General features: G+C 65.4%; 174 protein-coding genes, 3 pseudogenes and 3 riboswitches (2 of these 180 running past the window's edge). Of the genes and pseudogenes, 108 read left to right on the top strand and 69 right to left on the bottom strand.

What is annotated here, in order from left to right; genetic code table 11:
- Together MWU77_RS06955 and MWU77_RS06950 are read left to right on the top strand one after the other, a co-directional pair.
- Nucleotides 1-262: the 3' end of a Gfo/Idh/MocA family protein gene (locus tag MWU77_RS06955; protein WP_169687175.1), read on the top strand. The gene continues 797 nt to the left of window position 1, outside the view; 262 of the gene's 1059 nt are visible here — the last part of the coding sequence; its start codon lies beyond the left edge, outside the window; the stop codon is at nucleotides 260-262.
- 164 nt (nucleotides 263-426) lie between these two features.
- Nucleotides 427-1371: a ScbA/BarX family gamma-butyrolactone biosynthesis protein gene (locus MWU77_RS06950; RefSeq protein WP_247273279.1), complete on the top strand. Its 945-nt coding sequence runs from the start codon at nucleotides 427-429 to the stop codon at nucleotides 1369-1371.
- 7 nt (nucleotides 1372-1378) lie between these two features.
- Here MWU77_RS06950 and MWU77_RS06945 read toward each other — a convergent pair whose 3' ends face one another.
- Entirely contained in the window at nucleotides 1379-2035 is a 657-nt protein-coding gene (locus tag MWU77_RS06945) for a ScbR family autoregulator-binding transcription factor (protein ID WP_247273278.1), read from the bottom strand.
- A 146-nt stretch (nucleotides 2036-2181) separates the two neighbouring features.
- On the opposite strand from MWU77_RS06945, the gene MWU77_RS06940 reads away from it, so the two are divergent.
- Nucleotides 2182-3036 carry an NAD(P)-dependent oxidoreductase gene (locus MWU77_RS06940; protein ID WP_247273440.1) on the top strand — a complete coding sequence of 285 codons (855 nt, stop codon included), beginning with the start codon at nucleotides 2182-2184 and terminating at the stop codon, nucleotides 3034-3036.
- 688 nt (nucleotides 3037-3724) lie between these two features.
- Here the strand turns inward: MWU77_RS06940 and MWU77_RS06935 are convergent.
- Together MWU77_RS06935 and MWU77_RS24660 are read right to left on the bottom strand one after the other, a co-directional pair.
- Nucleotides 3725-5161, bottom strand: coding sequence for an Hsp70 family protein (locus tag MWU77_RS06935; RefSeq protein WP_169687172.1), 1437 nt, complete (start codon nucleotides 5159-5161; stop codon nucleotides 3725-3727).
- A 171-nt stretch (nucleotides 5162-5332) separates the two neighbouring features.
- The gene (locus tag MWU77_RS24660; RefSeq protein ID WP_277351981.1) at nucleotides 5333-5455 is read right to left on the bottom strand and encodes a hypothetical protein; all 123 of its coding nucleotides are present in this window, start codon (nucleotides 5453-5455) and stop codon (nucleotides 5333-5335) included.
- A 341-nt stretch (nucleotides 5456-5796) separates the two neighbouring features.
- Here MWU77_RS24660 and MWU77_RS06930 point away from each other — a divergent pair, with 341 nt between their 5' ends.
- A complete protein-coding gene (locus MWU77_RS06930; protein ID WP_247273277.1) occupies nucleotides 5797-6606 on the top strand; it encodes an MHYT domain-containing protein in 810 nt (269 codons plus the stop codon).
- 103 nt (nucleotides 6607-6709) lie between these two features.
- Here MWU77_RS06930 and MWU77_RS06925 read toward each other — a convergent pair whose 3' ends face one another.
- Nucleotides 6710-7261, bottom strand: a complete 552-nt coding sequence (locus tag MWU77_RS06925; protein WP_247273276.1) for a dihydrofolate reductase family protein — start codon at nucleotides 7259-7261, stop codon at nucleotides 6710-6712.
- A 99-nt stretch (nucleotides 7262-7360) separates the two neighbouring features.
- Between MWU77_RS06925 and MWU77_RS06920 the strand changes: the two genes are divergently transcribed.
- Together MWU77_RS06920 and MWU77_RS06915 are read left to right on the top strand one after the other, a co-directional pair.
- Nucleotides 7361-7849, top strand: coding sequence for a hypothetical protein (locus MWU77_RS06920; protein ID WP_169687169.1), 489 nt, complete (start codon nucleotides 7361-7363; stop codon nucleotides 7847-7849).
- A 161-nt stretch (nucleotides 7850-8010) separates the two neighbouring features.
- A complete protein-coding gene (locus MWU77_RS06915) occupies nucleotides 8011-8727 on the top strand; it encodes an SOS response-associated peptidase (RefSeq protein ID WP_247273275.1) in 717 nt (238 codons plus the stop codon).
- Nucleotides 8728-8829: 102 nt separating this feature from the next.
- Here the strand turns inward: MWU77_RS06915 and MWU77_RS06910 are convergent, their stop codons facing one another.
- Nucleotides 8830-9153, bottom strand: a complete 324-nt coding sequence (locus MWU77_RS06910; RefSeq protein WP_247273274.1) for an amphi-Trp domain-containing protein — start codon at nucleotides 9151-9153, stop codon at nucleotides 8830-8832.
- 869 nt (nucleotides 9154-10022) lie between these two features.
- Nucleotides 10023-12413 carry a helix-turn-helix transcriptional regulator gene (locus MWU77_RS24930; RefSeq protein ID WP_247273273.1) on the bottom strand — a complete coding sequence of 797 codons (2391 nt, stop codon included), beginning with the start codon at nucleotides 12411-12413 and terminating at the stop codon, nucleotides 10023-10025.
- An 832-nt stretch (nucleotides 12414-13245) separates the two neighbouring features.
- Between MWU77_RS24930 and MWU77_RS06900 the strand changes: the two genes are divergently transcribed.
- The gene (locus tag MWU77_RS06900) at nucleotides 13246-13602 is read left to right on the top strand and encodes a DUF2510 domain-containing protein (RefSeq protein WP_247273272.1); all 357 of its coding nucleotides are present in this window, start codon (nucleotides 13246-13248) and stop codon (nucleotides 13600-13602) included.
- Between the two features lie 280 nt (nucleotides 13603-13882).
- Nucleotides 13883-14833 carry a histone-like nucleoid-structuring protein Lsr2 gene (locus MWU77_RS06895; RefSeq protein WP_247273271.1) on the top strand — a complete coding sequence of 317 codons (951 nt, stop codon included), beginning with the start codon at nucleotides 13883-13885 and terminating at the stop codon, nucleotides 14831-14833.
- Between the two features lie 79 nt (nucleotides 14834-14912).
- Here MWU77_RS06895 and MWU77_RS06890 read toward each other — a convergent pair whose 3' ends face one another.
- The 4 genes from MWU77_RS06890 to MWU77_RS06875 all read right to left on the bottom strand — a co-directional run bounded on the left by MWU77_RS06890 (nucleotide 14913) and on the right by MWU77_RS06875 (nucleotide 20140).
- Nucleotides 14913-16583, bottom strand: coding sequence for a hypothetical protein (locus tag MWU77_RS06890; protein WP_247273270.1), 1671 nt, complete (start codon nucleotides 16581-16583; stop codon nucleotides 14913-14915).
- A 98-nt stretch (nucleotides 16584-16681) separates the two neighbouring features.
- Nucleotides 16682-18106, bottom strand: coding sequence for an ABC transporter substrate-binding protein (locus tag MWU77_RS06885; RefSeq protein ID WP_247273269.1), 1425 nt, complete (start codon nucleotides 18104-18106; stop codon nucleotides 16682-16684).
- A gap of 182 nt (nucleotides 18107-18288) precedes the next feature.
- A complete protein-coding gene (locus MWU77_RS06880) occupies nucleotides 18289-19068 on the bottom strand; it encodes a carboxymuconolactone decarboxylase family protein (protein WP_247273268.1) in 780 nt (259 codons plus the stop codon).
- A gap of 37 nt (nucleotides 19069-19105) precedes the next feature.
- Nucleotides 19106-20140 (bottom strand): zinc-binding dehydrogenase, encoded by a 1035-nt coding sequence (locus tag MWU77_RS06875; protein WP_247273267.1) that lies wholly within the window; start codon nucleotides 20138-20140, stop codon nucleotides 19106-19108.
- Nucleotides 20141-20284: 144 nt separating this feature from the next.
- On the opposite strand from MWU77_RS06875, the gene MWU77_RS06870 reads away from it, so the two are divergent.
- On the top strand, nucleotides 20285-20965 hold the full coding sequence (locus MWU77_RS06870; protein WP_247273266.1) for a TetR/AcrR family transcriptional regulator: 681 nt from the start codon (nucleotides 20285-20287) through the stop codon (nucleotides 20963-20965).
- A 142-nt stretch (nucleotides 20966-21107) separates the two neighbouring features.
- On the opposite strand, the gene MWU77_RS06865 is transcribed toward MWU77_RS06870, so the two are convergent.
- The gene (locus tag MWU77_RS06865; RefSeq protein WP_247273265.1) at nucleotides 21108-21380 is read right to left on the bottom strand and encodes a hypothetical protein; all 273 of its coding nucleotides are present in this window, start codon (nucleotides 21378-21380) and stop codon (nucleotides 21108-21110) included.
- 549 nt (nucleotides 21381-21929) lie between these two features.
- On the opposite strand from MWU77_RS06865, the gene MWU77_RS06860 reads away from it, so the two are divergent.
- Entirely contained in the window at nucleotides 21930-23393 is a 1464-nt protein-coding gene (locus MWU77_RS06860) for a sugar transferase (protein ID WP_247273439.1), read from the top strand.
- A gap of 51 nt (nucleotides 23394-23444) precedes the next feature.
- Here MWU77_RS06860 and MWU77_RS06855 read toward each other — a convergent pair whose 3' ends face one another.
- The gene (locus MWU77_RS06855; protein ID WP_247273264.1) at nucleotides 23445-23912 is read right to left on the bottom strand and encodes a VOC family protein; all 468 of its coding nucleotides are present in this window, start codon (nucleotides 23910-23912) and stop codon (nucleotides 23445-23447) included.
- Nucleotides 23913-24016: 104 nt separating this feature from the next.
- On the opposite strand from MWU77_RS06855, the gene MWU77_RS06850 reads away from it, so the two are divergent.
- The 5 genes from MWU77_RS06850 to MWU77_RS06830 all read left to right on the top strand — a co-directional run bounded on the left by MWU77_RS06850 (nucleotide 24017) and on the right by MWU77_RS06830 (nucleotide 27114).
- Complete coding sequence (locus MWU77_RS06850) at nucleotides 24017-24163, top strand: HTH domain-containing protein (RefSeq protein ID WP_308198773.1); 147 nt, start codon at nucleotides 24017-24019, stop codon at nucleotides 24161-24163.
- Nucleotides 24164-24229: 66 nt separating this feature from the next.
- Nucleotides 24230-24967, top strand: coding sequence for a YafY family protein (locus MWU77_RS06845; RefSeq protein ID WP_247273263.1), 738 nt, complete (start codon nucleotides 24230-24232; stop codon nucleotides 24965-24967).
- 50 nt (nucleotides 24968-25017) lie between these two features.
- On the top strand, nucleotides 25018-25623 hold the full coding sequence (locus MWU77_RS06840; RefSeq protein ID WP_247273262.1) for a YdeI family protein: 606 nt from the start codon (nucleotides 25018-25020) through the stop codon (nucleotides 25621-25623).
- Nucleotides 25624-26067: 444 nt separating this feature from the next.
- Complete coding sequence (locus MWU77_RS06835; RefSeq protein ID WP_247273261.1) at nucleotides 26068-26499, top strand: hypothetical protein; 432 nt, start codon at nucleotides 26068-26070, stop codon at nucleotides 26497-26499.
- Nucleotides 26500-26697: 198 nt separating this feature from the next.
- A complete protein-coding gene (locus MWU77_RS06830; protein WP_247273260.1) occupies nucleotides 26698-27114 on the top strand; it encodes an ATP-binding protein in 417 nt (138 codons plus the stop codon).
- A 36-nt stretch (nucleotides 27115-27150) separates the two neighbouring features.
- On the opposite strand, the gene MWU77_RS06825 is transcribed toward MWU77_RS06830, so the two are convergent.
- Nucleotides 27151-27969 carry an alpha/beta fold hydrolase gene (locus MWU77_RS06825; protein WP_247273259.1) on the bottom strand — a complete coding sequence of 273 codons (819 nt, stop codon included), beginning with the start codon at nucleotides 27967-27969 and terminating at the stop codon, nucleotides 27151-27153.
- A 57-nt stretch (nucleotides 27970-28026) separates the two neighbouring features.
- On the opposite strand from MWU77_RS06825, the gene MWU77_RS06820 reads away from it, so the two are divergent.
- Nucleotides 28027-28503: a MarR family winged helix-turn-helix transcriptional regulator gene (locus MWU77_RS06820; protein WP_247273258.1), complete on the top strand. Its 477-nt coding sequence runs from the start codon at nucleotides 28027-28029 to the stop codon at nucleotides 28501-28503.
- A gap of 471 nt (nucleotides 28504-28974) precedes the next feature.
- On the opposite strand, the pseudogene MWU77_RS06815 reads toward MWU77_RS06820, so the two are convergent.
- The 3 genes and pseudogenes from MWU77_RS06815 to MWU77_RS06805 form a co-directional block, all read right to left on the bottom strand.
- A pseudogene (locus MWU77_RS06815) lies at nucleotides 28975-29544 on the bottom strand (IS21 family transposase); the annotation flags it as partial.
- A 164-nt stretch (nucleotides 29545-29708) separates the two neighbouring features.
- The gene (locus MWU77_RS06810) at nucleotides 29709-30158 is read right to left on the bottom strand and encodes a hypothetical protein (protein WP_247273257.1); all 450 of its coding nucleotides are present in this window, start codon (nucleotides 30156-30158) and stop codon (nucleotides 29709-29711) included.
- A 32-nt stretch (nucleotides 30159-30190) separates the two neighbouring features.
- Nucleotides 30191-31201: a helix-turn-helix domain-containing protein gene (locus MWU77_RS06805; RefSeq protein ID WP_247273256.1), complete on the bottom strand. Its 1011-nt coding sequence runs from the start codon at nucleotides 31199-31201 to the stop codon at nucleotides 30191-30193.
- Between the two features lie 256 nt (nucleotides 31202-31457).
- On the opposite strand from MWU77_RS06805, the gene MWU77_RS06800 reads away from it, so the two are divergent.
- The gene (locus MWU77_RS06800; RefSeq protein WP_247273255.1) at nucleotides 31458-32066 is read left to right on the top strand and encodes a serine O-acetyltransferase; all 609 of its coding nucleotides are present in this window, start codon (nucleotides 31458-31460) and stop codon (nucleotides 32064-32066) included.
- Nucleotides 32067-32501: 435 nt separating this feature from the next.
- Nucleotides 32502-33761, top strand: coding sequence for a mannose-6-phosphate isomerase, class I (manA, locus tag MWU77_RS06795; protein ID WP_247273254.1), 1260 nt, complete (start codon nucleotides 32502-32504; stop codon nucleotides 33759-33761).
- Nucleotides 33762-33869: 108 nt separating this feature from the next.
- On the opposite strand, the gene MWU77_RS06790 is transcribed toward manA, so the two are convergent.
- Nucleotides 33870-34790, bottom strand: a complete 921-nt coding sequence (locus tag MWU77_RS06790) for a UTP--glucose-1-phosphate uridylyltransferase (protein ID WP_247273253.1) — start codon at nucleotides 34788-34790, stop codon at nucleotides 33870-33872.
- Nucleotides 34791-35323: 533 nt separating this feature from the next.
- On the opposite strand from MWU77_RS06790, the gene MWU77_RS06785 reads away from it, so the two are divergent.
- From MWU77_RS06785 to MWU77_RS06730, 14 genes are all read left to right on the top strand, one after another.
- Entirely contained in the window at nucleotides 35324-36856 is a 1533-nt protein-coding gene (locus tag MWU77_RS06785) for a sugar transferase (RefSeq protein WP_374229819.1), read from the top strand.
- A gap of 222 nt (nucleotides 36857-37078) precedes the next feature.
- Nucleotides 37079-38407, top strand: a complete 1329-nt coding sequence (locus MWU77_RS06780) for a UDP-glucose/GDP-mannose dehydrogenase family protein (protein WP_247273252.1) — start codon at nucleotides 37079-37081, stop codon at nucleotides 38405-38407.
- A gap of 78 nt (nucleotides 38408-38485) precedes the next feature.
- Nucleotides 38486-39481, top strand: coding sequence for a polysaccharide pyruvyl transferase family protein (locus MWU77_RS06775; RefSeq protein ID WP_247273251.1), 996 nt, complete (start codon nucleotides 38486-38488; stop codon nucleotides 39479-39481).
- Nucleotides 39478-40113: a DapH/DapD/GlmU-related protein gene (locus MWU77_RS25095; protein WP_374229818.1), complete on the top strand. Its 636-nt coding sequence runs from the start codon at nucleotides 39478-39480 to the stop codon at nucleotides 40111-40113. The genes MWU77_RS06775 and MWU77_RS25095 overlap by 4 nt, the downstream gene beginning before the upstream one ends.
- Nucleotides 40110-41300, top strand: coding sequence for a glycosyltransferase family 4 protein (locus tag MWU77_RS06770; RefSeq protein ID WP_247273250.1), 1191 nt, complete (start codon nucleotides 40110-40112; stop codon nucleotides 41298-41300). The genes MWU77_RS25095 and MWU77_RS06770 overlap by 4 nt, the downstream gene beginning before the upstream one ends.
- Nucleotides 41287-42198 carry a glycosyltransferase family 2 protein gene (locus MWU77_RS06765; RefSeq protein ID WP_247273249.1) on the top strand — a complete coding sequence of 304 codons (912 nt, stop codon included), beginning with the start codon at nucleotides 41287-41289 and terminating at the stop codon, nucleotides 42196-42198. Before MWU77_RS06770 ends, MWU77_RS06765 begins: the two co-directional genes overlap by 14 nt.
- Nucleotides 42191-43528, top strand: a complete 1338-nt coding sequence (locus tag MWU77_RS06760; RefSeq protein WP_247273248.1) for an O-antigen ligase — start codon at nucleotides 42191-42193, stop codon at nucleotides 43526-43528. Before MWU77_RS06765 ends, MWU77_RS06760 begins: the two co-directional genes overlap by 8 nt.
- Nucleotides 43521-45011 carry an oligosaccharide flippase family protein gene (locus MWU77_RS06755; protein ID WP_247273247.1) on the top strand — a complete coding sequence of 497 codons (1491 nt, stop codon included), beginning with the start codon at nucleotides 43521-43523 and terminating at the stop codon, nucleotides 45009-45011. Before MWU77_RS06760 ends, MWU77_RS06755 begins: the two co-directional genes overlap by 8 nt.
- Nucleotides 45008-45826 carry a WecB/TagA/CpsF family glycosyltransferase gene (locus tag MWU77_RS06750; protein WP_247273246.1) on the top strand — a complete coding sequence of 273 codons (819 nt, stop codon included), beginning with the start codon at nucleotides 45008-45010 and terminating at the stop codon, nucleotides 45824-45826. Before MWU77_RS06755 ends, MWU77_RS06750 begins: the two co-directional genes overlap by 4 nt.
- A complete protein-coding gene (locus tag MWU77_RS06745; protein ID WP_308198772.1) occupies nucleotides 45718-46386 on the top strand; it encodes a DapH/DapD/GlmU-related protein in 669 nt (222 codons plus the stop codon). Before MWU77_RS06750 ends, MWU77_RS06745 begins: the two co-directional genes overlap by 109 nt.
- Nucleotides 46386-47510 carry a glycosyltransferase family 4 protein gene (locus MWU77_RS06740; RefSeq protein ID WP_247273436.1) on the top strand — a complete coding sequence of 375 codons (1125 nt, stop codon included), beginning with the start codon at nucleotides 46386-46388 and terminating at the stop codon, nucleotides 47508-47510. Before MWU77_RS06745 ends, MWU77_RS06740 begins: the two co-directional genes overlap by 1 nt.
- 127 nt (nucleotides 47511-47637) lie before the next feature.
- On the top strand, nucleotides 47638-48693 hold the full coding sequence (locus MWU77_RS25090) for a glycosyltransferase family 4 protein (protein ID WP_374229833.1): 1056 nt from the start codon (nucleotides 47638-47640) through the stop codon (nucleotides 48691-48693).
- Nucleotides 48694-48828: 135 nt separating this feature from the next.
- Nucleotides 48829-49857, top strand: a complete 1029-nt coding sequence (gmd, locus tag MWU77_RS06735; RefSeq protein ID WP_247273244.1) for a GDP-mannose 4,6-dehydratase — start codon at nucleotides 48829-48831, stop codon at nucleotides 49855-49857.
- Nucleotides 49857-50825 carry a GDP-L-fucose synthase gene (locus tag MWU77_RS06730; protein ID WP_247273243.1) on the top strand — a complete coding sequence of 323 codons (969 nt, stop codon included), beginning with the start codon at nucleotides 49857-49859 and terminating at the stop codon, nucleotides 50823-50825. Before gmd ends, MWU77_RS06730 begins: the two co-directional genes overlap by 1 nt.
- Nucleotides 50826-50914: 89 nt before the next feature.
- Here the strand turns inward: MWU77_RS06730 and MWU77_RS06725 are convergent, their stop codons facing one another.
- Nucleotides 50915-52747 (bottom strand): DUF4012 domain-containing protein, encoded by a 1833-nt coding sequence (locus MWU77_RS06725; protein WP_247273242.1) that lies wholly within the window; start codon nucleotides 52745-52747, stop codon nucleotides 50915-50917.
- A gap of 186 nt (nucleotides 52748-52933) precedes the next feature.
- On the opposite strand from MWU77_RS06725, the gene MWU77_RS06720 reads away from it, so the two are divergent.
- Together MWU77_RS06720 and MWU77_RS06715 are read left to right on the top strand one after the other, a co-directional pair.
- Entirely contained in the window at nucleotides 52934-71674 is an 18741-nt protein-coding gene (locus MWU77_RS06720; RefSeq protein WP_308198771.1) for a non-ribosomal peptide synthetase, read from the top strand.
- A complete protein-coding gene (locus tag MWU77_RS06715) occupies nucleotides 71674-73452 on the top strand; it encodes a polysaccharide biosynthesis tyrosine autokinase (RefSeq protein WP_247273240.1) in 1779 nt (592 codons plus the stop codon). Before MWU77_RS06720 ends, MWU77_RS06715 begins: the two co-directional genes overlap by 1 nt.
- Here the strand turns inward: MWU77_RS06715 and MWU77_RS06710 are convergent.
- Nucleotides 73423-73941 carry a protein tyrosine phosphatase gene (locus MWU77_RS06710; RefSeq protein ID WP_247273239.1) on the bottom strand — a complete coding sequence of 173 codons (519 nt, stop codon included), beginning with the start codon at nucleotides 73939-73941 and terminating at the stop codon, nucleotides 73423-73425. The two genes, MWU77_RS06715 and MWU77_RS06710, sit on opposite strands and share 30 nt — an antisense overlap.
- 208 nt (nucleotides 73942-74149) lie before the next feature.
- Between MWU77_RS06710 and MWU77_RS06705 the strand changes: the two genes are divergently transcribed.
- The 4 genes from MWU77_RS06705 to MWU77_RS06695 all read left to right on the top strand — a co-directional run bounded on the left by MWU77_RS06705 (nucleotide 74150) and on the right by MWU77_RS06695 (nucleotide 76659).
- Nucleotides 74150-74311: a hypothetical protein gene (locus tag MWU77_RS06705; RefSeq protein ID WP_169687123.1), complete on the top strand. Its 162-nt coding sequence runs from the start codon at nucleotides 74150-74152 to the stop codon at nucleotides 74309-74311.
- A 175-nt stretch (nucleotides 74312-74486) separates the two neighbouring features.
- Complete coding sequence (locus MWU77_RS06700) at nucleotides 74487-75137, top strand: hypothetical protein (RefSeq protein WP_169687122.1); 651 nt, start codon at nucleotides 74487-74489, stop codon at nucleotides 75135-75137.
- Nucleotides 75138-75249: 112 nt separating this feature from the next.
- Nucleotides 75250-75384 carry a hypothetical protein gene (locus MWU77_RS24650; RefSeq protein WP_277351980.1) on the top strand — a complete coding sequence of 45 codons (135 nt, stop codon included), beginning with the start codon at nucleotides 75250-75252 and terminating at the stop codon, nucleotides 75382-75384.
- A gap of 78 nt (nucleotides 75385-75462) precedes the next feature.
- Nucleotides 75463-76659 carry a MalY/PatB family protein gene (locus MWU77_RS06695; protein ID WP_247273238.1) on the top strand — a complete coding sequence of 399 codons (1197 nt, stop codon included), beginning with the start codon at nucleotides 75463-75465 and terminating at the stop codon, nucleotides 76657-76659.
- Between the two features lie 169 nt (nucleotides 76660-76828).
- On the opposite strand, the gene MWU77_RS06690 is transcribed toward MWU77_RS06695, so the two are convergent.
- From MWU77_RS06690 to MWU77_RS06675, 4 genes are all read right to left on the bottom strand, one after another.
- Nucleotides 76829-77176, bottom strand: coding sequence for a hypothetical protein (locus tag MWU77_RS06690; protein ID WP_247273237.1), 348 nt, complete (start codon nucleotides 77174-77176; stop codon nucleotides 76829-76831).
- Between the two features lie 86 nt (nucleotides 77177-77262).
- Nucleotides 77263-77943, bottom strand: a complete 681-nt coding sequence (locus MWU77_RS06685; RefSeq protein WP_169687119.1) for a PaaI family thioesterase — start codon at nucleotides 77941-77943, stop codon at nucleotides 77263-77265.
- A 94-nt stretch (nucleotides 77944-78037) separates the two neighbouring features.
- Nucleotides 78038-78595, bottom strand: coding sequence for a nuclear transport factor 2 family protein (locus MWU77_RS06680; protein ID WP_247273236.1), 558 nt, complete (start codon nucleotides 78593-78595; stop codon nucleotides 78038-78040).
- Nucleotides 78592-79425: a TauD/TfdA family dioxygenase gene (locus MWU77_RS06675; protein ID WP_247273235.1), complete on the bottom strand. Its 834-nt coding sequence runs from the start codon at nucleotides 79423-79425 to the stop codon at nucleotides 78592-78594. Before MWU77_RS06675 ends, MWU77_RS06680 begins: the two co-directional genes overlap by 4 nt.
- A gap of 94 nt (nucleotides 79426-79519) precedes the next feature.
- Here MWU77_RS06675 and MWU77_RS06670 point away from each other — a divergent pair, with 94 nt between their 5' ends.
- Entirely contained in the window at nucleotides 79520-80437 is a 918-nt protein-coding gene (locus MWU77_RS06670) for a TIGR03564 family F420-dependent LLM class oxidoreductase (RefSeq protein ID WP_247273234.1), read from the top strand.
- Nucleotides 80438-80523: 86 nt separating this feature from the next.
- Here MWU77_RS06670 and MWU77_RS06665 read toward each other — a convergent pair whose 3' ends face one another.
- Nucleotides 80524-80802 carry a PASTA domain-containing protein gene (locus tag MWU77_RS06665; RefSeq protein ID WP_247273233.1) on the bottom strand — a complete coding sequence of 93 codons (279 nt, stop codon included), beginning with the start codon at nucleotides 80800-80802 and terminating at the stop codon, nucleotides 80524-80526.
- 172 nt (nucleotides 80803-80974) lie between these two features.
- Between MWU77_RS06665 and MWU77_RS06660 the strand changes: the two genes are divergently transcribed.
- Nucleotides 80975-81880 carry a type IV toxin-antitoxin system AbiEi family antitoxin domain-containing protein gene (locus tag MWU77_RS06660; RefSeq protein ID WP_247273232.1) on the top strand — a complete coding sequence of 302 codons (906 nt, stop codon included), beginning with the start codon at nucleotides 80975-80977 and terminating at the stop codon, nucleotides 81878-81880.
- On the opposite strand, the gene MWU77_RS06655 is transcribed toward MWU77_RS06660, so the two are convergent.
- The 4 genes from MWU77_RS06655 to MWU77_RS06640 are packed head-to-tail and all read right to left on the bottom strand — an operon-like array spanning nucleotide 81881 to nucleotide 85880.
- Entirely contained in the window at nucleotides 81881-83344 is a 1464-nt protein-coding gene (locus MWU77_RS06655) for an MFS transporter (RefSeq protein ID WP_247273231.1), read from the bottom strand.
- A complete protein-coding gene (locus tag MWU77_RS06650; RefSeq protein ID WP_247273230.1) occupies nucleotides 83341-83793 on the bottom strand; it encodes a MarR family transcriptional regulator in 453 nt (150 codons plus the stop codon). The genes MWU77_RS06655 and MWU77_RS06650 overlap by 4 nt, the downstream gene beginning before the upstream one ends.
- A 56-nt stretch (nucleotides 83794-83849) precedes the next feature.
- Entirely contained in the window at nucleotides 83850-84749 is a 900-nt protein-coding gene (locus tag MWU77_RS06645) for a hypothetical protein (protein WP_247273229.1), read from the bottom strand.
- 45 nt (nucleotides 84750-84794) lie between these two features.
- On the bottom strand, nucleotides 84795-85880 hold the full coding sequence (locus tag MWU77_RS06640) for a TrkA family potassium uptake protein (protein WP_247273228.1): 1086 nt from the start codon (nucleotides 85878-85880) through the stop codon (nucleotides 84795-84797).
- A gap of 137 nt (nucleotides 85881-86017) precedes the next feature.
- Here MWU77_RS06640 and MWU77_RS06635 point away from each other — a divergent pair, with 137 nt between their 5' ends.
- On the top strand, nucleotides 86018-87271 hold the full coding sequence (locus tag MWU77_RS06635; protein ID WP_247273227.1) for an APC family permease: 1254 nt from the start codon (nucleotides 86018-86020) through the stop codon (nucleotides 87269-87271).
- Here the strand turns inward: MWU77_RS06635 and MWU77_RS06630 are convergent.
- Nucleotides 87261-87890, bottom strand: coding sequence for a TetR family transcriptional regulator (locus tag MWU77_RS06630; protein WP_247273226.1), 630 nt, complete (start codon nucleotides 87888-87890; stop codon nucleotides 87261-87263). The genes MWU77_RS06635 and MWU77_RS06630 overlap by 11 nt on opposite strands.
- 149 nt (nucleotides 87891-88039) lie before the next feature.
- Here MWU77_RS06630 and MWU77_RS06625 point away from each other — a divergent pair, with 149 nt between their 5' ends.
- Nucleotides 88040-89500: a DHA2 family efflux MFS transporter permease subunit gene (locus MWU77_RS06625; RefSeq protein ID WP_247273225.1), complete on the top strand. Its 1461-nt coding sequence runs from the start codon at nucleotides 88040-88042 to the stop codon at nucleotides 89498-89500.
- A gap of 111 nt (nucleotides 89501-89611) precedes the next feature.
- Here MWU77_RS06625 and MWU77_RS06620 read toward each other — a convergent pair whose 3' ends face one another.
- Nucleotides 89612-90481: an alpha/beta fold hydrolase gene (locus tag MWU77_RS06620; protein ID WP_247273224.1), complete on the bottom strand. Its 870-nt coding sequence runs from the start codon at nucleotides 90479-90481 to the stop codon at nucleotides 89612-89614.
- A gap of 140 nt (nucleotides 90482-90621) precedes the next feature.
- Here MWU77_RS06620 and MWU77_RS06615 point away from each other — a divergent pair, with 140 nt between their 5' ends.
- The 3 genes from MWU77_RS06615 to MWU77_RS06605 all read left to right on the top strand — a co-directional run bounded on the left by MWU77_RS06615 (nucleotide 90622) and on the right by MWU77_RS06605 (nucleotide 94033).
- Nucleotides 90622-91866: an amidohydrolase gene (locus MWU77_RS06615; protein WP_247273223.1), complete on the top strand. Its 1245-nt coding sequence runs from the start codon at nucleotides 90622-90624 to the stop codon at nucleotides 91864-91866.
- A gap of 93 nt (nucleotides 91867-91959) precedes the next feature.
- Nucleotides 91960-93483, top strand: coding sequence for an MFS transporter (locus MWU77_RS06610; RefSeq protein ID WP_247273222.1), 1524 nt, complete (start codon nucleotides 91960-91962; stop codon nucleotides 93481-93483).
- Complete coding sequence (locus MWU77_RS06605; protein WP_226437240.1) at nucleotides 93470-94033, top strand: TetR/AcrR family transcriptional regulator; 564 nt, start codon at nucleotides 93470-93472, stop codon at nucleotides 94031-94033. The genes MWU77_RS06610 and MWU77_RS06605 overlap by 14 nt, the downstream gene beginning before the upstream one ends.
- A 152-nt stretch (nucleotides 94034-94185) precedes the next feature.
- Here the strand turns inward: MWU77_RS06605 and MWU77_RS06600 are convergent.
- Nucleotides 94186-94707, bottom strand: a pseudogene (locus MWU77_RS06600) (enoyl-CoA hydratase); the annotation flags it as partial.
- 81 nt (nucleotides 94708-94788) lie between these two features.
- Nucleotides 94789-95673: a LysR substrate-binding domain-containing protein gene (locus MWU77_RS06595; protein WP_247273221.1), complete on the bottom strand. Its 885-nt coding sequence runs from the start codon at nucleotides 95671-95673 to the stop codon at nucleotides 94789-94791.
- Between the two features lie 136 nt (nucleotides 95674-95809).
- On the opposite strand from MWU77_RS06595, the gene MWU77_RS06590 reads away from it, so the two are divergent.
- The 3 genes from MWU77_RS06590 to MWU77_RS06580 are packed head-to-tail and all read left to right on the top strand — an operon-like array spanning nucleotide 95810 to nucleotide 100069.
- A complete protein-coding gene (locus MWU77_RS06590) occupies nucleotides 95810-97159 on the top strand; it encodes an MFS transporter (RefSeq protein ID WP_247273220.1) in 1350 nt (449 codons plus the stop codon).
- Between the two features lie 34 nt (nucleotides 97160-97193).
- Nucleotides 97194-98897, top strand: coding sequence for an acyl-CoA dehydrogenase family protein (locus tag MWU77_RS06585; protein ID WP_247273219.1), 1704 nt, complete (start codon nucleotides 97194-97196; stop codon nucleotides 98895-98897).
- A complete protein-coding gene (locus MWU77_RS06580) occupies nucleotides 98897-100069 on the top strand; it encodes a CaiB/BaiF CoA-transferase family protein (protein WP_169687103.1) in 1173 nt (390 codons plus the stop codon). Before MWU77_RS06585 ends, MWU77_RS06580 begins: the two co-directional genes overlap by 1 nt.
- A gap of 126 nt (nucleotides 100070-100195) precedes the next feature.
- Here MWU77_RS06580 and MWU77_RS06575 read toward each other — a convergent pair whose 3' ends face one another.
- Together MWU77_RS06575 and MWU77_RS06570 are read right to left on the bottom strand one after the other, a co-directional pair.
- Nucleotides 100196-100837 (bottom strand): RES family NAD+ phosphorylase, encoded by a 642-nt coding sequence (locus tag MWU77_RS06575; RefSeq protein ID WP_247273218.1) that lies wholly within the window; start codon nucleotides 100835-100837, stop codon nucleotides 100196-100198.
- Nucleotides 100830-101444, bottom strand: a complete 615-nt coding sequence (locus MWU77_RS06570; RefSeq protein WP_206039672.1) for a hypothetical protein — start codon at nucleotides 101442-101444, stop codon at nucleotides 100830-100832. Before MWU77_RS06570 ends, MWU77_RS06575 begins: the two co-directional genes overlap by 8 nt.
- A gap of 163 nt (nucleotides 101445-101607) precedes the next feature.
- On the opposite strand from MWU77_RS06570, the gene MWU77_RS06565 reads away from it, so the two are divergent.
- The 4 genes from MWU77_RS06565 to MWU77_RS06550 are packed head-to-tail and all read left to right on the top strand — an operon-like array spanning nucleotide 101608 to nucleotide 104976.
- Nucleotides 101608-102534 (top strand): ABC transporter ATP-binding protein, encoded by a 927-nt coding sequence (locus MWU77_RS06565; RefSeq protein ID WP_169687101.1) that lies wholly within the window; start codon nucleotides 101608-101610, stop codon nucleotides 102532-102534.
- On the top strand, nucleotides 102531-103292 hold the full coding sequence (locus MWU77_RS06560) for an ABC transporter permease (RefSeq protein ID WP_169687100.1): 762 nt from the start codon (nucleotides 102531-102533) through the stop codon (nucleotides 103290-103292). Before MWU77_RS06565 ends, MWU77_RS06560 begins: the two co-directional genes overlap by 4 nt.
- 50 nt (nucleotides 103293-103342) lie before the next feature.
- Nucleotides 103343-104374 carry a sensor histidine kinase gene (locus MWU77_RS06555; protein WP_247273217.1) on the top strand — a complete coding sequence of 344 codons (1032 nt, stop codon included), beginning with the start codon at nucleotides 103343-103345 and terminating at the stop codon, nucleotides 104372-104374.
- A complete protein-coding gene (locus MWU77_RS06550; protein ID WP_169687098.1) occupies nucleotides 104371-104976 on the top strand; it encodes a response regulator transcription factor in 606 nt (201 codons plus the stop codon). Before MWU77_RS06555 ends, MWU77_RS06550 begins: the two co-directional genes overlap by 4 nt.
- 59 nt (nucleotides 104977-105035) lie before the next feature.
- Here MWU77_RS06550 and MWU77_RS06545 read toward each other — a convergent pair whose 3' ends face one another.
- Nucleotides 105036-106355: a diacylglycerol kinase family protein gene (locus MWU77_RS06545; protein WP_169687097.1), complete on the bottom strand. Its 1320-nt coding sequence runs from the start codon at nucleotides 106353-106355 to the stop codon at nucleotides 105036-105038.
- Nucleotides 106356-106495: 140 nt separating this feature from the next.
- Between MWU77_RS06545 and MWU77_RS06540 the strand changes: the two genes are divergently transcribed.
- Nucleotides 106496-106909, top strand: a complete 414-nt coding sequence (locus MWU77_RS06540; protein ID WP_169687096.1) for a hypothetical protein — start codon at nucleotides 106496-106498, stop codon at nucleotides 106907-106909.
- 14 nt (nucleotides 106910-106923) lie between these two features.
- On the top strand, nucleotides 106924-108330 hold the full coding sequence (locus MWU77_RS06535) for a DUF2252 domain-containing protein (protein ID WP_169687095.1): 1407 nt from the start codon (nucleotides 106924-106926) through the stop codon (nucleotides 108328-108330).
- Nucleotides 108331-108356: 26 nt separating this feature from the next.
- Here the strand turns inward: MWU77_RS06535 and MWU77_RS06530 are convergent, their stop codons facing one another.
- The gene (locus MWU77_RS06530) at nucleotides 108357-109856 is read right to left on the bottom strand and encodes an MFS transporter (RefSeq protein WP_308198770.1); all 1500 of its coding nucleotides are present in this window, start codon (nucleotides 109854-109856) and stop codon (nucleotides 108357-108359) included.
- 172 nt (nucleotides 109857-110028) lie between these two features.
- Here MWU77_RS06530 and MWU77_RS06525 point away from each other — a divergent pair, with 172 nt between their 5' ends.
- The 5 genes from MWU77_RS06525 (at nucleotide 110029) to MWU77_RS06505 (ending at nucleotide 115077) form a co-directional block, all read left to right on the top strand.
- Nucleotides 110029-110703 carry a hypothetical protein gene (locus tag MWU77_RS06525; protein WP_247273216.1) on the top strand — a complete coding sequence of 225 codons (675 nt, stop codon included), beginning with the start codon at nucleotides 110029-110031 and terminating at the stop codon, nucleotides 110701-110703.
- 133 nt (nucleotides 110704-110836) lie between these two features.
- A complete protein-coding gene (locus MWU77_RS06520) occupies nucleotides 110837-111043 on the top strand; it encodes a three-helix bundle dimerization domain-containing protein (RefSeq protein WP_169687093.1) in 207 nt (68 codons plus the stop codon).
- 90 nt (nucleotides 111044-111133) lie between these two features.
- Nucleotides 111134-112453 (top strand): UDP-glucose/GDP-mannose dehydrogenase family protein, encoded by a 1320-nt coding sequence (locus MWU77_RS06515; RefSeq protein ID WP_247273215.1) that lies wholly within the window; start codon nucleotides 111134-111136, stop codon nucleotides 112451-112453.
- A 179-nt stretch (nucleotides 112454-112632) separates the two neighbouring features.
- Nucleotides 112633-114042, top strand: coding sequence for an Hsp70 family protein (locus tag MWU77_RS06510; protein ID WP_169687091.1), 1410 nt, complete (start codon nucleotides 112633-112635; stop codon nucleotides 114040-114042).
- Nucleotides 114043-114192: 150 nt separating this feature from the next.
- Nucleotides 114193-115077, top strand: coding sequence for a hypothetical protein (locus MWU77_RS06505; protein ID WP_247273214.1), 885 nt, complete (start codon nucleotides 114193-114195; stop codon nucleotides 115075-115077).
- Between the two features lie 77 nt (nucleotides 115078-115154).
- Here the strand turns inward: MWU77_RS06505 and MWU77_RS06500 are convergent, their stop codons facing one another.
- Together MWU77_RS06500 and MWU77_RS06495 are read right to left on the bottom strand one after the other, a co-directional pair.
- Complete coding sequence (locus MWU77_RS06500; protein ID WP_247273213.1) at nucleotides 115155-116414, bottom strand: YibE/F family protein; 1260 nt, start codon at nucleotides 116412-116414, stop codon at nucleotides 115155-115157.
- A gap of 308 nt (nucleotides 116415-116722) precedes the next feature.
- Complete coding sequence (locus MWU77_RS06495) at nucleotides 116723-117988, bottom strand: pyridoxal phosphate-dependent aminotransferase (protein ID WP_169687089.1); 1266 nt, start codon at nucleotides 117986-117988, stop codon at nucleotides 116723-116725.
- 162 nt (nucleotides 117989-118150) lie between these two features.
- Between MWU77_RS06495 and MWU77_RS06490 the strand changes: the two genes are divergently transcribed.
- The 5 genes from MWU77_RS06490 to MWU77_RS06470 all read left to right on the top strand — a co-directional run bounded on the left by MWU77_RS06490 (nucleotide 118151) and on the right by MWU77_RS06470 (nucleotide 145940).
- The gene (locus tag MWU77_RS06490; RefSeq protein ID WP_054807297.1) at nucleotides 118151-118354 is read left to right on the top strand and encodes a cold-shock protein; all 204 of its coding nucleotides are present in this window, start codon (nucleotides 118151-118153) and stop codon (nucleotides 118352-118354) included.
- Between the two features lie 245 nt (nucleotides 118355-118599).
- Nucleotides 118600-119811, top strand: coding sequence for an alkane 1-monooxygenase (locus MWU77_RS06485; RefSeq protein ID WP_169687447.1), 1212 nt, complete (start codon nucleotides 118600-118602; stop codon nucleotides 119809-119811).
- 53 nt (nucleotides 119812-119864) lie between these two features.
- Nucleotides 119865-143840 (top strand): non-ribosomal peptide synthetase, encoded by a 23976-nt coding sequence (locus tag MWU77_RS06480; RefSeq protein ID WP_247273212.1) that lies wholly within the window; start codon nucleotides 119865-119867, stop codon nucleotides 143838-143840.
- Nucleotides 143837-144829: an alpha/beta hydrolase family protein gene (locus MWU77_RS06475; protein WP_247273211.1), complete on the top strand. Its 993-nt coding sequence runs from the start codon at nucleotides 143837-143839 to the stop codon at nucleotides 144827-144829. Before MWU77_RS06480 ends, MWU77_RS06475 begins: the two co-directional genes overlap by 4 nt.
- A 139-nt stretch (nucleotides 144830-144968) precedes the next feature.
- The gene (locus MWU77_RS06470) at nucleotides 144969-145940 is read left to right on the top strand and encodes a type IV toxin-antitoxin system AbiEi family antitoxin domain-containing protein (RefSeq protein WP_247273210.1); all 972 of its coding nucleotides are present in this window, start codon (nucleotides 144969-144971) and stop codon (nucleotides 145938-145940) included.
- 55 nt (nucleotides 145941-145995) lie between these two features.
- Here MWU77_RS06470 and MWU77_RS06465 read toward each other — a convergent pair whose 3' ends face one another.
- Entirely contained in the window at nucleotides 145996-149007 is a 3012-nt protein-coding gene (locus MWU77_RS06465; RefSeq protein ID WP_247273209.1) for a (Fe-S)-binding protein, read from the bottom strand.
- 410 nt (nucleotides 149008-149417) lie between these two features.
- Here MWU77_RS06465 and MWU77_RS06460 point away from each other — a divergent pair, with 410 nt between their 5' ends.
- On the top strand, nucleotides 149418-150104 hold the full coding sequence (locus MWU77_RS06460) for an ammonium transporter (protein ID WP_247273208.1): 687 nt from the start codon (nucleotides 149418-149420) through the stop codon (nucleotides 150102-150104).
- Nucleotides 150105-150477: 373 nt separating this feature from the next.
- Here MWU77_RS06460 and MWU77_RS06455 read toward each other — a convergent pair whose 3' ends face one another.
- The 5 genes from MWU77_RS06455 to MWU77_RS06435 form a co-directional block, all read right to left on the bottom strand.
- Nucleotides 150478-151773, bottom strand: coding sequence for a S1 family peptidase (locus MWU77_RS06455; RefSeq protein ID WP_247273207.1), 1296 nt, complete (start codon nucleotides 151771-151773; stop codon nucleotides 150478-150480).
- 136 nt (nucleotides 151774-151909) lie between these two features.
- Complete coding sequence (locus MWU77_RS06450) at nucleotides 151910-153235, bottom strand: S1 family peptidase (RefSeq protein WP_247273206.1); 1326 nt, start codon at nucleotides 153233-153235, stop codon at nucleotides 151910-151912.
- Between the two features lie 132 nt (nucleotides 153236-153367).
- Nucleotides 153368-154990, bottom strand: a complete 1623-nt coding sequence (locus MWU77_RS06445) for a hypothetical protein (RefSeq protein ID WP_247273205.1) — start codon at nucleotides 154988-154990, stop codon at nucleotides 153368-153370.
- Entirely contained in the window at nucleotides 154981-157431 is a 2451-nt protein-coding gene (locus tag MWU77_RS06440; protein WP_169687080.1) for a LuxR C-terminal-related transcriptional regulator, read from the bottom strand. The genes MWU77_RS06445 and MWU77_RS06440 overlap by 10 nt, the downstream gene beginning before the upstream one ends.
- Nucleotides 157432-157441: 10 nt before the next feature.
- The gene (locus MWU77_RS06435; RefSeq protein ID WP_169687079.1) at nucleotides 157442-159208 is read right to left on the bottom strand and encodes an Hsp70 family protein; all 1767 of its coding nucleotides are present in this window, start codon (nucleotides 159206-159208) and stop codon (nucleotides 157442-157444) included.
- Between the two features lie 247 nt (nucleotides 159209-159455).
- On the opposite strand from MWU77_RS06435, the gene MWU77_RS06430 reads away from it, so the two are divergent.
- From MWU77_RS06430 to MWU77_RS06420, 3 genes are all read left to right on the top strand, one after another.
- Complete coding sequence (locus MWU77_RS06430) at nucleotides 159456-160838, top strand: IniB N-terminal domain-containing protein (protein WP_247273204.1); 1383 nt, start codon at nucleotides 159456-159458, stop codon at nucleotides 160836-160838.
- A 69-nt stretch (nucleotides 160839-160907) separates the two neighbouring features.
- The gene (locus MWU77_RS06425) at nucleotides 160908-162725 is read left to right on the top strand and encodes a dynamin family protein (protein WP_247273203.1); all 1818 of its coding nucleotides are present in this window, start codon (nucleotides 160908-160910) and stop codon (nucleotides 162723-162725) included.
- A complete protein-coding gene (locus MWU77_RS06420; protein WP_169687076.1) occupies nucleotides 162722-164194 on the top strand; it encodes a dynamin family protein in 1473 nt (490 codons plus the stop codon). Before MWU77_RS06425 ends, MWU77_RS06420 begins: the two co-directional genes overlap by 4 nt.
- Before the next feature lie 62 nt (nucleotides 164195-164256).
- Here the strand turns inward: MWU77_RS06420 and MWU77_RS06415 are convergent, their stop codons facing one another.
- The gene (locus MWU77_RS06415) at nucleotides 164257-164427 is read right to left on the bottom strand and encodes a hypothetical protein (protein WP_169686882.1); all 171 of its coding nucleotides are present in this window, start codon (nucleotides 164425-164427) and stop codon (nucleotides 164257-164259) included.
- Between the two features lie 388 nt (nucleotides 164428-164815).
- Here MWU77_RS06415 and dnaK point away from each other — a divergent pair, with 388 nt between their 5' ends.
- The 5 genes from dnaK to MWU77_RS06390 all read left to right on the top strand — a co-directional run bounded on the left by dnaK (nucleotide 164816) and on the right by MWU77_RS06390 (nucleotide 170541).
- A complete protein-coding gene (gene dnaK / locus MWU77_RS06410; protein ID WP_169687075.1) occupies nucleotides 164816-166654 on the top strand; it encodes a molecular chaperone DnaK in 1839 nt (612 codons plus the stop codon).
- Complete coding sequence (gene grpE / locus MWU77_RS06405; protein WP_169687074.1) at nucleotides 166651-167286, top strand: nucleotide exchange factor GrpE; 636 nt, start codon at nucleotides 166651-166653, stop codon at nucleotides 167284-167286. Before dnaK ends, grpE begins: the two co-directional genes overlap by 4 nt.
- A gap of 31 nt (nucleotides 167287-167317) precedes the next feature.
- Nucleotides 167318-168490, top strand: a complete 1173-nt coding sequence (gene dnaJ, locus MWU77_RS06400) for a molecular chaperone DnaJ (protein ID WP_169687073.1) — start codon at nucleotides 167318-167320, stop codon at nucleotides 168488-168490.
- On the top strand, nucleotides 168487-168888 hold the full coding sequence (locus tag MWU77_RS06395) for a heat shock protein transcriptional repressor HspR (RefSeq protein ID WP_169687072.1): 402 nt from the start codon (nucleotides 168487-168489) through the stop codon (nucleotides 168886-168888). The genes dnaJ and MWU77_RS06395 overlap by 4 nt, the downstream gene beginning before the upstream one ends.
- A 117-nt stretch (nucleotides 168889-169005) precedes the next feature.
- On the top strand, nucleotides 169006-170541 hold the full coding sequence (locus MWU77_RS06390; RefSeq protein WP_169687071.1) for an FAD-binding protein: 1536 nt from the start codon (nucleotides 169006-169008) through the stop codon (nucleotides 170539-170541).
- 67 nt (nucleotides 170542-170608) lie between these two features.
- Here MWU77_RS06390 and MWU77_RS06385 read toward each other — a convergent pair whose 3' ends face one another.
- The 3 genes from MWU77_RS06385 to MWU77_RS06375 form a co-directional block, all read right to left on the bottom strand.
- Nucleotides 170609-171058, bottom strand: coding sequence for a hypothetical protein (locus MWU77_RS06385; RefSeq protein ID WP_169687070.1), 450 nt, complete (start codon nucleotides 171056-171058; stop codon nucleotides 170609-170611).
- A gap of 170 nt (nucleotides 171059-171228) precedes the next feature.
- Nucleotides 171229-172218: an LLM class flavin-dependent oxidoreductase gene (locus MWU77_RS06380; RefSeq protein WP_169687069.1), complete on the bottom strand. Its 990-nt coding sequence runs from the start codon at nucleotides 172216-172218 to the stop codon at nucleotides 171229-171231.
- A 91-nt stretch (nucleotides 172219-172309) separates the two neighbouring features.
- Nucleotides 172310-172804: a flavin reductase family protein gene (locus tag MWU77_RS06375; protein ID WP_169687068.1), complete on the bottom strand. Its 495-nt coding sequence runs from the start codon at nucleotides 172802-172804 to the stop codon at nucleotides 172310-172312.
- A 165-nt stretch (nucleotides 172805-172969) separates the two neighbouring features.
- Here MWU77_RS06375 and MWU77_RS06370 point away from each other — a divergent pair, with 165 nt between their 5' ends.
- From MWU77_RS06370 to MWU77_RS06355, 4 genes are all read left to right on the top strand, one after another.
- On the top strand, nucleotides 172970-173359 hold the full coding sequence (locus MWU77_RS06370) for a nuclear transport factor 2 family protein (RefSeq protein ID WP_169687067.1): 390 nt from the start codon (nucleotides 172970-172972) through the stop codon (nucleotides 173357-173359).
- Nucleotides 173359-173877, top strand: coding sequence for a nuclear transport factor 2 family protein (locus MWU77_RS06365; RefSeq protein WP_169687066.1), 519 nt, complete (start codon nucleotides 173359-173361; stop codon nucleotides 173875-173877). The genes MWU77_RS06370 and MWU77_RS06365 overlap by 1 nt, the downstream gene beginning before the upstream one ends.
- 202 nt (nucleotides 173878-174079) lie before the next feature.
- Nucleotides 174080-175789: a 3-ketosteroid-delta-1-dehydrogenase gene (locus tag MWU77_RS06360; RefSeq protein ID WP_247273202.1), complete on the top strand. Its 1710-nt coding sequence runs from the start codon at nucleotides 174080-174082 to the stop codon at nucleotides 175787-175789.
- 11 nt (nucleotides 175790-175800) lie between these two features.
- Nucleotides 175801-176202, top strand: a complete 402-nt coding sequence (locus MWU77_RS06355; RefSeq protein ID WP_247273201.1) for a nuclear transport factor 2 family protein — start codon at nucleotides 175801-175803, stop codon at nucleotides 176200-176202.
- 23 nt (nucleotides 176203-176225) lie between these two features.
- Here the strand turns inward: MWU77_RS06355 and MWU77_RS06350 are convergent, their stop codons facing one another.
- Nucleotides 176226-177017, bottom strand: a complete 792-nt coding sequence (locus MWU77_RS06350; protein ID WP_247273200.1) for an FAD-binding oxidoreductase — start codon at nucleotides 177015-177017, stop codon at nucleotides 176226-176228.
- A 209-nt stretch (nucleotides 177018-177226) separates the two neighbouring features.
- On the opposite strand from MWU77_RS06350, the gene MWU77_RS06345 reads away from it, so the two are divergent.
- The 3 genes from MWU77_RS06345 to MWU77_RS06335 all read left to right on the top strand — a co-directional run bounded on the left by MWU77_RS06345 (nucleotide 177227) and on the right by MWU77_RS06335 (nucleotide 179817).
- A complete protein-coding gene (locus tag MWU77_RS06345) occupies nucleotides 177227-178798 on the top strand; it encodes an AMP-binding protein (protein WP_247273199.1) in 1572 nt (523 codons plus the stop codon).
- Between the two features lie 89 nt (nucleotides 178799-178887).
- Nucleotides 178888-179067 carry a hypothetical protein gene (locus MWU77_RS06340; RefSeq protein WP_247273198.1) on the top strand — a complete coding sequence of 60 codons (180 nt, stop codon included), beginning with the start codon at nucleotides 178888-178890 and terminating at the stop codon, nucleotides 179065-179067.
- 180 nt (nucleotides 179068-179247) lie between these two features.
- Nucleotides 179248-179817, top strand: a complete 570-nt coding sequence (locus MWU77_RS06335; RefSeq protein WP_247273197.1) for a hypothetical protein — start codon at nucleotides 179248-179250, stop codon at nucleotides 179815-179817.
- A 1-nt stretch (nucleotide 179818) separates the two neighbouring features.
- Here the strand turns inward: MWU77_RS06335 and MWU77_RS06330 are convergent, their stop codons facing one another.
- Nucleotides 179819-180979, bottom strand: coding sequence for an FAD-binding oxidoreductase (locus MWU77_RS06330; protein ID WP_247273196.1), 1161 nt, complete (start codon nucleotides 180977-180979; stop codon nucleotides 179819-179821).
- 244 nt (nucleotides 180980-181223) lie between these two features.
- Between MWU77_RS06330 and clpB the strand changes: the two genes are divergently transcribed.
- From clpB to MWU77_RS06290, 8 genes are all read left to right on the top strand, one after another.
- Nucleotides 181224-183779, top strand: coding sequence for an ATP-dependent chaperone ClpB (gene clpB / locus MWU77_RS06325; RefSeq protein WP_247273195.1), 2556 nt, complete (start codon nucleotides 181224-181226; stop codon nucleotides 183777-183779).
- Nucleotides 183780-183851: 72 nt separating this feature from the next.
- A complete protein-coding gene (locus MWU77_RS06320) occupies nucleotides 183852-184751 on the top strand; it encodes a hypothetical protein (protein WP_247273194.1) in 900 nt (299 codons plus the stop codon).
- A gap of 28 nt (nucleotides 184752-184779) precedes the next feature.
- Nucleotides 184780-185439 carry a hypothetical protein gene (locus tag MWU77_RS06315; RefSeq protein WP_169687445.1) on the top strand — a complete coding sequence of 220 codons (660 nt, stop codon included), beginning with the start codon at nucleotides 184780-184782 and terminating at the stop codon, nucleotides 185437-185439.
- Between the two features lie 93 nt (nucleotides 185440-185532).
- Nucleotides 185533-186168: a LemA family protein gene (locus MWU77_RS06310; protein ID WP_247273193.1), complete on the top strand. Its 636-nt coding sequence runs from the start codon at nucleotides 185533-185535 to the stop codon at nucleotides 186166-186168.
- 79 nt (nucleotides 186169-186247) lie between these two features.
- Nucleotides 186248-186787: an orotate phosphoribosyltransferase gene (gene pyrE, locus MWU77_RS06305; RefSeq protein ID WP_169687058.1), complete on the top strand. Its 540-nt coding sequence runs from the start codon at nucleotides 186248-186250 to the stop codon at nucleotides 186785-186787.
- Between the two features lie 16 nt (nucleotides 186788-186803).
- Nucleotides 186804-187865 (top strand): galactose-1-phosphate uridylyltransferase, encoded by a 1062-nt coding sequence (gene galT / locus MWU77_RS06300; RefSeq protein ID WP_247273192.1) that lies wholly within the window; start codon nucleotides 186804-186806, stop codon nucleotides 187863-187865.
- Nucleotides 187865-188992: a galactokinase gene (gene galK, locus MWU77_RS06295; RefSeq protein WP_169687443.1), complete on the top strand. Its 1128-nt coding sequence runs from the start codon at nucleotides 187865-187867 to the stop codon at nucleotides 188990-188992. Before galT ends, galK begins: the two co-directional genes overlap by 1 nt.
- A 25-nt stretch (nucleotides 188993-189017) precedes the next feature.
- On the top strand, nucleotides 189018-189737 hold the full coding sequence (locus MWU77_RS06290) for a lysoplasmalogenase family protein (protein ID WP_169687056.1): 720 nt from the start codon (nucleotides 189018-189020) through the stop codon (nucleotides 189735-189737).
- A gap of 4 nt (nucleotides 189738-189741) precedes the next feature.
- On the opposite strand, the gene MWU77_RS06285 is transcribed toward MWU77_RS06290, so the two are convergent.
- Nucleotides 189742-190188, bottom strand: a complete 447-nt coding sequence (locus tag MWU77_RS06285) for a hypothetical protein (RefSeq protein ID WP_169687055.1) — start codon at nucleotides 190186-190188, stop codon at nucleotides 189742-189744.
- An 89-nt stretch (nucleotides 190189-190277) separates the two neighbouring features.
- Here MWU77_RS06285 and MWU77_RS06280 point away from each other — a divergent pair, with 89 nt between their 5' ends.
- The 3 genes from MWU77_RS06280 to MWU77_RS06270 all read left to right on the top strand — a co-directional run bounded on the left by MWU77_RS06280 (nucleotide 190278) and on the right by MWU77_RS06270 (nucleotide 192824).
- Nucleotides 190278-190910, top strand: a complete 633-nt coding sequence (locus tag MWU77_RS06280; protein ID WP_374229817.1) for a hypothetical protein — start codon at nucleotides 190278-190280, stop codon at nucleotides 190908-190910.
- An 86-nt stretch (nucleotides 190911-190996) separates the two neighbouring features.
- Nucleotides 190997-191608 carry a TrmH family RNA methyltransferase gene (locus MWU77_RS06275; RefSeq protein ID WP_169687441.1) on the top strand — a complete coding sequence of 204 codons (612 nt, stop codon included), beginning with the start codon at nucleotides 190997-190999 and terminating at the stop codon, nucleotides 191606-191608.
- A 97-nt stretch (nucleotides 191609-191705) separates the two neighbouring features.
- Nucleotides 191706-192824, top strand: a complete 1119-nt coding sequence (locus MWU77_RS06270) for a glycoside hydrolase family 76 protein (RefSeq protein ID WP_169687054.1) — start codon at nucleotides 191706-191708, stop codon at nucleotides 192822-192824.
- A 206-nt stretch (nucleotides 192825-193030) separates the two neighbouring features.
- Here the strand turns inward: MWU77_RS06270 and MWU77_RS06265 are convergent.
- A pseudogene (locus MWU77_RS06265) lies at nucleotides 193031-193726 on the bottom strand (VTT domain-containing protein); the annotation flags it as partial.
- 156 nt (nucleotides 193727-193882) lie between these two features.
- On the opposite strand from MWU77_RS06265, the gene fbaA reads away from it, so the two are divergent.
- Nucleotides 193883-194920, top strand: a complete 1038-nt coding sequence (gene fbaA / locus MWU77_RS06260; protein WP_169687053.1) for a class II fructose-bisphosphate aldolase — start codon at nucleotides 193883-193885, stop codon at nucleotides 194918-194920.
- Between the two features lie 66 nt (nucleotides 194921-194986).
- On the opposite strand, the gene MWU77_RS06255 is transcribed toward fbaA, so the two are convergent.
- A complete protein-coding gene (locus MWU77_RS06255; RefSeq protein WP_247273191.1) occupies nucleotides 194987-196087 on the bottom strand; it encodes a hypothetical protein in 1101 nt (366 codons plus the stop codon).
- An 80-nt stretch (nucleotides 196088-196167) separates the two neighbouring features.
- Here MWU77_RS06255 and MWU77_RS06250 point away from each other — a divergent pair, with 80 nt between their 5' ends.
- From MWU77_RS06250 to MWU77_RS06240, 3 genes are all read left to right on the top strand, one after another.
- Nucleotides 196168-196584: a DUF3151 domain-containing protein gene (locus tag MWU77_RS06250; protein WP_169687052.1), complete on the top strand. Its 417-nt coding sequence runs from the start codon at nucleotides 196168-196170 to the stop codon at nucleotides 196582-196584.
- A complete protein-coding gene (locus MWU77_RS06245; protein WP_169687051.1) occupies nucleotides 196517-197713 on the top strand; it encodes an FUSC family protein in 1197 nt (398 codons plus the stop codon). The genes MWU77_RS06250 and MWU77_RS06245 overlap by 68 nt, the downstream gene beginning before the upstream one ends.
- Nucleotides 197714-197890: 177 nt before the next feature.
- Nucleotides 197891-198820: a cation diffusion facilitator family transporter gene (locus tag MWU77_RS06240; protein ID WP_169687050.1), complete on the top strand. Its 930-nt coding sequence runs from the start codon at nucleotides 197891-197893 to the stop codon at nucleotides 198818-198820.
- Between the two features lie 3 nt (nucleotides 198821-198823).
- On the opposite strand, the gene MWU77_RS06235 is transcribed toward MWU77_RS06240, so the two are convergent.
- Nucleotides 198824-199360, bottom strand: a complete 537-nt coding sequence (locus MWU77_RS06235; RefSeq protein WP_247273190.1) for a histidine phosphatase family protein — start codon at nucleotides 199358-199360, stop codon at nucleotides 198824-198826.
- A gap of 69 nt (nucleotides 199361-199429) precedes the next feature.
- Nucleotides 199430-199564, top strand: a riboswitch (cobalamin riboswitch).
- Between the two features lie 30 nt (nucleotides 199565-199594).
- On the opposite strand from MWU77_RS06235, the gene MWU77_RS06230 reads away from it, so the two are divergent.
- From MWU77_RS06230 to MWU77_RS06215, 4 genes are read left to right on the top strand one after another with little or no spacing between them, the layout of a single operon-like run.
- Nucleotides 199595-199807, top strand: a complete 213-nt coding sequence (locus MWU77_RS06230) for a CbtB domain-containing protein (protein ID WP_169687048.1) — start codon at nucleotides 199595-199597, stop codon at nucleotides 199805-199807.
- A gap of 35 nt (nucleotides 199808-199842) precedes the next feature.
- Nucleotides 199843-200610 carry a CbtA family protein gene (locus MWU77_RS06225; protein WP_247273435.1) on the top strand — a complete coding sequence of 256 codons (768 nt, stop codon included), beginning with the start codon at nucleotides 199843-199845 and terminating at the stop codon, nucleotides 200608-200610.
- A gap of 1 nt (nucleotide 200611) precedes the next feature.
- Nucleotides 200612-202105, top strand: a complete 1494-nt coding sequence (locus MWU77_RS06220; protein ID WP_247273189.1) for a cobyric acid synthase — start codon at nucleotides 200612-200614, stop codon at nucleotides 202103-202105.
- A complete protein-coding gene (locus MWU77_RS06215) occupies nucleotides 202102-202842 on the top strand; it encodes a cobalt-precorrin-6A reductase (RefSeq protein ID WP_247273188.1) in 741 nt (246 codons plus the stop codon). The genes MWU77_RS06220 and MWU77_RS06215 overlap by 4 nt, the downstream gene beginning before the upstream one ends.
- Here the strand turns inward: MWU77_RS06215 and MWU77_RS06210 are convergent.
- Nucleotides 202817-203371 (bottom strand): hypothetical protein, encoded by a 555-nt coding sequence (locus tag MWU77_RS06210; RefSeq protein ID WP_169687045.1) that lies wholly within the window; start codon nucleotides 203369-203371, stop codon nucleotides 202817-202819. The genes MWU77_RS06215 and MWU77_RS06210 overlap by 26 nt on opposite strands.
- Nucleotides 203372-203633: 262 nt before the next feature.
- On the opposite strand from MWU77_RS06210, the gene MWU77_RS06205 reads away from it, so the two are divergent.
- Genes MWU77_RS06205 through MWU77_RS06195 form a run of 3 tightly spaced genes read left to right on the top strand, consistent with a single transcriptional unit; the run spans nucleotide 203634 to nucleotide 206771 of the window.
- Nucleotides 203634-204539, top strand: a complete 906-nt coding sequence (locus MWU77_RS06205; RefSeq protein ID WP_247273187.1) for a polyphosphate polymerase domain-containing protein — start codon at nucleotides 203634-203636, stop codon at nucleotides 204537-204539.
- Nucleotides 204540-204561: 22 nt separating this feature from the next.
- Nucleotides 204562-205239, top strand: a complete 678-nt coding sequence (locus tag MWU77_RS06200; RefSeq protein ID WP_169687043.1) for a DUF4956 domain-containing protein — start codon at nucleotides 204562-204564, stop codon at nucleotides 205237-205239.
- Nucleotides 205239-206771: a CotH kinase family protein gene (locus MWU77_RS06195; protein WP_247273186.1), complete on the top strand. Its 1533-nt coding sequence runs from the start codon at nucleotides 205239-205241 to the stop codon at nucleotides 206769-206771. The genes MWU77_RS06200 and MWU77_RS06195 overlap by 1 nt, the downstream gene beginning before the upstream one ends.
- Before the next feature lie 70 nt (nucleotides 206772-206841).
- On the opposite strand, the gene MWU77_RS06190 is transcribed toward MWU77_RS06195, so the two are convergent.
- Genes MWU77_RS06190 through MWU77_RS06175 form a run of 4 tightly spaced genes read right to left on the bottom strand, consistent with a single transcriptional unit; the run spans nucleotide 206842 to nucleotide 212668 of the window.
- Entirely contained in the window at nucleotides 206842-207765 is a 924-nt protein-coding gene (locus MWU77_RS06190) for a cobalamin biosynthesis protein (protein ID WP_374229816.1), read from the bottom strand.
- The gene (locus MWU77_RS06185) at nucleotides 207762-210131 is read right to left on the bottom strand and encodes a cobyrinate a,c-diamide synthase (protein ID WP_247273185.1); all 2370 of its coding nucleotides are present in this window, start codon (nucleotides 210129-210131) and stop codon (nucleotides 207762-207764) included. The genes MWU77_RS06190 and MWU77_RS06185 overlap by 4 nt, the downstream gene beginning before the upstream one ends.
- A gap of 27 nt (nucleotides 210132-210158) precedes the next feature.
- Entirely contained in the window at nucleotides 210159-210773 is a 615-nt protein-coding gene (gene cobO / locus MWU77_RS06180; RefSeq protein ID WP_169687039.1) for a cob(I)yrinic acid a,c-diamide adenosyltransferase, read from the bottom strand.
- Nucleotides 210773-212668 (bottom strand): VWA domain-containing protein, encoded by a 1896-nt coding sequence (locus MWU77_RS06175; protein WP_247273184.1) that lies wholly within the window; start codon nucleotides 212666-212668, stop codon nucleotides 210773-210775. The genes cobO and MWU77_RS06175 overlap by 1 nt, the downstream gene beginning before the upstream one ends.
- A gap of 33 nt (nucleotides 212669-212701) precedes the next feature.
- Nucleotides 212702-212898, bottom strand: a riboswitch (cobalamin riboswitch).
- Nucleotides 212899-212954: 56 nt separating this feature from the next.
- Between MWU77_RS06175 and cbiE the strand changes: the two genes are divergently transcribed.
- Both cbiE and MWU77_RS06165 read left to right on the top strand, forming a co-directional pair.
- A complete protein-coding gene (gene cbiE / locus MWU77_RS06170) occupies nucleotides 212955-214154 on the top strand; it encodes a precorrin-6y C5,15-methyltransferase (decarboxylating) subunit CbiE (RefSeq protein WP_247273183.1) in 1200 nt (399 codons plus the stop codon).
- Nucleotides 214151-214906, top strand: coding sequence for a cobalt-precorrin-4/precorrin-4 C(11)-methyltransferase (locus tag MWU77_RS06165; protein ID WP_247273182.1), 756 nt, complete (start codon nucleotides 214151-214153; stop codon nucleotides 214904-214906). Before cbiE ends, MWU77_RS06165 begins: the two co-directional genes overlap by 4 nt.
- Here the strand turns inward: MWU77_RS06165 and MWU77_RS06160 are convergent.
- The 4 genes from MWU77_RS06160 to MWU77_RS06145 are packed head-to-tail and all read right to left on the bottom strand — an operon-like array spanning nucleotide 214899 to nucleotide 219427.
- Nucleotides 214899-215735 carry a mycofactocin-coupled SDR family oxidoreductase gene (locus MWU77_RS06160; protein WP_247273181.1) on the bottom strand — a complete coding sequence of 279 codons (837 nt, stop codon included), beginning with the start codon at nucleotides 215733-215735 and terminating at the stop codon, nucleotides 214899-214901. The genes MWU77_RS06165 and MWU77_RS06160 overlap by 8 nt on opposite strands.
- Before the next feature lies 1 nt (nucleotide 215736).
- The gene (locus MWU77_RS06155; RefSeq protein ID WP_247273180.1) at nucleotides 215737-216222 is read right to left on the bottom strand and encodes a (2Fe-2S)-binding protein; all 486 of its coding nucleotides are present in this window, start codon (nucleotides 216220-216222) and stop codon (nucleotides 215737-215739) included.
- Nucleotides 216222-217106 carry a xanthine dehydrogenase family protein subunit M gene (locus MWU77_RS06150; protein WP_169687033.1) on the bottom strand — a complete coding sequence of 295 codons (885 nt, stop codon included), beginning with the start codon at nucleotides 217104-217106 and terminating at the stop codon, nucleotides 216222-216224. The genes MWU77_RS06155 and MWU77_RS06150 overlap by 1 nt, the downstream gene beginning before the upstream one ends.
- The gene (locus MWU77_RS06145) at nucleotides 217103-219427 is read right to left on the bottom strand and encodes a xanthine dehydrogenase family protein molybdopterin-binding subunit (RefSeq protein WP_247273179.1); all 2325 of its coding nucleotides are present in this window, start codon (nucleotides 219425-219427) and stop codon (nucleotides 217103-217105) included. Before MWU77_RS06145 ends, MWU77_RS06150 begins: the two co-directional genes overlap by 4 nt.
- A 236-nt stretch (nucleotides 219428-219663) precedes the next feature.
- Between MWU77_RS06145 and MWU77_RS06140 the strand changes: the two genes are divergently transcribed.
- Nucleotides 219664-221103 carry an MFS transporter gene (locus MWU77_RS06140; RefSeq protein ID WP_169687031.1) on the top strand — a complete coding sequence of 480 codons (1440 nt, stop codon included), beginning with the start codon at nucleotides 219664-219666 and terminating at the stop codon, nucleotides 221101-221103.
- A gap of 7 nt (nucleotides 221104-221110) precedes the next feature.
- The gene (locus MWU77_RS06135) at nucleotides 221111-221659 is read left to right on the top strand and encodes a TetR/AcrR family transcriptional regulator (protein WP_247273178.1); all 549 of its coding nucleotides are present in this window, start codon (nucleotides 221111-221113) and stop codon (nucleotides 221657-221659) included.
- A gap of 31 nt (nucleotides 221660-221690) precedes the next feature.
- On the opposite strand, the gene MWU77_RS06130 is transcribed toward MWU77_RS06135, so the two are convergent.
- Genes MWU77_RS06130 through MWU77_RS06120 form a run of 3 tightly spaced genes read right to left on the bottom strand, consistent with a single transcriptional unit; the run spans nucleotide 221691 to nucleotide 224937 of the window.
- Entirely contained in the window at nucleotides 221691-223205 is a 1515-nt protein-coding gene (locus tag MWU77_RS06130) for a precorrin-2 C(20)-methyltransferase (protein ID WP_247273177.1), read from the bottom strand.
- Nucleotides 223202-223852: a precorrin-8X methylmutase gene (locus tag MWU77_RS06125; RefSeq protein ID WP_169687028.1), complete on the bottom strand. Its 651-nt coding sequence runs from the start codon at nucleotides 223850-223852 to the stop codon at nucleotides 223202-223204. Before MWU77_RS06125 ends, MWU77_RS06130 begins: the two co-directional genes overlap by 4 nt.
- A complete protein-coding gene (locus MWU77_RS06120; RefSeq protein WP_247273176.1) occupies nucleotides 223849-224937 on the bottom strand; it encodes a cobalamin biosynthesis protein CobG in 1089 nt (362 codons plus the stop codon). Before MWU77_RS06120 ends, MWU77_RS06125 begins: the two co-directional genes overlap by 4 nt.
- Nucleotides 224938-224950: 13 nt before the next feature.
- A riboswitch (cobalamin riboswitch) is annotated at nucleotides 224951-225168 on the top strand.
- 52 nt (nucleotides 225169-225220) lie between these two features.
- Here MWU77_RS06120 and cobN point away from each other — a divergent pair.
- Nucleotides 225221-228817, top strand: a complete 3597-nt coding sequence (gene cobN, locus MWU77_RS06115) for a cobaltochelatase subunit CobN (protein WP_247273175.1) — start codon at nucleotides 225221-225223, stop codon at nucleotides 228815-228817.
- On the top strand, nucleotides 228814-229563 hold the full coding sequence (gene cobF, locus MWU77_RS06110) for a precorrin-6A synthase (deacetylating) (RefSeq protein ID WP_247273174.1): 750 nt from the start codon (nucleotides 228814-228816) through the stop codon (nucleotides 229561-229563). Before cobN ends, cobF begins: the two co-directional genes overlap by 4 nt.
- Before the next feature lie 35 nt (nucleotides 229564-229598).
- Here the strand turns inward: cobF and MWU77_RS06105 are convergent, their stop codons facing one another.
- From MWU77_RS06105 to MWU77_RS06095, 3 genes are all read right to left on the bottom strand, one after another.
- Nucleotides 229599-230111: a hypothetical protein gene (locus MWU77_RS06105; protein ID WP_169687025.1), complete on the bottom strand. Its 513-nt coding sequence runs from the start codon at nucleotides 230109-230111 to the stop codon at nucleotides 229599-229601.
- A gap of 263 nt (nucleotides 230112-230374) precedes the next feature.
- A complete protein-coding gene (gene tatA, locus MWU77_RS06100; protein WP_240958953.1) occupies nucleotides 230375-230611 on the bottom strand; it encodes a Sec-independent protein translocase subunit TatA in 237 nt (78 codons plus the stop codon).
- Nucleotides 230611-230686: the 3' portion of a Rid family hydrolase gene (locus MWU77_RS06095; RefSeq protein ID WP_169687024.1), read on the bottom strand. 599 nt of this gene lie beyond the right edge of the window; only the last 76 of its 675 coding nucleotides appear in the window; its start codon lies off the right edge, out of view — the gene reads right to left on this strand; the stop codon is at nucleotides 230611-230613. The genes tatA and MWU77_RS06095 overlap by 1 nt, the downstream gene beginning before the upstream one ends.

The raw sequence follows: 230686 nt of genomic DNA, 5'->3' as shown, positions 1-230686 counted from the left end.
GGGCTGGGCGCAGCCGGATGGGCTGGCGCGTGAGCAGATCCGCGTACCCGGCCCCTACGTTGCGGACGACGAATCCTTCGATCGCATGGCAGAAGGCACCGTCGTGGTGCTCGAAGGATTCCGTGCGACAGTGGAACACGGCACTGCACCGCTCATTCCGGTGCGTCGCGCCGTCGCGGCATCATTGGTCGGTGTGGCAGGTGCGGAATCACTCGTCATGGGTTCGCGGCCGGCGCCGGTTCCGGATGTCCGCCCGGAGTAGCCGAGGCAGCGAGCACGTGACGAGGGGCTCGTTCTCGGGCGAGGGAGGGGATTGCCTTCGACACAAGCCCGGTCATCCACGGCCGGGAGGACGTCGAGCCGTACTGTGAGTGCGATAAGTACGGTATCGGAGTAACAAACAGTTCGTCCGGTATGGCTACCAGCGTGGAGGCTGATCTTTCGGTGTTGTCGTTCGAGTCGACGGTGCCACGACGGTATGTGCATCGTCAGTCCGTATCGGAGGTTTTCCTCACTGATTGCGTCACCGGCCCGGAACCCGACCGGTTCGTTCTGGGCGCGCAGTGGCCGCGGGTGCATGGCTTCTACCGCGGCCGGGCCGGCCGGTACGACCCGATGCTCCTCGCGGAGACACTGCGGCAAAGCGTGATCTACCTGGCACACACTCGCTATCGCGTCTCGCTCGGTCAGCGATTCGTGATGCAGACCATCGAGATCACCGCTGAACCCGATCGGCTCGAGATCGGTGAGGGGGCGGCCGAGGTAGCGGTCACTGTCGACGTGTCGAATGTGCGTCGACGAGGCTCACACGTCACCGGTCTCAGCGCTGCCCTGACGTTCGAGGTCGCGGGCCACCGAGTCGGATCAGGCCACGGCCGTGCTTCGGTGCTCACCGCGGACGAGTACGACAACGCTCGATGGGGTGAGAGCGGGCCGCGGACGATCGGATCCGTGCCCGACGGCGTGCCCCTCGACGCGGCCGCGGTGGGCATGATGGTCGACGGGGATGTCGTCATCGGGGCAACGGCACGACGCGGGCGATGGCAGGTGCTGCCCGACCTGTCCCACCCGGTGCTGTTCGACCATCCGTCCGATCATCTCCCCGGCATGCTCATGTTCGAAGCTGCGCGTCAGGCGTCGCGAGCGGAGCTCGGGCTTCCGGATGCGGATCTGGTGTCGATGAGCGTGCAGTTCCAGCGGTTCGTGGAACTCGACCGTCGAGCCGAGGTGGTCGTCTCGTGCGTCGACGATGAGCCTGGGCGCGCGCATGTCGTATTCGAACAGCATGGAACGTCGATGGCCTCGGCGACGCTGACGTTGGCTTCTGCAGCCGATGTACGTTCGGGGCGCGGAACCCGGTCCGGTGTATAGACGCGGGTCAGGCCATCGCTGGGTCGTGGACCCAACGAGCGCCTCGAATCTTCTCGCTGTCGAGTCGGCGCTCGGGTACCACGATGCCCGGCAGCAGAAATTGCCACATCTGGTCGATGCGCTGTTCGAGATCGGTGCGCCGATCGAGCACGTTCGAGACCATCTGGACGCCGGTGAATGCGGAGATCACAAAGCGAGCCAGCACCGGTGGCTCGATCGTGGGAAGGATATCTTCCTGGGCGATCGCTTCCTCGACGAGAACTCGGCAGGCTTCGATCCAGTCCTGGTACGGCCCGGGCTCGCCGGGTGCGGCGCTCGCACTGAATTCGAGGGTCAGCCGGATTCCCGCCCGCACGATCGGATCCTCGACGATCTGTCGGCCCATTTCGTGGCAAAGCATGACGATCTGTTCGAGGGCCGAGGCGTTGGTGGCGGAGATGGCTTCCACCGAGGCGATGGAGATGGTGTGTTGCCGATCCATGACCGCCTGCGCCAGGTCGTCCTTCGACTTGAAGTGGAAGTACAGGGCGCCTTTGGTGAGCCCACTGCTCGCTTCCACGATCTCCCCGAGGCTGGCACCCTCGAACCCCAGTCGATCGAATGTCGCCGCGGCTGCGACGACGATCTGCTGCCGCGTAGCTACCGCGCGGGCTTGTCTGACCACACCCCGTGTCCTTCTCTCGAAAACATCCCGAAAGGCGAGTCGTGACGAACTCCGACAATCGGCCTCCCCCGAAACGCACGGTACCAGCCGACCCTGAGGAAACCGCAGACCGTGCATCGACCCAGGAACCGGCACTGCATGTCGCGGTGGTGGGTGCCAGCGGTTTCCTCGGTGGGGCAGTGCTCGACGTGCTGCTGACCCGGGGTGTCAGGTGCACTGCGATTGCGCGCCGTCCACCGGCGCCCGTAGGACCATCAATGACGGGGGTGGCCGCCGATCTGGATGATCCGGCATCGCTCACCGCTGCGCTTGCCGGAGTCGACGTGATCGTGCACGCCGCGTCCTACACCGGCTCCGACGAGGCCCAGTACGAGCAGATCAACGTTCTTGGCACCCGGAACCTGGTGGCTGCCGCTGCGGCGCAGGGCATCGATCGAATCTTCTATCTCAGCACGATCGGCGTCTACGGTCCGGGGCCGCATCGGAACGTCGGTGAGGGGGAATTGGAACCCAACCCGGTCACGGCGCTGAGTGCCAGCCGTCTTGCCGCCGAGAATCTTGTGCGCGACCACGGCGGGCTCGTGTTGCGTCCCGGGTTCGTTCACGGACCGGGGGACCGGTGGTTCCTGCCCGGGCTTGCTCATATCGTGTCGACGCTCGGAGTCTGGATCGACAACGGTGTCGCCAGGCAGTCGGTGATCTCGCGCCACGACGTGGGCCGGCTCACCACCGCTCTTGCGGTTCGTCCGCTTCCCGACGCGATGCGCGGGGGCATGCTCCACGTCGCCGATCGGATTCCCGCGAGCGTCCATGATCTCGTCCACGTCGCTGCCGCCCAAGGGCTGCTCACTCCACCGACTGAGTCCGTGAGCTACGAACAGGCGCTGCACGTGGGGCTGGAGCGCGGATTGTCAGCGCGTCACATCGACCTGATCGGACACGATCACCACTACGCCAGCACTCGAATCTGGGCAGATACCGAGCTGGCAACCGATCCCTGATCGATGGATCATGCCGGGTGCTGTTCACCAGTGTTTCCACTGGCAGTGACCGTGTCCGGGTACTTTCGTCCGACGGGATGCAGGTGTCGCCGGAAATGCGGTAGACTGCACCCACCGAGCAATACCGGTCGATTGGTATTGTTTGCCGGGGAGGGCATCGATACAAGTGATTGCGAAAGCATTTCGACGTATCGGCGGGTGATAGATCGACGGCTGTGACGGGACGAAGACGGTGAGGTCTGCACCGGGGGGTCCTCATCGTTCTGACCCGAGGGGTTCCGTCGGCGTATGGCGCCGACGGAACCCTGGTCGTCCGCGCACTCGGGGGGAGTGTGCGCGAACTGTGCCCCCGTTCGGGGAGGGGCGGGGGCACAGAACAGACTATGTGAGTTTGCGGTTGCGTGCATTGCCGGGCTTACCCCGACGCGTCATCTTGGCGAGAATCCGCGATGGCACTCGTGCTTCGGAGTGGGATTTCGAGTGTCCGGATCGTTGCCGATGGTCCTACGTTGCGCCGGGTCTCCTGCAAGATCATGAGGGCTCACATCCCTTGACCATCAGGAACTTTCATGCGATCGATAATCCGCGACACTCTGGTCACCATGGCAGTTGTCCCGCTGGCCGCAGCGGCCGATGCCGACGAGCGGAGTTCGGGTGCAGGGGTGAGTGACAGGCAAGTGTCCGAGACTCAGAATCCGGGAATCGAGGGCAGTTCCGGCAAGGGAAGCGTCGGCGGTGGAGGGAGCGTCGGAAGCTGGATCTCGGGCAGGCCGGGAATGAGCGGCGAGGGTTCGGGCGCGTCCGGTGTGGCGGGCGGCGCAGCACTCTCACTCTCCGTCTCGGCGGTGGGCGCCTGAGCCGGGACCTGGGTCTGCGGCTGGTAGGTGATGGGCTCCTGGGCCTGTGCCGGAACCACAGGCGGTACGACGCTCGCCGCCGGGGCGGTTTCAGGGGTCGGGATCATCTCCGAGGTCGGCGCGGGTTGTGGCGGTGCTACTTGCCGCGCGGCCGGTGGCTGCGTGTCCTGCTGAGTGACTGCGGGTTGTACGTCGCCCTCCGAGTCTTGCAGCACGACGGTGCCGAGCCCGATCGCAGCTGCGAGAGCGACGACACCGCCGGCAAGCGCGAAGGTGCGACGTTTCGGCGCAGGCGGTGGCGGTGGCGTCTCATGGGTGACCACAGCGGCGACGTTGCCGGGTTCGTTGCTCGGTGCGGGCAGCGCGGTCGGCAGCACCTCGGTGTGCGACAGTGTGTGGTCGGCGAACTCGACCGCTGCGGGATGAGCCAGCAGCGCCGCGCCCTCTGCCGCTACCAACTCGGGTTGTTCGGGCACGATCACCGGCAGGTCCAGCCACGACTCCATCACCGAGGCGATCAGCGGGATGTTCGCACCACCGCCGATCAGCACTGCAGCATCGGGGGTGCGTCCCGAGCGTTGGATGACCTCGCGGGTGAGGCGGGCAGACGTCTTCACAGCACCGTCTATGAGCGAATCGAAGCTGTCCTGAGAGAGCAGTAACAGGCCGCCCTCGCCCGCTATGCACACTGCACCCTTGGTGGACAGTTGCTCCTTCGCGTCACGACACCTTGCGGTGAGGGCGAGCTGGGCTGCCAGATCGGCAGGCCGCTCGAAGCGTTGCTGGTGGAGCTGGTCGTCGAGGACGAGCCGGTCGACGAGGTTACCGCTGATCTGATCCGAACGCGTGGTGCTCAGTACCTTTCCGGTGCTTCGGTCGACGACGGTGACGGTGAGGCCGGAGCTGCCGAGATCGTAGAACACCAGCGTCTCGTTCTCACCGAGCTGTCCGGACATCTCCAGCATCTGGAGCGCGGCCGTCACCTCGGGGACCAACTGGAAGTGGCCGATCTCGAGCCGGGTCATCGCGGCGTGGACGGCACCGGCCTGCGCGTCGTTCTGGTACGCGACTCCGATGGCCTCTACCTGCTCGATCTCCCTGGTTTCGGCAAGCATCCACTCGATGGAATCGCCGGCCGGTTCCCCGGGGCGTTCTAAAGTTGCAGTGATGGGGCGTGATCGGAAGATCGAACCCTCGGGCGTCTCGGCATCACGGCTTGCGAAGCGCACAGCGCTGGCCCCCATCGAGACACCGAGAACTGAAGTCATGAAGCCGACTATAACGGTCTGATCACGGGAGCGCGCACGAAGCGGGGCGGGTCGGCCGGGACTCCCTGGCGACGGCGATCCGGGAATGTCGGTGTGCCAGCATCAAACACGGGCAAAAAGGTCATTACGGACTATATGCCCTATGTGGATGTTGAAGTGAGGCGCAGTGGCTCAGTGCGCCGCACCCAACTCGACGAGTGGCACGCCGGTGATGATCAGACCGATTCCGGCACCCACGATGGGGCTGAGCTTGTCCTTGAACAGAATTCGACCCGCCAGCACGGCGCTGTTCATCGCTTCAGTGAGAGCGTAGCGGCAACTTGCTCCCCGATTCTCGGTGAGGGGGCGGTTATGTGCGAATTGCTCGGCGACATCGCACACAACCGCCCCTTCGGCAGCTACGAGAAAACCTGAAAGCGACTGATGTCAAGACCATTTCATGAGAAGCAGGGATTCTCTTGTGGTCAGGATCTGACAGTGCGCCTGCCGATCCGTTCGTGTTGGTGATGTGATTCGGGATACGATAAGGTCCGTTATGCTGCTTGGGGGCCGGGGTTGCAGCTCGCTTCGGTGCTGGTGTGGCGCGCTGCTGTCCGGATGCGATAAGTCGGGGCGCGCTGTACGCGAGGATTCGAATGTCGCACGAGTTACACCACTTCAGCATGGGGATCTGGGTGTTCTTCCAGGTCTATGCCACCTCTGTTGTGGGTTCTTATGTCGGGTTGACCTGTGTTCGGCAGGCAGCGAAGGACCCCACCCGTTCGGGCAAGTTGCGATGGCTGGCGATGGGAGCATTGGCCATCGGCGGGATCGGAGTCTGGCTGACGCACTTCATCGGCATGATGGGTTTTGCGGTACCCGGTTCGGTCATCCGCTACGACCTGGGTCTGACGGTGTTCTCGGTCGTACTCGCCGTCGGGGCGACGTTCTTCGGTCTCTGGCTCATGTATCGGCCGTTCACTTCGAAGTGGCGGATGCTGCGTATCGCACCGCTGGCGGTCGGTGGACTGGTCATGGGTCTGGCAGTGAGCGCAATGCACTACAGCGGGATGGCTGCTATCCGGATCCAAGGCGTACTCGGACACAATTCGGGCTTCGTCGTTGCATCCGTGATCATCGGAATCGTCGCGTCCGTCGCAGCGCTGTGGCTCTCGGCACACGCCGAACGGATAGTCGTACGTATAGCGGCAGCGCTGATCATGGCCTGCGCGGTGGTGGCGTTGCACTACACAGGCATGGCCGGGGTACATGCCACCGTCGATCCGTCGGCTGCGAAACCTGAGGGCCTGAGCGTGTTGTCGCTGCTGTTCCCCGGCTTCGTGCTCGGCATGATCGCGCTGGCTCTGCCGATCACGCTGCTGCTGGTGACGTCCAGCCGCGAGGAGCGTGCGCGTGAGGACGCAATCGCGCATTGGAATAGTCCGGCCGACGCAGTGGGACGCTGACCTTCGAGCGAGTGACGGATGGGGCACTGCAACGACCGAGCGGCGTGCCCCGTCCGCACCATCGGCCGTCCGTCGTGCAACAGAAATGCGCCGCCGATAGTCGTCACTCCGCGAGATAACGCAGCATCACCACGGTTTCGAAATGTCTCGTCTCGGCCAGTCGGAGCGGGAGGCGCTTGTCCAGCGCGGGAAACATCGGTGTGCCGCCACCGAGAACCATGGGTGAAACGAACAGCTGATACTCGTCGATCAGTCCGTGCGGAATCAATGAGGCTGCGAGGTTCGCGCCGCCGACTTCCATGACGCCGTCGCCTTCGGACTTGAGCCTGCGGACCTCTTCGACCGCGTTCTCACTGACCAGGGTGCTGTTCCAGTGGACCTCGGTGAGTGTCCGCGAGAAGACCACCTTGGGTGTCCGGGTCCAGAGTTCGCCGAACTCCCGCTCGATGGGTGATGCGTCGTCGGGGACGTATGGCCAGTACTCGGCCATCAGCTCGTACATCCGACGGCCGTGCAGCGAAATCTCCAGGCTGCGAAACCGGTCGTTGTGGAACTGGTGCAGTTCGTCGTCGGGTTCGGTCCAGTCGATGTTGCCGTCGCGGTCGTTGATGTAGCCGTCCAGGGACACGCCGAAGTCGTAGATCAGTTTCCTCATGGCGGGATAGACCTCCCATGTGTTCGAAATTCATCGGTGCCTGGTCTGCCACTCGAACATGCCAGGTGTAACACCGAAATGAAGGGGAATACCTCCTTCATGAAATCGAATCGCCGAGATGCCGACCCCGCGTCGAGACTGGGCGGCCATCTGCTTGCATTGGCCGGCGACCGTGACCGCGCCGCTCTCTCCGACACGGTGTCCTCGTTGGTCCACGGAGACAGTCTCAGCGAACGAGACAGTTACGGCGCAGTCCTCGAATGGACGGTCACAGCCATAGCCGGCGTGATCGCCGACAAAATGGGCCCGATCGCCTCAGGGACAGTTGCCGACAAGGTGTTGATGCTGCGGACCCCTGAGGGAGAGCACTTGACGATCGAGGAGCTCCCATCCCCTGCATGTCATGTATGGGGAGCGATCGCCGACTACCTCGGCGGAGACGCCTTGCGCGGACACAGGCGACTTCGGCCCGTTGTATATGTGTCCGATCCGGAGAAACGAATTCACGCGCTGACCGAGGCGGTGGACTTGCTCGACTATCTCCTTGATCTGCCTGCGCGCGACGAACCGGACGCACTCACCGAATAGGTTCTGCGGCCTTGCTGAAAGACTCCAGGGCCGAGTGAAATGCGCGCGGCTGCGGAACCCACTGAACGGGCATCCGGCAAATCCCTCCCGAACGTCTTCCGCTCGCGTGTCGGTGGGTGACGCTATCGTCCCGGTAGAACTGCGACGAGGGGAATTCGAGCGTGTGTGGACGGTATGCAAGCACCAGCACCCGCGATGATCTGGTCTCGGTCTACGACGTGGTCGAGGCGGTCGGGGAAGAATTACCGCCGTCCTACAATATCGCCCCGACGCAGCATGTGAACGTCGTGTTCGAACGCGCGCCGCGCGGCAAGCCGGATGCTGAACCGAAGAGAATGGTCTCGTCGGAGGTCAAATGGGGTTTGGTCCCCTCGTGGGCAAAAGACCCGAAGATCGGATCACGGATGATCAATGCGCGTTCGGAGACGATCACGAGCAAGCCCGCCTTCAAGGCGGCCGCGGCCCGACGTCGCTGCGTGTTGCCCGCCGACGGTTACTTCGAGTGGATGAAGGACGAGAACGGAAAGAAGACCCCGTTCTTCCTGCACGCCGACGGACCGATTTCGATGGCCGGCCTCTACGAGCTGTGGCCGAACCCTGATCTACCCGAAGACGATCCGGAGCGCTGGTTGTGGACGTGCGCGGTGCTGACCAGGCCGGCCACCGATGCGGCAGGCCAGATCCACGACCGCTCGCCGGTGCTCCTGCCGGACACATTCGTCGGTCCGTGGCTCGATCCGGCACTCACCGATCGCGACGACGTCGACGCGTTACTGAACTCGATTCCCGAACCACATCTCGATCTGTACGAGGTGAGCTCCGCCGTCAACTCTCCTCGCAACAACACACCGGAGTTGCTGCATCCCGTGCACCGTTGAGCGATGCTTGCCCCCGATGATGAGGCGCTATGCGAGATTCACGCCGTAAGGGTCGGTGACGAAAATATCCGGTCGCCGCGATAGACCGACCGCGTGAGCTGATCAGCCGACGGTGTTCTTGCGGGGACGTCCCCGACGCGCCGGTTTGGCCGGGGGAGTCGTGGGTTCGGCTTCCGCCTCGGTTTCGGATTCTTCGGAGGGGTCGTCGCTCCAGCTGATCTCGATCTCGATCTCTGTTTCGTTCCCGTCGACCTCGATTTCGAGTTCCCACCGGACCCGGTCGGAGACGACGATCTCGATCGAGTCGTCCCCCGACTCGAGTGCGACCTCGCGACCGCGCGCGAGCGCGTGTCCGAGTGCTATGAGCTTTTCCGACACTTCCTCTCGCGAGAGGTCGGATTTCCTCTTGAATTCCAGTTTCGGCACGACGACTCCTGACCTCGGCGCAGTGTGTATCAACCGTAGCCCTCGAAGTGCGGCTTTCCGGGCCGAACCGAAATACGGGCAGCGACGACCTTCCTGTTCTCCAGCTCCGGCGCTCATGCACGTGAAGCGCTCGTTGATTGTGGGCCGGACGCACTGAAGTTGTTCTGTTCCAAGATATTCCGGCTCGTGCTCGCGGTGTGGCTCTTCAGGGGGTCGCCGGGGCGAGCGAGGGTGATAGCGGACGTCGCGTGCTTGTGATCCGAGGTGCGGCACCGCCTGCCTGCGAAGTTGGACGTTTGTCCGAATCGTGCATGTCCGCGACCCTTTTCGACGAAGTCGGGCGTACGTGGCACCGCGACGACGTCGGCCTGGCTGCCCGACTGAGCGAGCTTTGGAAGAGATTTACCTTCCATTGGTAACGATCTTGGCTTTCGATGGGATGTACCTGTTGGCGATTCCGAACCACAGGAATCGTGGTAAGAGCGACCGTGAAGCCTGGAGATGGCGCGATCACCTGTGCACATATGCGAGGGGCATGTGTGTGCAAGCCGCTGCAGTCTCCGGGCTTCACGGCGTGCCGAGAAAAACGCCCCCACCCTCGTGCTGGTGCGACAGTGGGGGCGTTCGTCGGGCGGCCCGAAGTCGGGGGATCCGGGCCGCGCTGCGGCCCGCTGTCGGGGAGGATTCGGGCCGCACGAGCGACCCGATGTCGGGGGGGAATCGGGTCGCTGTTGAAGGCTATCGCTGTCCCGGCTGCGGGGTCGGCCGATTCGGGGTGAAGGAACGGGTGAAATCGGATCCCCTGCTGTGACGATGGACTCACTATACGACACAGATTGGATCAGGCGTGTCACTGCACACATTCATGATCACGGGGAATGGTCGGACTCGGGCTGCGGTGTGCTCGTGTCGGTCTCGAGTAGTCGTAGCTTGCGTGCGGTAGCCAATGCTTCTGCCTTCGAATGCGCGCCGAGTTTCCGGTAGAGGCTGCGCATCTGTGATTTGACAGTATTGGCCGACACGAACTGTTCGTCGGCGATCTGCTGCTGCGACAAGCCGCGCGCCATACAGGACAGCACCGAGTGCTCGCGGGCAGTCAATTGGACGTGGTGAACCGTCTCGGGGAACACCGACCTGTCGATATCGAGGGTGGGCGCGATGCCGGTGGCGTCGGCCAGCGCACGCCGCAAGCGCAGCGAGACGGTGGTGAACGGGCGATAGCAGTCCGACTGTTCCGCGAGCGCACACGCGGTGCGCCAGCAGTCCGCCGCGACCTCCACGTCTCCCAGTTTGTGATGGGCGGCTGCTCGGATGAGAAGACCCTCGATGTGTTCACGCGGTGAGCCAGCTTCCGACGACAGCGACCGCGTGACGATCTCGAGTGTCTCGTCGGGGCAGCCGGTGTAGAGCGCCACGCGAGCGGAAGCAAGTACCAGAAGTGGGTGATTCAGGACCGCATCGGCGACGGTGGTGGCAGCGAGGTTGCCCTGTCCGAGTGCCAAGTGCAGATCGACCCGCGCCGCAGTGATCAGCACAGTAGCGAACGAACTCGGTGAACACTGGACGCGTCGCTCAGCGGCGAGGCGTTGCAGCTGCATCAGTCCGGCATACGCGCCGTCGTGCAACAACGCGCACTGGGCCTGCACGTAAGCGATGTATGCCCAGAGTTCCTCGCGGTGGCTCGGTTCACCGAGCGTGTCGAGCGCCGTGGTGGCTGTGGCCAAGTCGAGCCGATCCAACGAGGTCAATGCGGTGGCGAGCGAACCGCCCATCCGCACCATCGGAGCCAGCGCTTCCCCACCGTCGCCGAAGTCGACTTCACGGGCGAGCCATGCGTGGGCGCGGGGAGCGTGCCCGGTCATCGCCCATAGCAACGCCAGGTTGCCTGCGGAATTACGAGCAGCGAAGTCGATGCCCTCGGCCACGGCACCGCGGTAGGCCGACATGAACTCGGAAATGGCGTCGAAGTCGGCGCCCGCCAGTTGGAAGGTGAGAGCCCACTGCAGGCGCAGAACGGGAAGTTGTGCATGGACGAGCTCTGGTTGCTGGTCGAGTGCGGCAGTGGCCAGCGTGACGATCCGCCGCGTCAGATTCACTGCGTCGCGGTAGCGTCCTGCGACACGCAGCCCGATGGACTGCACCGTGGCGACATGAATGCTCGAGGTCACTGTCGGCGAGTCGGCGAGGTCGAGCAATTCGGTATCGCTGGCAGGGAGCGACGGTCCGAGTATCGGGGCTTGCGCCAGTAGTCCCACGAAAACCGACTTGCCGGCTTTCACACTCGGTCGATCCTGCAGGTACTGCTCGGGCACGCTGTCGAGGATCTCCCGCAGCTGGTCGATATTTCCGATGACCATCGTCACCCAGTGCTGTTCGCAGATGTCCAATGCCAACGGCCAATCGCCGGCATCGGCGGCGTAACGGGCCGCAGATGCCGGATCGTTGTTGCTCAGCGCGCGCCGGGCCAGAAGCGTCAACACAGATTCGAGATGTTCCGGATCGGCCTTTCGCGCCAGGTCGAGCAGGGCCTGACGCACCAACACCGGAAAGCGCCAGTATCGGTGCTGGTCGGATGATTCTGCCGGAACCAGCAGTCCCGCACGGTAGGTGTCGGTGAGGATCTCGCTCACCGACTGCGCAGTGGGAAGCAACTCCTGGGCGAGAGGCTCACTCAAGGTGCGCGCCGGCGCCAGCGTCCGGGCAAGTTCACGCTCGAGGTCGGCGCCGAGGGTCCCCAGCATGCTGTCGAGGTCTGCCGCGACCATGCCGATCAGTTCGGCAGCGGGACGTCCGTGCGCGTCGACCACAGGTCCGGAGTAACGGCCCGCCATGTCGACGGTCTTGCTCACCCATCGGGGAATGCCGTCGCATACTGCATGGATCCTTCGTCCCATGATCTTCGGTTGTGCCAGACCGGCCGACCGGCACAGATCCACCACCTCGGCCTCGGTGAACAGCAAGTCCTCTGCAGACACCTGGGTGTCGACGATCCCGCCGAGGACTTCGGACCACGGGGAGGCGGGCGCCACCGTTACCAGGATGGTCGGACGCGGCGAGACCCGAGCCAAGCGGGAGAGGCATTCGGCGAATTCCGATACCGGACCTGAAAACGTGTCGGGGCGTTCCAGCACGAGCACGCACTCCTCGCGGAGGGCGCCGAACAGTTCGACGAAGGTGTCTGCCGCATCCGAGCTTCGGGGGCCGGGGTGGCGAGGAAAGGAGCGCGGTGCAATTCCGGCGGTATGAACCGCGTCGAGCACCGCACTCCAGTATCGATCGTGATCATAGGGTGTCGACGGAGGCGGTACCCAGGTGGTCGGTGGCGTTCCACTGTGGTTGTGTTGCAACCATGTCGTAAGCAACGTGCGTACACCGAAGCCGGCGGGCGCGCACACCATAGTCAGCGCCGAAGGGCGGGACAATATTTCGAAGAGTCGAGGGCGAACCAACGTAGGCACCGTCGACCGACTTCGATTCGTACTGTCCATTCAGTGCGCCCTCCCGTTGCGCTTTTGTCCGGTTGCCGCGGTGCAGTTGTCAGCGAGCACCGAGAAAAACCGGGACAACTGTCATTGCACACCACCCCACCCCGGCGATTCGTCATTCACCCTTGGTTTCACCCTCGAGGTGACGCGGCGTCGTCGTGACGCTGTGTAGAAAGAGCTCCACCTCGTACAGCGAATGCGGCCCATGCCGAGGCAGGGTCGCACGTGCGCCGCCGTCCCCTCGGTGGGGCGTGGGAACGCAGATGGATCATAGAGTGTCACATGATCACAAGGGGCTTAATTCCCACGTGTAACAAACGAAATACCTGGACCGATGTCTTGGACGGTTGCGGTGCATGCCTTTGCCATGTGCCTCGACCCCCTGCCCGCCCGGGCAGGGCCACACACCAAAAGGAGTTCTCCATGATTCTCGGATCGCTCGGCGCTACCCTTTTCGCTCTGCTCGCGGGTCTCGGCATCCTGCTCTGATCGCAGGCCGATGGTGCGCCCCGTCCGATCCGGGGCGGGCGCACCGCTGTGCCGCGGCAAGGTACTCAGGCGACGGCATCCGTGCTGACGCCCGCACGAAATGAAGGAGGACAGCGTCGTGACTGTCCGATATGGTGATCGGCACTCTACGGTAGCAGGTCCGTCGAGCGGCAATCGTGCCGCATCCGGACCCCGGATCCCGGGGTGGTATCCCGACCCGTCCTACAACCGGATCGAACGATGGTGGAACGGCCACGACTGGACCCGGGCCGAACGGCTCCGTCGCTCGGATGTGCAGTCCGACGCCGACGGCGCTTCGGCCGACGCACGTCGGTCGCTTTCCGCCGACGCCAAGCGTGCACTCGTCATCACCGCGGTCGCAGCCCTATCGTTCGCGGCGTGGGGTGTCGCGACAGCAGAAGCCGCGCCCACTGTGCCGCAATCTTCGATTTCGGGGTCCGGCGCAGCTCGCTAGGAACTCGGCCGTTCATTCCGTCGGTTGTCGACGCCACCATCGCCGACGAGGACGAAAGCGGGTCGACCGAGACATGTCGACCGAGACATATTGGTCGCGAATCCTACTCGCGCACACGCCAGCCGCCCGCTGCCGCAATTGCCGTTGTGGGAAGCTGGGCCAGTCGCTGGAAGAGTGTTCCGGCGGCGACCGGTTGCCGCGACAGGTTGTCGGTGCACACGCTGTATCGGATACTGCTCGATATGAACCGCCGAGTGGGAGGCCGCGTAGCGCCGTGGACATGCTGATTGCCCGCAACCCCGACCCGGCCTCCCGGTTGCCGTTTCTGTTGCGACTCCCGCTTGCGGGCGGGATGGTGTTTCGCACTTCCGACACCTGGCCGCGCACCAAAGCGCTGTTCTGCTATCCGGTTTCGACCGATGAGTGGCCCGGCACCCCCGAGATCGTCGAGCAGGTGGCGCTGCGTTCCTGTGTGCGCCGCGGCGCCGCGATCGACGTGGTGCTGGATCGGGGACGAGAGAACCGGTCCCAGATCGTATTCACCAAAGCCCGCGGCCGTGACGCTGTGTTCTGGCAGTCGCCGCGCACCAGGAAACAGGCGCGTCCGAACGTGCGCACCCCGGTCGCTCGGGCCGCAGGAGTCCCCGACCTGACGATCGTCGTCGATTCCCACGAGCGCTACGCATACAAATTCACCGGGCAGCAGGCCGTCACGGTGACGCGGGCGCTGCCGTGCGGCGACTACGGGCTTGTCGTCGACGACAAGCTGGTGGCCTCGGTCGAACGCAAGTCGTTGGCCGATCTGGTGGGCAGTCTGACCAGCGGGAAGCTGCGGTTCGCGATGGCCGAGCTCGCCGCGCTGCCGCGCGCCTCAGTGGTGGTGGAAGACCGGTACTCGGCCGTGTTCAAGTTCGAACGGGTCCGGCCCGCGGTGATCGCGGACGGCCTTGCCGAACTGCAGGTCCGCTACCCGAGCGTGCCGATCGTGTTCTGTGAGACCCGGCAGCTCGCCGAGGAGTGGACCTACCGGTACCTTGCTGCCGCACACGAGTGGGCGGGCATCGAAGACGCGGCCCGCGAACGCATCACACCGCAGCAGAACGACGCTGCCGCCGCAGAACCGTCCACCGCGCAGGTGCGCGCGTGGGCTCGCGAGGAAGGCTTCGATGTGCCGGATCGTGGTCGGCTCCGCCCCGAGGTGTGGGCTGCCTGGCGTTCCGCTCACGAGTAGGTTGCTCGTCCACGGGGCATCTCCTCGATCTCGACAACCGACCACACCGACACTTGCCGACAGTGATTGCCGGTCGAGGTCAGTTCGATCCGGGAGTGGGTTGAGTCTGCAGTGTGTGGACGACCGCGGTGAGCAGTGCGTCGCCGGCGCGTACTTCGTCATCGAGCGCGTTGGCCACTGCAGTCGCTTCGGCAGTGAGGATGGCAGCGTCGGAGTCTCCGAGGCTCGAGACGATGCGGTCGTAGACGCCGCCACTTTCACGGGCGACATGCGCGATGCGTTCGTGCGCGCAGCCCGGCGTGCAGACCTGGGGAGGCGAGCCTTCGATCAGGCCGAGTGCCTTCCGGAACTTGCCGTCCTCCCAGTAGTGGGGCGAGGTCCTGAGCCATTCAATCAGCAGATGGTGATCGGGGATGCTCGCGTCGCAGCCGTCGAGCGGTTCGGTGGCCGGGATGTCGGTGGGGGCTCCGGCGAGTGCTCCGGTGATATCGCTGAGGGTCGCGCTCATCGGGTCGAGGCCGAGGATTGTGCGGAACACGATGCCGGTGGCCGACGAGAGCGGGAGATTTCGTTCCTCTTCGCTGAACGGTTGGGAGAGCACACGCGGATTGTCGGTAGCGCCCTGAATCCAGCGTTCGAACTGTTTCAACCCGTAGGTGTTCGCATCGGTTCCCGGCATGCCGGCGGTGCGATGAAAGGCGCCGGCCGCATCGCGGGTGGCTCCCCAGGCCATCCGGTCCAGATGCCCGATCGGGAACAGCTCTGCGCCGCGCGCTGTGACAGCACGCAGTTCTTCCACTTGGGTATCGGTGAGCTCCGGCAGGTTGTGCTCGCTGAGCATGCGAATGAAGTATCGGCCCGATTCCTCGGCGACGAGATGCTGTGCGAGCTCAACCAGCTCGGTGTGGTCGGACGACGACATACGATCCGGGTCCAGTTGTGCGAGAAGGAGATCGACGAAGTGTGCGAGTCGGCCCTCGACGGGTTCTTCGCCGGGAACGAAGAACCGCGCGCGGTTGGTGTAGAAACCTTCGCCGAGAACGGTGCCGCTGTCCCACGTGAACGAACTCGTCGGTGAGGTCGGATGGACCTGGAGCAGCCCTCCGTCCCAGGCCGCGATGAAGAGGTCCTTGCTGAGTGATGCGTTCGGGGCGATCGTCTGATCGTTGATCTCGATGGGATAGATCAACCCGTCCGTGTCGCCGACCGCGTGGATCACCGACAGCGCTCCGAGCTTCGCCGGGAGCGAAGCGTCGGTGAGCAGCTGCTCCGGGTCGACGGACGCCACCGGATACTGCTCAGCGATCACTTCGCGGCGCGCTTGTTCGACGGCTACGTGCCCTTGCGTCTCGATCGCGCGTCGGGCGCTGGCCGTGAGCGCGCGTGGATTGAGAATCCCGGCTGCCTGATCGTCGACACGGGTATTGCATCGTCGGCACTCGACGGCCTTCCCGACGAGGGCGTCGGACAGTGCTTGCCTCGACGTCAAAACCAGCTCACCGTTGCAGGAAGCACACCAGTAGCCGAGGAGCGTTGCGGCGACGGCAGCGGCGGCTGCATAGTGTGCTCCACCCGACCACATCTTGTAGGGGAGTGCCCCGACGTTGTGCTCCCATACGGGCTCGCCGGTCTCCGGGTCGAGTCCGTCCAGCCGCCAATACGCGATTCCTACGTCCTGAAGTGCCGTGGGAGCGTAGGCGTTGATTTCGAGTCGGATGTTGGGCTCGGCGGGCGGGACGGCGTAAGGCATGCCGGATTGTAACGGCACTCTCGGCCGATGCGGTATGTCGGAATCCCATTCGACATCGGCCGCCTCGGGAGTGTGCTGTTCGCTACTGAGTGCCGACGCTACTTTGTGAACTGAAGCTCCTCGGGCAAGAGCGACCCCGACCCGTACATCAGAATCCCCTCCAGGTCGGTCGCGGCTATTACCGACGGCGCACCTCGGACGTACCACAGTCCGACATTCAGGTCGACGAGCCGACGCTGCGCAACGTCGTATGCTTCGCGGCGCACCTCAACGGTGTCGGCGTTGCGGCCGGCGTCGAGAGCCTGAGTGAGGGCAGGGTCGTCGACACCCATGAAATTGCCTGACGAGTCGGGGTGGAATGCCGACCACAACGCAGCATCGGGATCCTGGACCAGGGCCGAGGTGATCATCATGTCGAAGTCGTGACCGGTCAACCTCGTTACGCCTTCCGTGTTGTCCACGATCTCGATGTCGACCTCGACGTTGTCGAACTCCGTGAGATTTGCCTGCAATGCCTCGGCCGCCACCTTGTTCTCGGCCGACGAGTAGCCGACGAACGTGAACGACACAGGCTTGCCCTCGGCTGCCAACTCGTCGAACAACCGCTGGGCGGCATCCTTGTCGGGTCGCGTGAACGGGAGATCGCTGTAGAACGGTGACGACTCCTGGAAAACGGTGCGCGGAAATTGCTCGTCACCCGCGCCTGGGTACACGGCGGCGTTGATGGTGGCCGGATCGACAGCGAGAGCGATTGCGCGCCGCGCGCGTTCGTCGTCGAAGGGAGCGCGTCGCATGTTCATTCCGAGGAACTGGCCTCCGCCCATGGGGACTGTCTCGACATGAAGTCCGGCGTCCTCTGCGCGTGCAATGGTGGACCAGTTCGAGTCGGCGGTCAGGTCTGCGGCGCCCGACACAACAGCGTTGAGTCGTTGATTGGTGTCGGGTGACGTACGTAGCGTGATGCTGTCGAGGGAAGGTTTCGGCGCATCCCAGTAGCCGTCGTTCTTCGCGAGATCGATTCTGTCCTGCCGTGCCCAGTCGACGAGTGTGAACGGCCCTGCTCCAACGGGGTTCGAGTCGAACGCGGCTTGCCCTTGCCGTAGCGCCGTGGGAGACGCAATCCAGTTCATCGAGGACTGGACGAGACTGTCCGCGAAGTGCGGATTCGGTGGGTCCAGAGTTGCTTTCAAAGTGGTCTCGTCCACTACGTCTGTTGTGGTGATCTGCATGGCCTGGCGGCGGGAGGTCGAACCCAGTGCCGGATCACGTAGGCGATCCCAGTTGAACTTCACAGCGGCGGCGTCGAGGGGAGTGCCGTCGGTGAAGGACAGTCCAGGACGGAGGGTCAACGTGAATGTCCGGCCCTCGTCGCTCGTGGAGGCTTCGGTGGCCATGGAGTGGTTGACCTCCAGCGACTCGACGTCATTGGTGATCAGCGTGCCGTAAAGAGCGTTACCCAGCAGTGATTGGAACGCCCAGCTGTTGGACATGTTCGCGGGATCGAGTGTGCGCGGCTCCGTCATCTGTATCGCATTCAGATTCCCGCCGGCGATTGGCTCGCCGTCAGAGCCCCCGGGGTCGGATGTCCCACCGCAAGCGCCGAGGATGAGCACCGCGGAGCAGACTGCTGCGAATCGGGAGAGGGCACGCCAGTGTCGGATCATCGTTGAACTTTCGGGTGTCGGTGATGCGGGAGGCTTGTCGGCTATGCCTTCGCGAGGGTGGCAGGCCTTTCTGCCCATGCTGTTTCGGCGACTTCGCTGAGCGCTTCACCCTTCGCGAACCCGTAGTACGCAGAGAATTGGAGGACGATCTCGTCCATCTCGGGCTTGGTGATGTCACCCGAGTGCAGCGCGGCGGTGACATGGCTCTTCATCGGAGTGGGAGCGTCGGCGAAGGCGACGCAGGCGACGGTGATGATACGTCGCTCACGTCGGGTGAGACCGGGTCGCTGCCATACATGGCCGAAGACGAAGTTGAGGATGCCTGCGTGCCGGTAGGGCGTGGTGTGGGGAGGTGCGGGAATGAGATTGACGTCGAGGAACTCCTGCGCGCCGGCCTCGAATCGTGTGTCCCAGTCCGAAGGTCCGAGAGCGTCGTGCGACAGTTCTGGCCAAGGCCCGGGTTCTTGACCGCGGTCGTGGTGAATCTGTGTCCATTGCCTGATGACGGCGCCTTCGAGGTGCGCGGCCTTGGGCCACCCGCTGTACACGGCGAAGTGGAGGACGAATTCGAGCATCTCTTCCAGTTCGATGTCACCGCTGTCGAGGGCGGCGCGCACATACGCCTCGATGGGTCCTGGCGCATCTGCGCCGGCGACGCAGACCAAAGCGATCCACCGACGGTCTTTGCGGCTCAGCCCGGGACGCGACCACACGTCGCCGAAAACGAAGTCGCGTGAAACCTGTTGGAAGGGCGTGGTGATCTCGGTGGGCTCGCGGCACAGGACCGTGCGGAACATCTCGTCGGCCAGGTTGTTGCTCATATTCGAGTTCCTTCGTTGGGAAGTGGCAGCGCGGTGATCAGCAGAGGGTCAAGGCGATTCGGATGGAGTCGTGTTCGGGCGTGCGCTCGGTCATGTGCGAGAACGCGTCCGCGAACCGGTCGAGTGGGTAGGTGTCGCCCAGCAGGTCGGCAGTGGGGATCATTCCCGCGTTGATGAGTTCGACCGCGTGCTCGGTGTCGATACCCGCGCCCGGGTGCAGGGTGATGCGCCTGGTGGGGATCCAATCCGGATGGAAGCCCTCCAGCGGCCCGTCCTTCATGCCCGCCAGAACCACGTGGCCGCCTTTGTGTACGAGGTCCATGGCCAGGTTGACCGTCGCGGAGCTTCCCGATGCGGCATCGATGACGACATCGGCCATCTGTCCGTTCGTGATCTCGCGGACCCGTTCGACGGCGTCTTCGTTCTCGGCGTCGATGGTGTGGTCGGCACCGACTCGCAGCGCATGGTCGAGGCGGAAGCGGTCGCGTGCGGTCCCGGTCACGATGATCGTCGAGGCACCCGCAGCGTGTGCAGCCACGATGGTGGCCATGCCCATGTGGCCGGGCCCTTCGATGACGACAGTGTCGTCCTTGCGGACCGGTTTCACCCAGGTCACCGCGCAGCTCAGGGGCTCGAAGAAGGTCAGTTCGTCGGCGGGGCGGTCATCGCGCATCCGATAGACCTTCGAACCCGGGAGCAGTTCGAGATGCTCGCCGAACCCGCCGTAGAGGCCGGAACCTTCATGGATGGAGAAGTCGTGTCCGTAGATTCGATTTCCGTCGGGGGTGATCACGAGTTCGCGTACCGCAACGCGGTCGCCCTCCTCGACGCCCCATTGTGCGGCGGTGGCAGGCCGGATCTTGTCGATGCGTCCGACGATCTCGTGACCGGGGACGGATGGGAATGCGCCTCCCCACGAGGTGTGGATGTTTCCGCGGAAATGATCGACATCGCTGTGGCACAGTCCTGTCGATTCGACCCGTAGCACGGCACCCCCGGAAGGCGGGTCGGGTTCCGGGAATTCGCGCTCTTCCCATGTTTCGTCACCGGAGAACACAATGGCTCGGCTCATGCTGCACCTCTCGGGTGGTGCACTCGTACGTTCGTCGACGTGCTGGAGCGTTGTTCGGTGCTCCACGAAGTGCTCAATCTCGCTCGGTAAACTGAACAGTAAGTCCTAGGACTTAACTTGTCGAGGGTTGGTTACATTTGTTGCATGTCAGAACAGCGGAACCACGCCCTCGCGCCGTCGTCGAAGCAGCAGTTGGTGCTCACCGCTGAACGTCTCTACGCCCTACACGGGCTCGACGGTGTCCCACTCCGCCACATCAGTGTTGCCGCAGGCATGGCCAACAAATCCGCGGTGCAATATCACTTCGGCACCAAGGAAAATCTGATCCAGGCCATCCTGATCAACCGGATCGACGGACTGACGCATCGTCGTGAGCTACTCGAAGCGAGACTGCCCGATGGCGACGTGCGACGAATTCTCGAAGCTCACCAACTCCCGCTGATCGAACTCGCGGAGGACAAGGAGTGTTATTACCTGCCGTTTCTGGAGCTCCTGCTGCGGGAGAGCCATCCGATGGACGACCTGACCGCAAGTCACCGTGAGTCCAAGCACAACTACTACGACCGGTTGGATCGTCTGCTCGACCACATCCCGCAGCCTGTCCGCGACATGCGCATTCATCAGGCATCCGCAGTGTGTGTGTCCATCTCCGCCGACCGGCACCGGATGCGCATGCAGGGGATCGCCGTGGCACCGTACGCGCTGCACGTGAGTCAGCTGCTGGACTTGCTCGTCAGCATCCTGACGACGCCTCCGTCCGAGGAAACGCTCGCGGCTCTCGAGAGCTCACCCCAGGGTGCTCCGGTGTTCCGGAAGCTTCCCTGAGGTGCAGTGTCTGCGCCGAAGTTCGCGTTGCAGAACGCGCAGCGGTGGCGAGCTTTGCCGTGTTTCCCGCTCGGATTCCAGCTTCCCGCTGCCGTGATTGCCGCTGTGGGAAGCTGGGGCCCGCGCGGGAAGATACGCTCTGCTACTCGGCGGGAATAGTGGAAGAGCGTTTTGCCGGCACCACGGCAGGCCCAGGACTCTCGTCGAGTGGGAGCGGGTGCAGAGGCGGCAGTAGCGCTGGAATCGTCGGCTTGACCGGTTCGTATGCCGGCGCCGTGCCCGCGGCAGGTGGCTCGCGACCCTCGATCGCCGAATACATCAGTGCCGCGGCGACGGCGGCCGCTACAAGGAACGACCAGAATGCGATGTTGCGTCGGCGTCGCCGCTGACTGGGAGCTCGAGGGTGGAGGACCATGTCCACATGATCGAGCCCAATTCGGATGCTGTTACTGATTCTTTGTCAGTTCTTTAGATGAATCTTTTAGTAACAGGTTTCTGCGTGCGACCGCCTGGATAGGGAGAGGCACCGATGCCACCAGCGAGAACCTGAGCGTTTGCGAAACATGCATGGTGGCTGTATGTCTCGACCCTGTTTGAAGTGCGGCGAGGTGGGGGATACTTTCGGATCGGGACCGATGGCCCCGTCGTCACAGGGACGAACGCAAGCAAATCTGCGCTGGATACGTTCCCTCGGGTAACGACCGCGGCCATTTGTGAGATGTGTTGGTTAGCGATACCCGAGTGAAGGGAATCGTCGCAGTACAACCGTAAGTCTTGGAGACAACACTGCTTCACCACTGCGCACATGCGAGGGGCATGTGGGTACTGGTTTGTTGCGCTCCAAGGCTGCGGGCATGTCTGGGGAGGACTGAGCTGGTCTCCGAGGAGGCCGGCGCGAGAATGGTGAGAAGTGGTCGTGATCCAAGAACGGGGAGCCGATGGTGGCGGCGCATCGACGGTGCGCATGTTGCCGAATCGCCGGCACGCCGCGGCGAACCGTTGGCGGTGGCAGTCGGCGTACGCGCGGGGCTTGTTCTGGACCGACAGTGTTGTCGTCGTGCTGGCGGTATTGCTCGCACATGCGGTGCGGTTCGGCCATGAGAACGTGCTGAGGGTGGAGCCGATCAGCACGCTGAACTACTCGGTGATTTCGGGCGGGTTCGCTGTTGCATGGTTGGCCGCCCTGAAAGCGTTTCGTACTCGTTCTCGGCGGGTGATCGGTGCGGGTTACGACGAGTATCAGCGTGTCGTGTCGGCGACGTTGTGGTTCTTCGGTTTCATCGCGATCGTCGCGCTGATGTTCCGTCTCGAGCTGGCGCGGGGGTATCTCGCGATCGCATTGCCTACCGGTCTCGCGGCGTTGCTCGTCAGTCGCTGGATGTGGCGAAAAGTATTGGCGCGTAAGCGTAGCCGCGGGGAGTACGCCACATCTGTACTGGTGGTTGGTGGTGCACGGGCGGTGCGGCACTTGGGCCGGACATTCGAGCGCAAGTTCACGGACGGCTATCGCGTCGTCGGAGTGTGCGTGCCCGCGTATTCGGGATCGGTCGGAGAGACGATCGATGTCGATGGTCGAGAAGTGCCGATTTTCGGTGATGAGCATTCGGTGGCCGAAGCGTTGGAGTTGTCGAATGCCGACACGGTGGCAGTGACGGCGACGGAGACGCTGGGCCACGAGGGGATCAAAGACCTGGTGTGGCAGCTCGAGCCGCTCGACGCTGATCTCGTGGTGGCGACGGGTGTGGTCGACGTGGCCGGACCGAGGTTGGAGATGCGACCGGTCGCGGGCCTTCCGCTGATCCATGTCGAGAAGCCCAGCTATCACGGGGCGAAGCGTTCCGGGAAGCGGATCTTCGATCTGACGTTCTCGTTGGCGGCGCTGTTGCTGTTGACGCCGGTGTTCGCGGTGGTGGCACTGCTGATCAAGTTGGACAGCAAGGGGCCGGTGTTCTATCGGGCTGAGCGGATCGGTCTCGACGGTGAGCCGTTCGGGATGCTCAAGTTCCGGTCGATGGTGACCGACGCCGACAGGATGGTCGAGGCGTTGCTGGCTGAGAACGAAGGCGCCGGACCATTGTTCAAGATGCGGCAGGATCCGCGGGTCACGCGTGTGGGCCGGGTGCTTCGTCGGTTCAGCATCGACGAGTTGCCGCAGTTCATCAACGTGTTGCGCGGTGAGATGAGTGTGGTGGGTCCGCGTCCGCCATTGCGGCGCGAGGTGGAGAACTACGACGGGCGGGTCAAGCGTCGTCTGCTGGTTCGTCCCGGTGTGACGGGCTTGTGGCAGGTGTCGGGTCGGTCGGATCTGTCGTGGGACGAGTCGGTGCGGCTGGATCTGTCGTACGTGGAGAACTGGTCGATGGTGACCGATGCGCTGATCATCGGAAAGACCGTGAAGGCCGTCCTCGCGCGCGAGGGCGCGTACTGAGGACGTTGGGCTCGCCGACATGCCGTCTGCGAGCCCAACTCACTGCTCGGGTCAGCCCGTGTAGGAAGCCTGCACGTCCAGCACCCAGGTAACTCCGAAACGGTCGGTGAGCATGCCGAATCCGGGACTCCACGCCGACTCGGCCAGCGGTTCGATGATTTCGGCGCCGTCCGATAGCGCGTCCCAGTATGTCCGGATCTCGTCGAGTGTCTCCCCGCGGACGGACTGGAAGAAGGTCCGATCAGTGATGGTGGCGCCGTTCTCGCGGCGGGTATGCCCGGCGATTTCGGAGATGTCCGCATCGTCCTTGCCTGGGATGTCGTAGGCCATGATACGGAAACCGTCCTCGTTCTCGACCTCCCCGAAAACAATCTTGTCGGCGCCAGGCAGATCCTTCGGCATGCCGACGTCACCGTAGGTCGTGGCGACGACCTGCCCGCCGAAGACCTTCTGGTAGAAGTCGAGCGCTTCCCGTGCGGTGCCTCGCAAGTTGAGGTGAGTCGTAGTCTTGATACCCATGCTTCGTCCTTTGCTGCTGATTCTCAGCGGCGTTTGTGCCGCGAATCCACGATCGCGGCAGTAGAGGACAGGGGAGGTCCCCTATTTGGAGCACACTCTTTTCCATGGTTAAAAGTTCATCGCGAATGCTCGCGCTCTTGTCCTTGCTGCAGACGCGGCGAAGCTGGCCTGGCCATGTGTTGGCAGCACGGCTCAGCGTCACCCCTCGTACGGTGCGGCGAGACGTGGGCAGGCTGCGCGACCTCGGCTAAAAGATCGGGTCGACGAAGGGGCCGGACGGTGGATATCGGCTGGTTGCGGGATCGGAACTCCCGCCCTTGCTGTTCGACGATGAACAAGCTGTGGCGCTCGCCGTCGCATTGCAAGGAGTCGGCTCCAGTGGCATAGATATCGCCGATGCTTCAGCACGAGCGCTGGCAACCGTGCGGCAGGTAATGCCGTCACGGCTCCGCCACAGGGCCGACGGCATCCAATTCACCGCTACGGAGCAGGCCATTCGCGTGGACCCCAAGGTTCTGGAAGCGGTGAGCACGTCGATTCGCGATCAGCGCATCCTGCGATTCGACTATGGCGACACAGACTGCCCACCGCGTCGGGCCGAACCACACGCACTCGTCGCGAGGACCGGGGGCTGGTATCTCGTCGCCTGGGATCTCGATCGAGACGACTGGCGGATCCTCCGCCTGGACCGTCTCGTTCCTCGGATACCCGGTGGCGGCCTATTCGCTCCCCGTCCTCTTCCTGCACCGGACGCGCGCTCGTTCCTCGAAGCAAGGGTGAAAGGGGCCGAGACGGAGGATCAATGGCCGTGTACCGGCGAGATCGTCATAGACCTACCGGTCAGCGCAGTGGCTCCCTGGATCGGCGATGGCGCGGTAGAAGAATTGACAGCTCGGTCGTGTCGGATCGTGGTCGGGTCCTGGTCTTGGGCCTGCCTGCTCGCCTTCGTGCTGCGCTTCGATGCCCCCTTCACCGTCGTCGGTCCTGAACAGCTGCGGGAGGCCGCAGGTCCGCTTGCGCGACGACTCGATGCGGCGACGGCGGCGCCGAAGTGACTACCGAATGAGGTCAAGAACTGACCGCGATGGATGGGACGGTGTCCGTCATGGATGACAGAGAATTGCCGCCACGGCTGCTTGTTGCCGATGCGGCTGCTTGGCGAGCGTGGCTGGACGCGCACGAGGATTCGGTCAACGGTGTGCGGCTCGTCTTGGCGAAGAAGGGCACGACGGTTCCGACGTCGCTGTCCTATGCCGAAGCACTCGAGGAGGCCCTCTGCAGCGGCTGGATCGATGGGCGACGCAATGCAATCGACGACTCTACTTTCCAGCAGCTCTTCACCCCACGGCGTGCCCGCTCGATCTGGTCGCAACGGAACGTGAAGATCGTCGGCGCTCTCATCGCGTCAGGACGGATGCGGGCTCGCGGGCATGCCGAGGTGGACCGTGCGAAAGCCGACGGTCGCTGGGAGCGGGCATACCCTGGCCCGGCCGCGGCCGAGGTGCCTGCTGACCTCGCATCGGCGTTGGAGTGCTCACCCACCGCGGCGAAGCGGTTTGCTGAGCTGGATCGTGGTCGTCGCTTTGCGATCATCCACCACGTTCTCATTGCGAACAGCGCTTCCAGCCGAGCTCGACGGATCGCGAAATTCGTTGCAGACGTGGAAGAGAGAGCAGATGCAACCGGCGTCGATGATATGGAGTCTCGCTAGTCCGCTGAGGGCGTCCATCGATGTGGTGGCCAGCAGTGGGGCCGGACTCCTGAGATACACACCGCAGTGCCCGACTGCGGCACATCAGGACTTCGCTATGTCATTCATTCGGATGACATTGCCTGGGGCAATTCGTATTCTGCCGATGCGACGAAGTAATCTGCAGAAGTGACGACGCGACCATTACCGAGACGGGGCCATGTGCTCGCACTGGACTCGCCTGGGCGGCAAAGGTACTCCCACTGAGCTGACGTTCTACTGTCGTCACCACCCATCACGATTCTTGATCGGAACTGCTCGTCGCCGACTTGTGGTTCCAATCCGCGTCACCGCCGAAGAGCTTTGCCGAATCCCACTGCCACTGTCTCGTCCGCTGTCGGTCCACAGTCGGCAAGCGAGTGGATGTGACGATTCTCGAAACAGTAGACACAAGGAGTACGACCCATGAAGAAGTTGATTGCGGCTCTCGCTGGTGCTGCCACGCTCGCTGCGGGAGCGGCTGTGCTCACCGCGCCGGCAGTGCAGGCCGCGACCATCTCCAGCAGTACGGCCAAGTATGTGTTCTGCAGTGCGAACCAGCACGGCAACAACATCACCTACTACGACCGGTACGGCATGGTCGACAAAGTCGTCAGCCTGAACAACAAGACCGACTCGAATCTTTATTGTGCGGCTTTCGAGGTCGGCATCGAGCCCGACTCCTTCGTCTGGTCTTCGATCGACAACGATCACTCGAGCTACGTCTACGCCGCGATCTACGAGGTCCACTATCCCTTGTTCTCGGGAAGCTCCGACGCATCACCGCAGTACACCCTCATCGCCAGGGAAGAAAGTCGCGACAGCTACGGCGGATTCAACTATGCGATCGCGTCGTGACCAGGGCCTTGCTTGCTGAACACGGTCTTCGGCATCGCAGGCGCGGCCCGGGTTCAGGTTGCCGGGATTGCTCGTCATGGTTTGTTCTCGAGCTGATCGTCGAAGGTTGCGCATGAAATTCCAGACAGCGGGTATGTGAGCGTACGTGCCCGGATCCATTGGGGATCCGGGCATGACGATCAGGAGAGCGCACACCACATGCACAGCATCGCCACCGGCGTCGAATTCGTTCGACGGCTCGACCACGCACAGAGCTCTGAGATGGCGATTGTGCGCCACGAGTTCGGGCGATGGCTCGACTTTGTGATCGGGGCGGATTCGATGTGCGCCGCAGTGCTGTCTGCCACCGGTGAGGCGGTGGTCAACGCTTTCGAACACGCCTACCTCGACCAAGCAGGCCCCATCGAGGTGCACGCAACGATGCAACGTGCATATCAACGGCTGACCGTGCTCGTCCGAGATCACGGGCGGTGGCGCATCCCGCCCGCTCACCTGGACGCACACGGACACGGCCTCGCGCTGATCGACAAACTCACCGCCGACAACGCTGTGCACAAGAGCGCCACCGGAACGACGATGTCGATGCTGTGGCATCTCGAGCCACAGGCGTACTGACGACGTTGGGCCAGGAGATCTACCGCTGCATTCGGTTCAGTGAACCCGGTCGATGAAGCTCTCCACGAGCGCGTTGTAGGCGGCCGGTTGTTCCATGTTCGGGTAGTGCGCCGCATGGTCGAGTACGGCGCGGCGGGAATGAGGTATCGCGTCGAGGAACCGGTCCACGGTTGCTGTCAGGTCCGGTGAGTCGAGGGCGCCGTCTATGGCGAAAACCGGAACGTCGATCGTTCGTGCGCGAGATGCGAGGTCGGAAACCGGAAGAAGGTAATCAGGTTCGGGGGCAGTGTGTTTGGAGAGCGTTCGCGTCGCCGCTTGTCGTAGTTTGTCGACGATACCCTGGTCGACCTCTTCGAGGGTGCGGGTGGGGCCTGCAGCCCACGAGGTGAACGCGTCCATCCACGCGGCCATATCTCCGCATGCCAGTGCGGCTGCTTGGGTGTGCGCGACACGTTGCGACCACGGATCTCGGTACTGAGGTTCATCGAGTCCGCGTCCGCCGACCACCAACCCTGCGACCAGTGCCGGATGCTCTACCGCGGTTTCGATCGCGATCATGGCACCCATTGACACGCCGACGAGTACGGCGGACGGCAGGCCGAGGTGATGGAGGAGTGCTCCGACGTCGTCGGTTTGCCGGAAGGGGCGGGTGGCATTGGCGGAGTTGCCATGTCCGCGGGCATCGGGGGCGATCACCCGGTATCGGTTCAGCGCCGACAGTTGTGGTTCGAACATGGTGGAGTCCAGGAAGCCGGCGTGCAGGAGTATCACGGGTGGGCCTTCGCCGTGGGTGTCGCGATATGCCAGAGCGCCGTCGCCGGTGTCGAAGGTGAAGAAATCGTCCGCCGCAAACATGACAACCAAGTTGTCATAGTGGGCGTGTTTCGGCAACTCAGGTGTCATGATGGGGTCGTGGACGAGTCCTTGGCACCAGACGTATTGGCACCGCGATTGATGGAGGTATTTGCTCAGGTCGGGGTTCTCTACAGGCGCGTCTATCGCAGGCTCGAGCAGGACGCGCTACCGCCGGGGATGTCGGTCGGAGTGCGCGCGGTGTGTGATCTGCTCACCGCGCACGAACCGATGACCGTGCCGCAGATGGGGCGGGCTTTGGCAACGAGCCGGCAGTTCATTCAGCGGATGGTCAACGACGCTCTTACGCACGAGTTCGTTGAAACCCTCGACAACCCACGTCATCAGCGCTCGCCGCTGGTCGGTTTGACCGATAAGGGGCGAGCGGCTATGGCGTCGACCATCGCCCGCGAGCATGCTGTGCTGGAAGGCGTGGGTGGGAACCTAACGGATACCGATATCGACACGTGCCTGCGAGTGTTGCGGCACCTGGGTGAGCCATTTGTCGATGTCGATCTGGACGGTCGCTCCGGGTAACGCAGCATCATTCCCGCATCGAAACAGTGCACCAGCGACGCAGGTGTCCGGGGAGCACTCTTGATCGAAATCTGCTCTATGGCAACAATCCTTGCGTTGCCGACCGCGCTGTTCCTGTTTTTGCTGGCTGTGAGTGGTTGTTTGGCTGAAGACGATACCCGGAAACTTGGAGGTAACCTGAACCGTGTTGGGCCCCGTCCGCTACTCCCACTACGACGGCTTCCGCAACCACCGTAATTACCTGGTAGTGCAGGCGCCCCCATGTCAACGGCCAAGTTGAAGTGAATCTGACGCACTTTCCGTGAAGCCCTGTTGCGCTCCGCCATTCGAGGCGAATGACAAGTTTGACGTAGGAGAGCAAGGTTGGCTCGGCTGTCAATGGACGGTTTCTGGTCCCGGTGTGTGGCCAGGTTCAAGTCCCCCCTCGCGTTGATTTCAGGGTGGATTCAGCGGCGGTCACCTCGCTCCTTCGTTGGCGACCACGCCGGCTTTGGGGCATCCCATCCGATCGGCCAGAACTTTGGTGGGGACCCCGCCGGCGGCGAGGGCTGCGGCGATCAGCTCCAATGTGGTGGTGGCACGCTCGTTGGTGGCGAACGCGACGAACCGCCAGCGGGAGGACGCCAGTACTGCGCAGAACAGGTGCAGGCCCGCGCCGACGGTACCCTAGTCGATGACCAGGTATTCGCCGGGTGTCCATACTGCTGGGCGGCGTCCACGGTGGTTGTCTTTGCGCCACTTGGCTTTTCCTTCGGAGACCAGGCGGCGGAAGTTGCGCTCCGAGCCGGTGTATCCGGCGGCTCGGGCGATCGGGAGGAGGCGTTTGGCGGAGATCTTGCCGTGGGATTTGCTGATGCGTCCGGCGACGAGTGCGACGACCTCGTCGTAGTTGCGCGGGCGTAGTGGGCGGTCCGGTGGTGGGTCTGGCAGGTCACCGGCTTCGAATCGTTGTACGACCCGGCGCACGGTCTTGTGGGTGGTGCCGCACATTTCGGCGGCTCCGCGATACGTTCCGACCTCGCGGTACGCGGAAAATGAGTTTCAGTCGGCCAAACTCGAGTCTCAGGCCATTGGCTGGGGCCTCAGGATGGGCAATCCGTCGGGTCTGAAAAAGTTGCCCTCGCTCTGGGCTGATGTCAGAGCCTACACGTGCTGCAATCTGCCGTCGCGTTGCTTGCGTACGAAGGCCACGTCAAAGGTGAGTGTCAGTTGTAGCCGTATCCGATAGCAAACCCTCGTTTTGAAGCTTCGTCGCGGGAGATCGTTACCGGCTCTTCGTCGCCGATCTGCACGTCGAAGTACGCGGCGGGGCTGTCCACCGGCGCAACAAATCGAAAAAGACATCCGCGATCGGTGTGCCATGTGCCGTCCTGCAGGCTCGCGGTCCCCACCTTTCTGCCTTGGTCGTCAGCCACGCTGACGAATACCCTCTCGGATATCGGCAAAGCTGGCATTGCGTCACAGCTGCCGTCGTCTTCTGTGATCGTGTATGTCGGGTGAACCAAGACCTGACCGCTCATCAGAAACCTCGTCGAGGCGACGGTGCTGGTTGCGATAGTGGTGCTGGCGACAGGCACCGCAGCTGGCTTCTCCGAGGCACACGCCGCGACGGTGACGAAAGCAGCCAAGAGGGGGACGAATCGGACGAAGTTCATATCTTCGATATCGCAGTTCGCTGTGGGATGTGTTACGAGCGGGTGACCTCCACAGAACACTTGGTCACCCCGACTGCCGCAGCCTTATGGGCACGGGCCGCGGGTCGTTTACGGCCGCCGCGAACGCGCCTGGTGCATTGGATACGAGAGTGTTTGGCCAGGTTCGGCTTCCACGTTCGCCTCGGGTGTGAAGCTTTGGCGGTCCGGGAGGGTTGCTCGGAGGTGAGGCGTCGACAGGGGCAGCGGACGGCTCGTCCGAGGTCGTCGTCGGGAAGCCACCCGTATTCGTCGCACTGGCCGCAGGTGGGCGGAAGCTTCGGGCGTGGTGGCTGGAGTTGCTGCCAGGTCGAGATCCACGCCGCAGCCGAGCGGGCAGGGTCGTCGGGTCGGTGTCGTGTGAGCGCGGCGCGCACGAGTGCCTCGATGCCGTGGATCGCGAGGAAGTCGGCGATCATCGCAGCCTTCTCGGTGGTGAGGGTATCGAACCGTGCGGTGAGACCGGCCCGGCGGCACGCCGCGGCCAAGTCGTCGAGCTGCGTGTCCGGCCGCTGCGCTGTGGGCGCGTTTTCGGCGGGAGATTGCGTGCGCGCGGGAGCTGCAGGTTCATCACTTGGATCAGGGACGGTTCGGGTGTCGGAGCCGTCACCTCGTTCGTCACGTTCTGTCACCCCGTCGGCTGCGCTGCTGTCACCCCGTTGCGGCAGACGGGACGACGGTGTGTCACCCCGTTGCATCTTGAGGTCGTAGCAGGTGGGACGACGATCTTCGCGGGGGATCGTGGCCGCGACCCGGGCTTGGTCGCCGCGGTCGATGAGTCCGAGGTCGACGAGCGCGGCGAGGCAGCGCTGTACTTGTCGTTCGCTGAGGCGGGCGTATGCGGCGAGTCGCCGTACGGATGGGTAGGCGCCGTCGCCGTGCCGTGAGGCGTGATTGGCCAAACCGAGCAACACCAGCGTCAACGTCGGCGCGGATGGCATGCCGGGGGGAGTGGGCGACGGTATTTCAGCGTGCTCAAGTGTCCAGATGATCGCTTCGATGCTCACGACGCCACCTGCACATAGGTATGCTGACGCATGTTCGACTCCTAGATGGTCGGACATCCGGCCCGTCGCGATGCCAGTCGCGGCGGGCCATCTGTTCAGTTGTTCGCACACGCGTTCGTCGCGTGTGGTTGGTCATCCTGTCATCCGAGGTGACGGTCGTCAACGACTTGTATGTCGGTTCGGCTCGCGGCATCGCAGTAGGGCACATAGCACGTTCCCGAGGGGCGGACGGGCCAGTCCCCCAATGGGGAGCTGAATGAGCGGTATGGGGCGCTTGGTTGTCTGCTTGACCGGTTTGTCGAGTTATTTGGTCTTGCAACTTCCTTTGAGCGTGAAGCGCTGCCCTCATCCACTGCCAAACCGGGCATCATCCGGCAAGATTCCGGCTATGGCTTCAAACCGACACGTGCTCCGTACCGATCTATATGCGAACAGAAACAGTGCGAAGGGCCGGGTCGTGATGCGACTGTTCCGCATCGGCCAGGCACTCCCTCCAGGACTTCGTCGCTTCTACCATCCGTTCTACTACTGCGTAGTTGATATCGTCATGGGAATTTCGTTACCCCTGCAAACTGAAGTAGGTCCAGGGTTGATCCTGCGTCATGGTCAAGGAGTTGTGATTTCGTGGAAAAGTCGCATTGGCGCCGAATGCGAGATCCATCAGAACGTCACTCTTGGTGAGAAAGATGGCGCGGCTCCCCAGTTGGGCAATAATGTCACGATCGGTGCCAATGCAGTCCTGCTTGGCGGCGTTGTCATCGGCAACGGTGCCCATGTCGGCGCCGGAACAGTTGTGCTTTCCGACGTTCCTCAGGGAGCCATCGCGATCGGACGGAAAGGTGAGATAGTACCTGCCCGCCGATGATGGCAGCATCGCCTCGTATTCGGCATACGGTGGGCGTGGGCGTGGGCGTGGGCGTGGGCGCCGCTGGCGAATCCGCAGCTGGAGTGACTGGGATGTCCATGCCACTCACGGTGGCTAGCGGCAACGACTTGCGCGAGCCGTTTCAGCTCGCGCGTGCGTAGCGGGACACATAGGATCTCGATGACGGGTGAGCGTCGTAAGCCCGTCGAACCTGAAGCGAGCAGCTGTATCTGCAGGAAATCCTCCTTGCATAGACGTGTAGATGTAGCCGAAGCGTCGGCGCGCGAACCTTAATCGTGCCGTGAACACTCGGGAAGTCAACCGGGTCGCCTAAGCATCAAGCAACGGAGCGGTATCCCACTGTGAGGGGAGACGATCGAAATCAATAACGTCAGAACGAATGTCATTGGAGGATTAGAGGGCAAGGTCTCCGATGTGGGCAACGGTCTGCAATACGCACAGCGTCTGCACGGTATTATTCAGCCGTATTCCTGGGGATCTCGAACGGTCCTTGCCGAATTGATGGGCAGGCCATCACCGACGGGTAGCCCTGAAGCCGAACTGTGGCTGGGCACGCATCCGAATGGTCCTTCAGTACTGCAGTGCGGCGCCTCGCTGCAGGAAGCAATCTCCGAGTCACCGGAATCGGCCCTCGGGTCGCACAGCCTGTCGCAATTCGGCGCGCAGCTGCCGTTTCTCTTGAAAGTTCTGGCAGCAGAGACCGCATTGTCGCTGCAAGCGCACCCGACACTCGAACAGGCAAGGGTTGGTTTCGCACGCGAGAATGCGGCTGGCGTCCCGATCCATTCGCCAATACGTAACTACCGCGACGACAATCACAAGCCCGAGCTCCTCGTGGCACTCACCGAATTTCATGCCTTGGCAGGTTTTCGTGACGTAACGCGGACGGTCGCTCTCATTGATGCGCTGCGTGTGCCGGAACTATCCGGTTCTGCGGAAGAATTGGAGTCTCACGGGCTACGCACTGTGTTCGAGAGGTGGGTGAGCCTGAACGAAACGGACGTGCACATTTTATTGTCGGCACTGTTGAAAGGCTGCACACGCTATCTCCACGCGTATGCAGAAGGTGACTTCAGAGGCGAAGCGAAAATGCTGCTCGACTTGGCCGATCAGTATCCGGGAGATCTGGGCATACTTGCTGCATTGCTCCTCAATCAGGTGAAGTTGGAACCCGGCGAGGGGATTTACCTCGACGCAGGACATCTGCACGCGTACGTATGCGGCACGGGTGTCGAAATCATGGCCAACTCCGACAACGTCTTGCGTGGTGGGATGACGTCGAAGAACGTAGATCGCGACGAGTTGATGCGTGTTCTCCGCTTCGATCCGATAACGCCTCCGATCGTCCGCGCAGAACCGCTCGCGGATCCCTCCTGGAACGCCGTGATCCTGCAGTATCCAACTCCTGCTCGGGAGTTTCGTTTGCGTCGTGTCGAGATCGACGGGCGTCGTGCTGTTGGATCTGACGGTGCACGCAATTATGCACGCTGTCCTCAGATCCTCCTGTGCACGAAGGGGACGTGCAGGATCAGTATCGAGGGCGTAGACACCATCGACTTTGGATCCAGCTTTTCGGTGGCACAGGGCGAATCTGTGTGGGTACCGGCCGGTGCGACGGTCAGCTTCTCTTCAACCGGTGTGGATGCCCAGGTATTCATCGCATCAGTCCCTTGATCCATCGAGTTCCACGAACCCCGAATCGGATGGATCTGCTGAGCTAGACCGGTCCCGGATCGACGTCTGATCCGGGACCGTCCTGGGCATGGCTCGCCCTGCAAGCGCTTACTCCCCGTCGTTAACTTCCAGACGGTTGGTGAGCCACTTGCGCAGGTCAGGGCCATATTCGCCGCTGTTCAGTGCGGTGTCGACGGCGGCACGAAGGTAGCCCCCGGGATTGCCCAAGTCGTGCCTCGTTCCACGGTGAACCACGACATGCACCGGATGGCCTTCGTCGATCATCAAAGCGATTGCATCTGTCAGTTGTAACTCACCGCCGGCACCGGGCTGGATGCGACGAAGTGCGTCGAAGATTTTCCGGTCTAGAAGATAGCGGCCGGCCGCGGCCAACGTGGAAGGGGCATCGGCAAGTTGAGGCTTCTCGACCATGCCGAGCACCTTCATCACGTCCGGATCGGCGATACCTGACACCTCCTCGACGTGGAATATCCCGTAGGAGCCCACCTGTGTCTTCGGGACGTCGATCGCACACAACACGGTCCCGCCATGTTCTGCGCGTACCTGAGCCATCGTCTCCAAGATCCCGGATGGCTGGACGAGGTCGTCGGGTAAGAGAACCGCGATGGCGTCCTCATCATCGGCCAGCGACGGCTCTGCACATCCGACGGCGTGGCCGAGTCCCAACGGACGATCTTGCACGACGGATGAAACCTCGAGCAGCTTCGGCGCTCGGCGGACCTTTTCGAGCAGGTGGTGCTTGCCTTTGGTCTCAAGGTGGTCTTCGAGAACGAGATCCTCAACAAAGTGAGCCACCACGCCGTCCTTGCCAGGTGCCGTGACGATGATCAGCCGTGATGCCCCTGAGTCGGCGGCCTCGCAGGCAACCAACTCGATGCCAGGTGTGTCGACCACCGGCAGGAGTTCCTTTGGAACAGTCTTGGTCGCGGGTAGGAAACGAGTTCCCATTCCCGCTGCTGGCACTACCGCGGTGCGGAATGCCGTGTGTGCCCCCACATTTCCTTCCATTGTGGAACCTCGCCTCCCCAGTCGAGTTGTGAAAGTTGTCCGGTACCCGAGGTTTCCGGGAAAGCGTGGCACCCAGAATCGATGTGATATACATCTCACTCGAAGTAGGTTTACGCCGGTGAGCGCAACTTTGACCGAACTTCGCTATCGGAGTCTATGGGTGATTGCCGAAGTGCGCGAATCGGAGGAGGCAGTGAAAGTGATGGACGGACAACCTTATTCCTACCGAAAGGGATCCGGGAGGCGTAATACTGTGCCTTGGGGTACCGCAAAGATGTAGCGATGTTACGAGGGTTGAGTTCAATGAACTGGTCGTGCGTTCAAGCTGCCGATGTGGGTAAGTAACGTTACAGTCTCATTCAGGGATGTCGAGGCTGAGAAGCGTTAGGCGTCCGGGTAGGTGCAAGCTTGAGTTTTTGTTTGGTCGTGCATGGCGTGGGATCCGTGGCCGGGGAGGGTTGCGAGCCCACTTCACTGCCCATCAAGTGAAGTAGTGCATGTCTCGGGGAGGGGACAACGATGAGGGTGAATCCGTGGTGACCGCGGTGGGCGAGAAGCGGAATGCCGCTTCGGAATTCGAGACGGCGGGCGCAAGCTCGGGCTTCGTCAGCAGTGGCGCCGACCCATCGTCGACTCGGAGGGCGTGGCAGTCCGGGTACGTACGTCGCTTGTTCTGGACTGATGCCGCCGTCGTAGTGGTGTCTGTCTTGCTGGCGCATGTAGTGCGGTTTGGCCATGAGAATCTGTTGACGATGGACCCGATCAGCACGCTCAACTACACGCTCATATCGGCGGGGCTTGCCGTTACATGGCTCGTAAATCTCCGGGTGTTCCGTACGCGTTCATGCCGCGTGATCGGAGCCGGGTACGACGAGTATCAGCGGGTTGTTACGAGCACTCTTCGCCTTTTCGGGTTCATCGCGATCGTGGCCCTGGTCTTCCGCTTGGAGCTCGCGCGGGGATACTTGGCGATCGCGTTACCCGTAGGCTTGACTGGCTTGCTGATCAGCCGCTGGATTTGGCGAAAGGCAGTGGCCCGGAAGCGGCGTCGAGGTGAATTTACGACATCTGTGCTGGTGGTGGGCGGTGCTCAAGCTGTGCGACATTTGGGTCGAACATTTGAGCGGACGCACACCGACGGCTACCACGTTGTGGGAGTCTGCGTGCCCGCCTACTCTGGCGCGGTCGGCGATGAGATCGACGTCGATGGACGGAAGGTGCCGATCTTCGGTGACGAGCACTCAGTGATAGAGGCATTGACTGCTTCAGGTGCTGACACAGTTGCAGTGACCGCGACAGAGACATTAGGACACGAAGGCATCAAGGATTTGGTGTGGAGCCTTGAACCGTACAATGCGGATCTAGTTGTAGCTACGGGCGTGGTCGATGTATCCAACCCTCGTCTTGAAATGCGTCCGGTTGCAGGCCTTCCCTTGCTTCATGTGGAGAAGCCGAGCTATCACGGTGCCAAGCGCAGCGGTAAGCGACTTTTCGATCTGGCCTTCTCGGCAGCCGCACTGCTGGTCCTCGCGCCGGTCTTCGCGGTTGTCGCCCTGGCTATCAGGCTGGACAACAAAGGACCTGTATTCTATCGGGCCGAGCGGATCGGTCTGGACGGCAATCCGTTCGGGATGATCAAGTTCCGGTCGATGGTGACCGATGCGGACACGATGGTTCAGTCGTTGCTGTTGCAGAACGAAGGAGCCGGCCTGCTTTTCAAGATGCGGGAGGATCCGCGCGTGACGCGGGTTGGCCGCGTACTTCGGAGATTCAGTATCGACGAGTTGCCGCAGTTCATCAACGTTCTGCGCGGAGAGATGAGTGTGGTGGGCCCCCGTCCGCCGTTGCGCCGCGAAGTCGAGAACTACGACGGTCGTGTTAAGCGTCGGCTACTGGTGCGGCCGGGAGTGACTGGTCTATGGCAGGTAAGCGGCCGTTCCGATCTATCGTGGGATGAGTCCGTGCGACTGGATTTGTCCTATGTGGAGAACTGGTCGATGGTTTCTGATGTGTTGATTATCGGGAAGACTATGAAGGCTGTTCTCGCCAAGGATGGCGCGTACTAAACAGTCGAGTGAAATGGCCGATACGGCCCCCGGTGAACGGAGTTGAGCTGCCAGCATCGAGAGCAGGCCGATTCGACAGGACTGCGATGATCCGGGCGGGAACAGGCTGGGCAGCACAACCACTCGACAGATCAAGTGCAGAAGAAGATCTGATCTAACCACGACGTGGCGATCTATCCGATCTCATCATGAGAGTGAAGAAGTAGGACTGGAACCCTGGCCATGAGCTGTCGTATCGCTGTATTCGGAACCGGTTACTTGGGAGCGACTCACGCGGCCTGCATGGCCGCACTCGGACATGAAGTCCTCGGTGTGGATGTCGACGTCGCCAAGCTCGCAAAGTTGGAGGCCGGTGAAGTGCCCTTTTTCGAACCGGGCCTCGAAGGCGTCCTCAAGAGCAGTCTCGAATCGGGAAGGCTACGCTTCACATCCTCATACGAGGAAGCCGCCGATTTCGCGGACATCCACTTCATCGGGGTCGGAACGCCCCAAAGGAGGGGTGACTTTGGAGCGGACTTATCCCACGTCGACGCGGTTATAGAGAAACTGGCTCCCCTAATTCGCAAGCCCTCGGTAATCTTCGGCAAATCGACAGTGCCGGTAGGAACCGCTCGCCGACTTGGCAGACGCGTCCGCGAGTTAGCCCCCGTCGGAGAGCACGCTGAAGTCGCATGGAATCCCGAGTTTTTGCGTGAGGGCTTCGCAGTCCAGGACACTCTCCACCCTGACCGGCTTGTACTCGGTCTTGACCCCAGTGCTCCTGGCAGGGCAGAGGAAGTTGCGCGGGAAATATACGCGAAGCTAATCGATGAGGGAATTCCCTTTCTGGTGATGGATCTCGCAACGGCAGAATTGGTCAAGACTGCGGCAAATGCCTTCCTTGCCACCAAGATTTCATTCATCAACGCCATGGCTGAGGTTTGTGAGGCAGCAGACGCTGACGTGGCTGTACTCGCAGATGCGATCGGGCGCGATGAGCGCATAGGACGACGATTTCTCAAAGCCGGGGTCGGGTTCGGTGGAGGCTGCTTACCAAAAGATATCCGTGCGTTCATGTCCCGCGCGGGAGAACTTGGCGCAGACCAGGCGCTGACGTTTCTCCGCGAGGTCGACAATATCAACATGAGACGCCGCAGCCGGATGGTTGAGATGACGCGAGAATTTGTCGAGGGGCGACTACTCGGTGCGCGTGTTGCTGTGCTGGGTGCAGCCTTCAAGCCTGACTCCGACGATGTCAGAGACTCTCCGGCACTAAACATCGCCGGGCAGATTCAGCTGCAGGGGGCGTCGGTTTCGGTATTTGATCCGAAAGCCATGGAAAACTCTAAGAAAATCTTCCCCACCCTGACGTATGCAGAATCGGCCATTGCCGCCTGTACCGGGGCGGACGTCATTCTTGTGTTAACTGAGTGGGCAGAATTTAGGAAGCTCCTGCCAGGCGACCTTGAAGACGTGGTTCGACGAACGAAGATCATCGATGGCAGAAACTGTCTCGATGCCCGTACTTGGCGTGATGCAGGCTGGGACTACTGGGGTATGGGTCGACGCTAGCCAAGAGCTCTCCGCCAAACTGTTGGGGACGCTGTCATTTGTGGAGAATTCAATACTTGAAGGTGAAGGGAACAAACGGTGACCGTAGGACTGCTTGACACATCATATGAGTCCGATAATGACGGGGATGGCATCATCGTGGGGTCGATCATTGATCACTACCCGTTTCTTTCCTCGCTGCAGCGTTTCCCCACCCATCGACGTCCCAATCGGGGCGAGCGGAAGTCGATCGCACAGTGCGACGCTCTGGTCGTGACCGGTACGAATATCCTCACGTCGAAAATGTGGCGCGACCGACAGTGGAAAATGTCGCTGAGAGATCAGCAGATTTTACGCGACCGAGTGATATTTTTAGGTGTCGGTTGGAGACAATACCAGCCGAAACCCACCAGGTTTAATTCCGAAATAATTCGGAGGCTAGTGCACCCTGGATTGCCAGTCGCGGTACGCGACGCGTACACGCAAAGCCGGCTGGAATCGTTGGGGATTCGATCAATCAATACCGGATGCCCGACCATGTGGGCGTTGCCAGCGGAGCTGCCGGCATTGGGGCGGTCTGCAGAATGTGTTTTCACGTTGACTTCTTATAGCCCTGATAGTAGCCATGATTGCAACCTACTTAAATCCCTCAGCTCAAAATATGATGCAGTCCATATCTGGGCTCAGGGCGACTGGGACGAGCGCAATCTACAGAATATGGAATTGCCAGCCAATGCGTTCGTGCTTGAACGGGGAATTCCAGCATTAAGCCGCGCCCTTGTCGAGCGCGACTATGTTGGCACAAGGTTGCACGCAGGAATCAGGGCGGCGCAGTTGGGCCGTCCCAGCCTCGTAGTTGCCGTCGACAATCGAGCGATAGAGATCGGGCGCGATACCGGGTTTCCAGTAGTTGCGCGGAGAGACGGACTGATTGCATTCGAGGAAGCCATTGAGAAGTACTCATGTAATCCGGTAGACCTTCGTATTCCGCACGAGAGCATTTCTAGATGGGACTCTGAATTCAAAAAATGGCTTCACGGCCTGGCGAGTAGGGACATCAAGCTGGGTATTCATGATGCGGGGATCAGTGAATGAATGTTCGTGCTCAGCCCATTTTGGGTCTTGCAGGCAAAGCGATCCGAAAAGGAACCCTGTTGGCGACGTCAACGTGGTGGTGTTACCGGCTCAAACGGATCGGCGTCGAACTCGGAAGTAACGTAACGATCATCGGCAGGCCGATCGTTTCCGTCTACCCGGGATCCACCGTGACGATTGGCAGTAACGTTGTGCTGTGCAGTGACTCTCGTTCGACGGCGTTGGGCGTATCAAAGCCGGTCACTATACGCACCTTGGCGAAGGGTGCCACAATCAGCATAGGAAATGACGTTGGAATGAGCGGCACTGTCATTTGTGCTGCGAAGGCGGTCCGAATCGGCACTGCGTGTCTATTTGGTGCGGACGTTACGGTCGCAGATACGAACTTCCATCCGATCGCGCCATCCATGGGGCGGCGGTATGCGCCGATTCCTAAGTCGGAAGAAACAGACGCTATAGAGATCGGAAACGACGTTTTTCTCGGTGCGGGTTCCCACATCCTCAAGGGTGTAGCCATAGGTGATGGCTCGGTAGTCGGGGCAAAAAGCCTCGTAACACGGAGCGTCCCTGAAGGTTCGATCGTAGCGGGAAATCCAGCGGCGATCATCGGGTCAGTTGGAGACACACGATGAGGATTGGACTTGCTGGACCGATCTCGTTAGAGATCTTGCGGGAGTATCTGCCCACTTCCGGAGCCGAAATATCTACATATTCGTTTCCTTACATTGGGGAATTAGCGCGTGCATACCTTCAAGCCGGACACGAGGTAGATGTTTTTACGAGCTCCGTCGTGGTCGACAAGCCCGTCGTAATCGAGGGGCGGAAACTTCGTGTGCACATTGGAAGGCGACGCGAGTCTGCGCGCCAGCGAGGGCTGGACTTCTTTAAACTCGAACGAGCCGACCTAGCGGGTTTGATGGCTGGCTCTAACCCAGACGTAATTCATGCGCACTGGCTATACGAATTTGCGAAGTCGGCACTCGATGTTCAACCGGATTCATTGATTACTGCGCATGATTCGCCCCTGTCAATAATCAGGCACTATAAGCACCCGTATTGGTGGCTGCGAGGGGCGCTGGGTCTCTCCTCGCTCGCCAAGGCGAAGAATCTGACGGCGGTCTCGCCGAGCCTGGTTAGTGAGATATCGAAAATCTTAGTCAAATCGCCTAACGTCACCGTTATTCCAAATGGGATAGAAATACCTTCCCTAACTTCGGGCACGAGTGCTCAGCCAAGGCGCAACTTCACTTTCGCATCAATAGCGAATGGATTCGACTCGCGAAAGAACACGGCGGCGGCCATTAAAGCGTATTCAATCGTGAGGAAATCGGTGCCTTCCGCCAAGCTGATGATGTTTGGGGTAGGGCATGGGCCAGGTGAGGATGCGTATTTGTGGGCTGCCGAGAACGGTCTTGCTACAGGGGTGGAATTTATCGGCGCAACTCCGCACGAGAAGTTGCTCAGCAGTTTGGTGCAGGGTGTGGATGTTCTGGTGCATACGAGTAGGTGGGAAGCGTGCAGTATGGCCATACTCGAGGCGCAAGCCCGTGGCGTTCCGGTGGTCGGAGGCGAGCGCAGCGGTGGCGTGCCTTACACGCTCGGCGGCGGCAGGTGGGGTCGGCTCGTGAACATCGATAGTCCCGACGACATTGCGACGGCAATGAAAGATCTCGTCAACGACGACGTGATGTATCAGCGTCTCAGCCGCGATGCTGCGTGCGAGACAGGCCGGGAGTTCGACTTCCGTTCTGTGGTTCAGCGGTACCTGCTGCTGCTCGAGACCATCGCAGATACGAGGGGTGCGCATGATGGACGCTAAGAAGGTGGCCGGCGTGGAGGTAAAGAAGATATCAGTCCTCATGACGACGCATAACCGGGTCGAGACGACATTGCAGTGCCTTCGGACATTAGATGCTCTTGTAATTCCCGATGGCATCGAGATAACGCCAGTTGTTGTCGATGCGGGAAGCATCGATGGCACCTTAATGAGGGTTCAGGAAGAGTTTCCCGAGGCAACCGCAGTCGGCGTTTCAAAGGATATCTTCTGGGCTCAGGGGATGCGGACCGCGTGGGAACTTGCGCAGAAGTTGGACTACGACTACATCCTGTGGCTCAATGACGATGTAGAACTTTACCCGGACGCGTTGACAAACCTATTTGCCGAACTTTCTGATGCACCGGGGATTGCAGTTGGCACTGTTGTGGATCCCGATTCGAAAGAACTGACCTACTCCGGATTCCGACAGCGATCGCGGATGCGGCCATTCAAACTCGAACTTGTCGATCCTCGAAACAGCGACGGACGCTGTGTGACGCTCAATGGAAACGTTGTTCTAGTACCCGCCTCTATCGACCGCTCGTTGGGAGGGTTTCCTGACGGCTATATTCATGCGATGGCGGACTTGGCCTTCGGTTTTGAGGCGACAAAGATGGGAATCCCTATCAAACTAACTGGAGCGCCCGTAGGTCAGTGTAGTCGTAACGAGACCCGTGGTACCTGGGTTGATGACAAATTGGAGATGAGAGACCGATTCACCAAGGTGAAGGGGCCGAAGGCGCTTCCGACCGCAGTGTGGTTCAGGTTCTGCATGCGGTACGGAGGTGTGGTGGGCCCGCTTTGCTTCGCGAGCCCCTACTTGCGAATTCTGTCGGCAGCGCTTTCCCCGAGCACGGTGACCACTCGAATTAGAACGAAGATGGGGTACCGGCATGGCTGAGTCGCTGATTGCACTGATCGGAGCGCTGGCATGCTACCTGCTCGGTGTGATGGTTGTGATCCGCTGGCCTCAGGTGGGGTTCGGAGCGATTGCTCTGTTCATGGCGACGGCGTGGCACATTCCGCAGTGGCCGTCGGTCCTAAACTTTCTGGGACTATCCGCTTCGGTGCCGGACTTTCTTTGCGCAGTTCTCGCGACGGCGATGTTGGTGACGGCGGTGCCGTCGGGCAGTCGGTTGTCGTCCCGTGGCATCAAGATCGCCGTCCAGGTTTTCCTTGCGATGCTGGTCTTCTCGGTTGTGCGCGGGCTCTGGTACTTCGGATTCGCGTCAGCGCTGAACGAAGTCCGTCCGTGGCTCTACATCGTGATAATCACGGTTTGGACGGTCCGCACACTCGTAGATCATGACGAGGGACAGCGTTGGGCGCAAGCCTGGATCATATATTCCGGCGTGCTTGTGATGTTTGTGGGCCTAATCAACGTCGCACAATTTGGCCTCGGCAGCGCAAGTACCGCAGTGCGCTCGTCATCTGGGGATATCCTTGAGGCTGGCCGGCCAATTACATCTGGACAGGCTGTGGCTCTCGCGGCGTGCGTAGTGGTTTCGTTATGGACCTGGCGGGCCACTAAAAGACGACTCTATCTGCCTTTGTCGCTTGGGGCGGCTATCTGTGTGGTCGTTGCCCAGCATCGATCCGTATGGGTGGCCCTAGCTGCGGCGCTGGTGGTGTCTCTCTTGGCCATTGAGGTTCACCACCGACTAGTGACGATTTTCGCGACGTGCGTCGGTGCGGTGAGCATCATTCTACTGTCGAATGGGGGCCTTCTAGGTCAAATCCCCGACTTGTTGTCGAGTTCTGCCAGTGACAGTAGAACATATGCTGGACGTGTTTACGATTGGTTAGTACTCATAAACCGAAGCGTTAGATCGGGTCCGCAGACCATAATTTTCGGCTTCCCGTCGGGCACGGGGTGGTGGCGCTACCGTGAAGATGGGCTCCGGATTGGCTACATACCGCATAACTGGTACGTCGCGACCTATCTCCGTGTGGGTATCGTTGGTCTCGTAGGCATGCTGGCAATCGCATGGATCGCGATCGTTCGGAACTGGAAGGCACCGCTAAACGGCGCCAACTTGTCGCTCATCGCGTTGATACTCGTGTACGGTTGGGCATACAATTTCCAGTGGTACCTGGCTCCTTTACTTGGGGTTATCATCTGGAGTTCCTTCTTCAAGGGGGCGAGGATTTCGAACCCCTCCGCGCCCTCCCGACCAATGCGACACGACCAAATAGGAATTTCTGCCGCCGCCGGTGGCCGAAATGAATAAGGTTCAAAGGCTTGCCTCTGGCATGGCTTGGAATTACGGCTCCCAGGTGGGAACAGCGTGTGCGCAGTTCTTTTACGCTGCCGTCACATCAAGGCTTGTGTCATCCAGTGGGTTTGGTGCATACGCGATTGCGCTAACCGTGGCCGGATTGATCACAGTAGTTTCGAACGGCGGGCTTGGTCAGTCCGTGGGACGGATGACAAGTCTTGATACGTCAGCGTTAAAAGGGTTGAGCCTCTACGCGTTGATACTGGGCGTTGTGGCTGGCAGCTTCATGTTCCTGAGCGCGGACTTATGGTCCGCATTGTGGGGCTACGCGGACGCAGCGCCATTGATCGCTTGGCTGAGCGTGTCCGCGCTGTTTGCGCCCCACCTGGGCATGACTTCGGGGTTCATTCGGCGTGAAGGACGTTTCAGAACGCTCGCTTTCGCCACTTTCTCGACCAATCTTCTTGGGATGGCTCTGGGGCTTGCCATAGTTGTGCAGGATGAGAGCGGAATAGGCCTGATCGCTTCGCCAATCATTGCGCAACTTGGACTCTGGATCACGCTGACTGCGCTAACACGCGGTCAGTTACTTCGAGTCGGAGCATTTAAGTCTGCACGGTCAGATATCGGATTCAGCTGGGGAATCACATTATCGAGTGTCCTCTCCTATCTGGCAAATAACCTCGGAAAGTGGTCAGTCTCAAGATGGGTCGGCACAGCGGCTCTTGGCCAATGGAACCGTAGTGACGTCGTTACGACGGTCCCTTTTTTCCAGATGCAGACTGCAATTATCCAAGTCGTGTATCCCGAATTTAGGCATGATCGGGTCGATAGCACGCGAGCACGCACAGTCTGGCCCGACCTGCTGGCGCTTGTCGCCTGGGTGACGGTTCCAGCGGGTTACGTGGGTGCGGTACTTCTGCCGGTGGTCGTCCCGATTCTGTTCGGGCCCGGATGGGAGCAAGCCGCGGTGTTTGCTTCGATTTTGTCGGTTGTCTGCGGGATCCAGGCGGTCACTACGGTTCTAGGAAGTGCGGTCGAGGCGCTCGGAAAGTTCAAATGGATTTGGTCATCTCAGGTAATTATGATCTGTATTCAGATTGTTGCGGTTATGGCCACGATTTACAGCCGCTCTGCGGTTCCGGCCATTATCGCACTCGGGGTGGTCGCGGTTGCTCGGCAGATATGGTATGTGACGCTCTGCCATCGGGCGGGATATATCGACGCAGAACGCCTCTATCGGCATTACACATACGTACTGATCGGAAGTCTTGCAGCCGCTCTCGTCGCGCAATTATTCGTGAAGTCTGCTGGCAGCATCATGATCCTGGTTCCGACGCTCACCGTCATTGCTGGAGCGGCAACTTTATATAGATTCAAGGAAAGGTTCCCTCCGGTGGTGATACTACGTAGCTACGGTGTTTTTCGAAAACGAGAAAGCAGAGTCAGCGCAGATTGGCCAGAGGTTCCTGCCGTCGCGAAGTCTGAGAAATGAGCGGGGCTGAAATGGAATACCCTTACTCCTCCGAAGACGCGCCGCTGGTACGAGTGGGCAAGGTGCCGTTCACCGTGTCTAACCTCGACGACGCAACGAAATCTGTAATTTCGTTTGCAACAAATCGAGTTGGAATTCCTATTCGCCTGGCAAACGCATATTGTGTCGCACTTGCGGTCGATGACAGTTCTTATTGCTCGATCTTTCAGGGCGTCGGGATCACATACCCTGACGGCGCGCCGGTATCTTGGTTTATGCGTCGGCGAAATACTCTTGCACGAACAGTACGTGGACCTGACCTATTCTGTAGTGTCCTGGACGCCGGGCAGGCTCTCAATATTCGGCACTTCTTCTACGGAACGACAGAGAAAACGCTTTGCGCCTTGCGGGATGTCGTTGCGGATAAGTACCCCGGTGCCATTTGGTCTGGCATGTTTGCACCGCCTTTCGGTGCGGTCACTGAAGCGCTCATTGATGAAGCGGAAGAAAGGATCAACCGAGCAAATCCCGACATAGTTTGGGTTGCTCTTGGTACTCCGAAGCAAGATCAAATTGCTGCACTTCTTGCCCACCGTATTGATATCCCCTGTATTGGAGTGGGAGCTGCGTTCGATTTCCTCGCCGGCACAGTTAAGCAAGCGCCGGGATGGATACGCGGAACTGGGTTTGAGTGGGTTTATAGGCTAGCGAGAGAGCCGAAGCGGTTATGGCGACGGTATCTCATTGGAAATCCAAAGTTTCTGTACTCCGCCGTATTCCAGAGCAAGACTATTCCGGATTCTCTGGACCGTGCAAAAGGGAAGATTTGGGAATGAAGTCAATCATTCGATATCTGCTCCGCAGGATTTCAGTCCGCGAAAACGTTACCTACGATTCAACGCTACATGTTGGGCCCGGTTCGGTGATCTGGGCACCCTCGAAGCTCGAAATTGGGACGAGTGTATACGTCGGAAAGCACGTCACGATACAGGTTGACGGGGAGATCGGTGACGGGGTGTTGTTCGCGAACGGCTCAGGTGTTGTGGGCAAAAGGGACCATGATTATGAACAGGTTGGTACCACTGTGCGCGACTCGAGTTGGGTTGGCGATGAGCCACGGTTGTCGTCGTTTACCAAAATAGGGTCGGATGTGTGGATTGGTTTTAACGCGGTCGTGTATTCAGGTGTCAGTATAGGGAATAGCAGCGTGGTGGCAGCTGGAGCAGTGGTCACATCGGATGTGCCTTCGAATTCGATTGTCGCAGGGTCGCCGGCTCGGGTGATTCGGAACCGCTTCAGTGATGATGATCTCCTGAGGCATTGGAGTGCTCTGCGTAGCCAGGGCGTGCGATGGATCGGATCAGAGGCAGGACCACGGGGAGAGGGTGGCGAGTGATGAAGAATGTCGGGATTATCCATCCATGGATGCCGCAATATCGGAAAGGCTTCTTTGAAGAACTATCTAGAATATTGCTGGAGAACGAGATTTCTCTTGATATATTTTATGGTGAAACTCCTCTGGAGTGGGCCGCCCGGAATGATTCTCTTACTCCTGACGAAATGGTTAGGCTGCCGACGAAGTTCTTCGGTGTGCTTGGGAGGAACCTGAGCTACAAGAGACTTGATTCTGTCAAGGATAGGGGAAAATTTGACCTGCTGATCCTAGAGCAGGCAATTCGAAATCTTGAGACGTATGCGCTTCTAGTGCCTCCTAAGTCGTTCGCGAAGCTTGGGTTTTGGGGGCATGGAAGGACCTACACTGCGCCGAAAAGCAGGTTCGAGGAACGACTGAAGGAAAAGCTGACTCTTCGGGCGGATTGGTTCTTCGGCTATACCCACGGCGGAGTCCAAACAATGGTCGACAAAGGATTTCCGAGCAATCGAACTACGGTGGTCCAAAACTCGATCGACACCGCATCTTTGCGCAGAGATCTTGATGATCTATCCGAGCTCGACGTGGCAGAGTTCAGGAAGTCCTTGGATCTGAGCGAGAACACTTTTGTGTACATCGGTGGGATCGATGAAGCTAAGAGAATTCCGTTCTTGCTGGATGCGGCGCATGAATTGCACTCGCGGCACGAATCTTTTCGTCTTGTTCTTGTAGGCGACGGATCTATGTCTGAAGTCGTTCGCGACTCCGCAACTAAGTTCCCATGGATTAGATATTTAGGGAATCAATTCGGTACGCAGAAGGCGTTGGCGTTGAAAGCTTCGAAAGCTCTTCTCATTCCGGGTCGGGTGGGCCTGATTGCAGTGGATAGCCTCGCGTCTGGGACGCCAATCGTGACAACCGACTGGCCCTTTCATGCGCCTGAGTTTGAGTACCTTGAACCTGGTACCACTGCTGTCGTGTCCAGGGATGATCTCGGCGCGTTCTGTGCGGCTGTGAGCGGGTTGATTGATGATCCATCGGTTGCTGATCGGATGTCGGAAAATTGTTTGTCCGAGTCCAAAGGATTCACTACTGAACTTATGGCGGCGCGCTTCGCGACGGGAATTGAAAAGGCCTTGATGGGATGAGGAGTGCGTGCGCTCGGGAGATGGGAATGGTTCAGTGAGGGTACTCGCGATCTCGTTTGTCACCAAGCCGGGCCACGGGAGTGAGGGCGGTGTGGGATGGAGTTTTTTGCGTGAATCTGCGTTGGCGATGTCGGGCATTTCGGGTGGTGCCATCGACTTTGTCTACGATGAGAGGGACAACGTGGAAGTGCGGCGAGCGATTTCGGAGGAAGACTGGGCAGAGACGGTTTCGCTCCATCCAGTTTCATTGTCGGATCGTGCGTTCAAAACCTACGGTGATTCGAGAACGCGCACTAGCTACCTCAGGTGGATTCCTCGTGCCAAAGCCGTGATGGGCGAATTGGTTAGGCTAAATAACTACTCCGCGGCTCACCAATTTACATTTGCAACCGCCAGCCTGCCCCCATTGTTGCCGAGGATTTCTGGCCCTAGAGTTTGGGGCCCTGTCGCAGTTCCGCATAAACCCGTGCATGAATGGAACGGCAGGTCCTCGCTCCGAGAGCGTACGAGTGTTGTCGCAGGGAAGGCTAACAGCCAGCTATTCAGTAGGAGCGCAGACCGCATTGTCTGTCAGAATGACGCTACTTTCGATTTCATGCGTCGATCTGGCGCGGAAGTGGTTCTCGAACCTAATATTGTCGTTGAGCCGAGAGCGCGGCTAGAGCATGATCCAAGACGCCTGGTTCTTTCAGGTGGGTTGATTAACCGTAAGAGGCCATGGCTTGCGGTGGAAGCGCTTAATAGTCCAGCGTTGCGGGATTATCGATTGGACATATTGGGCGATGGCCCGTTGCGTAAGGATCTTGAATCATACGTCCGGCTCGAACGGCTTTCGTCGCGCGTCACGTTTCATGGTCGTGTGTCGCATGCCTCTGCGATTGAGTATGTCGCTACCGCGGGGGCCCTCCTGCTGCCCTCACGGCGCGAGGGTGCCCCTTGGGTAGTTGGTGAGGCGGCAGCATGCGGTACTCCGAGCGTGGTTTTTAGCGATAGCGGCGCTGCCACAATCGTTCGATTGTCCGGAAATTTAGGTGCTGTGGTGGCTTCTTCCGCAGACCGCGGCTCGAATATCAATCGCTTTCGAAATGGAATCTTCGAGGTGGGGGAATCGTCAAATTGGCAACCCACGCGACGGTGGTCGCGGACACGATTAGGACCGTTCCTGCGGAATATATGGAGTTGATTAGCGGGGCGGGGTGGAAATTTGGTTTAGGTGGGCGTTTAAAATCATATTGTTGAGGTTGCTAGTTCAAGTTGCCTCCGCACTTAGAGGCGGTTGGCCCTGCGTTCATGTGAAGTCGGGTACAAAGGAGTGAGTGTGAAGCGAGCATTAATTACAGGGATCACGGGCCAGGATGGTTCGTATTTGGCTGAACTGCTGTTGTCGAAAGGCTACGAGGTTCACGGATTGATTCGCCGGTCGTCGACCTTCAACACGTCACGGATCGACCACATGTACGTTGATCCCCATGATTCAGATGCAAGATTATTCCTGCATTATGGGGATCTGAGTGACGGCGCACGTCTCGTGACTTTGCTTTCGCAAATCGAGCCTGACGAAGTTTACAACCTGGGTGCGCAGTCCCATGTGCGTGTGAGCTTCGACGAGCCGGAGCACACTGGGAATACAACGGGTATTGGTTCGATTCGGTTGCTCGAGGCAGTTCGCCTTGCGGGCATTGAATGTCGGTATTACCAGGCATCAAGTTCGGAAATGTTTGGTGCTACCCCTCCGCCACAGAATGAAGAGACCCCGTTTTATCCGCGTTCACCATACGGTGCTGCGAAGGTCTACTCTTACTGGGTAACCAAGAATTATCGTGAGGCGTATGGTCTCTTTGCGGTGAACGGGATTCTTTTCAACCACGAATCTCCGCGTCGTGGTGAGACCTTCGTGACGCGGAAGATCACGCGAGCCGTGGCGCGGATCAAGGCCGGAGTTGAGAAGAACTTGTACATGGGCAATCTGGATGCGGTTCGTGACTGGGGCTATGCTCCCGAATACGTTGAGGGCATGTGGAGGATGCTTCAGGCGGAGGAGCCTGACGATTACGCCCTAGCGACGGGCCAGCCCTATTCAGTGCGCGATTTCCTCCAGGTTGCGTTCGAACACGCTGGTTTGAACTGGGAAGACCACGTGAAGTTCGATGAGCGATACCTCCGTCCGACAGAGGTCGACGCACTGATCGGCGACGCGAGCAAGGCGCAAGAGAAGCTTGGCTGGAAGGCGAGAGTCCACACCCCTGAGCTTGCACGCATCATGGTTGACGCTGACATCGAAGCGCTAACCCACGAGGGACGTCCATGGATCGATAAGCCGACCCATCCGGATTGGGAGATTCTGTGATGCCTGAGCCTTTTGTTCCCGGACCGCTGGATCGAGCGGGGCCTTTTTATGTCGCTGGGCACCGCGGGCTCGTAGGCGGGGCGATTTGGAGATGTCTGAAGGCAGAGGGTTTTCAGAACCTGATAGGCAAGTCGTCGAGTGAGTTGGACTTGCGTGACCGCGACGCAGTGTTCGCGTTCTTCGCTGAGAACCAACCGCTCAATGTGATACTTGCGGCGGCCAAAGTCGGTGGGATCCTCGCAAATAGCACATATCCGGTCGACTTCCTTTCGGAGAACATGCGGATCCAGGTGAACGTTCTCGATGCTGCACGCGAGCATGGAACTCAGCGCCTGCTGTTTCTTGGCTCGTCCTGTATCTATCCAAAACTCGCACCACAGCCAATCAAAGAGGAATATCTCCTCACCGGCCACCTCGAGCCGACAAACGATGCGTACGCGATCGCAAAGATTGCTGGAATTCTTCAGGTGCAGGCAGTTCGCCGACAATATGGGTTGCCCTGGATTTCTGCGATGCCCACGAACCTGTATGGTCCCGGCGACAACTTCTCGCCCGAAGGGTCGCACGTACTGCCGGCGCTCATCAGACGCTTTGACGAGGCACGACGAGACGGGGTCGACACCGTCACAAACTGGGGGACAGGGACTCCTCTTCGCGAGTTCCTGCACGTCGATGACATGGCTTCGGCCTGCTTACACCTGATGGAGCACTACGACGGCGCTGAGCAAGTGAATGTTGGCACAGGCGAGGACCAGACGATCAGGGAGATCTCTCAGATCGTTGCCGAAGAGGTGGGCTACTCGGGAGAGATCGAGTGGGATACTAGTAAGCCCGACGGAACGCCCAGGAAACTATTGGACGTCTCCAAACTGCGTGAATCGGGTTGGACGCCAAGTATCGACCTTCGTACGGGTATCGCCTCCACAATCACCTGGTACCGCGAGAACGTCGACGCGATCAGGACCTAGCGGTTGGAGAACCTGAATCCCCTGGCCGCGCGATTGGCCCCGCGACCAGGGGTTCAGTGGTAGTGGTCTACCTTGCCGGCACTGAACGGTCAGTCGCAGACCGGAACATTTGTGTTGATCGTCGGTTCGTCGACCAGTGGTTGTATGGGTACACGCGCAGCACCCGGAGCGGTTGGTTCAGAAAGCTGGAACACGACCTCGACAGTCTCGCCTTGTGAAACCGGTATCTGCGCGTTGAACATTGGATGGCCACGTTCGGTGCTATTGAAGACGAATGCGGAAATACCATTCACTTTTGCCTCGCGGAGTTTAGCTCCTTGCGTTGCTAATAGAGCAAGATCCGTGAGATTTGTTCCAAACTCGGTCCGGGAACGGCTGTCGTACGTTCCAGCAACATATTTCGTATGCTCCCCGCTCGGCAGTGCATTTGTGAGGCGGACCGTTACAGTCGATTCGCGCACATCTTGCTCGCACGTGCCTGCAGAGTATTCGATCTCTCGCTGGAGGTAGTAGTCAAGCTTATTGCCGCCGAGATTATTTATCACCACTCCTGCGTACGGCGCCGGATCGTCCGGGACTACGTGGCCAAGTGCAGTACCGGCGAGGACCTCTTGTTCCTGGGGTACTGAACTCCAAACTGCAAGTCGACCTTCGTTTGCCGCACGTCCGAGTGCTTCGAGAAGCGCCTGTGGCCTTGAGATGCTGCCGGTGAGTTTCTCAACCACTGTTTTGGCAACTAGCTCAAGATACGCCTTGCGTGCAGCCTGGTCATCACCAAAACGGGTATATGCGGTTGATTCGGTCAACTCCACAACGTTGTCTGCGGTGATCTTCTCGCCGGTCGGAAGCGTGACGTCGCCTACGACCTCCAGTACATAGCTCAATGCCACCGGGTCTGTCGCAATCGCGCCGTCCACGCGCTCGCCAGTTTCCTGCTGCCACATCGACTGCCAGATCTGGCCCGCGTACGGGAAGTGTGAACTGACATTGCTGTTGCGGAAATCCTGGGTGGCGCGGCTGTGTCCGTAGGCTTGTTTGAAGTCTGGCCCAAGGTCGATAGGGTTGTAGTCGACTCTGAACTCGCGGTTACTCGCGACGTCGTCAATGGTCACGGCACCATCATTGGCTTGCGCGACGGCAAAGCCGCCAAGCAACCCGCCAGTCCCACGCGCCTCCGCGTTGGTCTGGAACCCGATGAAATAACTGCGCGGACCATCCGCACCCAGCATCGCCGGCGCGATCTGAGCGGCGGTCGACGTATTATTCAGCAGCCCAGACAATTCGGACACTTGGCTTTGAAGGTCGAGGCGCGCGTCGTCGATCAGGCCGAGATAGGTGCTGTCGACTGCTTGGGCCTGCGCATCGAGGTCGGTGGCCGCCGCGGAAGTGGTCTCGAGCACCGGAGCAGCATCGCGAAGAGCCGCGAGATTGATGCGCGCACCGCCGAGAATCAACTGATCCGGCGACACTGCACTGCCCGCGTCGACCGCGGGAAGCAATACATCGCGTGTGAGACCGCTCACAATTGTGGTCATTTGCCGGGTGGTGTCGAACGGGCTGCCCAACCATGGGACGGCACCGGCGACGCGCCACGGGAACGAATCGACCGACCCCTGCGCGTCCTGGGCGTAACGGTCGGCGTCGCCGGCCGCGCGCGTTGCTGTTTCTGTATCACCTGACAACAACGCATCTTTGGCTTGCATCGCGAAGTCCTGCGCCTTCTCGAGGCTCGACTTCGCCTGGAGTCCTTCGTATCCGAGCCACCCTACGAATCCGACTACCGCGAGAACGCCGACACCGCAGCCGATCTGCACGCGACGCCGCTTCTTGCGGCGTGCTGCGATCTCCTCGTCGGACAGGCGTCGCCGCACCTTGCGTCTACGCTGACCTGACGAATCTGACTCACCGGTAACATTGTTCACGCGGCCTGTGCCCCCTTCGTGTTCTCCCGCCGAGACGATAACCGACTTCGAGTTGGCCGTCCGTTCAAGTGGTGAGCCTCCGTAACCATAGATACACTTTGTGCGGTTGATCGTGGCAATGGTGTTGGGAGGCACTGTTCGCGATCTGTCGGGGCGGATGCAACAAAGCTGTCGTGCCTCGAGTATGTGTTTTGTCGGGTGAGGCGAGGGAGCGTGGTGCAAATACTTCCGCTGTCCCCAAGTCAGCGGGGTCTGTGGTACGCGCAGGCATTGAACCCGGACGTACCCTTCATTACTGCCCAGTACCTAGAGTTTCGGGGCAGTCTCGATCACAGCCTGGTGGCTAAGGCGATGCTCCAGGCCGCGCGCGACGTGGAATCGGGTTTTCTTTTTCTCGCCGAGCGTGCGGGCATTCCTGAGCAATTCGTGGACGTCGACTATGACGACGATGTCCCCTATGTCGATTTTCGCCGCGTCGATGACCCCGAAGCGGCCGCGCACCGCTGGATGACGACGCGCTTCTCGAAACCGCTCGATCCACTTCGAGACCGTCTGATTGCCAGTTCGCTGCTGCACGTCGAAGACGAACGATATTTCCTGTCGAGCTATGTCCACCACATTGCGCTCGATGGTCACGGCGCGATGATTCTGCTGAGTCGCGCCGCGGATCTGTATTCCGCGTGGCTCGCCGGCGAGGAAACTCCGCCGGTCACCTCGTTGCAGATCGAGAAGATCATCGAATACGAGTCCGCCTACATCGGATCGAAGCGGCAGGCCGGCGACCGCGAGCATTGGGCAGACCGCCTCGCCGACCTGCCCGAACCGCTTTCTCTGATCGACGACGTCGCGCCACCGATGGTGCCTGCCCGCCGCTCCGCGACTGCAGTTTCGCGGGAACTTGCGGAGGCGATCACCACACGTGCGCAGGAAGTGAACGCCACCGACGTTCCGATCGTGCTTGCTGCGTTCGCCGCGTTCCTGGCGCGCACTCGGAGCACCACCGATGTGGTGTTGTCACTCCCGGTATCGGCGCGCACCACCGCTGCGTTGCGCCGCTCGGCGGGTGTGGTGTCGAACGTCGTCCCCCTCCGGGTGCGCCTCGACCTGGCCGCACCGGTCACCGAGCTGATCCGGAATATCCAGGTAGAGCTCAACGGCGCGTTACGCCACCAGCGATACTCCTACGCCGACATGCTCGCTGACCTCCGCGCACTCGGCCGCGAACACACCGAGACGCGTAATGCTTTCGGGCCCGTCGTCAACGTCATGAATTTCCACCAGTCGATCGTCTACGGAGACGTGCCCGCCGACTATCACGTGCAATCAACCGGGCCGGTGGACGACCTGTCGGTGAACGTGTATGCGGGAATTCCCGGCCGCTCTCTTCGCGTCGATTTCGAGGCGAATCCCAACCTGTACACGCAGGATTACCTCGATTTCCTGCACCGCAGGTTCCTCGATTTCCTCTCGCATTTCGTCAGCGATCCGTCGGCGCCTGTGGGCGATCTGCCGTTCGCCACCGCCGCCGAACTCGATGGGTTCACCCCGGCGCGTGGCCGAAGCACGCCCGCACCGGCGCTGTTGCCTGACTTGCTGACCGCACACGCCCAGACGTCTCGCGTGGCTGTGCGCGACCGCAGCGAAGTACTCACCTACCGAGAACTCGACGCGGCATCCGACGAACTGGCCCACCGTCTTGTCGCCGCAGGCGCAGGCCCCGAAGACCGGGTCGCGGTGCTGCTTCCACGCTCGATCGACTCGGTGATCGCGCTGTGGGCCGTCGCGAAGACCGGCGCCGCATACACCCCGATCGACCCGGAACTTCCCGCGGTTCGTCTCGCGGAACTCCTCACCGGCATTCAGGTGGCCGTCGCGGGTGAGCACCCGCATCTGCCAGCGCACATCACACGCATCACGCCTGGTCGCGACAACGATGCGACGGTGGCGTTCACCGACGACGACCGGCTGCGCTCCCTGCACCTCGACAACCCCGCGTGGGTGATCCACACCTCCGGCTCTACCGGAACACCCAAGGCCGTCGCCGTCGGACACCGCGGCATCGCCGCGCTCGTGACCACCCTGCGCGACCGCTACCGCGCCGACGTCGGCTCGCGTGTGCTGCACCTTGCCGCACCCAGCTTCGACGCATCGCTGCAGGAGCTACTGCTGGCCTTCGACGCAGGCGCGACCGTGGTGATCTGCCCTCCCGACGCAGTCGGTGGTCCCGCCCTTGCGACGCTGCTGCGCACCGAACGCGTCACCCACGCCATCACCGCACCCGCGGTCCTGTCCGTCACCCCGGAGCACGGCTTGCCCGATCTGACGATGCTCGACGCCGGTGGCGAATCGGTGCCGCAGGCCGTGGCCGACCGCTGGTCGTCCGGGCGCACCATGCTCAACGCCTACGGGCCGACCGAAACCACCGTCCTCGCAACGCTGAGCGCGCCGCTCGAGCCCGGCTCGGGTGTCCCCATCGGGCGACCCATCGACGGCATGACCGCCGTGGTCCTCGACTCCCGCCTGCACCCCGTGCCCGTCGGTGTGTCCGGCGAGCTGTATCTCGGGGGAGATGCCGTGGCCCGCGGCTACCTCGGCGCATCCGCACTCACCGCCGAGCGCTTCGTGGCATCCCCGTTCGGTGGCCGCATGTATCGCACGGGCGATGTGGTGCGCTGGCACTCAGGTGGTCAGCTCGTATTCCTCGGTCGCGCGGATCAGCAGGTGAAGATCCGTGGCCGCCGCATCGAGCTCGGGGAAATCGAAACGGCACTCACCTCGTTCGACGCCGTGCGCGCCGCCACCGTGGTGGTGCGCGGTGAGCACCTTGCGGCCTATGTGGTGGGGGACGCCGATACGCCCGCCGTCGCAGACGGCACCTTCGTCACAGACCTCACCATCCACCTCGCCGAACAGCTCCCCGGCTACCTGCGGCCCACGTCGATCACTGTGCTCGACGTTTTGCCGCTCACCCCGGGCGGCAAGATCGACCATCGCGAATTGCCGGAGCCCGCGGCCGTTTCCGCAGGTTCGAAGCCGCTGAACGGACCCACCGAAACCCTGGTCGCGGGCCTGTTCTCCGATCTCACCGGCGCCGACACCGTGGGCGGCGACGCCGACTTCTTCGAACTCGGCGGCCATTCGCTCGGGGCCGCACAGCTCGCCGCGCGCCTCGGCGCTGCGCTCGGCCGCGACGTGCAGCTCCGCGACGTGTTCGAGCATCCCACCGTCGCTCGCCTTGCCGTTGCCGCCGAAGCGCGTCCGCTCTCGGCGTCGGCGCCCGTCGCGCTGGCCGATACCGGACCGGCGCCGCTCGCCCCGGCTCAGCAGCGACTGCTGCTTCTCGCCCGCGCGCACCGCGACCCTGCGGCTTACCATCTGCCCTTCGCCCTGTACCTGGACGGCAATCTCGACGTGCAGGCGTTGCGGGCCGCGATCTCGGATGTGCTCGGGCGCCACGACATTCTCCGCAGTGTTTTCACGGTCACTTCCGACGGGCCGGTGCAGGAGGCGCGCCACCTCGACCGCGCGATGTCGGCGCTCGACTTCACGCCCGAAGATGCCGACGAAGACGCTGTCGAGTCGCTGATCGCGGAGTGGGCGGCAGCGCCGTTCGACCTCGCCGTCGATATCCCGTTCCGCGTCCGGCTGCTGCGTATCGACCAGCGTCGGCACGTACTCGCGGTGGTCGCGCACCACATCGCGCTCGACGGTGCGTCGTTCGTGCCGCTCACCAGCGACGTCGCTGCCGCGTACGCCGCGCGCGCCGAAGGGAACGCACCCGCGTGGGAGCCACTGCCGTTGCAGTACCGCGACTACGCCCGCTGGCACCGCGACCGGCTCGGCGACACCGCCGATTCCGCGAGCCCCGCGGGGCGCGAACTCGCCTACTGGAACACGGCTCTGGGTGGGCTCGACTCCGCGGCAGCGCTGCCCACCGACCGGCCGCGGGGCGGTGGGTTCGGCCCGGCTGCCACGGTGGAGTTCACGGTGCCCGCGGAGCAGGTCGATGCACTGCGCGCGATCGCCGCTGCTCACGACGCCACCGTGTTCATGGCCGTGCACGCCGCGGTCGCGGTGTGGTTGTCGATCTGGACTTCGGGTCGCGACATCGCGATCGGCACGGGTACCGCCGGCCGCGACCACCCCGACCTCGACGCCCTCGTCGGCATGTTCGTCGGCACTGTCGCATTGCGACTCGACGTCGATCCCGCCGCGCCGTTCACGTCGCTGCTCACCGCAGCCAGGAGCGCCGACGTCGACGCCTTCGCGCACGCCACCGTGCCGTTCGAGCAGGTCGTCGACGCACTCGGATTCAGTCCGTTCAGCGTGATGCTCGCCTACGACAACGTCGACGTCCCCGACCTCGAACTTCCGGGTCTTACGGTGAGGCCGCAGGAAATCGGCTCGGCGCAAGCACGGTTCGACCTCGAGATCTCGATACGTGCCATGCGTGATGGGTCTTTGACGGGCCGGCTCGTCTACGACACGGAACTGTTCGACCACGCCACCATCGCCACGTGGTCGCAGCGACTGGGTGTGGTGCTCGAACATGTGGCGCAGCACCCCACCGCGCCGGTGAGAGACGTCGACCTCGGTGCCGTACCGGTGACGGTGGCCGAACCCGGACCTGAGGCCACCTTCGCCGAGATCATCGAACGATCTGCGGCGCGGGTGCTCGAGCCGGGTGGCGAGCCGCTCCATATCGCGACTGCCGCGCGTCCGCTCGCGTGGTCGCTGATCGGCAGGGGAGTGGGAGCCGAAGACCGTGTGGCGGTGATGTTGCCGCGCGGGGCGTCGTCGGTGATCGCGGCCGCTGCGGTGACACTGACCGGCGCGGCGTTCGTGCCCGTCGATCCCGGTCAGCCCGCCGCGCGCATCAATGCGCTGCTCACCGACTCCGGCGTCGAATTCGCCGTGGCGGGTCCCGACGTGCCCGTCCCGGTGGGTGTGGAGATCGTGCCGTTCATTTTCGACGGCAACACCCGCGAAATCACTGACGCCGACCGCGTGCGCCCGGTGCATCTCGACAATCTCGCCTATCTCGTTTACACCTCGGGCTCGACGGGTAAACCGAAGGGCGTGGCGGTTTCGCAGCGCGGACTCGGGCCGCTCGCACACTCTTTCGTCGAACGTTTCGCGCTGCACGACGGCGCCCGCGTATTGCACTTCGCGAACCCGGCTTTCGACGGTGCCGTCCTCGAACAGGTGATGGCCCTGACCGCGGGCGGAACGCTCGTGGTGGCGCCGCCCGATGTGTTCGGTGGCGCCGAATTGGTCGAACTGCTTCGACGTGAACGCATCACGCACTGGTTCACCACGCCGTCGGTGCCCACCCAGCTGGATGCGGCGGGTCTCGACGACCTGGAAGTCCTCGCGGTGGGCGGCGAAATGTGGCCTGCGGACACGGCAGCGCGGTGGTCGGCCGGCCGCACCATGCTGAATGTGTACGGGCCCACCGAGACCACGGTGATCGCCACGTCCAGCACCCCGCTGCGGCCCGGCGACAAGCTCACCATCGGCACCGGCCTCGTCGGTGTCACCGCGGCGGTGCTCGATCACCGACTGCAGCCGGTGCCCGACGGCGTGACCGGCGAGCTCTACCTCATGGGGCAGGGCGTGGCGCGCGGCTACCTCGACGCGCCTGCTCTCACCGCCGAGCGTTTCGTCGCCGACCCTTTCGGTGGTGGGCGCATGTATCGCACGGGCGACCTCGTGCGCTGGACTCGCGACCACGCCCTCGAATTCGTGGGACGCGCCGACCATCAGGTCAAGATCCGCGGGTTCCGCATCGAACTCGGCGAGATCGACACCGTGCTGCAAGACAATCCGGGTGTGCGTACCGCCGTCACCCTCGTCCGCGATGGCGCGCTCGCCGCTTACGTCCACAGCCCCGACACCGAACTCGACGGCCGGGAGATCCGCGAGCGGCTCGCCGCGCGCCTGCCGCGTCACATGGTGCCCGCCACCGTCACCGTGCTCGATGCGGTGCCGCTCACCAGCACCGGGAAGATCGACCGTGCCGCACTGCCCGAACCGGCCGGTGCATCCACCGTCCACGGGTTCCGGAGCGTCACCGAAGAACTCGTCGCGGGGATCGTCGGCGATGTGCTGGGTGCTCCCGCCGTGTCGGGCGACGACGACTTCTTCGCGATCGGCGGCAACTCGCTGCTGGCGACCACCCTCGCAGCTCGCCTGGGTGCGGTCGCAGCGCGACGGGTGGGTGTGCGCGACGTGTTCGAGAACCCCACCGTCGCCGACCTCGCACGCGCGCTCGGCTCCCCGGGCGCGGTCGCCGCCATCCCGCTCGTCCACAGCGACGACACCACCGACGCACCGCTCGCCCCCGCGCAGCAGCGCATGTGGCTCGTCAACCGGTTCGACGTGGCCGCCGAGACGGACGGCGGCGACCACATCGCGTTCGCCGTCGACCTTCCGCGAGACACCGACCTCGACGCGCTGCGCGGCGCGTTCTCCGACGTCATCGCCCGGCACGCGACACTGCGCACCATCTATCCCGACGGCGGTGACGGGCCGCGTCAGCACCTGCTCGACACCGTGGAACTCGACCTCACACCCGTCGATGCACCCGCCGACCTCGACGATCGGATGAACGAGTTCGCCCGAACACGTTACGATCTCACCTCCGACGCGCCGATCCGCGCGAAGCTGTACCGCACCGGCGACGGGTTCACACTCGCTGTGGTGCTCCACCACATCGCAGCCGACGGATTGTCGCTGCTCCCTCTCGGACGCGACGTCGCGACCGCATATGCTGCTCGTCGAGCCGGCGAGACCCCCGACCTCGCCGGTTCTCCGGTCACCTACCGCGACTACGCGCGCTGGCACGCCGCCGTTCTCGGCGACGAGAACGATCCCGCGAGCCTCGCCGCGACGCAGCTGGCGTACTGGAAGCGGACGCTCGCAGGCGCCTCACCGCTGCTCGAACTTCCCGCCGACCGCCCGCGCAGCAACGTCACCACCGGCACGGCAGGGCAGGTCGGTTTCACGGTGCCCGCCGAATTGCACGCGGCGATCGACAAGCTCGCCCGAGCCAACGACGTCACCCCCTTCATGGTGGTGCACGCCGCATTCGCGACGCTGTTGTCGTCGCTCGCCGCCACCGACGACATCGTCATCGGCACGCCGGTGTCGGGACGTACCGATGCCGGGCTCGACGACATGGTGGGCATGTTCGTCGGCACTGTTCCGCTGCGTGTGTCGGTGCGGCCGTGGGAGAGCTTCACCGACCTCCTCGCCGACGCGCGCCGCGCGGATCTCGATGCGTTCGCTCACGCCGACGTGCCGTTCGACCGGATCGTCGCAGCGGTGGACGCGAGCGCGAGCGGGCATCACCCGGTGTTCCAGGTGATCCTCGCCTACGAAAGTTTCGGCATCGACACCTTCAGGGTGCCCGGCACGACCGTGCGCGAGTTGCCGTCGGGCACTGCGCGGGTGGACCTCGAGCTGAACCTTCGCGATCACCGCACCGACGCGGGCACGCCCGCGGGTTTCACCGGAACCTTCAGTTTTCCTGCGGAAATGTTCGACACGGCCACCGTGGTGGAGTGGCGGAAATCGTTTGTGGGTATCCTCGACTCGGTTACCGCAGACCCGGCTCTGCCCGTCGGCGGTATTCCACTGCGTGGCGCCGACCACACCCCCGTCGGCGTCACGCTTCCCCCGGTGGCCGCTTCGCCCATCGATCTCCTTGCCGCTCGCGTCGCCGACGACGCCGAGGCCGTCGCGTTGTCTGCCGACGGACAGTCCCTGAGCTACGGGCAACTGTGGTCGCGTTCGGGCGGACTCGCCGCGGTGCTGCGTGAGCGGGGTATCGGCACCGACGACGTGGTGGCCGTGGCGTTGCCGCGTTCGCTCGATCTCGTCGTCACGCTCCTCGCCGTCGCCCGGGCCGGGGCGACCTACCTGCCCGTCGACGTCACTCACCCCGCGGCGCGTCTGCAGACCCTCTTCGAAGATGCGTCGCCTTCGGTTGTGCTCGCGCAGAGCGGTTTCGACTCACCCGTGCCCGCATTGCACATCGACGACCCCGTGATCGCTGCCGGCATCGACGACGGCGCCGATTTCGACTCGTCCACCCACACCGACAGCGGCGCCTACCTGATCTACACGTCCGGTTCCACGGGCACCCCGAAGGGTGTGCTCGTCACCCACCGCAACCTCGCAACGCTGCTTGCTGCCACCACATTCGATCTCGGTTGTGTCCCCGGTGACGTGTGGACGATGTTCCACTCGCCTGCCTTCGACTTCTCGGTGTGGGAGATGTGGGGAGCGCTCACCACGGGTGCGCGTCTCGTCGTGATCGATCACCACACGGTCCGCGATCCTGCCGCTTTCGCCGAACTTCTCGGCCGAGAGCGCGTCACGGTCCTGAACCAGACACCGCGCGCTTTCTACCAACTCGCAGACCTCGACGTGACCCTGCCCGGCCTGCGCCTCGTGATCTTCGGCGGCGAAGCACTCGACCCGGCGCGGGTGGTGCCGTGGGCGCAGCGGCACCCGCACGCACATGTGGTCAACATGTTCGGTATCACCGAGACCACCGTGCACCTCACCGCGGGGGAAGCCACAGCACCGGGAATCGGCAGCCCCCTTGCGGGGACGGCAGTCGACGTCCTCGACGTGTCGCTGCGGCATGCGTTGCCCGGCGCGATCGGCGAAATGTATGTTGCCGGTGATCAGCTGGCCCGCGGCTACCGCGGGAGGCCCGGACTCACCGCCACCCGGTTCGTCGCCGCTCCCGGTGGGGCCCGCCGGTACCGAACCGGTGATCTCGCCCGCCGCGATCGCGCAGGTGGGCTGCGTTACCTCGGCCGCGCCGACCACCAGATCGAACTGCGCGGCTACCGCATCGAACCCGGCGAGATCGAAGCGGCACTGCTCGCATGCGATGGCGTGTCCGAGGCCGCGGTGCTGCTGCGCGACGACAAGCTCGTCGCCTACCTCGTGGGCGGCGACAGCACCGCTGCGCTGAACGAACTGCGCCGCACCCTGCCCGACTACCTCGTGCCCGCGGCTGCCGTGTCGCTCGGTGAGCTGCCGCGCACCGCCAACGGCAAACTCGACCGCGACGCGCTGCCTGCACCCGAGGTCATCGGTGCCGGAGGAGCGGCCCCGCACGGGCCTGTCGAAGAACTCGTTGCCGAGGTCGTCCTCGATCTCCTCGGTGCGGGCAACGCGAAAATCTCTGCGACCGAAGACTTCTTCCACCTCGGCGGTAACTCGCTGCTCGCCACCCGCCTCGCTGGCCGACTCACCGACATCACCGACGTCGACGTCACCGTCCGCGACATCTTCGACGCCCGCACCGTCGCGGGACTCGCCGCGATCGTTGCGGAGCGCACCGGCGCCGGACGCTCGCGTCCGCCACTGGTGGCCGGTGAGGGCCCCGCCCCGCTGTCGGCAGCGCAGCAGCGTTTGTGGTTCGTCAACCGGTTCGACCCGGCGTCGCCCGGCTACAACCTTCCGTTCGCGGTGCAGCTCGACGGTGATCTCGACGTCGACGCGCTCGCCGCAGCGCTGAGCGATCTCGTCGAGCGGCACCGCACCCTGCGCACCGTGTACCCCACGGCGACCGAACAGGTGCTGCTGCCCGCCGAACGCGTCTCCGCCGACCCCATCGCGACCCCGGCTGATGCGCTCGACGATGCCGCAGCCGAATTCGCGGCTGCCGGTTTCGATCTCACCGTCGACCGGCCGATCCGCACCCGGCTGTACCGGACGGTACCCGGGCGACACGTGCTCGTGGTGGTGCTGCACCACATCGCCGCCGACGGATGGTCGCTGACTCCGCTACTGCGCGACATCGCCGTCGCCTACGCAGCCCGCCGCGCGGGAACGTCGCCGGCGTGGACGCCGCTGCCCGTGCAGTACAGCGACTACGCGCGACGTCAACGCGCGATCGCCGAAGACCAGCTCCCGTTCTGGCTCACCGAACTGGCCGGACTGCCCGACGAAACGACCCTGCCCGGTGACCGGCCGCGCCCTTCCGAACCCACCGGGCGCGGCGCCGCGCATGTCGTGTCGCTCGACGCCGATCTGGTAGACGGCCTGCACGATCTCGCCCGCACCGGACACGCGACGCTGTTCATGGTGCTGCACGCCGCACTCGCGACCCTGCTGCAACGACACGGCGCCGGACGCGACATCCCCATCGGCACCGTCGTCTCGGGCCGTGGTGAACCGCAACTCGACGACCTCGTCGGCATGTTCGTCGGCACCCACGTGCTGCGCACCGACGTGAACCCCGATGCGACGTTCGCCGAGTTCCTCGAGCAGGTGCGTGGCCGCGACGTCGCCGCCTACATGCATCCCGATGCGCCGTTCGAGACGCTCGTCGAACACCTCAACCCCGTGCGCAGCGCGGCGCGTCACCCGCTGTTCCAGGTGTCGCTGTCGCTGAGCCGGCCCACCGTCGGTACCGCCGAACTGCCCGGCGTCGAGGTCTCGGTGCTGCCCATCGACACCCGCTACACGCAGCTCGACCTGCAGGTCACCGCAACCCCGACCGACACCGGACTCGAGATCGAATTCTTCTACAGCACAGACTTGTACGATGAGGCGACCATCACCGCTGTCGCAGACCGATACACCGCGATCCTGCGGGCCGCCGCCGGAGACCCGCACGTCCGCCTCGGCGACATCGACCTCATCGACGGGCAGACCCCCGTCGTGGAGGGACGCTTCGCCGCCTCGACCAGGTCGCTGCGGCAGCGCCTCGCCGCGGGCGCCGACTTCGGCGGCGACAACCTGGCCGTGCGCGACGGCGACCGTGAACTCACCTACCCCGAACTCGTCTTCTACGCCGACGATCTCGCTGCACGCCTGCAGGACGAGGGTGTGCGACCCGGCGATGCGGTGGCGTGCGCGTATCCACGGTCGCTGGAATCAGTGCTCGCCGTGTGGGGCGTCGTCCGGGCCGGGGCAGCCCCGATGCTCGTCGATCCCGCCCAGCCCACCGCGCGCCTCGCCGCGATGCTCGACGGTGTCGCTGTCGGAGTGGGCGAGAGCGACACCCTGCCCACCGCGGTGACGTGGATACCCGTCGACAACGGCACCGACTACGACCCCACCCCGGTGTTCGAGCCTGCGCCCGATTCGCCCGCATACTACGTGTTCACCTCCGGAACATCCGGAAACCCCAAGGGCGTCACCATCACCCAGCGGGGTGTGAGCGCCTTCGCCGACGACATCGCCCAGGATCTCGCTGCCACGCCCGGCGACCGGGTACTGCACGTGGCCGCGCCCAGCTTCGACGCGGCGATGCTCGAAATCCTCACCGCGGGGATCGCCGGTGCGACGCTGATCGTGGCCGGCGCCGACAGCTACGGCGGCGCCGCCCTCGGCGACCTCCTCGACCGCGACGCCATCACCCACGCGGTGATGACCCCGTCCACCCTCGCGACCGTGCCGCCGCGCGCCCTGCCGCGCCTGCGGGTGCTCATGCTCGGCGGCGACCGGCTCACGTCCGCGCTCGTCGACCGCTGGTCGCCGGGACGCACCCTGATCAACAGCTACGGCCCCGCCGAAACCACCATGTTCGTCACCAACTCGCGGCCACTGCAGTCGGGCGACGACATCGTGATCGGCACGCCCGTGCGCGCGACGTCCGTGGTGGTGCTCGACGACCGGCTGCAGCCCGTGCCCGTCGGCGTGATCGGCGAACTGTATGTGGGCGGCGGACGTCTCGCCACCGGCTACCGAGGAGCCCCGGCCCGCACCGCCGAACGCTTCATTGCCGCACCGGACGGCACCCGCCGCTACCGCACCGGCGATCTCGTGCGGTGGCGCCGCGACGGCACCCTCGAATTCCACGGCCGCAGCGACAGTCAGTTCAAACTGCGCGGGGTGCGCATCGAACCCGGCGAGATCGACGCGGCGCTGTCGGCTCTGAGCGGCGTCGACCGTTCTGTCACATTGCCGTGCAACGGGATTCTCACCTCGTACGTCACACCCGCCGAAGTCGACGTCGACGAGATCCGCGGCGCCCTTCGCAGCGTGCTGCCCGCGCATCTCGTGCCCACGGTGATCGTGCCGCTCGAGGCGATCCCCCTGACCGCGCACGGCAAGCTCGACGTCGCGGCGCTGCCCGCGTTGTCGTCGCCGGAGTCGGCCGAGCCCGCGACCCCCACCGAGATCACGGTGGCACGGATCCTGAGCGATCTGCTCGAGCGTGACACGGTGGGTCGCGGCGACGACTTCTTCGGCATCGGCGGCAACTCGCTGCTCGCGACCGTCCTCGTCGGACGTCTGCGCGACGAGACCGGTGTGAGCGTGTCGCTGCGGACGCTGTTCACCCATCCGACCGTCGCCGCGCTCGCCGCGGTGATCGACGCCGATGGCCCCACACGTGACGACGGGCCGGTCGCGGTGTCGCCGCGACCCGACCGCATCCCGCTCAGCCGCGCCCAGCGTCGCCTGTGGGGCCTGGGCACCCTCGCACCCGAGGCATATCGCCTGCACAGCACCGTCCGGCTGCGCGGCCCGCTCAACGTGTCGGCCCTCGAAGAAGCACTCGACGACCTGACGCAACGCCACGAGATCCTGCGCACCGACTACGTGGTCGACGGCGACGGTGTGCAGCAGGTGGTGACCGGCCGGGGCCGGTGGTCGAGCCGGCTCGAACCCGTCGCGGAGAACCTGCACGTGCTGCACCTCGACGTCGACCACTCGATTGCCGACGGCGCGTCGCTGCGCCCGCTGCTCCGCGACCTCACCGTCGCCTATCTCGCACGGGTCGCAGGTAGGGCCCCGCAGTGGCCGCCGCTGCCACTGCAGTACGCCGACTACGCACTGTGGGAGCAGAATCGCGGTGTGGCCGACGTCGATGCGGCGCATTGGGAGCGTGCCCTCGACGGTCTCGTCGTCACCGAACTGCCCTCGGACCACACCGGAGCCGAGAGCATCGCGCAACGCGTCGACTTCGAGATCTCCGCCGACGTGCGCGACCGTGTCGCGGAGCTGGCTCATGAACACGGCGCCACCGAATTCATGGTGCTGCACGCCACGCTGTCGGTGCTGCTCGCCCGACTCGGCGCGCACGACGACGTCGCGGTCGCCGCCGTCACCGGTGGACGCCACTGGGCGCAGCTCGAAGACCTCGTCGGCCCGTTCCTCGACACCCTGGTGCTGCGGGCGCGCGTCTCGGCCGATATGCCGTTCGCCGGTCTGCTCGCCCAGGTACGCGACTTCGACGTCGCCGCCTTCGATCACACCGCCATGCCGTTCGAGCAGGTAGTCGCCGACATCCACGGCACCCCGCAGGTGGCGCTGGCGGTGCAGGACTTCGGCGTGGAGCCCCTGCAAGTGGGTGAGCTGACGCTCGAAGCCCAGGAAAGCGTCGACGACACACCGAAATTCGATCTGCAGTTCTCGCTGGCTGTGTCGCCCGGTGGCTATGCCGGGACGTTGTTGTTCGACGCCTCCCGATTCGCCGAGCCCACCGCCGCGCGACTCACCGAGCGATTCGTGACGATCCTGGGCGCACTCACCGCCGCACCTGACGCCGCGGTGGGAGAAGCCGAGTTCGCCCCGGTGGCCGAACCTCTCGCCGGCGGTGCCCCTGCACAGGCGCGCACCCTGCCGGAACTGCTGCGCGCCACCGCCGCGGCGCATCCCGACCGCGAAGCGCTGCGCGGCGACGGCATCTCGCTCACCTACCGCGAACTCGACGAACAATCCGACGACCTCGCAGCCGACCTGCGCGCATCCGGTGCCGGGCCGGGCCGGGTAGTGCACATCGACCTGCCCCGCAGCGTCGCCTACATCCGCATGCTGTGGGCCGTCACCAAGACTGGTGCGGCGTTCACGTCGTCCGCCGGTATGGAACCCGCCGGTGTGGGGGAGCAGTGCCCACCCGACGTCGCCTATGTCGTTGCGACGTCCGGTTCCACCGGCACCCCGAAACGTGTCGCGGTGACGCACCGCGGACTCGGGCCGCTCGCCGCCGAAGTCGGGCGCCGCTACCGGGTGAATCCCGGAGATCGTGTGCTGCAAGGCTATTCACCGGCCTTCGACGCAGCGCTGCTCGAGCTGTTGCTCGCACACACCACCGGGGCAACGCTGGTGGTTGCGCCTCCGGACGTGTATGCAGGACCCGATCTGCACCACCTGCTCGTCGACGAGCACATCACTCACTACCTGTCGACACCCACAGTGCTCGGCACCCTCGACCCCGACGAGCTGCCCGACCTGCGCGTGGTCGCGTCGGGCGGCGAATCGCTCGCGCCCGCGCTGGCCGCGCGGTGGGCCGCCGGCCGTACGATGCTCGACGCATACGGACCCAGCGAAGCGACGATCGTCTCGACCCTCGTCGAGATCACCGGCGACGCACCGGCGGGCATCGGAAGACCGGTGCCCGGCACCGTCGCCCACATCCTCGACGCCCGCCTGCAGCCGGTGCCCGACGGGGCCGTCGGCGAGCTCTACCTCGCCGGTGAAGGATTGGCCGCCGGCTACCTCGATGCGCCCGCGCTCACAGCCGAGCGCTTCGTCGCAGCGCCGGACGGCACCCGCATGTACCGCACGGGCGACCTCGTGCACCGCACCGGCGACTCACTCGCCTACCGCGGCCGCACCGACCGGCAACTCAAGGTGCGCGGCGTGCGCATCGAACCCGGCGAACTCGAAGCCTCGCTGCTCGCACAGCCCGACGTGCGGCACGCCGCGGTCCTCGCGCTCGGCGGCACGCTGGTGGCGTTCGTTGCAGGTCACCAACTGACCGCGCATGACGTGCACGCGTCGCTGTCGCTGGTGGTGCCGCCGCAGCGCATGCCAGGCCGGGTGCGTGTCGTGGACGCGTTACCGCTGACCGGCAACGGCAAACTCGACCTCGCGGCGCTCGAAGCACTCGATGCCGCGCAACCGTTCGACGACGTCGTGATCGACGATCGCCCGCTCACCGACGCCGAGGAGCTCGTCGTCACGATCGCCGAACACGTCCTCGGCACCCGACCGTCCGCGCACCGAAGCTTCTTCGCGGCGGGCGGCGACTCGTTGTCTGCCGTCGGGTTCGCCGCGCGCCTGACCGACGCGTTCGGCACGGAAGTGCCCGTGCGCGCGGTGCTGCACGCGCCGACCCTCGCGGCACTCGCCCACGACATCGGGGGCGAGCGGACCGACGATGCCCGGGCCCAGCTGCAACGATCCAGCGCTGACGAACCCGCGCCGCTCGCTCCCGCGCAGCGACGACTGTGGCTGCTGAACCGTCTCGAACCCGACACCGCTGCGTATGTCGTGCCGGTCGTCCTCTCGCTCGCCGGTGAACTCGACATCGAGGCGTTGGCTGCGGCGGTGGGTGACGTGATCGACCGCCACCGGCCCCTGCGCACCGCTCATCTCGACACCGGTCAGATACTTGCCGAGCCGCCTGTGCTCGAACACCTCTCACCCACAGATGTCGCCGCTGCGATCGCCGAGACCGTCACGACGCCGTTCGATCTCGTCACCGAGGCGCCGCTGCGGATCCGCCTGCTCGACGTCGAACCCGGCAGCTGGATCCTCGCTGCCGCGGTGCACCACATCGTGTTCGACGGCGGCTCGGTCGGCCCGCTGCTCGACGATCTGTCGCGCGCCTACACCGCGCGCCTCGCGGGAGGGGCACCCCGATTCGCGGAGCTGCCCGTCACCTACGGCGACTACGCCCGCTGGCAACGTGAGCTGCTCGGCGATCCCGCCGACCCGGGCGCGCTCGCCGCACGGCAACTCGACTACTGGGCAACCACTCTCGACGGCGTCCCCGACAGCCCGCTACCGCTACCCACCGACCGGCCGCGGCCCCCGCGTCCGACGCACCGCGGCGAGCAGACCGTCGTGCGCCTGGGTGCCGAGCTTCACCAGCGGGTGCGCGAGAGCGCACGCAGCCACGACGTGACGGTGTTCATGCTGGCCCACGCTGTGCTCGTCGCGCTGCTCGCGCGCCGCAGCGGACGTGACGACATCACCGTCGGCACCGTCGTGGCCGGTCGCGGCGACAGCCGGCTCGAGCGTCTCGTCGGCATGTTCGTCGGCACCGTGCCCCTGCGCACCGTCGTCGACCCCGCCCAGTCCTTCGACGCCCTGCTGAGCGAGGTGCGATCCGTGGACCTCGGCGGGTTCGCCCACGCCGACGTGCCGTTCGAAGAAGTGGTCGCGAAGGTCGCGCCGACCCGCGAACGGGCCTACCACCCGCTGTTCCAGGTGCTGCTCACCCACCGCGGCGTGGTCGGTGAGTCGCTGCCGCAGCTGCCCGGACTGCAGATCACCGAGGCCGAGGCCGGTGCGCCGCCCGCGCAGTTCGACCTGGTGCTCGAGGTCGTCGAGCGCGGGCATCGCGACGGCATCGACCTGCGTCTCGTGCACGCCGTCGACCTCTTCGATACCGCCACCGCAGAGTCTCTGCTCGCGGACTATGTGTCGCTGCTCGCCGATGCCGTCGAGCGTCCGGAGGTGCCCGTCGGCGACCTCGACGTCCCTGCACCCGCACCGTTGTCGTCACCCGCCGTCGAGATGCGCACCCTCGTCGACCTGCTCGACGACACCGCCGCCGAGCACCCCGGCGCGATTGCCGTGCAGGGCGGAGACGTGGTGTGGACGTACTCGGGCCTCTCCGCCCGCGCCGACGAGATCGCCGCAGACCTCGCGCGACGCGGCGTGGGCCCCGGCGACGTCGTCGCGATTTCGTCGCCGCGCGATCAGCATTGGCCGCTCGCGGTGTGGGCGGTCGCCAAGAGCGGTGCCGCGTGGGTCTCGGTGGATCCGGCGCAGCCCGCCGCACGCATCGACGCGATCCTGCGCGACAGCGGCGCCGTCCTCGGACTCACCGTCGGCGAGCACGGACCCGGCAATCTCACCTGGCTCGACCTCACCGCCGACCGCGACGACGTGCTGGTGCCCGCGTCACCGATCGTGCGCGTCGACGACGTCGCCTACGTCATCTACACCTCCGGGACGACGGGCACCCCGAAGGGCGTCGAAGTGACGCACCGCGGACTGACCGCCCTCGTCGACCTGCAGCGCGAACGTCTCGGCGCCGCGCCCGGCGTGCGGGTGCTGCAGGCGGCGTCGCACACCTTCGACGCCGCGGTGTTCGAACTGCTCACCGCGCACGCGCACGGGGGCACGCTGGTGACAGCGCCCGAGCACACCTTCGCCGGGGAACCGTTGCAGCAGTTGATCGTCGAACAGCGCATCACTCACGCCAACCTCACGCCCACCGTGCTCGCGACCCTGTCGCCGGAAGTGGAACGGCTGACCCTGGTCGCTGCGGGGGAATCGCTGCCCGCGTCGCTCGCCGGGAAGTGGTCGGGGCACCGGCTGTTCAACGGATACGGTCCCACCGAACTGACCGTCGGCGTGTCGGTGAGTGGACCGCTGCGCGGCGGTGAGAAGCCCGGCATCGGAGTCCCGGTCGCGGGTGCGACCGCGCACGTCCTCGATGCGCGGCTGCACCCGGTGCCCGCCGGCGCGGTCGGCGAGCTGTACGTGAGCGGCAACGGCCTCGCGCGAGGATACCGAAACCGAAGTGCCGATACCGCAACACGATTCGTGGCCGATCCGTACGGCGCGCCCGGCGGGCGGTTGTATCGCACGGGTGATCTCGTGCGGATCGTCCGCGGCGAACTGGAACACATGGGCCGGGCCGACGACCAGGTGCAGATCCACGGCATCCGCGTCGAACCCGCCGAGGTCGACGCCGTGCTCCTCGCCGACCCGCAGGTCGACGCTGCCGTCACCGTCCCGATCGCAGGCGAAGTCGCCCTCGCCTCCTACGTGCAGGGCACCGCGACGAGCGAAAGCCTGCGGCGACGCGTCGCCGCCCACCTCCCACGCCACCTGCGGCCCGCAACCATCACCCTCGTCGACGCCATGCCGCTCACGTCGTCGGGCAAGATCGACCGCGCGGCACTGCCGAGCCCCGACGCAGCCGCGACCGAGTTCGTGGCACCGGTGGGGCCGGTCGCGCAGACCGTCGCCGCACTCTTCGCGCGGCATCTCGACGTGCCCGTCGAAAGCGTCTCGGCGGACCGAGGATTCTTCGATCTCGGTGGAAGTTCCATCACCGCCGTCGCGCTGGCCGGTGATCTGCGCACCGCACTCGATCGGGACATTCCACTCGAATGGCTCTTCACTGCAACGACAGTCGACGAGCTGGCCCGGCTCATCGAGCGCGGCGGCGACGTACCCGACCCGTTCGCGACGATCGTCGAACTCGCCGCGGGCGACGCCCGTCCGCCGCTGTTCTGCATTCACCCCATCAGTGGGCTCTCGTGGACCTACCGCGGACTCGGCGAGTACCTGGACGGCCGCACCCTCTACGGGGTGCAGGCCACCGGATCGGGGGACATGGCGCACAGCATTCCGGAATTCGCCGCGCGGTATGTCGACGCCATCCGTAAAGTACAGCCCGATGGTCCCTATCACCTGCTCGGATGGTCGGTCGGCGGCACCATCGCTCACGAAATCGCTGTGCAGCTACGGGAAAGCGGCGACCACGTGGGGGTGCTTGCACTGCTCGACACCCTGACACCGGAAACCCTTCCGCTCGGCGACACCCCCGAGCGGGACACCGCCGTCGACACCGCGTCGCTGCCCGACGACCTCGCGGGCGACGTGCTCCGTCGGGTCGACGCGGCAGCCGAAGCCGTCGAAGCCGCCGCGCTGCGCCACACACCACGTACCTACGAAGGCGACATCGACTTGTTCGTCGCCACCCCCGATCTCGACCGGCACCCAGAGCTCGCTGCGACCTGGCAGCGATATGTGCGCGGTCTCGTCGTCGAACACCCTGTGCCGTACACGCACTCGGAGTTGACCGGTTCGGATGCAGTCCGTTCGATCGGCCCGGCCCTTGCCAGTGCGCTGGCAGACCGTGACGACCGTCCCACCGTGCCCGCTGGGTGCGCAGTAACCGCAACGAGGGAGACGCCCTGATGGAAGTACACGATTACCTGCGAATTCTGCAGGCGAGGTGGAAGATCGTCGCCGTGACGACGGTCGTCGCGGTCCTCGCCGCGCTCGGTGCGTCACTGCTCACCACTCCGCAGTACGAAGCGAAGACGCGGATGTTCGTGTCGACGTCGTCGGGCGGATCCGTGCAGGAGATCTACCAGGGCAACCTGTTCTCGCAGCAGCGAGTCGCGTCGTACACCAAGCTGCTGACCGGCACGAACCTCGCCGAGCGCACCATCGACACGCTCGGATTCACCGACATGACACCCAACGAGCTGGCCTCGAAGGTCACCGCGGCGTCGGCACCCGACACCGTTCTGATCGACATGGCCGTGACCGACCCGTCGCCCGAGCGGGCTCGCGACATCGCCAACGCGATGTCCGACGAGTTCGTCACCATGGTCCGGGAACTCGAAACCCCCGAGAACGGTGGCCCGCCCACGGCGCGTGTCGTGGTGGAAACCCACGCTGCGACCCCGGCTGCGCCGGTGACGCCCAAGACCATGCGCAACGTCGCGCTCGGCCTGGCCGTCGGTGTGCTGCTCGGTATCGCCCTCGCGGTGCTGCGCGACCGCCTCGACAACACCGTCAAGGATCGCGAAGCCATCGAGGAGATCGCCGGAGCCGGTGTGGTCGGTGTGATCCCGATGGACAAGGCGCGGCAGGACACGCCTCCCATCTCGTTCGTCGACGCCAACAGCGGCGACGCCGAGGCCTACCGGGAGATGCGCACCAACCTGCAGTTCCTCGAAGTGGACCACCCGCCGCGCTCGATCGTGGTCACCAGCGCCCTGCCCACCGAAGGCAAGACGACCACCGCGATCAACCTTGCGCTGGTGCTCACCGAGGCCGGGCACACCGTCGCACTGGTCGAGGGCGACCTGCGTCGTCCCCGCGTGTCGAAGTACCTCGGCGTGATGAGCGGCGCCGGTCTGTCGACGGTGCTCGCGAACCAGGCCTCGATCGCCGACGTCATGCAGACCACCAAGTACGACGGCCTGTGGGTGCTCGGTGCGGGCGCGTTGCCGCCGAACCCGTCCGAACTGCTGGGCTCCGACCACGCCCGCGATGTGCTCGACGACCTGCGGTCGCGGTTCGACTACGTCATCATCGACGCGCCGCCGCTGCTGCCCGTCACCGATGCCGCCGTGCTCAGCACCATCACCGACGGCGCTCTGCTCATTGCGCGCCACGGCAAGACCACCAAGGAACAGCTCTTCCGGGCGGTCGGGAACCTGCGTGCGGTCAACGCGACCGTGCTCGGCACGATCCTCAACATGACCCCGGCGAAGGGCCGCGGCGGCTCGTACGAGTACCGGTACTACTACGAGACCGACAAACCGGCCGACGTCAGTGCGACGACGACGGCGGCACCGGTCGCGGCGCAGCGGGTTGTGAATCCGCCCGTTCCACAGCGTCAGAGTGAGCAGTCCCCGCGCCGTGCAGTCCCGCAGCACCAGGAAGGGTCCGATTCGGGTCAGCATGCGACGCCCGAGGCGACGCAGGCGATGCCGTACCGCACCGGCGGTGACCATCCGCGCAGCAACGGCCACGGCAACGACTCGTGGCGGGTATCCGAGTTCCCGCAGGCGCCGGCACGTCACAGCGACGAGCAGTACCCGCCGCAGGCGTACTCGGCCGTGCACGGGTACGGACCCAACAACGGTCATGCAGCCGAGCACCAGGCGTCGCGACCGGTGATCCAAGCACCGCGACGCCCGGTCGACGAATCAGACCCGGATTCGGGCAAGCAGGGGTAGCAACAGATCGGCAATCTCCGAACCGACCGCGACGAACGTCTCCTCGTCCTGGCCCATCGGATCGGTGATGTCTTCCGGCCCGGGCTCAGCATTGTGCTGAGCCCGGGCCGCTGCCAATTCTGCGACGGTGGTGGCGCTGCTCGCCTCCATGAGACGGGCCGCTTCCTTGAGCGTGAACGTCACGCGCATCATGCGCGGTGCTACCTCGACGACCTTGTTGCGCTGCCGTTCGCTCATGGTGATGACCATGTCGGAATCTTCCGCGAGCGCCGGTGTGATGCGCTGCGCGGTGAACCCCTCGGGATCTCCACCGAGCTGCTGCAGCACGAGCGCTGCCGTGGGTTCCATCCCGTACCCGACCATTGCGCGGGTTCCACCGCTGTGCGCGGTGAGATCGGCCCGGCCGGCCTCTGCCGCGTATGCGGAGGTCAGACGTTCAGCGGTGGGAGAGCGGCAAACGTTTCCGGTGCACACAAAGAAGATCCGCATTGGGCGATCGTAGGGGACGCCGCCGGGCGTGTCGGGCGTGGGACACCGCTGTGTGGTGTTGCAAACATGTTGTATTTCGCGCGAGCTGTGTTGCCGCGAAAGAAAGTCCAGGTGAGCGACGAGGTGTGTCCGTTTCGTGACAGGAGTGTTGTCGTTACGTCCGGTAAGGGCGTTTGGCACGCCCCTCGATTTCGCGCACACTGAGCTCATGTGGTGGTGGATCGCGGTGGGACTGGTGGCGTGGCTGGCAGTGTCGGCCGCTGTCGCGTTCGCTGCGGGGGTGTTCCTGAGGGTGGCCGAGCGAGAAGAAGAGCTCGTCGAATTGCAGCGAGACCAACGCGATCATGCGCGGCCGCCGCTGCTGAACTGACCTTCCCGATTCCTCGAAAAAGGGGACATTTCGGTTCTTCCCGACGCGTGTCCCTCTTCGTCGCGACACGGATCGTTACCTGCGATAACGTGCAGATGAAGCTGTGCCTGACAGAGGTCGGTTTCGCGTGCCGCTCACGACGCGGGCGCACCAGAAAATTTCGGGGAGGAAATTTATGAATTCTGTCGCGAAGAAAGCTGCCCTCACTGCCGCCGGTGCCGCTGCGCTGGCATTCGCCGTCCCGGGTGTCGCATCCGCTGCCGGCCCCAACGTGTCCGCTTCCGCGGACGACACCTCGATCACCGTCGACTTCGATCTGCCAGAAGGCTCGGTGGAACTCGGCGCCACCTGCGTCACCTACGTCCTCGAGCCGGGCACCGTCGACACCGCGACCCCGTCGGGCCGCATCGACAACCAGCCCGCGGGCACCAAGTTCTCGGTGAAGAACACCCAGACGTCCTCGGCCACCTATGTCAAGGACGGCGCACCCGCGCAGACCGGCGCTCGCGCGCTGACGCCGGGCACCTACGAGGTCTACTGGGGTTGCCAGGACGCCGCCGGTGCCACCTACGACAACATCTTCGACGCGTCGGGGCGCCCGTTCGCGAAGGAGCCCATCACGGTGACCGTCGGCGGTGGCGAAGGTGCACCCGCCGAGTCCGCGCCGGCTCCTGCTCCCGAGGCGGCTCCGGCGCAAGCCGGGCCTGTCTCTGATGAGCCGGTGACGACGCCGGAACCGCCGCTCGACGAACTGCCCATCGATCCGATCCAGTGGTTCCTGGACTTCATTCGCGATCTGCTCGCCCCGCAGTCTTCGCAGCCGTGAGCCGGTTTGGCAGAGCCCGATTCCAGAGCTATAGTGACGGCGGTCACTCACACGGGGTGGTTGTGACCTGCGTCCGCCGGGCATACCGGCGTCGAGTGCGACGAGGATTGACTTGAGCACCTGCACTACCGATTCGACGTTCGACAGCTCCGCCGCACCGGGGAGCACCGAGTGGATCAAAGCCCACCTCGCGCGGATGGACGAAGACGTTCAGAGCGACGATATGGCAGTAGACCGACGCAACTGACGTCACCGCGCGCTGCGAAGGCAGCCGCGCGTTGCCTGCAGCGCGCGGCTGTCCGTAGCAGAAGTGTTCGGAGGATCGATGGCCGGTGTCCCCGGTTTCGACGATCTCGAGATCGATGTGCTGTCGTCCCGCGCAGGGGCGAAATGGGCGCAAGCGACAGCGGAAGGATTGATTCCTTCCTGGGTCGCAGATATGGATTTCCCTGTAGCGCCGGAGATTCGGCGTGCGCTACTCGAACGGATCGAAAGTAGCGACCTCGGATACCCGGACTGGTTCCGCGGCACACCGCTCCGCGCCGAATTCGCTCGGCGCATGACCGCGCGATACGGGTGGGAACCCGATCCGGATGCGGTACGCGAGCAGACCGACCTCATCCAGGCGCTGCAGATCATCCTGCATCTCGCCACCACTCGCGGCGACGCCGTCGCGATCCAGACTCCGAACTACCCGCCGTTCCTCGCCACGATCAGGCGAATGGGTTTGCAGCAGATCGACTTTCCGTTCTTCGATACCGGTGACGGATGGGAACTCGACTTCGAGACCTTCGAGCAGGCGGTCTCGCGATATCGTCCCCGCGTCCTCGTACTGGTGAACCCGCACAATCCGACCGGACGCGTGCACACCCGCGACGAGCTCGAGCGCATCGCGGACCTCGCCGAACGATTCGACATTCTCGTTGTCAGCGACGAGATCCACGCCGAGCTGATCTACGAACCGCACCGCCACATCCCGTTCGCGTCCATCAGCAGTGCCGCCGCCGCGCGCACGGTGACGATCACGTCGGCGAGCAAGGCGTTCAATCTCGCCGGACTGCGATGCGCTGTGGTGCACTACGGATCGGCAGGGCTGCTGTCCCGGCGCGACGGTGAACCGTTCGATCTGTACGGGGCGGTGTCCGTGCCGGGAGTGGTGGCAACACTGGCCGCCTGGCAGGATGGCGATGCCTGGCAGTCCGACCTGCTGCGCGTGCTCGAACGCAATCGCCGACGCGTGCACGACGTGCTCCGCACCGAAGTTCCCGCCGCCCGGCACCACGTCCCCGAAGCGACCTACCTGTCGTGGATCGATGCCGGTCCACTGGGAATCGACGACCCCGTCGACCGCATCGGCAAGAGCGGGGTTCTCGTCGACGGAGGTACGCGGTTCGGGCGGGAATCCCGAAACCACGTGCGGATCAACTTCGCAACGTCGGACGCGATTGTCGGGAGAATCCTCGACGGTGTGGTCGCCGGATTGTCGACGGGCGAGCGCAGGAAAGCCCCGCCGGCGAATTGAGGGGGGAGGAGCCAGCGGGGCTCTGCGCTGCATCTCCTGTGTCGGGGAGGACTTCAGGGAGATACGGCCACGCGAAGTGGCCGTTGGCAAGTCTAAGTGAGCGTGAGTGATTCGTCCAGGATCGAGACCGGATGGTGATGTGACTCCGAGACATAGGCGATCTTATGGTCTAATCACCGACGCGGACGGGCGCGGCGCGGGTGTCGTCGGGGTGCCGGTGGGTGGCGTTGTTCGGCTGACGCCGCCTCCGACGCCGCCGGTTTCGGATGCTGTACCAGCAGCCCCACGCGGCGATGCACAGTCCCACGGCCGACAGCAGATCCGATTCGGTGAGACCATGATTCGGCGTCACCACATACAGGACACGACCCTCGATGGGACCGTTGAGGAGCACCCACAAGCAGGAAGCGACGGCTGCGGCGAGGCTGGACAGCAGGTGTGGGCGGGCGAGACACCACGTCGACGCCGCGAAGAGCGAACACATCGCGACGAGAGAATAGAACTCGACATTCTCCACGGGCGGTCACCGTCCTTCGCGCTGCGTACCCGCACCACTCTACGCAGCGGCCCCCGCACCCGCCGTAGCAGCGCGAGTGTTCCGGGTTACTGCGTGGAGCCCTGGAGTCCGGTGCGCTCGCGCTGCTCGAGCATCCACTTCGGGGCGATGAAGACACCCTCGGCTTCCACGCACACCCCGTCGGGGCCGGAGATGAAGCCCTTCGCGAACGCTTTCGCACCCTCGATCCGATCGAGCTGCGCCTCGCAGTGCAGATCACCGAGTGGGGTCGGCCGCCGATACTTCACGGTCAGCGTGCCCGTCATTCCCGGAGCGCCCGCATGCCGGGCAGTGTCGCCGAGGAGCTGATCGAGCACCAAGGCGGAGACTCCGCCGTGCGCGAAACCGGCAGGGCCCTCGTAGCCGGCGTGGAGATGGAAGTCGGCCCACACACGACCGTCGTCCTCGAACTGGAACTCGAGCGGCGGCGCGATCGGGTTGCGCAACCCGATCGCGGCATTCCCCCAGGTCCGGAAGCTGCCGGAGTCGTTGAAGCGGGTGCCGTACGGCCCGGATTCCCGATTCCGTTCCAGGATCGACCGGGCCTCCGAGAGGTGCTTGCGAGCCTCGAGGATCTCGTCGTCGCCCCCACGAGACTGGATGGACAGCACAATCAGATCGCGCAGATCCTGGGCCAGCGGCTGGTAGCGTGCGGCCTGAGCTGCGATTTCTTCGTCCGACAACCCATCGTTGACGTACAGTCGGAAGGTGTCGAGCGAGTCCATCATCGTGGGGTATCTCCAATTTCGCGCAAAATCAACTCTCCCATCCGAACAGGGCACATGTGCCCTTGTCAAAAGGAGTAGCCGCTGATCGGGACTGTTATCGCCAGCGAGCGGGGGCATCGGAGTCCGCCTCGAGGGGGCGCTGATAGGACAGATCGGACGTGTCGCGGGTGCCTCTGAGGAAGGCCTGTTTCGTGAAGTACGGCGACTGCAGAAGCGACGCATCGGCCGAGGCGCTCCACTCCACCGTCGACCTCCGCACCGTGATCCGCCACGTGCCGTCGCGCTTGACGAGCCGGTCGATGTATCGACCGCTCATCAATTGCACTGTGGACGAGCCTTTTCCGAGAACGCCGACGATGACGTAGCTCTCGCAGTGTGCGGTATCGCCGTCGATCTCGCACGTGTGGGTGGTGATGTTGTGGGTGTGAGCGTCCGCCGTCGCGGCATGGACGGAATTGGCCCACTGCGCATAGTCCGGTCCGCTGTTGACGGTCGCGCCGTGCTCGTCGACACCGTCGTCGTGATACGTGCCGCCGAGAAGCTCTGTGTCGTGTCGGTCACACCCGCGCGCGTGGTTCGCGATGCAGTCGAGAATTGCGGCCCGATCCATCAGGTACTGCACGTTGCGCTCGAGGTCGGCGAGATCGGTCATGCCACGGCCTCCTCGCCCACGAGGGTGGTGCGGTGCAGAAGGCGCGGTGACGTCGCCGAATACGGCACAGCGCGGTGCAGCATGCCCGTGTTGTCCCACAGCACGAGGTCGCCGGGCTGCCAGTGATGACGCAGCGAGAACCGCGGCTGCGTCGACCACGCGAGCAGGCGGCTGATCAGGGCTTTACTCTGCTCCTCGGGCCAGCCCACGACGTGCGAGGCGGTCGCGCCGATCAGCAACGATTTGCGGCCGCTTCGTCGCGTCCACACCAGCGGATGCTCGCGCTCGGGCACCCGCGCCCACGCCGCCTCCTGCTTCTCCGTCGGCTCGGGGTTGGCCAGACGCTGGGCGGCGGCGAAGCTGTGCACCACGCGGAGCGTCTCGAACTCGGCCTTGTCCCGGTCGGAGAGGGCCTCGTACGACGCGTAGGTGTTCGCGAACTCGGTGTCGCCGCCCTCGTCGGACACCTGCAGCGCAGTCAGCAGCGTGCCCTTCTGGGGGACCTCGTCGGTGGCGCCGTCGATGTGCCAGTAGAAGGTGCCGGTGTTGTACGACGCCAGGACCGTCTTCGCGGGGTCGAGGCTGATCGCGGACACCTCGGGGTGGTCTTCCTGGCCGCCCATCGGCGGGACGACGACCTCACCGAGCATGCGGCTCAGTTCGACGAGGTCGCCGTCGGTGATCTTCGCTTCGCGGAACACCACGACGCCGTACTCGTCGACCAGTTCCTGGCAGCGCGCGGCGGCTTTCGGGTCGGTGAGGGTGTGGCCTGCGACGCCGGTGATTTCTGCGCCGATTTCTTCGGAGATGGGGGTGGCGTCGGCAAACAAGGGGCGGCCTCCAGGTCGGGCAAGAAGTAGATAGTCTCTTTATGAGAGTACTATTCTCGTTGTGTATTAGTAAGGTTCTCCAAGGAGGCTCGTGGTGCGGATCGGGTTGACAGGTGGCGCATCGACCACCGACAAGATCGTGAAACAAGCACAGAAAGCGGAGGCCGACGGCTTCTCGTCGCTCTGGTACGCCAGCACGGTCGCAGGCGACCCCCTCACGGCGCTCGCCATCGCCGGTCGCGAGACGTCCACAATCGAACTCGGTACCGCTGTGCTCCAGACCTACCCCGTCCACCCGCTGCTGCAGGCGAACCGCGTTGCGGCAGTGGCAGAAGCTATGGGACGCCCCGGCTTCACCCTGGGCCTCGGTCCGTCGCACGAATCACTCGTGCGCGACGTGTACGGCATGTCGTACGACCGGCCCGGGCGCAACACCGAGGAATACGTCCGCATCGTCACCGCGCTTCTCCGCGGCGAAGACATCGACTATCAAGGCGGCGAATGGAGTACGCGCAGCGAGGGCCGCATGACGAGGGTCGCGCATGAGATCCCCGTGCTGCTCTCGGCGATGTCGCCTCGGATGCTGCGTGTCGCGGGGGAATACGCCGACGGCACGGTGCTGTGGATGGCGTCGGCGAAGGTCGTCGGATCCGTCATCTCACCTGCGATCCGCGCCGCAGCGGAGAACGCGGGCCGCCCGTCGCCGCGCATCGTCGCGGGGCTGCCGGTCGCGGTGCACGACGACGCCGACGAAGCGCGCGCCGCGGTCGCTGCGACCGCCACCATGTACGCCGGTATGCCGAACTACCAGCGTGTCCTCGAGGTCGGGGGAGCGAGCACTCCCGCTGACGTCGCGATCGTCGGCAACGAAGCCTCCGTCCAAGCTCAACTTCAGGGCCTGCTCGACGCCGGCGCCACCGACGTCTGGGCCGCGATCTTCCCCGTCGGCGACGACGTGCGCGGCTCGGTCCAGCGCACCCGAAACTTCTTGAGCTCACTGACCACCCGATAGTCCCCTTCCCGCGCGGAAATTCGTTTCCCACACCCGCAGCGAGCGTTGTGGGAAGCGAATTGCGTCGCGGGAGTTCTCCTCAGCGGTTACGCCGGATCGAGTGTCGCGGACTCGTCGCGACCGGGCAGCGGGGAATGTGATCGGCTTCCCGCGTCCTGATTCCACAGGATCACTTCGGCGCCCGGCTCGGCGCTGGTGGACCCGGGCGGTTGCTGCGCGACGATCACACCCGTGCTCGGAGCCGGGCTGTTGTCCGGGCCCACCGGTACGAATCCGGACCCGAGCACCATCGCGCAGGCGTCGTCGGCGTCGAAACCCACGACGTCCGGCACCTCGCTCGTCGGTCTGCCCCGCCTCAGGCTCATGAGTGCAGTGTATGGCCTGATGTGCCTTGGCTGCGGTCGCATCCTCGATTGTTGCGGTGAGAAGCGAATTGTGTCGCGGGGGTTATCCACAGCTGCCGGAGCCATCCACAGATCTGTCGCTTCCGTCGAATCCGGGACGTGTCGGGAGTGCCGCGATGACATTCTCGGCGCCATGACCTCACTGATACCCTTCCGGCGCGGCGACGCTCTCAGCGCAGGTCTGAGCGATTCCGAGATCCGGCGTGGGCTCCGGACCGGCGAACTGGAGCGACTCGCTCCCGGAATCTACCTCGACGGCCGGACCGCCGACGGCCTCGACGCGATCGAACGACATCGAATCCGAGCGCGAACCACGGGGGAAGGACTGCCCGATGGGTCCGCGATCAGCCACGTGTCTGCCGCAGTTCTGCACGGATTGCCTCTGTGGCGCCCCGACCTGAGCCGTGTCCACGTGAGCCGTGACGGGACATCCGGTGGTCGTCGCAGCATCGGGCGTCACCTGCACGTGGTGCAACTCTGCGACGATGTCGTCCAGGTCGAGGGAGTGCCGTGTACGTCGCTCGCGCGGACGGTCGCGGACCTCGCCTGCACCGCACCGGTCGACGAGGTCGTGATTGCCGGGGATTCGGCGTTGGCGAGAGACCCGTCGCTGCGGTCGGCGCTGGCGGAGACCCTCGAGTGCCGCGGCCGACGGCAAGGTATCGCCGCGGCGCGACGGGTCATCGCGTTTCTCGACGGACGTAGCGAAAGCCCCGGTGAGTCGCTGAGCCGGCTGCGGATGGAACAGATCGGGCTGCCCGCCCCGTCGTTGCAGGAGGTTGTGCGCACCCCGGAGGGGGAATTCGTTGCCCGCACCGACTTCTACTGGAAAGAGCATCGGATCATCGGCGAGTTCGACGGCATGGGTAAGTACAGAGACGACGCCCCCGACGTTTTTCGTCGGGAGAAGCTTCGGGAGGACGCGCTACGTGATCTGGGTTTCCAAGTGATCCGCTGGACGTGGGCGGAACTGTCCCGGTTCGACGTCGTGCGTGCCCGCTTCGAGCGGGCAGTGGGGCGGGCGAGGGGTGACCAGTGATCAGTCCTCCTTCGCGCGCGCGGTCCTGCTTCGCACATCGGCGATTGTCGTTGCCGGTGGCTGGTCGGCGCGCGGGAAGGACCGTCGTCGTGCTCTCAGGTGGTTGACGGCCAGTGCCGTGAACACCACCGTGCTGGCACCTGCGGAGAGGCCGAGGGCCAGGGTGATGCCGGTGTCGGTGGGATTGAGATCCGCGGCGAGGTGCGAGGCCAGTACCGAACCCGACAGTGCGCTACCGAACGCACCGCCGACGGTCCGCAGGACCTGGTTGAAGCTGACCGCGCTGCCGAGTTCGGTGTCGGCGACCGACCTGGCGATCAGGCCCGGCATCGACGCGTACGTCGTTCCCATGCCCACACCGAAGAGCATCATTCCGACCAGGATCTCCCAGAGCTGGTCGTGGACCTGCCAGAGGAGGATCGCTCCGATGGCCGTCATGGCGGCGCCGATCGGGAGCAGGGTCGGTAGGTTGATCCGGCCCGACAACCTCCGCACGACGCGGTTCGCGGTGAAGCTGCCCACCGAGAGGGGGAGCATCACGAAGCCCGCCCAGAACAGTGGCAGCGCAATGCCGTACGCGGTGGTCTCGGGTGCCTGCGCGATGATGCTGGCGACGGACAGACCCATGTACATCGCAGCGCCCAGGCCGATCGCGGTGCAGTTCGCGAGCAGGACGTCCTTGTGGCGGATGACGCGCAGATTGATCAGAGGATTGGAGACCCGCAGTTCGACGCGCACCCAGACGGCCAGTACAGCTGCCGCAGCGAGGAAGAACCCCAGGGTGGCAACGGAGCCCCAACCCCAATTTCCCCCTTCGCTCACGGCGACCAGCAGCGCGGTCAGACCGAGACCCAACAGCGCGGCACCGAGAACGTCGAACCGGTTTCGTGGGGCGCGGTCGTCGGGACCGCTGGGGACGACGCGCCAGACCACGATGATCGCTGTCATCAGGAAGACCACGGCGAACGCGAACGCGACGCGGAATCCGAAACCGCTGGCGAGCATTCCGGTGAGCGGGTAGCCGACGCCGAGCCCGGTCGACACCGTCACCGACAGGCTCGAGATCCCGGGCCGCACCTGCACCTCCGGCAGATAGCGCCGAGCGAGGGCGATCGTCACGGGGACGATGCCGTACGAAAGACCCTGCAGCGCACGGCCGATGAGAAAGACGGTGAAGTTGGGAGCGCACGCCGCCAGGATCGATCCGACCATGATGATCGCCAACGATGTCAGCAGCAGGCGCTTCTTGTGGGGGCCGTCGCTGAGGCGGCCCATGATCGGTGTGGCTACTGCGCCGACGAGGAGGTTCACGGTGAGCATCCACTGGGCGGTGCTGACCGAGACGTCCAGTTCGTGCGAGAGCGTCGGCACCAGAAGCATGCCGAGGGAACTGACGACGGCGCTGGTCAGTGCCGTGTAGATGAGGATGGGCAGCAGCGACGGACGTATGGTGACGACGTTCATCGGTTCGAGTTCCGGATCGCTTGCGCCAGTGCGGGAAGGGCGACCATCACCGCGTCACGCTCCGCCTCGGACATCTGATCGAGGAGTTGCTGCAGAGCTTCGGACCGCTGGCCTCGTCGTTGTCCGATCACGTCGCGACCCAGGTCGGTGCTCTCGACGAGGACCCTGCGCCCGTCGCTGCTGTCGGGGACGCGACGCACCAGCCTCGACTTCTCCAGCCGGGTGACGAGTTGCGTCATGTTGGGTTGGGATGCGTGTTCGGCGCGGGCGAGTGCGGTGATCGACTGTGGACCCTCCCGCACCAGCCGGCTGAGCGCGGACGATGCTGAACCGCTCAGGTCTCCGGCCGTGGAGCGGGAACGTACGAATCGAACCAGTTGTTCGACGGCGAGCACCAGATCGTCACCGGTCTCCAGGGGACGGGCGACATCCGAGGCTCGTTTTTGCATAAGCGAATTATGTAATTGTGGGGATGCCTCGTCAAACGAGGGTGGTGCCCGGCGGGCTACCGAGGGGGACGCTGCAGGGTGATCGTCAGCAGCGTGAGCAGCTTGTCTCCGTTGCCGGCATCGACGAGTGCGACCTTGATCACCGAGTGGTCGTCGGCGTCGCGGACGATCGTGCCGTGCGATCGCGCCGGGCCTGCCTTCACCTGCGCCAGGTAGTGGACCTGGATGTCGGTGGCAACGAGGCCGGGCCGCATTGCATGCGCGGAGGCCTCGCCGAGGAGGGCCTGCGCGCCGCCCTGGATGGTGCCGATGGAATTGGCGACGAAACCGGTGAGATCGAGCTCGAACTCGCCGTTGGCGGCGTCCACCTCGCGGAGATCGAGGCGGGTGAAGACGTCGTCGTCGATGGGGACCGGCGGGTATTCGCGAACCGTCCCGACCCACTGTTCGGGGGTGTACGACGCGACGTCGCCGTGGGTCGCGGCGGAACGGGGGAGACGCACGAACGTCACGAGTCCGCGTGCGGCGAGGGTGAGTCCGCCGGCGCCGGGGGTGTCGATCGAGTTCGCGATCTCACGTAGATCGGTGGCGCCGTGCGTGTCGTACACGTCGGTCTCCACCAAGATCGTCTTCTTGCCCACGCGGATCAGCTTGGCGTCGATCGCGATCGGCCCGGGACGCAGGAAGCCGGCGGCATGGATCGACAGATCCTGTGTCGCGGTCCAGTCGGGGGAGCCCACGACGAGAGCCGGGGACGACGCGACGATGTCGACCAGCGTCGTGAGGAATCCGAGCGATGCCGTGCCGCTGGGGTTGCACAGCTTCTCGGTGACGAGCGCGCCCATGATCGCGCGGTCCCTCGAAACCTGGAGCGACTTGATGCCGAAGTCCGAGGTGAAAGTGTGGTCTGCGGACAAGGTCATCCCTCCCGGTGCGGAAATGCCATTCTCGTTCATGGAAATGACTCTTCCATAAAAGTGCGTGCAGCGGGAGGGCTACCTTCAGCCGCGATGCCCGGAGCCGTCTGTCGCCAACCGGATGTAGAGGAGCTTGTCGCGCGCAGCCAGGGCGCTGACCTCGGGTGATCCGACACGGAACAGGCTTCCGTTGCGCTCGACCCCGAGCACGATCTGACCCAGATGACGAGGGTCCTGCCCCACCTCTTCGAGGTCCACGGCGCGCTCGGCGATGGTGAACCCCTCCTCCGGAGTGAGGATGTCCTCGATCATGTCCACCACGCGCGGTGAGCTTCGCGCGGCACCGAGGAGCCGGCCTGCGGTCTCCGACGACACCACCACGGTATCCGCGCCGGAGCGGCGCAGCAGATGCGCATTCTCCGATTCGCGGATCGCGACGACGATCTTCGCGTTCGGGTTGATTTCGCGAGCAGCGAGTGTGATGAGCACGGCGGTGTCGTCGCGGTTTGCCGCCACGATCACCGACGCCGCGCGCTGCACCCCCGCGACACGCAACACGTCCTGTTTGGTGGCCGAGCCGTGCACGGTCACCAGACCCTGCCCGGCCGCACTCTCGACGACGACGGGATCGGTGTCGACCACCACGATCTGCGATGGCGGCACCTCGTCGCCGAGCATCGCGTCAACGGCTGAGCGGCCCTTGGTGCCGTACCCGAGGACGACGGTGTGGTCGCGGACCCGCCGTCGCCAGCTCTGGATGCGGAACGTCTGACGTGATGTCTCGGTCAGCGCGCCCAGTGTCGTACCGACCAGCACGATGAGGAAGAACACGCGCAGCGGCGTGATGACGAGGACGTTCATCAGCCGTGCGGACGGGGTGATCGGCGTGATGTCGCCGTAGCCGGTGGTCGAGAGCGACACCGACGCGTAGTAGAAGCAGTCGAGGAGCGACAGCTCGTTGTCCTGGGCGTCCCGGTAGCCGTCGCGGTCGATGTAGACGAGTGCCACCATCACCAGCAGGGCCACCAGGGCGTAGCCGATGCGACGCACGATCGCGCGGGCCGGGCTCGTGGACGTCTGGGGAACTTTCAGCACGCCGACGAGGGCGAAGTCGGGGCGCTCCGTGAGCTGATCGGACCGGCTGAACCGGGCTCGCAACCTATCGGGCATTACGTCACTCTTGCACGCGTCACGGCGTTCCGTCGAACAGACGCGCACCGTTTGTTCACGCGTCGTCCACGGACCCGGATCATGGACCGCGTATCGTCCGCAGCTTCGAGGGTGACGACGACACGAGGAGTTCGCCGATGAGCAACAATTCCGGCTCGTTGCAGCGTCGGCTCGGCGTACCGGACGCGGTGTGGATCGGTCTGGGCGCGATGATCGGTGCGGGCATCTTCGCGTCGCTGGGACCGGCGGCGCGTGCCGCCGGGTCCGGCCTGTTGATCGGGTTGGCGGTGGCTGCGGTGGTCGCGTATTGCAATGCGACGTCGTCGGCTCGGCTCGCAGCCCGGTATCCCGGATCCGGTGGTACCTACGTCTACGGCCGCGAGCGGCTCGGTGAGTTCTGGGGGTACCTGGCAGGGTGGGCGTTCGTCGTGGGTAAGACCGCTTCGTGCGCGGCGATGGCACTGACGGTCGGGTTGTATGTGTGGCCGAGTCGTCCGGAGCTGGTCGCGGTCGCGGCGGTGGTGGCACTGACCGCCGTGAACTACCGGGGAATCCAGAAGTCGGCGTTGCTGACCCGCGTGATCGTCGCGGCGGTGCTGGCGGTGCTCGCAGCGGTCGTGGTCACGACACTCGGCTCCGGTGACGCAGAGATCGCGCGGGCATCACTCGGCGACGACGCATCGCTCGGCGGGGTGCTGCAGGCTGCCGGCCTGTTGTTCTTCGCCTTCGCCGGCTACGCGCGCATCGCGACCCTCGGCGAAGAGGTCCGCGACCCCGCGCGCACCATTGTCCGGGCGATCCCGCTGGCACTGGGCATCACCCTCGTCGTCTACGTCGCGGTGACCGTGGCCGTCCTGTCGGTGCTGGGACCGCAGGGTCTGGCCGACGCCGCGGCGCCACTCGCGGATGCCGTGCGTGCTGCGGGCGCCGAATGGCTCGTCCCGGTGGTGGGTGCCGGGGCCGCGGTCGCGGCGCTCGGCTCTCTGCTGGCGCTCATTCTCGGGGTGTCGCGGACGACGCTCGCGATGGCCCGTGACCGCAACCTCCCGCACGCCCTGTCCGCGATCCATCCCCGATTTCAGGTGCCGCACCGGGCCGAACTCGTCGTCGGGGTGATCGTGGCGGTGGTGGCGGCAACAGTCGATCTGCGCGGGGCGATCGGGTTCGCGTCGTTCGGGGTGCTCCTCTACTACGCGGTGGCCAATGCCTCCGCATGGACGCTCACCCGCGACGAAGGCAGGCCGGTGCGGGTGATTCCCGTGGTCGGACTGGTGGGGTGCGTGACCCTCGCCTTCGCGCTTCCGCTGTCCTCGGTGCTCACGGGCACCGCAGTGGTGGTCCTCGGTGCCGTGATCTACGGGTTGCGTCGTGTGGGGCTGATCAGGTGGTGACGACCTCGCGGAGATCGGTTCGGATGGTCCGGTAGATCTCCACGAGGTCGGCCTCGTCGCCGCGTTCGATGTGCCGAACCCAGGTGTCGAACGCGATGCGCGAGGCCACGCCGGCCGATTCGACGAGTAGCCGCGCGAACGATTCGGAGCGGAGCCCGCGCAGGCGCTCGGCGACGCTCATGGTGATGCGACACATGGCCAAGGCGTCGGCGGCGAACGCGGCGGCACGCAAGTGGTCGTCGGACGCGATGAGCCGGCGGGTGCGCAGGATGCGATCCCGCGTGTCCTCGGAGTTCGTCACCAGGCGTTGCAGGGAGCGCTCGTAGAAGGCTTCGATACCGGTGAGGTTGATGTCTTCCGGTGGCACCGACTCGAGCCACTCGACGATCTCGATTTCGAGTTCGCGGTCCGGGCCCCACACCGATTCTTCCTTGGTGGCGAAGCATCGAAAAAATGTGCTTGAAGACACACCGGCTGTTCGGGCAATCTCGTCGACGGTCGTAGTGGCGAATCCCTGGCGTTCGAACAGCGTCAGGGCAGTTTCGGCAATCTCGAGACGTGTCTCCTGTCTGCGCCGTTCTCGCAGGTCCGGGATGCGCGCCTGGGTTTTCGGGGTCATCGGTGGGTTCCTTTCACCTCGGACCGCAACGTTGAAAGTCCGCGTCAATCTAACAGTGAAAATCAAGTTGACAGTCACTTCCAGGTCAAGCGAGACTTTCGAAGTTGTCGCATTCGCGATCGATACACCCATCCAGGAAGCAATCCGATATGCAGTCACCTCAGTTGGAAGACCAGGCCGACGTCGGTCGCGAGGCCGATCTGGAGCCGGGCAGCAAGGTGCTGATCGGTGTCCTCGTCGTCGCGGCATTCGTCATGATCCTGAACGAGACGATCATGAGCGTCGCGTTGCCGCCGTTGATGGTCGATCTCGACATCACCGCGAGCACCGCCCAGTGGCTCACCACCGGATTCATGCTCACCATGGCGGTGGTCATCCCGATCACCGGCTATCTCTTCGAGCGATTCACGCTCCGCCAGGTGTTCTTCGCGTCGATGAGCGTGTTCAGCCTCGGCACACTGCTCGCGGCATCCGCGCCGGGATTCGAAGTGCTCCTCGCCGGTCGCGTTACACAGGCCGCGGGCACCGCCATCATGCTTCCGTTGCTCATGACGACGGTGCTGCGCGTGGTTCCCGCCCACAAACGCGGCGGCATGATGGGCATCATCTCCATCGTCATCTCCGTGGCTCCCGCCATCGGCCCCACCATCTCCGGCATCATCCTCGACGCTCTCGACTGGCGCTGGATGTTCTGGATCGTCCTGCCCATCGCACTGATCGCGTTCGCCCTCGGTGTCGTACTGGTCAAGAACGTCACCGAGACCAAGAAGGTCCCTCTCGACGTCCTGTCGGTCATCCTGTCGGTCTTCGCGTTCGGCGGCATCGTCTACGGCCTGAGCAGCATCGGCCACTCGGCGGAGGAGTCGAGCATCCCGGTGTGGGTGCCGCTCGTCGTCGGTGTGGTGGCATTGGCTGCCTTCGTGCTGCGCCAGCTGTCGCGGCAGAAGGACGGACGCGCGCTGCTCGACATGCGCCCGTTCGGATACCCGGTGTTCAGCATCGGTCTGGGCATGGTGGTCGTCAGCATGATGGCGATGTTCGGCGCGTTGATCCTGCTGCCGCTGTACCTGCAGAACGTGCGCGGCCTCGACACCCTCGAGACCGGCCTGCTGTTGCTCCCGGGCGGCCTGGCGATGGGCCTGCTGTCGCCGTTCGTCGGACGCGTCTACGACCGCATCGGTGCGCGCCCCCTCGTCATCCCGGGTGCCGCTGTGGTCAGTGCGTCGCTGTGGTTGATGACGCTCCTCGACGCGGAGTCGTCGACGCCGCTGATCGTCTGCGTCCACGTGATGCTGATGCTCGGTCTGGCATCGGTGATGACGCCCCTGATGACGTCGTCGCTGGGATCGGTGCCGTCGGAGCTGTACTCGTACGGCAGCGCGATCTTCAACACCGTCCAGCAGCTCGCGGGCGCGGCCGGTACGGCGCTGTTCATCACCGTGATGACGGTGACCGCCACGTCCGCCGCATCCGAAGGTGCCAGCGAGCTCGCTGCGAATCAGGACGGCATCCACACGGCGTTCCTGTGCGGTGGCGCGGTGTCGCTGCTGGCGGTGGTCGCGGCCTTCTTCATCCGCAAGCCCGCGACGACGCTCGCCGAAGCGAAATAGCTGCGCAGACGTGAACCTCGCGGGGCCGTGAAGCACGCAACGCAAAGGTCAGGCTCGCAACGCCGATGGTCGACCATTCGTGTTGCGAGCCTGACCTAAAGGGTGCGAGCCTCAGCCGAGTATCTCCCGCAACACTGCGGCGAAGCCTTCCGGGTCGCCGGGGGTGCCGTATCCGTCGCCGGTGAACCCGGCGTGGCCGCCGGGAAACATGGTGAGCTCGACGCCCAGCCGCTTCGCGACCTCCGCTGCTGCGCGAGCGGAGACCTCACCCGTCGACTCCCTGCCCGCTCCGATCACAATGCGGGTCGACGCCTGCGCCAGTGCGCCGAAGTCGGGTTCGTATCCGGTGCACGACTGCAGATTCTGGCTGAGCAGAGCGTCGTCGCGGGAGCCGTCGTCCTCGGTGCTCATACCGAACATCGACGGGTCGGGCGCGGGCACGGCGAGATAGGACGGTTCCAGTGGGCCCGTTTGCGACAGCATCATCGCGAACTTCGCCATTGCCGGACCCATCCCGCTGCGCTGGTAGCTGGCATCGATGTCGTCGATCACCGCTTTGATCACCGAGTGGTCGGGCAGGAGTGGGCACGCCGGCGGTTCGTGCGCGATCAGCGTCCGGACTTGTTCGGGATGTACCGTGACCAACGCGAGGCCGTTCACCGCGCCACCGCTGCTGCCGAACAGATCGACCGGGCCGACGCCGAATGCATCGATGAGGCGGTGCAGGTCGTCGGCGTGCAGTTCGGGCGTCGAGAGGCCGGGGGTGTCACGGGGGCTGCGCATGACGCCGCGAGGGTCGTAGGTGACGACGGGGCGGTCGACGAACTGCGCCGCGAGCGCTGCGAATCCTCCCGCATCCATCGGCGACCCCACGATCAGCAGTGGGGTGCCGGACTTCAGGGAGCCGCGGATGTCGTAGGTGAGGGTGGCGCCGGGAACGTCCAGGGTGGCGGTGGTGACGGGGCGATCGATTGTGGTCATGCCGTGACAGACCGGGGTCGACGACAGAACTCATCGGTCAGGTCCGAGATTGCCCGATCGCGGGTATCGGCCCGCCGATGGCCGATACAGTAGATACTCGACAAGGACCCCCAGTGTTCCGCATCGGAAGGGACGAGCTTGTGACCAGATCCGGCAAGGTGGAAATCGATCCGGCGCTGATCGATCTGTACAAGGACCTTCACAGACATCCGGAACTCGGGTTCCAAGAACATCGCACTGCTGCGATCGTGGCCGAGCGATTGAGTGCTTTCGGGTTCGAGGTCACCACCGGTGTCGGGAAGACCGGAGTGGTCGGGGTGTTGAAGAATGGCGCCGGACCGACCGCATTGCTTCGCGCCGACATGGATGCCCTCCCTGTCAAGGAGGACACCGGCCTCGACTACGCCAGTACCGCTACCGCCGTGGACGAACACGGCGAGACGAAGCCGGTGGCGCACGCGTGCGGTCACGACATGCACATGACGTGCCTGCTCGGCGCAGCGCAGATTCTCTCCACTGATACTGCGAGTTGGTCGGGCACACTGCTCCTCGTCTTCCAACCGGCCGAAGAGTTGGGTGCGGGAGCCCAAGCCATGGTCGACGACGGGCTGTTCGACAGGTTCCCCAAACCGGATGTGGTGCTCGGTCAGCATGTGGCGCCGCTTCCGGCAGGCAAGATCGCCGGACATCCCGGTCTCTCGTATGCGGGGTCGGACTCGCTGCGCGTGCGTGTGATCGGCCGAGGTGCGCACGGGTCGATGCCGGAAGCATCCATCGACCCGATCGTCATTGCGGCCGAGGTCGTATTGCGTCTGCAGACGATCATCTCGCGTGAGATCCCGAGCACGGCGACTGCAGTGCTCACGGTCGGCTCCGTTCATGCCGGAAATGCGGCCAATGTCATTCCCGGTGAGGCGGAGCTCCAACTGAACATCCGCAGCTACGACGCGGGGGTACGGCAAAAGATCCTCGACAGCGTCGACCGCATTGTTCGCGGCGAATCTGCGACAGCGGGCGCCCCGGAAGAACCTGAAATTACCTCGATCGAGCGGTTCCCGGTGGTCACGAACGATCCTTCCGCCCTGAACAAGACGTTGGATGCCTTCGCTACGTGGTTGGGGGCGGACAAGATCCTCGACCCGGGGGCGGGCGCGGGCAGCGAGGACGTCGGAGTCCTCGCCACGAGCGCAGGTGCGCCCCTGGCGTATTGGCTGCTCGGAGGAGCGGATCCGTCGGTGTTCACCACGGGCGACATGACGGATCCCGCGCTGCTGAAGGTGCCGTCGAACCACTCGCCGCACTATGCGCCGGTCATCGAACCGACCATGACGATCGGGGTCACGGCATTGGTCACCGCAGCGCGAACCTGGTTGCCGGTGACGTAGCGGATTGTCGGCGCCCCTGCACAGGGGCGAAGCTCCTCACAACATCCCTTTCGGGTTCTACAACAGTCCATATGGACTGTTATGGTTCTGCGCGTGACCGAAGAACAGACCCTTGCACCACGCGCCGGACGTCGCGAATGGTCGGCCCTCCTCGTCCTCGTCCTCGTCGTGGTGTTGATTGCGGTCGACAACACAGTGCTCTACCTGGCCGTGCCGTCGATGGCCGCCGACATCGACCCCAGTTCGACGCAGTTGTTGTGGATCGGCGACATCTACTCGTTCGTGCTGGCAGGTCTGCTCATCACGATGGGCAACCTGGCCGATCGCATCGGTCGCAAACGGTTGCTGCTCATCGGTGCTGCAGGGTTCGGTGTCGCATCCGTCATCGCGGCGTTCGCACCCAACCCCGAAACCCTCATTGCTGCACGCGTTCTGCTGGGCGTGGCAGGCGCGACGCTGATGCCGTCGACGCTGGCGATCATTCGTGCCACATTCCTCGACGCGAAACAACGCACGACGGCGATCGCCATCTGGGCGATGGGCGCCACCGGAGGCGCCGCGATCGGTCCGCTCGTCGGCGGTGTCCTGCTCGAGAACTTCTGGTGGGGCTCGGTGTTCTTGATCAATGTGCCGGTGATGGTGATCGTGCTGGTCGCCGGGCCGATGCTGCTGTCGGAGTCGCGCGGTAGCTCCGCTCTGACGATCGACGTGATCTCGGCGTTGTTGTCGATCCTCGCCATCGTCCCGGTGGTGTACGCCGTGAAGCACTGGGCCGGTAGCGGGCTGGACTGGAGCGTCCCGGTCACCGCGGTGTTCGGCCTGACCATGGGCTACCTCTTCGTGCGCAGGCAGATGCGACTGCCGAATCCGTTGCTCGACCTCTCGTTGTTCCGAATGCCCGCTTTCTCGGGTGCCGTGGCCGCCAACGGCCTGGCGATCTTCGCGTTCCTCGGGCTGCTGTACTTCTTCTCGCAGTACCTGCAGCTTGTCCGCGAATACGGCCCGCTGAAGGCAGGTTTGGCCGAACTGCCGTCGACGATCGCATCGATGATCGTCATCCTGTTCGTCGGTGCGCTCGTGGCACGTATGGGAACCGGTCGCGCGATCGGGCTCGGGCTCGCGACGGGAGCGATCAGCCTCGCCGGGCTCGGCCTGACCGTTTCGATGTCCAGCTATTGGGGCCTCGGTCTGTCGCTGGTCCTCCTCGGCCTCGGTGTCGGTATCGCGATGACACTGTCGACCGACGCCGTGGTCTCCGCGGTTCCCGCGGAACGTGCCGGAGCCGCATCCTCGATCGCGGAGACCGCTTACGAGCTCGGCGGAGCCTTGGGAATCGCGGTGCTCGGATCCGTTCATCTGGCGATGTACCGGTCGCATCTCGATCTGCCCGCGGGTACCGACCCGTCCGACGCGGCGACCGCCGAAGATTCGCTGGTTTCGACCGTCGCGACCGTCCTCGACCCGATCGTGGTCGACCATGCCCGGTCCGCGTTCGCGACAGCGGTGCAGACCACGTCTTTCGTCGCCGCGGTGATCCTTGCGGTCTCAGCCGTGGTGGCCTGGCGTGTGATCCCGTCTCCGCGGGGTGCGACAGTGGGGACCCATGAAGCGCACTGATCAGGTTGTCACCCGCGACAAGGAACGCACCCGCCGAGCGATCCTCGAAGCCGCCGAGCAGATGTTCGCCGAGCGTGGTTCGAAGGTCAGTCTCGCCGATATCGCTGCTGCGGCGGGGGTGACCAAAGGTGGCTTGATGCACCACTTCCCGAACCGCGACGCTCTGGTCTACGGCGCGCTCGAACACGGCATCCTGCGCGTGTGGGAGGAAGTACACGCCCACGTCGAGCTGTCGGAGAACAGGCCCGGAAAGTTCACGCGAGGTTATGTGCGCGCCCTCACCGGGGGCAGTGCCTACCTCATGGACATCTTCAACCCCGGTACTCTGCTCGCCACGCTCGGGAACTCTGCGGAGGTCGAGGCGCTGTATGTGCGGGACGCCGAGAAGTGGGACGCCGCATTCGCTGCAGACGGCCTGCCATGGCCGCGTGTGCTGGTGATCCGGTCGGCGGCCGAAGGGCTCGCCCTCTCGGTGGCGAGCCCGTATCTGAGCAGCAACGACCTCGATCTCGCGCGTGCGGAACTGCTGGCGCTCACCGAGGAGCACTAGCGCTGCGGAAGTAAGCAGGGCAAATGTAAACCTCGCAGGGCTGGTGGGTGACCACTGGTCCTGCGAGGTTCCTGTTTCGTCTGCTTACTTCGGTGCGCGGTCACGGAATGGCAGGCCTAGGCGTTCTGCGCGCGTCCCGCAGCGCGGGGTTCGGCCTGCAGTGCCTCTTCGGCATCGACGAAGTTCCCCGACAGGCTCATGCGCCGCGCGAACCCGCGACCCACGGCGGCGGGCAGGCGCGACGTCAGCCCCCAGCCCGGGAGCACTCCGACGCGGGCGTGGGTGTCGGCGAATCGTGCGCGCGTCGAGGCGATGAGAATGTCGCATGCGAGAGCCAATTCGAGGCCACCGGTGATGGCGGCACCGTTGATCGCGCCGATCACAGGCTTCGACAGCGGCGTCCACGGATGCCCGACGGGAATGCTCTCGTCCTCGACCTTCAGGAGCGTGTTGCCGCCGGATCCGAGTTCCTGGAGGTCGAGACCCGCGCAGAAGGCGGGGTCGGAGCCGGTGAGGATGACGACGCTGGTCTGGTCGTCGGCGTCCGCTGCGGCGAGTTCCGCGCGCAGGGTATCGATGAGCGCCGAGTTGAGCGCGTTGCGTTGCTGCGGTCGGTTGAACGTGAGAATGCGGACGGGTCCGCGCTGTTCGACGAGCAGGATCGATTCCGGCACAGCTTCTCCTCGGTGCTCTCGTGCTGCAGTGCTGTCCTGCTGCGAATTGACCTCTGTCTACCCGATGTGAAGTGTGCGGCGCTATCGGGCGCCGGGCATTTCGCGTAGCACCTCCAAGACCCGCTGGAGCGCGGGAGCGGTGTTGCCGCGTCGCCATGCGAGCGCGATCGGAAGTATCGGGCCGCCGTCGAGTGGGAAGTACTGCACGCCGTCGACGGTGATGTGCGCGGTCGACGCCACGACGACGGCGATCCCGACACCCGCGCCGACGAGAGCCAGGAGGCTGTACGGGTCGGGGGCTTCACGAGCGATGGTCGGTGCGAATCCTGCCGACGCGCACACGGTGAAGGTGGCATCGCGTACGAGTGAGCCGTGTGCTGCGGGATAGACCACCAGCCGTTCACCTGCGAGATCACCGGGTTCGAGAGTGTCTCGGTCGGTAAGTCGATGCCCGGCCGGTACCGCGACCATCAGGGATTCGTGTCGCACGGTCTCGGTGGCGAAGTCGTCGGGGACGGGGAGGCCGACGATGCCCATGTCGAGCAGGCCCTGGGCGACGAGATCGAGCACTTCGCCCGAATAGGTCTGGGGGCGTAGATCGAGTTCGATGCCGGGATGGTGATCCGCGAGCTCGCGGGTCAGCTCGGACAGCACGGTGTAGCCGCTCGCCCCGCCGAATCCGACGCTGACCACGCCGGTCTCTCCGGCCGCGGTCGAGCGCACCACCGCGCGTGCCACCTGGAGCTGTGCTGCGATCACCCGCGCCGGGGGCAATAATGCCGTGCCTGCGGCGGTGAGCTGCACCGATCTGGTGGTGCGCTCGAACAATCGGGCGCCGAGTTCTCGTTCGAGGGTGCGGATCATCTGGCTCAGCGGCGACTGTGCGATGTGCAGCCGTTCCGCGGCCCGCCCGAAATGCAGTTCCTCGGCAACCGCGAGGAACGCCTGCAGCTGACGGAATTCCATGTCTCCCTCGAATAAGTGGAATATCCACATAATCATGTTTGATTAAGTCTTGGACTTTACACGATAGTCCGTCGATAGTGATACACGCCTCATTCATTCGCGGACATGGCCCGCACGACACACCTCGGAGTGCATCGTGAATCCAACCCCAGAGCACGCCGCGCACGACACCAAAGCTGCGCGCCGAGCCGGTGTCACCGCCTTCGTCGGCACCACGATCGAGTGGTTCGACTTCTACATCTACGGCACGGCGTCCGCGCTGGTGCTGGGCAAGCTGTTCTTCCCCGACGTCTCCCCGGCGATCGGCACGCTGGCCGCATTCGCGACCTTCGCGGTCGGATTCATCGCACGACCACTCGGTGGCGTGGTCTTCGGCCACTTCGGCGACAAGTTCGGACGCAAGAATGCCGTCATCACCACTCTCGCGATCATGGGCATCGGCACTGTCGGCGTGGGCCTGCTGCCGACCTACGCCCAGATCGGTATCTGGGCGCCGATTCTCCTGGTCCTGTTGCGCGTACTGCAGGGCATCGCGATGGGCGGGGAATGGGGAGGTGCCGTCCTCATCGCCACGGAATTTGCCCCACCACGCAAGAAAGTGCTCTACGGTGCGTTCGCGCAGCAAGGATCACCTGTGGGCAATCTCCTTGCGACAGTGGCCTTCCTCGGTCTGACCGCGATGTCCGACGCCGCATTCGAAGGCTGGGGTTGGCGAATCCCGTTCGTTGCCTCCGCCGCACTGGTGATCGTGGCCCTCTACATCCGGCTGCGGATCCAGGAAACCCCCGAGATGAAGGCGGCCGTCGAGACTCAGGAGAAGAAGCGTCTTCCGCTGGCCGAGGTGCTCAGCACGCACAAGACAGTCTTGCTGCTCGGAGTCGGTGCGGTCGTTGCAGGTGTCGCGATCACGTACGTCAAGACGACCTTCGCGCTGGCCTGGGCCACGACAGATCTCGGGTTCGATCGGGGCGACTTCCTGCTCGTCATCACCCTCGCGCTGGTCGCGCAGGTCATCGTGCAACCGTTCGGTGCCATCCTCGCAACCCGGATCGATGTGCGTCGAGCAGTGCTGTGGATGCTGATCCCCGAGCTCGTCGTCCTGCCGCTGATGTTCGTGCTCATCCAGACCGGCTCGCTCACCTGGGCGATCATCGGCATGGTCCTCGCGACGGCGCCGCACGCGATGTACTACGCGGCGCTGGCGGGCATCCTCGCGCAGGTGTTCCCCACCCACATTCGTTACACGGGGATCTCGCTGTCGTACCAGCTGTCGACGGCGATCTTCGCGGGCACCGCTCCGATGGTCAGCCAGTTCCTGCTCAATCGCACCGGCACGATCTGGCCGGTCGTCGGACTCGGGCTCGGATACGTCCTGCTCTCGCTGATCTGCATGACGGCGCTCCTGCGCCGATCGGCCACCGCACCCGGTGCCGTCGCCGACTCCGCGGACCCCGCACCCGCCCGCACACCCGCTGCCACGCACTGACTTCCGCCGAGAACACACTGCCGAAAGGACGACGATGAACTACGCACACGAGGACCCAGCACTCCAGGCAGTGCTCGACCAGTGGATCGGCGAACCCGACCGTGAACTCACCGAGCGTCTTCTCGACCGCCTGGGTGCGGACGCTGCACAGCGACTCGACGCACTCGCCACCACCGCCAATGCGCACCCCCCGACACTGCGCCAATACGACCACGATGGTGAGCGCATCGACACCATCGACTACCACCCCGCCTATCTGGAACTGTGTCGCGCTGCCTACTCGGAGTACGGGCTCTCCGCACTCTCGCATCGCCCCGTCCACGGCTGGACGGACGTGCCCCCGCACCTCGTCAAATACCTCGCGTCGTACCTGTTCGTGCAGGCCGAGTTCGGGCTCGCATGCCCGGTGTCGATGACAGATGCCGCTGCCCGCACGCTGCGCATGTTCGGCGATCCCGACGTGTTCGGGCCCTACATCGACGGACTGACCTCCACGGACCCGGACGCGGCGCTGACCGGCGCGATGTTCATGACCGAGACGCAGGCCGGAACCGACATCGCGCAGACCGAGACCCGTGCCGAACACGACGGCACCGAGTGGCGCCTGACGGGCCGTAAATGGTTCGCCTCCAACCCGGACGCCGACGTCATCGTCACGCTCGCTCGGTTCCCGGGCGGCACCGAGAATTCCACACGCGGCGTGGGAATGTTCATGGTGCCCAAGCGACTTCCCGACGGAACGCGGAACTCGTACACGATCGATCGGCTCAAGGACAAACTCGGCACCCGCTCGATGCCCAGCGGTGAAGTCACGCTGCACGGCGCATACGCCATACAGGTCGGTGAACTCGACCGCGGTTTCCGTCAGATGACCGAGATGCTCAACACCTCCAGGCTCTCCAACGCGATGCGCTCCAGCGCGCTCATGCGCCGCGCTCTGCGGGACGCGGTCGAGCACACCCGGGTACGGGAAGTGTTCGGCAAGAAACTGTTCGACCAACCGCTCATGCGCGCGACACTGCTGCCGCTCGCACTCGACGCCGAGGCAGCGCTCGCACTCGTCGCCTACAGCGGCGCCACCCTCGACCGTGCCGACCGCGGTGACGACGCTGCACGCAGCATCGTCCGGATCCTCACCCCCGTCGCGAAGCACTACATCTGCAAGCGGGCACGCACTGTCACCGGCGAGGCGATGGAGATCCGCGGCGGCAACGGATACATCGAGGACCGGGTGTTCGCGCGACTCGTCCGCGACTCGCACCTCGGGTCGATCTGGGAGGGCTCGAGCAACGTCATCGCCCTCGACGTCCTGCGCTCCATGCGCAAGAACGGTGCACACCGCGACCTGGCGGTAGCGATGCGCGCGATGCTCGACTCCGCGGGAGGCGACTGCGCACCTGCCGTCCAGGAACTGCGGGAACGGTGGGATGTGCTCGAGGCCAAGGGGGAGGAACTGCTCGCGGGCGACGACGTGCGCGCTCAAACCCTCTGTGCCACCTACACGGACGATCTCGCGCGTACCGTGATGGCCACGCTGCTCGTCGACCTCGCGTCCGGCCACATCGCCCGTGGTCGTGGATACCGGTCGCTGCTGGTGGCCAATGCTTACCTCAGCGGCCTGGCCGGCGAACCGAATGCCGTCGCGCTGGCACACCTCGATGTCGTCGTCGACGGCACCGATATCGACCCGTCCGTTGCGCACGCCGCGGCGACGGACTCACTCGCAGGAGCACACTGATGACCGACAATCCCGTCACCGGACCGGCGCCCCTCGCCGGCGTCAAAGTGGTCGATCTGTCCAAGATCCTCGCCGGACCCTACGCAACGATGTCGTTCGCCGACCTCGGTGCCGATGTCACCAAAGTGGAACATCCCGATGGCGGCGACCCCACACGCACGTGGGGCCCACCTTTCGTCGGGGACGACGCCACCTACTATCTCGCGGTCAACCGCGGCAAGAAGTCGGTGACCCTCGACCTGAAATCGGAGGAGGGACAGCGGATCGTCCACCGCATGCTCGAGGACGCCGACGTCGTCGTCGAGAACTTCAAACCGGGCAGCGGGCTGCAGAAGATATTCGACTACCGCGCATTGTCGGAACGGCACCCGCACCTCGTCGTCCTGCACATTTCGGCGTTCGGCGACGAAGGGCCCCTGGCAGACCAGCCGGGCTACGACATGGTCGCCCAGGCGGCAGGCGGACTGATGTCGTTGACCGGCGAGCCGGGTGGGGCGCCTATGAAGGCCGGTTACGCGATGGGTGACCTCGGCGCAGCCCTGTTCGGTGTGATCGGCGTGCTCGCGGCCCTGGTCGAACGGAGCCGAACCGGACGTGGCCAGTACGTCACCACCTCGCTGTTCGAATGCCAGCTCGCGATGCACGTCAACTGGGCCACCAACTACTTCGCGACGAAACAGCGTCCGCATGCACTCGGCTCAGCGCATCCCAACCTTGCTCCGTACCAGGCATATCCGGCCAGTGACGGCTACTTCGTCGTCGCGGTCGGCAACGACGGATTGTGGGATGCCCTGTGCCGGGCGATGGGTCGCGCAGAACTTGCGACCGACCCGCGGTTCCACCGCAACCGAGACCGCATCGAACACCGGGACGAGCTCGAACAGGTGCTCACCGCGGTGTTTGCCGCGCACACCGTCGAGTACTGGTGCCGGGTACTCGAGGAACACGCGGTGCCGGTCTCGCCGATCCGGCACCTCGACGAGATCTACGACGACCCGCACACCGCCGCGATCGGCATGATCGGCACCGTCGACCACGCGTCGGGTCCGCTCGAACAGATTGCTTTCCCCGTCAACTTCGGGGGAGTGCGACCCCGGCTGCGCTCGGCGCCACCGGTGCACGGCGAGCACACCGACGATGTGCTGGAGAAGTATCGGACCGTCCCCGTCTGACATTTGTCCTGATTCGGGTATCTGGTATCGGGAGGACGGCGATGTGGCGCGTGCGTCGTTTCCTCATGGGCCCCACATCCACCATCCCCATGTCGATTGCGGACAGCGGGAGATGGATGTGGACGCTCAGACGAGTGTTGCGTTGTATGCCGCGAGGTGGGATCTGATCAACTCTGTCCCGGCGCGGTCATCGAGCTTGATCGGGCCCCGGGACACGGTCATCAGCTCATGCAGCCTCACACCTGCATGGGGTGTGATCGTCATGATGACGGAGAACTTGTCCTCGTCGTTGCGTGCCCGGTACTTGATGCCGAGCGCGCCGTCGGTCCCGCGCAGGATGGATGCTGCCCAGTCTCGGGTGGTCCGGTAGTCGACGGGGTCGCATTTCGTCAGCCAGGTGTCTTGGCCGATCGCTGCCAGATGAGAGCCGTGCAGCAGTGCGACCGGGACATCGTCGGTGACGGTGACCTGGGACAGGACTCGACCGGCCAGCTTGGCCTTCCTCAGGATTCTGGGAACGTGATCATCCAACGGGAGCGACCGGCAGTAGGTCTCCGCTATGCACGTGGAGATGTCCTCCCCGAAATAGGTGTAGTGGTACGACCCGTCGGACGAGTCGAACCGTCCGCCTCCCGCTCCCGCCGGGGTCGGATTCAGGGTCAAAGCCCCCCGGTCCGGGTCGCCGGAGTGGATACGCCAGAGCGTGGTTCCGGCGGTGAGCGACCCGATGTGCGCGGTGACCGATGCCGGTGGTGGGCGGTTAGGCAAGGTCGTCCGCGATCTCGGCATCCAGCAACGCGCGCACGGCGTCGAGCGATCCCTCATTCAGAAGTTGGGCCGGAGACTTGCGATCTTCGGCCGACGGGTTGGGTGAGAGCCACCATGACGCGACACCCCACGGGTCATCTCGGGCGCCGAGATTCACGTTGCCTTCCCGCGCTACCTGATTCGCCTCGTCGGACTGCGAGAACTGAAACGCCGGATACCGGAACTTCCCGGCCCGTTTGAGTCCGATGACTTCGCCTTTGGTGCTGAGTTTGCGTAGCGCATCGCTGGGGTTGGCCCAGTTCTTGTTGTACTGGTTTGCGACCTCTTTGGCGGACAGGTGCGGGAACGACAGGATGTGTTCGACGGCGTCGCTCAGGACGGTCTTTTCGTCGAGGATGTCGTCCGATTCGATGAGTTCGAGGATCGGGTCGTCTCGATCGATCCGTCCGGCGAGCATGATGTGGCTGACCCTGTCGGCGATCAGGCGCATGCTTGGTCTTCTGTACAGCTCGGCTCGCATCCGGGCGATGAATTCGTGGTCGCTCATGCTGCTGCGCTGTTGTTGCGGATCGGGCTGGTAGCTCGATCCTGCAGGCTTGTGTGCCATGTCCCTCCTCGGTGCCCGGACGGGTGCCCTGAACCCGATTCTATATAGAAGTCTACCATAGATTTCTCGGGTGGTGGCAGGGGTCCCCGTCTGACATTTGTCATCGTGATCTTGTGACGGACGGGGATCGCGGCGCACCCCGCGACACAGCAGACTTCTGATCATGAACAACAGGGATGTCGCAGCCATCGAGCTGCACGACGTCGTCAAGAGTTTCCGGCCCCGAGGCGGCGACGAAGTACACGCCGTCGACCACCTCGACGTGACCGTGCGGCGCGGCGAAATCGTCGCGCTGCTCGGCCCGAACGGCGCGGGCAAGACCACCACTCTCGACATGGTGCTGGGCTTCACCGAACCCACCACCGGGGTGGTGTCGGTCTACGGGAAACCGCCACGGCACGCCATCGCCGCAGGCCAAGTCTCTGCGGTACTCCAGACCGGCGGGCTGCTGCGCGACCTCACCGTCCGCGAGACCGTGCAGATGATCGCCTCCACCTTCCCCGAACACCGCGACGTCGACGAAGTCCTCGAGCGGGCCGGGGTCACGAAGCTCGCAAGCCGGATGGTGTCGAAATGTTCGGGCGGTGAACAGCAACGACTGCGCTTCGCCCTCGCCCTGCTGCCCGACCCCGACCTGATCGTCCTCGACGAACCGACTGCGGGGATGGACGTCGGTGCCCGCCGCGAATTCTGGTCCACCATGCACGCCGAAGCCGACGCCGGACGCACCGTCGTCTTCGCCACCCACTACCTCGAGGAAGCCGACGCGTTCGCCGACCGCATCGTCATGATCGCCGACGGACGTGTCGTCGCAGACGGCCCGACATCCGAGATCCGCACGATCGCCGCGGGACGGGTCGTCTCGGCCGACATCGCCCACGGACGCGAAGATGCGATGTACGCCGCGCTGAAGTCGCATCCCGGCGTCGCCGACATCTCGGTGATGGGTAACCGGATCGAAATCAGGGCAACCGATTCCGACGACGTGGCCCGCATGCTCCTCGTCGACCTCGGCGCTACGAACCTCGAAATCACCGGTGGTTCACTCGAAACCGCGTTTCTCGCACTCACCGAGAAGGTGCCCGCATGACCACTACGTTCATTCGCCTCGAGTTGCGCCGCAAGTTCCGTGATTACGTGAGCGTCTTCTTCATCGCGGTCCTGCCCGCCTTCTTCTACATCATTTTCGGTGCATCGCAGTCGTATTCGTCCGAATCGGCCGGCCACGGCAACGTCGCCATGTACATCATGATCTCGATGGCCGCGTACGGCGCGGTCACCGCGACCACCGGAATAGGCGGGATGGCCGCCGTCGAACGCATGCAGGGGTGGGGACGTCAACTCGGTCTGACGCCGCTGACAGACGCCGGGTTCGTCGCGATGAAGGCCACTGTCGCGCTGGTGTTCGCCGCGATCCCCATCGCTCTGATCTTCATCCTCGGTGTGTTCACGGGAGCATCGGGGGAGTGGAGCGCCTGGATCCTGAGTTCGATCGCTGTGCTCGTCGGCGCTGCCGTGTTCTCCGTGTACGGCCTGATGTTCGGTCTCGCATTCCGATCGGAAGCGGCTGTCGGGGCCGCGAGCGGCAGCCTGGTGGTTCTCGCGTTCCTCGGCAACATCTTCGTTCCCCTCTCCGGCACGATGCTCGCCATCGCGAAGTTCACGCCGCTCTACGGCTACGTGGCGCTCGCCCGGTACCCTCTGACCGAGGGCGTCCTGATCGACAGCAACGGCAACCCGCTACCTGCCGAACCGCTGTGGGTACCGGCGCTCAACTTGTCGGTGTGGGCGGTGATCTTCGTGGTTCTCTCGACCTACCTGGTGAAACGAGGGCGGGGCCGGCAGTGACCGAAAGCGGACGAACGGACGAGGACCCGTGGGCTCGATTCGGATGGTTCATGGCCACCGTCTGGCTCCTGTTCCTGATCTACCCTCTGTCCGAGGTGCTGACCACAGGATCGACCCTCGGCAGGGCGCTCGGCAGTGCAGGCATCGCCGCATTCGCGATCGTGTACATCCACGGATTCCGTTCGCTCTATACCGAGAAGACACCCCCGGCCCGCATCGCGGCCGTCCACCTCCCGCTTCTGGTGCTGCTGATCGGCGCCGTGAGCCTGCACATCGGTACGGACGCACTGGGTATGAGTGCATTCGTCGTGTCCTTCGCGATGTTCACGCTGACGTTCGTGCCCAGGATGATCGTCCTTGTCGTCGTCGCCGCTGTATGCCTGCTGGTTCCGTGGTGGAACGGGACCCTTCGTGACGACTTCTTCTATACGTTGATCGTCGTGCTGGTGGGTGGGATCACCGCCGTGATCCGCGCGGTCGGCGACCGCGACGACGAGTACAACGCACTGCGCAACGAACTCGTGATCGCCGACGAACGCGACCGCGTCGCCCGCGACGTGCACGACGTCCTCGGCCACAGTCTCACCGCGGTCACCGTCAAAGCCGAACTGGCCGAACGACTCGTCGACGCCGACCCGCAGCGCGCGAAGGCGGAGCTCGCTGCGATCCGTTCCCTCACCCGTGAAGCCCTCGGTGAAGTACGGGCCACGGTCACAGGGCTGCGGGTTGCGCGGCTCGGCGACGAACTCGACCGCGCAACCGCCGCACTCGGCGACGCCGGGATCGACGTCGAAATGCGCGGCGACGCCTCCGTCGTCGACCCCCGCTATCGCCTTGTGCTCGGCTGGGCGCTGAGGGAAGCGGTCACCAATGTGGTGCGGCACAGCAACGCGCAGCACTGCGAGATAGACCTCGACGGACATTCGTTGCGCGTCACCGACGATGGTGTGGGCACCGACGGCATTCGCGAGGGCAACGGCCTGCGAGGTCTACGCGACCGAGTGCGATCGGCAGGCGGGAAATTCACCGTAGGTGCAGGGCCCGCGGGGGTAGGCACAGAGCTGAAGGTGGAGTTCGGATGATTCGCGTGTTGTTGGCCGACGACCAGGCGCTCGTGCGTGGTGCGTTGGCGGCCCTGCTCGGACTCGAAGGCGACATCGACGTCGTCGCCGAAGTGGGCAGAGGCGACGAGGTCGTCGACGCCGCACGGTCGAGCAACGCCGAGGTGTGCCTGCTCGACATCGAAATGCCGGGGCTCGACGGGATCACGGTGGCCGGGGAACTCGCCCGCGAACTTCCCGGCGTGCGGTCGCTGATCGTCACCACCTTCGGCAGACCCGGCTACCTGCGCTCTGCCCTCGAAGCGGGTGCGTCGGGGTTCGTCGTCAAGGACACGCCCGCCGCCGAACTCGCCGAAGCGGTGAGGCGAGTTCGGCGAGGCGAACGTGTCGTGGATCCGGCGCTGGCTGCCGAGTCCATCGCCGGTGGCAACAATCCACTCACCGACCGCGAACGCGACGTGCTGCGCGCGGCACTGGACGGTGTCCCGGTCGCCGCGATCGCCTCTGTTGTGCACCTGTCGCAGGGGACGGTGCGCAACTACCTGTCGTCGGCGATCGGGAAGACGGGGACGACGACAAGGGTCGAAGCGGCACGGCGAGCCCAGCAGAACGGGTGGATCTGAGCGTGACGCCCGTGCTGGGACGACGTCGGCTATTCCGTCCGACCATCACCCCGGGGTGCTTATCCGTACCTTGCAAGCGCACGCAGCCGTACCCAATCGACCGGAGGCGATGACGGCTTGGTGCCCGGGCGCTCACGGGGCACCCGCACCCGCAACGCCCCCGGCTCGATCGTGCACCGCACCGGCGTGGTCAACAAGAGAGACTCACCGTCCACCCCCACCGAGATCTCGGGTGTGTCGGCGTCGATGATCACCTCGGACGTCTCGTGCTGGGTCAGGCCGCGCGCATGGGCTCGTCGTAGCAGGGAGACTGCCTGGCCGGCGCCGGCGACCGACACCGTCACGACGCCGAGCAGCCCCCGGTCGAGCCGGTCCCGGCGACTCATGCCCGCGAGGTCGCTTCCGCCGTAACGGTTGTTGCTCACCAGCACGGCCTGCGGGGAGCGGACGGTGACGTCGCCGATCTGCGCGACCAGATTCGGGCCGGACTGTCCGGCAAGCAGATCCGGAAGCATCTTCAGCACGGTCCGAGTCTTGTCGTCTCGGTAGGCGGGGCTACGTACCACCTCGGCGTACACACCGAACGACGCGTTGTTGACGAACGCCCGCCCGTTGATCCGCCCGAGATCGATGCGAATGTCGACGCCGTCGCGGAGCGCATCGAGGCACCGCGTGGGATCGTCGCGATCGAGCCCGAGGTCCATCGCGAAATGATTGCGTGTCCCGGCGCTGATCACCATGAACGGCACCCGAAACTCGGCGGCGACCGCAGCGACACGTGCCTGGGTACCGTCGCCGCCGGCAACGCCGAGCAGATCTGCGCCGTTCATGACTGCCCGGCGGGCGAGTTCATCGACGGCGGAAAAGTTCGTCTCGTCGAGCAGAACCACTTCGGCGCCGAGTTTCTCCGCTTTGTGCTGAAGATCGAACCGCGTGACCTTTCCACCCCCGGATCGGGGGTTCATGATGAGGAACGGGTGGCTCGGTGGTGTTGCCGGGATCTCCAACATCACCTCGTCAGAAGCCTTGCGTCGCAACGCTGCACGAGCGCAGGTCGTTGCGAGGACTGCGAGGATCAGCGACGCGATCACCACTGCGAGCAGATTCGCCCGGATGAAGAACACGAATACCGTCAGGGGTGCGAGCACCGCTACGGCCAGGGTTGCCCAGCGAAGCGCACCACGGCCGGCGAGGAACCAGTACAGGGCGGCCACGAAAACCACCGCACCGCCGACCCCGATGAGGAGAATCCCCATCGTGCTCAGCAGACCGGCGAACAGCACCGGGACGGCGACGGCGAGGAATGCGAGGGCGAAGGCAGCACGCGCCCACCAGCGCTGACCGGGTGTTCCGTTCTCGATGATCAGAGTTTCGGGCATGCCGGCCCACCTCTCGCACGCTGGCCCACGGTAGCTATCCGAGTATCGTGTTACGTCGGAATTGTGCCGTTATGCCGTCGAACCGTCCACAAAGGCGCACACTTGATTCCGTCCAATACATATTCGAGACGGGAACAGTCATGGCCGGAGAGCTGGATACCAAGCAGGCTGTCGCCAAGGGAACTGCCATGGGCGCAGCAATTCTTCTTGTCACCGTCGGTGTTCTGCAGATATTCCAGGGCATCGCGGCCATCGCCAAGGACGAAGTGTTCGTCACCGGCATCGAGTACATCTACAAGTTCGACTTCACCACGTGGGGATGGATCCACCTGATCCTCGGCATCCTCGTCACGCTGACGGGTCTGGTTCTGTTCACGGGCGCTCTCTGGGCGCGGTTCGCGGCGATCTGCATCCTCTGCTTGTCGATCGTCGCCAACTTCCTGTGGCTGCCCTACTACCCATGGTGGTCGATCCTGATCATCGCACTCGATGTCGTCGTCATCTGGGCAATCGTGACATGGAACCCTGACCGGGTTGATTCCGGCCAGGTCTGATCGGGCGAGTGCCGATGTCCGCTTCCGGTGTGGTCGCGCACCTGTCCCGTGAAGAGCGAGCACAGCGCGGTCGTGCTGCTCGGAAGGTGACTCCGTTGGAGTCGCTCGCCGAAGTCGACACGGATTCCGCACGCGACCCGATCGGTTTGCTCGAGCAGCAGGCGATGTCACGAGTCCGGGAGCTCGTGCCGGTGCGGTACGGGCGGATGTCGGCGTCGCCCTTCCCGTTCTATCGGGGTGCGGCCCTCGTGATGGCCGACGACTTGTCACGCACCCCGAATTCGGGTCTGCACACGCAACTGTGCGGGGATGCGCATCTGAGCAATTTCGGGATCTTCGCGACTCCGGAACGCAAGCTGGCGTTCGACGTCAACGATTTCGACGAAACCTACCCCGGCCCGTTCGAATGGGATGTCAAGAGGTTGGTGGCGAGCCTGGCCGTCGCGGGTCTCGAGAACGGGTACCGCCGTAAGCACATCAAACGGATCACGCGGGCGTGCGCCGCCGAGTATCGGGAGACGATGCTCGTCCAGGCGGGGCGCGGCAATCTCGCGGTGTGGTACTCGCACATCGAGCCGACGACCGATCTCGTCGAGCTGCGGGACGTACTCGACACGACGATGAAGAAACGCACCCGCAAGATGCTCGAGAAGTCCAAGACCCGCGACAGCGTCCAGGCGTTGAGCAAACTCACCGAGGTCGTGAACGGAGAGCGGAAGATCATCCACAATCCGCCGCTGATCGTTCCGCTGGAAGAAGCGCTCGCCGTGGGTGACACCGCGGCGCTGTACGAAGAGTTGCATCAGCGCATGCACGCGTACCGGTCGACGTTGCAGTGGGACCGTCGCGTTCTGCTCGAACAATTCGAGTTCGTGCAGGCGGCCCGCAAGGTCGTCGGTGTCGGTAGCGTCGGTACCCGGGCGTTCATCTTCCTGCTGGTCGGCGCCGACGACGGAGACCCGCTGTTCCTGCAGGCGAAAGAAGCGCAGAAGTCGGTGCTGTCCGGATACGTCGACGGCCCGATGTTCCAGAACGAAGGCGAACGGGTCGTCAACGGCCAGCGGCTGATGCAGGCGACCAGCGACATCTTCCTCGGCTGGGAACAGGGGCCCGGCGTCGACGGTGTACGACGCGACTTCTACCTACGGCAGTTGCGCGACGGCAAGGGGTCGGCCGCGGTCGAGGTCATGTCGCCGGAAGGTCTGGCTCTGTACGGACGGCTGTGCGGACGGACCCTGGCCTACGCGCACGCCCGCAGTGGCGACCGCATCGCCATCGCCGAATACCTCGGATCAGGAACCGAATTCGACGAGTCGATGATGGCATTCGCGAAAACGTACGCGGCGCGCAACCTCGAGGATCATGCGCTGCTGGTCGACGCGATCGGTCAGGGAAGGATCACCGCCCGACCCGGCCTCTGAGACGAGTGATCGCGCAGAGCCGGTCCCTACGGCTTCGCGTCGGTGCTTTCGGTCGTAGGCTGCTCGGCCGGACGCTCTTCGTCCGCACGAACCGGACGGGCGAAGCACAGGGAAGCAACGAACCCGATGGCCAGCACCGCCGCAGGCAGCAGTGTCGACTCGGCCATCGCCGAGCTGAAACCGTCGCGGACGAATTCGGGGATCTCGCCGGACATGCCCTCCATGCCGCCGCCCCCACCGGACAGCCCGTTGGCAGATAGGCGCGCGGTGATGAGGGCGCCGATGGCTGCACTGCCGAGGACAGCCCCGACCTGCCGGGTCGTGTTGTAGATGCCTGAGCCCGCGCCGGCCTGGTGCGGCGGCAGGTTGCGTGTCGCGGTCGCGGCGAGCGGCGACCAGATGAAGGCGTTGGCGATGCCCATCAACGAGATCGGCAGCAGTAATTCCCAGATCGCGACGTGCGGGGTCATCACCAGTGCCAGCCATGCCAGCGAAATTGCGAGCATCAGGAACCCGGGTGCCGCGATGTAGCGCGGATGCGTGCGGTCCACCAACTTGCCGACGAACGGGGCGAGCACACCGGACAGCACAGCCATCGGCACCATCAGCAGAGCGGATCCGGTCGGGGACAGTTCGCGCACACTCTGCGCATAGAACATCAGGGGCAGCATCATCGAGGTGATCGAGAAGCCCATCGACGTGATCGCGATGTTGGCCATCGAGAAGTTGCGGTCGCGGAAGAGGACCAAGGGGAGCAGGGGTTCGTCCTTGTTGCGCGACTGGTTCCAGACGAACAGCGCGAGCAGGACGAGTCCGGACCCGATCATCAGCCAGATCCGCAGCGACCAGTCGTAGGTGTTGCCCTCCTGCAGACCGAACACGAGAAGGAACATGCCCGCAGCGCTCAGCACGACACCCGGAATGTCGAATTTGTGCGGGTGTGTCTCGAGTGCGGGGACGTACCGCATCGCGGCGAGGAAGGCGATGACGCCGACCGGCACGTTGACGATGAAGATCCATTCCCAGCCGAGACCGTCGACGAGGATGCCGCCTGCCAGTGGGCCGACCAGTGTTGCGACGCCTGCGGTCGCGCCCCACAGGCCCATCGCCGTGCCGCGCTTGTCGGGCGGGAAGGTGCGGGTGATGACGGCCATCGTCTGCGGGGTCATCATGGCGGCGCCGAAACCTTGGAACACCCGCGCGATGATCAGCATTTCGATACTGCCGGACAGGCCACACCACAGAGACGCCACCGTGAACAGTGCAAGGCCTGTCAGATACAGCCTCTTCGGGCCGTAACGGTCGCCGAGGCGCCCGGTGATCAACAGGGGCACTGCGTACGCCAGGAGGTAGGCGCTGGTGACCCAGACGACGCTGTTGATGTCGGCGGAGAAGGCTTCGAGGATTGCCGGATTCGCCACCGCAACGATGGTGGTGTCGACGAGGATCATGAAGAAGCCCAGGCACAGCGCCCACAGCGCAGGCCAGGGCCTGGCGTAGGTGTGCTGCTGGCTCGTATCGGTCACGCGCTGTTCCTCACCGTTCGTTTCGTCTCGGCGACCGGCGAGCAAGGTAATCGTCCGGAACGATCAACGGCACCCGGCCACGGAAGCTCAGACGCATCAACGTACACCCACCATCGGACAACGTACGGACGCTCGCACACGAGGGTTCCGCATTCAGGAACGAGGGTTCGGCATGGGCGACGATTCGCTCACACCCGAGGGGGGCTCGCCTCGCGCGGAGCGCCGCTGGACTGCATCGGCGTTCGTCCTGGCTGCGATGGCCGTGCCGTTCCTGTTGCCCGCGCGCTATTCGCCGGGCACCGACTGGTTCCTGCCTGCGATCGAAGGTTTTGTGCTCCTCGCGCTGATTGTCGTCGATCCGGGCCGGATCGACCGGCCCGGACGATGGGTACGGGCGTTGTCGATTGCGCTCGTGGTGGTGATTGCCGCAGGCGCGGCGTGGGGTGCGGGGCGACTCGTATGGGATCTGCTCCACGGCGCCCCGCAGACAACGGTGCCGAACGAGTTGCTCGTGGCGGGAGCATTGGTGTGGCTGCAGACCGTGCTCGCGTTCGCCTTTCTGTACTGGGAACTCGACGGCGGTGGACCCGTGACCCGCCATCTTCGGCCACCGGCCCATCCCGATCTGGCGTTTCCCCAGCAGGTTGATCCGCGCCTCGCGGCGCCCGGATGGCGGCCGATCTTCGTCGACTACCTGTACTTGGCCCTGACCAACGCGACCGCGTTCAGTCCGACCGACGTCATGCCGCTGGCACGGTGGGCGAAGCTCACGATGGCGGTGCAGTCGCTTCTGTCGATTGTCATCCTCAGTCTCATGGTGGCAAATGCAGTGAACCTGCTCGATTGAGACTCGGCCGAGCTGCCACGTCCGCGCGGCGCAAATCGGATGTTTCGGGCGGACCGGGGCGGTGCTGTGGCATACCACAAAATCAGGCCGCGATCAGGGTGACGAACCCTGGGTCGAGGGGGATGATATTCACATGAGCGCCACCGCGGAGGATCAGGGTATATCCCGAGTGATCCAGCAGTTGAGCAGCCGTTTCCCCCAAGTTCCCGTCGCAGATATCGAGACGCTGGTCGCCGACCTCAGGGCCGAATTCGATGGTCGCAAGATCAGAGAGTTCGTGCCGTTGTTCGTCGAACGTCGAGCACGTGTCCTCCTGTCGGGGATGCCGGCGCCCGGCTGAGTTCGCCCGGGCGGGGATGTACACCGGCCGTTCGCGCGATGCTTCTCGCGGTTTGCCCGTCGCTCACATCCGTTGCGTAACAAGTCAGGTATGCGCTGCGCAGTGTTCGGAACAGGGTACTTGGGAGCGACGCACGCGGCCTGCATGGCCGAGCTCGGGCACGACGTGCTCGGAGTCGACATCGACGCCGGCAAGATCGCGAAGCTCGAAGCAGGTGAGGTGCCGTTCTACGAGCCGGGCCTGGCCGAGTTGCTCCGCCGCAATCTCGAGGCCTGTCGCCTGGCCTTCACCACCTCGTACGAGGACGCGGCAGCGTTCGCCGAGGTCCACTTCATCTGTGTCGGGACGCCGCAGAAGCAGGGGGAGTACGCGGCGGATCTGTCACACGTCAACGCCGTCGTCGACGCACTGAGCCCGCTCCTCACCGAGCCTGCGTTGATCGTCGGCAAATCGACGGTGCCGGTCGGGACGGCAGTCGACCTCGCAGCACGGGTGCGCGCTGCGGCACCGGCCGACATCGAACTCGTATGGAATCCCGAGTTCCTCCGCGAAGGGTTCGCGGTGCAGGACACCCTGTCGCCGGATCGTCTCGTGTGCGGAGTGGAGCGCAAGGGCGCAGGGCGCGGCGAAGCGATTCTGCGCGACGTGTACGCGACGCTGATCGACCGCGGCGTGCCCTTCCTCGTCACCGACCTCGGCACTGCGGAACTCGCGAAATCGTCGGCGAATGCCTTTCTCGCCACGAAGATCTCGTTCATCAACGCAATCGCCGAGGTCTGCGAGGTCGCAGGGGCCGACGCCGTCGAACTCGCCGACATCCTCGGACACGACGAACGGATCGGCCGGCGCTTCCTGGGCAGCGGGCTGGGATTCGGTGGCGGATGCCTGCCGAAGGACATCCGTGCCTTGATGGCCCGCGCCGGTGAACTGGGCGCCAATCAGGCGCTGCATTTCCTGCGCGAGGTCGACAGCATCAACATGCGTCGACGGACACGGATGGTGGAACTGACGAGACGAGCGTGTGGCGGCTCGGTCCTCGGCGCACGAATCGCGGTTCTCGGAGCAGCCTTCAAACCGGGCTCCGACGACGTCCGCGACTCTCCGGCGCTCAACGTCGCCGGTCAACTGCAGCTCGAGGGCGCTGCGGTGACGGTGTTCGATCCGCAGGCAATGGACAACGCCCGACGGGTGTTTCCGACCCTCGGTTACGCGACGAGCGCCATCGAGGCATGCACTCGGGCGGACGCGGTGCTCGTGCTCACCGAGTGGCCCGAGTTCCGTGACCTCGACGCGACGGCGGTCGCGTCGGTCGTCAACACCAAGTCGGTGCTCGACGGTCGGGCGTGCCTCGACCGAGAAATGTGGGAAAGCGCCGGATGGGCCTATTCGAGGCTGGGCGTCGCAGTTTGATGGTTACTTCACGTATTTGATAGTTACTTCACGTAACTGTCACGCGAGGTTCGGCGTGGCGAACCCGGAGCGATGCCGACCCGAGTGATATGGAAAAACCTATTGGGTACCATCGTCCGGGTGCGAGGTGCCGGGGGTGGCTGACAGCCGGCGCGACAAACGACTGTCGAAGGCGGCTGATGAGTTCGGTTCTCGGGGTAACCGTGGGGGAAAGCGCCGTCCGGATTGTGCGTCCTATCGACCGGACTGCACCGTCGGCGGGATTCCAATTCCAAGTGGTGGAGGCGGGCAAGGACGAGCCCACTCGGCTCGCTGCCCGCACACTCGGGGTGCTGAGCCAGACCGGTATCGCCGGGGAGCCGATCGATGCGTTGGGCATCGTCTACCGTGACGAGGCTCAGGCCGAGCGTATTCGCGCGGCGCTTGCCGTCGAGCACCTGAGCAATTTCACGCTCGTCTCCGAACCGGAAGCAGCGCTCGCGTACCTGCAGGCGACCGGTGAGCTGGGCAGCGACACCGCCGTGTTCTACGACCTCGGCGACTCCGGTCTCACCGTCACCATCGTCGATCTCGGCCTCCGTGAGGTTCTTGCCGAACGCACCGACACCATCGGGGGCCGCATCTTCGATCAGGTGATCCGCGAGCACCAGCTCGATACCAACGGTGTGTGGCGGCCTGACGACCCGGCGACCGACGACGAACTGTCGGCGCAATGCCGGGAGGCAAAGGAGAAGTTGTCGGCGACCGACAGTGTCGCCGTGCCCGGTGCAGCCGGTGTCGTGCTGATGTCGCGCGACACGTTCGACCCGCTCATCGCTCAGTGTGTGGAGTCGTCGGCGCAGTTCGTGCACCATGTCATCGCCCGTTCGGGCCGCAATCCCGACGCGGTCGTCCTGCTGGGCGGGGGCGCTCACATCCCGCTCGTGCAAGAAGTCCTGCGCTCGTGGATCGGGCTTCCGCTGGTCGTGCCCCACGAGCCCGAACTCGTGCTCGCCAAGGGCGGTGCGATTCTCGCCGGCAAACCGTCGGCCCCGCAGTCGGTGAGCTCCCTGACCCGCATCGTTCCGCCCGCGGCGGACATGTCGGCGGTCACCGAGCAGATCCCGGTGGTCACCGCGCCGGTGCAACCTTCCGCTCAGCCGGAACCTGCCGCCACGGTGAAGAAGTCGTGGATCGGCGCGCTGAGCCACCGAGGACCCGAGGTGAGTGGCAAGCAGATCTCCGGCGCCGGTCTCGCCGGAACCGCGCTGGCCGTGGTCGCGGTGATCGGCGTGAGCCTCGGTGCAGGTAACGGCCTGTTCTCCGGATCATCCGACGACGACGGAGCCAGCCCCACCGAGACGTTCGTGACGCCCACGACGTCGCGCAGCGTCCCGCGTCCGCAGCCTGCCGTCGCACCGGCCACCGTCACCACCACACCTCCCGTCACCACGACGGTGACGCAGAGCGAACACCGCCCGGTTCCCCCGTCGCCGGAGCCCTCGCCGCCACCGCCGCCGCAGCTGATCCCGGGAGTTCAGCTTCCCGTCATCGAGCTGCCGACGATCGAGCTGCCGCCGCTCCCGCAGATCCAGCTTCCGGGGCTCTGAGCGAGCTTCCTCCGTTTGCTCGGGTTTCCTCGGGTCGTGAGGGAAGGGGAAGCCGGGTTGGTGGGGGAAGGATTATCCACAGGCGCCGGAGTTATCCACAATGTCGCCTTTGCTCGGTTTTCGGGGCTCGTTTTGGGGCAGGCTCACTGTATGCCGGATCCCACACCGCTCACCCGCGCCCTCCTTCGTTCACGCGGCGTCTCCGACGACCGCATCACCTACGCGATTCGGAACGGAAGTCTCGCACCGATAGCGCGCGGACTGTATCTCCGTCGGATCGACTACGACGCGCTCGACGCCTTCGGCCACCATCGCGTCCGCGCCAGGCATGAAGGGTCCCGACTCCAGCCCGGTCACGCGCTCAGTCATGTCTCCGCGGCCCTCGTCCACGGATTCGACGTGTGGGATGTCGACCTGAGCCGGATACACGTTTCGGGGAGCAAGGGGCGGATTACCGAAAGCACGTATCGGCACCAGACCCGATTCTCCGACGGGGACCTCGTCGACATCGGTGTTCCTGTCACCTCGACGGAGCGGACCATCGTCGACCTCGCCCGGTCACTGCCTTTCGAGCAGGCAGTGGTTGCGGGAGACTCCGCGCTGAGGCTCGATCCTTCCGCCCGAGATCGGCTTCCCGACGCCGTGCTCTCCGCATCGTGGGGCCATGGCGCGGCGGCTGCCCGCGCGGTCGTCTCGTTCCTCGACGGGCGCAGCGAAAGTGTCGGTGAGTCCCGGTCGCGGGTACGCATCGCCGAGTGCGGCCTACCGACGCCGATCCTGCAGCAGGCCGTCCGGGCTCGCGATGGACGCACCTACCGTCTCGACTTCTTCTGGAAGGACAGCGGAGTCATCGGTGAGTTCGATGGTCTCGGCAAATACGACGACCGTCGCGACCTGGTGGCGGAGAAGCGACGCGAAGACGCTCTACGCGAGCTCGGATTCCAGGTCGTCCGCTGGACATGGCGCGACCTGGACCGATTCGACGCCGTCGCCGCCTGCATCACACGCGCGGGCAAGAGCCGAAAGCATGCGTGACGCAAATCTTCCCCCAACAATCCGGTTTCCCGTTCCCTCACGACCCGAGGAAACCCGAGCGACCGGAGGAAGATTTGTCACCGTGAGTGGCGGCCGGCGGGTGCGGCCGGGGCGCCGGTGCGAGCGAGCACCGCGGCGATGCCGGTGGTGAGCGGCACCGACAGTGTCAGCGCGATACCACCGACACACGCGCGAACCACCTCGATGGCGACGGCGTCGCCGGTGAGCACATCCGACACCGACCGGCCCGCGACGGAGAACAGGAGCAGAAGCGGCAGTGCGCCACCTGCGTAGGCGAGGACGAGGGTGTAGACGGTGCTGGCGATGTGATCGCGGCCCACGCGCATCGCCGACACGAAGATCTCTCGACGGGAGGCCCGCGGGTCGAGGCCTGCAAGCTCGAACGCCGACGACGCCTGGGTGATCGTCACGTCGTTGAGTACACCGAGCGAACCGATGATGAATCCGGCGAGCAGCAGCCCTGTGATCGACACCTGCTCGATATAGAGCTGTACGTCGGTGTTCTGTTCTTCCGACAGGCCCGTCAGGTGCGTCATCTCGATCGCGACATACGACAACACCGCAGCCAGGGCCATCGACGCGAGGGTGCCGAGGAGTGCGGAGCTCGTCCGCAGATTGACGCCGTGTGCGAGATACAGCACCGCGTAGAGGATCAGCGAACCACCCACCAGCGCGACCGGGACGGCAGGCTGCCCGTCGAGCAACGCCGGGAGCATGAACATCACGAGGACGCCGAATGCGACACCGAGCCCGATCAGGGCGCGCAGACCGCGCCACCGGGCGACCACGATGACGACGATCGCGAACGCCGCGACGATCAGCGTGAGCGGCAATCCGCGGGCGAAGTCGTAGAACGAGTACACCGTTGCGCCGCTCGGATCGGTCTGGCGCACCAGGCGGATCGAATCGCCGCTGTGCAATTCGGGTTGGCCGGGGCCCGGAATGACTTCGAGCAGAGTGCGGGTACCGGCGTTGGGGCCCGACTCGATGTCGATGACACTGCGCTCGCATTCGAACGACTCGGTCGGCGGCGGCGTGGGCTCACCCGTGAACACCCGGCCCATCGACGCGCTTCCGCACCACCCGCTGCTCTGCTCGACGACCGTTCCGGCCTCGGTGACGACGGCGCCGCCGTCGGAGGTCTGGAACGGCGCGGGAATGTCGACGGATTGCTCGCTCGGCCAGAGCATCGCCGTGCCGACGAGCACCACCGCGCCGATCGCGACCAGGAGGCCGACGACGATCCTTGCGGCGAGGGGAGCGAGTGGAGCGGGTCCGTCGAAGTGGCCGTGTCCGTGCCCGTGTCCATGACTCACCGCAACAGGCTAGCCATAGCCGGAAAGAAGATCCGTGTCGGGGGAGAAAGGGCTGGTGGTGGCGGGGAGCAGGGGGTGTCCCCGCCACCTTCACCTGGCTTCGCACAGGGGGGGATGGCGTGAGCCAGGGAGCCCGGCACTCGAGGTGCCGATGACCAAGGTACTTGTAGTTTCACCAATCGGGGAAGCTGTTTACCGTGTGGGTCTGGTCACCCTAGGGCAATTCGCTGGCGTCGATTCGGGTAGACCTCCTGCGACCTGGTATTTTCCGAGCCAGGACTGCCCAGATATCCGTTTGGCAACGATTCCTACTGCTTGTAGCTGGAGAGGAAGTTGCCGAATCGCTCGATCGCCACCGCAAGGTCGCGTGCCCACGGCAACGTCACGACGCGCAGGTGATCGTGGTTCGGCCAGTTGAAGCCCGTGCCCTGCACCATGAGGATCTTTTCCTGCAACAGCAGATCCTGGACGAGTTTCTCGTCATCGTGGATTTCGTACACCTCGGGATCGAGCCTCGGGAACGCGTACAGCGCGCCGCGCGGCTTGACGCAGCTGACGCCGGGGATCGCGTTGAGACGTTCCCACGCGACGTCGCGCTGCTCGAGGAGGCGCCCGCCGGGAAGCACCAGATCGTCGATGCTCTGGTAGCCACCGAGCGCCACCTGGATCGCGTGCTGTGCCGGGACGTTGGGGCACAGGCGAGTGGAGGCGAGCAGATCGATGCCTTCGAGGAACCCGGACGCGTGCTCTTTGGGACCGGTGATAACCATCCAGCCCGACCGGTACCCGGCTACCCGGTAGGCCTTCGACAGGCCGTTGAACGTCAAGCACAGCAGATCGGGAGCCAGCGTCGCCAGCGAGATGTGCTTGGCGTCGTCGTAGAGGATCTTGTCGTAGATCTCGTCGGCGAGCAGCAGCAGCTGATGTTTGCGGGCGAGTGCGACCAGCCGGGTGAGGACCTCCGCCGAGTACACCGCGCCGGTGGGGTTGTTCGGATTGATGACGAGCAGCGCCTTGGTCTTCTCGGTGATCTTCGACTCGATGTCGTCGATGTCCGGGTTCCAGTCGTTCGTCTCGTCGCACAGGTAGTGGACGGGGGTGCCGCCTGCGAGCGACGTCATCGCCGTCCACAGGGGGTAGTCCGGCGCGGGGATGAGGACTTCGTCGCCGTCGTCGAGCAGCGCCTGCATCGTCATGGTGATGAGCTCGGACACGCCGTTGCCCAGGTAGACGTCGTTGATGTCGAACTTGGGGAAGCCCGGCACCAGCTCGTAGCGGGTGACGATCGCGCGGCGCGCGGAGGCGATACCGCGTGATTCGGAGTAGCCCTGCGCGTGGGGGAGCGACGCGATCATGTCCTGCACGATCGTGTCGGGGGCTTCGAATCCGAACGGAGCGGGGTTGCCGATGTTCAGCTTGAGGATGCGGTGACCTTCGGCTTCGAGCCGCGAGGCATGGGCGTGTACCGGCCCACGGATCTCGTACAGCACGTTCTGGAGCTTGGACGACTGTTCGAGTGTGCGTGTCATCCGATGATGAAGTTGGCCCTGATCCTCGTTGTTCACGGGGACCATCGTGCCACTGCCCAGCAAACGATTTTCACCCGGTTTTCCACGACACGCGAAATCTGTCGAAACTCGGGGGCGACGTTTGTCCGTATCAGTGCAATGATTGGGGCTCCATGCAAGATCTGCTTCGTCGGGGAGATGAAGCGGGACGATTTAGGAGTACTCGGAATGGCGCAGGGAACAGTCAAGTGGTTCAACGCAGAGAAGGGGTTCGGCTTCATCGAGCAGGACGGTGGCGGAGCTGACGTCTTCGTGCACTACTCCGAGATCTCGGGTTCGGGCTTCAAGAGCCTCGACGAGGGTGCACGCGTCGAGTTCGAGATCGGACAGGGGCAGAAGGGGCCGCAGGCTCAGGGCGTCCGCGTCATCTGACTCGACCCACAGTTTCTGTCGGCGGCGTTGCATCGTGAGATGCGGCGCCGTCGTCGTGTAGGTCGTGGTCAGTGGTGGCCCCTGTGCGTTGGGGCACAAACCTGCAGGGGATTGCTGCAGATGGGGTGAGTTTCGGTAACATCTACCCGCGTCGGGGGTCACAGAGATCAGCTTATTTCTGTGGGCAAGCAGGGATCGTGCTCGGGGGATTCTCCCGGGTGGCTTGGAGCGGGTTGATCGTGTCAGTGACAAGGGGAGGAAGCTCTGCTGCGCACAGCCAGCAGCGGCGCAGCAACCAGCGGCAATGGCGTGACCCCAAGCGATATCTGTGGCTGTACGGCCTGGCCATCCCGCTGAGTCCTTTTCTCGCGTGGCTCTTGGTCCACTATCTGCATCTCGGAGTTTTCTGGGCGACCGGCGCCATCATGATCGCCGTCATCTGCCCGCTCGTGGACCGTTTCACGAGACTTGACACCAGTAATCCGCCGGAAGAGGTCATGAAGGATCTCGAGAACGACAGGTATTACCGGCGTTGCACCTATGTGTATCTGCCACTGCAGTACGCGGGACTGGTCTTCGGCTGCTGGTTGTGGGTGTCACAACCGATGGGCTGGGCCGAACGGTTCGCCTTGGCCGCGACACTCGGCATCGTCGGTGGCGTCGGAATCAACGCGGCGCACGAGATGGGCCACAAGCGAACGAAGATCGAACGACGACTCGCGAAGATTGCCCTCGCCCAGTCGTTCTACGGCCATTTCTACGTCGAGCACAATTTCGGTCATCACATCCGTGTCGCGACTCCGGAAGATCCCGCGACCGCACGCTTCGGTGAGAGCTACTGGAAGTTCCTTCCGCGGTCCGTGATGGGAAGCTTGACGTCGGCGTGGAAATACGAGCGCGCGCGACTGGCCCGGCGCGGTGTGTCGACGTGGAATCCGAAAAACAACAACGTCCTGAACGCGTGGCTGCTGAGCGCGGCGCTCTACGCCGCCCTCATTGCCGCGTTCGGCTGGCAGATCGCGCCGTGGCTCGTCGTGCAGGCCGTGATGGCGATCATGTTCCTCGAGGGTGCCAACTATCTGGAGCATTACGGGCTGCTGCGCCGCAAGCGGGACGACGGCAAGTATGTGCGGGTGGCACCTGAACACAGCTGGAACAGCAACCACATGTGTTCCAACCTGTTCTTGTACAACCTTCAGCGACACAGTGACCACCACGCCAACCCGATGCGTCGCTACCAGACATTGCGGTCCATGGAGGATGCGCCGCAGCTTCCCGCGGGATACGCCGTCCTGATCATCTTGTCGTTGTTCCCGCCGCTGTGGCGTCGCGTCATCGATCCGAAGCTTCTCGAGCACTACGACTACGATCTGAGTCGTATCAACATGGATCCGGTCAAAGTGGATGCACTGCTTGCGCGGTACGGACAGCCCGGTAATCCTGTAACAGGAAGATGAGTTTGCGATAACGATCGGATCGCGACTCGGGGGAGAGCGCGGGTGGGAGGCTAGTGTCAGCGGATTCGGGACCTGACGGACATCGCGGGGGCAACGCCTCGCTCGACGGTTTCCCTCTCTCCACCGCCCAACGGGGCATCTGGTTCGCGCAGCACCTACTCGGCGATGTGCCGCTGACGATCGCCCAGTACCTCGACGTCCACGGCGAATTCGACCCCGAGATCTTCGCCGACGCAGGCGCAGAAGCCGCTCGCGAGATCGGTACGGGCATGCTGCGGCTCTACGAGATCGACGGCGAGCCGCTCCAAGCCATCGACGACACCCTCCACGACCGGGCCACGATCCTCGATCTCCGCGGCGAGGACGACCCCGAGGCGGCCGCGATCGAGTGGATCCGCGCCGAGTGGGTCGCACCGCTCGACATGCTCCGCGACCGGCTCATCGTGTGCGCTGTCCTCCGTGTCGCCGAGCAGCGACATTTCATCTACACCCGTATTCATCACATCGCCCTCGACGGCTTCGGCGCGATGACCTTCAGTAATCGCACAGCCGAGCGCTACACCGCGGTGGTCGAAGGCCGCGACCCCGAGCCGTTCGGCGTGAGCGCGCTACCCGACATCGTGGAGGACGAAGCCCGCTATCGCTCGTCGACCCGGTTCGACTCCGACCGCAACCACTGGGCCGAGCGCATCCGCAACCTCCCGCACCCCATCAGCCTCGCCGGTCGCGCGGCCCCCGTGGGTTCGCACCCGGTGCGGTGGAGTGCTCCGCTACCCGACCGCGTGGCCGAGGCCGTCGACCGGTTGCTCGTCGAACACGAACGCACCACGTTCGCGACGGTGGTCGTCGCGGCATTCGGAGCGTTCCTGTCGCGGGTGACGGGCGAACGTGAAGTGGTGCTGAGCCTGCCCGTCTCCGCACGCACCACCGCGAAACTGCGCCGGTCCGGCGGCATGGTCTCCAATGTCGTCCCGATCCGGATGACGGTGGGGCCCGACGACACCGCCGCCGATCTCATGCGTCGTGTGCAGCTCGAGCTGACAGGGGCATTGCGTCATCAGCGGTACCGGCACGAGGACATGCGCCGCGACACCGGGTACGGCAGTGCCGACCGCGGATTCTTCGGGCCCGCTGTGAACATCATGATGTTCCAGGGGCATGTCCGCCTCGGCGACGCGATCGGCAAGCTGCACGTGCTCAGCACCGGCCCTGTCGAGGATCTTTCGCTCAACATCTATCCGAGCGACGCCGACGATCCCGCGCACATCGACCTCGAGGCCAACCCGAATCTGTATTCGCGAGCGGAACTGCGTTCGCATCACGCACGTTTCGTGGAGTTCCTCGACGGTTTCGTCTCGACGGCCGGTCCGGTGGGAGCCCTCGATGTGTTGCACGACGACGAGCGCGCCGCACTCGTTCCCGCGCACGGGCCGTCCACCCGCCCGGTGCGGCATCTGCGCGATCTGCTCGCCGACGGTGTCGCGTGCAATCCCGACGGTCCCGCGATCATCGACGGTGCCAGGACCCTGACCTATTCCGAGCTCGATCGGCACGCCGACCTACTGGCCGGGGTGCTGAGTGCCGCAGGCGCCGGACCCGAGGTTTTCGTCGCGCTGAGCATGGACCGCAGCGCGGAGGCCATCATCGCGATGTGGGCGGTGGCGAAGACCGGGGCGGCGTTCGTGCCGATCGATCCGGCGCTGCCCGCCGAGCGCGTCGCCTACATGGTGCGCGATTCCGGTGTGCGACTGGGGCTTACCGTGCGTGCACGGATCGGCGGGCTCCCGGAAGGACCACGCTGGATCGCAGTCGACGATCCGATCACGGCCGAGGAGTCCGCGGCCTCGTTCGTTCCGCCGCCGCTGCACCCCGACCACGCGGCCTACATGATCTACACGTCCGGTTCGACGGGAACACCGAAGGGCGTCGTCGTCGGTCACACCGGGCTCGCGACGTTCGCGGCCGAGGCGCGGCCGGAGCTGGGCCTGACGGCGCAGTCGCGGATGCTGCGGTTCTCGTCGGCGAGTTTCGACGCGTCGATCTTCGAGATGCTGCAGGCGTTCAGCGCGGGCGCCGCAATGGTCGTAGCCCCCGCCGACGTGCTCGGCGGAGACGACCTCGCCGAGGTGCTGCGCCGTCACCGCGTCACGCACATCGTGTCGGCGCCGACGGTGCTCACCACCGTCGACCCCGCTGGACTCGACGATCTCGAGGCCGTTGTGGTGGGTGGCGACGTGTGCACCCCCGATCTCGTCGCCCGTTTCGGCGACACGTGCCGTTTCGTCAACAGCTACGGGCCCACCGAGACCACCATCATCGTCACCGCAGGTGAACCATTGACCGTGGGCGCACCGATCACGATCGGCCGCCCGATCGACGGTGTCACGGCCGTCGTCCTCGACCGCAGGCTCCGGCCGGTCCCGGTCGGCTTCGTCGGCGAGCTCTACATCGGCGGCGCCGGCCTCGCGCGGGGTTACCTGAATCGTCCGGGGCAGACCGCAGATCGGTTCGTGGCGAACCCGTTCGACCCCGGCACGCGTCTGTACCGTACGGGCGACGAGGTGCGCTGGACCGCCGATCACGAACTCGACTTCGTGGGACGATCCGACTTCCAGGTCAAGATCCGCGGCTTCCGTATCGAACTCGGCGAGATCGACGCGGCGTTGCGTGCCCTCGACGGTGTGGAGTACGCGGTCACCGTCGTCCACGATGCGGGGCATTCCGTCGTCCCCGTCTCCTACGTGCTGATGGAGCCCGGAGCCCTGTTCGACGCCGAGTCGCTCATCCGCGGCGTGGAACGGACCTTGCCGTCGCACATGGTGCCCGCGTCCGTCGTCGAACTCGACGAAGTGCCTGTCACTCTGGCCGGCAAGCTCGACCGTGCCGCGTTGCCTGCACCGAGGTTCGCGTCGGCCGAGTTCCTCGCTCCCATCACCGACACCGAGCGCCTGCTGACCGAAGTGGCGCAGGGTCTTCTCGATGCCGAACGCGTAGGTGCCGACGATTCGCTGTTCGCGCTCGGCGCCGACAGTATCGTCGCGATGCAGTTCGCGGCCCGCGCGAAGGATGTGGGCCTGTACATCACGGCGCGGCAGATCTTCGAGCACAAGACGATTGCGGCGCTGGCGAGGGCTGCGTCGGTGGTGTCGGACGACTCGGTGTTGCGTGAACTCGACGGCGGGGGTGTCGGTCCGGTACCGCTCACCCCGATCGTGCACGAAATGCTCGGCCGCGGAGACTATTCGACGTTCGCTCAGGCAGTGCTGGTAACCACCCCGGTCGACCTGACCCACGATCAGCTCACCGCCGCGGTCACCGCAGTCCTCGGCCGCCACGACATCTTGCGCTCGGTATTCACCGCCGAGACGTGGCAGGTCCCGGAGGGAATACCCGAGGGTGCGGTGGCGATCGAGCGGATCACCGTTCCGGACGCGGAGTCGATCGGCGACCTCGTCGACGCCCGATGTGACTCGGCTGCACAGCGTCTCGACCCCTCCAGCGGCGTGATGCTGCAGTGCGTGTGGTTCGACGCCGCGCAAGGGCACGGCCGGCTGCTGCTCGTGGCGCACCACCTCGTCATCGACGGCGTGTCGTGGCGCGTGCTGCTGCCCGACCTCGCGCAAGCGTGGATGCAGATCGTAGCGAACACCGAACCTGTATCGGCCGAGGGCGGAACCTCCTATCGCCGGTGGGCGTACGCGTTGCAGTCCGATGCCCGCGACGGCATACACGCCGACGAACTCGGATTCTGGCAGCGCACCCTCGATGCAGTGACGCCGCTTCCGGGAATCGGTGAACTCGACCCGCAGGTGGACACACTCGCGACCACCGAGCGCGTACGGGTGGACCTCGACCCCGACACCACGGCCGCGGTCCTCACACGGCTGCCCGGCGTGTTCCGTTCGGGCACGGCCGACGGCCTCGTCGCCGCGCTCGCGCTGGCGCTGTCGAGGTACGACCGCGCGGTGCCGATCATGCTCGAAGGCCACGGCCGAGATCGTGAGGGTGCCGATCTCGCGCGCACCGTCGGCTGGTTCACCAGTGTCTATCCGGTGCGTCCGGCCGTACCCGAGTCGGTCGATCTCGTCGAGGCGTTCGCAGGCGGCCCCGCCGCGGGCGCGGTGATCAAAGCGGTCAAAGAGGCGCTCGCAGCCGCCCCGAATCATGGTGTGGGATACGGCATCCTTCGGCATCTCGACGACGAGACGCGCCCCGTCCTCGCCGCGTCGCGCGTTCCGCAGATCGGGTTCAACTACCTCGGACGCCTGACCTCCGGACATATTCCCGAGGCGATCCGCGACATCGGCTGGGTGCCCGCGGCGGTCGATCTCGACCCGACGCGCACTTCGCAGCTCGCGGTGTCCGCGGCCGTCGATATCAATGCCATGGTGGTGGACGGCCCCGACGGGCCTCACCTGACCGCGACCTTCGCGTACGTGCCGCGGGTGGTGCAGGCGGAGTTCGTCACCGACCTCGCGACCCGCTGGCGCACCGCTCTCGAAGCCCTTGCCGCGCATGTGGAGGGTCCCGGAGCAGGCGGTCTGACGCCGTCCGACGTGCCACTGGTATCGGTGCGGCAGCATCAGATCGAACGGTGGGAGTCCGAATACCCAGGTGTGCAGGATATCTGGCCCCTACCACCGCTGCAGTCGGGACTGCTGTTCCACTCGCAGCTCGCTGCCGGGTCGCTCGACGTCTACGTCGCTCAGCTCACCCTGAACCTCACCGGCAGCATTGACGCGGCACGACTGCGCACTTCGATCGAGACCGTGGTCGCCCGGCACGCCAACCTGCGCACCGCGTTCGTCCACGACGAGACCGGAGTGCCTGCCCAGCTCGTGCTCGACCGCGTCGACGTTCCGTGGCGTGAGGTCGAGGCGGACGCGGATGCTCTTGCCGCAGTGCTTGATTCGGAACGCACATCGCCGTTCGACAGTGCGCATCCGCCACTGTTGCGGGCCGTGCTCGTGCGTACCGGTGCGGACGCCGTGCTGGTGCTGACCAACCACCACCTCGTCCTCGACGGCTGGTCGATGCCGCTGCTCGTGCGAGAAGTGCTCTCCTGCTACGTCTCACCCGATGCGCTCGCCGATCCGGTGCCCTACCGCGACTACCTGCGGTGGTGGAACGCCCAGGACCACAACCGGTCGCTGCAGGCGTGGGGCGATGCACTGTCGGGGCTCACCGACCCCACGTTGGTCGCCCCGCATGCCGGGGAGGTGCTCGACGTCGATCCCGAGCAGATCGACGTCGAACTGCCCGCGTGGCTCCGCACGGGCCTCGTCGCCCGCCGCGACACCGATGTCACCGTCAACACCCTGGTGCAGACGGCATGGGCGCTCGTTCTCGGACGCGTACTGGGCCGCGACGACGTCGTGTTCGGCGCCACCGTCTCGGGGCGCCCGGCCGAACTGCCCGGTGTGGAGTCCATGCTCGGCCTGTTCATCAACACCCTGCCGGTGCGGGTCCGGCTCGACGAGGCCGACACCGTCGTCGACCTGCTCCGGCGCGTGCAGGACGACCAGGTCGCAATGCTGGAGCATCACCACGTCGGACTCGGCGCGATCCAGGAGCGCGTCGGCGCAGGAACCCTCTTCGACACGCTGACCGTCTTCGAGTCGTACCCCGTCGACCGTGCAGGTTTCGACGAGACCACCGATCTCGCCGGGATGCACGTGACGGACATCGATGCCCGCGACGCCACGCACTATCCGATCACCGTGATGGCGATCCTCGAACCCACCCTGCGGTTGAGCGTGCGTTTCCGCACCGACCTGTTCGATCGCGCCACCGTCGAACGGCTCGTGCAGCGACTGCTCGGCGTACTCGAAACCTTCGTCGCGCATCCCGACACGCACATCCGCGATGTCGACGTATTCGTGCCCGGCGAACTCGGCGTGATCGCGAACTTCGAGCGCGGCGAGATGGTCGCGCTTCCCGCCAGGACACTTCCCGACCTCCTCTGCGAGCAGTCGGAACGCACCCCCGACGGCACCGCGGTCGTCGTCGACGGCGGCGCAGTATTGAGCTACGGAGCGTTCGCGGGACGCGTGCACCGGGTCGCGCGGGCGCTGATCGCCGACGGAATCGGTTCCGGAGATCTCGTGGCCGTCGCGATGCCGCGGTCGCTCGACCAGCTCGTGGCGATCCACGCCGTCGTCACCGCAGGCGCGGCCTACATCCCCATCGATCCCGACCAGCCTGAGCAGCGCACCAGGCACGTCCTCGACACGGCACGTCCCGCTCGTGTGCTCGACGCGCTGCCCGACGCACTGTCGTTCTCCGACAGCGTGGTCACCGACGCCGATCGCCGTCGTCCCCTGCACCCCGACGACCTCGCATATGTGTTGTTCACCTCTGGCTCCACCGGCCGGCCCAAGGGCGTGGCGATCTCGCACCGCAGCATCGTCAACCGGCTGCAATGGATGCAGGGTCGATACCCGCTGACGGGCGACGACGTCGTTCTGCAGAAAACACCTGCGACCTTCGACGTGTCGGTCTGGGAGTTGTTCTGGCCACTGCTCACCGGTGCCGCCGTGGTGCTCGCAACCCCGGACGGGCACCGCGACCCTCGCTACCTGTCGCGAGTGATCGCCGAACATCATGTCACCACAGTGCATTTCGTTCCGTCGATGCTCGAGGTCTTCCTCGCGGAAGGTGACCTGCCGCGGTGCGGTGCCCTGCGACAGATCTTCACCAGCGGTGAGGCACTGACCGCGGCGAGCGTGTCGCAGGTGGCCGAGGCGCTCGCCGTGCCCGTGCACAACCTGTACGGACCGACCGAAGCGGCCGTCGATGTCACCGCCCACGAGACGGTGCCCGGCGAAACCCCGGTCCCTATCGGTACGCCTGTATGGAATACGTCGGTGCGGGTGCTCGACCGGCGCATGCGTCCCGTGCCCATCGGAGTCGAAGGCGAGCTCTATCTCGGTGGCGTACAGCTCGCGGCCGGCTACTACGGTGCCCCAGGGCTGACGGCGGAACGGTTCGTCGCCGCCCCCGCGGGCAACGGGCGCCTGTACCGTACGGGCGACCTGGTCCGGTGGCGCGCCGACGGGGCCCTCGAGTACGTCGGCCGCAGCGACTTCCAGGTCAAGCTTCGAGGCCAGCGCATCGAACTCGGCGAGATCGAAGCCGTACTGCTCGAGCCCGACACCGTGACCCAGGCCGTCGTCGTGTTGCATCGCGACGCCGCCGCCGGTGAACACCTCGTCGCGTACGTGGTGGGCGACCGTGATGCGGCTCTCGCACACGCCGAGTCGCGGCTCCCACGACACATGGTCCCGACCCTCGCCGTGTCCCTCGATGCGATGCCGGTCACCGCCAACGGCAAACTCGACCGGAAGGCCCTGCCGGAACCCGAATTCGGATCCGCCGAGCATGTCGCACCGGCGTCGGGTACCGAACACGTCGTCGCCGCGGTGATCGCCGAAGTCGTCGGCCACGACCGTGTCGGAGCGACGACGAGCTTCTTCGACCTCGGTGGCAACTCGCTCACCGCGACCCGGCTCCTCGCCCGGCTCGACGACCACTTCGGCACCCGCCTGCAGGTACGCGACCTGTTCGACAATCCCACGGTCGCAGGGCTGGCCCGAACCATCGACGGCCGCCGCGACGAACAGCGGAGGCAGCCGGCCCCGCGACCACGCCCTCAGCGGATCCCGCTGTCGCCCGCGCAAGCGCGCATGTGGTTCGTCAACCGTTTCGACCCCGCATCCGGCGCCTACAACGTCGCGGTCGCATTGCGGCTCACCGGTGTCCTCGACGAGGAAGCGCTGCGCGCCGCCGTGATCGACATCGCCGGACGCCACGAGACGCTGCGCACCCGCTACCCCGACTCCGGCGACGGCCCGTACCAGCAGATCCTGCCCGTCTCCGAGACCGGACGGGTGCCGGCGATCGAGCCACTCGACGGCCCGCTCGACGAGAGACTGCGCGCGGTGGTGGGACGCGGCTTCGACGTCACTGCCGCGCCGCCCGTCGCACTGACGGTGCTGCGCGAGAGCAGCGCCGACGGCGCAATCGTCGACAGCCACGTGCTCGTGCTGGTGGTGCACCACATCGCCATCGACGGGTGGTCCATGCAGGCACTCGCCCGAGACCTCGTCGCGGCCTACGGCACCCGAGTCCTCGGTAACGCCCCTACCTGGGAGCCCCTGCCCGTCCAGTACGCAGACTTCGCCATCTGGCAACATGACCTACTCGGCGACGTCGACGACCCCGACTCGCTCGGTGCCCGTCAACTCGGCTTCTGGCGCGACACTCTCGCCGGTGCGCCCGAGGTGTCCGACGTCCCCACCGACCGCCGTCGTCCCGCGGTCCCGTCGTTCCGCGGCGGCACCGTGTCGGCCGAACTCGACCCGCAGCTGTACTCGCAACTCGACGAACTCGCGCGCGAGCGCGGTGCGTCGCTGTTCATGGTGCTGCACGCCGCACTCGCGGTGCTGCTGGCCCGGCTGAGCGGCACCGGCGACATCACCATCGGCACACCGGTCGCCGGGCGCGGACAGTCGAACCTCGACGATGTCATCGGCATGTTCGTCAACACGCTTCCGCTGCGCGTGTCGGTGGCCTCCGGCGAGTCGTTCACCGATGTGCTTGCGCGGGTACGCGATGTCGACCTCGCGGCCTATGCACATGCGGATCTGCCGTTCGAGCGGCTCGTCGACGCCCTGGGCACGGCACGGGCCACCTCACACCACCCGGTGTTCCAGACCGTCCTGGCACTCGAAGTGCCGCGTCCGACCTCCGTGTCGCTACCCGGTCTCGAAATCGAAGTTCTTCCCGTCGATTTCGGTATCGCCAAGTTCGATCTGGAATTCGCGGTCACCGAGCACGACGACCACGCGACCGTTGCGTTGACGTTCGCACGCGACCTGTTCGACGACCGCACCGCAGCCGTGATGCTGGAGCGGTATGTACGCGTGCTCTCCGGTGCCGCGGCCGACCCGCAGTCGGCAGTGGGCGACGTCGAGCTGCTGACGGACGACGAACGCATCACTCTGATGCAGGCCCCGGAATCCGCCCCCTACCGGCCCCTGCCCGTCCTGTTCGCCGATGCCGCCTCCGACCCCGAGGTACTCGCCCTCGTCTCCGGCTCCGAAACCGTGACCTACCGCGAACTGGATCGGCGCTCGAACATCCTCGCCCGCAACCTCATCGAAGCCGGGGCAGCGCCTGGATCGGTCGTCGCGGTCGCACTGCCGCGGTCGGTGGAGTCGGTGATCGCATTGTGGGCCGTCGCCAAAACCGGTGCCGTATTCCTGCCCGTCGACCCCGGCTATCCCGCTGCGCGTATCGAGCACATGTTCACCGACTCCGGTGCGCGCCTGGGTGTGGCCGCCACGGCGCTGCCCGGCGACGTCGCCTGGGTGTCACCACATTCCAGCGGAGACGATCGGCCGATCTCCGATCGCGTGCCGCGCCCGGACGAGGCCGCCTACCTGATCTATACCTCCGGGTCGACGGGTGTGCCCAAGGGCGTCGTCGTCACTCACCGCGGGCTCGCCGCCTTCGTCGCCGAGCAGCAACGCCACTATCGGGCGCAACCCGGTGACCGGGTCGCAGTGTTCGCATCGCCGAGTTTCGATGCGTCGCTACTCGAGATCTTCATGGCCATCGGTGGACGAGCAACACTCCAGTTGGTCCCCTCCGACGTCTACGGCGGCACCGAACTCGAAGAACACCTCACGGGTGTGACTCACCTCTTCCTCACCCCCGCTGCCCTCGCGACATTGAACCCCGCACGCCTCGAACATGTTCGAGTCGTGGTTGTCGGCGGCGAAGCATGCGAACCATCGCTCGTCGAGCAGTGGGCACCGGGACGCGAGATGTTCAACGCCTACGGCCCGACCGAGTCGACCATCATGGCCACCCACTTCGGACCGATGACGCCGGGTGCGCCCGTGCGAATCGGCCGGCCTGTGCTCGGCACCGGCGTGGTGGTGCTCGACACGCGGCTGCGTCCCGTCCCCGCAGGAGTCCCCGGGGAGCTCTACGTGTACGGCGCCGGTCTCGCCCGCGGCTACCACGATCAGGCCGCGCTCACCGCATCCCGATTCGTCGCGAACCCGCTGCACGGTGGACTCATGTACCGCACCGGCGACCTCGTCCGCCAGGTCGATGGCCACCTCGATTACCTGGGGCGCACCGACTTCCAGGTGAAGGTGCGTGGTCACCGCATCGAACTGTCGGAGATCGACGCGGTGCTCGCCGGCCATCCCGGGGTCGATGCAGCGGTGACCGTGTCGCATGAGGCGACCGGCACCCTCGTGTCGTACGTGACCGGACGGGTCGATCCGGCCGAGCTGTCCGTGCATGCCGCGCACGTGCTGCCCGCATACATGGTGCCGTCGTCGATCACCGTCGTAGACGCTTTCCCCCGCACGGGCGCAGGCAAGATCGACACCCGCGCGCTCCCCGAACCTGTCTTCGCCGCATCCGAGTTCGTCGAACCGCGCAGCGCGGAGGAAGTGCGGGTCGCCGAGGTGTACGCCGAGATCCTCGGCGTCGACCGGGTCGGTGCGCACGACGACTTCTTCGCACTCGGCGGCAACTCGCTGTCGGCGACGCGGGTGATCGCGCGGCTCGACTCGTCGTTGGGTGTGCGCGCGCTCTTCGAGAACCCCACGGTCGCGGCGCTCGCGGTCGCCGTCCGCGAAGGCACCCCGGATCAGCGCCCGCCACTGACCGCAGGTACACGGCCCGAGCACATCCCGCTCTCGCCCGCGCAACAGCGGATGTGGCTGATCAACCGGTTCGATCCCGCATCACCGCTCTACAACATTCCCGTCGTGGTGCGCCTGACCGGTCGCCTCGACGTCGATGCGCTCCAGGCAGCGGTCGACGATGTCGTGCAGCGGCACGAGATCCTCCGCACCCTCTTCCCCATAGCCGAATGTCACCCCGAGTCAGTCCAACTGACCGAAGGTGACATTCGGCCATCACGGCATGGGGCGCTACCGCATCAGGTGGTGCTCGACGCCGCACCGCTCGACCTCACCCCGCGCGCAGCCACCGCCGACACGGTGCGCGACGAGATCGCCGCCGTCGCCGGTCACGGGTTCGACGTCACCGACGAGACCCCCGCTCGCGGAGCACTGCTCCAGCTCGCCGACGACGAGCACATCCTCGTCGTCGTGGTGCACCACATCGCCGCCGACGGCGCCTCGACGATGCCGCTCGCCCGCGACATACTCGTCGCCTACCAGGCGCGACTGTCCGGAACGGAACCCGCGTGGGCCCCCCTCGCCGTGCAGTACGCCGATTACGCGCTGTGGCAACGTGCCTTGCTCGGCGACCCCTCGGACCCCGCATCGATCTCGGCGCGCCAACTCGCGTACTGGACCGACACGCTCGCCGACAAGCCCGCGGTGCTCGATCTACCCGCCGACCGCCCGCGACCCGCCGTTGCCTCACAGCGCGGTGCCCGCACCGAATTCCGCATCCGCCCCGACACCGTGCACGCGCTCGACAACCTGGCCCGAAGCCACGGCGCGACCCGCTTCATGGTGCTGCACGCGGCGCTCGCCGTGCTGCTCGGCAGGCTCGGATCCACCGACGACATCAGCATCGGCACGCCCATCGCCGGGCGCGGAGACGCCGCACTCGACGATCTCGTCGGCATGTTCGTGGGGACCCTCGCGCTGCGCACCCGCATCGACCCGGCGACCGGGTTCGCCGAGTTCCTCGAACAGGTCCGCGACATCGATCTCGCCGCATTCGGCCATGCCGACGTGCCGTTCGAGGAGATCGTCGACGCCGTCGACCCCGTCCGTTCACAGGCGCATGCACCGCTGTTCCAGGTGTCGCTGTCGTTGCAGAACCAGGGCACCGGAACCCTCGAGCTACCCGGCCTCACGGTCGAGCCCCTCGACCCCGGCATCGACGTCGCCAAGGTCGATCTCGAATTCACCGTCCGTGATGGCGACGACGAGTCGCTTGCCGGATCGCTCACCTACGCGACAGACCTGTTCGACGAAGACACCGCCGCGACTCTCGCCGAGCGGTGGACACGACTGCTCGGTGCGATCGCGTCCGAGCCGACCCTCGCAGTGGGCGACCTGCCGGTACTCGACGATGCAGAGACCTCGCGCGCGCTCGCTCACGCGGTGCCCGCCGCATTGCCCCCGCAGACGCTGCCGCAGATCTTCGCTGCCGGCGTGACCGCCAATCCCGACGGCATCGCTGCCACCGATGGCGTCCGGCGTCTCACGTACACCGAACTCGACCGCGATTCCACCCGCCTGGCGCACAAACTGACCGCGCACGGTGCTGGACCGGAAACCGTAGTGGCACTGTCGTTCCCACGCTCGATCGACGCGATCGTGGCGTTGTGGGCGGTCGTGAAGACCGGAGCGATGTTCGTACCGATCGATCCGGCGCTGCCTACGGCACGCATCGAATACCTGCTGGCCGACTCGGACGCGAACATCGGGCTCGGCACCGGACCGTCCGGCATCCCATGGCTGTCGGTCGACGCAGAAGACCAGCCCGAAACCCCACTCGCACCGGCAATCACGGCACTGTCCGCGGCATACATGATCTACACCTCGGGCTCCACCGGCACCCCCAAGGGCGTCGTGGTCACCCACCGCGGTCTGGCTGCGTTCACGGCCGGGCACCGACCGGAACTCGGCCTCGACACGGCATCGCGGCTGCTGCGCTTCTCGTCGTCGAGCTTCGACGCATCGGTGTTCGAACAGATCGCCGCGTTTTCCGCCGGTGCCACCATGGTGGTCGCGCCCCCGGAGATCGTCGGCGGCGCCGAGCTCACCGACCTGCTCGCACGCGAGCGCGTCACACATATCCTCACCGCGCCCGCAGCCCTCGGCACCCTCACCGCCGGCGACTTGCCCGAACTCGAAGCTGTGGTCGTGGGCGGCGACGTGTGCCCTCCCGAACTCGTCGGACGATTCGGCCCGGCCTGCCGGTTCTTCAACAGCTACGGTCCCACCGAAACCACCATCATCATCACCGCCACCGAAGCGCTGTTGCCGGGCGACAAGATCACCATCGGCACACCGATCGAAGGTTCCGGCGCCGTGGTGCTCGACAACCGGCTCCGGCCCGTGCCGGACGGTGTCATCGGTGAGCTGTACCTGTCCGGGGCAGGCCTCGCGCGCGGCTACCACCGCCGCCCTGCCCAGACCGCGTCCCGATTCGTCGCGAATCCGTTCACCGGCGAACTCATGTATCGCACCGGCGACCTCGTGCGACGCACCACCACCGGCGAACTCGACTTCGTCGGCCGCAGCGACGCGCAGGTCCAGGTCCGTGGCCTACGCATCGAACTCGGCGAGATCGAATCCGCCCTCACCCGCAGTGACGACGTCGCACAGGCTGTCGTCGTCGTGCATTCCGACCCGCACACCGGCGACCGGATCATCGGATACACAGTGCCCGCGACCGGCGCCGCCGTCGATCCGCATCAGATCCGCGACCGACTCGCTGACGAACTGCCCGCCTACATGGTGCCCGCGCAGATCCTCGTCCTCGACACTCTGCCGATCACCGCGCACGGCAAGCTCGACCAGAAAGCCCTCCCCGTCCCCGGTATCGAAGCCCGAGCCTTCCGTGCGCCCGAGAGCCCCGTCGAGCAGACCGTCGCCGCCGTCTACGCCGACCTGCTCGGCACCGCGCGCGTGGGGCTCGACGACGACTTCTTCGAACTCGGCGGCAACTCGCTCATCGCCACCCAGCTCGTCGCTCGCCTCGGCACGGCACTCGACACCACGGTGCCTGTGCGTGCCGTGTTCGAGAACCCGACGGTGAGTGCGCTCGCCGCAGTGGTGGCGGGCAGCGCCGGGGAGGGTGCGCGGCCGGTACTGGTGAAATATGACCGGCCCGAACATATCCCGCTGTCGTTGGCGCAGCAGCGGATGTGGTTCCTCAACCGGTTCGATCCCGATTCGACGGCGTACAACCTGCCCATGGCCCTGCACGTGCGCGGCGGCCTCGACGTCGACGCGTTGCGGGCAGCGATCACACATGTCGTGGAGCGCCACGAAACCCTGCGCACTGTCTACCCCGAGACGGAGGATGGTCCGCAGCAGCTCATCCTTCCGGTGGAGCAGGCGGTCCCCGGGTTGGATATCGCACGCCCCGGCGAGGATTCGATGTTCGCTGCCGTGGTCGATTTCGTCGTCCAACCGTTCGACGTCACCGCCGCGGTACCTCTGCGGACACGACTGTTCGAGCGCGCCGACGGTGACCACATCTTCGCGATGGCGGTGCACCACATCGCCGCCGACGGCTCGTCGATGGCACCCTTCGTCCGCGATCTCCTCGTCGCCTACAGCGCGGCGGTTGCAGGGGACACTCCGGCGTGGAGCCCGCTCGACGTCCAATACGCCGATTACACCCTGTGGCAGCGACACGTACTCGGCGACGAAAACGACCCCGATTCGGTGTTGACCCGGCAGCTCGACTTCTGGCGCCGCACGCTGGACGGCCTGCCAGACCTGCTGCAATTACCTACCGATCGTCCGCGTCCGGCAGCGCAGTCGTACGAGGGCGCGCAGATCGAGTTCTCGATCGACGGGGCGCTGCATGCGCGCCTCGTCGAGCTCGCTCGTGCCCACCACGCGACACCGTTCATGGTGGTGCATGCCGCCCTCGCTGTGCTCCTGTCTCGCCTGTCGGGTACCGACGACATCGCGGTGGGCACCCCCATCGCGGGTCGCGGTGAGCCCGCACTCGACGATCTCGTCGGCATGTTCGTCAACACCCTCGTGCTCCGCGCCGATGTGCAGGCGGACTCGTCGTTCACCGACCTGCTCGCTGCGGTCCGGGAGAGCGATCTGCAGGCGTTCGCCCACGCCGACGTCCCGTTCGAGCGGCTCGTCGAAGTGTTGGATCCGCCGCGCTCGACCGCGCGGCACCCGCTCTTCCAGGTTGGATTCTCGTTCCAGAATGTGGCCCCGACCTCCATCGAGCTGCCGGGACTGAGCGTTTCTCCCGTTGAGCTCGAGCACCGCACATCGCAGTTCGATCTGCACTGGATCGTCCAGGACGAGTACGACAAGGCGGGTGCCGCTGCCGGCATGTCGGGATTCGTCACCTACGCGTCGGCGCTGTTCGACGAGGCCAGCGTGACCGTCTTCGCCGGCCGGTTCGTGCGCCTGCTCGAAGCTCTCGTCGCGAATCCGGCCGCTGCGGTGGGCGACCTGCAGATCATTTCCGACACCGAACGTCGTCGGATCATCCACGACTTCAACGACTCCGACCACGACGTTGCGCCGGCAACGTTGGTGTCACTGTTCGATGCGCAGGTTGCTGCCACCCCCGACGCGCTCGCCCTCGACGCACCGGACACGCAGCTGACCTACATCGAATTCGACGCGCGCGTCAACCGGCTGGCCCGCCGCCTCATCGCTGCGGGTGTCGGGCCGGAGTCCGTCGTGGCGCTCGGCATGCGTCGCTCCGTCGAACTCGTCGTGGGCATGTATGCGGTCGTGAAGGCCGGCGGCGCCTACCTGCCGCTCGACCCGGACCAACCCGCCGACCGCACGGCCTACATCCTCGACACCGCAGCACCCGTCTGTGTGCTCACCACCGACGACACGTTCGACACCCGAACACACCCGGTGCTGCACGTCGACGAACGCAGCGATCTTCCGGCGACACCCGTCGCCGACAACGAACGTGTCGCGCCACTGAGACCCGATCACACCGCCTACGTGATCTTCACATCGGGTTCGACAGGCCGCCCCAAGGGTGTCGCGGTGTCGCACTCCGCGATCGCCAACCAATTGCAGTGGAAGCGTGAACAGTTCGGGCTCGGCCCCGGCGACGCGGTGCTCCTCGCCACCGCGGCCACGTTCGACCTGTCGGTGTGGCAGTTCTGGTCTGCGCTCGTCTCCGGGGCGCGGCTCGTCATCGCCGAACCCGACGGCCACCGCGACCCCGCCTACCTTGCGGCACTGATGGACGACTCCGCGGTGACGACCCTGCACGCAGTTCCGTCGATGCTCGAAGCACTCACAGCTCGAGGTGAGTTACCCGCATCGTTGCGTCGTGTACTCGCGATCGGTGAGGCCCTGCCGCCCGATCTCGCGCAGCGCATCCGAAGCACAGCGCCCGAGCCCACACTGTCGAACCTGTACGGCCCCACCGAAGCCACCGTGTCGGTGACCTGGCACGACGTCACGGACGACGACACCGCCACCGTGTCGATCGGCGGACCCGAATGGAACACGCGCCTGTACGTCCTGGACGAACGATTCCAGGTGGTACCGGTCGGAGTGCCGGGTGAGCTGTACCTCGCGGGCGCACAGTTGGCGCGCGGCTACATCGGACGCGCCGATCTGACCGCGGACCACTTCGTCGCAAATCCGTTCACTCCGGGAACACGGATGTACCGTACCGGCGACCTCGTGACCTGGACCGACAAGGGAACCCTCGAGTACCTGGGCCGCACCGACTTCCAGGTGAAGGTGCGCGGGTTCCGTATCGAACTCGGGGAGATCGAGACCGCGCTGCGCAACGAGAGCACCGTGGCCCAGGCCGTGGTCGTCGCCCACCGCGATCCGCGGCTCGGTGAGCAACTCGTGGCATACGTCGTGGGAGACCGGACCCTCGCCACGGATGTCCTGAAGAAGGCGCTGGGCTCCCGACTTCCGACCTACATGGTGCCGTCGGCCTGGGTGGTGCTCGACGCGCTGCCGCTCAACGTCAACGGCAAGGTCGACCGACGTGCCCTGCCCGCGCCGACCCTCGACACGACACCGTTCCGGGCGCCATCCACACCCGTCGAGCAGATCGTCGCCGGCGTGTACGGCGACGTACTCGGGCTCGACCGCGTGGGCGTCGATGACGACTTCTTCGCGCTCGGCGGCAACTCGCTGAGCGCCACCCGGGTCACGGCACGTCTGGGTGCCGAACTGGGCACCACCGTCCCGGTGCGGGTGTTGTTCGAGCACCCGACGGTCGAAAACCTCGCCGTCGCAGTCCTGGAACAGACCGCGGGTGGAGAACGACGCCCGCTCGTGGCGGGGGAACGTCCCGAACTGGTGCCGTTGTCGCCGGCACAGCAACGGATGTGGTTTATCAACCGGTTCGTTCCGGACTCGGCTGCCTACAACATCCCCGCGGCGATCAGACTCACCGGCGAGCTGGACGTCGACGCGCTACGCGGCGCTGTCGGCGATCTCGTTGCACGCCACGAGATCCTGCGGACCGTCTACCCCGAGATCGACGGTGCCGGAGTGCAGGTCATCAGGCCTGTCTCCGAGTTCACCCTCGATCTCATCGAGGAGGACGTCGAACCGGGCAGGGCGATCGAGGTCGTCACCGGCGTCATCCGGTCTGGGTTCGACGTGACCGCGGACGTACCCGTCCGCGCACGCCTGCTCCGCGTGGGTGAGTGCGAGTTCGTCCTCGTCGTCGTCGTGCACCACATCGCCGCCGACGGTTTCTCGATCGGGCCGATGCTCCGCGACGTCATGGTCGCGTACGCGGCCAGGTCGACCGGAGAAGCCCCGGCCTGGGCGCCGCTCGACGTGCAGTACGCCGACTACAGTCTGTGGCAACGCGACATACTCGGCTCCGAAGACGATCCGACGAGCGTCATCTCGCGGCAGATCGACTACTGGACGGGCGCCCTCGACGGCGTCCCCGACGTCCTCGAACTACCGGCCGATCGTGCGCGACCGGCCGTGGCGTCGTACCGCGGCGCAACCCACCGCATCGGACTCGATGCCTCGACTCACCGGGGCCTGCTCGATCTGGCTCGAAGCAGGAACGCAACGCTGTTCATGGTGCTGCACAGCGCTCTGAGCGCTGAGCTCGCGTGGCTGAGTGCCACCGACGACATCGTGGTAGGCACCCCCGTCGCCGGCCGTGGCGACCAGGCGCTCGACGACCTCATCGGCATGTTCGTCAACACCCTCGTGCTCCGCACCCGCGTCGACCCCGACGAGACGTTCTCGACATTGCTGTCGCGTTCCCGAGACATCGCCCTCGGCGCCTTCGCACACGCAGACGTGCCGTTCGAGCGACTCGTCGAGGTTCTCGACCCGCCCCGGTCTCAGGCACGGAACCCGCTGTTCCAGGTGATGCTCACTCTCCAGAACATGGAGCGCCGCCACTTCGAGCTCGGCGACGTCCGGATCGAGCCGATCGACGCAGACCTCGGTGAAGCCAAGGTCGACCTGCAGATCACCGCGGTCGAGCAGTTCGACGACGACGGCGCACCCGCGGGCATCGATGCGGCCTGGACGTATGCGACAGACCTGTTCGACGACTCGACCGTCGTGTCGTTCGCAGAGCGCTTCACATGGCTCCTGTCCGCGATCGTCGCCGATCCGGATCTGCAGGTGAGGGCGCTGCCGCTACTCGACGATGCCGAGCGGGCCCGAGTATTGGCGCTCGGAGTCGGCCCGGACGTCGCTGCGGGCGAAGAGGTTGCAGTCATCGACTGGGAGGCAACCGCAGTCACTTCGGTGGGCCTGTCCTTGTCCCGGGGCGAATTCGACGAGCGTGTCGCGGGGCTGGCCCGCGCTCTGATCGCGCGTGGCGTCGGCCCGGAGACACGTGTCGCGGTGCACATGGAGCGCAGTATCGACCTGCTCGTCGGCATCCACGCGATCCTGCAGGCCGGTGGCGCGTACGTCCCGCTCGACCCCGACCACCCGGCCGAACGTATCGCGCACATCGTCGAGACCGCGAAACCTGTTCTCGCGCTCGTCCGCTCCTCCACGACCGAACTGCCGATTCCGATGCTCGAGGTCGATTCCGTCGGTGCCTCCAACGACACATCACCGATCACCGACGGCGACCGGCTTGCACCGCTGCGCCCAGATCACCTCGCGTATGTGCTGTTCACCTCAGGGTCGACGGGCAGGCCCAAGGGCGTCGCCGTCACCCATCGCGCGCTGAACACCCAGCTCGACTGGATGCAGCACACACTCGGGCTGACCTGCGACGACGTGATCTTGTGGAAGACACCCGTCACCTTCGACGCATCCGTGTGGGAATTGCTGCTGGCCACACGCATCGGCGCGCGCCTGGTGGTGGCAGACTCCGAGGGCCACGCCGACCCTGCGTATCTCGCGTCGGTGATTGCCGCGGAGAAGGTGACCGTCGCGCAGTTCGTGCCGTCGGTACTCGACCTCGTCGTCGACGAGGATCCCGGAGGGTCTCTGCAGCAAGTGTTCTCGGGTGGTGAGACCCTACGCTCCGCTACCGCCGAACGAGTCCGTGATGTGCTCGGCGCGCAGATCCACAACCTGTACGGCCCGACGGAAACCACGATCCAGGTCGCTCACCGGGCAGGGACATCCCGTGCGGGGCGCAGCGTACCGATCGGCACGGCGGTCGCAGGTACGACCTTGCTGGTGCTCGATGCGCGTCTGCAGCCTGTTCCTGTCGGTGTGCGCGGCGAACTCTACGTCGCGGGGCCGCAGGTGGCGCGCGGCTACGAGAACGCCACCGGCCAGACAGCGTCGCGTTTCGTCGCCGACCCCTACAGCGCAAGCGGCACACGGATGTATCGCACAGGCGACGTCGTGCGCTGGACGACGGCGGGAGAACTCGAATACCTGGGCCGCAGCGACCATCAGATCAAACTGCGTGGCCTACGCATCGAAATCGGCGAAATCGAAACAGTGCTGCAGGCGCTGGACACGGTCGCGGCGGCGGCAGTCGCGGTCGTCTCGGATCGGCTCGTCGGCTATATCGTCCCCGCTTCCGGTTCGGACGTGAACGTCGAGTCCGTCCGTGATTCCCTTGCAGACCGGTTGCCGTCGTACATGATTCCCGACGTCGTCGTCGCACTCGAGGCGATGCCGCTCAACACCTCCGGCAAACTCGACCGCAGGGCACTTCCGGAGCCGGAATTCGAGACGCGGGAGTTCCGGGCACCGGTGACGCCGACCGAAGAGATCGTGGCGTCCGTGTTCGGTGCCGTGCTGGGCGTCGAACGTGTCGGCGTCGATGACGGATTCTTCGAGCTCGGCGGCAACTCCCTCAGTGCGACGCAAGTCGCATCCCGAGTGGGTGCGGCAGTGGATGCGCGGGTGCCCGTGCGGATGCTGTTCGAGTCGCCGACGGTGGTCGCCCTCGCTGCTTCGGTCGACGAGCTTGCTCGTTCCAGCGATGTGGCTGCGCTCGAGCCCCAGCTGCGAGTTGGCCGGATTCCGCTGTCGACGGCACAGACCCGGATGTGGTTCCTCAACCGGTTCGACCCGGAATCTGCAGTGAACAACATTCCTGCCGCCATCCGTTTGTCGGGGGCACTCGATGTCGACGCGTTGTCGCAGGCCATCGATGATGTGATCGAACGGCACGAGATTCTGCGTACCTACTATCCCGAGATCGACGGAATCGGCAGCCAGGTCGTGCTGCCCGCGGTCGACCGGCAGCTCGGTCTGACGGCCGATGCTGTAGCGGAGACCGATCTGCTGAGTGCGGTCGCTCGCGAGGTGAGTGCCGGTTTCGATGTGACGCTCGCGCCGCCGGTTCGCGTGAAGTTGCTCCGGGTCGCGGACGCCGAGCATGTACTGGTGGTGGTCGTGCATCACATTGCAGCCGACGGGTTCTCGATGGGCCCGTTATCACGGGATGTGATGGTGGCGTATGCGTCTCGCGTCATCGGTCAGGCTCCGTCGTGGGAGCCGCTCGAAGTGCAGTACGCGGACTACGCGATATGGCAGCGGCAGGTTCTCGGGTCCGAAGCCGATGAGGGATCGGTGTTGTCGCGGCAGTTGGCGTACTGGTCCGATCAGTTGGCGGGGGCGCCGGATGTGATCGAGTTGCCTGCGGATCGTCCGCGCCCGGCTGTTGCGTCGTATCGCGGTGCGTCGCATGACTTTACCTTGACTGCGTCGCTGACTTCGAGCCTCGAAACCGTCGCGCGTGCACACGGTGTCACGCCGTTCATGGTCGTGCACGCTGCTCTTGCGGTGCTGCTCGCGCGGTTGTCGGGGACCGGCGACATCGTGATCGGTACCCCCGTGGCGGGTCGCGGTGAGCGTGCGCTGGACGATCTGATCGGGATGTTCGTCAACACATTGGCGTTGCGGACGCAGGTCGAGGGCGGGGAGTCGTTCGACGAGTTGTTGTCTCGGGTGCGAGATGTGGACCTCGGTGCATTCGGGCACGCAGATGTCCCGTTCGAGCGGCTGGTCGAGGTCCTTGATCCCGTTAGGACGACCGCGTGGAATCCGTTGTTCCAGGTGATGCTCACGTTCCAGAACTTCGCACCCACGAGTTTCGAGTTGCCAGGGCTGACGTTGACTGCCGTCGAGGCCGATACTCACCTTGCGAAGTTCGATCTGCAGGTCACGATGTCGGAGCTATCCGACGGCGGATTCGCTGTGTCGTTCACGTATGCGACGGACCTGTTCGACGAATCGACGATCGTGTCGGCTGTCGAACGTTTCACCCGGGTGTTGACGGCCGTGGTCGAAGACCCGCGTGTGGTGGTCGGTGATGTCGACATCCTGACCGCAGACGAACGTGCTCGATCGCTGGATTCCGGTAGGGGTGAGGATGTCCCGGCGTCCGGATTCGTTGTTCCAGATCTCGTCGGACAACGTGCCGAGGGTTCGTCCCGCGCGATGGCGATTGTCGGCGTCGACTCGGCACTGACGTACGGTGAGTTCGGCCGCCGGGTGGCAGGTCTTGCGCGTCATCTGATTTCGTGGGGTGTCGGGCCTGATACGCGCGTGGCGGTGGCGATGAGTCGGTCCGCGGAGATGGTCGTGGCGATCCATGCGGTGCTCGCTGCCGGTGGCGCATATGTGCCGATCGATCCAGAACAGCCGCAGGACCGGATCGCGTACGTACTCGACATCGCCGACCCACTCCTCGTGCTGATTTCGTCGAATGAAGCCATCGAGACCGATCGCGCCGTGGTGTGTACGGACACTCTCGACGTGTCCGAATACTCGACCGCAATAGTGTCCGATACTGACCGCCGTGCTCCGTTGCGTCCCGAGAATGCCGCGTATGTGTTGTTCACGTCGGGCTCGACCGGTCGGCCGAAGGGCGTCACGGTGTCCCACGGCGCGGTGGTGAACCAACTGCTGTGGATGCAATCGAAGTTCGGTGTCGATGCTTCGGATTCGGTGTTCTTGAAGACCCCGGCGACGTTCGATGCGTCGGTGTGGGAGCTGCTGTTGCCTGTCGTATCCGGTGCTCGGATGGTGATCGCCGGTCCTGAAGGTCATCGTGACCCCGGGTATCTGGCCGGTGTGTTGACTTCGGGTGAGGTGACGATCGCGCAGTTCGTGCCGTCGGTGCTCGATGCGGTACTCGATGTCGTGGACGAGCCAACCGATGCGCTGCGGTTGGTGTTCTCCGGTGGCGAGGCGTTGTCCGGCACGACTGCGCGGCGGGCGCGGATCTCGCTCGGGGCAGATGTCCACAACCTGTACGGGCCGACGGAATCGACAATCCAGGTCACGCATCGACTCAGTGTCGAGGGAGACGCTGGGATCGTCCCGATCGGTGAGCCGGTGTCGAATACCCAGGTGTTCGTTCTCGATGACCGTCTGCAGTTCGTCCCCGTGGGTGTCCCAGGCGAGCTCTACGTCGCGGGTACACAGGTGGCTCGCGGATATGTCGATTCGCGGCTGACGGCCGACCGGTTCGTGGCGAATCCGTTCGGTGGTGCCGGCGACCGCATGTATCGCACGGGTGATCTGGTGCGGTGGAGTCGTGCCGGTGAGCTCGAGTTTGTGGGTCGCAATGATCAGCAGGTCAAGCTGCGTGGTCAGCGTATCGAGCTCGGTGAGATCGAGGCTGTGTTGCGTGGTCTCGACGGTGTTGCCGCGGGTGCGGTTGCGGTCTGGTCGGACCGGTTGGTCGGCTACGTCGTTTTGTCGGGTGGTCCGGATGGTTCGGATCTGCGGGATGCGATGAGCGCGGTGCTGCCGTCGTACATGGTGCCGTCGCAGTTCGTCGTCCTCGAGTCGTTGCCGCTCAACGCGTCCGGAAAGCTGGACCGGAAGGCGTTGCCGGAGCCGATGTTCGAGACCCGTGAGTTCCGGGCTCCGGTGACGGAGACCGAGCTGATCGTGGCGTCGGTGTTCGCGGATGTGCTCGGGGCTGAATCGGTCGGTCTCGACGACGACTTCTTCGCGCTCGGCGGTACGTCCCTCGTCGCGACGAGGCTCGTCTCACGCCTGCGCGCGGAGCTGGACACTCAGGTGCCCTTGCAGTGGCTGTTCCAGGAGTTGACCGTCGAAGGCTTCGCCCGCTTGATCGCCGAGGGTTCCGGTACGAGCATGTCGGACGCGCTCCGTCCGGTGTTGCCGCTGCGCGCACAGGGCTCGGGCACACCGTTGTTCTGTGTGCATCCGATCGTCGGTTTGTCGTGGTGCTACACCGGCTTGTCACAGGAACTCGACATCGACCTCTATGGTCTGCAGACGCCGGCCGGTACCGAAGCCGACTTCGCGCCCGCCACCCTCGACGAACTCGCCGCGCGATACGTCGAAGAACTTCGCGGCGTGCAGCCGCACGGGCCCTACCGGCTGCTCGGCTGGTCGCTCGGTGGTGTGATCGCGCATGCCATGGCAGTGCAGTTGCAGGCCTCAGGGGAATCTGTGGAGCACCTCGTATTGCTCGACAGTTTCGTGAACGGCTCGTCCGCGCCGACCGCCGGTGAACGGGCGACGGTATCGATGGCCGACCTCCTGGCAGGTTTCGGCTTCGACGACAGTGCGCCGCAGGATGTCACTGACCTCGTCGCGACTGTTGCAGAGCTGACCGGCAACGCCGTCGACGACACCGAGCCGATGGTGCAGCGACTGATCGCCACCGCAGAACACAACTCGATGTTGCTCAGTGAGCACCGGCCCGGTGTGTTCGACGGAGACGTCCTCTACTTCACCGCTTCTGCCGACGGACGATCTGGAGCCACAGACTGGGCAGACGCGGTCACGGGCGAGATCCATGATCATTCAGTGCCCGTGACGCATTGGCACATGACTTCGCCCGAGGCCCTTGCTGTCGTCGGTCCGACGGTGCGTAGAGTCATCGAACTGCACCCGACTACCGATAAGGGCGAATCCACTACATGAATGAGTACGTTCTGCGCCGAGCAGCGTTGTGCGCTGCGGTCGCGTTCGCCCTGGTTGTCCCTGCCGTGCCTGCGTCCGCCGAACCCGCGGCCCACGTGGACAGCGTCGAGCAGGTCGACGATCGGCGCTCGGACATGCTCGTGTATTCGCCGTCGATGGACAGGAACATTCCCCTGCAGGTCATCAAGCCTGCAGATACATCTGTTCCGCGCCCGACGCTGTACTTGCTCAACGGTGCAGGCGGCGGCGAGGACGGCGCCAACTGGCTCAACCAGACCAAGATTCTCGAGTTCCTCGCCGACAAGAACGTCAACGTCGTCATCCCCGCCGAGGGAATGTTCACGTATTACACCGACTGGATCAAAGAAGATCCGGTCGTCGGCGTGGCCAAGTGGGAGACGTTCCTGACCGAGGAACTGCCCCCGGTGATCGACGACGCGCTGGGCACAACGGGCGTCAACGCGATCGCGGGTTTGTCGATGGCCGCGACGTCGGTGCTGTCCCTCGCGATCCACGCTCCCGACCTCTACCGAGGTGTCGCGTCGTACAGCGGGTGCGCGCAGACCAGCGACCCGCTGGGGCAGACCTATCTGAGGTCGGTGATCGAGGGGATGGGGGAGACCGACGCGACGAACATGTGGGGTCCCTATGACGGGGAAGGCTGGGTCGCGCACGACCCGACCGTCAACGCGGAAGGCCTACGCGGCCTCTCCCTCTACATCTCGAACGGAACGGGTCTGCCCGGGCCGTACGAGAATCCGGAACTTCCGCGGACGCCGCAGTCGCCGCCGCTACTCGACCAGGTCCTGGTCGGCGGCGTGATCGAGGCCGCCACGAATATCTGCACGCATCGACTCCAGGAACGGTTGGAGGAACTCGACATCCCCGCAACCTTCCACTTCCGGCCCGACGGTACGCACTCGTGGGGGTACTGGGAAGACGAACTTCAGCGCTCCTGGCCGCAGCTCGCGGCGTCGATGGAGCTGTGATCGTCCAGTGCGCCCGAATCCGGTCGTCCACATGGGGGCTGTACGGAAGTTGTCCACAGGGACGGCATTCGTACACAGAATCCGCGATTTCCCGGAACGGGGCTGGTGCCGGGCGAACCGGTAGACGACGCTGCATCGTGTGGGGGACGACAAGATCATTCGACGATGTGAGGCGCGTGCGCGCGGTGTCACCGACTCGGAAGTCCGGCGACTGGTGCGAACAGGAGCATGGACTCGGTTGGGCTCGGGTGTGTATATCCCGTCCGGCATCTACGCAGACGCAGACGAGCGAGACCGGCATTTCTACCGCGCGACGGCGGCGATGGAGAACTTCAGAGAAGGCACCGCTCTGAGCCACGTGTCGGCGGCCGTGATGCACGGACTGGAGACGTGGCAGATTCCGCTCGATGCCGTCCACGCGACTCGCAATCGCTCCGGTGGAAGTCGCCGGGGACCCGGGTGCGTGTTGCATTCGTCGAAGTTCACCGAGGATGAAGTGACGTCGAGGGTCGGCGTGCGTGTGCTTTCCGTCGAACGGACGATCACCGACCTTTCTTCGACTCTGTCGTTCGAGCAGGCTGTCGTGGTGGGGGACCGGGCGCTGAGGATCGGCGTCACCACGCTCGACGAGCTGAATCGGGCCATCGAGCGCATGGGCCGGCATCCGGGTCGTGCGAAGGCGGCGCGAGCTGTCCGTTTCATGAGCGACCGCAGCGATAGCGTCGGCGAATCCCGCAGCCGAGTCCTGATGATCGGTGCGCAGTTGCACATCCCGGAAGAACAGCCGGATGTGTTCGATGCGAATGGTCGTTGGTTGGCTCGTGTCGACTTCCTCCTTCCTGAGCATGGAGTGATCGGTGAGTTCGACGGGCGGATCAAGTACCGGCGTGACGGTGTCGCCACCAGGGATGCAGAGGACGTCGTCTTCCAGGAGAAGTTGCGCGAGGATCGGCTGCGGCATTCGGGATGGGTCGTCGTGCGGTGGACGTGGGCAGATTTGCAGACACCGGACGCACTCGTCACCCGAATCCGCGAGGGGATCGCACTGGCTGGGAGAGGGAGCGGTCCGATGGGGACGTTCGAGACCCGGAAGCTAGCAGGGCAAAAGTAAAGCAAGCAGCCCTGGTGGATGACCACCAGGGCTGCTTGCTTTGTACTAGGGCTGCTTACTTACGGCCGGGAGGCTTGGGGCCACCCTTGATCTGCAGTCCGCCGGGCTTGGCCTTCGGCGGAGCCGGTGCCTCCGACGCGGGCTTCGCCTCGGGCTCGGCGGACGGCTCGGGCACAGCCTCCGGAGCAGACGCGGCCTCCGGAGCAGGAGCCGACTCCGGAGCAGGAGCCGACTCCGTCGCCGGTGCTGCCGGTGCGGCCTTCTTCGGGCCGGGGCCCTTGAGTCCGCTCTTGAGCTGCAATCCACCGGGCTTCGCCTTCGGGATCGCGGTCTCCTTCGGCGCTTCGGCAGGAGCCTCTGAAACCGCAGCTTCAGGAGCAGCCTCGGGTGCAGGCGCTGCTGCCGGAGCAGCTGCCTTCTTGGCGCCGGGGCCCTTGAGTCCACTCTTGAGCTGCAGACCACCGGGCTTGGCGGTCGGGGGTGCCGACTCGGTGGCAGGTGCCGAAGCCTCGGCGGGCTCGGCCGCAGGTGCGGCTGCTGCGGGGGCGGCTGCCTTCTTGGCGCCCGGTCCCTTGAGTCCACCCTTCATCTGCAGTCCGCCGGGCTTGGCCTTCGGAGCCTCAGCGGCCTCGGCAGGCGCCGCGGCCTTCTTGGCGCCGGGACCCTTGAGTCCGCCCTTCATCTGCAGTCCGCCGGCCTTCGGCGCGCCCGTCGTCTTGGGTGCCGCGGGGGTCGCCGCAGCTTCCACGACTTCTTCGACGCGCTCCTCCTCGACGGCTTCGGCGACGGCCTCGGCCTCGACCGGGGTCTTCGGCTGCTGGACCACCTTCAGGTTCTCCGTGAGCTTGTCCGCCTCGACGCGTGAGATCGACTCGAGCATCAGCTGCGCGACGTCGACGACCTCGACACCCTCGCCCTTGCCCTCTTCCTGACGCGCGGTGACACCGTCCGTGAGCATCACGCGGCAGAACGGGCAGCCGGTTGCGATCTTCTTGGGATCGGTGCTCAGTGCTTCGTCGACACGGTCGACGTTGATGCGCTTACCGATCCGCTCTTCCATCCACATGCGGGCACCGCCGGCGCCACAGCACATCGACCGCTCACCGTGGCGAGGCATCTCGACGAGCTTTGCACCCGACGCCGCCATGAGCTCACGCGGAGCGTTGTACACCTTGTTGTGACGACCGAGGAAGCACGGGTCGTGGTAGGTGACGTCCTCGCTGACAGGCGCGACCTGGACCAGCTTCTTCGCCCGCACCAGGCGGTTGAGTAGCTGAGTGTGGTGGACGACCTCGTAGTTGCCACCGACCTCGGGGTACTCGTTGTTCAGCGCGTTGAAGCAGTGAGCGCAGGTCACGACGATCTTGCGCTTGCTCTGCTCGACACCCTCGAACACGCCGTCGAGGACCTCGATGTTCTGCTGCGCCAGCTGCTGGAACAGGAACTCGTTACCCGCGCGGCGAGCCGAGTCGCCCGTGCAGGTTTCCTCGGCGCCGAGGACCATGAACTTGGTTCCTGCGGTGGCGAGCAGTTCGGCGACGGCCTTCGTCGTCTTCTTGGCGCGATCCTCGTAGGCGCCGGCGCAGCCGACCCAGAAGAGGTATTCGTAGCCGTCGAAGCTCTCGGCGTCCTTGCCGAACACCGGGATCTCGAAGTCCATCTCGTTGATCCAGTTGAGACGGTCCTTAGAATTCTGACCCCAGGGGTTGCCCTTGTTCTCGAGGTTCTTGAACAGACCTGCGAGCTCGGACGGGAAGTCCGATTCGATGAGCACCTGGTAGCGACGCATGTCGATGATGTGGTCGACGTGCTCGATATCGACGGGGCACTGCTCGACGCACGCGCCACAGTTGGTGCAGCTCCACAACGTCTCGGTGTCGATGACGGGGGCGAGTTCGCCGGCCTCGACGAGTTCGGCCGATTCGCCGACGAGCTTGCGGCCCGCTTCGGCACGTGCCGCTTCGGGGATCTTGGCGAGTGCGGCTTCCTTGACGTTGCCTTCGCTGTCGACGAGGCCGACCTCGTCGCCGCCCATGTCCGTGCGGCCACCGGCCAGCAGGTAGGGGGCCTTGGCGTTGCCGTGGTCGCGCAGCGACATGATGAGCAGCTTCGGCGACAGCGGCTTACCGGTGTTCCAGGCGGGGCACTGCGACTGGCAGCGGCCGCACTCGGTGCAGGTGCTGAAGTCCAGCCAGCCCTTCCACGAGAAGTCCTCGATGCGTCCGGCACCGAGCGTGTCGGTGTCGGGGTCGACGTTCTCCATGGTGAGGGCCTTGCCCTTGCTCATCATGGGCTTCGCGGCACCGAGGGCGACTCCGCCGTCGTCCTCACGCTTGAAATAGATGTTGAAGAACGCAGCGAAGCGGTGCCATGCGACACCCCACGTGATGTTGCGGCCGACCACGTAGAGCCAGATCATGCCGGACATCAACTTGATGAACGCGAAGACCGACACCATCTCGGGGCTTGCAGGCAGAAGCTTCGCGAGATTCATCGTGAAGAAGTCGGTCGACATGTGGCCGCCGCCGTAGGTGGCGATCTTTCCGGCCTTCACGAAGATCATGCCGAGGCCCTCGATGAGGACGACTGCCTCGACGAAGTAAGCGGCCTTGAAATCGGAGCCGGTGAAGCGCGACAGACGTCCGGGCTGACGAGGGTGATTCAGCTGGCGAATGATGATCAGCACGACGATGCCGATCACCGTGCCGAGGCCGAGGATCTCGTCGACGAAGTGGTAGACCGCGGTGCCACCGATGAGAGGCCAGTGGAACTCGGGGTTGAACGTCTGGCCGTATGCCTCGAACCAGACGATGGCGCCGAGGAGAAAGCCGACCATGACGAGCCAGTGAGCCCAGCCGACGGTCCGGAACTTGTTCATTCTCGTGTGCGCGAGGAACTCGACGACCATCTGCTTGAAGCGCGGGAAGAAGGGGCGCCAGCGATCCGGGGCCGGTTGGCCGATCCGGATCGCGCTGACCATCTTCCACGCGCCGCCGATGAAGGAGTACCAGCACACGAGGCTGAGCAGCACGCCGATCGTGCCCAACGTGATCGTCAGGGCATTCATACGTGGCCTTTCGTGTCGGGGGCGGACAGCCCGCCTGGTATAAGCCTCCGCATCGTAACGCACGCTAAGTTACCCGCTGGTAACTAGACCGAGTCTACTCGTGAGTAACTAGGCGTTGCGGTGCTGAGAGCCTGTGCGGCAGTCACCGTATAGACGGGTAATTCGTCAAAACGAGCCAGGCTGCCCTTACCGCGCCACACTCGATATATGGCGCGGGAGCGCTTTAGGGCACGATTCGGCATCTATCAGGCGTTACCGGGATAACAAATTGTTCTGGTGTCGGTTATGATTTCGATCCGGACGTGACTTTCGGACAAAAAGAACGAACGTCGGGGGTTCGAAAGTCTCACGCTTACAGGGAAAATTGGGGGCGTCCTCGGGGCGTGCGCCATGTCACAGAACGGAAACACATGAAGCTAAGGAAGCTTGCCGCCGTAGCGACGATGACAATCGCCGCTATGGGAATCACGGCCGGAACCTCCTACGCGGCCCCGGCGGCCCAGGATGAGATCAACTACGAGTCGCATGTCGATGGCCAGTCTGTCGTCACCGTCATCGACGCGGGCGCATTCCAGGTCTCGGGCGACGGCCAGAGCGTCGAACTGCAGGACAACGCTGGCAACACCGTCGTCAGCCTGCCCCTCGCGGTTCAGCTCGGCGACATCCAGCTGCCCTTCGAGCGTGAGATCAGCGAGGACGGCAAAACCCTCACTCTGACCCCGGTCACCGATCTGTCGCAGGCGACTCCCGTTGCCCCCGAGGACAAGGTCGCTCCGGGTCTGACTCCGGTCGCGTTGAAGGTGACGGACGTTGCGTCGCCGGATGAGAACCTCAAGGCTCAGCAGAACTTCGCGTCGCAGCTCGGTATTGCCACTGCGGTCGGCGGCCTGACCGGTACCATCGTTGGCTGCATCCTCGGCACGATTCCCGGAACTGCGGTCCCGATCTTCGGCAACGCCGTCGGGTGTGTCGCAGGCGGTGCGCTCGGTGGTGTTGTCGGCACGATCTTGGCGGGAGGGCCGACGCTTGTTATCGCGGGCGTTGGCTTGATTCAGACGCTTACGGCTCCTCCGGGAACCACGCAGTACGCAAACTGACTTACGTCGACGAACGGCCCCGTCATCTATCGGATGGCGGGGCCGTTTGCGGTTCGACGTCAGCTCACCACAGCAGCTGAATCAAGAGGTTGATGGCACTCGCCAACACATCGGCGCTCCCCGTAACCGATCCGAACATCTACACGTCCTCCCTGTAATTCGCCGCCGATGCGGGGACATCCCCCCCATCGTTCGTTTTGCGGCCGAACGAGATTTCAGGAGCGTATCCCGGTTCGATCTTGGTGCCGCGTCGACACTCCGCTACCCGCATCCCAACCCGACCGAGTGGATGTGCAGGCGGAGAAGCGGCGTCAGAAAACATCGGTGCCCGCCTTCCGTGTGGAAGACGGGCACCGTGTGCTCGACGCGAGGGCTAGCTGGTGCGGATCGTCAGGCCCGGGTTCTCGGCGAGGATCGAGTTGATCGGCGTCGCGAACAGTTCGGGGGTTTCACCGAGCAGGCCACTGACGATGGTTGCGATCTCGCACATGCCGTACTGGCCGACGTTCGAGGCGCTCGAGATGCCCATGGCAAGGGTGCCGGTGACGAGTGTGCCGCCACTGTCGCCTTGGAGTGCGCACAGGTTGGTCGAGAAGCCGTTCTGCAGGACGCGATGGCCGATCTCGACGTTCTGGCTGGTGGCGGTCACGAGACCGCAGCTGTAGCCGGTACGCAGACCGGACTTGCAGACGGGTGTGCCGACGATCGGGTCGGCGGTGCCGGTGATCGGCAGGGGAGCCGCACCGGGCACGCGGACGCCGTTGTTCTCGAACCGGCCTTCGGCCTCGTCCGTCGGGCGGATGATCGCGTAGTCGCTGTGGTCAAGGCTGGTCTTCTCGAACTTGCCGAGGTGCTGACCGAGCGCCTCACCGTTCAGCTGGTACACATCGGACGCCCACTGGGTGCCTGCCTGGGCACGGTTGGGGTCGCAATGCCCGGCGGTGATGTTGACGGGACCGCGACGGTCCTCGGCGTTGAAGCCGAGCGAGCAACGCAGGCCCGTTCCCTGTCCGAGCGATGCGTATGCGTCACCGCCGAGCAGCGCGTCGGGTGCGGCCGTGCCTGCCACGGGATGCAGGTCTGCGGCAGGCTGCGGGGTGAGTTCGGCCGGAGCGAACAGCACCCGCACTCCCGACAGGAACTCCGGCAGTTCCAGTCCGGCGACGTTCTCGGCGCGCACGATGACGTCGTTGTTGATGACGTCGATGGCAACACCGCGAACCACATCGGCGATGGCCGGCGGCTGCGTTTCGAGCCAGTCGTTGAGGGCCTTCAGTTCGTCGTTGAGGGCGTTTTCGCTGTCTTCGGTGCGCTGCACGGCGAACCCGGCGTCCTCGGCAGAGGTGCGCGCCTCGTCGAACTGTTCGCCGTCTGCGAGCCCGACGGTGGGCGTGCCGTGGTCGTCGAGCCACACACCGGCGAACACGGCCGCGAACTGCTCCCGTGCCGTCTCTGCGAACCGTGCGAGGTCCTGGCTGCGCGCGGCGTCCTGCAGGAATCGCTCAGGGCTGATCTGAAGATCTCGATCCAACGCTTCGACGAGTTCGGCGGGCAGATCCGCGGTCTGGGCGGGAGCCGGGTCGGCCTGGGCTACCAGCGCCGCAGGTCCGATGAGCAGTGCAGCAGCCGAGCCGAGGACGGCTGCCCGACGTGCGAAGGAGCGTCGCATGGATACCTTTCTCAGTGACCTCCACGCGTGACGTGGAGAGGCCGATCGGAGCGGATCGGCGACACGATTCTATGGGCTGATGGCGGCAACCGGCGCGGATCGCCGGTTGCCAGTGTGTCGCATGTGACTTGTGTGATTATTCGGGTGCGGATGCTGTGCGCACTCGGGTTCCGGTGGCGTCCGTGATGTCGCCGACCGCAATCCCGAGGCTCGATGTCCCACCCGTGGTGGCGAGCACGAGGTTGGCCTCCACGCAGTCGGGGGCGCCCGCACTGTTCGATCCCGAGATCACGCCGAGCGCCAGGGTGCCTGTGACGATCGCGCCGCCGCTGTCGCCCGACAGGGTGCATGCGGTGGTCGCGAAGCCGCGGATAGTGCTGGCGGTGCCGTTGGCGTACATGAGCTGGGTCTCGACGTGATCGGCGGCAACCACGCCGCACGTGAACGACGACGACTGCCCGGACTTGCACACGGGAGCGCCCACCACGGGACGCGCGGTTCCGGTGACCGTCAGCGTCGAACCATTTCCACCACGCACCGTCGGGCGGTCGAGACCTGCGTCGACACCCGCCTCGTTGAGCGAGATGATCCCGTAGTCGAGGTTGCTGTCGGTGCCTGCAGTCGAATCCGTGAACGAACCGATCCGAACGCTTTCGTCGATGTTGCCGCGATTGGGCAAGTACACCGTGGACCCGCCGTCTTCGCGGGCCACCGCGTCGCAGTGACCTGCAGTGATGTTGACGGCATCGCCGTTCGCGTCGACACCGTTGAACCCGAACGAGCAGATGCCGATGCGCTCGAGCGGTGTGTCGCGCACGTCGCCATCGGCGGTGACGTAGGTGTCGCCGCCGAGCGGAGCCGGATCGTTGGGCGGCATTCCGGGCGACAGCTGCACCTGGATGTTCGCGATGAGCGAGGGCAGGTTGAGGGCTCGGCCGAGCGGGGAGTTGACGATGTCGACGACGATCTGGTTGTTCAGGACATCGATCGACGTGTTGTTGACCTGAGACGAGACCTCACGCGGCAGTGCAGCGACCCACCGGTTGAGTTCTTCGAGGGCCTGCTCGAGGCCGTCGGCCGAGATGGGTGCGACCGTGGCGTGGTAGCCGTCCTGCTCGGCCTGGCGCGCTGCGTCGCGGTTGGTCACGGCGACGACGGGGTTGCCGTCTGCATTCATCCATGCGCCTGCGAAGTCGGAGGGCCGTTCGGCGCGGAAGTCGCGCGCGTAGGTGTTCAGCTCCTGGGCGCGGGCTGCGCGCTCGAGGTACTGCTCAGGTGTGAGCCCGAGGTCGCGCTGCAGGGCCTCGACGAGTTCCGCCGGAAGTTCGGGCGTCTGGTCCGCGGGAGCGGCGTTCGCGGTTGCGGTCAGCGGTCCGATCAGCAGCACCGCTGACGCCGCAACCGTTGCGGCACGACGGATGGTGGTACGGACTGCGGCGCGCGACGCCGACGAGTGACGCATGGAGGCCCTTCGTAGTTGGTCGATCTTGTACGTGAACAGCTGTTTTGTGAACTTCGCCGTTGGGTCCGAACGGCCCCGGGACAGCGTACGGCACCGGGTATTGATCTTGAAAGGGTCGAAGGTCCGATTCGGCTATATCTGAGGGGACGCTGTGGTAGCTGTGGCCTCTTCGGACGGCGCTGCCGTCGTCTCGGTCGGCTCGACCGTCTCGGTCGGGTCGGGAGAAGGCTCGGTGGACGTCGTCGGCTCCGGGGAGGGTTGCGACGGCGCACTGGTGCTACCACCGGAGCCTCCCCCCGACCCGCTGCTCGGCTCGTCCGGCGGGTTTCGCCGCGACCAACCCGTACTGCTGCTGGTCGGCGCAGTGGTGGTCGAGGTGTTCTTCTCCGTGGTCGTCGACGACTCGGTGGGCGAGGTCTCTGCCACCGTCTGCGGGATGTTCGTGGCCACATACCCGGGCGCCGTGTACTCCGCCTCTTCGATCTCCGCGGTCGTCGAGGTTTCGGTGGTCGCCGAGGGCGTGGGGGTCGTCGACGTCGATCGCGGCAGGAGCGGTGTACCCGTCGGGACGATTGCGCTCGGCACGGTCGAGGTCGGAGGGTTCGCGTTTGCGGTGGACGTGTCGCGCAGCGTGAAGACGAGGACGCCGATGCCGACTATCAAGGCGACTGCTGCGGCCGCGGCCCAGACCCCGAACTTCGATTTCTTCTCGGGATCATCGATGTCGGCGTCCGGACCTGCCGCATCGGTGGACTTGCCGGGAGTCACCTTGGCGGTCGACGCCGCGTTCGCGACGCCGACGCTTTTGCCTGCGTCTGCGGGTGTGGCAACGGGGGGAGCTGTGGGCGTGATCTTGGCGATCACCGCGGTGGTCTCGGGATCCAGGTCGGTGCGCTTCGGGCCGGTCGGGCGAGTGGCAGGAAGCACTTGGGTGGATCCGAGGAGATCCACCGACCCTGCGGCGGCCGCGAGTGCCGCACCGCGAACCATGGTCTGGTGAGGGTCGGGTGCGAGCGCACAGCGCACGCCGAGACCGGCCTTGATCGACTGAGCGACGATCTGCGCGGCGCTCGTATCGACCGTTTCGTCGAGGGTCACGACGATCGCATCGAGATTGGTCACGAGCCAGCCGAACGCTCCGAGTGCCGTCGACAACTGTGCGGAGACCGACGGGGCATCGCCTTCGGCGAAGCGGAATGCCTTACCCGCGACGACACCGGAACGGACGAGCGTGACGGTCGAACCGTGCGGGTCTATGTGGTAGCTCGCAACGAGCCTTCCCGTCTGGTGTGCCACCTGCGACTCGAACCACGCGGCGGCGGCCTCGGCGTCGGAGATCAGCGACACGTGACGCAGGCCCACGTAGTCGAGGGCGTTGCGGAGCAGCGCGACGGTCGAAGGCGGCCAGTCGGTGGGGTGGGAGGCCACGACGGTGTAGTTCGCATCGCCGATCATCGTCCCGGCGTCGGCGATGAGGCATTCCATTGCTGTTGCGACGAGGTCTTCGGCACGGGACAGGGCGCCGTCGTTGGCACGGACCCCGTTGGAGCGGCCCAGCCGATCGACGAAGTCGGTGAAAGAGCTGGTGTTGCCATCGACGACATGGTGTTCGCCCAGCGTGGCGGTGCCGTCGGAGTGCAGATGCACCGCGGTGCGCCGCTCGATGGGGTCCGGGTCCGGCCGTCCGGGGGAGGGGGAAGTGACGGCAACCGACGACACGGTGGTGCCGACCCTCAGGCCTACGCCTACGGACATGCCGAAGTTCCCCCATTCTGGTAGGTCGTGTCACGTCGTCGAACGTCGACGCCGTAGCCCATTGCGCGGAGCATGGACAGTAGCTCGGAGCGGCTTCCGGCGCCGAGGCGACGACGGATCCGGGCGACATGATGTTCCACGGTCTTCGCGGAAATGTACAGGCGATTCCCTACTTCGCGGTAGGTGAGGCCCGAAACTACGAGGTCGGCAACCTCTGCCTCGCGGTCCGACAACGGTCCGCAGGCCGCACGGTCGCTCGATGTGGCCTTTTCCGAGACCTCGTCGGGAGCAGAATCGGGTGGTGACGGCGTCGCACCGGCGGTTTGCCGGACGGTGCGCGCGAGTTGCAGGAGCGCCGTCGCTGTCGAGGTGTCGGATGCCCGGAGCGCGCCTTCGCTCGCGAGCCGTGCGCCGTCCCACGGCAGCCCGATCGTGGCCAGCGCGTGCGCGGCGTCTCGTATCCGTGTGGCGTCGACGTCCCCCTGGAGCACGGTGAGCCATGCGTGTCCGGCGCGGGCGAGCGCTGCTGCATAGGAAGAGGACTCCGCGGCGGCGGCAAGAGCGCGTGCATGGGGGACGAGATCGGCGGGGTGGTTGGCCGTGATCGCGGCCTGGACCCCGTACCAGTGCAGAGCAGCGCCCCACAGTGGGGGCTCGCCGAGTGCGGCGAGCAGATCGTGCGCCTGCGTCACCAGGTGCGCGATCCGGTCGGACTCTCCGGCACGCACACCGGCGAGCCACAACTCGCCGAGTGGGAGCAGGCCGAACAGGTCGACGGAGTATCCGGCGACGACCTCCTGAGCAGCAGCCCATTCGGTGAGCAACGAGCCGAGGTCGCCCGTCCGGCGCGCGAGTCCGACGCGCAGTCCGTACAGAAACAGTCGGTCGCGTGCGCGTACGACCTCTGGTGACACTGCTGCCACTTCGGCCGCCGCGGCAGCCAGGTCTCCTCCCAGTAGTGACGTCCACGCTGTGAGAAGCCGGTGACGCACGGTGGAGTTGTGGGCGAGGACCGCCCGGGCATGGGACAGTTCGCCCGCGTGCAGACACAACAGCGCGGTGACCGCCTCGATACTGTCGGGTTGCATGCGCCCGGGCTGAGCGCCCCGAGTGGCGAGGGCGCGGGTGAGACGGTTCATTGCGATCCGTCCGTCGCCGTTCACCGATTCCCGGAGCCCCGCCTCGAACAATTGCGCGGCCGCTGCCGACGATGTGGGCGCACCGGGCTCGGCGGAACGTAGCAGGGCGGCCGCGTCGGGACGCCCGGCCGCGAGGAGGACTGCCGCGCCGATCGACGCGTCGGGGCCTGCCCGGTCGGGGCCGAGCCATTCGTACAGATCTGCACTGCGACCGAGCATGCCCTGCTGCGCGGCGGCAGTCGCGGCGATGCGGACCGCGCTACGTACGTCGACGACGGGCCGTGACGCCGCGTCGTCGAGGATGCGGTCGGTCAGTCGTTCGACGGTCGCGAGATCGCCGGCGGCGATCGCGGCCTCGGCACGCCGGGTCGCGAGGGTGTCTGCGTCCGCCCCGGTCTCGACCGCGATATCGAGCAGCTTTGCGGCCACCGTGGAGTCTGCTGAATCCGATTGCGCGACCAGATATTCGGACAGGCCTGGTTCGGTGATGCCGGTGGCGGCAAGTCGTACGGCGAGATCGATGGTGAGCGTGCCTTCGCGTGCGCGTACCGCAAGCAGGGCCCGCGCCAGTGCGCGTACTGCGTGAGCTCCCAGCAGGGCGGCGGGTACCCCGGCAGCGCCGGGAAGGAGAGTGTCCCCGAGCAGAAGGCCGCTGGCATGTGCCGCGTCGATGGTGTCGCGTGCCTGCTCGGGGTCGGCCGCGAGGACGGCGGCGAGTTCGGTGGAGTCGAGTTCGATTCCGAGGTCGGCGAGCGCGAGCGCTGAGGCGAGTGCCCGGTCGGCCGCGACACGTTCACGGACCCGGGCCGCGACCGCCTGCCGCGGATCGGCGCCGGAGAGTAACGCCGACAACGCTGCCTCGGCGAGGTCGGGCACGCCACCGGTGAGACGGTGCACCGACTGGATGCTCTCGGACGACTGGCCCTGGCCGAGCGCGGAAGCGCAACCGGCGATTTCACGAGGAGTCCACGGTCGAAGCTCGACAAGTGCCGAACGGGCACTGAACGCCGAAGCCAGGGCACGCAGGTCGACGCGGTGCGCCCGCGGTTCGGTCGCGACGAGAAGCGCGTGAGTGCCGCTCTGCGCGAGAAGGGTGAGGTCTTCGACGGCGTCAGCGGTCAGTGTGTGGGCGTCGTCGACGATCCGCGCGGATCCGGCAATATCGGTGTCACGCAGGGCGGCGAGTATCTCGGACTTGCCGGTCCCCGTCCCGCCGACCAGTAACAGCAGCGGCGGATCGGCTGCGAGCGCACGCGTGACCGCGCGCGGAACGGGGCGCGGACGCCCGAGAAGAGACGACATCGAAGTGTGATCAGTTTCCGAGGAGACCACCGACGACGTTTCCGGTGCCGTCGAGAACGCCGCCGACCACATTGCCCGTGCCGTCGAGGACCTTGCCGACTCCGCTACCGACACCGTCCACGACGGCGCCCGTGCCTTCCCCGGCGCCTTGCAATGCGTCACCGACGCCGCTGCCGTCGGGTTGTGGTGCGGGCTGCGGCGCAGGTTGGGGTGCGGGTGCCGCCGGCACCACCGGAGCGGCGGTGGGAACGGGGACCGGTGCTGCGTCGGTCGGTGCGGGTGCCGGTGCGCCGTCCGTGGCGGTCGCGGGTGTGCCGGCGGGCGGTGCATCCGGTGTGGCGACAGCGTTCGCGGTCGTGGCTGCGCTGGTGGCCCCCGCAGGCACCGCTGTGGCGGATCGACCGGGGTCGCTGATGGTGACGCCGGACGACGGGTCGAGTGCCGGAGCCGACCCGGACGAGGGGGTGTCGGTGGTGCTGGTCGTCGCTGCTTCCCGCACGGTGTTGTTCGTTCCACTGTCGCCGCTGGTCCCGAGGGTGCCGATGGCGAGGCCACCGCCGGCGAGCAGGACGATCGCGGCGGCGGCACTGCCGATGATCGTGGCCCTGCGGGCGCGGGTGCGTATCGGTTCGTTCGGCGCCGGATCGAACACGGCGGGACGGTGCACCCCGGACACGGCGGCGAGCACGACGGTCTCGGCATCGCCATTCGTCATGGGTGCAGGTGTCGGGATCGGGGCCGGGGTCGCGTCTGCAGCGAAGAGCGCTGCGCCGTGCGCAGCAGTGAACGTGGGCTGCGGGGATGCGACGACCGGAAGGCCGAATCGAGACGAAACCAATTCGGCAACAAGGGGTATCGACGCTCCGCCGCCGGTGAGCAACACCCGGCCCACGTCGGAGACATCGATTCCGGCGGCACGCAGGGCGTCGTGCACCGTCTCGATCGAGGCCTCCAGCGGTCCGCGCGCGAGCTCCTCGAATTCGTCGCGTACCACCCGCACGCTCTGCTGGACGCCGGGTAGGTCGATCGTGACGGTGGTTTCGGTGTCGGACGAGAGCGCTTCCTTCGCGGCGCGGCAGTTCCGGCGCAGATCGGCCAGAGAGGCCACCGTCGCCGGTGCGAGGAGGTCGGTTTCGGGTAGTGCGTCGCGTACCTGGTCGAGTACGTGCGTGGTGAGTGCGTGATCGAGCTGGTCGCCGGAGACCTCGACGTTCACCACCGGCCGGCCCAGGACCGCGGGAGCATTGCCACCGCGGAGCACCGCAACGTCGAGGGTTCGAGCCCCAAGGTCGTACACGACGGTGACATCGTCATCGACGAGTGCCTCCCGCACGCCGTCGAGCCACCGCACGGCCGCAACCGGCTCGGCGACGAGGGTTGCGCTCACCCCCGCGCGGTCGAGCGCGGCTTCCAAGGAAGCGACCGAGTGCTCCGTCCACGCGGCCGGGTACGTCAGCGTGGTCGCCGGCGTCGGCGCATCCGGATCCACCGCGTCGCGCAGGAGGCACGTGACAGCGGTCGCGGTGAGGTCTTCGCCCAGGTACGCCTCGCCGTCTTCCGTGAGGATTCCGACGGGATCGCCGACGCGTGCCGTGAACCCGGTCAGGGCCCGCGGCCCCGGGCCGGTGAGGTGACCGAGATACGGGGCGCCGTCGGTGGGCAGATGCAGTTCCGTCGCGCGGACCAGCACAGCCGGTGTCCGATGGCCGGCCGACTCGTGCACGGTGAGCGCCACCGCGTTCGCCGACCCCAGCGTGACGCCGAGTCCTGATGCCATGCGCATACTCCTGCTCCGGGCGGAGGCCACCTCCGACGTGGGTGCAGGGAACCTGCACGTATCTCGGCTCCTATGTCGTTCGCCGCGGCCGTGTTGTTAGCGGCAACCGTTCGGAAGGGGTGAATCCCCTAACGCGCCGCGATCCCCCAACCGCTCGGGCGCCGAAGGTAGGGGGCGTGGACCCCTTGGGCGCCGGGGTCGGGGTTCGTAGCGTCGAAGGCAGATTCGACAACCCAGGAGAGACGCGATGTCCAATGCAGTGCTCGACTTCATCCTCGATCTGTTCCGCGACGAGAACGAACTTGCTCGTTACTGTGCGAACCCGGAGGCCGTGCTCGCCGAGGCAGGACTGAACGATGTCTGCCACGCCGACATCGTTGCCGTCGCGCCGCTCGTCGCCGATACCGGACTGTTCGCAGGATCGACGGCGGATCTGACCGCCGCACTGAACGGTGCCGTAGGTGCTGGGGGTGCGCTGGCGAGTTCAGCGGGCCTTGCGGGTGGCGGTGCGCTCGGACTCGGCGGAGCTGCCGGACTCGGCCTCGGCGTGAGCCTCGGTGCCGGACACGCCGGGGGAGTCACAGCCGGGGCGGACGCAAGTACAGGTCTCGACGTGGACCTGTCGAGCGCGCTCGGCGCCGCGCTCGAAATCGGTGGTGACCTCGACGCGGGCATCGGCCTCGTGACAGGCCTGGGTGCGTCGCTGTCCGCATTGCTCGGCGCCGGAGGTGAGACCGCAGGAGACCTGGGCGCTGCGCTCGGAACGGTAATCGAAAGCGGTGCCGACGGTGGGTTCGTGGGCGGCATCGATCTCGGTGGCCTCCTCTCGGGCTCGGGGGAGACGGACCTCGATCTCGGCACGGTTGTCGGTGGCGTACTCGGCGGCGCGCTCGGGTTGGACACAACGGCGACGATGGAGCTGTCCGCGGCACTGGGCGGTGCACTCGACGCAGGGGCGGGCGCAGGCGCAGACCTCGGTGCGACCGCAGGCGGGGACCTGTCGGCGGTGCTCGGCTCGGCATTCTCCGCAGGCGGAGAAGCCGGTGCCCACCTCGGTGCGCAGCTCGGGGGTGCGCTCGAGACCGGGGGTGTGTCGCTCGAATCGAACGGCGACCTCGCGACCGGGATCGCCACCACGATCGGCACCGGAGTCGGAGCGGGAGCCGACGCGACAGGTCAGCTCGGTTACGCCCTCGACGGAGCGCTCGATGCGGGTGCAGGTCTCGTGGCCGGCGTCGGTGGTGGCATCGCGACCGGAATCGACGGCGGGCTCGGGGCAGGCGTGGGCCAGGGAACAGATCCGGCAGGTGGGCTCGGTACCGCGGTCGAGGGCGCAGGCGATGTCGGCGCAGATCTTTGGGGCGAGCTGTCGGGCGGACTCGAGTCGGCCGCCGACCTCGACGGCACCGCGACCGGGACGCTCGGCGGCGCCGTCGACGGGGCTGCGAGTGGTTGGTCGTCGCTGGACGGCGACGTGTTCGGTGCGGCCCAAGGCGCCGGTGGACTGTTCGGTTCCGGCGACCTCGTGGCCGACAGCGGCCTCGGCGGTGGCCTGTTCGGAACCATCGGTGCCGACCCGGCAGAGACGGTGGCCGGCGACCCGGCAGCACTGGACGACCCGATGCCCTGATCCGTCATGCGGCTCCGGCCATAATGGCCGGAGCCGGCCTTCACGACAGAAAGCGTGCGACACCTCGCTATGTCACTCTCACCCGCAGATGCCGCTACCCGCCGCGCGGCGCTTGTCGATCTCATCGACGAGACGATTGTGTCGGCACGTGCCGCCGATCGAGTCGACCTCGTTGCGCGGCTCGCTGCCGCCCGTACCCGGGTGGCCGACCCGAGGTTGCGTGTCGTCGTGGTCGGTCCGCTGAACCAGGGCAAGAGCCGATTCGTCAATGCGCTGCTGGGAGTCGATGTGTGCTCCGTCGGAGACGACGAGACCACCGCGGTCCCGACGCTCGTGCAGCACGGCGACCGCCCTCGCGCCGACCTCGTGCTCGCCGGGGACGGCGCGGAGCGCATCGAGATCCCACCGGGCGATCTCGCCCGCATCACCCCGGCAACCCCCTGTGCCGACGGACGAACCGTGCAGCGACTCGAGGTCAGCGCGCCCAGCCCACTGCTGGCCGACGGACTGGTCTTCGTCGACACCCCCGGTGTGGGCCGTCATGGAAACCCGCACACCGCAGCAACATTGACCTTGATTGCAAGTGCCGACGCGGTCTTCGTCGTCTCCGACGCCAGTCAGGAGTTCACCGCCCCGGAGATGTCGTTCCTGCGTCAGGTGCACACGCTGTGCCCGGCGTCGGCGGTGCTGCTCACCAAGACCGACCTGTATCCGCACGGGCGTCGGATTCTCGACGCCGACCGGGCACATCTGCAGGATGCGGGTCTCGACGTGCCGCTCGTGCCGGTGTCGTCGCTGTTGCGCGAGTACGCCCTCCGCACCGACGATGCGTCGCTGAATGCCGAATCGGGGTTCTCCGCGGTGTACGACTTCCTGCGTGAACGCGTGGTGGAGCGCAATGCCGACGCGGCTCGGGTGTCGGTCGCGCGCGACGTGAAGCGCGTGATCGAGCATCTCACGCTCGGTGTCCGGAGCGAACTCACCGCGCTCCGTGATCCGGAAGCCGGCGTCGCTGCTGTCGAGGATCTGCAGCGTGCCAAGACAGCGGCCGAGACGTTGCGGACACGCGCCGCGCGCTGGCAGATCACGCTCGCCGACGGCATCGCCGACCTGGCCGCGGACGTCGACCACGATCTGCGCGACCGGCTGCGGAGCGTCACTCGAGCAGCGGAGGAGTCCGTCGACGAATGCGATCCCGGCCGCGAATGGCCCAGGCTCGGTCAGTGGCTCGGAGAGCAGGTCGCCGAATCGGTGGGGGACAACTTCGTATGGGCGCACGAACGGGCGCTGGCGTTGGCAGGCACCGTCGGCGAGCACTTCGCTCTCGACGACGCGCGGCTGCCTGAGCTGCGCCTCGGTGACCTGTCGGGGTTGCTCGCACCCGTCGGCGACCTGTCGGATCTCGAATCGGGACGTATCGGTGTCGGACAGAAGGTGCTCGTCGGGATGAAGGGTTCGTACGGTGGTGTGCTCATGTTCGGGCTGGTGACCACTTTGATGGGAATGGCGCTCGTCAACCCGATCTCGGTTGGTGCCGGAGTGGTGTTGGGCACCAAGGCATATCGTGACGACAAGCAGGCGCGTGTCGCCAAGCGGCGGGCCGACGCGAAGATCGCCATCCGAAAGTTCACCGATGACGTCAGTTTCCAGGTGGGCAAGGAATCGAAAGATCGGTTGCGGGTCATTCAGCGGCAGTTGCGAGATCACTTCACGGATATCGCCGACCAGACCCTTCGCTCGTTGTCGGAATCGATGACGGTTGCGCAGGACGCCGCGAACGTAGAACAGCAGGAACGGCACCGGCGGGCCGCGGACCTCGAGCGTCAGGTGACCGAACTGACCGGGATGCGCGACCGGATGGCCCGTTTCGCCGAGGCGCAGGCGTGAACGCGGCACTCGACCGCGCGCGCGGTCTCGTCGACGCTGCCCGCGCACGATACGGCGCAGACCCAGCGGTGGCCGAGTCGATCTCCGCCTGTGCGCACCGGCTCGATCAACCGCTGCGCGTGGCTCTTGCAGGGTCGCTGAAGGCGGGGAAGTCGACTCTGCTCAACGCGCTTGTGGGACAAGATATTGCACCCACCGACGCGACGGAGTGCACGCGCGTCGTGACGTGGTACCGGAACGGTCCCACCCCGACGGTGACCGCCTGGTACGACGGCGGAAGCACGTTCGGTGTGCCGGTGCAGCGGCATGATCGCCGGCTCACTTTCGACCTCGGTCCGCTCACGGCGGACCGCGTCGACCACATCGACGTGCAATGGCCTGCCAGCGCGCTCGCGCACACCACGCTCGTCGATACTCCCGGCACGTCGTCGCTGTCGCGGGACGTCTCGGCGCGCACCCTGGCTCTGCTGGCGCCCGACGATGCTGCGTCCGGCGCCGATGCGGTGGTCTATCTCATGCGCACCCTCGGTGCCGCCGACGTCGACTTCCTCGACCGGATCGGCAGGCACGTGGGTGGTGAATCCGGTCCCCTCGGGGTGATCGGTGTCGTGTCGCGGGCCGACGAGGTGGGGGCAGGGCGCGCCGACGCCATGGCCTCCGCGCGAGATGTCGCGTCGCGACTGACGGGTGAGCTCGAGCGAACAGGGTCGTGTCAGGCGGTCGTTCCCGTTGCCGGCCTCCTCGCGCTGGCTGCGCGCACGCTCCGGCAGGCCGAGTTCGCGGCGTTCGAGGCGCTTGCGCAGGTGCCGGGGGAGCAGCTGCACATCGCGATGCTCTCCGCCGACCGGTTCTCACGACCCGACATCGAGCTCCCAGTTGCCCCTGCGATGCGCGCGCAGCTGGCAGATCGTTTCGGGCTCTTCGGTATCCGGATGGCCGTCGCGCTCGTGCAGCTCGGGATCCGTGATTCGTCGTCCCTTGCTGCCGAGCTTGTGGCCCGCAGCGGCCTGGACGAACTGCGCCAGGTGATCGACGTGCAGTTCGGTCAGCGGGCAGATCAGCTCAAGGCACACTCGGCGTTGCTCGCGCTCGACAAGGTGGTGCGCACATTCGGGGACCGGGACCTGCGTGCGGCGGTGCAGCGGGAACTGGCCGACGGGCACGGATTCGCCGAGTTGCGGCTCCTCGGCCGTCTGCGGTCGGCGCGCCTGTCGCTGGGCGATGACGACCTGGCAGACCTGCAACGCCTGATCGGGGGTTTCGGGATCGAGGCGACGCAGCGGCTCGGATTGCCCGGTGACGCGTCGCCCGCCCGGATTCGAGAAGCAGGTGTTGCTGCGGTCCGGCGGTGGCGTCAGTACGCCGAGCATCCGCTGCTCGATCCGGCGACCGCCCGGGCGGGGGCGGTGGCGGCGCGCAGCGCGGAGGGGATTCTCACCACGAAGGCAAACGAAGCGCGGTCCTCGTAGAAGCGGAGCAACGGACGGATACACACCTTCGCGGAGGTTGTATCCGTCCGTTGCTGTGGTGATCACCGTCGACGTGCCCTGCTTGCCGCGTCGATCAGACGTGCGCGCACCGCGTCGAACTCGAACAACTCTCCCCACGTCCATCGCACGACCTCGTAGCCGAGTGCTCGGATCGCGTCCTCGCGGAGCTTCTCGCGATGGATGGTGTCAGCGGTCGCGGGTGAGGTGGACACACTTCGGGTCGACGCCCCACAGATCGAACCCGTGCAGGACGGCAGCCGAGATGTGGCTGATCGCTTCGTCGTCGGAGAGGGTGCCTCGGAGGGCGGTCAGGCGGGCACGGTGCCTGTGGACAACCGCGATTGCAGCGCCTCCGGACAGATACCGCGGGTCGAAAATGGTGTATTGGTCCGCATCTCTTGCAAACAATAGTGATCTGCATCACATCAGGAACATATTCTCGATACTTGCCGTTGGACCCATCAGACAACTTGAGCGCATATGACTCAACTTGCTTGACAGGCACGTGGATGCAGGTGCAAAGTCGAGTCGACCGCGCTCAGTGTGAGTCGGGCAGGCTCAGGTTGAGCAAGGAACATCTCGAAGCATTTGGAGGAAATCATGGCTCGTGCGGTCGGTATCGACCTCGGGACCACCAACTCGGTCGTCTCCGTTCTGGAGGGCGGCGAACCCGTCGTGGTCGCCAACGCTGAAGGTTCACGCACCACCCCGTCGGTTGTTGCGTTCGCCAAGAACGGCGAAGTTCTGGTGGGCCAGCCCGCCAAGAACCAGGCAGTCACCAACGTCGACCGCACGATCCGCTCGGTCAAGCGCCACATCGGCACCGACTGGACCGTCGCGATCGACGACAAGAAGTACACCTCGCAGGAGATCAGCGCTCGCACGCTGATGAAGCTCAAGCGCGACGCCGAGGCGTACCTGGGTGAGGACATCACCGACGCGGTCATCACGGTGCCCGCGTACTTCAACGACTCGCAGCGTCAGGCGACGAAGGAAGCCGGCACCATCGCAGGCCTCAACGTCCTGCGCATCGTCAACGAGCCCACCGCAGCCGCGCTTGCCTACGGTCTCGACAAGGGCGAGAAGGAACAGACCATCCTCGTCTTCGACCTCGGCGGCGGCACGTTCGACGTGTCCCTCCTGGAGATCGGCGACGGTGTCGTCGAGGTGCGCGCCACCTCCGGCGACAACCACCTCGGTGGCGACGACTGGGACGAGCGTGTCGTGAGCTGGCTCGTCGACAAGTTCAAGTCGCAGCACGGCGTCGACCTGACCAAGGACAAGATGGCCCTGCAGCGTCTGCGTGAGGCTGCGGAGAAGGCGAAGATCGAGCTGTCGAGCTCGCAGTCGACGTCCATCAACCTGCCGTACATCACGGTCGACGCAGACAAGAACCCGCTGTTCCTCGACGAGCAGCTGACCCGCTCGGAGTTCCAGAAGATCACCAACGATCTCCTCGAGCGCACCCGCGCGCCGTTCCAGCAGGTCGTCAAGGATGCAGGTATCGCTGTCGGCGACATCGACCACGTCGTGCTCGTCGGTGGCTCCACCCGTATGCCCGCCGTCACCGACCTGGTGCGCGAGCTCACCGGTGGCCGCGAGCCCAACAAGGGTGTCAACCCCGACGAGGTCGTGGCCGTGGGCGCTGCCCTGCAGGCCGGTGTCCTCAAGGGTGAGGTCAAGGACGTCCTGCTGCTCGACGTCACCCCGCTGTCGCTGGGTATCGAGACCAAGGGCGGCGTGATGACCAAGCTCATCGAACGCAACACCACGATCCCGACCAAGCGGTCGGAGACCTTCACCACGGCCGACGACAATCAGCCGTCCGTGCAGATCCAGGTCTTCCAGGGTGAGCGCGAGATTGCAGCGCACAACAAGCTGCTCGGCTCGTTCGAGCTCGGCGGTATCGCGCCGGCCCCGCGCGGTGTGCCGCAGATCGAGGTGACCTTCGACATCGACGCCAACGGCATCGTGCACGTCACCGCCCGCGACAAGGGCACCGGCAAGGAGAACACGATCAAGATCCAGGACGGCTCCGGCCTGTCCCAGGAGGAGATCGACCGGATGGTCAAGGACGCCGAGGCTCACGCCGAGGAAGACAAGACCCGTCGCGAGGAGGCCGAGGTTCGCAACCAGGCCGAGTCCCTCGTGCACCAGACCGAGAAGTTCATCAAGGACAACGAGGAGAAGGTGCCTGCGGACGTCAAGGAGAAGGTCGAGGCTGCCATCAAGGAAGCCAACGACGCGCTCGCCGGTTCCGACATCGCCGCGGTGAAGACTGCCGTCGAAAAGCTCGCGACCGAGTCGCAGGCTCTCGGCCAGGCCATCTACGAGGCGCAGGGCGCAGAAGGTGCAGCCGGTGACGGTGCAGCCGCCGGAGCCGACGACGTCGTCGACGCCGAAGTGGTCGACGAGCCCAACGACACGGAGAAGAAGTGACGTCGAGTACCCCCGAGCAGGAGCCGGTCACTGTCACCGACAAGCGACGGATAGACCCCGAGACCTTCGAGGTTCGTGATTCCGAACCTCTCGAAGGCGACGTGGTCGAGCCGGCTCCCGACTCGGAGGGCGACACAGAAGCGTCCACCGAGGCATCGGCGGAGACTCCGGAGTCGGACGAGCTCGCCGAGCGCACTGCGGATCTGCAGCGTGTCACGGCCGAATACGCCAACTACCGGCGGCGGTCCGACGCCCAGCGCACGGCAGCGGTGGAGGAAGCCAAGGCCTCGGTCGCGGCGAAGTTCCTCGATGTGCTCGACGATCTCGACCGTGCACGAGCACACGGCGATCTCGAGTCGGGCCCCCTGAAGGCCATGTCCGACAAGTTGACCACCGTGTTCGACTCACTCGGGCTGGCCGGATTCGGAGTCGAAGGCGACCCCTTCGACCCCGAACTCCACGAGGCGGTCCAGATGGAGGGCGACGGCAACCATCCTGTTCTCGGGACGGTCCTGCGCAAGGGCTACCGCTACAACGAGCGGATCCTGCGACACGCGATGGTGACCGTGACCGACGGAGATCCGTCGGACACACCGCAAGATAAGCCGTCGGACGAGTCCGGCGCAGAGTAAGAACAACAACAACGGAAGGAGGAGGCGCCCAGTGAGCCAACGGGAGTGGATCGAGAAGGACTTCTACAAGGATCTGGGCGTTTCCTCGTCCGCATCGGCCGACGAGATCAAGAAGGCCTACCGCAAGCTGGCACGGGACCTACATCCCGATGCCAACCCCGGCGACTCCGCCGCCGAGGAACGTTTCAAAGCGGTCAGCGAAGCCAATGCTGTGCTGTCCGACCCTGCCAAACGCAAGGAATACGACGAAACCCGTCGCCTGTACGCCTCGGGAGGCTTCCCCGGTGGCGGCTTCCAGCCCGGCGGCGGCGGATTCTCCGGAAGCAGCACCTTCGACCTCGGAGACCTGTTCGGGGGAGGCGCGGCAGGCGACGGTGGGCTCGGCGACCTCTTCGGCGGCATGTTCAATCGCGGGGGAGGCGCTGGCGGGGCAACCCGGTCGCGTCCGCGTCGCGGCAGCGATGTCGAGACCGAGACCACCCTCGACTTCCGTGACGCCGTGCTCGGCGTAACGGTTCCGCTGCGCATGACCAGTCCCGCGCCGTGCACCACGTGTCACGGTAGCGGCGCAGAACCGGGCACGAGCCCGCGTGTCTGCCCGCGCTGCAACGGAAGTGGCATCGTCTCGCGCAACCAGGGCGCATTCGGTTTCTCGGAACCGTGCGACGACTGCCGCGGCAGCGGCTCGATCATCGACAATCCGTGCCACGACTGCCACGGATCCGGCGTGCAGAACCGCACACGGACGATCACCGTCCGCGTTCCCGCGGGCGTGAAGGACGGATCCAAGATCCGTCTCGCCGGGCAGGGCGAGGCCGGACTGCGTGGCGCTCCTTCGGGCGACCTGTTCGTCACCGTGCACGTGCGCTCCGACAAGGTGTTCGGTCGCGAAGGCGACGACCTGACACTCGTACTTCCCGTCAGCTACGGCGAACTCGTGTTGGGCGGCACCGTGTCCGTGCCGACACTGGAAGGTCGTGTCGGGCTGAAGATTCCGCCTGGCACCGCAGACGGACGAGTCATGCGCGTCCGCGGGCGCGGTGTCGCCAAGCGTGGCGGCGGCTCGGGCGATCTGCTGGTGACCCTCAAGGTGGCGATCCCGCAGAACCTCGACGACAAGGCGACCGAGGCGCTGCGCGCATATCTTCAGGCCGAAGAGGCCGGTGGATTCGATCCGCGTGAAGGATGGGCAGGTGCACGATGAGCGAGACACCAGGTTTCCGTAACCCGCCGGACCCGGATGCACGTGTCTATGTCATCTCGGTCGCGGCCGAACTCGCAGGAATGCACGCGCAGACGCTGCGAAACTACGACCGGCTCGGACTGGTGACCCCACACCGCACCAGCGGTGGCGGTCGCCGGTATTCGCCGCGCGACGTCGAACTGCTTCGTGAAGTGCAGCGACTCTCGCAGGACGAGGGTGTCAGCCTCGCAGGCATCAAACGGATCATCGAACTGACCAATCAGGTCGAGGCGCTGCAGCAGCGGGTCGCGGAGATGTCGGTGGAGGTCGCCCGGCTCCGCTCCGCACGACGCGAACTGGTTCCCATCCCGCGCAGCAATGCACTGGTGGTGTGGAAGCCGCGCGGACAGCGCGACTGATGACCGTATCCGCTGCCACGTCAGTCTCCCGATCAGCGGAATCCCACGACCGGAAAGCTTTCCACGCGGGCACACTGTGGCGTGTTCCACAGTACCGATCAGCGGAAGGCATCAAGCATGGTGGATTGGGCGGAAGAAACCGACGTACTCGTCGTCGGATCGGGAGCCGGAGGCGCCTGCGGCGCCTACACGGCAGCACGTGAAGGACTGTCGGTCACCCTCGTCGAAGCGTCCGAGTACTTCGGCGGCACCACCGCCTACTCCGGGGGCGGAGGCGTCTGGTTCCCCACCAATGCCGTGCTGAAGCGCGCCGGCGACGACGACACCATCGAGGATGCACTCGAGTACTACCACGCCGTCGTCGGCGACCGGACGCCCCAGGAATTGCAGGACGCGTACGTCCGCGGCGGCGCACCTCTGATCGACTACCTCGAGACCGACGACGACCTCGCGTTCATGCCGTACCCCTGGCCGGACTACTTCGGCAAGGCACCCAAGGCGCGCGCCGGAGGACGTCACATCGTGCCGACGCCGCTGCCGATCGCCGACGACCCGGAACTCAACGAGTCGGTCCGTGGCCCGCTCGGCCGCGAACGCAACGGCGAAGCGCTACCCGACATGCTGATCGGCGGCCGCGCCCTGATCGGCAGGTTCCTCATCGCGCTGCGCAAGTACCCGAACGTCCAGTTGCATCGCAACACCCCGCTCGAAGAACTCGTCGTCGAGGACGGGGCCGTGGTCGGTGCGATCGTCTCGAATGGTGACGAGCGTCGCGCGATCCGTGCGCGCAAGGGCGTCGTCCTCGCGGCCGGCGGTTTCGACCAGAACGACGAGATGCGCAGCAAGTACGGTGTTCCTGGCGCGGCCCGCGACTCGATGGGTCCGTGGTCGAACCTGGGCAAGGCACACCAGGCCGGTATTGCGGTCGGTTCCGACGTCGACCTCATGGGCGAAGCGTGGTGGTCTCCCGGACTGACGCACCCGGACGGACGCTCCGCGTTCGCGTTGTGCTTCACCGGTGGCATCTTCGTCGACCAGGACGGAAAGCGCTTCACCAACGAGTACGCCCCCTACGACAGGCTGGGTCGCGAGGTCATCGACCGCATGGAAAGCGGCGACATGACGCTGCCGTTCTGGATGATCTACGACGACAGCCGCGGGCCGGTGCCCCCTGTCGGGGCGACCAACGTTCCGTTGTCGGAGACCGAGGAGTACGTCGAGAAGGGCCTGTGGAAGACGGCCGACACCCTCGCCGGCCTCGCCGAGCAGATCGGTGTTCCGGCGGCAGCGCTCGAAGCGACGGTCGCGCGGTTCAACGAACTCGTGGTCAAGGGCGTCGACGAGGACTTCGGCCGCGGTGACGAACCCTACGACCTCGCCTTCACCGGCGGCGGTTCGGCGCTGGTCCCCATCGAGAAGGGCCCGTTCCACGCGGCACAGTTCGGTATTTCCGACCTCGGCACCAAGGGCGGACTGAAGACGGACACCGTTGGGCGAGTTCTCGACACCGAGGGCACCCCGATCGCCGGCCTGTATGCGGCAGGCAACACGATGGCGGCGCCGAGCGGCACCGTCTACCCCGGTGGCGGCAACCCGATCGGCACGAGCGCATTGTTCGCGCATCTGGCCGTGAAGGACGCTGCGACCCGCTGACCTACGAAAGAGAATGTGGCCGAACGTTGCTCGCCTCATGGGGAGCGGCGTTCGGCCACATGCGGATTCAGGGGCGGCTGACTGTGTAGGTCACCTTCATGAAGGGAAAGCCCGTCCCCACGTGCGACGCGATGGAGTAACCGTGCCGGTTCGGTCCGTCGATCCGCGTGCCGTCTGCATTCGCAGGACCGGTGCCGTAATTGTTCGACATCAGCGCGACGTGCCCGTCGCCCGGCATCGTGTAGGTCACCTGGATTCCGAGCCCGCGCCGATCCGTAGCGACAGCACTGATCGTCTCGGTCGCATGTGCTGCAATCACCGTGGCGGGTTTGTCGACCCACCGCCCGTACTCGTTGCTGTCGCCGGAGTAGATCATCGGCGCGTCACTGGTGTTCGTGACGGTCATGACGATGGTGGGGCCGTCGTCGGGAAGTCCATCGGCACCCGCGGTCGCGGGCGCGGTGAGGGTCGCGGCGGCGAATACGGCGGCGGCAATGACGCGGGTGCGAAGTTTCATCGTGCTCCTGCGGGGTCTCGGTGCCTACTGCGAATGGCCGGCTGGCCGCCAAATTGTACCCACGAGTAGATGTCGACGCGATTACCTTCCCATTCCCGATTCCCTCCCCTGTAGGGCCGAATGTCACCTTCGGCTACTCGAGGTGCATAAAGGTGACATTCGGTCAATGGTCAGGCGGGGACCAGCCCGCTGACCTGCGCGACCAGTTCGAGCGACCGCAGCCACGCCGCACGACCCGGTGCCGACGACACGACGATCAGTTCGTCGGCCTGCGCGCGCTCGGTGAACCGGTCGAGGTAGTCACGCACGTCGTCGGCGGTACCGACGGCGGTGTAGCGCAGCATCGTGAGCACCTGCATTCCGGCGGGGGAATCGAGCAGCATGTCGATCTCCTCGTCGGTGAAGGTGCGGCCGCGCCCCACCATCTGCACGACGCGCTGACGCTTGGTCTGCTCGAACAGCTCCGCGGCCTCGTCGGCAGTGTCGGCTGCGATGACGCCGACACCCGCGATCACGTGCGGTTCGGGATGCTGCTCCGACGGCTGGTACTCGTTCCGGTACAGCTGCACCGCCTCTTCGAGGGATTGCGGCGCGAAGTGCGACGCGAACGCGTACGGCAGACCGAGCAGCGCGGCGAGCTTCGCACCGAACAGGGACGATCCGAGAATGTAGAGCGGCACGTCGGTGCCCTTGCCGGGGATCGCGTCGACGCCGGGGATGCGGGAATCACCACGTAGATAAGCTTGGAGTTCGAGCACGTCCTGCGGAAAGCTGTCGGCCGACGACGGGTCGCGGCGCAGCGCCCTCATCGTCTTCTGGTCGCTGCCGGGTGCGCGACCGAGACCGAGGTCGATACGCCCCGGGTGCAGTGTTTCGAGGGTGCCGAACTGTTCGGCGATGGTGAGCGGCGAATGGTTGGGGAGCATGATGCCGCCCGCGCCGAGCCGGATCGTCGAGGTGTGTGCGGCGACGTGCGCGATCAGCACACCGGTCGCCGACGACGCGATCGTCGGCATGTTGTGGTGCTCGGCATACCAGATCCGTCGGTAACCCCACTCCTCGGCGAGCTGGGCCATCTTCACGCTCGCCTCGAAGCTGTCGCGTGCGGATTCGCCCTTGCCGATGTGTGCCAGATCGAGGATGGAGAGGGGAACGGTCACCGAGAGATCCTTCGCGTCGGGGCCCGGCACCGGCCGCCGGGCACACCTTCGGTGCAACCCGTTCCCGGCGACCGCTATTCCGCCTCGTGTGTCACATGTGCTCGAATGTGCCGTAATTGCCGCGGTAGAACAGCAGCGGGCTGTTCGGGTCCAGGGTGGTCAAGCCGGTGACGCGGGCGACGACGATGGTGTGGTCGCCTGCGTCGTGCTCGGATTCGACGACGGCCTCCACGCGAGCGAGGGCACCGTCGATGGCGGGCGCACCGTTGTCACCGGGAGACCAGCGGACACCGCGGAACTTGTTTCCGCCGCTCGTCGCGAACGCCCCGCACAGCGTGCGCTGGCTCTCGGCGAGCACGTTGATGGCGAGTGTGCCGACCTCACGGATCTTGGGCCAGGTCGTCGAGGTGCGAGCCGGGCAGAACGACACCAGCGGTGGTTCCAGCGACACCGACGTGAAGGACTGGCACGCGAAACCCAGTGGCTCGTCACCGTCGAGGGCGGTGATCACGGTGACCCCCGTGCAGAAGTTACCCATCACATCGCGCATCGTGCGTGGATCCAGCACTGCATGTTCCGCGGTCATACTCAGCTCCGTTTCCGAGATCGTCGTTCCTCCAGTGTCCGGTACTCGATCGACACGCGTGGATGGGGCTCCCGATCAGTGGTCGGACACGGCGTAAAATACCGGCCTCTCGCTCAACGGGAAACTGTATCCGTGCGGGGATCGGGTCGTCGTAGCGTCGCGCACATGTCAACAACCGAGAGCATCCCGTCTGCGGATACTGTCCGCGCCACCATCGCCGGATACATGGCCGCGTTGGAGTCGGGCGTGTCGGCGACGATCGCCGCACTGTACGCCGACGATGCGACCCTCGAGGATCCGGTCGGCTCCGGGACGAAGGTGGGCAGCGAGGCCATCGCGCAGCACTACAGCGCGCTCGACGGCACCCGACAGAAGGCCGAGTTGCTGACCTTGAAGATCAGCGGGGCGAGCGCAGCCTTCCACTTCCGTGTCACCACCCCGATGGGCGACAAGGTCTACGAGGCCGAACCGATCGATGTGATGACCGTCGACGAGTCCGGTCGCATCACCTCGATGCGTGCCTATTGGTCGCCTGAGGACATGAAGGTGCTGTGATGCCTGAAACCGAGTTGACGCTCACGGCGGCCGAGCAGGCGATGGCGATCGAGGAGATCAAGCGGGTGTTCGCCGCTCGGCTCCGGGTGATGGACAACAAGCAGTGGGAGCTCTACCCCACCCTGCACACCGAGGACGTCGTCAGTGAGACGTTCCGCCTCGAAGGCGGCGACCACAGTCACCTGCCGCCCGCGGAGCGTCCCGGCGCAGTCGTGGGCCGCGAGCCGCTCAAGAACATGATCCAGCAGTTCCTCGACGGCGAGATCACCGTGACCTCGGCCCACCACGGCCACAACCCCGAGATCACGCTCACCTCCGACACCACCGCGACCGGCATCTGGGCGATGGAGGACGTGCTGTGGTGGACCAACGGCGACGTGGAGGAGCACCTGCACGGCTGGGGTCACTACCACGAGGAATACCGCAGGGTGGACGGGACGTGGCTGATCAGCTATCGCAACCTCACGCGTCTTCGCGTCGATCACACACCGGCGTTCTATTCGTATCGAGGGAGATGACCGCCACTGTTGTCGGCGACGAAACGGGGGCAGGGCAGTGCGCTGCACTGCCCGCGCGGACCGAGGAGTTCGGGATCGAATATCGGCGCGAGTGTTGCGCTGTGGGGCATCCCGGTGGTCGGGATCATCCGTTCCGATGGTGAAGTGGCTGGCCTAGCGTCTTCCAACACGTTGTGACACTCAGGTACAAGGAGAATTCTCGATGGTGAAACGCGCCGTACCGCCCCTGACTCCCGCCCGCGACACCACCGTCGACCTGCTCGTGATCGGCGCGGGCACGGGCATGGCTGCGGCCCTGGCGGCGAACGAGCGTGGCCTGTCGTCGCTCATCGTGGAAAAGACCGAGTACGTGGGTGGCTCCACGGCCCGATCGGGCGGTGCGTTCTGGATGCCCGCCAACCCGGTCCTGAAGCAAGCACGCACCGGCGACACGGAAGAGCGCGGTCGCACCTACGTGCGCTCGGTGGTCGACGGCACCGCGCCGGTCGAGCGCGGCGACGCATTCGTCGACAACGGCGCCGAGACTGTCGCGATGCTGCAGCGCACCACGCCGATGAAGTTCTTCTGGGCCGAGGGCTACTCGGACTACCATCCGGAGCGTCCCGGTGGTGCTGCGGTCGGCCGCACCTGCGAGTGCAAGCCCTTCGATCTCTCCCAGCTGGGTGCGGAACGGGGCCGGTTGCGTCCCGGTCTGATGGACGCGGGCCTGCCGATGCCCACGACGGGCGCCGACTACAAGTGGATGAACCTGATGGCGAGGATGCCCGTCAAGGGCTTCTCGCGGATCTTCCGTCGCCTCGCGCAGGGTGTCGCCGGACTCGCGCTCAAGCGCGAATACGTCGCGGGTGGTCAGGCGATCGCGGCCGGTCTTTTCGCGGGTGTGCTGAACGCGAAGATCCCGGTGTGGACCGAGACGTCGCTGGTGCGGCTAGTCAAGGACGGCGATCGGGTGACCGGTGCGGTTCTCGAGCAGAATGGCCGTGAGGTGACGGTGACCGCACGCCGCGGTGTCGTCCTCGCGGCAGGCGGCTTCGATCACGACATGGAGTGGCGTCACAAGTTCCAGTCGGAGTCGCTCGTCGCGGGCGAGAGCCTCGGCGCCGAAGGCAACACCGGCGACGCCATCAAGGTCGCGCAGGAGATCGGCGCCGATGTCGACCTCATGGACCAGGCGTGGTGGTTCCCGGCTGTCGCCCCGGCCAAGCAGGGCAGGCCGCCGCTGGTGATGCTCGCGGAGCGTTCGCTTCCGGGGTCGTTCATCGTCGATCAGACCGGTCGCCGCTTCACCAACGAGTCGTCGGACTACATGTCTTTCGGGCAGCTGGTTCTCGAGCGAGAGCGCGCGGGGGATCCGATCGAGTCGATGTGGATCGTGTTCGACCAGAAGTACCGCAACAGCTATGTATTCGCGGCGGGACTGATGCCACGCCAGCCGATTCCGGGTTCGTGGTTCAAGGCCGGTATCGCGCACAGTGGTGCGTCGGCGGCCGAGCTTGCAGAATCGATGGGCGTACCCGTCGACGCGTTCACCGAGCAGTTCCGCCGGTTCAACGACGACGCCGCAGCAGGCACGGACGCAGAATTCTCCCGCGGCGGGAGCGCTTACGATCGCTACTACGGTGATCCGACGATCGAGCCCAACCCGAACCTGCGACCGCTCGATCATGGCCCGTACTTCGCCGTGAAGATGACACTCAGCGACCTCGGCACCTGCGGTGGTCTGCGCGCCGACGAGCGCGGCCGTGTGCTGCGTGAGGACGGCGACGTGATCGACGGCCTGTACGCGATCGGCAACACCGCCGCCAACGCGTTCGGAAACCGTTACCCGGGTGCAGGTGCCACGATCGGCCAAGGACTCGTGTACGGCTACATCGCGGCACACGACGCCGCCGACTCGAAGGTCGCTCGCTGACAGTGCTGGGCATGGACCGGGTCGCCATCGCGGACAGTCTGTTCGCGTTGGCGACCTGTCTCGATGAGAAGGACTGGGTGACGCTCGCTGCGTCGCTCACGGACGACACGCAGTCGTACGGTGTTGTCGGTGTTGCGGAAACTGTTGCACGCGTCCGGTATTGCCTCGACGCGTGCGGTCTCACCCAACACTTGATCGGCAACGTCCGGATCGAGCAGGACGGACGCGACGTCGCGGTACGCAGTAGTTTCCGGGCGTTCCACGCCGGGATCGGCGACCTGACCGGTGCCACCTACGAATGCCTGGGTGACTACGACGACCGGTGGCGTCGCACTGCTGATGGGTGGCGGCTTGCGGCGCGCACCGTCCGAATCCGCGGTGAACTCGGCGATCGTAGCGTGATCGGCCTGTAGCCGATCACGCCGCGACCGAAGGATCAGTACGGGTCGAAGCGGATGTTCTCGATGGGAGTACCCGACTCGGTGAGCCGCTGCACCGTCGTCTGCACCATGGCGCCGGGTCCGCAGACGAGCACCTGGTGATCGCCGAATGCCCCGTATGACGTGACAATCTCGTCGAGGCGGCCCTCGAGCAGTTCGTCGGGATCGGCGCCGATATCGCCGATGCGGGAGAGGATCCGCTGGTGCCACGGGTCGGGTACCGACGGGTCTTCGACGGATTCGACGACGGGGACCACCGTCAGCCACGGCAGCGCCTCACTGATGAGCGAGAGCATGTCCGCGGCGTACAGATCGCGGGGCGCCCGCGCGCCGACGAACAGGAACGTGCGAGGAGGATTTTCGCGTCGGGCCGCGTCGAGGATCAACGCGCGCATCGGCGCCAGGCCGGTTCCTGCGGCGATCATGATGGCGATACGTCCAGTGTCGTCGAGATGGAGATCCCCGCCGCGGGGTGAGGTGATGCTCCATACGTCGCCCGGCTGGGTGTCGGAGACGATGGCGCCGCTGACCCAGCCGCCGGGGACGGTACGGACGTGGAATTCGAGCTTGCCGTCCATCGATGGTGGCAGCGCGGGGGATAGGCGTCGCGGCAGATTCGGGCGTTGGGGAACCGTCACGTCGACGTACTGGCCCGCACGGAACGGCACCATGCTGTCGGTGCATTCGAGTCGGATGACGGCGAGATCGTGTCGGAGGCGGTGGTGCTCGACGACGGTCGCCGACACGGCGATCTCGGTTTCGGACGCTGGCGACGTGGCCGACTGCATGTGGGAATCCTCTTGGGTGGTGGGCGCGTGGTGGTGCGGAGGGCTCGGTGCTGCCTAGAACTCTAGGCGAGAATTCGGACAGGTCACAGAGTGGAACATGTTTCAGTTTTTGGCCTCGAGCAGTTATCGTGACGGACAGCATGTGATGGTCGCCATAACGACCTCTCGGCCATCGCACCGACGCCGCCACCACGATCGGAAGGATGCCGATGGCTGAGAAGTCCGTAGAGTCCGGGGAATACGCCGACCTGCACCGACCCGTCTACAACCCGGATCTGCTCATCACCGCGCTCGACCGCAGCGCCGACCGCCCCGCACTGCACCTGGGCGACGTAGTCCTCACTGGCGCGGAGATGCGCGCGGCCATCAGCCGCTACCAACAGGCACTCGCATCGGTCGGAGTCGGGCAGGGCTCGTCGGTCGCAGTGTTGTCGAAGAACCGCCCCGAAGTTCTCATCAACATGGGCGCGACCATGATCGCCGGGTGCCGCAACAGCGCACTCAACCCGATGGGGTCGCTCGACGACCACCTGTACATCACCGCCGATGCCGAGATCGAGACCCTCGTATTCGATCCCGTGCACTTCGAGGAGCGCGCTGCGGAACTGAAAGCGCAGGTGCCGACGCTGAAAAATCTGTTCTCGCTCGGCCCCTCGAAGATCGCCACCGACATCCTCGCCCTCGCCGACACCTTCACCGAGCAGCGACTCGTCGCGGCGCATGTCGACGCCGAGGACACCTCGTCGATGGTCTACACCGGTGGTACCACCGGAAAGCCCAAGGGAGTGATGGGCTCGTTCCGATCCGGTGTCGCGCTTCCGCAGATCCAGATGTCGGAGTGGCAGTGGCCGGACCAACCTCGCTTCCTGATCTGCACGCCTCTGTCTCACGCGGGGGCCGCGTTCTTCATTCCCACACTGCTGCGCGGCGGTTGCCTCTACGTATTGCCCTACTTCGAACCGGGCCTCGTTCTCGAGACGATCGAGAAGCACCGCATCGACGCCACCATGCTCGTCCCGACGATGATCTACATGCTGCTCGACCACCCGGACTTCGACACGCGTGACCTGTCCAGCCTGCAGACCCTCTTCTACGGGGCCTCCGCGATGTCGCCTGCACGGCTGCGTGAAGGCATCGAGCGTCTCGGGCAGGTGTTCTTCCAGTTCTACGGTCAGTCGGAATGCGGCATGACCATCGCGGTGCTACGGAAAGAAGAGCACCTCGCCGACGATCCCGGCCGGCTCGCGTCGTGTGGCCGGCCGGTCCCGTGGCTCGATGTCCGCCTGCTCGACGACGACCTCCGGGAGGTGCCGCAGGGCGAACTCGGAGAGATCTGTGTGCGCGGCCCTCTCGTGATGAAGGGCTACTGGAACAAGCCCGACGAGACGGCCGAGGCGCTGCGCGGAGGATGGCTGCACACCGGCGACGTCGCGCGCGCCGACAAGCACGGATTCCTCACCATCGTCGACCGCAAGAAAGACATGATCGTCACGGGCGGCTTCAATGTGTTTCCCCGCGAGATCGAGGACGTCATCTCGGCACACCCTGCTGTCGCGTCGGTCGCGGTTGTCGGTGTCCCCGATCAGAAGTGGGGCGAAGCCGTGAAGGCGTGTGTCGTGCTGCGCGACGGGCAGGATGTTCCGGCCGACGAACTGATCGAGAAGGTGCGCGCAGCGAAGGGATCGGTGCATGCTCCGAAGTCGGTGGATTTTCTCGACGCCCTGCCTCTGACACCGCTCGGCAAGCTCGACAAGAAGACGCTGCGCGCGTCGTATCGGTAGTTTGCGCACGAAAGGTTGTGCGAGGAAATGACTTTCCCGGTGCGACGAGGTGAGATCGGTCACGTGGCAAGCGGAGTTCGTCGACTCGAGTGACCATTGTTTCCGGTGGCCGGGGATCTCGAATCGCCGAATCACCGTTGTGCATCGACCAGCGATGCACGGCATCAGCCATCGGAGGGGGAATTGAAATGGGTTCGATCGCATCGCTGCTCACCGACGTGCTCGTGGGCGTCATCCTGGAGCTGATCTCGTCGGGATCCGCCCAGTAGGTTCTGCACGGGAGTGTTCGATCCGGCCTTGTGATGGAAGTTTCCCCATCTCGCACGGGTTTCCTCGGGTCGTGAACCAACGGAAAGCCGCACGATGGGTGGAAGGTTGCGGACGGCCCGAGGTTTCGCCCGATATGCCCGATCTATCGAGGGCGGCTGTCGCCTGACATACTGCGTCGCATGGCGAACGGGGACCCCCAGCGGGTGGAAGTGCGAGTGCCGGTGGAGAGCGCGGACGAGGCTCTCTTCGGATCGGCGTTCAGTGGAGAAGGCGCACTGCGGCCGGTGGAGCCGGTGCCGCCGATCTGCTCGCGACACGGAGACCCGGAATCCGACCGCGTGCGGGTGACGATCAAGTCGGATCGCTCGCAGCCGGACGGTAGTGACAGCCGCCTGGGATCCGCACTCGCCGCGGCCTACACGGTGCAGGTGGCGGCAGTGGAGTGGCCTGTCTGTGTACGATGTGTCACGGCACGTCTGCGCTGGCAGATCGCTGCCGCCGCACTCTTCACCGCGCTTGCGGTGCTGTTCTTGGGGTTGGTCTTCGCGCTGTTGCAGGGCGCGCCGCGTCCCTACGGGTTCGCACTACTCGGGGTGTTCGCGGTGTCTTTCATCCCACTCTACGTCGCGCTGCGGATGATCGAGCACCGGCGAGCCGGCGTGGGAGTGACTCTTGCAGAAGATGGTTCGGCGCTCGTGGTGCGCGACGCGCACCCGGACTTCGCGCGCGCTGTGAGCTCGCGGACCTGATCTACAGCGGGTCGAAGCTGATGTTCTGCCGGGGCGTGCCCCCGGCAGACAAGGCGTACAGCGTCGTGCGGATCATCGACGGCGACCCCGCGATCTGGATCTGATGATCGGACCACGATCCGAAACTTGCGACGACCTTGCCCAGTTTTCCCTGAATCGGCTCCTGCAGACCCCGGGGCGTTTCGCGGATGGGGACCGGATGCCAGTACGGGTTCTCCAGTTCCTCGGTGACGGGGGTGATCGTGAGCCAGGGGTTGGTCATGGCGATGTGCCACAACGTTTCCAGATCGTAGAGATCACACGGGTAGTTCCCGCCGTAGAACAAGTGGGTGCGCGGATTCGTGCCGCGCATCGCCATCTCCATGATCTGGGCGCGGAGCGGCGCGAGGCCGGTGCCCGACGCGATCATGAGCACGTCCTGGCCGCTGTCACGGTCGACCTGCAGGCCTCCGAGCGGTGGGCCGATCGTCCAACGATCACCCACCGAGACCTCGCTGACGAGACCCCCGCTGACCCATCCAGTCGAGACGCGTCGGACGTGGAATTCGATCTGCCCCTGGGGATTCGGAGGGATCGCTGCGGACAGGTACCGCCACATCTGGGGACGTTGCGGAATCTGGACACTCATGTACTGGCCCGCGTGGTACGGGATGGGAGTGTCGGTTTCGAGCCGGATGATCGCGAGGTCGGCGAGAACCCGTTCGTGGCCGACGACGGTGGCGCCCCATGCTGCGGGCAGTTCGTCCTCGGCTGCGGCGACAGCCATCGTCTCGGTGAAGTGCGCGATGACTTCGGCCCAGGTGCGTTCGAGTGCTGCGGTCCACAGGATCAGCGGCGTGCATTCGCGCACCGCGGTGAGGAGCGCGTGGCCGGCGGCGCGGAAGTGTTCGGGTCGGACTCCGTACTTGCGGTGATCACGGGCGAGTTGGCCGAGGAAGGCCTCCAGGCCGCCCACGTCGGTGAGTTTGTTGACCGCCCATCCGACGGCGGTCGTGAACCGCTGCCGCATGTTCTCCATGCCGGCCGGGAACAGTTCACGCGTTCCTGACGTCTCGCTCCAGAGCGCGGTGTAGAACGCCGTGGCGAACCGCTCGGGCCCCGTCGGGGTCGCGGTGATCGATGCGAAGCTGAGTTGCACTCGGGCGATGGCGAACGCCTCCACGCCATCCTCCCACGTACTGCGTCAATTCGGACGCCGCCACTGTAGTCGTTTCCTGGTGGGTCGGCCACATGCACATTCCGGGCGTGTAGCCGGACGGCACAATTGTGATGTTAATCACTCCTGTGGCGAAAGTTGAGTGGAACAAACTCAATTTTGGGCTCGTTGAATCGATCGAGTGCCCGCGGACCGGAGTCTGCGGGTACAGAATTGACACAGACTCACTCGAGAACGGAAGGAGCCCGTAGTGGACTCGTTCAACCCCACGACGAAAACCCAGGCGGCCTTGACGGCGGCACTGCAGTCGGCATCCGCTGCGGGCAACCCGGATATTCGGCCCGCCCACCTGCTCGTCGCGCTGCTCGACCAGACCGACGGCATCGCAGGTCCGCTGCTCAAAGCGGTCGGCGTCGACCCCGCACAGATCAGGAGCGAGGCTCACGAGCTCGTCGACAAACTGCCCACTGCGACCGGCGCGACCACCACACCGCAACTCGGGCGCGAGGCCATCGCCGCGCTGTCTGCGGCGCAGAAACTCGCCACCGAACTCACCGACGAATTCGTCTCGACCGAACACGTCCTCGTCGGGCTCGCGAGTGGAGACTCCGATGCCTCCCGGCTCCTCACCGGCAAAGGCGCGACCCCGGAGGCATTGCGCGACGCGTTCACGACGGTGCGCGGCACCGGACGCGTCACCAGCGCCGACCCGGAAGGAACCTTCCAGGCTCTCGAGAAGTACTCGACCGACCTGACCGCGCGTGCCCGCGAAGGCAAGCTCGATCCGGTCATCGGTCGCGACAACGAGATCCGTCGTGTCGTTCAGGTCCTGTCGCGTCGTACCAAGAACAACCCCGTGCTCATCGGTGAACCAGGCGTAGGCAAGACCGCCATCGTCGAAGGCCTCGCCCAGCGTGTCGTCGCGGGCGATGTTCCCGAGTCGCTCCGCGGCAAGACCGTCATCTCGCTCGATCTCGGTTCGATGGTCGCGGGCGCAAAGTACCGCGGGGAGTTCGAGGAACGACTCAAGGCAGTACTCGACGAAATCAAGGAATCCGCCGGGCAGATCATCACGTTCATCGACGAACTGCACACCATCGTCGGCGCAGGCGCGACCGGCGAGTCCGCAATGGACGCAGGCAACATGATCAAGCCCATGCTCGCGCGCGGTGAACTCCGACTGGTCGGAGCCACCACTCTCGACGAGTACCGCAAGTACATCGAGAAGGATGCCGCCCTCGAACGCCGCTTCCAGCAGGTCCTCGTCGGTGAGCCGAGCGTCGAGGACACCGTCGGTATCCTGCGCGGACTCAAGGAGCGCTACGAGGTGCACCACGGTGTGCGCATCACCGACTCCGCGCTGGTGTCCGCCGCGACCCTGTCCGACCGCTACATCACGTCGCGGTTCCTCCCCGACAAGGCCATCGACCTCGTCGACGAGGCGGCGTCGCGGCTGCGGATGGAGATCGACTCGCGTCCCGAGGAAATCGACACCGTCGAACGTATCGTCCGTCGCCTCGAGATCGAGGAGATGGCGTTGCAGAAGGAAACCGACGCTGCGTCGAAGGAACGACTCGACAAGCTGCGCGGTGAACTCGCCGACGAACGCGAGAAGCTCAATCAGCTCACCGCGCGCTGGCAGAACGAGAAGACCGCCATCGACTCCGTCCGTGAGGTCAAGGAACAACTCGAAGCGCTACGCGGTGAAGAGGAACGCGCCGAACGCGACGGCGACCTCGGCAAGGCCGCCGAGCTGCGCTACGGCCGCATCCCCGAACTGGAGAAGAAGCTCGAGTCCGCAGCGCAGGCATCGGGGGCGGCGTCCGACGGCGATGTGATGCTCAAGGAGGAAGTCGGCCCGGACGACGTCGCAGAGGTCGTCGCTGCATGGACCGGCATCCCCGCCGGCCGCATGCTCGAAGGCGAGACCGAGAAGCTTCTGCGGATGGAAGACGAGATCGGCCACCGCGTGGTCGGTCAGGCCGAGGCCGTGCAGGCCGTCTCAGATGCGGTCCGCCGCGCAAGGGCCGGTGTCGCCGACCCGAACCGTCCCACCGGATCGTTCCTGTTCCTCGGACCCACCGGCGTCGGCAAGACCGAGCTGGCCAAGGCCCTCGCAGACTTCTTGTTCGACGACGAACGCGCCATGGTGCGGATCGACATGTCGGAGTACAGCGAGAAGCACAGCGTTGCGCGTCTGGTAGGCGCACCTCCCGGCTATGTCGGCTACGACGCGGGCGGTCAGCTCACCGAAGCTGTGCGTCGTCGTCCGTACACGGTGGTGCTGTTCGACGAGGTCGAGAAGGCACACCCCGACGTATTCGACACGCTGTTGCAGGTGCTCGACGACGGGCGCCTGACCGACGGTCAGGGCCGCACGGTCGACTTCCGTAACACCATCCTGATCCTCACCTCGAACCTCGGTGCGGGTGGGGACAAGGACCAGGTGATGGCGGCGGTGCGGATGGCGTTCAAGCCGGAGTTCATCAACCGGCTCGACGACGTCGTGATCTTCGATCCGCTGTCGGAAGAGCAGCTCGAGAAGATCGTCGACATCCAGATCGACCAGTTGGCGAAGCGCCTCGAGGCACGCCGGCTCACGCTCGACGTCGACGGAGCGGCACGGATGTGGCTCGCGGTCCGCGGCTACGATCCGCAGTACGGTGCGCGTCCGCTGCGCCGGCTCATCCAGCAGGCGATCGGCGACCAGCTCGCCAAGAAGCTGCTGGCGGGGGAGGTCCGCGACGGCGACACCGTGAAGGTCGGCGTCACCGACAACGCCGACGGCCTGGTTCTCGGCGTCTGACACCAGTGCGGGGACGGTCCCGGTGGCAACAGCCACCGGGACCGTCCCCGTATCGGTACCTTGGGAAATGCCATGACGAATCCGAACGATCCGCGCACACCGCAGGAACGTGCCTATCCGCACGACGAGCCGGGTGACGACGAGACGCGCGTACTGCACACCGACGACCCGACCGAGGCGTATGGGCAACCGGTGACAAATCCGACCCTGGTGTATCCGCAGTACGACCCGCGCTTCGATTCGGCGGCGCCCCCACCGAACCCGACGCAGCAGCTCGGTGCACCGCTGGGGCAGTACGCGCAGGGGGGGCCACCGACCGCGCAGTATCCGACGGCCCAGTACCCGACAGCCGACTTCTCACAGACGCAGTATGTGCAGGGGCAACACCCACAGGCCGGTCACCCCGGCGGTGGATATCAACCGCCCGGCGCACCCCCGCCCGGATACGGGCCGCAGGCCGAGCCCGAGAAGTCCCCTCGCGGTCCGCGCTGGGGGCTGGTGGCTCTCGCCGCAGTTGTCCTCATCGTGCTCGGGGGGATCGTCGGCTTCCTCCTGAGCGGAGGCGACGACGAGCCCGACACCGTCGCCACCGGCCCGACCACGACCCGAACGATGCCACCCGCACCGACGACGACACCGCCACCGGCCACCGAGCCGGACGGAGCGCCGGCGCTACCGCTGGATCAGCTTCCCGGCGGACTCGGTGAAGCCCTCGGGACCACCGGCGCCGTCGTGGGCTCGATCACGGCCAACGACGGCACGAGCATCACTCTCAGCGGTATCGGCGGGTCGCTCACCACGGTGTTGTTCACGCCGGAAACCCAGATCATCACGTTGAGGGGGTCATCTCCGGAGGCGCTCGAGATCGGCGCGACGGTGGTCGCGACAGGCAGTCCCGTAGAGAACGGACAGATGACGGCCGAGACCGTCATCAGCGCGTCGCTCCCGTCGTTCGGCAGCCCGGGCAACTGAAGACGCTAGGCTGATCGTGATGACATTCATGTGGTTCGGTCTGGCGGCGATCGCGCTTCTCGGCGCGCTCGCGCTCCTGTACGTCGACCGCACGCGGAGGGAACAGTCCGGGCGTGTGCGGGAGATCTGGGCGCGTGCCCAGGGGTACAAGTACACCGACTCCGACGAGCGGCTGCCTTCCAACTGGCATCGCGCGGCGTTGGCCAAGCAGGAGTACCTGGGCGCGATAGACGTCGTGCGCGGGGTGCGCCGGGGTGAAGATTTCATCCTGTTCGACATCGAGGAAACCGCCACCATCGTCGCGGTACGCCGCAAGGTCGGATCCGACGTCGACATCGATCTGCGGCTCAAGTCGACGCCACCTCCCAAGGATTCCGACATGAATCTGCTCGGGTCGATCGGCCCGCGCATCGTGTTCTCCACCGACCTCGAGATCGCCCGTCGCGTGTGCGACCAGCGAATGGTTTCGTTCACCCAGGCGATCCCGGAGCACGTCCAGATGCTGTGGAGTGAGGGTCCGTGGACCCTCGGTTCGATCCCGGTCGGAAGCAACGGGCGCGAATGGGATGCGGCGATCGAGACCGTGGCGCGCCTGTCGGGCATCTTGCATGTTCTCCCGCCCGTGGTCGACCCCGATGATGTCGATCGCACCTTCCATGACCCGGGGCGCCCCTCTGCGCAACGCTAGTCCCCGCTCGTCAGGTCACGGTACGGACACGCCCCGGATGACACGCCGGATCCTTCGTCGTGCGAACTGATCGGGGTCTGTACATTTCACGCCGTGACACCTGTGGCTCTGGTGATAGTTGTGGCAGTGGTGGCCGTTGTGCTGCTCTGGATACGGCTGGGGATGCGCCGGTTGCGGACGCTTCGCACCCGACGCCGAGACGGCCTGAATCTGCTCCTGAACGAACTCGACGATCGCTACGACCTGATTCCCGCGCTTATCGCGGCATCGGCGGGCGCCGGCGTCGAACGCAGCCGCATCAGCCCGGTGGTGGGAGCACGCTCCCTCGCCATCGCGATGCGCGATCAACGCCTCGATCTTCCCGAACGTGCGGCCACCGAGAACGCGCTCTCGGCCGCGTTGCACGAACTCATCGGAGTCCTCGACGGTGTCAACCACTGGCCGTTCATCCGGGTCGCCCGCGAACTGCACACTCGCGAGCAGCGCATTGCAGGTGCAGTTCGTGTCCACAACGATCTCGCGAACAAGCTCAACTCCCAGGTGTCGAGCTTCCCGACATCGCTGTACGCGACGCTGGCCGGCGTGCGACCGGTCGCAGTCTTCGAGGTACCGGCTGGTCTGGTAACCGATACTTCGACCGAGGTTCCGGTGCCCGAGGAACGGCCCGACATGCGGCAGTCCACCACTGTCGAAAGCGACGACAAGGACTCGGGGACCGTCGCCGCCTGAGGACGCACCGACAGCGACTAGGCTCGTTCGCGCCGGTTCCGCCACCGGCGGTGGACGAGACGACGGTGAGGAAGTGCAAATGAGCGACCGCGACGAACTGAGTGCACTGGTACGTGAGCTGGCAGTGGTGCACGGCAAGGTGACGTTGTCGTCGGGCAAGGAAGCCGACTACTACGTCGATCTGCGTCGGGCGACCCTGCATCATCGTGCAGCTCCGCTCATCGGCTCACTTTTGCGCGACCTCGTCTCCGACTGGGATTTCGACGCGGTCGGAGGGCTCACCATGGGCGCCGACCCGGTCGCGATGGCCGTCATGCACGCGCCCGGACGTCCTATCGACGCGTTCGTCGTCCGTAAAGCAGCCAAGGCGCACGGCATGCAGCGTCAGATCGAAGGTCCCGACGTCGTGGGCAAGCGAGTGCTCGTCGTCGAGGACACGACCACCACCGGGAACTCGCCGCTCACCGCAGTCAAGGCGCTGCGCGACGCGGGCGCGATCGTCGTGGGTGTGGCAACGGTCGTCGACCGCGCCACCGGAGCCGACGAGGTCATCGCGGCGGAAGGCGTCGAATACCGGTCGTTGCTCGGCCTCTCCGACCTGGGCCTCGACAACTCCTGACACCGTGAACCAACGGATGCGGCAGACCGTCACGCACCTTGCGGACGGTCGCGAACTGATCTTCTTCGACGACACCGAACCGTACGTCGGGGGATCGGCCACCCGTGTCGCGCACGACCGTCGCGAACTCCCGATGGTCGTGGCGGCGTCGGAGATCCGCATCGACCCGCTCACCGGCGACCCGGTGACCTTCGCCGCGCACCGCATGGAACGCACATTCCTGCCCTCCGTCGCGGATTGCCCACTCTGCCCGACCCGCCCGGGCGCCTCCACCGAAATTCCCGCGGACAACTACGACGTCGCCGTCTTGGAGAACCGTTTCCCCGCGTTCTCCTCGGGCGACGGACCGGTGGTCGGCCGCTGCGAGGTTGTCGCTTTCACCGCAGACCACGATGCCCGCTTCGCGGACCTGACCGCGACACGGGCCCGCACTGTCATCGACGTCCTCGCGTCGCGCACGGCGACGTTGTCGTCGATGCCGGGGGTGGCCCAGGTGTTCTGCTTCGAGAACCGCGGCGTCGAAATCGGTGTGACACTGGAACATCCGCACGGTCAGATATACGCCTACCCGTTCCTCCCGCCGCGCACGCGGACGCTGCTCGCGCGCGCCCGCGAGCACCACGAACAGACCGGCCGGTCGCTCCAGCGCGACATCCTCGACACCGAACGACGCGCCGCGACTCGCATCGTGTGGTCGGGCGAATGGTGGACCGCGTACGTTCCCGAGGCGGCGCGATGGCCGATCGAGGTACACCTCGCGCCGCATCGCGACGTCCCCGATCTCACCGCACTCGTCGACGCCGAACGCGACGAACTCGCCCTTGCCTACCGCGATCTACTCGGGCGCATCGACCGGTTCTTCGACGGTCTCGACCGCGTTCCGTACATCGCGGCATGGCATCAGGCGCCCGCCGGGGACGGACGCCAGTACGGGCGGTTGTTCTGCCAGATCTTCTCGCTGCGTCGTGCACGCGACAAGCTCAAATTCCTGGCCGCTTCCGAATCGGCAATGGGCGCGTGGATCAGCGACACGACCCCCGAACTCATCGCCGAACGACTGCGTGCGCTCGCACCGTGATGTCGCCCCATGGAGCGGTGTGCGACGAGGCGGCGCGTACGTTCGCGACGGAGTTCGTCGGCGACCCGGACGGCATCTGGTGTGCGCCCGGTCGCGTGAACCTGATCGGTGAGCACGTCGACTACGCCGGCGGATTGTGCCTCCCGATGGCTATTCCCCAGGTCACGGCCGCTGCGGTGCGCCGTCGCGCCGATGGACGGCTGCGCCTGTACAGTCCCGGGTTCGCCGTCGTGGACGTGGAGCACGGCGACCGCGTCGACGGATGGGGTGCGTACGTCGCCGGTGTGATCCGGTCACTCGATCCACCCGGTTTCCACGGGGCGGACATCGCGATCGCGTCGGAAGTCCCAGTGGGGGCGGGTCTGTCGTCGTCCGCTGCGCTCGAGGGGGCTGTGGCGCTGGCGCTTGCCGACCTGTGCGGACTTCCCGTAGACGACGACGGACGCGATGCCCTCGCGCGTGCGTGTGTACGTGCGGAGAACGACTATGTGGGGGCGCCGACCGGCGGCATGGATCAGCAGATCGCGCTGAGAGGCAGGGCGGGCCACGCGTTGCTCCTCGACTGCACCGACGGGCACGTCGAACACATCCCCGTCGACACCGCTGCTGCAGGCCTCACGGTGCTGGTCGTCGATACCGGGACGGGGCACCGCCTGGTCGACGGTCAGTACGGTTCACGGCGAGCCGCCGTCGAGGAAGCGGCCGGATTGCTGGGTAGGCCACTGCGCGAAGTGGAATCCGTATCTGCACTCGATGACGCGATGTTGCAGCGCCGCGCGCGACACGTGGTCACCGAGATCGCACGTGTCCGTACCGCCGCGGATGCACTGCGCTCCGGTCGCGTACGCGATCTCGGCCCTCTGTTCGACGCGTCGCATCGGTCTCTGCGCGACGATTTCGAGGTCAGCTGCGCCGAACTCGACAGCGCCGTCGACGCTGCGACTGCGGCAGGTGCGCTCGGCGCGCGTATGGTAGGGGGAGGCTTCGGGGGATCGGCAATTGCGTTGTGCGAGAACGACGACGTGCAGAGGATCCAAATGTCGGTGACCGCGGCGGCCGCGGCCCGGGGTTTTCCGTCGCCGGTGTTCCTGCGCGCCACACCGTCCGATGGTGCGCGCCGCTGTTGATGCGCAACCCGGGTACTGTGCGCGCATGGGCTGGTTCACTCGGAACAGATGGGGCATCGAGCACGCCGTGTTCGTGGCCGCGAGCGCGGCGACGGTGGTCGGCGGAGTGCTGGGCAACGAAGCGGTGCAGAAAGCTGCAAAGCCGCTGATTGCGCCGTCGCTGGCCGTCCGGGTGCTGCGGCGCTCTCGCGATCTTGACCGCGCCGACACCGCGTTGCTCCTCGCAGGTCTCACTGCCGCGACCGTGGGCGACGTGTTCATGATCGACCCCGACGACGACAGCCGGATCCTGCGCGGTGCAGGCTCTTTCGCGGTGATGCAGACGTCGTACTCGACGGTGCTCGCCCGGCACGGTGCTCGCCCGACCCGCACCGCGGTGCTACAGCGTGTGCCCGCGGTGCTGGGAGCCGCCGGCCTGCTCGGATGGCGGAGTCGCTCGGTGGCAGTGCCGCTCACCGCGTACGGCACCGTGCTTGCGACCACCGCGACACTTGCTGCCGACCCATCCCTCGCGCCCGGTGCGAAGACCTCCGGCGGGCTCGTGTTTCCGAGCGCCGACCGGCGCAGTTGGCTCGGGCTCGGCGGGCTGGTCTTCACCTTGTCCGACGGCACCATCGTCGAGCGGCGGACCCTGCTGAGAGGGAAGTCCGCGCGGGCGGCGGCGGAAGGTTTCGTACTCGCCACCTACGCGGGTGCGCAGTTGCTCCTGATCGAGGGGATGCTCGCGCTCGCCCGACGCAGGTGACCAGTCAGGGGAAGATCAGGATCCTGGTGCGGTCGTCGGGGTCGACGAGCACCGAGACCACCCGGCCGGCCGTCAGCCGCGGCAGGTCGCGGTGTTCGGCCTCGAACACCACCTTGCCGCTGTACGGCTCGGATCCGGGCACCATCAGATCCAAATCCAGCTCGGTTCGCTGCACATGGCCGATCACAGAGCCGAGTGGGGTGGCTGAGCGGATCGTCGCCCAGCCTTCGAGGCCGTCGCGTTCGATCTTCCGGTCTTCGCGGGTGGTGCGATCGGCGATCAACATGCCCGCGCCGAGCACCGCGCCGTACAAGCAGACCAGGAACATCACCTGGAATCCTTCGGTGCCCTCGGCGGAGTTCGGGTAGAAGAGGTTCAGCCAGAGCGAGAGCAGAATCAGGTATCCGGTCGTGATGAATGCGACCGTGCGCAGGATGCGCGTGTGCTTCATGGCTCCTCCGTCTCCCAGACTAGCGCGTGTCTGCGCTCCGACCGCCGATCGATAGAGTGGCACTTTCTGTGTTCGTCGGAGGGAACGGTGTGAAGGTGCGTGTGTCGTCCGCTGCGGTTGTGTTGGGTGCTGTACTTGTGCTGAGCGGGTGCGGGGGATCCGGAGACGAACCGGATGCCGCAGCTCGGGAAACCGCCACCACACCCGCAACCTCGAGCGTGACTGCTGCACCGACCACGACCGAAGCGACCACGACGGAGGCCGTCACGGAAGCGCCGGCCACCGAGCTCCCGCCTGCGGAGACAACGACCGAGCCGGCTCCCGAAGTGCCGCCGACGCTGGAGGCCGTTGCGTTCGAGCAGGGCGAGTCCTACTACTTCACGACCCCCGACGGCGCATTCGCATGCGGCATCGTGCAGCTCCCCGGACGTACCGAAGCCGGTTGTGAAGGCGTCACGGACCCGGTGCCGCCGCAGCCCGAGAGCTGCGTCGTCAACTGGGGCCACGGGATGCGCGTCGTCGACAGCGGTCCCGGTGAATTCCTGTGCTCGGGCGGGCCTGTCTACCTGCCCGTCGAAGGATCTGCGGAGGTCCTGCCCGTGGGATCGCCGCTCTCGCAGCTCGGTTACACGTGCGAGACCACCGAGGCCGACGTGACCTGCACCAACGACAGCACCGGGCACGGATTCACCATGGCATCCGGTTCGAACGAGACGTTCTGACGGTGGCAGTTCACGAAAGACCGGATCAGGAGCAGGACCCGCTCACTGTTGCCGGACCCACCGAGTGGGGGGAACACCCGCACGGTATGGGGCCGTGGACCGACGAGTTCGACACGCTCCCACCCACCGACCCGAAGTACGACCCGGAACTGCTCGAACACGGAGACCGGCGCAACGTCGTCGACGCCTACCGGTACTGGACGCGCGACGCAATCGTCGCTGACATCGACACCCGTAGGCATCCGTTGCATGTGGCGATCGAGAACTTCGCGCACGACGCCAACATCGGCACCGTGGTGCGGACCGCCAACGCGTTCGCGGCCGCCGCTGTCCATATCGTGGGGCGCAGGCGGTGGAACCGCCGCGGGGCGATGGTCACCGATCGCTATCAGCATCTGCACCATCACCCCGACGTCGATGCGCTCATCGACTGGGCCGCCGAGCACGATCTGACCATCGTCGCAGTCGACAACACCCCCGGTTCCGTGCCGCTGGAGACGGCTGTGTTGCCCCGCAACTGCCTGCTGTTGTTCGGGCAGGAAGGCCCGGGCGTGACCGAGCGCGCGCGCGAGGTGGCGACCATGACGGTGTCGATCGCACAGTTCGGTTCGACCCGCTCCATCAATGCCGGTGTCGCGGCAGGAATCGCCATGCACGCCTGGATCGCCCAACACGCCGACCTCGACCGCGCCTGGTAGTCATCCGGCCCGGTAGTAACACCAACTCGGACTGCACGGATGTATGAGCGCGGGCCGTGTGGCCACGCCGCTGTCGTGGGACGAGGATGATTACTGCATGCCAGAAATGTGGACGGGCCGGGCGGACGCAGCCGAAGCTGCCGTGGTGGCCAGGCACGTGCGTCGATTGTGGGGTCTACCCGGCACCGAACTCGGTGTCGTCGGCTGGCCGGCGACGCGGCGCGAGCGCATCTTCGGATCGTGGCATTACTGGTGGCAGGCACACCTGATCGACCTCGCCGTCGATGCAGCAGAGCGGCACGCGAAGGCCGGCGACGGTACCCAGCGCGGCCGGCGCCGAGTCGTGCAGCTGAGCCGCAGCCACCGCATTCGCAACATCACAGGCTGGACCAACAACTATTTCGACGACATGGCCTGGCTCGGTCTGGCTCTCGACCGCGCCGGGCGGCACCTGCGCGTCGACCACGGCGCTGCGATCACTGCCCTCGTCGGTGAACTGTACGACGCGTGGCAACCCGAGCGCGGGGGTGGTATCCCGTGGCGCCGCGGAGACGACTTCTTCAACGCCCCCGCGAACGGTCCGGCAGCGCTGTTACTCGCGCGCTCGGGCAAGCTGGAACGCGCGCAAGAGATGGCCGATTGGATCCACGAGCGTCTCGTCGATCCGGACAGCGGACTCGTCCTCGACGGAATCCGCCACGGTGTGCTCGAACGCGCCGTCTACTCGTACTGCCAAGGCGTGGTGCTCGGAGTCGAAACCGAACTCGCGACCCGATGCGACGATCCGCGTCATCGCGCACGGGTCCATGCCCTCGTTGGTGCTGTCGACGACGAACTCACCGAACGCAGCATCGTCACAGGTGGTGGGGGCGGCGACGGAGGTCTGTTCAACGGCATCCTCGTGCGTTATCTCGCAATGGTCGCGACCACCTTGCCGGTGCAGGACTCCGACGACGTGCGCGCGCGAGCTACAGCGCGTCGCATCGTGCTGGCCTCGGCAGATGCTGCGTGGGAGAACCGCCTGCAGATCGAAGGCCTGCCGCTGTTCGGAAGTGACTGGTCCCGGCCCGCGAAACTGCCGGGTGCGTCGGGCACAGTCGCGCAGTTCGCTGGAGGCACCGTGCGCTCATCATCGATCGCAGAACGCGACCTGTCGGTGCAACTCGGTGGCTGGATGTTGATGGAAGCCGCGAACGCGGTTGTCGCGTCTCCCTGAGCTACGGCTCTCCCTGAACTACGGCGTCATCGCCGAGTGTCGGGGTCCGAACCGAGCGACGGGATCGGCGTGGTCGGTGCCGAGGTCTGTGCCGCAGACCGGGTCGGGATCGGGGTGGTCGGCGTGTGATCGGTGCTGGACAGCGCAGCGGCAGAGTTGTCCTGCCCCGACGCGGTTTCTTCCGCAGAGGCGGTTTCTTCTGCAGTGGTGCCCTCGCCGGCGTTCTTGCGCGACGCGAGGAAACGCTTGCCGACCTCGTTGATGATCGGGAGCACCGACACGAACACGATGAGCAGGAAGATGATGTCGACGTTGTCGGCGATGAACGAGATCTGTCCGAGAAGGTAGCCCAGCAGTGTCACGCCCGCACCCCACACGATGCCGCCGATGACGTTGTAGGTGATGAACACGCGATACGGCATCTTCGCCGCACCCGCGACGAGCGGCGCGTAGGTGCGGACGATAGGAACGAACCGGGCGAGGAAGATCATTGCGGGACCGTGGCGCAGGAAGAACCGGTGGGATTCGTCGAGGTACTTCTTCTTGAACAGCTTCGCGTCGTCGCTCTTGAACAGCTTTGCGCCGCCCTTGGTACCGATGAAGTAGCCCACCTGATCACCGAGGATCGCCGCGATCGGGATCGTCACCATCAGCACCCACAATGGTGCGAAAGGCTCGACCTCCGTCGATTTCGATGCGGCGATCAGGCCCGCGGTGAACAGCAGTGAATCGCCGGGAAGCAGCGGAAACAGCAGGCCGGACTCGATGAACACCACCAGCAGGAGCCCGAGGAGCATCCAGGTGCCGAACGAGTTCAGCAGATTCACCGGGTCGAGGAAGCCCGGCAGCAGGGCCAAATTGGTCGCGGATTCCGAGGCTTCAAGCAAATTCACGATGCCCAGAGTACCGGCGCATCAGAGGGCGCTCGAATCGCAGCGGCCTCGGGAGAGCGGCCCGAGTATCTAAACGCCGTGGCTATTGACATACTGCAGGGACGTAAGAGCACCTGCCACACCCGAGCGGGTAGCCGATCCACTCTCATCTGGAGGACAGCCGCTGTGCCTATCGCGACTCCCGAGGTCTACGCCGAGATGATTGCCCGCGCCAAGGAACACTCCTTCGCGTTCCCGGCCATCAACTGCACCTCGTCCGAAACCATCAATGCCGCTATCAAGGGCTTCGCGGACGCCGGTAGCGATGGCATCATCCAGTTCTCGACCGGTGGCGCAGAGTTCGGCTCGGGCCTCGGTGTCAAGGACATGGTGACCGGCGCGGTCGCGCTTGCCGAGTTCGCGCATGTCGTCGCTGAGAAGTACGACGTCACGATCGCTCTGCACACCGACCACTGCCCCAAGGACAAGCTCGACGGCTTCGTCCGCCCGCTCATCGCGATCTCCAAGGAACGCGTCGACGCAGGCAAGAACCCCCTGTTCCAGTCGCACATGTGGGACGGCTCCGCCATCCCGATCGACGAGAACCTCGAGATCGCTCAGCAGCTGCTTGCTGACGCTGTGGCCGCCAAGATCATCCTCGAGATCGAGATCGGCGTGGTCGGCGGCGAAGAGGACGGCGTCGAGAACGCCATCAACGACAAGCTCTACACCACCGTCGAGGACTTCGAGAAGACCGTCGACGCGCTGGGCGCAGGGGAGAAGGGTCAGTACCTCCTCGCCGCGACCTTCGGCAACGTGCACGGCGTATACAAGCCGGGCAACGTCAAGCTCAAGCCGGGCGTTCTCGCCGAAGGACAGCAGGCCGCATCGAAGAAGCTGGGACTCAAGGACGGCTCGAAGCCGTTCGACCTCGTCTTCCACGGCGGTTCGGGCTCGCTGAAGTCGGAGATCGACGAGGCCCTGAGCTACGGCGTCGTGAAGATGAACGTCGACACCGACACCCAGTACGCGTTCACCCGCCCGATCGCGGCACACATGTTCAGCAACTACGACGGTGTGCTCAAGGTCGATGGCGAGGTCGGAAACAAGAAGGTCTACGACCCGCGCAGCTACCTGAAGAAGGCCGAGGCGTCGATGACCGCTCGCGTGGTCGAGGCGTGCAACGACCTCAAGTCCGCGGGACGCTCGGTGTCCGCCAAGTAGGTATCACGATCGACGAAGGGCGCCGGCTCGAGCCGGCGCCCTTCGTCCTTGCGAGAGTCTGCGCAGCTATTCGCTGCACACCTTCCATTCTTCCCCCTGGAGCGCGAGGTCGAAGGTGCGTGCCGTGACGTCGGACGGATCGCCCATCGGGTGAGCTGTGACCTCCACGATCGCGGTGTCGTCGGTGATCTGCACCTTGTCGATACTCGACACGACCGGCACAGAGCCCTGTTCCACAGCCAGCGTGTGAATGCTGTCGAACTCCTCGGGAGCGACCGTCGCGTAGAACTCAGCGAGCCCGCCGCACGTCGATGACTGCAATGTTGCAAGGTCGCCTGCACTCAGTGCCTGCACGAACTCGTCGACGCTGGCGCGAATGTGCGACTCGGGGGAATTGCTCTCCCGGTACTGCAGGAACGCGATGACGGCGACGACGGCGATCACCACGGCAGCGGCTACACCGGCGAGGACCAGCCAACCCGCGCGTTTCTTTCGCGGTGACGGGGGGATCCGGGTAGGGGCAGGCGTGGGCTGGAACGGCGCAGGCTCCGGGCGCGGTGCCTCGGGCACACGCGGCACGATGCGCTGCGGCTCCGCTTTCGGGGCGTGGCTCCTGACCGGGATCTGAGTCGTCGGTGCTTCGGACGGATCTGCTGCGGGTGGCTCGGGCTGCTTACCGTCGTCGGGCTGTTCGCCGTCGCCGGGCTGCTCGGCTTTCTCGACGATCGGCATGGCGACGGTCTTTGCGTCGGCAGGGTCGGGGGTCTTCTCGACGATCGGCATGGCGACCGTCTCGGACTCGGCCGGATCCGGGTCGGAGGGTTCGTCGGCTCTTGCGCCGGGGTCCTGCTCGTTGTCGTCGGGCCGGGAATCTTCCGGAGCTGCGGCTGCGTCGTCATCCGGTGAGGATTCGGTCTCCTCCGACGGGGTGCCTGAGGGAGCGGTGTCCGCGTCGTCCTCGATCTGGTCGTCGGGCGCTGCAGCGCCGTCCGTCTCGTCATCGGAGGCCTTCTCGTCTTCCGCCTCGGTGTCCTTCCCTTGCGGGTCGACGGCTTTCTCCGAGGCGACGACGTCGTCGGGCGTGTCGGCCGGCCCGTTGTCCGCGACCTCGCCTGCTGACGATTCCGTCGAGTCTTCGGTCGGGTCTTCGTTCTTCGGGTCCGGCACTCGCTGCACCTCGTTCGGATGATGGGTGATTATGTGGGGAGCTTATCCAGGCTCGACGGTGGAGGGGCAGAATGGGCGCCATGACCTCATTCGGTGATCTGCTCGGACCCCAGCCCACTCTCCTCCCCGGTGACGACGAAGCGGAATCTGATCTGCTCGATCACAAGGAGCCGGCGAAGGTCGCGGCCGAGCATCCGACCGCCTCGATCGCGTGGGCGTACCTCGCGGAGGCAGCACTCGACTCCGGCGAGACGATCACCGCCTACGCCTATGCCCGCACCGGCTACCACCGGGGTCTCGACCAGCTGCGGCGCAACGGGTGGAAGGGCTTCGGCCCCGTGCCTTACAGCCATGAACCCAACCGCGGGTTCCTGCGCTGCGTCGCCGTGCTCGCCAAGGCAGCGAAGGCGATCGGCGAAACGGACGAGCATGCTCGGTGCCTCGATCTGCTCGAGGACTGTGACCCCCGCGCGGCGGAGGAACTTGGCGTCGAATAGGTCGTTACCCACCCGCGACGACTTCCGCACGAAATTGCGGAAGTCGTCGCTGCGACTGCGCTCATCCGCGCTGCCGATCGTGCAGTGCGCGCTCGCTGCCGGCATCGCCTGGTGGGTTGCGACCACACTGATCGGTCACCCGCAGCCGTTCTTCGCGCCGATCGCCGCTGTGGTATCCCTGGGGTTGTCCTTGGGTGCTCGGCTGCGCCGCTCCGTCGAGCTCGTGTGCGGTGTGACCGTCGGAATCGGTGTCGGGGACCTCCTCGTCTCGTTGATCGGCAGTGGTCCCTGGCAGATCGCTCTGGTCGTGGCGATCGCCATGGCCTCTGCGGTGGCGCTCAACAGCGGGCCGATCTTCTCGATGCAGGCAGGCAATTCGGCTGTCCTGGTGGCGACGCTGATACCCCCCGGCGGCACGGGCGGCATCGACCGGATGACCGACGCTCTCGTCGGCGGCCTGGTCGGCATCGCAGTGGTAGCGCTGATCCCCACTCATCCGGTGCGGCGAGCAAGGAAGAACGCCGCAGACATTCTCGAGACCGCCGCCGAGGTTCTGCGGAAGGTCGAGACCGGCCTCGTCGAGAACAATCCGAAGCCCATCGAAGCTGCCCTGCGGCAAGCCCGCGACACGCAATCCGCGATCGACTCCATGCGCAGCAACCTCCAGGGCGGTCACGAGATCAGTCGGATTTCCCCGCTCTATTGGAACAGTCGGCCGCGGCTTGCACGGTTGACCGCTGCCGCCGACCCGATCGACAATGCGATGCGCAATATCCGTGTCCTCGCGCGTCGGTCGCTGACCCTGGTCCGTGACGACGAGATTCTCGATTCCCGGCTCGTCGTCATCGTCGAAGAACTTGCCGACGCGGTCGAAGTGCTGCGCGAGATGGTGCTTGCCGAACCCGGCGATCAACCTGACGCCGCCGAGGCAGCGCGTGTGCTGCGCAGTGTGGCACGGAAGATGAGGCCGGAACTGATCGAGGGGGCCGGTGTGTCGGCGACGGTGGTGTTCGCGCAGATCCGCTCTCTGCTCGTCGACCTGTTGCGGGCATCAGGGCTCAAGCGCATCTCGGCACTCGCAACGTTGCCGCCCACGGTCGAGAAGCCCGCTTACCCGCCGGAGGACTGAGATCGGCCCCGGTGCGGCCGGTTCTTCCCGCGACCATCGCTGTTTCGGACACCCGTTGCAACCGGTGTGCGAAGCAGGAACGGTCGCGGGAACTGTGGGTGATCCTGACGTAGGGACGTAGCGGTTGTACACATGCGCATTTATGCATACGATGGCCCGGACCTGAAAGGGAGGGCCATGAGTTCGGGGCATGGACATTCACACGGCATCGGCCAGGGCCATGGGCAGGGCGCAGGACCGTCGGGTCGCACCATCCGCAGGATGGGTATCTCTCTCGCCGTTCTCGGTGTGTTCCTGCTGCTCGAAGCGGGCGTCGGACTGTGGATCGGATCGCTTGCGCTCCTCGCGGATGCCGGGCACATGCTCACCGACGTCGTCGGCGTATCGATGGGCATGGTGGCCCTGGTACTCGCCCGTCGCGGCAGCGCGGCGGCGGCCCGCACGTTCGGCTGGCACCGGGCCGAAGTCCTCACCGCGATGGCCAACGCGATCCTGTTGCTCGGCGTCGCGGCATGGGTGATGTACGAGGCGATCAACCGCATCGGCGACACCCCCGAAATCCCCGGCGCCCCGCTCATTCTCACCGCGCTGGCCGGGCTCGCCGCGAACATCGTCGTGATGCTGCTGTTGCGCGCCGACGCCAAGGGCAGTCTCGCTGTGCGCGGGGCGTACATGGAGGTGCTCGCCGACGCACTCGGTTCCGTCGGGGTCCTGGTCGCGGGTGTGCTCGTCCTGGCGTTCGGGTGGAGTTTCGCCGACGTCGTCGTCGGTGTGCTGATCTCCCTGTGGGTAGTGCCGCGTGCGGTGCGACTGGCGGCAGAATCGCTTCGCATCCTGACGCAGGCGTCGCCGAGTCATCTCGACGTCGACGCGGTGCGCGCCGATCTCGCTGCGCTGCCCGGAGTGTCCGGCGTTCACGATCTGCACGTGTGGACACTGACCACGGGTATGGACGTGGCGACCGTGCACCTGGTGAGCGACCACGACGCGAACTGGGTGCTCGACTCGGCGCGCACCACGTTGTCGTCGCACGGACTCGATCACGCGACCGTGCAGGTGGAGCGGACGATCGACGGACGCAAGTGCGAGGAGGACGTGACGTGGTGAGGTTCAGCCCAGCCGCACGGTCCAGCGCTCGCCACGGCCGTTGAGCCGCGTCACACTCAGCGGACGGACGTCGACCCTCCAGAACGCCGAGGCCGGCGCTCCGAGTGCGTGCACCACCGCTGCCTTGATGATCGCCGGATGCGTGACGGCCCCGATTCGCTCGGGTGACTCGTCGAAGGTGTCCAGCCACGCACCGACGCGCGCGATCAGGTGGGCGATCGATTCGCCGCCGTGCGGTGCTGCGTCGGGATCGGTCAGCCACGCTGCCAGTTCGTCTTCCGCGATGCTGCTCATCTGCACGGCCGACCACTTCGCGTAGTCGAGGTCGCGCAGTGCGGGTTCGACGGTCGCCGACCAGCCCAGAGCTGCTGCGGTGTCCACGGCGCGGATCTCCGGGGCCGTGATCGTGCGATCGACGACCGGCGGCGTGGCACGGTCGAGTTCACGTCGTCCGCGCTCGGAGAGCGGATCGTCGGCCGGGAATCGCACATGCTGTTGCGCAGGGGTGGAGGCGTGGGAGATCAGGAACAGGCGGGGCACGGGCCCAGTGTCCCTCGAGGTGCAGTGTCCCTCGCAGTGCAGTGTTCTCCGCTTGACACCGACTGACCTGCGGTGCCAAAGTTCGTCGGTACGCATGTGCCGAGGTGCAGGGAATCCGGTGAGAATCCGGGACGGTCGCGCCACTGTAGACCTGGGATCACAGATCTCGGGAAGTCAGAAAACTCCCACGGCACGTGACCTTTCGGATGGGACGCGCAATCCCAGGAGGTTGTCATGGCGGTAGTTCATACACCCGACGACTCACTCGGCTCGGCTGATTCACTCGGCTCGGCCGGGCTCGCTGTAATAGTGGCCGCAACGGTGATCCTCGCTTTCGTCGTGCTGTATCTGGTCGGATTCGATCAGGGAGCGATATCCCGTACCGGCATGTTCATGCACGAACTCATGCACGACGGCCGGCATCTACTGGGCCTCCCGTGTCACTGAGCGACACTCGGCCGACGTCGCCGGGCGGGCAGGCGATGCTGTCCGGGAGTTTCGTCCAGTTGCTGCTGCGTGGCCTCCTCGCCGGCCTGCTCGCGGGTCTGCTGGCCGGTGCGGTGGCATTCGTCGTCGGCGAACCCCACATCGATGCCGCCATTGCGATCGAAGAAGCCGCAGGTGAAGCGGCCGACCATGACCACGGTGGCACCGCAGTCGCCGTGGAGGGAGCGCACAGCCACGGCGACGACGCCGAGGTGAGCCGCGCAGGCCAGAAGGCCGGACTGTTCCTCGCGACCAGCCTTGCCGGCCTCGCGCTCGGTGCGCTGTACGCGTCGGTGCTGCACTTCGCCCGCCGCCACACCGATTTACCAGGCTGGAAACTGGCGCTGACCGGTGCGGGTGCCGCGTGGCTGGCGATCGAAGCCGTTCCGTTCTTCAAGTACCCGGCGAACCCACCGGCGGTGGGGGATCCCGACACCATCAACGAGCGCACGCTGTGGTGGCTCGCCGCAGTCGTGCTCGGCCTGGTCGCCATCGCGGTGGCGGTCGCGGTCGCGAAGGCCCTCTCGAACCACGATCTGCACACCGTCCGCATCGTCGGACCGCTGATCGCGCTCCTCGTCGTGGTGGGCCTGGGCTACCTCGTCATGCCGACCATCGATGAAGTGAGCGACGATTTCCCGGCGAGCCTGCTGTGGCAGTTCCGTGTCGCCTCGTTCACCGTTCAGGTCGCCCTGTGGGCGGCGCTCGGATTCATCTTCGCGTTTCTCAGCGAGCGTGCGGCGCGCGTTCGGGCTGTGGCCTGACGTGGGCGAAGGTATTCTCGTTGCCGGAACGACCTCGGACGCAGGAAAATCCGTGGTCGTCACCGGAATCTGCCGGGCGCTGTCGCGGCGGGGCCTGACGGTCGCTCCGTTCAAGGCGCAGAACATGTCGAACAACTCGATGGTCGCGGTCGATGCCGCGACCGGCGACGGGGTGGAGATCGGGCGCGCCCAGTGGATTCAATCCGTCGCCGCGCGCGCCGTTCCGGAATCCGCCATGAATCCGGTGCTCCTCAAGCCGGGCAGCGATCGGCGCAGCCACGTCGTCGTGCGCGGTCGTCCCGCCGGAACTCTCGAGGCCGGTGAGTTCGCGGGCGGGCGGAAGCACCTCGCGGAGGCGGCGTTCACCGCATTCGACGACCTGCGCGGACGTTTCGACGTCGTGGTGTGCGAAGGTGCGGGTAGCGCTGCCGAAATCAACCTGCGCGCACATGACTACGTCAACATGGGCCTCGCGCAACACGGGGGGTTGCCGACGATCGTCGTCGGGGACATCGACCGCGGCGGCGTCTTCGCGTCGATGTACGGCACGCTGGCCTTGCTCGATGCCGCTGATCAGCAGTTGATTCGTGGGTTCGTGATCAACAAGTTCCGCGGCGACGTGGGTCTGCTGAAACCGGGCCTCGATTCGCTACACGAGCTCACCGGGCGTCCCGTTCTCGGTGTCCTGCCGTGGCAACGCGACCTGTGGCTCGATTCCGAGGACTCGCTCGCCCTCACCTCGCGACCCTCACATGGCGACGAGGGTGCCCTCACGATCGCGGTGGTGATGGTGCCCCGCGTCAGCAACTTCACCGACGTCGACGCGCTCTGCCTCGAACCCGATGTGCGGGTCCGTTTCGTCGACGATCCGCGGGCTCTCGCGGATGCGGACATCGTGATCTTGCCGGGCACCCGGGCCACTCTCGCCGACCTCGAGTGGCTGCGGTCGCGGGGCCTCGACGTCGCCATCGTCGATCACGCCCGTGCGGGTGGTGCCGTGTTGGGGATCTGCGGCGGATTCCAGATGCTCGGACGCGAGATCACCGACCCGCACGGAGTCGAGGGACGCCCCGGCGCGGTGGCGCAAGGGCTCGGCCTGCTCGACGTCCGAACAGAGTTCGGGCCGGACAAAGTGCTGCGGCTGCCTTCGGGCACCGCGCTGGGTGCGCCTGCGTCCGGCTACGAGATCCACCACGGACGCGTGGAAGTCGGCGGCGCCGACGAGTTTCTCGGTGGTGCGCGCAGCGGCAACGTTTTCGGAACGATGTGGCACGGCAGTCTCGAAGGCGACGAACTGCGCGGTGCCTGGCTGCGCGAGGTAGCCGCAGGCTCGCATCGTGAGATCAGCACGGGCACGGTGAGTTTCGCGTCGGCACGCGAGGAGAGAATCGAGCTTCTCGCCGATATGGTCGACGAACATCTCGACGTCGATGCACTGTTGACGACGCTGACGGATTCGCCGGTGTTGCCGACCCTGTTGGGAACGCTGCGATGACCGTGCTCATTCTCGGAGGCGCCGGGGAAGCGCGAGCGCTCGCGGTTGCATTGCAGGACAGGGGAGTTGATCTCATCTCATCACTCGCAGGGCGCGTCCGGAATCCGCGGCTGCCGGTGGGGCCGGTCCGCATCGGTGGTTTCGGAGGCGTCGACGGACTCGCGAACTATCTGCGCGACAACAGTATCGACGCGGTCGTGGACGCGACGCACCCGTTTGCCGCGGGGATCAGCGCCAATGCGGCAGCCGCCTGTGCGCGTGCGAACGTCCCACTCCTGCGGTTGCAACGGCCAGGGTGGGCGGACGACGGCACGTGGATCTGGGTCGACGGCCACGACGCCGCTGCTACGGTAGCCGCGACCGGCGAGGGCATCTTTCTCAGTACGGGACGTCAGACGCTGGACCGTTTCGTCGGCCCGCTCGGTGGGCATCGGGTGACGGTGCGCGTGGTCGATCCTCTGGACCGCGAGGTCCCGCCGTCCTGGACGGTGGTGCAGGCCCGCGGGCCCTACACCGTCGAAGGTGAGCGAACGCTGATGCAGGACAACGGGATAGATACCCTCGTCACGAAGGATTCGGGCGGTGAACTCACCCGCGCGAAGCTCGCTGCCGCCGGTGAACTCGGGGTGCGGGTCATCGTGGTGCGCCGCCCCGCGGCTCCGGCCGGCGTCGCGACGGTGGCATCGGTCGACGATGCCGTCGAGTGGGTTCTCAGATCTGTGGACCCTCCGATCTGAGGTCGTCGACCTTCTTCATCGCCTCTCGTAGTTCGGTGAGCCACTCGTCGGTGTGCTGGCCGGCGAGTCGCACCGTCCATTTGAGCGCGTCGGAGCGTGATCGGGCTACCCCGGCGTCGACGAGAGTGTCGAGGACCTTGCGTTCGGGTTGACGCAGTCGCGTCATGACCGGCACCGCGAGATGGGTGAACAGGACGTCGTGGCCGCCGAGCGTGACCCCCCACGCGACCTTGCGGCCATAGCGGGCCTCGGCCTCGTCGGCGATGCGCATCCGTTCGGGGCGGGTGCTTTCCCGGAACCGGGAGATGCGTCCTTCGACGACTGCGTCGGACGCGTCGTCGGGTGCCGGGAGTTCGCCGGTCACGATGATTTCTTCGCGGTCGACCTCCACGGTGGCGGGCCCGGTGAACCAGTTGTCGGGTAGGCGGCCGGAGAACCATTCCTCGGCATCGCCGGCGTCGGGCACACCTGCCTGCTGCCAGCCTCCGGGGCGGCCGAAGCCGCGTGAGTGCATGTGTGGATTTCGCATGATCGTCCTCCTCGGACGGATCGACGTGCAGTTTTGCACTGATTACAGTGTTGCACTTATACGTGATCGGCGCCACATTGTGGTTGAGTGTGCAGTTCTCAACCGCAGGACCTGGAGCTTTCTCGGAAATCGGGTGCAGAACTGCACTCTCGGGTTTTCGCGCGGACGTTCACAGCAAACTGACAGGTTCATCGCACGTTTCCTCGAGCGCCGCTTGTTGTACTCGATTCGTTCATCGAGACGAGACGGCGAAGGGTGTGCCATGAGTGTGTTCGACCGGTTCCGCAGAGGTTCGCCCGGTGGTGCGGCGCATGCCGAAGACGTTCCCACCCGCCCCACCGGTTATCAGCAGACCGCGAGCAGACTGCACTCCTTCAATCGATACGAGATCAAATACCTCGTCGACGAGATGCGGGTCCCACAACTGCGTGCGGAACTGGCCGCGCGTATGGAGAACGACCCGTTCTCCCCGCACGGGGGCTATCCGGTGACGTCGGTCTACTACGACACCCCGAGCCTGCGCTTCTACTGGGAGAAAATCGAGGGGCTGAAGTTCCGCCGCAAGGTGCGGATGCGACTCTACGGCGCGCCGGACGAATGCACCGAGGACTCGTCCGTGCAGATCGAGATCAAGCAGCGCGTCAACCGAGTGACCCAGAAGCGCCGCATTGCCTTGCCCTACGGCGCAGCGCGAAGCTGGCTCGACGACCGTCAGGCCATTTGGTGCGACCCGTCGCAGCGACCCTTCGTCAACGAAGTGACCACCCTGATCGGCAACCTCGATCTGCGGCCGATCGTGACGACCGGATATCTGCGGGAGGCTTTCGTCGGCGTCGACGCCGATCTGGGTTTGCGCGTGACCATCGACCACAAGGTCCACGGCCGCGACCGAGATTTCCATTTCGCTGCGCCCGCCGAGAATCGCTTCACGATTCCTCCCAAGCTTGCGATCGTCGAGATCAAGGCGAACGAACGTGTCCCGTATTGGGTGACGGATATGACCGCGCGTCTCGACATGTCGGTGAATCGGATTTCCAAGTATTGCCAGTCCGTCGAAGCATTCGGACTCGCACCGCGGTCCCGAGTGGGCGCACCCGAACTCGTTGTGCCCGATGACGTAGACACCTCTCTGCCCACCGACGTCTTCCGCGCCGTTCCGGCCCACTGATCCACAGATACAGGACAACTTCATGAACTTCGATTTCCAGGACCTCAGTGGAACGTTCACGACACTCGACATCATCATGTCGCTGTCGTTGTCGTTCGTTCTCTCGGCCATCATCGGCTGGGTCTATCGCTACACCCACAAGAATGTCTCCTACAGCCAGTCGTATGTGCAGACCCTCGTCATGGTGGGCATGGTCGTGGCACTGATCATGCTTGTCGTCGGATCGAACATCGCCCGTGCATTCGCGCTCGTCGGTGCATTGTCGGTGGTCCGATTCCGCAACGCCATCAAGGAAACCCGTGACGTGGGGTTCATCTTCCTGGTGATGGCGATCGGCATGACCACCGGCACTCGCTTCTATGTGCTCGCGATCGCCGCGACCATCGCGATCTGCCTGGTGCTGGTGCTGATGAACAAGTTCAACTGGTTCAAGCTCGACGTTCAGCGACAGGTCGTGAAGGTCCAGGTGCCACCGGAGACCGGATACACCGACCTCGTCTCCGATGTGCTGATCCAGTACTGCACCGAGTTCGAACTGGTATCCACCGAATCCGTCCGCGGCGGTGCCCTCACCGAGCTGTACTACACGGCACAGCTGAAGAAGGGTAAGCAGTCCAGCGATCTGATCGCCGCGTTGAACGAGGTCAACGCCGGCCAACGCGTCACTGTCCTCACCGGATACGACCAGACGGACATCTGATGGACGAGCCCACGACCGGGCCGCGAAAACGGTTGCGGCACAGAATTCCGACGTCGCTGCGTCAGCATTGGAAGGTTGTCGTAGCGCTGGCAGCCTTTGTCGCGACCGTGGGAACGGTGTTCGGCGCCGCCCGCATCCGTCCTTACATCACCGGCGACGCCACCGTGATCACGTCCGAGATCACCGAGAACATCGCGGGCGCCGTCGACCTGTTCGACACGTCGGTCGAGCACGAGGTGTCGCTCGAGATCAGCGATGTCGAATACAACGACATGGTCGACTCGTACGTCGACGACGGCGAGAAGGAGTGGGTCACCGCCGACATCACCATCGACGGCACATTGATCACCGACGTCGGCGTCCGACTCAAGGGCAACTCGACACTCTCGGCGTTGCGAGGCGGCATGGGAGGCGGCCCAGGTGGCGAGGACGGCGGGTTCCGGACGCCGGAAGGAATGGAACTACCGGAGGAGTTCGAAATCTCCGAGGACTTCGACCCTGCAGCGATGTTCGGCGGAGGTAGCGGTATGCCTGGGATGGGCGGCACCAGTATTTCGGTGGACGATCCGACGTCGCTGCCGCTGCTCATCGACTTCTCGAAGAATGTCGACGGCCGGGCATATCAAGGGATGACCCAGCTGTCGGTGCGACCGGGCTCACCGGTACTCAACGAAGCAATGGCGTTGTCGCTCACGGCCGCAACCGACCAGGCGACGCAGCGTTACGCCTACTCGGTGTATTCGGTCAACGACAGCGCGACCGCGACGCGTCTACTGCTCGAGCACCCGGACGAGTCGTACGCGAACTCCCTGTTCGACTCCGACGGGTATCTCTACAAAGCCGATGCGTCGTCGAAGTTCGCGTACGTCGGCGACGATCAGGCCGACTACACCGATCAGTTCAAGCAGCTCAATGCCGAGGGAACGGGCGACGTACAGCCGATCATCAGCTTCCTGAAGTGGATGGACTCGGCGAGCGACGAAGAGTTCGACGCACATCTCGCAGACTGGGTCGACGTCGACTCGTTCGCGCAGTACGTCGCCACGCAGAACCTCCTCGTGAACGGCGACGACATGTCCGGGCCCGGCCAGAACTACTACCTCTGGTACGACCTCGACACGGAGAAGATCTCGGTCGTGTCGTGGGATCTCAACATGGCAATGCAGAGCGGAACGACGGCCGGACCGAACGATACCGTCTCCATGGGCGGCGGCATGGCACCACCTGAAGGGATGGCCCTGCCTGAGGGGATGGCCAGGCTGAACCGCGGAGACGGAGGTGGGCCGTCGAGGGGAGGGAACACGCTGAAGACCCGGTTCCTGGCGTCCGACGCCTTCACCGGCGTCTACGAGGCGGCCTACTGGGATCTGTACGAACAGATGTACGGCAGCGGGCTGGCACTCGAGATCCTCGACGGTCTCGCGTCCAGCGTCCCGGTCAGCGACGGTCTGACCTCGGAAAGCCTGCAGTCGAGCGTCGACTCGATGCGGACCTGGATTCAGCAGCGCACTGACGCGCTCGCAGCGATATAGAAGCAACGCGCGTAGACAGCCACAACAGTTCTGAACGGTTGTGGCTGTCTACCACTGCCGCAAACTCGAATCACCGAGTGGCGCAGGCGACGAGCGCGGCCACTGCCAGTGCACCCAGCCCCACGCGGGAAGCGAGCCGCGCAGTGGGACCGATGTCGTCAGGTGTGGGTGCCGGCCCGTCGCCCAGCGTGCCGCGGTCTTCGGTGTCGCCGTGGTAGACGTTGATGCCGCCGAGCTGCACCCCTAGCGCACCTGCGAACGCCGATTCGACGGGCCCTGCATTAGGGCTTGGATGCCGATGCGCATCCCGCCGCCACGCGCGTATCGCAGCGCCCGGACGCGGACCCAGGCCGGCGGCAAGCAGCGCGGACAATCGTGCGGGAGCGAGGTTGAGCAGGTCGTCGAACCGTGCCGAGGCCCACCCGAACTTCTCCAGCCGGGGGGTGCGGTGACCGACTCGGGCGTCGAGCGTATTCGCTGCGCGATATCCCAGTAGTCCGGCCGGGCCGAGCAGTGCACCCCAGAAAAGCGGTGCGACAACGGCATCCGAGGTGTTCTCCGCGACCGACTCGATGGTGGCCCGCGCGATGCCGTTCTCGTCGAGCTGTGACGGGTCGCGTCCCACCAGGTGCGTCACCTGAACCCGCGCGGATGCGAGGTCATTGTCACGCAGCTGCGCGTCGATGGTGCGGGCCTCGCGCCCGAGTGAGCGACCACCGAGAACCACCCATGTGGCGAGAGCGGTGACACCGATACCGAGCCAGGGCCGGGACCGGGTGGCGCGATCGGTCGCACCGCCGAGCGCCGTCGCAGACCCGACGAGCAGCGACGTGAACACCACACCTGCGGCGCGGTTGTCGGCGTAGAGGATCTTCTCCGTGGCGCGCGCGAGCCTGCCGAATCCGCTCACCGGATGCCAGCGACCGGGGTCGCCGAACACCTGATCGGCCGCGTATCCGAGCGCCAGACCAGCGGCTCTCGACGTGCCGCTCACAGGATCGACCGCCATGCATCGGTCAAGGCATCGGTCACTGCCCGGTCGCGGACGGCGATCCGCACCCACTCGTCGTCGAGACCCGGGAACGTGTCGCCGCGGCGGAGCGCGAACCCCTTCGAACGCAACGCCTCCCGTGTTCCCTGCACTACCCGGACGAGAACGAACGGAGCGGCCGGATCTCCCGCGACCTCGAGCCCGAGACCGGTCAGTGCCTCCACGAGCGCGGCCCGATCGGTGGTGATCTCGTCGGCGATCACGCTCGCCTCATCCGTCGCTCTCGGTGCGGCGCATGCGATCATCGCCGCAGCCGCGGGTGTCGATACCGACCACGGCGGTTGTTGCGCCGCGAGATCGACCACTATCTCGGGGTCGCCGACGACGTATCCCGCGCGCACGCCGGGGATCGCCCAGGTCTTCGTCAACGACCGCACCGTGATCAATCCGGAGATACCCTCGTTCGAGAGCGATTCGGTTTCCCCCGGTATCGCATCCATGAACGCCTCGTCGATCACCACGACCCGGCCCGGACGCACCAGCGACCGCAGCGTCGACGCCGGGTGCAGCACCGACGTGGGATTGGTGGGATTGCCGACGATCACCAGATCCGCGTCGTCGGGCACCGTGGCAGGATCCAGCCGGAACCCGTCGCCGACACGCAGCAGGACGCGCCGGACCTCGTGGCCGGCGGCGAGGAGCGCAGCTTCGGGTTCGGTGAACTGTGGGTGCACCACCACCGGCATCCGCCAGGGACGTGCACGCGCGATCAAGGTGAATGCCTCGGCGCCGCCGGCGGTGGGCAGCACGTCGTCGATGCTGCGACGGTGCCGTCCGGCCAGTGCGGCGCGTGCCGCATCCGGGTCGGGATAGCGGTCGAGTGCATCGAGCGACGACCGCAGCGCCTCGTCGAGCCATCCCGGCCGCGGCCGCCGCGACACGTTCACCGCGAGATCGATCAGGCCGTCGGCGACGTCGCGATCCCCGTGATGGTGAAGGTCCGGTACCACGACACGAGGGATCCGCGGGGGCGAGGCCACCGGCGTGGCCGCACGTGCGGCGGCGACGAAGCGCTCCGCGAGCCGAGGGTGGCCGGCCCAGTGCGTGTGCAGATACGACGCGTGCAGCGTCGCGGTGGCGAATCCGTCGGGCCGCCCGTTCAGCAACCAGGCGGGGGAGGTGCCGGGTTCGACGGTGGTGCGGTGGAACTCGTGACCCGTCACTCGGGTTCCTGCGGGTCCGAGGAGACTGTCGGCGGGGGCGATCGCAGTGCGGTAGCCGAGCGTCAGGCGCGGTGTCATGCGGGCGGAAACGTCCAGAGCACCGACCATGTCGGCGCCGTCGACGTCTCGACACAGATACAGCAGACCGGCGCATTCGGCGACGGTGGGCACACCGCCTGCGATGGCGGACCGAAGGTGTTCGCGTAAAGGAGCATTGGACGAAATGTCCGCCGCGTGCACCTCGGGGAAGCCGCCGCCGAGATAGATGCCTGCGGTGTCGTCGGGCAGGGTTTCGTCGCGCAACGGGTCGAACGTGACCGTCCGGCATCCTGCCGCGCGCAGGATCTCCTCGGTCTCGGTGTAGCGGAACGTGAATGCGCGTCCCCCCGCGACGGCGATCACGGGGCCGTCGGCGCCCGAGATGGGCGGTGTCCACGGTGTAGCGGCCAGGTCGGGTGCGGAACGCGCGATGCGCTCGACCTCGTCGAGGTCGATGTGTTCGGTGATCTGCGACGCGAGGCGATCCAGTTGCCCCGCTGCCTCAGCGCGCTCCTGGGCCGGGACGAGTCCCAGATGCCGCGACGGCGCGGCGATCCCGTCGTCGCGTTGCAGTACGCCGAGAACGGGGATGCCGGTGGATTCGAGTGCGGAAACGACCTCGTCCGAATGTCGCGGCGATCCGGCCTTGTTCAAGATCACGCCGGAGATGCGGACACCCCGGTCGTACGAGGCCATGCCGTGGACGACGGCGGCGATGGAGCGCGAGGCGTGCGAGATGTCGACCACGAGGATCACCGGTGCACTCAGCAGCCCTGCCACGTGGGCAGTGGATGCGTACCCGTCGGTACCGAGCATCCCGTCGTAAAGACCCATGACGCCCTCGACGACCGCCATGTCGGCGCCGCTCGCGCCGTGCAGGAACAACGGCGCAACCAGATCGTCGCCGACGAGGTGCGGATCGAGGTTGCGTCCGGGTCGGCCGGTCGCGAGCGCGTGGTAGCCGGGGTCGATGTAGTCGGGGCCGATCTTGTGCCCCGACACCGTGTGGCCGGCGCGGCGTAACGCGGCCATGAGACCTGTTGCCACGGTCGTCTTCCCGTGCCCGGATGCCGGTGCGGCAATGACGAAGCGTGGAATGGCTACCATGCTGCACCCTCTACCACGCTGTACCCTCTACCATTCGATGCCCTTCTGGCCTTTCTGCCCTGCATCCATCGGATGCTTGATCTTCGTCATCTCGGTGACCAGGTCGGCGACCTCGATCAGCTTGGGGTCGGCGCGACGCCCGGTGATCATCACGTGTTGATGTCCGGTCCGCGACGTCAGCGTCTCGACGACCTCCTCGACGTCGATCCAGCCCCAATTGATCGGATAGGTGAACTCGTCGAGCACGTACAGTCCGTGTTGCTCCGCGGCGAGACGTCGCTGAATTTCGCGCCACCCTGCGAGAGCATCGGCGGCGTGGTCCTCGTCGCTGCCTTCCTTGCGCGACCACGACCAGCCCGAGCCCATCTTGTGCCATTCGATCGCGCCGCCGGTGCCGCGCTCGTCGTGCAACTCACCGAGGGTTTCGAACGCGGTCTGCTCGCCGAGCCGCCACTTCGCCGACTTCACGAACTGGAACACCGCGACCGACCAACCCTGATTCCAGCCGCGCAAGGCCAACCCGAAGGCGGCGGTGGACTTGCCCTTGCCGTCGCCCGTGTTGACCATCAGCAGGGGCCGGTTGCGGCGTTGGCGGGTGGTGAGCCCGTCGTTCGGTACGACCTCGGGTTGTCCCTTCGGCATCAGGCTGCCCTCCCACGCACGATCGAAGTGAGGGCATCGGCATGAACCTCGCCCACCTGCACATATTCGGCGCCGAGCCGGTCGGCGAGTTGCGCCGCGAGCCCCATCCTGAAGCGACCGGTCTCGGAGTCGACGATGACCGCCGCGACCCCCTGGGCCCGAAGGACATCGGCGGCCTCGAGTGAACGGGCGACCGCGTCGGTGCCCGAGGTCGCGCGTCCGTCGGTGACGACGACGAGCAGCGCCCGCCTGTCCGGGTCGCGCAGCCGATGACGCCGGAGCGTCTCGGCGGCCTCGGCGAGTCCTTCGGCGAGGGGCGTGCGTCCTCCGGCCGGGAGCTCCCGCAGCCGGGCTGCGGCGACATCGACGGAGTTGGTCGGGGGCAATGCGACGGTGGCGCTGTTGCCACGGAACGTCACCAGGCCGACGGTGTCGCGGCGACGGTACGCGTCGAGCAGCAGAGACAGGATCGCTGTCTTGACCTGTGTCATCCGCTGTCTGGCGGCCATCGACCCGGACGCGTCGACGCACAGCAACACGAGGTTCGCTTCCCGGCCCTCGACGATCTTGCGTCGCACCTCCCAGCCGCGTGAGGACAGCGCGCTCGCGCGGATCGTCGCGGGTAGGTGGATCGAGCCGGTGTCGCCGGCGCGGTCGCCGACGGTGCGCCCGATGGTGGTGGCCGCCTTCGATCGCCGGCCCGCGACGCCACGTCCGGTGCGGTCGACGGAGAACAGTCGTGTCCGGTACGGATCGGCCGGTGCATCCACCGAGTTCGGAACGCTTGCGTTCGAGCCGGACGGTGAGTCTGCAGGGGAGTCCTCCGGGTCGGGTGCGCCGCCACCGTCGGGGTCGTCGTCGGGATCGAGGTCGGGATCAGGCTGCGAATCGGGCCGGTTCAGCAAGTCGTCGAGCAGGTCGTCATCGGTATCGGGATCGTCGAACGGGTTGCGGCGCCGCCGATGCGGCAACGCGAGTTTCGCCGCGACCGCCACGTCCTCGCGGGTCACCTCGTCACGACCGGACCATGCCGCATGCGCGACCGCGGTCTTGGCCGTGACGAGATCGGCGCGCATACCGTCGACGTCGAACGCCGCGCATATCTCGGCGATCGAGACCAGAGCGTCGTCGCCCAGTCGCACCGTCGCCACGCGTTCGCGGGCCGATGCGATCCGCCGGGACAAATCCTGCTCGGCCGCGGACCACTGCGCGACGAACGAGTCGGGGTCCGCGTCGAATGCGAGGCGACGGCGCACGATCTCGACGCGCAACTGCGGGTCGCGGGGCGCTGCGACATCGACGGCGAGCCCGAACCGGTCGAGGAGCTGCGGACGGAGCTCACCCTCCTCGGGGTTCATGGTTCCAACCAGCACGAACGTCGCAGCGTGACTCACGGACACGCCGTCTCGCTCCACCGTCGAGCGCCCCATCGCGGCGGCATCGAGCAGTAGATCGACGAGGTGGTCGTGCAGCAGGTTCACCTCGTCGACGTACAGCACGCCGCGGTGTGCGAGCGCGAGCAGACCCGGCTCGTACTCGGCCGTACGAGCCGACAGCGCCTTGCCGAGGTGCAACGAGCCGGTGACGCGGTCTTCGCTCGCGCCGACGGGGAACTCCACGAGCCGTGCGGGCCGGAGGTGCGACAGCGCGTCGGCCGAGTGGGGGCCGTCGGGGCAGTGCGGATCGGGGGAGGCCGGGTCGCAAGCGAACCGGCAGCCGTCGACTTCTGCGACCTGCGGCAACAACCCCGCTTGCGCACGCACCATGGTCGATTTGGCGGTGCCCTTCTCGCCGCGCACCAGCACACCGCCGATCGACGGCGACACCGCGCACAGGGTCAGGGCCAGCGCCAGGTCGTCGGAACCGACGACAGCGCTGAACGGATACACGAGCACTCCAACCTCCACAGGCTCCCGCTGGGATGTCCACTTCGGCAACCGATCGAAGGCCGGTCTTCGGACTTCCCGGTCGAGCGTCGTGCGATCACCTTCCCGGACCTGGCGGTCCAGTGGCTGCGCTCATGCGCATGATCGACGACTCCCGGGTCACCGCAGCGGGCCTGTGCCGGATTCTCACCGGCTTCCCGATTATCCCTGTGAAGGGCACCTTCGATGTGTGTTGCTGCGGCCGAGTCTATCCACACCCACCCGTCTCCCGGACCACGGGCTACTGTTCACGGCCATGGGTTCTCGAATCACCGTCGTCGGAATCGGCGCCGACGGCTGGAGCAGCGTGCCGGCGACCGGCCGCGAGCGCATACTCGCTGCCGACGTGCTGCTCGGCGGTGAGCGTCACCTCGCGATGCTCCCGCCCACCGACGCGGTCCGCGAGCGGTGGCCGTCCCCGCTGCTCAGTGGTCTCGACGACCTGCTCGCTCGGCATTCCGGCACAGTCGTGGCGCTGGCATCCGGCGACCCCTTGGTCTCGGGGATCGGCTCGACCCTCATTCGCCGTCTCGGCGGCGACGCGGTCGAGGTGATCCCCGCCGTGTCGTCCGTGGCACTCGCCCGGGCCCGCATGGGGTGGTCCGCCGAGGAATGCGACACCGTGACCCTCGTCGGCCGCGACATCGACACACTGCGTCGTTACCTGACTCGAGGTCGCCGGATGATCGTCCTGACCTCGAACTCGTCGAGCCTTGCGGAGATTGCGCGGCTGCTCGTGGAGGAGGGGTTCCCCGATGCGAGGGTGACGGTACTCGGCGACCTGGGTGGTGAGGAGAGCCGAATCGACGGTACCGCAGCCGATCTCGTGGATATCACAGCTCCGCAGCTCAGTCTCCTGTGTATCGACTGCGCCGGTGCGGAGGGGCTGTCCACGATCCCGGGACTCCCGGACGATTGCTTCGAGAACGACGGTCAGCTCAGCAAACGGCCCATCCGGGCCGCCGCGGTGTGTGCACTCGGGCCCCGGCCCGGGGAGCTGCTGTGGGACGTGGGTGCCGGTGCCGGATCGGTCGGTATCGAATGGGCCCGCACCGATCCACGATGCCGCACCATCGCGGTCGAGAGGGATTCGGCACGGGCCGACACGATCGTCACCAACGCCGCCCGGCTCGGCGTCCCGTCGCTGACAGTGGTGAGAGGCGGGGCACCCGAAGCGCTTTCCGGGTTGCCTGCACCCGACGCGATCTTCGTCGGAGGCGGCGGAAGCCGGGACGGCGTGCTCGAAACCTGCTGGCAGTCGCTGCGGCCGGGTGGTCGGCTCGTCGTGCACGCGGTGACCCTGGAGACCGAGGCAGTGCTGGTGCAGTGGTGGAAGGAATGTGGAGGTGAGCTGTCGCGGTTGTCCGTCGAGCAGGCCTCCTCGATCGGACGATTCACCGGATGGCAGTCGTTGCGCCCGGTGGTTCAATGGAGTGTCACGAAAGGTGATCGATGACAGTACATTTCGTGGGATCCGGCCCTGGTGCCGCGGATCTGTTGACGCTGCGTGCCGTCGACCTGCTCCGCGCAGCACCGGTCGTGCTGTATGCGGGCACGTATCTCGACGCCGAGATTCTTGCGCATTGCAGCAGCGAGGCCGAACTGATCGACACCCAGCATCTCGACCTCGATCAGATCACTGCGCACCTCGTCGACGCCGACCGTCGCGGCCACGATGCGGTGCGACTGTGCTCGGGTGACCCGTCGCTGTATTCGGCGCTCACCGAGCAGACCCGGCGCCTCGACGCCGCGGGTGTGGCGTGGGACGTCACGCCGGGTGTGCCTGCCTACGCGGCTGCTGCGGCGACGCTCGGCACGGAACTGACCGTGCCGGAACTCGTACAGACCGTCGTGCTCACGCGCACACAGGCGCGGTCGACGTCGATGCCCGACACCGAAGCGCTTGCGCGGGTCGCGGGTCTTCAGGCGAGTGTGGTTCTGCACCTGGCCATCACCCGCATACGTGTGCTTGCAGCCGAGCTTTCCGAGACCTACGGACCCGACTGCCCCGCGGCAGTGGTGGCGTTCGCGTCGCGACCGAATCAGATCGTGTTGCGCGGCACCCTCGCCGATATCGCCGACCAGACCGAGGCGGCCGGGCTGAAACACACCGCGGTGATACTCGTCGGGCGTGCCCTCGGTGTCCGGGGCACGCCCGACATCGCGTGCTCGCATCTCTACGATCCGGCACGCGACCGGCTCACTTGAGCATCGCACCCGCATCGACGGGCAGGGTGACGCCGGTGATGAAGCGGGACTCCTCGGATGCAAGGAACAGCACCGCGTTGCTGATGTCGATCGCGTCGACCCACGGTGTCGGCAGTACATGCATCATCTGCGACAGCGGAGCGAAATCGTCCTTGGTCGGGTGCTCGAGGTCGGGCCGGAACATCTTGAAGGTTGCCTCGTTGAGAAGCATCGGAGTGCTCACCTGCGTCGGGCAGATCGCGTTGACGCGGATGCTTTCTTCGCCGAGCTCCATCGCGAGGGTGCGCATGATGCCGATCATGCCGTGCTTCGCGGAGACGTAGTGACCCACCTGCGGCAGTGCCCGAATGCCGCCGACCGAGCTGGTGAGGATGATCGAACCACCGTTGCCGGCTTCGCGCATGTGCGGCACCGAGACGCGGGTCGTCACCCACACACCCGTGAGATTGACGTCGATCATGTCGCGCCAACCCTTCTCGTCGAGAGCATCGAGACGGTCACCCGAGCTCGCGAGACCCGCATTGGCGCAAATGATGTCGAGGCGACCGAACTGCGCGACACCGTCGTCGACGATCGCCTGCATCGCCGCCATGTCACGGACGTCGGCCTGGGCTGCGTAGATTTTGCCGCCCGCCTTCTCGACCAGCGACACGGTCTCCTCGAGATCTTCGGGAGTCGACATCGGGATCGGCACCCCGTCCAGCTGCTTACAGACGTCGACCGCGATGATGTTGGCACCCTCTTCCGCCAATCTCACCGCGTGGCTGCGTCCCTGACCGCGTGCTGCACCCGTGATGAATGCGACCTTGCCTTCGACCCGTCCCGTCATGTCACTCCCCTGTGCTTGTTGTGGTGGCCGCGGCAGCCTTCACTGCCGCGATGATTCCCTGGTAGCCGGTACATCGGCAGATGTTCCCGGACAATGCTTCCCGGATCTCTCCATCGGTCGGCGACGGGTTCTCCTCCAGGAACGCCGTGGCCGAGACGATGAACCCCGGTGTGCAGAAACCGCATTGGAGTCCGTGATGATCTCGGAATGCGGCTTGGACCGGCGACAACGTACCGTCGTCCGATGCCATCGCTTCGATCGTGGTGACCTCGGCGCCGTCGGCCTGCACCGCGAAGACGAGGCACGCACGAACGGCCTGCCCGTCGAGTAGGACGGTGCACGCGCCGCACACTCCGTGCTCGCAGCCGAGATGTGTTCCGGTCAGTCCGCAGTCGACCCGAAGGTAGTCGGCCAGGGTCAGTCGCGGGGGCACCGAGTCGCGACGCGGGCTCCCGTTGACACGAACTTCGATATCGACATCGGTCATCAGAGTTCCTCCCGAGCTGTTGCCTCATCCACCGCGCGACGCCACGCCTGCGCTGTGATCGTCGCTCCCACCCGCCTGCGGTAGGTCGCGGGTCCGTGCAGGTCGTCCGACACCGTGTCGAGCGAACCGAGTGCGCTTCGTCCGACCTCCTCGGCATCGATCTCGCGGATGCTGCGCCCGAGCAGTTCCGACTCCACCGCGGTGGCTCGGACGGGGGTCGGAGCCACGCCGAACAGTGTGATCGCGCACCGATCCAGCGTCGAGGCAGCATCGAGGCGGATCGCGATCGCTGCTCCGGCGAGTGCGAAGTCGCCTGTCCGTCGCGCGAATTCTTCGATCGCGAAGCCGGAGCGTCCGCTCCACGTCGGAAAGCTCACGCCCGTGAGCAATTCGTCGGTCTCCAGCGCGGTCGTCCACATGCCGGTGAAGAAGTCCGAGGCCGCGATGGTGCGGTTGCCCCGAGGCGACAATGCCTCGATCTCTGCATCCAATGTCATTGCCACCGCTGGGTATTCGGCGGCCCCGTCGCCGTGGGCGATCGAGCCTCCGAGGGTGCCGCGGTTGCGGATCTGGAAGTGGCCGATCAACGGCGTCGCGCGGGACAACAGGGGGACCGCCGTTGTGAGTTCGGCGGAACGACCGACCGTCGAGTGCGTGGTGCCCGCCCCGATCCACATCGTGTCGCCGCGCCTTTCGATCCCGCGCAATTCGGTGAGTTTGCGCAGGTCCACGAGGTGGTCGAACACGGCGAGCCGCAGGTTGAGCATCGGCATGAGGCTCTGCCCGCCCGCGATGAACTTTGCTTCGTCGCCCAGTTCGGCGATGAGCGCGACCGCGTCGGTTGCGGTGCCGGGTGCGTGGTAGTCGAATGCCGAGGGCTTCATGCCTTCACCGCCTGGACTTCGTCGAGCATTCGGATGATCGTGGCCGGGGACAAGGGCAGGCTGTTCACTTCCACTCCGAAGGGTGCCAACGCATCGGCGACCGCGTTGACCACAGCGGGGGACGCCCCGATCGCACCACCCTCACCGACACCCTTGTAGCCGCCGGGCCCGGCGCTGGGCGATTCGACATGCCCGATCTCGATGTCCGGGACAGTGTCGGTAGTGGGAAGCAGATAGTCCATGAAGGTGGTGGTCACGGGGTTACCGTCGTCGTCGTACGCAAGGTGCTCGTAGAGCGCACCACCGATTCCCTGAACGGTGCCGCCGTAGATCTGGCCCTCGACGATATCCGGGTTGATCATCGGACCGCAGTCCTCGCCGACGATGAACCGGAGGATCTTCACGGCACCTGTGGTGATGTCGACCTCACATGTGCAGACGTGGGTCGCGTTGGCCCACAACATCATGGACGGCGAATGGTAACGGCCGCTGGATTCGAGTCCGGGAGGCACACCGGGCGGCAGTGTCTCGGCCTGGAAGTAGGAGATCTCGGCGATCTCCTTCAGGGTGATCCCGACGGACGGAACGCCACGGACCGTCGCGCGACTGTCCACGAATTCGATGTCCTCGACTGCGGCCTCGAGTTTGTGCGCGGCGATGGCGAGGATGCGGTCGCGCAGCACCGACGCGGTTTCCCGGACTGCTCCCGCGATCATCGACCCGGAACGGCTGCCACCGGTTCCGGCGCCGAACGGGGTGATCGCGGTGTCGCCCTGGATGGTGTGGACGTCGGCGATGTCGACTCCGAGCGCATCTGCGGTGAGCTGCACGGCGGCGGTTTCGAGGCTGTTGCCGGACGACCCACCTGCAACGTAGACGTTCACTTTGCCCGAGGGCTCGATCCGAATCGTCGCACCTTCGGTGGCATGGAACGGCGTTGCACCCGTGGTGGGTTCGATATAGGTACAGGTGCCGACCCCGAGGTAGCGTCCGTCGGCGCGTGCGCGCTCCTGTTCCTTCCGGAACGCGTCGTAGTCGAGGATCGACAGTGCATGCTCGAACGTCTCGAGTGGTGTCGAGTCGTTGTACGGCATACCCAGCGGGTTGGCGAACGGCAGATCGGCTGCGCTGAGCATGTTGCGTCGCCGGAGTTCGACGGGGTCGATGTCCATCTGACGTGCTGCGACATCGAGGAGCATCTCGCGGGCGAGGGACTCGAACTGCCAGGGCCCTCGGTACGCGACCCGCCCCACGGTGTTCGTGTACGTCAGTTTCATCGAGAAGGCTGCGGCGGGAACCCGGTAGGGTCCGGGGAACAGCATCCCGACGACCGCCCCGGACGTCACCGGTGACGGTATGGGGTAGGCGCCGACGTTCTGGACGTGGTCGATCGAGGCACCGAGCAGTGTGCCGTCGGCGTCGAAGGCGAAACGCGCGTCGCCGCATTCCTGGCGGGCCATGCCTGCCGACATCATGTGTTCCTGGCGGTCTTCGATCCATTTCACTGCGGCCGGAAGTTTTCTGGCGGCGAGTAACACGGCGATGTCCTCGCGCTGCGGAACGACTTTCTGCCCGAAGCCACCGCCGGTGTCGCGCATGATCACCCGGACGCTGTGCTCGTCGAGTCCGAGGAGCCGGGCGGTGAAGCCGCGGACCTCGTGCGGGGATTGCGTGGAGGCCCAGACGGTCATCTCGCCGGCCGACCACTCGGCGACGAGGCCGCGGGTCTCCATGGGAACCGCGATATAGGCCTGCTGATGGATGGTGCGGGAGACGACGTGGGCTGCCTCGTCGAACGTTTTCGCCAGCTCGTCGGGCAGCGGGCCGCCCATCGCCGCGGCGATGTTGGCGGGATGCGCAGCGTGGACCTGCTCGTCGGCACGATCGGCCGTGGTGTAGTCGATAACCGGCGTCAGCTGCTCGTAGTCGACGGCGACGAGTTCGACTGCGTCCTCGGCGATGTACCGGTCGCGAGCTATGACCAGTGCGACAGGATCGCCGACGAACCGCACCTCGTCCTCGGCCAGTGGGGGCCAGTTCAGGGCGGGCATGTACGGCCCGTCGAGTGCGTAGGTCTGCTCGTGGATTCCCGGTGCGAGATCGGCGGCGACGTATACCGCGTGGACCCCCTCGAGTGCGAGGGCCTCGCTGACGTCGATGTCGACGATGCGGGCGCGCGCGAGTGGGCTGCGCACGAAGCATGCGTGGAGCATGCCCGGTCGTGTGACGTCGTCGACGAACATGCCGGCGCCGGTCAGGAGTCGGGGGTCTTCGACTCGCTTGATGCGAGTCCCGACGTAAGCGGAAATGCTGGGCCTCATCACAGAAATTCTCACCTCGGCCTTCGGTGGATGCTGAGCAAGTGTCTAGCACCCCTCGGAGTGAGGTGTCAATCACATTCTCTTCAAGAGAGCATGCTCTTCTCGCAGGTGCGGGGCCCGGGTGTGCCGCGTGACGTCGGAGAACGGCGATGTGCGGGTGGTTGACAGTCGGCCGGTGAACGGCGTTCACTGCGTGGGGTGAACGACGTTCACCGAAGTGGCGATGGAGGTTCGGGATGGACACAGCGACCCCGTCGCGAAGTGCGGCGTCCAGCGGGGTGATCACGGCACTGTTGAGCGTCGCGGGTCTCGTCGTGGCTCTCCAGACCACCCTCGTGGTACCTCTGTTACCGGATCTCCCGGAACTGCTCGATGTCACCGCGGGTGATGTCGGCTGGCTCATCACCATCACCTTGCTGACCGGAGCGGTGGCCACGCCCATCGTCTCCCGGATGGCCGACATGTACGGCAAGCGCCGGATGATGGTGTTGTCGTTGTCGATGATGGTCGCCGGTGCGCTGATCGCCGCGATCGGAGGCGACTATCTGTTCGTTCTCATCGGACGCGGCCTGCAGGGATTCTCGTCGTCGCTCATTCCGGTGGCGATGGCGGTCCTGCGCGATGTGCTTCCTCGCGAGAAAGTCGCCGGAGCTGTCGCGCTCACCAGTTCCACAATGGGAATCGGTGGTGCACTGGGCATGCCTGCGGCGGGCGCGCTGTACGACAACTTCGGCTGGACGTCCGTCTTCTGGGTGTCTGCTGCAGTCGGCGCATTGCTCATGCTGGGCATCCTGCTCGTCGTCCCCGCATCCGCGACGGGAACCCGCGCCCGCTTCGACATCCTCGGTGCGTTGTTGCTGTCGCTCGCCCTCACAGCTCTGCTCCTGGGGATCTCGAAGGGTCCGGCGTGGGGGTGGTCGAGTGCGCAGACCGTTGCGTGCTTCGCGGCGGCCATCGTGATCACGGCGATTCTCGTGCCGTATCAATTGCGAGTGAAGGCCCCGATGGTCGACCTGCGCGTGTCGGCGCGGCGTCCGGTGCTGCTCGCCAACCTCGCCGGGCTCTTCATCGGATTCTCCGCGTACGCCAGCCTGTTGGCGACCACACAACAATTGCAGCTACCCGAGATCACCGGATTCGGGTTCGGGCTCAGCGCTGCCACCGCCGGATTGTGCATGATCCCCGGCAGCCTGGCGATGTTCGTGACCTCACCGATAGCGGGGAAGCTCACCATGCGGCTCGGTGGGCGCTTCACCCTGATGCTCGGAACGATCGTCATGACCGTCGCGTACCTCTTCCGCATCGCGTGGGACGACACCGTCGCGCTGATCATCATCGGTGCCGCGATGGTGAGCATCGGCAACGCCTTGGCCTACGCGACCTTGCCTGCGCTGATCATGGCAGCTGTTCCGGTCACCGACACAGCTGCCGCGAACGGACTCAACAGTCTCCTGCGCACCATCGGGATGTCGAGCATGAGCGCGGTCGTTGCTGCGTTGCTCGCGAGTATCACCATCGACGCAGCCGGCGTGACCTTCCCTGCGCACGGCGCGATCATCGTGATCTTCGTGATCGCGGGTCTGTCCACGTTCGCGGCTACGCTGTGCGCCGTGCTGCTGCCGAAGCATCGGCCGGTGCGCACGCCTCCGGTCGCCGACACGGCCGAGGCGGCGTGAGTCGGCGATGAGCGAACGGACGACTCGCGACACCATTCTCGACGCCGCCCGGCCGCTGTTCGCCGAGCGGGGTTTCAACGGCACCACCATCAGGGATATCGCCGAGGCGGCCGGTGTCTCACCCGCTCTGGTGATGAAGCTGACCGGCAGTAAGGCCGAACTCTTCCAAGCTGCTGCGCCCGAATCTCCTGGACTCGCAGATCTCGATCCCGCTGAGGAACCGCCCGGATATCGGCTGGTGCGGGCCATCGTCGAACGCCGAAACTCGGGCGACTACGAATTCTGGGCAATGGCCCCGTATCTCGTACAGGAAGCCCCGGATCCCGAAACTGCCCGCGCGAAGATGACGGAACGAGTGGTGCCTCGGATCGCAGCGGTGATCGGAGAGCAGACCCCCGACAAGGCGCGTGCCCGAATGGTCGTGACACTGCTGCTGGGCCTGGCGAGCGGCCTGCGCACCTTCGAGATCCTGACGCCCCAGGCGATCGACAGCGCGAAGTTGATCGAGGCGTACGGTGCGCTCGTGCAGCAGATCATCGACGACACCGAACTCTGACTCCTGCATCACCGAGTGCAGCGCGCCGGGTCTACTCGACCGAGCGTTTCGTCCACACCGAGCCGGACGGCAATGTGGAGGTCCCTGCCGCACCGATGATGAGCAGGCATTTCATGTCGATACTCGCGGGATCCAGCTTCTCGAGGGTGGTGACCTCGAGCGACTCACCCGGCCTGCCCACGTCCCGCCCGATCACGACGACGGTGTCGCCGGGCCGATGCTGCAGGAGAAGCGATCGGGCATCGGCGACCTGCGTCGTCCGCGACCGGGACGCGGGATTGTAGATCCCCAGCACGAGATCGGCTTCTGCAATTGTGGTGAGCCGCTTCTCGATCACGCTCCACGGCTTGAGCCGATCCGACAGGCTCATGACTGCGAAATCCCCGCCGATGGGTGCCCCTGCGCGGGCTGCGACGGCCTGCACCGCCGACACTCCCGGCAGCACACGGATCGGCACGGACGAGTACTTCTGATCCTGCGCGGCCTCGAACACCGCCGACGCCATCCCGAACACGCCGGCGTCACCGCCGGACACCACGGCCACCTTCTCACCGGACAATGCCAGGTCGAGTGCGAACCTGGCGCGATCCACCTCGACGGTGTTCCCACTCGAATGTCGCTGCAGGTCGGGGCGAACCGGAACCCGATCGACGTACGGACCGTATCCGACGACATGATCGACCGACGCGAGAGCCGACGATGCCTCGGGAGTGAGCCATCTGTCGTCGGCGGGACCGAGTCCGATCACCAGCAATTCGTGTGTCTCGACCGAGGTTTCCGCCTCGGGCGCGGCGGGGCGGGATCGGTCGATCACTCCCCGGTTCCGAGGAGCTTTGTCTCCGGCTGTGAGGATCACCGAAAAGTACGGAACCGTATCGGGATCCACGTCTGCGGCTGCGACGATGCGTTGCCCGTCCATGGTTGCACGCTCGACGTACACGGCATCGTCGAGTCGTCCGGACTGTTCCAGTGCGCTTCGCACCGATTCGAAGGTGCGGCCCAGTTTCATGATGACCGCGCCGTCGGTATCGGCCAGTCGCCTCGCCAATTCGGGCTCGGGAAGGGTACCCGGGAGGACGGTGAGTACATCGGTGCGCCGCACGAGCGGCTCTGCGGATGCGGCCGCCGCGGCCGAGAACGACGTGACACCGGGAATCACCTCGGCCGCATAATGCTTCGAAAGTCGGTCGTGGAGGTACATGTACGACCCGTAGAACAACGGGTCGCCTTCGCACAGCACGACGACGGTGCGATCGGCGTCGAGGTGGGTGGCAAGACGCGCAGCGCACTCGTCGTAGAAATCGGCGATCGCCCCGTCGTATCCGTCGGGGTGGTCGGTGGTGCCGACGGTGACGGGATACACCAGTTTTTCTTCGATCACGCCGTCCGGGATCAGTCCGGCCGCGATGCCGCGCGCGATCGACCGGCCATGCGTGCCCGAGTGGTAGGCGATGACGTCGGCCTCCGCGATCAGGCGAGCGGCCTTGCGGGTGATGAGTTCCGGGTCGCCGGGTCCGAGCCCGACCCCGTAGATCCTGCCGGTCATTCCGTCTCCTGAGCCAGTGCGTTGAGCGCCGACGACGCCATCGCCGATCCACCCCGACGGCCCCGCACCACGAGGTGCGGGATCCGCAGATCATGTTCGATCAGGGCCTCTTTGGATTCGGCGGCGCCGATGAACCCCACCGGCACGCCGATGATCGCCGCGGGTCGCGGTGCGCCGGCATCGAGCATCTCCAGAAGGTGGAACAGTGCGGTGGGCGCGTTACCGATCGCGACGACCGATCCCTCCAGCCGCTCCGTCCACAGCGACACGGCCGCAGCCGAGCGCGTGGTGTTCCACTGCTGGGCCAGGCCCGGTACGCGAGGATCGCCGAGCAGGCACAGCACCTCGTTGTCGGCGGGCAGTCGCTTGCGGGTGACGCCCGCCGCAACCATGTTCGCGTCGGCGAGAATCGGGGCGCCCGCGTTCAGGGCCGTGCGGGCCGCGGACACCAGATCGGGATGGATCACCAGATCGTTCGTCAGGTCGGTCTGGCCGCTCGCATGGATCATCCGCACCGCGACCTTCTCAGCGTCGCCCGGAATCGCGGCAAGATCGGATTCGGCTCGGATCGTCGCGAACGAACGGACGTAGATTTCAGCGCCGTCCGTTTCGTACTCGTAGCGGCGGGGTGGTGGCTGCAGGGTCACGTCGAGCTCCTGTGTGACGTCGAACGGCTGGCGAAAACAAGGTTGTGCGGGGAATGAGGTGCACCGCAGGCGCGTTCGCAACCGACGATATGGAGGCGATCTGCTGCAGTGCCGGAAGCGACGGTGCGACGGGCCAGAGCCCGGGTATCACCTCGGGCGAGGCTACACCCGGGCGATCCGGTGCACGCGGTGACCCTGGGCCACGCGGAGTCGTCCGATACGACGAAGCCCGCGGCGGACAACGCGGAGATATCGGCCCCCTGGGGCAGGACCACGCCGCGCCACGGGGTGATGATCACGCCGTCGTCGGGCAGGGCCGAGGCCATGCCCGGGGTAAGGATTCCGAGCGGGACCAGCGCGGATACCGCGTTTTCGAGCACTCCGTACGGCATCGCATACGGTGGAAGCTCGGGCGCGGGGTTCAGGCCGCCGAGTTCGGTGCCATGCCCGGGAAGTTGCCGCACGTGCCAGAGCGTTCCGCGCATCCGCACGAACCGGAGAGCCAGGCCGATCAGAGTATCGACGACCTGCGACGATGCCACCGTCGGACCGTTCATCTCACCGATCACAATTCTCATGGTCCCGGCGTCCACAGCGACGGCCGCAAGATCACAGCGGAGTCCGGCGACATCGCCACGGCCGTCGTCGAGGCCGAACAGGAACCGGCCGGGCAGCTCGGCGAGCGCCGGCTCCGCGCACAGTGCGGTATCGAGCGCACCGATCAGCGGCCTGATGTCGGCGACCCCACCGGCGAGCCCCGACAGCGGTGATGCGACCACGTTGCGTACCCGCTCGTGCGACGCCGACGGCAGTAGCCCGGCGGCGACGATCGCGTCGGTGAGACCGGCGGCGACGTTGCCGTGCTCGTCGACGGAGATGCCCCTGACCTGCAGGTTCCCCCGGGATGTCAGGTGCACATCACCGTCGGCGAACATCTGTGACGCGGCCGAGAGCCGCCCGAGCGCGCGGCCGGGCGGACGGCCTCCTGGCGCGCGCAGTCGCACCAGCGCGCCGTCGGCGGCGTGGTGCGGCCGCAGCAATCCGGGACAGCGATCGGGCGGAAGTTCGGGCGAGACATGCTCCACGGAGGCACATGCTTGCACATCCCTGGAAAATGGTGCGCTACGCTGGCGACGTCGTGGTTACGGGAAGCCGGTGCGAAACCGGCGCGGCCCTCGCCACTGTGAGCGGGTAGTTGTTCGCCCTCGTCCGTACCGGCCTGCCGGAACGGAGACCACTGGACGAAAGTCCGGGAAGGTCGGCGCAGCAGCGATGATCCGTCAGCCAGGAGACCGGCCACGGCATGAGTAGTCCACGAGGGTTTTGGAGACTGAACATGGCCGTGTGCCTTGGGTTTTGCGGTGCGTCGTGACGCGCCTCGCTCTGTTGTCGACGTCGGACACCGACCTGCTGTCGGCCCGCTCGAGCGGTGCCGACTGGGCTGTGGGGAACCCATCGCGTCTCGATGTGACCACCGATCTGAGCGGAATGCTCGAGGGCGCAGACCTGGTGATAGTCCGGATCCTCGGCTCTGCGAGGTCCTGGCAGGACGGGCTCGATGCGGTCCGCGCCCGCGGCGTCCCCGTCGTCGTGCTGGGCGGTGAGCAGACGCCCGACGCCGAGCTCATGAGCTACTCGACGGTGCCGATCGGCACCGCTGCAGAAGCACACCGCTACCTCGCTCACGGCGGCCCGGCGAACCTCGCCCAACTCCACGCGTTCCTGTCGGACACGGTGCTGCTCGGAGGTGACGGTTTCGAGCCGCCCGCCGAACTGCCCGAATGGGGTGTACTGGACCGGCCTGCCCCGGCCGACAGGTCGCTGCCACGGGTGGGCGTGCTGTTCTACCGAGCCCACCACACCAGCGGAAACGTGCAGTTCGCACACGATCTGGCCGACGCGATCGACGCGACCGGCAAGGCTCAGGGCGTGGTCGTGCACTGCGCCTCGCTGCGTGGGGCTTCCGACGACCTCCTCGCTGAACTCGGCAGCCTCGACGCCCTCGTCGTCACGGTGCTCGCCGCCGGTGGCACCAAGCCCGCTACGGTGAGCGCAGGCGGTGAGGACGAGGCATGGGATGTGGGAGCCCTTGCCGCGCTCGATATTCCGATTCTGCAGGCGCTGTGCCTGACGTGGAGCCGCGACAGCTGGGCAGACTCCGACGACGGCGTGTCCCCGCTCGACTCCGCGACCCAGATCGCGGTTCCCGAATTCGACGGCCGCATCATCACGGTGCCGTTCTCGTTCAAAGAACTCGACTCAGACGGCCTGCCCCGCTACGTCACCGATCCGGAACGCTGCCGTCGCGTGGCAGGCATTGCGGTCGCGCACGCCCGGTTGCGGCATGTCCCGCCCGCCAACCGGCGCATCGCGATCATGCTGTCGGCCTATCCCACCAAGCATTCACGCGTCGGCAACGCCGTCGGTCTCGACACCCCCGTGTCGGCGATCAAGATGCTGCGAGCACTGCGCAACCTCGGATACGACCTCGGCGCCGGTTTCCCCGGGATGGATGTCGACGACGACACAGAAGCCGGAAACACCCTGATCCACGCGCTGATCGATGCAGGTGGTCAGGACGAGGAATGGCTCACAGCCGACCAGCTGGCCGGTAACCCGGTGCGAGTGAACACATCCGAGTACCTGGAGTGGACGAAGGACCTGCCCGTCGAGCTCACCGACGCGATGACCGAGGCATGGGGGCCGGCGCCCGGCTCGTTGTTCGTCGACGGGGACGCGATCGTCCTGGCCACGTTGCAGGCCGGCAATGTCGTCCTCATGATCCAGCCGCCGCGTGGATTCGGTGAGAATCCCGTTGCGATCTACCACGATCCAGACATGGCTCCGTCGCACCATTACCTCGCCGCATACCGATGGGTCGAGCAGGGTTTCGGTGCCGACGCCGTCGTCCATCTCGGGAAGCACGGCTCGATGGAGTGGTTGCCCGGAAAGAATGCCGGGATGTCGGCGTCGTGCGCGACCGACGCTGCCATCGGGAACCTGCCGCTGATCTACCCGTTCCTGGTCAACGACCCCGGTGAGGGCGCGCAGGCCAAGCGCCGCGCACACGCGACGATCGTCGACCACCTGATTCCCCCGATGGCCCGCGCGGAGTCGTACGGCGACATCGCGCGGCTCGAACAGCTACTCGACGAGTACTCCAACATCGCGGCGATGGACCCCGCAAAGCTGCCCGCGATCCGCGCGCAGATCTGGACGCTGATCCAGGCCGCGAAACTGGACCATGACCTCGGACTCGACGACCGGCCGCACGACGCCGAGTTCGACGATTTCCTGCTGCATGTCGACGGCTGGTTGTGCGAGGTCAAGGATGCTCAGATCCGCGACGGCCTGCACGTGCTCGGTGCCGCCCCCGAAGGTGACGCACGCGTCAACCTGGTGCTGTCGATCCTGCGCGCCGCCCAGGTCTGGGGCGGCAAGAGTCACGCAGTGCCCGGGCTGCGGACAGCGCTCGGACTGAAGACCGATGCGCCGCTGACCGAGGTCGATGCGATCGAAACCCAGGCTCGCGCGCTCGTGCAGGCGATGGAAGACGGCGGCTGGAGTGTCGATACCGCCCCGACCACAGTCGAATCGGTACTCGGCCACGCCGACAGTGAGGTGTCGCGGGTGCTGGCCTTCGCAGCCGAACAGGTGGTGCCGCGTCTCGCGCAGACCACCGACGAACTCGATGCCGTCCTGCATGCCCTCGACGGCGGGTACGTTCCCGCTGGTCCGTCGGGTTCGCCGTTGCGCGGCCTCGTCAACGTGCTGCCCACCGGCCGCAACTTCTACACCGTCGACCCCAAAGCCGTGCCGAGCCGACTCGCCTACGACACGGGCGTCGCGCTCGCGAACGCACTGATCGAGCGGTATCTCGCCGACACCGGTGAGTACCCGCAGTCGGTGGGTCTGTCGGTGTGGGGCACCTCCGCGATGCGCACCGCCGGCGACGACATCGCCGAGGTGCTCGCCCTCATCGGTGTCCGCCCCGAATGGGACCCGGAATCCCGTCGCGTCCGTGAACTCACCATCGTGCCGCTGGGCGAACTCGGCCGACCGCGCATCGACGTCACCGTGCGTATCTCCGGATTCTTCCGCGATGCGTTCCCGCACGTGATCGGCATGCTCGACGACGCGATCCGCATGATCGCGGCTCTCGACGAACCCGACGAGATGAACTACGTGCGTGCCCACGCGCAGCGCGACGAGGCCGAACACGGCGACGCCGAGCGAGCCGTGCGCCGCATCTTCGGATCCAAGCCGGGTTCGTACGGTGCCGGAATCCTCCAGCTCATCGACTCCGGAAACTGGCGCACCGACGCCGACCTCGCCGAGGTGTACACCGCGTGGGGCGGATTCGCATACGGACGTGACCTGCACGGCATCGCCGCGGCCGACGACATGCGCGCCAATTACCGCCGGATCGCGGTGGCCGCGAAGAACACCGACACGCGCGAGCACGATATCGCAGACTCCGACGACTATTTCCAGTACCACGGCGGCATGGTCGCCACGGTGCGCGCACTCACGGGCACCGATCCCAAGGCGTACATCGGTGATTCGACGATCCCCGACACCGTGCGCACCCGCTCGCTCAGCGAGGAGACCGCACGCGTGTTCCGCGCGCGTGTCGTCAACCCGCGCTGGATTTCCGCGATGCGCAGGCACGGCTACAAGGGCGCATTCGAACTCGCCGCCACCGTCGATTACCTGTTCGGCTACGACGCCACCGCAGGGGTCGTCGAGGACTGGATGTACGAGTCGCTGGCGCAGAACTATGCGCTCGACTCGGAGAACCAGCAGTTTCTGCGTGAGGCCAACCCGTGGGCATTGCGCGGGATCGTCGAACGGCTCACCGAGGCGGCCGATCGCGGACTGTGGGCAGAGCCGGATCCGGAGACCCTGAAGGCGCTGCAACAGGCGTACCTCGACGTCGAAGGTGATCTCGAGGACCGCGGATGAGGTTGCGACTGATCGGGATCGGGCCGGGAGGTCCGGACGATCTCACAGTCGCGGCCGTCAAGGCACTCGAGAGTGTCGACGTGTTCCTCGTCGCCGACAAGCAGCGCGGTGTGGACGACCTCGTGTCGGTGCGTGAACAGATCCTGTGCCGACACACCACCGGTCGGTACCGCACGATCGTGGTGCCGGACCCGCCACGCGACCGGGCGCCGGAGCAGTACGGGACGGAGGTACGCGACTGGCATGCGGCCCGCGCCGAGGCGTACGAGGCGGTGCTGAACGCAGAGATCCGTGACGAGGAGACAGTCGGATTTCTGGTGTGGGGCGATCCGAGCCTGTACGACAGCACTATTCGCGTCGTCGAGCGGATCCGTGATCGCGGTGTGCTCGACATCGACTACGACGTCGTGCCCGGTGTGAGCAGCATTCAACTGCTCGCTGCCCGGCATCGTTTGGTGTTCAACAGAATCGGTGGCCCGATCACGATCACCACCGGTCGGCGCCTCGGTGAGGAGGTCGCATCGGGAGCGGACAATCTCATCGTCATGCTCGACGGGCAGCTCGCCTGCCGGGAACTCGACGGCGCTTGGGACATCTGGTGGGGCGCGAACCTCGGAACGGTAGACGAGGAACTCGTCGCGGGACGTCTGCATGACGTGCTCGACGCCATCGACGTAGCCCGGGTGCGATCCAGGTCCGCGCGAGGTTGGGTGATGGACACCTATCTGTTGCGCCGGGCGCGATGAGCCGCGCTCGTTGAGCCGCGCAGAGATGACGGAGGTCAGTGCGAGCGGATCAGCGTCGGCCGTGGGCGGGGGTCGGTGGGCGACTTGCTGAGCGCGATCGGTAACCACTGCGAAGTCAGCGCGACCATCGACACCCACGCGATCACCATCCCGACCCCAGGAGCGTGCGGGCCGTCGACGATCATTCCCGTTTGCGACCAGTAGCCGAAGAGTCCGAAGAAGGAGCCGAGACCGCAGCCGAGCGTCGCTGCAACCGCGAACCTCCAGCTGCGCCGGGCCAGTGCTATCGACGACACGAGCACCCCGAACACCGCCGCGAGCGTCACGAACATCCGCAGCGGCATGGAGACGGGGGCGCCGCCACCGAACCAGTCGGCGAGCGCCGTCCACGACCACTGCGTCGACGTCAACGGCAGCAGTAGCCCGATGGTCAACAGCGCCATGAACCCGGCAAGCACCCAGCGCCGCTTCCCCGCATCGAACTCCCCGGCGATCCGCTTCTCGATCCGCGCGAAGTCGCTCCGGTACGCCGACAGGTTCTCACTCACGGGCACGCCTCCTCCTTCGACCACACCAGAGGCCATTATGGCCGTCCGTGCACGATCCGGTACAAGGTGTCGCTTACCAGGGTAAACCCGGAACCAGTAGAGGCGTCAGTCCTCGTCGGTGTCGGTCGCGGGGCCCGAGGGAGTCGCGCCGCCTATCAGAAGTTCGGTGCCGACGCTCCCCTCGGCCGTCCGGGTCGACCGGCCGAGGGGAACGTCGCATCCGTTTGACGGACCCACTGCGTGCCGCCGCAGGGTCCGCTGAACTACGGACTGCTCTCCGCTTTCGCGGCCCGCGCGGAGTTCACAGGTTCATGCGCCGGATCCTGATGTGGACTGCCGAGAGCAGCGGGCTCGTCCGTATGCATCTCGCCGACCTCCGACTTGAGGATCCGCAGCGACCTGCCCAGACCGCGGGCGGCCTCGGGCAGCTTCTTGGACCCGAACAGAACCAGCAGGACCACCGCGACGATCGCCCAGTGCGCCGGGCTCATCGCACCCATCAGCCGATTGCCTCGTCCGTGGGATACACCGCATCGACCTCGACCTCGACGAGCCAGCCCGGCACGGGGAGACTG

Origin of the sequence: Rhodococcus sp. F64268 (assembly GCF_023015605.1) — a bacterium.
Lineage (GTDB): Bacteria > Actinomycetota > Actinomycetes > Mycobacteriales > Mycobacteriaceae > Rhodococcus.
The sequence above is the reverse complement of the archived record's forward strand: the minus strand, read 5'-3'. Positions and strand labels throughout refer to the sequence as shown.

Excerpts from the sequence above, each read along its gene's own strand:
- MWU77_RS06830 (WP_247273260.1), top strand. The coding sequence starts at position 26,698 with ATGCACAGCATCGCCACCGGCGTCGAATTCGTTCGACGGCTCGACCAC.
- dnaK (WP_169687075.1), top strand. The coding sequence starts at position 164,816 with ATGGCTCGTGCGGTCGGTATCGACCTCGGGACCACCAACTCGGTCGTC.
- MWU77_RS06895 (WP_247273271.1), top strand. The coding sequence starts at position 13,883 with ATGCTGATTGCCCGCAACCCCGACCCGGCCTCCCGGTTGCCGTTTCTG.
- MWU77_RS06810 (WP_247273257.1), bottom strand. The coding sequence starts at position 30,158 with ATGAACTTCGTCCGATTCGTCCCCCTCTTGGCTGCTTTCGTCACCGTC.
- MWU77_RS06150 (WP_169687033.1), bottom strand. The coding sequence starts at position 217,106 with ATGAAGCCCTCGGCATTCGACTACCACGCACCCGGCACCGCAACCGAC.
- MWU77_RS06750 (WP_247273246.1), top strand. The coding sequence starts at position 45,008 with ATGAGCGGGGCTGAAATGGAATACCCTTACTCCTCCGAAGACGCGCCG.
- MWU77_RS24660 (WP_277351981.1), bottom strand. The coding sequence starts at position 5,455 with ATGAACAGCGCCGTGCTGGCGGGTCGAATTCTGTTCAAGGACAAGCTC.
- MWU77_RS06130 (WP_247273177.1), bottom strand. The coding sequence starts at position 223,205 with ATGACCGGCAGGATCTACGGGGTCGGGCTCGGACCCGGCGACCCGGAA.
- MWU77_RS06495 (WP_169687089.1), bottom strand. The coding sequence starts at position 117,988 with ATGGTCCCCGTGAACAACGAGGATCAGGGCCAACTTCATCATCGGATG.
- cbiE (WP_247273183.1), top strand. The coding sequence starts at position 212,955 with ATGGGTTCTCGAATCACCGTCGTCGGAATCGGCGCCGACGGCTGGAGC.
- MWU77_RS06360 (WP_247273202.1), top strand. The coding sequence starts at position 174,080 with ATGGTGAAACGCGCCGTACCGCCCCTGACTCCCGCCCGCGACACCACC.
- cobF (WP_247273174.1), top strand. The coding sequence starts at position 228,814 with ATGAGGTTGCGACTGATCGGGATCGGGCCGGGAGGTCCGGACGATCTC.
- MWU77_RS06520 (WP_169687093.1), top strand. The coding sequence starts at position 110,837 with ATGAGCGCCACCGCGGAGGATCAGGGTATATCCCGAGTGATCCAGCAG.
- MWU77_RS06450 (WP_247273206.1), bottom strand. The coding sequence starts at position 153,235 with ATGCGTCACTCGTCGGCGTCGCGCGCCGCAGTCCGTACCACCATCCGT.
- MWU77_RS06250 (WP_169687052.1), top strand. The coding sequence starts at position 196,168 with ATGACCTCATTCGGTGATCTGCTCGGACCCCAGCCCACTCTCCTCCCC.
- MWU77_RS06445 (WP_247273205.1), bottom strand. The coding sequence starts at position 154,990 with ATGTCCGTAGGCGTAGGCCTGAGGGTCGGCACCACCGTGTCGTCGGTT.
- MWU77_RS06320 (WP_247273194.1), top strand. The coding sequence starts at position 183,852 with ATGACGAATCCGAACGATCCGCGCACACCGCAGGAACGTGCCTATCCG.
- MWU77_RS06160 (WP_247273181.1), bottom strand. The coding sequence starts at position 215,735 with ATGACGGGACGGGTCGAAGGCAAGGTCGCATTCATCACGGGTGCAGCA.
- MWU77_RS06550 (WP_169687098.1), top strand. The coding sequence starts at position 104,371 with ATGATTCGCGTGTTGTTGGCCGACGACCAGGCGCTCGTGCGTGGTGCG.
- MWU77_RS06855 (WP_247273264.1), bottom strand. The coding sequence starts at position 23,912 with ATGGGTATCAAGACTACGACTCACCTCAACTTGCGAGGCACCGCACGG.
- MWU77_RS06230 (WP_169687048.1), top strand. The coding sequence starts at position 199,595 with ATGGCGGTAGTTCATACACCCGACGACTCACTCGGCTCGGCTGATTCA.
- MWU77_RS06665 (WP_247273233.1), bottom strand. The coding sequence starts at position 80,802 with ATGAGCCTGAGGCGGGGCAGACCGACGAGCGAGGTGCCGGACGTCGTG.
- MWU77_RS06135 (WP_247273178.1), top strand. The coding sequence starts at position 221,111 with ATGAGCGAACGGACGACTCGCGACACCATTCTCGACGCCGCCCGGCCG.
- MWU77_RS06930 (WP_247273277.1), top strand. The coding sequence starts at position 5,797 with ATGTCGCACGAGTTACACCACTTCAGCATGGGGATCTGGGTGTTCTTC.
- cobO (WP_169687039.1), bottom strand. The coding sequence starts at position 210,773 with ATGCCGAAGGGACAACCCGAGGTCGTACCGAACGACGGGCTCACCACC.
- MWU77_RS06635 (WP_247273227.1), top strand. The coding sequence starts at position 86,018 with ATGAGCAACAATTCCGGCTCGTTGCAGCGTCGGCTCGGCGTACCGGAC.
- MWU77_RS06215 (WP_247273188.1), top strand. The coding sequence starts at position 202,102 with ATGACCGTGCTCATTCTCGGAGGCGCCGGGGAAGCGCGAGCGCTCGCG.
- MWU77_RS06545 (WP_169687097.1), bottom strand. The coding sequence starts at position 106,355 with ATGCCCGAAACTCTGATCATCGAGAACGGAACACCCGGTCAGCGCTGG.
- MWU77_RS06800 (WP_247273255.1), top strand. The coding sequence starts at position 31,458 with ATGAGCGGTATGGGGCGCTTGGTTGTCTGCTTGACCGGTTTGTCGAGT.
- MWU77_RS25095 (WP_374229818.1), top strand. The coding sequence starts at position 39,478 with ATGAATGTTCGTGCTCAGCCCATTTTGGGTCTTGCAGGCAAAGCGATC.
- MWU77_RS06365 (WP_169687066.1), top strand. The coding sequence starts at position 173,359 with ATGCCTGAAACCGAGTTGACGCTCACGGCGGCCGAGCAGGCGATGGCG.
- MWU77_RS25090 (WP_374229833.1), top strand. The coding sequence starts at position 47,638 with ATGTCGGGCATTTCGGGTGGTGCCATCGACTTTGTCTACGATGAGAGG.
- MWU77_RS06155 (WP_247273180.1), bottom strand. The coding sequence starts at position 216,222 with ATGACCGATGTCGATATCGAAGTTCGTGTCAACGGGAGCCCGCGTCGC.
- MWU77_RS06145 (WP_247273179.1), bottom strand. The coding sequence starts at position 219,427 with ATGAGGCCCAGCATTTCCGCTTACGTCGGGACTCGCATCAAGCGAGTC.
- MWU77_RS06580 (WP_169687103.1), top strand. The coding sequence starts at position 98,897 with ATGACCGACAATCCCGTCACCGGACCGGCGCCCCTCGCCGGCGTCAAA.
- MWU77_RS06705 (WP_169687123.1), top strand. The coding sequence starts at position 74,150 with ATGTGGTGGTGGATCGCGGTGGGACTGGTGGCGTGGCTGGCAGTGTCG.
- MWU77_RS06885 (WP_247273269.1), bottom strand. The coding sequence starts at position 18,106 with ATGACGGAGCCGCGCACACTCGATCCCGCGAACATGTCCAACAGCTGG.
- pyrE (WP_169687058.1), top strand. The coding sequence starts at position 186,248 with ATGAGCGACCGCGACGAACTGAGTGCACTGGTACGTGAGCTGGCAGTG.
- MWU77_RS06440 (WP_169687080.1), bottom strand. The coding sequence starts at position 157,431 with ATGTCGTCTCTTCTCGGGCGTCCGCGCCCCGTTCCGCGCGCGGTCACG.
- MWU77_RS06535 (WP_169687095.1), top strand. The coding sequence starts at position 106,924 with ATGTCCGCTTCCGGTGTGGTCGCGCACCTGTCCCGTGAAGAGCGAGCA.
- MWU77_RS06645 (WP_247273229.1), bottom strand. The coding sequence starts at position 84,749 with ATGAACGAGAATGGCATTTCCGCACCGGGAGGGATGACCTTGTCCGCA.
- MWU77_RS06475 (WP_247273211.1), top strand. The coding sequence starts at position 143,837 with ATGAATGAGTACGTTCTGCGCCGAGCAGCGTTGTGCGCTGCGGTCGCG.
- MWU77_RS06835 (WP_247273261.1), top strand. The coding sequence starts at position 26,068 with ATGAAGAAGTTGATTGCGGCTCTCGCTGGTGCTGCCACGCTCGCTGCG.
- MWU77_RS06355 (WP_247273201.1), top strand. The coding sequence starts at position 175,801 with ATGGACCGGGTCGCCATCGCGGACAGTCTGTTCGCGTTGGCGACCTGT.
- MWU77_RS06335 (WP_247273197.1), top strand. The coding sequence starts at position 179,248 with ATGGCGAACGGGGACCCCCAGCGGGTGGAAGTGCGAGTGCCGGTGGAG.
- MWU77_RS06595 (WP_247273221.1), bottom strand. The coding sequence starts at position 95,673 with ATGGAATTCCGTCAGCTGCAGGCGTTCCTCGCGGTTGCCGAGGAACTG.
- MWU77_RS06195 (WP_247273186.1), top strand. The coding sequence starts at position 205,239 with ATGGACGAGCCCACGACCGGGCCGCGAAAACGGTTGCGGCACAGAATT.
- MWU77_RS06620 (WP_247273224.1), bottom strand. The coding sequence starts at position 90,481 with ATGACCACAATCGATCGCCCCGTCACCACCGCCACCCTGGACGTTCCC.
- MWU77_RS06350 (WP_247273200.1), bottom strand. The coding sequence starts at position 177,017 with ATGCAGTCGGCCACGTCGCCAGCGTCCGAAACCGAGATCGCCGTGTCG.
- MWU77_RS06605 (WP_226437240.1), top strand. The coding sequence starts at position 93,470 with ATGAAGCGCACTGATCAGGTTGTCACCCGCGACAAGGAACGCACCCGC.
- MWU77_RS06755 (WP_247273247.1), top strand. The coding sequence starts at position 43,521 with ATGAATAAGGTTCAAAGGCTTGCCTCTGGCATGGCTTGGAATTACGGC.
- MWU77_RS06925 (WP_247273276.1), bottom strand. The coding sequence starts at position 7,261 with ATGAGGAAACTGATCTACGACTTCGGCGTGTCCCTGGACGGCTACATC.
- MWU77_RS06270 (WP_169687054.1), top strand. The coding sequence starts at position 191,706 with ATGCCAGAAATGTGGACGGGCCGGGCGGACGCAGCCGAAGCTGCCGTG.
- MWU77_RS06210 (WP_169687045.1), bottom strand. The coding sequence starts at position 203,371 with ATGCGAAATCCACACATGCACTCACGCGGCTTCGGCCGCCCCGGAGGC.
- MWU77_RS06290 (WP_169687056.1), top strand. The coding sequence starts at position 189,018 with ATGGGCTGGTTCACTCGGAACAGATGGGGCATCGAGCACGCCGTGTTC.
- MWU77_RS06850 (WP_308198773.1), top strand. The coding sequence starts at position 24,017 with ATGGTTAAAAGTTCATCGCGAATGCTCGCGCTCTTGTCCTTGCTGCAG.
- galK (WP_169687443.1), top strand. The coding sequence starts at position 187,865 with ATGTCGCCCCATGGAGCGGTGTGCGACGAGGCGGCGCGTACGTTCGCG.
- MWU77_RS06225 (WP_247273435.1), top strand. The coding sequence starts at position 199,843 with ATGCTGTCCGGGAGTTTCGTCCAGTTGCTGCTGCGTGGCCTCCTCGCC.
- MWU77_RS06345 (WP_247273199.1), top strand. The coding sequence starts at position 177,227 with ATGGCTGAGAAGTCCGTAGAGTCCGGGGAATACGCCGACCTGCACCGA.
- MWU77_RS06700 (WP_169687122.1), top strand. The coding sequence starts at position 74,487 with ATGAATTCTGTCGCGAAGAAAGCTGCCCTCACTGCCGCCGGTGCCGCT.
- MWU77_RS06525 (WP_247273216.1), top strand. The coding sequence starts at position 110,029 with ATGGGCGACGATTCGCTCACACCCGAGGGGGGCTCGCCTCGCGCGGAG.
- MWU77_RS06240 (WP_169687050.1), top strand. The coding sequence starts at position 197,891 with ATGAGTTCGGGGCATGGACATTCACACGGCATCGGCCAGGGCCATGGG.
- galT (WP_247273192.1), top strand. The coding sequence starts at position 186,804 with ATGCGGCAGACCGTCACGCACCTTGCGGACGGTCGCGAACTGATCTTC.
- MWU77_RS06865 (WP_247273265.1), bottom strand. The coding sequence starts at position 21,380 with ATGGTCCTCCACCCTCGAGCTCCCAGTCAGCGGCGACGCCGACGCAAC.
- MWU77_RS06710 (WP_247273239.1), bottom strand. The coding sequence starts at position 73,941 with ATGCGGATCTTCTTTGTGTGCACCGGAAACGTTTGCCGCTCTCCCACC.
- MWU77_RS06825 (WP_247273259.1), bottom strand. The coding sequence starts at position 27,969 with ATGTTTGCGGCGGACGATTTCTTCACCTTCGACACCGGCGACGGCGCT.
- MWU77_RS06510 (WP_169687091.1), top strand. The coding sequence starts at position 112,633 with ATGAGTTCGGTTCTCGGGGTAACCGTGGGGGAAAGCGCCGTCCGGATT.
- MWU77_RS06730 (WP_247273243.1), top strand. The coding sequence starts at position 49,857 with ATGCCTGAGCCTTTTGTTCCCGGACCGCTGGATCGAGCGGGGCCTTTT.
- MWU77_RS06840 (WP_247273262.1), top strand. The coding sequence starts at position 25,018 with ATGGATGACAGAGAATTGCCGCCACGGCTGCTTGTTGCCGATGCGGCT.
- MWU77_RS06505 (WP_247273214.1), top strand. The coding sequence starts at position 114,193 with ATGCCGGATCCCACACCGCTCACCCGCGCCCTCCTTCGTTCACGCGGC.
- MWU77_RS06465 (WP_247273209.1), bottom strand. The coding sequence starts at position 149,007 with ATGAATGCCCTGACGATCACGTTGGGCACGATCGGCGTGCTGCTCAGC.
- MWU77_RS06315 (WP_169687445.1), top strand. The coding sequence starts at position 184,780 with ATGTGGTTCGGTCTGGCGGCGATCGCGCTTCTCGGCGCGCTCGCGCTC.
- MWU77_RS06650 (WP_247273230.1), bottom strand. The coding sequence starts at position 83,793 with ATGCAAAAACGAGCCTCGGATGTCGCCCGTCCCCTGGAGACCGGTGAC.
- MWU77_RS06680 (WP_247273236.1), bottom strand. The coding sequence starts at position 78,595 with ATGACCGATCTCGCCGACCTCGAGCGCAACGTGCAGTACCTGATGGAT.
- MWU77_RS06375 (WP_169687068.1), bottom strand. The coding sequence starts at position 172,804 with ATGACCGCGGAACATGCAGTGCTGGATCCACGCACGATGCGCGATGTG.
- MWU77_RS06745 (WP_308198772.1), top strand. The coding sequence starts at position 45,718 with ATGGCGACGGTATCTCATTGGAAATCCAAAGTTTCTGTACTCCGCCGT.
- MWU77_RS06370 (WP_169687067.1), top strand. The coding sequence starts at position 172,970 with ATGTCAACAACCGAGAGCATCCCGTCTGCGGATACTGTCCGCGCCACC.
- MWU77_RS06165 (WP_247273182.1), top strand. The coding sequence starts at position 214,151 with ATGACAGTACATTTCGTGGGATCCGGCCCTGGTGCCGCGGATCTGTTG.
- MWU77_RS06460 (WP_247273208.1), top strand. The coding sequence starts at position 149,418 with ATGAAGCTAAGGAAGCTTGCCGCCGTAGCGACGATGACAATCGCCGCT.
- MWU77_RS06585 (WP_247273219.1), top strand. The coding sequence starts at position 97,194 with ATGAACTACGCACACGAGGACCCAGCACTCCAGGCAGTGCTCGACCAG.
- MWU77_RS06890 (WP_247273270.1), bottom strand. The coding sequence starts at position 16,583 with ATGCCTTACGCCGTCCCGCCCGCCGAGCCCAACATCCGACTCGAAATC.
- MWU77_RS06740 (WP_247273436.1), top strand. The coding sequence starts at position 46,386 with ATGAAGAATGTCGGGATTATCCATCCATGGATGCCGCAATATCGGAAA.
- MWU77_RS06685 (WP_169687119.1), bottom strand. The coding sequence starts at position 77,943 with ATGATGGACTCGCTCGACACCTTCCGACTGTACGTCAACGATGGGTTG.
- MWU77_RS06935 (WP_169687172.1), bottom strand. The coding sequence starts at position 5,161 with ATGACTTCAGTTCTCGGTGTCTCGATGGGGGCCAGCGCTGTGCGCTTC.
- MWU77_RS06760 (WP_247273248.1), top strand. The coding sequence starts at position 42,191 with ATGGCTGAGTCGCTGATTGCACTGATCGGAGCGCTGGCATGCTACCTG.
- MWU77_RS06395 (WP_169687072.1), top strand. The coding sequence starts at position 168,487 with ATGAGCGAGACACCAGGTTTCCGTAACCCGCCGGACCCGGATGCACGT.
- MWU77_RS06860 (WP_247273439.1), top strand. The coding sequence starts at position 21,930 with ATGTTGCCGAATCGCCGGCACGCCGCGGCGAACCGTTGGCGGTGGCAG.
- MWU77_RS06385 (WP_169687070.1), bottom strand. The coding sequence starts at position 171,058 with ATGAAACTTCGCACCCGCGTCATTGCCGCCGCCGTATTCGCCGCCGCG.
- MWU77_RS06790 (WP_247273253.1), bottom strand. The coding sequence starts at position 34,790 with ATGGAAGGAAATGTGGGGGCACACACGGCATTCCGCACCGCGGTAGTG.
- MWU77_RS06655 (WP_247273231.1), bottom strand. The coding sequence starts at position 83,344 with ATGAACGTCGTCACCATACGTCCGTCGCTGCTGCCCATCCTCATCTAC.
- MWU77_RS06430 (WP_247273204.1), top strand. The coding sequence starts at position 159,456 with ATGTCCAATGCAGTGCTCGACTTCATCCTCGATCTGTTCCGCGACGAG.
- MWU77_RS06780 (WP_247273252.1), top strand. The coding sequence starts at position 37,079 with ATGAGCTGTCGTATCGCTGTATTCGGAACCGGTTACTTGGGAGCGACT.
- MWU77_RS06560 (WP_169687100.1), top strand. The coding sequence starts at position 102,531 with ATGACCACTACGTTCATTCGCCTCGAGTTGCGCCGCAAGTTCCGTGAT.
- MWU77_RS06920 (WP_169687169.1), top strand. The coding sequence starts at position 7,361 with ATGAAATCGAATCGCCGAGATGCCGACCCCGCGTCGAGACTGGGCGGC.
- MWU77_RS06455 (WP_247273207.1), bottom strand. The coding sequence starts at position 151,773 with ATGCGACGCTCCTTCGCACGTCGGGCAGCCGTCCTCGGCTCGGCTGCT.
- MWU77_RS06640 (WP_247273228.1), bottom strand. The coding sequence starts at position 85,880 with ATGCCCGATAGGTTGCGAGCCCGGTTCAGCCGGTCCGATCAGCTCACG.
- MWU77_RS06425 (WP_247273203.1), top strand. The coding sequence starts at position 160,908 with ATGTCACTCTCACCCGCAGATGCCGCTACCCGCCGCGCGGCGCTTGTC.
- MWU77_RS06245 (WP_169687051.1), top strand. The coding sequence starts at position 196,517 with ATGCTCGGTGCCTCGATCTGCTCGAGGACTGTGACCCCCGCGCGGCGG.
- MWU77_RS06555 (WP_247273217.1), top strand. The coding sequence starts at position 103,343 with ATGGCCACCGTCTGGCTCCTGTTCCTGATCTACCCTCTGTCCGAGGTG.
- MWU77_RS06185 (WP_247273185.1), bottom strand. The coding sequence starts at position 210,131 with ATGGTAGCCATTCCACGCTTCGTCATTGCCGCACCGGCATCCGGGCAC.
- MWU77_RS06200 (WP_169687043.1), top strand. The coding sequence starts at position 204,562 with ATGAACTTCGATTTCCAGGACCTCAGTGGAACGTTCACGACACTCGAC.
- MWU77_RS06275 (WP_169687441.1), top strand. The coding sequence starts at position 190,997 with ATGGGGCCGTGGACCGACGAGTTCGACACGCTCCCACCCACCGACCCG.
- MWU77_RS06565 (WP_169687101.1), top strand. The coding sequence starts at position 101,608 with ATGAACAACAGGGATGTCGCAGCCATCGAGCTGCACGACGTCGTCAAG.
- MWU77_RS06490 (WP_054807297.1), top strand. The coding sequence starts at position 118,151 with ATGGCGCAGGGAACAGTCAAGTGGTTCAACGCAGAGAAGGGGTTCGGC.
- MWU77_RS06875 (WP_247273267.1), bottom strand. The coding sequence starts at position 20,140 with ATGAGCCGAGCCATTGTGTTCTCCGGTGACGAAACATGGGAAGAGCGC.
- MWU77_RS06695 (WP_247273238.1), top strand. The coding sequence starts at position 75,463 with ATGGCCGGTGTCCCCGGTTTCGACGATCTCGAGATCGATGTGCTGTCG.
- MWU77_RS06765 (WP_247273249.1), top strand. The coding sequence starts at position 41,287 with ATGATGGACGCTAAGAAGGTGGCCGGCGTGGAGGTAAAGAAGATATCA.
- MWU77_RS06285 (WP_169687055.1), bottom strand. The coding sequence starts at position 190,188 with ATGAAGCACACGCGCATCCTGCGCACGGTCGCATTCATCACGACCGGA.
- MWU77_RS06140 (WP_169687031.1), top strand. The coding sequence starts at position 219,664 with ATGGACACAGCGACCCCGTCGCGAAGTGCGGCGTCCAGCGGGGTGATC.
- MWU77_RS06715 (WP_247273240.1), top strand. The coding sequence starts at position 71,674 with ATGGAAGTACACGATTACCTGCGAATTCTGCAGGCGAGGTGGAAGATC.
- MWU77_RS06880 (WP_247273268.1), bottom strand. The coding sequence starts at position 19,068 with ATGAGCAACAACCTGGCCGACGAGATGTTCCGCACGGTCCTGTGCCGC.
- MWU77_RS06625 (WP_247273225.1), top strand. The coding sequence starts at position 88,040 with ATGCAGTCACCTCAGTTGGAAGACCAGGCCGACGTCGGTCGCGAGGCC.
- MWU77_RS06570 (WP_206039672.1), bottom strand. The coding sequence starts at position 101,444 with ATGGCACACAAGCCTGCAGGATCGAGCTACCAGCCCGATCCGCAACAA.
- MWU77_RS06770 (WP_247273250.1), top strand. The coding sequence starts at position 40,110 with ATGAGGATTGGACTTGCTGGACCGATCTCGTTAGAGATCTTGCGGGAG.
- tatA (WP_240958953.1), bottom strand. The coding sequence starts at position 230,611 with ATGGGTGCGATGAGCCCGGCGCACTGGGCGATCGTCGCGGTGGTCCTG.
- MWU77_RS06390 (WP_169687071.1), top strand. The coding sequence starts at position 169,006 with ATGGTGGATTGGGCGGAAGAAACCGACGTACTCGTCGTCGGATCGGGA.
- MWU77_RS06630 (WP_247273226.1), bottom strand. The coding sequence starts at position 87,890 with ATGACCCCGAAAACCCAGGCGCGCATCCCGGACCTGCGAGAACGGCGC.
- MWU77_RS06205 (WP_247273187.1), top strand. The coding sequence starts at position 203,634 with ATGAGTGTGTTCGACCGGTTCCGCAGAGGTTCGCCCGGTGGTGCGGCG.
- MWU77_RS06435 (WP_169687079.1), bottom strand. The coding sequence starts at position 159,208 with ATGGCATCAGGACTCGGCGTCACGCTGGGGTCGGCGAACGCGGTGGCG.
- MWU77_RS06870 (WP_247273266.1), top strand. The coding sequence starts at position 20,285 with ATGTCAGAACAGCGGAACCACGCCCTCGCGCCGTCGTCGAAGCAGCAG.
- MWU77_RS06540 (WP_169687096.1), top strand. The coding sequence starts at position 106,496 with ATGGCCGGAGAGCTGGATACCAAGCAGGCTGTCGCCAAGGGAACTGCC.
- MWU77_RS06660 (WP_247273232.1), top strand. The coding sequence starts at position 80,975 with ATGACCTCACTGATACCCTTCCGGCGCGGCGACGCTCTCAGCGCAGGT.
- MWU77_RS06515 (WP_247273215.1), top strand. The coding sequence starts at position 111,134 with ATGCGCTGCGCAGTGTTCGGAACAGGGTACTTGGGAGCGACGCACGCG.